This window comes from Paraglaciecola sp. T6c (assembly GCF_000014225.1).
GTDB classification, from domain to species: domain Bacteria; phylum Pseudomonadota; class Gammaproteobacteria; order Enterobacterales; family Alteromonadaceae; genus Paraglaciecola; species Paraglaciecola atlantica_A.
In genome coordinates this window covers 1-230686 of sequence record NC_008228.1, presented here as the reverse complement: position 1 = coordinate 230686, position 230686 = coordinate 1, and the positions used below count along the sequence as shown (strand labels likewise).

At 45.0% G+C, this 230686-nt stretch carries 194 protein-coding genes, 3 tRNA genes, 3 rRNA genes and 1 pseudogene (1 of these 201 cut by a window edge); 78 read left to right on the top strand and 123 right to left on the bottom strand.

The window, feature by feature from the left end; all coding sequences use genetic code 11:
* A protein-coding gene (gene pmbA, locus PATL_RS00995; protein ID WP_011573130.1) for a metalloprotease PmbA crosses the window boundary here: on the bottom strand, positions 1–793 show its 5' portion. The gene continues 533 nt to the left of window position 1, outside the view; the window shows 793 of its 1326 coding nt (coding positions 1–793); the start codon lies at positions 791–793; its stop codon lies beyond the left edge, outside the window.
* Between the two features lie 108 nt (positions 794–901).
* Between pmbA and yjgA the strand changes: the two genes are divergently transcribed.
* Entirely contained in the window at positions 902–1429 is a 528-nt protein-coding gene (yjgA, locus tag PATL_RS00990) for a ribosome biogenesis factor YjgA (protein ID WP_011573129.1), read from the top strand.
* A gap of 5 nt (positions 1430–1434) precedes the next feature.
* On the top strand, positions 1435–3870 hold the full coding sequence (locus PATL_RS00985) for a hypothetical protein (RefSeq protein WP_011573128.1): 2436 nt from the start codon (positions 1435–1437) through the stop codon (positions 3868–3870).
* A 99-nt stretch (positions 3871–3969) separates the two neighbouring features.
* Here PATL_RS00985 and tldD read toward each other — a convergent pair whose 3' ends face one another.
* The 28 genes from tldD to PATL_RS00845 all read right to left on the bottom strand — a co-directional run bounded on the left by tldD (position 3970) and on the right by PATL_RS00845 (position 36558).
* The gene (gene tldD, locus PATL_RS00980) at positions 3970–5412 is read right to left on the bottom strand and encodes a metalloprotease TldD (protein WP_011573127.1); all 1443 of its coding nucleotides are present in this window, start codon (positions 5410–5412) and stop codon (positions 3970–3972) included.
* A complete protein-coding gene (locus PATL_RS00975; protein WP_011573126.1) occupies positions 5405–6235 on the bottom strand; it encodes a carbon-nitrogen hydrolase family protein in 831 nt (276 codons plus the stop codon). Before PATL_RS00975 ends, tldD begins: the two co-directional genes overlap by 8 nt.
* The gene (locus tag PATL_RS00970) at positions 6228–10133 is read right to left on the bottom strand and encodes a YhdP family protein (RefSeq protein WP_011573125.1); all 3906 of its coding nucleotides are present in this window, start codon (positions 10131–10133) and stop codon (positions 6228–6230) included. Before PATL_RS00970 ends, PATL_RS00975 begins: the two co-directional genes overlap by 8 nt.
* Positions 10130–11593: a ribonuclease G gene (rng, locus tag PATL_RS00965; RefSeq protein WP_011573124.1), complete on the bottom strand. Its 1464-nt coding sequence runs from the start codon at positions 11591–11593 to the stop codon at positions 10130–10132. The genes PATL_RS00970 and rng overlap by 4 nt, the downstream gene beginning before the upstream one ends.
* Positions 11583–12161 carry a Maf family protein gene (locus PATL_RS00960; protein WP_011573123.1) on the bottom strand — a complete coding sequence of 193 codons (579 nt, stop codon included), beginning with the start codon at positions 12159–12161 and terminating at the stop codon, positions 11583–11585. Before PATL_RS00960 ends, rng begins: the two co-directional genes overlap by 11 nt.
* Positions 12162–12180: 19 nt before the next feature.
* Positions 12181–12657, bottom strand: a complete 477-nt coding sequence (mreD, locus tag PATL_RS00955) for a rod shape-determining protein MreD (RefSeq protein ID WP_011573122.1) — start codon at positions 12655–12657, stop codon at positions 12181–12183.
* Complete coding sequence (gene mreC / locus PATL_RS00950) at positions 12654–13514, bottom strand: rod shape-determining protein MreC (RefSeq protein ID WP_011573121.1); 861 nt, start codon at positions 13512–13514, stop codon at positions 12654–12656. Before mreC ends, mreD begins: the two co-directional genes overlap by 4 nt.
* Before the next feature lie 50 nt (positions 13515–13564).
* Positions 13565–14608 (bottom strand): rod shape-determining protein, encoded by a 1044-nt coding sequence (locus PATL_RS00945; RefSeq protein ID WP_006992360.1) that lies wholly within the window; start codon positions 14606–14608, stop codon positions 13565–13567.
* Between the two features lie 265 nt (positions 14609–14873).
* Positions 14874–19487: a DUF6701 domain-containing protein gene (locus tag PATL_RS00940; RefSeq protein WP_011573120.1), complete on the bottom strand. Its 4614-nt coding sequence runs from the start codon at positions 19485–19487 to the stop codon at positions 14874–14876.
* On the bottom strand, positions 19487–19927 hold the full coding sequence (locus tag PATL_RS00935; protein WP_011573119.1) for a pilus assembly PilX family protein: 441 nt from the start codon (positions 19925–19927) through the stop codon (positions 19487–19489). The genes PATL_RS00940 and PATL_RS00935 overlap by 1 nt, the downstream gene beginning before the upstream one ends.
* On the bottom strand, positions 19917–20759 hold the full coding sequence (locus PATL_RS00930; RefSeq protein ID WP_011573118.1) for a PilW family protein: 843 nt from the start codon (positions 20757–20759) through the stop codon (positions 19917–19919). Before PATL_RS00930 ends, PATL_RS00935 begins: the two co-directional genes overlap by 11 nt.
* Entirely contained in the window at positions 20759–21328 is a 570-nt protein-coding gene (locus tag PATL_RS00925) for a type IV pilus modification PilV family protein (RefSeq protein ID WP_011573117.1), read from the bottom strand. The genes PATL_RS00930 and PATL_RS00925 overlap by 1 nt, the downstream gene beginning before the upstream one ends.
* On the bottom strand, positions 21318–21884 hold the full coding sequence (locus tag PATL_RS00920; RefSeq protein ID WP_011573116.1) for a prepilin-type N-terminal cleavage/methylation domain-containing protein: 567 nt from the start codon (positions 21882–21884) through the stop codon (positions 21318–21320). Before PATL_RS00920 ends, PATL_RS00925 begins: the two co-directional genes overlap by 11 nt.
* An 82-nt stretch (positions 21885–21966) precedes the next feature.
* On the bottom strand, positions 21967–22527 hold the full coding sequence (locus PATL_RS00915) for a prepilin-type N-terminal cleavage/methylation domain-containing protein (RefSeq protein ID WP_011573115.1): 561 nt from the start codon (positions 22525–22527) through the stop codon (positions 21967–21969).
* A 103-nt stretch (positions 22528–22630) separates the two neighbouring features.
* Entirely contained in the window at positions 22631–23269 is a 639-nt protein-coding gene (locus tag PATL_RS00910) for a type II secretion system protein (RefSeq protein ID WP_011573114.1), read from the bottom strand.
* 17 nt (positions 23270–23286) lie between these two features.
* The gene (locus tag PATL_RS00905) at positions 23287–23799 is read right to left on the bottom strand and encodes a hypothetical protein (RefSeq protein ID WP_011573113.1); all 513 of its coding nucleotides are present in this window, start codon (positions 23797–23799) and stop codon (positions 23287–23289) included.
* 3 nt (positions 23800–23802) lie between these two features.
* Complete coding sequence (locus PATL_RS00900; protein WP_011573112.1) at positions 23803–25020, bottom strand: type II secretion system F family protein; 1218 nt, start codon at positions 25018–25020, stop codon at positions 23803–23805.
* Positions 25013–26926 carry a GspE/PulE family protein gene (locus PATL_RS00895; protein WP_011573111.1) on the bottom strand — a complete coding sequence of 638 codons (1914 nt, stop codon included), beginning with the start codon at positions 26924–26926 and terminating at the stop codon, positions 25013–25015. The genes PATL_RS00900 and PATL_RS00895 overlap by 8 nt, the downstream gene beginning before the upstream one ends.
* Positions 26923–28044, bottom strand: coding sequence for a tetratricopeptide repeat protein (locus tag PATL_RS00890; protein ID WP_011573110.1), 1122 nt, complete (start codon positions 28042–28044; stop codon positions 26923–26925). The genes PATL_RS00895 and PATL_RS00890 overlap by 4 nt, the downstream gene beginning before the upstream one ends.
* Positions 28041–28949 carry an ExeA family protein gene (locus tag PATL_RS00885; protein WP_011573109.1) on the bottom strand — a complete coding sequence of 303 codons (909 nt, stop codon included), beginning with the start codon at positions 28947–28949 and terminating at the stop codon, positions 28041–28043. The genes PATL_RS00890 and PATL_RS00885 overlap by 4 nt, the downstream gene beginning before the upstream one ends.
* Before the next feature lie 4 nt (positions 28950–28953).
* Positions 28954–30606, bottom strand: coding sequence for a pilus (MSHA type) biogenesis protein MshL (gene mshL / locus PATL_RS00880; RefSeq protein WP_011573108.1), 1653 nt, complete (start codon positions 30604–30606; stop codon positions 28954–28956).
* Positions 30596–30946 (bottom strand): hypothetical protein, encoded by a 351-nt coding sequence (locus PATL_RS00875; protein WP_011573107.1) that lies wholly within the window; start codon positions 30944–30946, stop codon positions 30596–30598. The genes mshL and PATL_RS00875 overlap by 11 nt, the downstream gene beginning before the upstream one ends.
* A 1-nt stretch (position 30947) precedes the next feature.
* Positions 30948–31640 carry a type II secretion system protein GspM gene (gene gspM / locus PATL_RS00870; protein WP_011573106.1) on the bottom strand — a complete coding sequence of 231 codons (693 nt, stop codon included), beginning with the start codon at positions 31638–31640 and terminating at the stop codon, positions 30948–30950.
* Positions 31637–32248, bottom strand: coding sequence for a PilN domain-containing protein (locus PATL_RS00865; protein ID WP_011573105.1), 612 nt, complete (start codon positions 32246–32248; stop codon positions 31637–31639). The genes gspM and PATL_RS00865 overlap by 4 nt, the downstream gene beginning before the upstream one ends.
* Positions 32245–33102 carry a type IV pilus biogenesis protein PilM gene (gene pilM / locus PATL_RS00860; RefSeq protein ID WP_232283276.1) on the bottom strand — a complete coding sequence of 286 codons (858 nt, stop codon included), beginning with the start codon at positions 33100–33102 and terminating at the stop codon, positions 32245–32247. The genes PATL_RS00865 and pilM overlap by 4 nt, the downstream gene beginning before the upstream one ends.
* 327 nt (positions 33103–33429) lie before the next feature.
* The gene (locus PATL_RS00855) at positions 33430–34236 is read right to left on the bottom strand and encodes a DUF1338 domain-containing protein (protein WP_011573103.1); all 807 of its coding nucleotides are present in this window, start codon (positions 34234–34236) and stop codon (positions 33430–33432) included.
* 70 nt (positions 34237–34306) lie between these two features.
* Positions 34307–35347 carry an arginine N-succinyltransferase gene (gene astA, locus PATL_RS00850; protein ID WP_011573102.1) on the bottom strand — a complete coding sequence of 347 codons (1041 nt, stop codon included), beginning with the start codon at positions 35345–35347 and terminating at the stop codon, positions 34307–34309.
* A 5-nt stretch (positions 35348–35352) separates the two neighbouring features.
* Positions 35353–36558, bottom strand: a complete 1206-nt coding sequence (locus tag PATL_RS00845; RefSeq protein ID WP_011573101.1) for an aspartate aminotransferase family protein — start codon at positions 36556–36558, stop codon at positions 35353–35355.
* 151 nt (positions 36559–36709) lie between these two features.
* Here PATL_RS00845 and PATL_RS00840 point away from each other — a divergent pair, with 151 nt between their 5' ends.
* The gene (locus tag PATL_RS00840; RefSeq protein WP_011573100.1) at positions 36710–37138 is read left to right on the top strand and encodes an Lrp/AsnC family transcriptional regulator; all 429 of its coding nucleotides are present in this window, start codon (positions 36710–36712) and stop codon (positions 37136–37138) included.
* Between the two features lie 93 nt (positions 37139–37231).
* On the opposite strand, the gene PATL_RS00835 is transcribed toward PATL_RS00840, so the two are convergent.
* Positions 37232–37897, bottom strand: coding sequence for a TetR/AcrR family transcriptional regulator (locus PATL_RS00835; RefSeq protein WP_011573099.1), 666 nt, complete (start codon positions 37895–37897; stop codon positions 37232–37234).
* Between the two features lie 267 nt (positions 37898–38164).
* Here PATL_RS00835 and PATL_RS00830 point away from each other — a divergent pair, with 267 nt between their 5' ends.
* The 10 genes from PATL_RS00830 (at position 38165) to PATL_RS00785 (ending at position 49975) form a co-directional block, all read left to right on the top strand.
* Positions 38165–39316, top strand: coding sequence for an amine dehydrogenase large subunit (locus tag PATL_RS00830; RefSeq protein ID WP_011573098.1), 1152 nt, complete (start codon positions 38165–38167; stop codon positions 39314–39316).
* 4 nt (positions 39317–39320) lie between these two features.
* A complete protein-coding gene (locus tag PATL_RS00825; protein WP_011573097.1) occupies positions 39321–39842 on the top strand; it encodes a MauE/DoxX family redox-associated membrane protein in 522 nt (173 codons plus the stop codon).
* 6 nt (positions 39843–39848) lie between these two features.
* A complete protein-coding gene (locus PATL_RS00820; protein WP_011573096.1) occupies positions 39849–40469 on the top strand; it encodes a redoxin family protein in 621 nt (206 codons plus the stop codon).
* A 14-nt stretch (positions 40470–40483) separates the two neighbouring features.
* Positions 40484–41041 (top strand): methylamine dehydrogenase light chain, encoded by a 558-nt coding sequence (locus PATL_RS00815; protein ID WP_011573095.1) that lies wholly within the window; start codon positions 40484–40486, stop codon positions 41039–41041.
* A 14-nt stretch (positions 41042–41055) separates the two neighbouring features.
* Positions 41056–41508, top strand: coding sequence for a c-type cytochrome (locus PATL_RS00810; RefSeq protein ID WP_011573094.1), 453 nt, complete (start codon positions 41056–41058; stop codon positions 41506–41508).
* A gap of 33 nt (positions 41509–41541) precedes the next feature.
* Entirely contained in the window at positions 41542–43866 is a 2325-nt protein-coding gene (locus PATL_RS00805; protein WP_011573093.1) for a TonB-dependent receptor, read from the top strand.
* 25 nt (positions 43867–43891) lie between these two features.
* Entirely contained in the window at positions 43892–45592 is a 1701-nt protein-coding gene (locus tag PATL_RS00800; RefSeq protein ID WP_011573092.1) for an AMP-binding protein, read from the top strand.
* 10 nt (positions 45593–45602) lie between these two features.
* Complete coding sequence (locus PATL_RS00795) at positions 45603–47015, top strand: aldehyde dehydrogenase family protein (RefSeq protein ID WP_011573091.1); 1413 nt, start codon at positions 45603–45605, stop codon at positions 47013–47015.
* A 142-nt stretch (positions 47016–47157) separates the two neighbouring features.
* The gene (locus PATL_RS00790) at positions 47158–48495 is read left to right on the top strand and encodes a DASH family cryptochrome (protein WP_011573090.1); all 1338 of its coding nucleotides are present in this window, start codon (positions 47158–47160) and stop codon (positions 48493–48495) included.
* On the top strand, positions 48488–49975 hold the full coding sequence (locus tag PATL_RS00785) for an FAD-binding domain-containing protein (RefSeq protein ID WP_011573089.1): 1488 nt from the start codon (positions 48488–48490) through the stop codon (positions 49973–49975). Before PATL_RS00790 ends, PATL_RS00785 begins: the two co-directional genes overlap by 8 nt.
* A gap of 42 nt (positions 49976–50017) precedes the next feature.
* Here the strand turns inward: PATL_RS00785 and PATL_RS22295 are convergent, their stop codons facing one another.
* The 4 genes from PATL_RS22295 to PATL_RS00770 form a co-directional block, all read right to left on the bottom strand.
* The gene (locus PATL_RS22295; protein WP_011573088.1) at positions 50018–50167 is read right to left on the bottom strand and encodes a DUF2256 domain-containing protein; all 150 of its coding nucleotides are present in this window, start codon (positions 50165–50167) and stop codon (positions 50018–50020) included.
* Between the two features lie 210 nt (positions 50168–50377).
* Positions 50378–52786: a TonB-dependent receptor gene (locus PATL_RS00780; protein WP_011573087.1), complete on the bottom strand. Its 2409-nt coding sequence runs from the start codon at positions 52784–52786 to the stop codon at positions 50378–50380.
* Positions 52787–53378: 592 nt separating this feature from the next.
* Positions 53379–53981 carry a single-stranded DNA-binding protein gene (locus tag PATL_RS00775; protein WP_011573086.1) on the bottom strand — a complete coding sequence of 201 codons (603 nt, stop codon included), beginning with the start codon at positions 53979–53981 and terminating at the stop codon, positions 53379–53381.
* Positions 53982–54297: 316 nt separating this feature from the next.
* On the bottom strand, positions 54298–55641 hold the full coding sequence (locus PATL_RS00770) for an MFS transporter (protein WP_011573085.1): 1344 nt from the start codon (positions 55639–55641) through the stop codon (positions 54298–54300).
* A 291-nt stretch (positions 55642–55932) separates the two neighbouring features.
* On the opposite strand from PATL_RS00770, the gene uvrA reads away from it, so the two are divergent.
* Genes uvrA through PATL_RS00755 form a run of 3 tightly spaced genes read left to right on the top strand, consistent with a single transcriptional unit; the run spans position 55933 to position 59885 of the window.
* Positions 55933–58761: an excinuclease ABC subunit UvrA gene (gene uvrA / locus PATL_RS00765; protein ID WP_011573084.1), complete on the top strand. Its 2829-nt coding sequence runs from the start codon at positions 55933–55935 to the stop codon at positions 58759–58761.
* Between the two features lie 16 nt (positions 58762–58777).
* Positions 58778–59185, top strand: coding sequence for an acyl-CoA thioesterase (locus tag PATL_RS00760; protein ID WP_011573083.1), 408 nt, complete (start codon positions 58778–58780; stop codon positions 59183–59185).
* Entirely contained in the window at positions 59178–59885 is a 708-nt protein-coding gene (locus PATL_RS00755; RefSeq protein ID WP_011573082.1) for a 2OG-Fe(II) oxygenase, read from the top strand. The genes PATL_RS00760 and PATL_RS00755 overlap by 8 nt, the downstream gene beginning before the upstream one ends.
* A 24-nt stretch (positions 59886–59909) precedes the next feature.
* Here PATL_RS00755 and PATL_RS00750 read toward each other — a convergent pair whose 3' ends face one another.
* From PATL_RS00750 to yrfG, 5 genes are all read right to left on the bottom strand, one after another.
* The gene (locus PATL_RS00750; protein WP_011573081.1) at positions 59910–61529 is read right to left on the bottom strand and encodes a methyl-accepting chemotaxis protein; all 1620 of its coding nucleotides are present in this window, start codon (positions 61527–61529) and stop codon (positions 59910–59912) included.
* A gap of 84 nt (positions 61530–61613) precedes the next feature.
* A complete protein-coding gene (locus PATL_RS00745; protein WP_011573080.1) occupies positions 61614–62075 on the bottom strand; it encodes a DUF3299 domain-containing protein in 462 nt (153 codons plus the stop codon).
* Positions 62072–63295 carry an MFS transporter gene (locus tag PATL_RS00740; RefSeq protein ID WP_041713119.1) on the bottom strand — a complete coding sequence of 408 codons (1224 nt, stop codon included), beginning with the start codon at positions 63293–63295 and terminating at the stop codon, positions 62072–62074. Before PATL_RS00740 ends, PATL_RS00745 begins: the two co-directional genes overlap by 4 nt.
* A 121-nt stretch (positions 63296–63416) precedes the next feature.
* Entirely contained in the window at positions 63417–63950 is a 534-nt protein-coding gene (gene ppa, locus PATL_RS00735) for an inorganic diphosphatase (RefSeq protein WP_011573078.1), read from the bottom strand.
* 166 nt (positions 63951–64116) lie between these two features.
* The gene (gene yrfG, locus PATL_RS00730; RefSeq protein ID WP_011573077.1) at positions 64117–64800 is read right to left on the bottom strand and encodes a GMP/IMP nucleotidase; all 684 of its coding nucleotides are present in this window, start codon (positions 64798–64800) and stop codon (positions 64117–64119) included.
* 94 nt (positions 64801–64894) lie between these two features.
* Between yrfG and nudE the strand changes: the two genes are divergently transcribed.
* Genes nudE through PATL_RS00715 form a run of 3 tightly spaced genes read left to right on the top strand, consistent with a single transcriptional unit; the run spans position 64895 to position 66887 of the window.
* The gene (gene nudE / locus PATL_RS00725; protein ID WP_011573076.1) at positions 64895–65458 is read left to right on the top strand and encodes an ADP compounds hydrolase NudE; all 564 of its coding nucleotides are present in this window, start codon (positions 64895–64897) and stop codon (positions 65456–65458) included.
* Positions 65458–66294, top strand: a complete 837-nt coding sequence (gene cysQ, locus PATL_RS00720) for a 3'(2'),5'-bisphosphate nucleotidase CysQ (protein ID WP_011573075.1) — start codon at positions 65458–65460, stop codon at positions 66292–66294. Before nudE ends, cysQ begins: the two co-directional genes overlap by 1 nt.
* A complete protein-coding gene (locus PATL_RS00715) occupies positions 66291–66887 on the top strand; it encodes a YceI family protein (RefSeq protein ID WP_011573074.1) in 597 nt (198 codons plus the stop codon). The genes cysQ and PATL_RS00715 overlap by 4 nt, the downstream gene beginning before the upstream one ends.
* Positions 66888–66923: 36 nt before the next feature.
* Here PATL_RS00715 and PATL_RS00710 read toward each other — a convergent pair whose 3' ends face one another.
* From PATL_RS00710 to PATL_RS00640, 15 genes are all read right to left on the bottom strand, one after another.
* Positions 66924–67160: a YheU family protein gene (locus PATL_RS00710; protein ID WP_011573073.1), complete on the bottom strand. Its 237-nt coding sequence runs from the start codon at positions 67158–67160 to the stop codon at positions 66924–66926.
* Positions 67161–67180: 20 nt separating this feature from the next.
* Positions 67181–68242, bottom strand: coding sequence for a hydrolase (locus tag PATL_RS00705; RefSeq protein WP_011573072.1), 1062 nt, complete (start codon positions 68240–68242; stop codon positions 67181–67183).
* A gap of 193 nt (positions 68243–68435) precedes the next feature.
* Positions 68436–69563, bottom strand: a complete 1128-nt coding sequence (locus PATL_RS00700; protein WP_011573071.1) for a hypothetical protein — start codon at positions 69561–69563, stop codon at positions 68436–68438.
* A 14-nt stretch (positions 69564–69577) separates the two neighbouring features.
* Complete coding sequence (locus tag PATL_RS00695; RefSeq protein WP_011573070.1) at positions 69578–70003, bottom strand: phosphate ABC transporter substrate-binding protein; 426 nt, start codon at positions 70001–70003, stop codon at positions 69578–69580.
* A gap of 369 nt (positions 70004–70372) precedes the next feature.
* Positions 70373–71368, bottom strand: coding sequence for a glucosamine-6-phosphate deaminase NagB-II (gene nagB-II / locus PATL_RS00690; protein WP_011573069.1), 996 nt, complete (start codon positions 71366–71368; stop codon positions 70373–70375).
* Positions 71369–71434: 66 nt separating this feature from the next.
* Positions 71435–73678: a GH92 family glycosyl hydrolase gene (locus PATL_RS00685; protein ID WP_011573068.1), complete on the bottom strand. Its 2244-nt coding sequence runs from the start codon at positions 73676–73678 to the stop codon at positions 71435–71437.
* A gap of 32 nt (positions 73679–73710) precedes the next feature.
* Positions 73711–75501 (bottom strand): sodium:solute symporter family protein, encoded by a 1791-nt coding sequence (locus PATL_RS00680; RefSeq protein WP_011573067.1) that lies wholly within the window; start codon positions 75499–75501, stop codon positions 73711–73713.
* A 2-nt stretch (positions 75502–75503) separates the two neighbouring features.
* On the bottom strand, positions 75504–78050 hold the full coding sequence (locus PATL_RS00675) for a beta-mannosidase (protein ID WP_232283275.1): 2547 nt from the start codon (positions 78048–78050) through the stop codon (positions 75504–75506).
* A gap of 127 nt (positions 78051–78177) precedes the next feature.
* On the bottom strand, positions 78178–78915 hold the full coding sequence (locus tag PATL_RS00670; RefSeq protein ID WP_011573065.1) for a copper homeostasis protein CutC: 738 nt from the start codon (positions 78913–78915) through the stop codon (positions 78178–78180).
* Complete coding sequence (locus PATL_RS00665) at positions 78915–80675, bottom strand: endo-beta-N-acetylglucosaminidase (RefSeq protein ID WP_011573064.1); 1761 nt, start codon at positions 80673–80675, stop codon at positions 78915–78917. Before PATL_RS00665 ends, PATL_RS00670 begins: the two co-directional genes overlap by 1 nt.
* Positions 80672–81655 (bottom strand): N(4)-(beta-N-acetylglucosaminyl)-L-asparaginase, encoded by a 984-nt coding sequence (locus tag PATL_RS00660; RefSeq protein WP_011573063.1) that lies wholly within the window; start codon positions 81653–81655, stop codon positions 80672–80674. The genes PATL_RS00665 and PATL_RS00660 overlap by 4 nt, the downstream gene beginning before the upstream one ends.
* Positions 81656–81695: 40 nt before the next feature.
* Complete coding sequence (locus tag PATL_RS00655) at positions 81696–82565, bottom strand: BadF/BadG/BcrA/BcrD ATPase family protein (RefSeq protein WP_011573062.1); 870 nt, start codon at positions 82563–82565, stop codon at positions 81696–81698.
* Between the two features lie 86 nt (positions 82566–82651).
* Positions 82652–85486, bottom strand: coding sequence for a discoidin domain-containing protein (locus tag PATL_RS00650; RefSeq protein WP_011573061.1), 2835 nt, complete (start codon positions 85484–85486; stop codon positions 82652–82654).
* A 69-nt stretch (positions 85487–85555) separates the two neighbouring features.
* Positions 85556–88450, bottom strand: a complete 2895-nt coding sequence (locus PATL_RS00645; RefSeq protein ID WP_011573060.1) for a TonB-dependent receptor — start codon at positions 88448–88450, stop codon at positions 85556–85558.
* 292 nt (positions 88451–88742) lie between these two features.
* On the bottom strand, positions 88743–89750 hold the full coding sequence (locus PATL_RS00640; RefSeq protein WP_011573059.1) for a LacI family DNA-binding transcriptional regulator: 1008 nt from the start codon (positions 89748–89750) through the stop codon (positions 88743–88745).
* Positions 89751–90102: 352 nt separating this feature from the next.
* Between PATL_RS00640 and PATL_RS00635 the strand changes: the two genes are divergently transcribed.
* From PATL_RS00635 to PATL_RS00615, 5 genes are all read left to right on the top strand, one after another.
* A complete protein-coding gene (locus PATL_RS00635; protein WP_011573058.1) occupies positions 90103–92421 on the top strand; it encodes a GH92 family glycosyl hydrolase in 2319 nt (772 codons plus the stop codon).
* Between the two features lie 56 nt (positions 92422–92477).
* Complete coding sequence (locus tag PATL_RS00630; RefSeq protein WP_011573057.1) at positions 92478–93755, top strand: sugar MFS transporter; 1278 nt, start codon at positions 92478–92480, stop codon at positions 93753–93755.
* Between the two features lie 79 nt (positions 93756–93834).
* Positions 93835–95022, top strand: a complete 1188-nt coding sequence (locus PATL_RS00625; protein WP_011573056.1) for an AGE family epimerase/isomerase — start codon at positions 93835–93837, stop codon at positions 95020–95022.
* A gap of 12 nt (positions 95023–95034) precedes the next feature.
* Complete coding sequence (locus PATL_RS00620; protein WP_011573055.1) at positions 95035–97263, top strand: GH92 family glycosyl hydrolase; 2229 nt, start codon at positions 95035–95037, stop codon at positions 97261–97263.
* Positions 97260–99542 (top strand): GH92 family glycosyl hydrolase, encoded by a 2283-nt coding sequence (locus PATL_RS00615; RefSeq protein WP_011573054.1) that lies wholly within the window; start codon positions 97260–97262, stop codon positions 99540–99542. Before PATL_RS00620 ends, PATL_RS00615 begins: the two co-directional genes overlap by 4 nt.
* A 106-nt stretch (positions 99543–99648) precedes the next feature.
* Here PATL_RS00615 and PATL_RS00610 read toward each other — a convergent pair whose 3' ends face one another.
* Positions 99649–100755, bottom strand: a complete 1107-nt coding sequence (locus tag PATL_RS00610; RefSeq protein WP_011573053.1) for a YeiH family protein — start codon at positions 100753–100755, stop codon at positions 99649–99651.
* A gap of 118 nt (positions 100756–100873) precedes the next feature.
* Between PATL_RS00610 and PATL_RS00605 the strand changes: the two genes are divergently transcribed.
* Entirely contained in the window at positions 100874–101758 is an 885-nt protein-coding gene (locus PATL_RS00605) for a LysR family transcriptional regulator (protein WP_011573052.1), read from the top strand.
* Positions 101759–101762: 4 nt separating this feature from the next.
* Here the strand turns inward: PATL_RS00605 and PATL_RS00600 are convergent, their stop codons facing one another.
* Positions 101763–102332 carry a GNAT family N-acetyltransferase gene (locus PATL_RS00600; RefSeq protein ID WP_011573051.1) on the bottom strand — a complete coding sequence of 190 codons (570 nt, stop codon included), beginning with the start codon at positions 102330–102332 and terminating at the stop codon, positions 101763–101765.
* Positions 102333–102371: 39 nt separating this feature from the next.
* Entirely contained in the window at positions 102372–104324 is a 1953-nt protein-coding gene (locus PATL_RS00595; protein ID WP_011573050.1) for an ATP-binding cassette domain-containing protein, read from the bottom strand.
* A gap of 79 nt (positions 104325–104403) precedes the next feature.
* Here PATL_RS00595 and PATL_RS00590 point away from each other — a divergent pair, with 79 nt between their 5' ends.
* On the top strand, positions 104404–104610 hold the full coding sequence (locus PATL_RS00590) for a YheV family putative zinc ribbon protein (protein ID WP_006993525.1): 207 nt from the start codon (positions 104404–104406) through the stop codon (positions 104608–104610).
* A gap of 39 nt (positions 104611–104649) precedes the next feature.
* Here the strand turns inward: PATL_RS00590 and PATL_RS00585 are convergent, their stop codons facing one another.
* On the bottom strand, positions 104650–104862 hold the full coding sequence (locus PATL_RS00585; RefSeq protein ID WP_006993524.1) for a SlyX family protein: 213 nt from the start codon (positions 104860–104862) through the stop codon (positions 104650–104652).
* 12 nt (positions 104863–104874) lie between these two features.
* Positions 104875–105849 (bottom strand): WD40 repeat domain-containing protein, encoded by a 975-nt coding sequence (locus PATL_RS00580; RefSeq protein WP_011573049.1) that lies wholly within the window; start codon positions 105847–105849, stop codon positions 104875–104877.
* 118 nt (positions 105850–105967) lie between these two features.
* On the opposite strand from PATL_RS00580, the gene fkpA reads away from it, so the two are divergent.
* On the top strand, positions 105968–106717 hold the full coding sequence (gene fkpA / locus PATL_RS00575; protein WP_011573048.1) for an FKBP-type peptidyl-prolyl cis-trans isomerase: 750 nt from the start codon (positions 105968–105970) through the stop codon (positions 106715–106717).
* Positions 106718–107173: 456 nt separating this feature from the next.
* On the top strand, positions 107174–107650 hold the full coding sequence (gene greB, locus PATL_RS00570) for a transcription elongation factor GreB (RefSeq protein ID WP_006993520.1): 477 nt from the start codon (positions 107174–107176) through the stop codon (positions 107648–107650).
* 1747 nt (positions 107651–109397) lie between these two features.
* Here the strand turns inward: greB and PATL_RS00565 are convergent.
* Positions 109398–110537 (bottom strand): acyl-CoA dehydrogenase family protein, encoded by a 1140-nt coding sequence (locus PATL_RS00565; protein WP_011573047.1) that lies wholly within the window; start codon positions 110535–110537, stop codon positions 109398–109400.
* A 2-nt stretch (positions 110538–110539) separates the two neighbouring features.
* The gene (locus PATL_RS00560) at positions 110540–111721 is read right to left on the bottom strand and encodes an acyl-CoA dehydrogenase family protein (RefSeq protein ID WP_033185221.1); all 1182 of its coding nucleotides are present in this window, start codon (positions 111719–111721) and stop codon (positions 110540–110542) included.
* A gap of 205 nt (positions 111722–111926) precedes the next feature.
* Here PATL_RS00560 and PATL_RS00555 point away from each other — a divergent pair, with 205 nt between their 5' ends.
* The gene (locus tag PATL_RS00555; RefSeq protein ID WP_011573045.1) at positions 111927–112913 is read left to right on the top strand and encodes a GlxA family transcriptional regulator; all 987 of its coding nucleotides are present in this window, start codon (positions 111927–111929) and stop codon (positions 112911–112913) included.
* Positions 112914–112917: 4 nt separating this feature from the next.
* Here PATL_RS00555 and PATL_RS00550 read toward each other — a convergent pair whose 3' ends face one another.
* The 3 genes from PATL_RS00550 to PATL_RS00540 form a co-directional block, all read right to left on the bottom strand.
* On the bottom strand, positions 112918–114288 hold the full coding sequence (locus PATL_RS00550) for a vWA domain-containing protein (protein ID WP_011573044.1): 1371 nt from the start codon (positions 114286–114288) through the stop codon (positions 112918–112920).
* A complete protein-coding gene (locus PATL_RS00545) occupies positions 114289–115224 on the bottom strand; it encodes an AAA family ATPase (RefSeq protein WP_011573043.1) in 936 nt (311 codons plus the stop codon).
* 379 nt (positions 115225–115603) lie between these two features.
* Positions 115604–116032: an organic hydroperoxide resistance protein gene (locus tag PATL_RS00540; protein ID WP_011573042.1), complete on the bottom strand. Its 429-nt coding sequence runs from the start codon at positions 116030–116032 to the stop codon at positions 115604–115606.
* A 129-nt stretch (positions 116033–116161) separates the two neighbouring features.
* Here PATL_RS00540 and PATL_RS00535 point away from each other — a divergent pair, with 129 nt between their 5' ends.
* Positions 116162–116587, top strand: a complete 426-nt coding sequence (locus PATL_RS00535; protein ID WP_011573041.1) for a MarR family winged helix-turn-helix transcriptional regulator — start codon at positions 116162–116164, stop codon at positions 116585–116587.
* A gap of 86 nt (positions 116588–116673) precedes the next feature.
* Here the strand turns inward: PATL_RS00535 and PATL_RS00530 are convergent, their stop codons facing one another.
* A complete protein-coding gene (locus PATL_RS00530; RefSeq protein WP_011573040.1) occupies positions 116674–118083 on the bottom strand; it encodes a hypothetical protein in 1410 nt (469 codons plus the stop codon).
* Positions 118084–118577: 494 nt separating this feature from the next.
* Here PATL_RS00530 and PATL_RS22850 point away from each other — a divergent pair, with 494 nt between their 5' ends.
* The 4 genes from PATL_RS22850 (at position 118578) to PATL_RS00520 (ending at position 120671) form a co-directional block, all read left to right on the top strand.
* Entirely contained in the window at positions 118578–119093 is a 516-nt protein-coding gene (locus tag PATL_RS22850) for a sodium:calcium antiporter (RefSeq protein WP_011573039.1), read from the top strand.
* The gene (locus PATL_RS23060) at positions 119000–119266 is read left to right on the top strand and encodes a hypothetical protein (RefSeq protein ID WP_367643547.1); all 267 of its coding nucleotides are present in this window, start codon (positions 119000–119002) and stop codon (positions 119264–119266) included. Before PATL_RS22850 ends, PATL_RS23060 begins: the two co-directional genes overlap by 94 nt.
* A 133-nt stretch (positions 119267–119399) precedes the next feature.
* Entirely contained in the window at positions 119400–119654 is a 255-nt protein-coding gene (locus PATL_RS22845) for a hypothetical protein (protein ID WP_011573038.1), read from the top strand.
* A 21-nt stretch (positions 119655–119675) separates the two neighbouring features.
* Positions 119676–120671: a hypothetical protein gene (locus tag PATL_RS00520; protein WP_232283274.1), complete on the top strand. Its 996-nt coding sequence runs from the start codon at positions 119676–119678 to the stop codon at positions 120669–120671.
* Between the two features lie 105 nt (positions 120672–120776).
* Here PATL_RS00520 and PATL_RS00515 read toward each other — a convergent pair whose 3' ends face one another.
* Both PATL_RS00515 and PATL_RS00510 read right to left on the bottom strand, forming a co-directional pair.
* Positions 120777–121895 carry a nucleoside hydrolase gene (locus PATL_RS00515; protein ID WP_011573036.1) on the bottom strand — a complete coding sequence of 373 codons (1119 nt, stop codon included), beginning with the start codon at positions 121893–121895 and terminating at the stop codon, positions 120777–120779.
* A gap of 284 nt (positions 121896–122179) precedes the next feature.
* On the bottom strand, positions 122180–122362 hold the full coding sequence (locus PATL_RS00510) for a hypothetical protein (RefSeq protein ID WP_011573035.1): 183 nt from the start codon (positions 122360–122362) through the stop codon (positions 122180–122182).
* A 418-nt stretch (positions 122363–122780) separates the two neighbouring features.
* Here PATL_RS00510 and PATL_RS00505 point away from each other — a divergent pair, with 418 nt between their 5' ends.
* On the top strand, positions 122781–123293 hold the full coding sequence (locus tag PATL_RS00505; protein ID WP_011573034.1) for a winged helix-turn-helix transcriptional regulator: 513 nt from the start codon (positions 122781–122783) through the stop codon (positions 123291–123293).
* 23 nt (positions 123294–123316) lie between these two features.
* On the opposite strand, the gene prmA is transcribed toward PATL_RS00505, so the two are convergent.
* On the bottom strand, positions 123317–124195 hold the full coding sequence (gene prmA / locus PATL_RS00500; RefSeq protein WP_011573033.1) for a 50S ribosomal protein L11 methyltransferase: 879 nt from the start codon (positions 124193–124195) through the stop codon (positions 123317–123319).
* Positions 124196–124335: 140 nt separating this feature from the next.
* On the opposite strand from prmA, the gene PATL_RS00495 reads away from it, so the two are divergent.
* Complete coding sequence (locus PATL_RS00495) at positions 124336–125700, top strand: MATE family efflux transporter (RefSeq protein WP_011573032.1); 1365 nt, start codon at positions 124336–124338, stop codon at positions 125698–125700.
* 66 nt (positions 125701–125766) lie between these two features.
* On the opposite strand, the gene accC is transcribed toward PATL_RS00495, so the two are convergent.
* Genes accC through aroQ form a run of 3 tightly spaced genes read right to left on the bottom strand, consistent with a single transcriptional unit; the run spans position 125767 to position 128122 of the window.
* Positions 125767–127116: an acetyl-CoA carboxylase biotin carboxylase subunit gene (accC, locus tag PATL_RS00490; RefSeq protein WP_011573031.1), complete on the bottom strand. Its 1350-nt coding sequence runs from the start codon at positions 127114–127116 to the stop codon at positions 125767–125769.
* 14 nt (positions 127117–127130) lie between these two features.
* Positions 127131–127577, bottom strand: coding sequence for an acetyl-CoA carboxylase biotin carboxyl carrier protein (gene accB / locus PATL_RS00485; protein ID WP_011573030.1), 447 nt, complete (start codon positions 127575–127577; stop codon positions 127131–127133).
* Between the two features lie 59 nt (positions 127578–127636).
* Entirely contained in the window at positions 127637–128122 is a 486-nt protein-coding gene (gene aroQ / locus PATL_RS00480; protein WP_011573029.1) for a type II 3-dehydroquinate dehydratase, read from the bottom strand.
* Positions 128123–128336: 214 nt separating this feature from the next.
* Here aroQ and PATL_RS00475 point away from each other — a divergent pair, with 214 nt between their 5' ends.
* Positions 128337–128936 carry an ACP phosphodiesterase gene (locus PATL_RS00475; RefSeq protein ID WP_011573028.1) on the top strand — a complete coding sequence of 200 codons (600 nt, stop codon included), beginning with the start codon at positions 128337–128339 and terminating at the stop codon, positions 128934–128936.
* A gap of 25 nt (positions 128937–128961) precedes the next feature.
* On the top strand, positions 128962–129591 hold the full coding sequence (gene upp / locus PATL_RS00470) for a uracil phosphoribosyltransferase (RefSeq protein ID WP_011573027.1): 630 nt from the start codon (positions 128962–128964) through the stop codon (positions 129589–129591).
* Between the two features lie 83 nt (positions 129592–129674).
* On the opposite strand, the gene PATL_RS00465 is transcribed toward upp, so the two are convergent.
* Both PATL_RS00465 and PATL_RS00460 read right to left on the bottom strand, forming a co-directional pair.
* Positions 129675–130529: an alpha/beta hydrolase gene (locus PATL_RS00465; protein WP_011573026.1), complete on the bottom strand. Its 855-nt coding sequence runs from the start codon at positions 130527–130529 to the stop codon at positions 129675–129677.
* A gap of 46 nt (positions 130530–130575) precedes the next feature.
* Positions 130576–132354, bottom strand: coding sequence for a protein-disulfide reductase DsbD (locus tag PATL_RS00460; protein WP_011573025.1), 1779 nt, complete (start codon positions 132352–132354; stop codon positions 130576–130578).
* A 261-nt stretch (positions 132355–132615) separates the two neighbouring features.
* On the opposite strand from PATL_RS00460, the gene PATL_RS00455 reads away from it, so the two are divergent.
* A complete protein-coding gene (locus PATL_RS00455; protein ID WP_041713113.1) occupies positions 132616–133119 on the top strand; it encodes an FxsA family protein in 504 nt (167 codons plus the stop codon).
* 67 nt (positions 133120–133186) lie between these two features.
* Here the strand turns inward: PATL_RS00455 and arcA are convergent, their stop codons facing one another.
* The 7 genes from arcA to PATL_RS00420 form a co-directional block, all read right to left on the bottom strand.
* Positions 133187–133894 (bottom strand): two-component system response regulator ArcA, encoded by a 708-nt coding sequence (gene arcA / locus PATL_RS00450; RefSeq protein ID WP_006993490.1) that lies wholly within the window; start codon positions 133892–133894, stop codon positions 133187–133189.
* A 216-nt stretch (positions 133895–134110) separates the two neighbouring features.
* A complete protein-coding gene (locus PATL_RS00445; RefSeq protein WP_041713112.1) occupies positions 134111–135754 on the bottom strand; it encodes a sensor histidine kinase in 1644 nt (547 codons plus the stop codon).
* A 109-nt stretch (positions 135755–135863) separates the two neighbouring features.
* Positions 135864–136184, bottom strand: a complete 321-nt coding sequence (locus PATL_RS00440; protein ID WP_041713111.1) for a hypothetical protein — start codon at positions 136182–136184, stop codon at positions 135864–135866.
* 24 nt (positions 136185–136208) lie between these two features.
* Positions 136209–137639 (bottom strand): glycogen synthase GlgA, encoded by a 1431-nt coding sequence (gene glgA, locus PATL_RS00435; protein ID WP_011573022.1) that lies wholly within the window; start codon positions 137637–137639, stop codon positions 136209–136211.
* A 118-nt stretch (positions 137640–137757) separates the two neighbouring features.
* On the bottom strand, positions 137758–138789 hold the full coding sequence (locus tag PATL_RS00430) for a methyltransferase (protein ID WP_011573021.1): 1032 nt from the start codon (positions 138787–138789) through the stop codon (positions 137758–137760).
* The gene (gene trmB, locus PATL_RS00425; protein ID WP_011573020.1) at positions 138789–139508 is read right to left on the bottom strand and encodes a tRNA (guanosine(46)-N7)-methyltransferase TrmB; all 720 of its coding nucleotides are present in this window, start codon (positions 139506–139508) and stop codon (positions 138789–138791) included. Before trmB ends, PATL_RS00430 begins: the two co-directional genes overlap by 1 nt.
* 80 nt (positions 139509–139588) lie before the next feature.
* Positions 139589–140320: an alpha/beta fold hydrolase gene (locus PATL_RS00420; RefSeq protein ID WP_011573019.1), complete on the bottom strand. Its 732-nt coding sequence runs from the start codon at positions 140318–140320 to the stop codon at positions 139589–139591.
* 76 nt (positions 140321–140396) lie between these two features.
* On the opposite strand from PATL_RS00420, the gene mutY reads away from it, so the two are divergent.
* From mutY to PATL_RS00385, 7 genes are all read left to right on the top strand, one after another.
* Positions 140397–141461, top strand: a complete 1065-nt coding sequence (gene mutY, locus PATL_RS00415; protein WP_011573018.1) for an A/G-specific adenine glycosylase — start codon at positions 140397–140399, stop codon at positions 141459–141461.
* Positions 141462–141574: 113 nt separating this feature from the next.
* Complete coding sequence (locus PATL_RS00410; RefSeq protein ID WP_011573017.1) at positions 141575–141847, top strand: oxidative damage protection protein; 273 nt, start codon at positions 141575–141577, stop codon at positions 141845–141847.
* A 177-nt stretch (positions 141848–142024) separates the two neighbouring features.
* Positions 142025–142100: transfer RNA gene (locus tag PATL_RS00405), tRNA-Phe, on the top strand.
* A gap of 756 nt (positions 142101–142856) precedes the next feature.
* Positions 142857–143684, top strand: a complete 828-nt coding sequence (locus PATL_RS00400) for an alpha/beta fold hydrolase (RefSeq protein ID WP_011573016.1) — start codon at positions 142857–142859, stop codon at positions 143682–143684.
* Positions 143685–143938: 254 nt separating this feature from the next.
* Entirely contained in the window at positions 143939–144778 is an 840-nt protein-coding gene (locus PATL_RS00395) for a DNA ligase (protein ID WP_011573015.1), read from the top strand.
* Between the two features lie 133 nt (positions 144779–144911).
* Positions 144912–145286, top strand: a complete 375-nt coding sequence (locus PATL_RS00390) for a c-type cytochrome (protein ID WP_049765922.1) — start codon at positions 144912–144914, stop codon at positions 145284–145286.
* A 64-nt stretch (positions 145287–145350) separates the two neighbouring features.
* Positions 145351–148014, top strand: a complete 2664-nt coding sequence (locus tag PATL_RS00385; protein ID WP_041713105.1) for an EAL domain-containing protein — start codon at positions 145351–145353, stop codon at positions 148012–148014.
* Positions 148015–148017: 3 nt separating this feature from the next.
* On the opposite strand, the gene rep is transcribed toward PATL_RS00385, so the two are convergent.
* Positions 148018–150033: a DNA helicase Rep gene (rep, locus tag PATL_RS00380; RefSeq protein WP_011573013.1), complete on the bottom strand. Its 2016-nt coding sequence runs from the start codon at positions 150031–150033 to the stop codon at positions 148018–148020.
* Between the two features lie 182 nt (positions 150034–150215).
* Here rep and PATL_RS00375 point away from each other — a divergent pair, with 182 nt between their 5' ends.
* Positions 150216–150467 carry a ubiquinone biosynthesis accessory factor UbiK gene (locus tag PATL_RS00375; protein ID WP_011573012.1) on the top strand — a complete coding sequence of 84 codons (252 nt, stop codon included), beginning with the start codon at positions 150216–150218 and terminating at the stop codon, positions 150465–150467.
* 5 nt (positions 150468–150472) lie between these two features.
* Here the strand turns inward: PATL_RS00375 and PATL_RS00370 are convergent, their stop codons facing one another.
* From PATL_RS00370 to PATL_RS00360, 3 genes are read right to left on the bottom strand one after another with little or no spacing between them, the layout of a single operon-like run.
* Entirely contained in the window at positions 150473–152419 is a 1947-nt protein-coding gene (locus PATL_RS00370) for a methyl-accepting chemotaxis protein (RefSeq protein ID WP_011573011.1), read from the bottom strand.
* Positions 152420–152456: 37 nt separating this feature from the next.
* On the bottom strand, positions 152457–153329 hold the full coding sequence (ubiA, locus tag PATL_RS00365; protein ID WP_081429914.1) for a 4-hydroxybenzoate octaprenyltransferase: 873 nt from the start codon (positions 153327–153329) through the stop codon (positions 152457–152459).
* Positions 153319–153897, bottom strand: coding sequence for a chorismate--pyruvate lyase family protein (locus tag PATL_RS00360; protein ID WP_011573009.1), 579 nt, complete (start codon positions 153895–153897; stop codon positions 153319–153321). Before PATL_RS00360 ends, ubiA begins: the two co-directional genes overlap by 11 nt.
* Positions 153898–154024: 127 nt before the next feature.
* Here PATL_RS00360 and PATL_RS00355 point away from each other — a divergent pair, with 127 nt between their 5' ends.
* The gene (locus PATL_RS00355; RefSeq protein ID WP_011573008.1) at positions 154025–154438 is read left to right on the top strand and encodes a flagellar basal body-associated protein FliL; all 414 of its coding nucleotides are present in this window, start codon (positions 154025–154027) and stop codon (positions 154436–154438) included.
* Between the two features lie 6 nt (positions 154439–154444).
* Here PATL_RS00355 and glpG read toward each other — a convergent pair whose 3' ends face one another.
* From glpG to PATL_RS00320, 7 genes are all read right to left on the bottom strand, one after another.
* A complete protein-coding gene (gene glpG, locus PATL_RS00350; RefSeq protein ID WP_011573007.1) occupies positions 154445–155323 on the bottom strand; it encodes a rhomboid family intramembrane serine protease GlpG in 879 nt (292 codons plus the stop codon).
* 3 nt (positions 155324–155326) lie between these two features.
* Entirely contained in the window at positions 155327–155647 is a 321-nt protein-coding gene (glpE, locus tag PATL_RS00345; protein ID WP_011573006.1) for a thiosulfate sulfurtransferase GlpE, read from the bottom strand.
* 15 nt (positions 155648–155662) lie between these two features.
* The gene (gene tdh, locus PATL_RS00340) at positions 155663–156685 is read right to left on the bottom strand and encodes an L-threonine 3-dehydrogenase (RefSeq protein WP_011573005.1); all 1023 of its coding nucleotides are present in this window, start codon (positions 156683–156685) and stop codon (positions 155663–155665) included.
* Positions 156682–157878 (bottom strand): glycine C-acetyltransferase, encoded by a 1197-nt coding sequence (locus tag PATL_RS00335; RefSeq protein ID WP_011573004.1) that lies wholly within the window; start codon positions 157876–157878, stop codon positions 156682–156684. Before PATL_RS00335 ends, tdh begins: the two co-directional genes overlap by 4 nt.
* 146 nt (positions 157879–158024) lie before the next feature.
* Positions 158025–160439, bottom strand: coding sequence for a putative bifunctional diguanylate cyclase/phosphodiesterase (locus tag PATL_RS00330; protein WP_041713103.1), 2415 nt, complete (start codon positions 160437–160439; stop codon positions 158025–158027).
* A 35-nt stretch (positions 160440–160474) separates the two neighbouring features.
* On the bottom strand, positions 160475–161656 hold the full coding sequence (locus tag PATL_RS00325) for a hypothetical protein (protein ID WP_011573002.1): 1182 nt from the start codon (positions 161654–161656) through the stop codon (positions 160475–160477).
* A gap of 1 nt (position 161657) precedes the next feature.
* Positions 161658–162110: a hypothetical protein gene (locus PATL_RS00320; protein ID WP_232283273.1), complete on the bottom strand. Its 453-nt coding sequence runs from the start codon at positions 162108–162110 to the stop codon at positions 161658–161660.
* 229 nt (positions 162111–162339) lie between these two features.
* Here PATL_RS00320 and PATL_RS00315 point away from each other — a divergent pair, with 229 nt between their 5' ends.
* The gene (locus PATL_RS00315) at positions 162340–163653 is read left to right on the top strand and encodes a 3-deoxy-D-manno-octulosonic acid transferase (RefSeq protein WP_041713101.1); all 1314 of its coding nucleotides are present in this window, start codon (positions 162340–162342) and stop codon (positions 163651–163653) included.
* 6 nt (positions 163654–163659) lie between these two features.
* Here the strand turns inward: PATL_RS00315 and PATL_RS00310 are convergent, their stop codons facing one another.
* On the bottom strand, positions 163660–164736 hold the full coding sequence (locus PATL_RS00310) for a glycosyltransferase family 4 protein (protein WP_011572999.1): 1077 nt from the start codon (positions 164734–164736) through the stop codon (positions 163660–163662).
* Positions 164737–164889: 153 nt separating this feature from the next.
* Here PATL_RS00310 and PATL_RS00305 point away from each other — a divergent pair, with 153 nt between their 5' ends.
* The 4 genes from PATL_RS00305 to PATL_RS00290 all read left to right on the top strand — a co-directional run bounded on the left by PATL_RS00305 (position 164890) and on the right by PATL_RS00290 (position 168848).
* Positions 164890–165609, top strand: coding sequence for a 3-deoxy-D-manno-octulosonic acid kinase (locus PATL_RS00305; protein ID WP_011572998.1), 720 nt, complete (start codon positions 164890–164892; stop codon positions 165607–165609).
* 126 nt (positions 165610–165735) lie between these two features.
* Positions 165736–167139, top strand: a complete 1404-nt coding sequence (locus tag PATL_RS00300; RefSeq protein WP_011572997.1) for a capsule assembly Wzi family protein — start codon at positions 165736–165738, stop codon at positions 167137–167139.
* A gap of 48 nt (positions 167140–167187) precedes the next feature.
* Positions 167188–167670 (top strand): pantetheine-phosphate adenylyltransferase, encoded by a 483-nt coding sequence (gene coaD, locus PATL_RS00295; RefSeq protein ID WP_006993460.1) that lies wholly within the window; start codon positions 167188–167190, stop codon positions 167668–167670.
* Between the two features lie 104 nt (positions 167671–167774).
* Entirely contained in the window at positions 167775–168848 is a 1074-nt protein-coding gene (locus PATL_RS00290; protein WP_011572996.1) for a CDP-glycerol--glycerophosphate glycerophosphotransferase, read from the top strand.
* 87 nt (positions 168849–168935) lie between these two features.
* Here the strand turns inward: PATL_RS00290 and mutM are convergent, their stop codons facing one another.
* The 6 genes from mutM to radC all read right to left on the bottom strand — a co-directional run bounded on the left by mutM (position 168936) and on the right by radC (position 172628).
* Entirely contained in the window at positions 168936–169748 is an 813-nt protein-coding gene (gene mutM, locus PATL_RS00285; RefSeq protein ID WP_011572995.1) for a bifunctional DNA-formamidopyrimidine glycosylase/DNA-(apurinic or apyrimidinic site) lyase, read from the bottom strand.
* Positions 169749–169788: 40 nt separating this feature from the next.
* Positions 169789–170319, bottom strand: a complete 531-nt coding sequence (locus PATL_RS00280) for a hypothetical protein (protein ID WP_011572994.1) — start codon at positions 170317–170319, stop codon at positions 169789–169791.
* Positions 170320–170469: 150 nt separating this feature from the next.
* A complete protein-coding gene (rpmG, locus tag PATL_RS00275) occupies positions 170470–170625 on the bottom strand; it encodes a 50S ribosomal protein L33 (protein ID WP_006993456.1) in 156 nt (51 codons plus the stop codon).
* 12 nt (positions 170626–170637) lie between these two features.
* Positions 170638–170874, bottom strand: a complete 237-nt coding sequence (gene rpmB, locus PATL_RS00270) for a 50S ribosomal protein L28 (protein ID WP_006993455.1) — start codon at positions 170872–170874, stop codon at positions 170638–170640.
* A 139-nt stretch (positions 170875–171013) separates the two neighbouring features.
* Positions 171014–171826 (bottom strand): glycosyltransferase family 2 protein, encoded by an 813-nt coding sequence (locus PATL_RS00265; RefSeq protein ID WP_011572993.1) that lies wholly within the window; start codon positions 171824–171826, stop codon positions 171014–171016.
* A gap of 127 nt (positions 171827–171953) precedes the next feature.
* A complete protein-coding gene (radC, locus tag PATL_RS00260) occupies positions 171954–172628 on the bottom strand; it encodes a RadC family protein (protein WP_011572992.1) in 675 nt (224 codons plus the stop codon).
* Between the two features lie 143 nt (positions 172629–172771).
* Here radC and coaBC point away from each other — a divergent pair, with 143 nt between their 5' ends.
* Positions 172772–174016, top strand: coding sequence for a bifunctional phosphopantothenoylcysteine decarboxylase/phosphopantothenate--cysteine ligase CoaBC (gene coaBC / locus PATL_RS00255; RefSeq protein ID WP_041714159.1), 1245 nt, complete (start codon positions 172772–172774; stop codon positions 174014–174016).
* Between the two features lie 62 nt (positions 174017–174078).
* Positions 174079–174672, top strand: a complete 594-nt coding sequence (gene slmA, locus PATL_RS00250) for a nucleoid occlusion factor SlmA (RefSeq protein WP_011572990.1) — start codon at positions 174079–174081, stop codon at positions 174670–174672.
* 81 nt (positions 174673–174753) lie between these two features.
* On the opposite strand, the gene PATL_RS00245 is transcribed toward slmA, so the two are convergent.
* Positions 174754–176610 (bottom strand): DUF885 domain-containing protein, encoded by a 1857-nt coding sequence (locus PATL_RS00245; protein WP_011572989.1) that lies wholly within the window; start codon positions 176608–176610, stop codon positions 174754–174756.
* A 170-nt stretch (positions 176611–176780) separates the two neighbouring features.
* On the bottom strand, positions 176781–178439 hold the full coding sequence (locus tag PATL_RS00240) for a M28 family metallopeptidase (protein WP_011572988.1): 1659 nt from the start codon (positions 178437–178439) through the stop codon (positions 176781–176783).
* 299 nt (positions 178440–178738) lie between these two features.
* Here PATL_RS00240 and PATL_RS00235 point away from each other — a divergent pair, with 299 nt between their 5' ends.
* The 4 genes from PATL_RS00235 to PATL_RS00220 all read left to right on the top strand — a co-directional run bounded on the left by PATL_RS00235 (position 178739) and on the right by PATL_RS00220 (position 182718).
* Positions 178739–179062, top strand: coding sequence for a DUF1820 family protein (locus PATL_RS00235; protein ID WP_011572987.1), 324 nt, complete (start codon positions 178739–178741; stop codon positions 179060–179062).
* A gap of 47 nt (positions 179063–179109) precedes the next feature.
* The gene (locus PATL_RS00230; RefSeq protein ID WP_011572986.1) at positions 179110–180879 is read left to right on the top strand and encodes a DUF885 domain-containing protein; all 1770 of its coding nucleotides are present in this window, start codon (positions 179110–179112) and stop codon (positions 180877–180879) included.
* A 243-nt stretch (positions 180880–181122) separates the two neighbouring features.
* The gene (locus PATL_RS00225; protein WP_011572985.1) at positions 181123–181824 is read left to right on the top strand and encodes a hypothetical protein; all 702 of its coding nucleotides are present in this window, start codon (positions 181123–181125) and stop codon (positions 181822–181824) included.
* Entirely contained in the window at positions 181825–182718 is an 894-nt protein-coding gene (locus PATL_RS00220) for a hypothetical protein (RefSeq protein WP_232283272.1), read from the top strand. It begins immediately after the preceding gene.
* Between the two features lie 17 nt (positions 182719–182735).
* On the opposite strand, the gene PATL_RS00215 is transcribed toward PATL_RS00220, so the two are convergent.
* Positions 182736–183197, bottom strand: a complete 462-nt coding sequence (locus PATL_RS00215; protein WP_041713099.1) for an EVE domain-containing protein — start codon at positions 183195–183197, stop codon at positions 182736–182738.
* 185 nt (positions 183198–183382) lie between these two features.
* Here PATL_RS00215 and imuA point away from each other — a divergent pair, with 185 nt between their 5' ends.
* From imuA to PATL_RS00200, 3 genes and pseudogenes are all read left to right on the top strand, one after another.
* Positions 183383–184072, top strand: coding sequence for a translesion DNA synthesis-associated protein ImuA (gene imuA, locus PATL_RS00210; RefSeq protein ID WP_011572982.1), 690 nt, complete (start codon positions 183383–183385; stop codon positions 184070–184072).
* 9 nt (positions 184073–184081) lie between these two features.
* Positions 184082–185536, top strand: a complete 1455-nt coding sequence (locus PATL_RS00205; protein ID WP_011572981.1) for a Y-family DNA polymerase — start codon at positions 184082–184084, stop codon at positions 185534–185536.
* Positions 185537–185538: 2 nt separating this feature from the next.
* A pseudogene (locus PATL_RS00200) lies at positions 185539–188630 on the top strand (error-prone DNA polymerase).
* 624 nt (positions 188631–189254) lie between these two features.
* On the opposite strand, the gene rrf reads toward PATL_RS00200, so the two are convergent.
* The 5 genes from rrf to PATL_RS00175 all read right to left on the bottom strand — a co-directional run bounded on the left by rrf (position 189255) and on the right by PATL_RS00175 (position 194603).
* Positions 189255–189370, bottom strand: a 5S ribosomal RNA gene (gene rrf / locus PATL_RS00195).
* Positions 189371–189532: 162 nt separating this feature from the next.
* Positions 189533–192417 (bottom strand): 23S ribosomal RNA (locus PATL_RS00190).
* A gap of 379 nt (positions 192418–192796) precedes the next feature.
* A tRNA-Ile gene (locus PATL_RS00185) sits at positions 192797–192873 on the bottom strand.
* An 18-nt stretch (positions 192874–192891) separates the two neighbouring features.
* Positions 192892–192967: transfer RNA gene (locus tag PATL_RS00180), tRNA-Ala, on the bottom strand.
* 103 nt (positions 192968–193070) lie between these two features.
* Positions 193071–194603: ribosomal RNA gene (locus PATL_RS00175) — 16S ribosomal RNA — on the bottom strand.
* The 16S, 23S and 5S rRNA genes sit together here with 2 tRNA genes alongside, the layout of an rRNA operon.
* 515 nt (positions 194604–195118) lie before the next feature.
* On the opposite strand from PATL_RS00175, the gene PATL_RS00170 reads away from it, so the two are divergent.
* Positions 195119–195652: a gamma carbonic anhydrase family protein gene (locus PATL_RS00170; protein WP_011572980.1), complete on the top strand. Its 534-nt coding sequence runs from the start codon at positions 195119–195121 to the stop codon at positions 195650–195652.
* 46 nt (positions 195653–195698) lie between these two features.
* Here the strand turns inward: PATL_RS00170 and PATL_RS00165 are convergent, their stop codons facing one another.
* The 9 genes from PATL_RS00165 to PATL_RS00125 all read right to left on the bottom strand — a co-directional run bounded on the left by PATL_RS00165 (position 195699) and on the right by PATL_RS00125 (position 202686).
* Complete coding sequence (locus PATL_RS00165) at positions 195699–195941, bottom strand: hypothetical protein (RefSeq protein WP_011572979.1); 243 nt, start codon at positions 195939–195941, stop codon at positions 195699–195701.
* Positions 195938–196756, bottom strand: a complete 819-nt coding sequence (aroE, locus tag PATL_RS00160; RefSeq protein ID WP_011572978.1) for a shikimate dehydrogenase — start codon at positions 196754–196756, stop codon at positions 195938–195940. The genes PATL_RS00165 and aroE overlap by 4 nt, the downstream gene beginning before the upstream one ends.
* A gap of 146 nt (positions 196757–196902) precedes the next feature.
* Positions 196903–197586 carry an OmpW/AlkL family protein gene (locus PATL_RS00155; protein ID WP_011572977.1) on the bottom strand — a complete coding sequence of 228 codons (684 nt, stop codon included), beginning with the start codon at positions 197584–197586 and terminating at the stop codon, positions 196903–196905.
* Positions 197587–197788: 202 nt separating this feature from the next.
* Positions 197789–198712: an oxygen-dependent coproporphyrinogen oxidase gene (gene hemF, locus PATL_RS00150; protein WP_011572976.1), complete on the bottom strand. Its 924-nt coding sequence runs from the start codon at positions 198710–198712 to the stop codon at positions 197789–197791.
* 3 nt (positions 198713–198715) lie between these two features.
* Positions 198716–199279, bottom strand: a complete 564-nt coding sequence (locus PATL_RS00145) for an L-threonylcarbamoyladenylate synthase type 1 TsaC (protein ID WP_011572975.1) — start codon at positions 199277–199279, stop codon at positions 198716–198718.
* Positions 199280–199347: 68 nt separating this feature from the next.
* Entirely contained in the window at positions 199348–199908 is a 561-nt protein-coding gene (locus PATL_RS00140) for a DNA topoisomerase family protein (protein WP_011572974.1), read from the bottom strand.
* Positions 199909–199964: 56 nt separating this feature from the next.
* On the bottom strand, positions 199965–200441 hold the full coding sequence (locus tag PATL_RS00135; RefSeq protein ID WP_006994873.1) for a DUF494 family protein: 477 nt from the start codon (positions 200439–200441) through the stop codon (positions 199965–199967).
* 1 nt (position 200442) lies between these two features.
* The gene (dprA, locus tag PATL_RS00130; protein WP_011572973.1) at positions 200443–201582 is read right to left on the bottom strand and encodes a DNA-processing protein DprA; all 1140 of its coding nucleotides are present in this window, start codon (positions 201580–201582) and stop codon (positions 200443–200445) included.
* 24 nt (positions 201583–201606) lie between these two features.
* Complete coding sequence (locus tag PATL_RS00125; RefSeq protein ID WP_011572972.1) at positions 201607–202686, bottom strand: LysM peptidoglycan-binding domain-containing protein; 1080 nt, start codon at positions 202684–202686, stop codon at positions 201607–201609.
* A 238-nt stretch (positions 202687–202924) separates the two neighbouring features.
* Here PATL_RS00125 and def point away from each other — a divergent pair, with 238 nt between their 5' ends.
* From def to PATL_RS00090, 7 genes are all read left to right on the top strand, one after another.
* Positions 202925–203434, top strand: coding sequence for a peptide deformylase (gene def, locus PATL_RS00120; RefSeq protein ID WP_011572971.1), 510 nt, complete (start codon positions 202925–202927; stop codon positions 203432–203434).
* A 9-nt stretch (positions 203435–203443) separates the two neighbouring features.
* Positions 203444–204391 carry a methionyl-tRNA formyltransferase gene (gene fmt, locus PATL_RS00115; protein WP_011572970.1) on the top strand — a complete coding sequence of 316 codons (948 nt, stop codon included), beginning with the start codon at positions 203444–203446 and terminating at the stop codon, positions 204389–204391.
* Positions 204388–205701: a 16S rRNA (cytosine(967)-C(5))-methyltransferase RsmB gene (gene rsmB, locus PATL_RS00110; protein ID WP_011572969.1), complete on the top strand. Its 1314-nt coding sequence runs from the start codon at positions 204388–204390 to the stop codon at positions 205699–205701. Before fmt ends, rsmB begins: the two co-directional genes overlap by 4 nt.
* Positions 205702–205748: 47 nt before the next feature.
* Positions 205749–207128, top strand: coding sequence for a Trk system potassium transporter TrkA (trkA, locus tag PATL_RS00105; RefSeq protein ID WP_006994880.1), 1380 nt, complete (start codon positions 205749–205751; stop codon positions 207126–207128).
* Positions 207129–207232: 104 nt separating this feature from the next.
* Entirely contained in the window at positions 207233–207769 is a 537-nt protein-coding gene (locus tag PATL_RS00100; RefSeq protein WP_006994881.1) for a DUF2780 domain-containing protein, read from the top strand.
* 255 nt (positions 207770–208024) lie between these two features.
* Entirely contained in the window at positions 208025–208384 is a 360-nt protein-coding gene (locus tag PATL_RS22285; RefSeq protein ID WP_011572968.1) for a hypothetical protein, read from the top strand.
* Between the two features lie 40 nt (positions 208385–208424).
* Positions 208425–209171 (top strand): complement resistance protein TraT, encoded by a 747-nt coding sequence (locus PATL_RS00090; protein ID WP_006994883.1) that lies wholly within the window; start codon positions 208425–208427, stop codon positions 209169–209171.
* A 239-nt stretch (positions 209172–209410) separates the two neighbouring features.
* Here PATL_RS00090 and PATL_RS00085 read toward each other — a convergent pair whose 3' ends face one another.
* Positions 209411–210862 carry a TrkH family potassium uptake protein gene (locus PATL_RS00085; protein WP_011572967.1) on the bottom strand — a complete coding sequence of 484 codons (1452 nt, stop codon included), beginning with the start codon at positions 210860–210862 and terminating at the stop codon, positions 209411–209413.
* Between the two features lie 809 nt (positions 210863–211671).
* Between PATL_RS00085 and polA the strand changes: the two genes are divergently transcribed.
* Positions 211672–214458 (top strand): DNA polymerase I, encoded by a 2787-nt coding sequence (gene polA / locus PATL_RS00080; protein ID WP_011572966.1) that lies wholly within the window; start codon positions 211672–211674, stop codon positions 214456–214458.
* Between the two features lie 347 nt (positions 214459–214805).
* On the opposite strand, the gene yihA is transcribed toward polA, so the two are convergent.
* The gene (gene yihA, locus PATL_RS00075) at positions 214806–215426 is read right to left on the bottom strand and encodes a ribosome biogenesis GTP-binding protein YihA/YsxC (protein WP_011572965.1); all 621 of its coding nucleotides are present in this window, start codon (positions 215424–215426) and stop codon (positions 214806–214808) included.
* 208 nt (positions 215427–215634) lie between these two features.
* Between yihA and PATL_RS00070 the strand changes: the two genes are divergently transcribed.
* The 3 genes from PATL_RS00070 to PATL_RS00060 all read left to right on the top strand — a co-directional run bounded on the left by PATL_RS00070 (position 215635) and on the right by PATL_RS00060 (position 217721).
* A complete protein-coding gene (locus PATL_RS00070; protein WP_041714158.1) occupies positions 215635–216258 on the top strand; it encodes a c-type cytochrome in 624 nt (207 codons plus the stop codon).
* A 477-nt stretch (positions 216259–216735) separates the two neighbouring features.
* Positions 216736–217263: a Der GTPase-activating protein YihI gene (gene yihI, locus PATL_RS00065; RefSeq protein ID WP_011572963.1), complete on the top strand. Its 528-nt coding sequence runs from the start codon at positions 216736–216738 to the stop codon at positions 217261–217263.
* An 8-nt stretch (positions 217264–217271) separates the two neighbouring features.
* Positions 217272–217721 carry a DUF2489 domain-containing protein gene (locus tag PATL_RS00060; RefSeq protein ID WP_011572962.1) on the top strand — a complete coding sequence of 150 codons (450 nt, stop codon included), beginning with the start codon at positions 217272–217274 and terminating at the stop codon, positions 217719–217721.
* Positions 217722–217742: 21 nt separating this feature from the next.
* Here PATL_RS00060 and PATL_RS00055 read toward each other — a convergent pair whose 3' ends face one another.
* Complete coding sequence (locus PATL_RS00055; RefSeq protein ID WP_011572961.1) at positions 217743–218315, bottom strand: DNA-3-methyladenine glycosylase I; 573 nt, start codon at positions 218313–218315, stop codon at positions 217743–217745.
* Positions 218316–218430: 115 nt separating this feature from the next.
* Between PATL_RS00055 and glyQ the strand changes: the two genes are divergently transcribed.
* The 4 genes from glyQ to PATL_RS00035 all read left to right on the top strand — a co-directional run bounded on the left by glyQ (position 218431) and on the right by PATL_RS00035 (position 223576).
* A complete protein-coding gene (gene glyQ / locus PATL_RS00050; protein ID WP_008305116.1) occupies positions 218431–219336 on the top strand; it encodes a glycine--tRNA ligase subunit alpha in 906 nt (301 codons plus the stop codon).
* 3 nt (positions 219337–219339) lie between these two features.
* Positions 219340–221418, top strand: a complete 2079-nt coding sequence (gene glyS / locus PATL_RS00045; RefSeq protein WP_011572960.1) for a glycine--tRNA ligase subunit beta — start codon at positions 219340–219342, stop codon at positions 221416–221418.
* A gap of 36 nt (positions 221419–221454) precedes the next feature.
* The gene (locus PATL_RS00040; RefSeq protein WP_011572959.1) at positions 221455–221895 is read left to right on the top strand and encodes a hypothetical protein; all 441 of its coding nucleotides are present in this window, start codon (positions 221455–221457) and stop codon (positions 221893–221895) included.
* 73 nt (positions 221896–221968) lie between these two features.
* Entirely contained in the window at positions 221969–223576 is a 1608-nt protein-coding gene (locus PATL_RS00035) for a sensor domain-containing diguanylate cyclase (protein WP_011572958.1), read from the top strand.
* 114 nt (positions 223577–223690) lie between these two features.
* Here PATL_RS00035 and PATL_RS00030 read toward each other — a convergent pair whose 3' ends face one another.
* The 5 genes from PATL_RS00030 to dnaA form a co-directional block, all read right to left on the bottom strand.
* Positions 223691–224389, bottom strand: coding sequence for an aspartate/glutamate racemase family protein (locus tag PATL_RS00030; protein ID WP_011572957.1), 699 nt, complete (start codon positions 224387–224389; stop codon positions 223691–223693).
* A 114-nt stretch (positions 224390–224503) separates the two neighbouring features.
* Positions 224504–226924 carry a DNA topoisomerase (ATP-hydrolyzing) subunit B gene (gene gyrB / locus PATL_RS00025; protein WP_011572956.1) on the bottom strand — a complete coding sequence of 807 codons (2421 nt, stop codon included), beginning with the start codon at positions 226922–226924 and terminating at the stop codon, positions 224504–224506.
* A 4-nt stretch (positions 226925–226928) separates the two neighbouring features.
* Complete coding sequence (gene recF / locus PATL_RS00020) at positions 226929–228020, bottom strand: DNA replication/repair protein RecF (RefSeq protein WP_011572955.1); 1092 nt, start codon at positions 228018–228020, stop codon at positions 226929–226931.
* A gap of 22 nt (positions 228021–228042) precedes the next feature.
* Positions 228043–229146, bottom strand: a complete 1104-nt coding sequence (dnaN, locus tag PATL_RS00015) for a DNA polymerase III subunit beta (RefSeq protein ID WP_011572954.1) — start codon at positions 229144–229146, stop codon at positions 228043–228045.
* Between the two features lie 20 nt (positions 229147–229166).
* The gene (dnaA, locus tag PATL_RS00010; protein ID WP_011572953.1) at positions 229167–230591 is read right to left on the bottom strand and encodes a chromosomal replication initiator protein DnaA; all 1425 of its coding nucleotides are present in this window, start codon (positions 230589–230591) and stop codon (positions 229167–229169) included.
* Positions 230592–230686 lie beyond the last annotated feature (95 nt).

The window sequence follows — 230686 nt, the reverse complement described above, 5'->3', positions numbered from 1 at the left end:
ACGATTTACGGTATAAATTGCCACCGCTGATTGCACTGATGAAATGCCCAATCAAACCAGAGGCAATTTCTTTGTCAAACAACACGGGAACTTTGGCTGTTTTGATTTGACGAGCGCCTAAGCGGCCTAAGGTAAACTCAGCCGACTCTTTGCCTATTTGCTCAGGGCTTGCCATAAGGTTTGCTTGGCGCTCAACGGTATAGCTGTAATCACGCTGCATATCGCCATCTTGTTCACCAATGACCACACAGCTCATGCTGTAGCGACTGCTGTTGTAACCCACATTTAAACCGTGGCTGTTACCGTATACCTTGGTGCCCAGATTCGCATTGTAAGACGCGCCATCAGAGTTGGTAATGCGCGGGTCGAATGCTAATGCAGCGGTTTCCGCTTTAATGACTTGCTCTATGGCAAAGTCAGTATCTAGCTCGATAGGATGAAACAGGTCAAGGTCTTGCGGCTCAAATGCCATCAATTCTTTGTCAGCCAAGCCAGAGCAGGCGTCTTCCCCTGTGTATTTAGCGATTTCGATGGCTTTTTCCACCGTTAAGCGCAACGCTTGCGGGCTCAAATCTGCGGTTGAGGCGCTGCCTTTGCGTTGCCCCTTGTATACCGTGATCCCTAAACCACCATCGTTGGTAAACTCGACTGTTTCTACTTCTTTTAAACGAGAGGAAACCGCGATACCGCGCACCTTTGACATGCTGGCTTCGGCTTGCGTGGCGCCTTTTTCCTTGGCCAGTTTAAGTACGTCTTCGACTATTTGTTGGATATCAGTTAATTGCTGCTGCATACACCCTTCATTATCAAACCAGATTACCCCGAGCGACTAACGACTAACTATATTAATCGCCAATACAAGGTTACAATATTTTCCTAGTGTACCATTAAAGACATTGTTATGGCCGTATCTCCAGATAAAAACGAATTCGAAGTAGAACAAGAAGACACACAACTGAGCAAGACTCAGATTAAAAATCAAATGAATGATTTGCAAAAGCTAGGCGTATCCTTAGTGGATCTCAGCCCCACTGCGCTGGCCAAAATTCCTATGGATCAGGAGTTACTCGACGCTGTAATGCTGGCGAGGCGTATTTTACGTAAGAAAGAAGGTTATCGTCGTCAACTTCAGTTGATTGGCAAGCTTATGCGCCACCGAGATGTCGCCCCTATCGAGCAAGCATTACTGCAAATTCAGGCTTCACATCAAAAAACCAATCAAAAATTTCATAAATTGGAGATGTTGCGCGATAACCTAATAGCCCAAGGTGATAGTGCAATCGAAGAAGTACTTGAAGAACATCCTATTTTAGAACGTCAAAAGTTACGCCAATTGGTTCGCCAAGCGGCAAAACAGCAAGCGGATAATAAACCGCCCAAGGCGGCTCGCGAGTTATTTAAGTATTTACAATCTTCAATAGACGGATAATAAATATGAGCAAACGGTTACCGATGTACGTAGTGTGGTTAGCGATTTTTACGCTAACCAGTTGTGGTGGCGGAGTCTCTGGGGAAAACGGCGACGACCCATTTGGCTCTGGAGGCAATTCAGGCGGCGACACATCTAGTTTTACCTTGGCGGTATCAACCTATGATGAACAATGCTCCACATCCACTCAAAGCTTTACCTCAGGCCAAGTAGCCTGCGTACAAGCCACTTTGATGCAAAACGGTAACCCTGTTGAAGGTGAAATTATTACCTTTTCTGGCACGCTTGGTACATTTTCCAGTACGACGAAACTGACTGATAGCCAAGGTGTCGCACAAATAGCGATTTCCAGTGAGAACAGTGAAGTAGGCGCAGCTGTGTTAACCGCTACCTTTGATGACAGCACGAGCAGCGAAAATTACGAATATTTAAGTGCTGATACCTTAACCGGCCAATCTGCCGTGGTTAACTTAGCGTTGCTTAACAGTGGTCAGGTAGTCAATCGTTTTCAGGCAGGTACTGACATTCAGCTGCAATCACAAATTCTCGATGAAAACGATGTGCCAATCCCAAGTGTTATCGTTACCTTTAGTGCACAGCGCGGCACATTAAACACCGATTCAGCGCTGACCGATAACAACGGCGTAGCGCAAGTCACCCTTTCGGCTGAAGATAGCGACATTGGTGCAGGTGTAGCAACAGCCACCGCTGTGGTTAACGATGTCGATTTAGCGTCGTCGTTTAATTACGAAATACAAGCTGCAGGCGCCATCTCAGAACAGATTATCCGTTTAGGTTACTTTGATGACAACGGCGTATTTATTGAAGGTCAACTAGGAGTCAGCACACGTAATAATGCCGGTGACGTGGAAATAAGTGCCGGTGGTACTTTGGGTGTTTCTATCGCGCTGGTCGATGAAAATGACCAACGTATTTTAACCCAAACCCCTGTTACCTTTAGCTCGAACTGTGTCACTGACGGTTTCGCCACAATCGACACGCTAGTTAACACGATAAACGGCGTGGCTAACGCCACGTTTGAAGACCAAAGCTGCGCAGGTGGAGACGGTAACACCGATTCTATTGTTGCATCTGTGGTAGTGAATAACGCAACCCTTAGTGTTTCTCAGGCGATTTCAATACAAGCAGAGTCCATTGGCTCATTGGCTTTTGTATCGGCTGAACCCAGCTCATTAGTGCTTCGCGGCACGGGAGGTCAAAACAGCTCTACGGTTTCAACTTTGGTATTTCAAGTAAATGGTGCGCTGGGTAATCCACTAGCGCAACAAGCAGTGTCGTTTAGCTTAAACACGCAAACTGGCGGTTTAACACTCTCTTCGGCTACTGGCCTCACCAACTCGCAGGGTCAAGTGAGCACGCGCGTAACTGCGGGCGACGTACCAACATCGGTGCGAGTAACCGCCGAAGTAGAAACTGAATCAGGCGAGACTATCATCACCCAGTCTGACCTATTGTCGGTTAACACGGGCTTACCTGACCAAAACAGCATGACCATTTCCGCTGATAACCTCAACCCAGAAGCGTTTGATATAAACGAGCAAGAAGTGAATCTAGTGGTACGTTTGGCAGATACTTTCAACAATCCGGTGCCTGATGGTACCGCAGTCAGCTTTACCACTGAGGGTGGCTCTATCGACGGCAGTTGCACTACAGTGTCCGGCGCATGCGCTGTAACCTGGTTGAGCGCGAATCCTAAGGTGCCTGACCACCGTATCACTATTTTAGCGACCGCTATAGGCCATGAAACCTTATTTGATAGCAACGGTAATAATTTCTACGATGATGACGATGGTGCAGGTTTTAATGACAACACGGACAATGGCTTGTCGACCAGTCTGTATGGGCAAACCGGCTTTGTGGACATCAGTGAAGCCTGGCGCGATGACAACGAAAATGGCATCCGCGATGCGGGTGAGATATTTCTTGATTACAACGCCAACGGTAGCTTTGATTCAGCCGACAACCTCTTTAACGGCCCTCAATGTTCAGGCAGCAGTTGCGGCACGGGTGATGCGAATACCATGCATGTGCGCCGCGCCTTAGTGTTGGTCACATCAAGCTCCGCAGCGCAAATCGATATTATTGATAACAGCGCCGCCGTCATTGCCAGCAACTATCAAACATCAACAGCGGCAACGGCTATACCGCGCGACACCAGCCAAACCTTTACGGTTGTTTTTGCAGATACCGCGCGCCAGCCTATAGCGAGCGGCTCCACGGTTGTTGTCAATTCAAGTGCGGGGCAACTCAATGGTCAAACAAATTTAACCATGCCCAGCACCTCGGTTAATGCGGCATCGCAAGCGATCTTCACCCTAGAGAATGATGTATCTGAAGCAACACAAGCTACATTGAGCGTAACGATCACCTCCCCTAGCGGCCTTGAATCTACGACCAACACGATAGTGACGTTGAATTAATCTTGTAACAGTCTACAGATACAAAAATGGCGCGATATGCGCGCCATTTTTTATTGCTTGGAAAGTCGTTGTTTAAAAAAATAACAACTCGGTAATTAGCTAGGCTGTACCGCCTACGGTTAGTTCATCCACTTTAAGTGTAGGCTGGCCAACCCCCACTGGCACGCTCTGGCCATCTTTTCCACACACGCCAACGCCTTTATCTAGCGCTAAATCGTTACCCACCATAGAAACCTTTTGCATGGCTTCTGGGCCGTTGCCGATCAGTGTAGCGCCCTTAATCGGCTTAGTGACCTTACCATTCTCAATGAGATACGCTTCTGAGGTAGAGAACACAAACTTTCCTGAAGTAATGTCTACTTGACCACCACCAAAGTTGGGTGCATAAATTCCATTCTTGATGCTGGCAATAATTGCTTCTGGCTCATGTTGCCCACCCAACATATAGGTGTTGGTCATGCGCGGCATAGGCAAATGTGCATATGACTCACGGCGACCGTTACCAGTAGGCTTAACACCCATCAAACGCGCATTGAGTTTATCTTGCATATAGCCAGTCAGAATGCCGTCTTTGATCAATACATTGTACTGGCTTGGGGTGCCTTCATCATCGACCGACAACGAACCACGGCGATTAGCCAATGTGCCATCGTCCACTATGGTGCAACCTGCTGAAGCAACTTGCTCCCCCATGCGCCCGCTAAATGTCGATGCGCCTTTGCGGTTAAAATCTCCTTCAAGCCCATGCCCTACTGCTTCATGTAATAATACTCCTGGCCAGCCACTGCCTAACACCACCGGCATTTGACCTGCAGGTGCGGCCACTGCGCGCATGTTTACCCGCGCCATATGAATGGCTTCGTCAGCAATTTGTTCGTAAAGTGGGCGCCCATCAGCTTGGCTTAGGAAATATTCATAGGCATAACGGCCACCCGCGCCTGAGCTACCACGCTCGCGACGAGCGTCTTTTTCCATTAACACGGAACAGTTCAAACGTACTAATGGGCGAATATCAGTGCAAAACGTACCGTCGGTAGCAGCAATTAACACTTCTTCGTAAACACCACTGATGCTCACAACCACTTGGCTTAGTGCGCTTTCTTGCTGGCGAATGTAGTTATCAACCGCACGTAAAAGGGCTATTTTTTCTTCGTCTTGCATACCTAAAATAGGATTGTCAGCATGGTACTTAGGGTCAACCTTGCTGTTTTTAAGGCCTGTCACTTTGTGCTTGCCCCCCGCACTTGCAATGTTGCGCGAGGCTTTTGCCGCTTGCATCAACGCTTCTGGGTTGATGTCATCAGAATAAGCAAACCCGGTTTTTTCGCCACTAACAGCACGCACACCTACACCGCGCTCGACGTTATAGCTGCCATCTTTAATGATGCCGTCTTCGAGCACCCACGTTTCGTGCTGGCTGGCCTGAAAATACAGATCAGCAAAATCATTATCATGTTGATAAATGGCATCTAACGCGTTTGCAAGATGGTCTCTGTCGAGGTTAGCGGCAGTAAGCAGGTTTTGTTCAACCAGATTAGACAAGGTAACTCCTGAATTTATTATGGGCATAGACCGGCATATCCCGGCGAATTCTATTAAGTATGGCAGGTTCTAGCTGAGCGTTGATCACACCGACGGACTGCGGTAATTCAGCTAAAGTTTCACCCCAAGGTGAAATAATACAGGAATGACCATGGGTTTGTCTCTGATTGGCGTGCACACCAGTTTGCCCAGCTGCTACCAAATAGCATTGATTTTCGATTGCGCGAGCGCTTAACAAAGCCTGCCAATGTGCTTCACCCGTTTTTTGAGTGAATGCCGCGGGCAGTGCTATCACGTCTAACGCTTTGTGTTCAGCCATGGCTTGAAATAACCCTGGAAAACGCACGTCGTAACATATTGCTAAGCCTAAATGTCCAAATGGCGTGTCTGGCACACTCACAAGTGTGCTGCCCGCTTGCGTGTACTTAGACTCACAATAGGTCTTAGTGTTGTCTGCGACCTGCACGTCGAACAAGTGAATTTTTTGATATTCAGTCACCCGTTCGCCAGCATCATTGATTAACAAGCAAGATGCGGTAAATTTATCTGGGTTTTCACTTTTTAACGGCATACTGCCAGCCACTAGCCACACACCATATTGCTTGGCCATACCCATTAGGCGCGCCTGTATTGGGCCGTCACCCAATGACTCAGCAATACTCAATAAGGCCTTATCGCCGCCGCCAAAACAGGCGAAACATTCAGGCAATACCACCAAGGTAGGCTCGTTTACCGTTAATTGAGCCAATTGTTGTTCAACAAAATGCAGGTTTTCTGTGACATCAGGTGTGGATGTCATTTGCAGGGCGATAAGATTAGCCATCGGATACCTCCAGCGCTACGCGCTCTTGATCTATCTCTTGTGGGAAGCTTATATCTGTATTGTGGCCATTAGGGTCTATTGCAAGGCCAACATTTGGCGTATCAACCGGCGCTGGGGCAGTTTGTGCCGGCAAGCGAATTTCTTTACTGTCACGCTCCAACTCTTCTAATTTAGGGTCGTCTAACGTGCCCGTTAAAGAGAATTTAATATTGGATATGACCTTGGCTGACGTCAGTACCTGATCCAGTGCTAAAGCGGCCAATGCGGTTGCTGGATTAACCATATAAGCGACGATAAGCGGCAAACTGGATGTCACTTTAGGGGCAAACGCAATGTTGTAGTTTACCTCTCGGGTGTTCAAGTTGGTGTACCCTTGCATAGTGATTTCACCCGCGCCGCCATCTACCACGGTATCGCGGGTATCGACTGTGCCTTGGGCCACCTGAAAACTGCCTTTCATTTTGTCGTAAAAGAAGCCTTGGGCAAATACATCACGAAAGTCTAGGCGCAGCTTTCGCACCAGCGACTCCAAGCTCAACAAGCTAAATATCCGTGAGCCTTTGTCTGTTACCTCAGTGAGATAACCATCGCTCAAACGCCAATCAATATCGCCATTTAAGGTAGCAAAATCAAACTCAAACGGGGCGCGCTGCCAATCTAAATTGAATTTAGCTGAGGCTTTTGAGTCTTTAATACCTGAGTCAAACTCGAAACCTTTTAGAAATAAACCAAAGTCTGAACTGCTAAATTCACCTTCGATCTTGGTTTGGTTGCCGCGTGGGGTAAACAACCAATCACCACTTGCGTAAAACAATCCGTGGTCGTTATTTAAACGCAATGAATCAATGTGCATACCGTTGGCGGCGCGTGATAATTTGAAGTCGACTCTACCCAAGTCTTTGTCTTCAAAACGACAGCGTTCACATAAAAACTCGACTGGCGGTAAGGTTTCGAGCTTAGGTTCAAACTCCACAGCCTTGCCTTCGCTTTTCTCCCAACCGGCCAAATCTAGGTAATCAGCTGAAATAGTAATGCCTCTGGCTAACCAGTCTTTATAGAGTGATACATTGGCCCTGACTTGCTTGGCGTTGACGTTTATTTGCCAACTGTCATTAGTGTTTTTGGTGACAGCTTCTAAGTCTGTTAATTGCTGAGAAGCCACAGTGGCACTATCAGCATTTAGAAAAATACGCTGTGGCTCGCCAATAAAGGGCTTTTTGTTGGGGTCTGAAGCGATACCTGATTCATCGCCTGTTAAATCATGCAGTAAAGAAGAAATAGCATAATACCAATTATCAATGTTCACGTAGGGTAAGTTCATAGCAACACTGAAACCTAACCCCATGGGCATATCCAATGATTCACCTATGGCTAAATGGGCCCGGGAAAATTGCATCGTTTCATAAGGCAATACCCCATCAAAGTTGACTTGTGAACCCATTTTCAAATTGACCGTTGATGCAGTCTCATCGCCGGAAATATCCAAGGTAAGCGGCTTGTTTTGATTCACCGTTTTGTTAAGCGGTTCAGGCAGCTGCGAGCCAATGCCCTGTAATCCAGAATACACGCTGGCCTGATAACGAAAGCCATCTTCGGGCAAGGTCAGCCTGACATTCGCTTGCCACGGCGACTTACCATCTAAATAACTGGCCAAACTAGGCACGAACCGTTTAACCAAGGGTTTAACCTTCCAATCGCCTAGTAGATCGATACTCGCTAAGTAGCCCTCTTTGCCCTGGCGACCACTAAAATCGACCTCAACTGGCTGGTCAAATAGTTGCGCTTGCAAGCCGCTCATATCAACCACTTCATTTTTAAAAGACACCTGCCCTTTAGCGTGGGTTAAATTCATGTCAACCCGAGGTACATAAACACGGTTGTCAGCTAAGTGCACCACGCCGCTTGCCACAACATCCTTGCCTGATAGAGGAATAACCAAATTCAGGTCTACATTAAGCGCATCACTGACTTGCACTTCATCAAGGACCTTGCCCAAACTGCTGGCAAGACTACTGCGTTTCATTAACTCGTTAACCTGAGTGCCAAGAGCTGAGCCTTGCGCATCAATGGTTAGCACGGCTCCCACATCCAGATCTGGTATATCTGCTGATAACCCAGACAAGTTTACATCTAGTAACTTGCCTGCATTCGCTTGCATAAATAAACCTTTGTTTTCGAACAACAGGTCAATGTTCAAGTCATTTAGTTGCGGCCAATCTTCAGCGAACTCGAAACTCGCGTCTTCCACCCCAACAGTAATTTGAAATACACCTTGATTATTAGCGTAAGGGAACTGGCTTAATTCTCCATTCCAAAGAATTTTTGCGCCGTTAACGTACCCAGCCTTAAGGGCTCTTTGCAAATACGCTTTGGTATCTTTACCCATCACGACACCAGGTAAAAGTTGATTCACTTGTGCTACATCTAATCCACTAATCGTGCCGCTGAGCGCAAGATAACCGGTGTTACTTTCATACCGCAGGTGTTGATCTATGTTTAGCCAATCATTGCCTAACTTCAGTTTCGGCGCATATAGTTCGATACCTTGGTCAAGAGACTGAATATACATATCAAGGTCAACCCGCTGAAATTCAATATTTCGGTCGACTATGTTGTCCATTTTCCACTGGGAATTGCGCCCACGAATTTGCACTCGGCCCATGTCGTTGTGCCAGTTTACGTTTAACTCAAGATTATCTACCCCAGGCACATTGCCGCTTTGCTGCCAGCCAATTTGGCTTAGATTCACTTGGGCATAGGTATCCGATTTATCAAATTTCACATTGAATTTGTTCAAAGTGGCATTAGGCGAAAGGTCCTTTAGAAGGTTGAAATCGACCGGGTTCAAAACAAGTGGTAGCAAGGGGGTAATAGCGGATAAGTCTACTCGGTCTGCATTTTGTATATGTACTTGCCCTTGGTGGTTAATTTCGCCATACCAATTGGATGTTTGCGTGCGCTCATTAGCTTGTAAGGCAAGGTCGTATAAATTGAAAACCCAACCGTCGTTACTGGGCTCAGCATTGAGTTGCCCCCCCAATATCGCTGCTGTGATTTCGGCATCTTCGTTTTGCCATACAAAACGGCTATCGGCCAAATCAAGCTGAGCATTTTTGATGTCGCCGTCTTGGATACTCGCCCACACAACAAAGTTGCCCCGACTTTCAACCAAGTCGTAACGGGTCGCCAGCCATTGATTTATCCAAGGGGATAAATCTACTTCGTGCGCTCTGGCATAAAAAGTACCGTTAAGGGAGTCTTTGTCACCGCGTAGGTCTAAGGTAAATGACGCGGAGTTACTTGCTAGCTCTTCGACCTGCAATTCACCGACGCCTTGATGATGAAGCCCGCTGTTACTCCATAGCAACTGATTAACCAACACGACTTGCTGGTCGTGCGCGGTGCTGATTTCAAACTGACTATCACTTACAGAAAACGATTGAAGTTGCTCTAGAAACAACTGCTTCAAGGCCGATACAACAGGAAAGTCACTACCTTCTTTGTTCATCAAAGTGACATCAACCTTAACGTTCAGGCCGTTTAAGTCAAAGCGCTGAGAGCGGATCTGACGCCCCAATATTGAGCCCCAAAAATCCAGTTCGATGATGGTTTTTTTAATATCTAAACTAAGGGGAGATTGAGCATTTTGTACCAGCTGCAGGTCTTCAAGCACAATCGCTGGGCCTGCACCTTTCCACTGCGCCGTGATAGTGCCGATGTTAATTTCGACCCCATATCGACCCTCGACCCATTGCTCTAAACGATGTTTTTGCCCGTCCATGTAGGGCAACGTGTAACGCACAACACTGATGGCCACGGCCACCAGCACCAACAAAATAGCAGCGCAAGTCCATAGTTTTTTAATAATATAAGCGGCATAAAAAGAGCCTGACCTCACATCATTACCACATCGTATTTATCTTGGTTGTATAGCAACTCTGTATGCACCTTTATTTGTTTAGAAACAAAGACTTCAAGCTCAGCGAGCATGTGTGATTCTTCGCCTAACAAGGCTTCGACCACAGACGGTGCCGCATAAACGACAAATTTGTCTGCATCATAGGCACGATTCACTCGAACAATTTCACGCATGATTTCAAAACACACGGTTTCTACTGTTTTTACCGAACCGCGTCCCTTACATACTGGACATTCACCACACAGAATATGTTCCAAACTTTCCCGTGTTCTTTTTCGAGTCATTTCGATTAAACCCAGTGCGGTAAAGCCGTGAATATTAATTTTAGCTCGGTCTTTACTGGTTGCACTTTCGAGGCTGTGAATAACGCGCCTCTTATGATCAGCATCAGCCATATCAATAAAGTCGATTAAGATCATCCCGCCAAGGTTGCGCAAACGAAGCTGACGCGCAATCGCAGAGGTGGCCTCAATATTAGTGTTAAATATGGTTTCTTCTAAATTACGGTGCCCAACAAATGCTCCAGTGTTGATATCGATGGTGGTCATGGCTTCGGTCTGATCGATGATAATATAACCACCCGATTTCAAATCGACCCGTCGCTCTAAAGAGCGCTGCGATTCGTTCTCAACGTCGTATAAATCGAAAATAGGTCGATCCCCTGGGTAGTACTCTAATAAGCGGTGTAGCTCGGGCACATACTCACGGGTAAACTGCTGTAACTCATGAAAAGACAATTTAGAATCAATACGAATTCGGTCAAGCTCAGTCCCGACAAAATCACGTAACACGCGTCGTGCTAGGGGCAAATCTTCATATAATATATGGGTTTTCTTTTTCATCCGTGAACGGATCTTTTCCCATAGACGACGCAAAAAATCAGCGTCTTGGCGCAGCTCTTGGGCTTTCACGCCTTCGGCAGCAGTACGTAAAATAAAGCCGCCATTTTCACTACAATATTCTTGTACCAAGCTCTTTAAACGCTCTCGCTCGGCTTCATCTTCAATACGCTGGGAGACACCCACATGCTCAACGCTAGGCATGAACACCAAATACCTTGATGGAATAGTGATATCTGTGGTTAAACGTGCGCCCTTCGTGCCTATTTGATCTTTGACGACCTGCACCACAATATTCTGACCATCACGCACAAGCTCACGTATGTCACGTTTTTCTAGGTGGCTCGATGACACTTCATCTTCTACTTCGCTATGAATGGCAATATCCGAAGCGTGTAAAAAGGCAGCTTTGTCTAAGCCGATATCTACAAAAGCGGCTTGCATACCCGGCAAGACTCTACTGACTTTACCGCGATATATATTGCCTACCAAGCCACGCTTGGTATGACGTTCAATGTGAACCTCTTGCAAAATACCATTTTCGATAAGGGCCACGCGAGACTCAGAAGGGGTAACATTAATTAATAGTTCAGCACTCATGGGCTAGGCTCATCCGAGAAAGTAGTTGATTCGTTTCGTACAAAGGTAATCCGACAACAGCGCTATAACTACCCTTTATATGGGTAACAAATTTTCCGCCTATGCCTTGAATAGCGTAGCTACCCGCTTTATCGCGTGGCTCACCTGTTTGCCAATATTCTTCTATCTGAGACGTGGTTAAATCACAAAAAGTCACATCTGTTTTCACCAATATACTCTCACATTGATCGCCAGAAGTGATGGTTACTGCGGTAAACACTTGGTGTTTTTGACCTGAAAGTCGCTGAAGCATACGCCTAGCATCATCGAAATTTTCCGGTTTACCCAACACTTGTTCATGAATGACCACAACTGTGTCGGCGCCTAGTGCAAGTCGATTTTCTGCTATATCTACACTTGCTTGCCAACCCGCTTGCGCTTTTTGTTTTGCTAAGCGTTGCACATAGATTTCTGGCGTTTCACCAGGGAGTATTGTTTCGTCAATATCCGCGCTTAAGGTGGTAAAAGGCACACCGATTTGACTAAGTAACTCAGCGCGGCGGGGTGACTGAGAAGCTAAAATAAGCATAACTGATGTCTGGTGGGGCTCAGCTCAAACGAAACTGACGGCGAACCCGACGTAGTAACCAAAATATCCATGGCCAAATTACCATAGAGGTAATCACAGGCCACATGTAAGTAAGCATGAAATAGATGTCGGTTAATAAATGCATTAACCAAAATACCACTAAATTATAAAGCGCACATAAAATACCGATCACAACCGCTTGCTGCCAAACCGAATAATTTCGCAAACGCTGATAATTGGCTGCAAGTACGAACACACTCAAGCTCATGGCAAAGCTGTGTACGCCAATACTGGTGCCTAACAATATATCGAGTACTAAACCAACGATAAAAGCAACGCCTACATTGACGCGTTCAGGCAGGGCAAGCGCCCAATACCCTAGGACCAAAAACACCCAGTCGGGACGATACTGTTCAACTATGGCCGGCATCGGCATAATTTGCAGCACCAAAGCCACTATAATACTCAGACCGATGGTATTGTTTCTTAGTTTCATTGTTCTGCATCCGGAACAGACTGCTCTGGCCCTACAAGATTATTTGGCCACAACAAGAGTAAGTATTTCAGACGATCCAGCAGCGCCACTGGCTCAGCATTGACCTGAGCAAAAGGGCGTCCTTCATCGCGGACAATCGAGGTAATTCTTGCCACCGGATAGCCTTCAGGAAATACATTGCCCAAACCAGATGAAAGCAGCAAATCGCCTTCTTCAATATCAGCGCTGTGGGGAACATGCTGAATGATTAACTCGTTTAAGCTCCCTGAGCCCGAAGCAATCATGCGTATGTTGTTTCTGGCAACACGCACAGGAATGGCATGAGTCACGTCCGAAATCAGCAATACGCGGCTGTTGGTCGAACCGACCTGCATAATTTGTCCTACGATCCCTTTATCATCAATAACGGGTTGGCCTTCATACACCCCTTGAATGGCACCGCGGTCAATAACGATTTGGTGACTATAAGGGTTGTTATCTACCGCCATTAATTCTGCCACTTCTTTACGAATATCGCCGCGCACTGGGGTGTTCAGAAGACGGCGTAAGCGGTCGTTTTCTTCTTGCAGCAAAACAAAACGCTGCAACTTGCCATTAAGCACAACGGCATCGTGTTGTAGCTCAGCATTTTCTTCAAGTAATTGCTGATGCGACACCAAACGACTAGCACTGGCGTTGAGCATTTCGCTAGGTAAGTTAGCTAGATATTGAATGGGGCTGACCACAGAGTTGAGGTAAACACGGGTTGTGGCGAAGCCATCAAAGACATGATCAAACACGATTAATCCGGCTGATAGCGCAAGGGCAAAAACCAGTTTAATGTGTAACGATGGACCACGCAGAAAAATCGAGTTCATATGAAATGTAAAAGCGGCTAATGCCGCTTTTTAGTATCCTTTACTTGGGGTTACTCGTAGCTAAATAAATCGCCACCGTGCAAATCGATCATCTCGAATGCTTTACCACCACCTCGTGCCACGCACGTCAAAGGATCATCAGCAATCACTACTGGTATGCCAGTTTCTTCCATTAACAAGCGATCTAAATCTTTGAGTAAAGCTCCACCACCTGTTAATACCATACCCCGTTCTGAAATATCAGACGCAAGTTCAGGAGGAGATTGCTCAAGCGCCACCATAACGGCAGAAACAATTCCACTTAATGGTTCTTGCAACGCTTCTAGAATTTCATTGCTGTTAAGCGTGAAACCTCGAGGTACGCCTTCGGCTAAGTTACGGCCACGTACTTCAATTTCTTTCACTTCTTCACCAGGATAAGCAGCACCAATCTCGTGCTTAATACGCTCGGCTGTGGCCTCACCAATAAGTGAACCAAAGTTACGGCGAATATAGCTGATAATGGCTTCATCGAATTTATCACCACCGATACGAACCGATGACGAGTAAACAATACCGTTCAATGAGATGATCGCTACCTCAGTAGTACCACCACCAATATCGACTACCATAGAGCCGGTCGCTTCTGATACGGGTAAACCCGCGCCAATCGCTGCTGCCATAGGCTCATCAATAAGATAAACCTCACGCGCGCCAGCACCTAATGCCGACTCACGGATCGCACGACGTTCTACCTGTGTAGAACCACAAGGTACACATACGAGTACGCGAGGGCTAGGGCGCAAAAAGTTGTTGTCGTGCACTTGCTTGATAAAATGCTGTAGCATTTTCTCAGTCACATAAAAGTCAGCAATAACACCGTCTTTCATGGGTCTGATGGCTTTTATGTTGCCAGGAGTACGTCCCAACATCCGTTTTGCTTCACCACCGACAGCCGCTACACTTTTAGGACCACCTGCACGCTCTTGCCGAATAGCAACAACGGAAGGCTCATTTAGTACAATTCCCTGATCCTTTATATAGATAAGCGTATTTGCTGTACCGAGGTCAATAGATAAGTCGTTGGAAAACATTCCTCGAAGCTTTTTGAACATTGAAAAACCGCAACCTGTTTGATATGAGAGATAATCCGCTAACTTTACCAATGCCCCCCGTCTTGGGCAAGTAAACACCTCATTTGACGCAATAAAAAGTGAAGAAACCTTAGTTTAATTGAGGTTTAGCTAACAAATTTTTATCAAGTCGCCAAAAAAGAACGAATATGGACGTTTCGCTACTAAAAATAGATCTAGATGAGACCACGCAATAAATAGAAAGTGCCAAGCCGATTTACATTTATTGTTGAATCATTTCTAGCCGTTAATGGAACACTTCCCGCCAATGAATGATCCGGTCATTTCCGCGGTAAAGACCAAAAGTTATTATGGAAGCGGGCCCATCGACAGCGGTCGCGCCTGAGCACAATGCTAAGTCTGGGCAGATAAAACCGTCACCGCTCCAATCAAAGTTCATGTATTGCGCCCAAGATGGATTACCCACGCTGGGATCTAAAGACACTTCAACCACACCAGCCACCCCCGGACCATTGCCTGCACCACTGCCCGTTAAGGCAAAGTTGCTGTTACCTAAGAGTTCACCACCGATTAGCGTTCCAGCACTCGTCACAGAATCAATCTGCCCGGTGATATCGTTGCTACCTTGGGCACTTAGTACGATCTGCCCTGAACTTTCGGTTAAATCGATGTTTGTACAATTGTCTTCTTGATTAAGCTGCCAACGGCCATTTAGATAATGCTCTGCGCTTACAGGGGTAACTAAAAAATCCGGTTCAGGGCCAAAGTTAGGCCCAAGCGCCAGACGCCCATGGCGAACATTGACGTCTACTCCCGTAATATTACTGCCTGTTGCATCACTAATGCGAAATCCTTCACATCCTGAAACCGGGTAATCGCTTTGATAACACACATTATTATCCCCGCTTAAAAACGTTGCTAAAAACGTCATGTCCACAGCGGCGACGAAAGGCTCTATCAAAGGGTAAGCGGCAAAGTCCGTAGCTACTTTTTCATAGGTAAATGTGCCATCAGGCACGTCTATTAGGGTGATGCCAGTGAACGCACTGGGCGCGGTGATCGTGGCTGAAGCGGCACCGGTAATGCGCGTCACCGCTGGGCTCGCGCCAGCATGAACCGAGGCATCGTCTATCACTACAGCTGCTGCGGTATCTGGGTTATAACGCCAATAGCCGTTGATGAAATTTTTGGTGGCTTCCCCCAAGGCATTCATCGCAATTAATTCAACTTGAGTGGTCGGCGAAAAAGAAATCGGTTGACCCATATAAGTGAAGTTACCACATTGATTGACTAACTCCGGCGCGGTTGACACCTGAACGTCAAAGTATGCTGGGGTGAACTCCCCTAGAGTAATAGGATCTTGGCTATTGATGACACTTGTCGGATTGTTGTTATCACTCAGGTAGTCGATATCCCGAATATCTAGGCGAATAACCCCCACTTCACTGAAGGTTGCCTGATAATTGTATTGCCCCTCGACGAAGGTTAACTCAGGTGTGTCTGCGAACTGCTTATTTACATTACCCAACACACTAGCGCCGTCACCAAAGACTAATGTGCCCTCAGCTGCGCTTGATTCAAATGGCAGTATACGCTCAACCGCTATTTGTAATGTGCTTGGCTGATAATTAGGTAACGCGATATCCCCTAAGACCCCATAGGCGGTAATATTAAAAGTAAATTCTTCGCCTGCAGGGTAAACGTCTGTGTCCGCACTTGACGGATAAACACTGAAATCAGTGTCGGTATAAATAAGGGCTGGCGGCGCAACCGCCAAGGTTAATTTTGTGGGGGCGATATCCACACTGGCATCACCTGAGGTAATAGAGACCCCATTTATTTCAGCGGCGGCTCGCAATGCCACTCGCCCGGCATCCGCGTAATTAAACGCTCCCAATGATGCCACGCCGTCAGCGTCAAAAGTAAGAGAGACAATACCCGTGGATTCACCATCTGGGGAAGCACTCACATCGATACCGCTAAAATCAGTTAAACAACGATTTGGCGAAACACAATTCACCCCGAAAGTGACATCTTGTTGCCCTTGTAATAATGCTTTGCACACGCCGTTATCGTTTTGAACTGCGCGCAAATTTGCCCCAACAAAATTAGCTTGTGACAACTGATCAGGCAAAAACTTATCCGTCACTTGTTCACCGATAAACTCAAATCCCGCATCGACGAAATTGATGTCGCAGCTTTCTATGCCTGACCCAGTATTTAGGCAGCGTAAAGGCGCAGAGGGATTAGCACGCACTATGTCTAATGTTGCTAATTCAGGCTCTAACACTGCCAGAGGTGTATTGATAATTTCGCCAGTAAACACCAATGGGTTCCCAGCCCTCCAACCATCTGGAGCTAACTCTACGCTGCTTGTTTCGGTATACAATTGGGTGCAATTCTCGTCTGCACAGGCTTTTATAGAGATGTTTTCTGTTTCACAGGTTAATCCTTGACCATCATGCTCCAATTGATAGTGATGGATAGATTGGCATGTGGCGATTGCGTTCATGTCCTGTGTAATTTCTGTGCTGTTTTGCACATAAGCATTCACACGAATATTATCAAACTGGCCGTTGGCGGAGTTCGCTGTCATGTTCGTTACAATATAGTCCGAGCGGTTATCACCAAAATACAATGTGTTAAATTGGGCGATGTTGTTATTCAAATTTAAACTATTCGATCTGCCCGCTTCAGCCCCATTAATATGAATAACGGCTGTTTTTGCCGCATAGTCATAGCCCACGGCTACATGTACCCACTCACCTGCAGAAAAATTTAACCCGGAAACAATAGCTTCGGCGTCCCTATCATCAATATCCTCTAAACCAAAATACAAGGTGGATGCACGTAGGCTTAAATAAAAATACTTAGCGGTTGAATTAGAGTTTCCAGCATCGGTAGAGGCGTCGAATAACTGCCGTGCATTGTTACTCGACCAATCTTCGTTACTGCGATACCAAAAGGATATGGTCCCGGCTTGGCCAATATCATTCGGTGAGAATCCGCTATCAATAGTATCTATTACCGTTGCATCTGTGTTCATTGGCACATCCGCAAATCGGCAGGAAACCTGGGCCGTTGATAACACAGAAACCACTTCACCCAAAGGCGATGCATGGCGCTGGTTACTTGTGCTATCTAATATGCTTTGACTGCCATTAAATTCCACCTGCTCAAACTCGTAAATCGCAACAGGAGCCACAGCACAAGGTGAGACATTGTCTAGGTCTGTATTGACCTGACTTTGACTTTGCGCGTAATCGTAGATACGTACGTCATCGAATTCACCGTCTGCAGAGTTAGCCGGCGAATCGGCAAAATTGTATAGACTGCGGTTATCTCCTATGTATAACGTGTCCAAGACTGGCATGTCACCATTCAGTCCCAGGTCTGATGTTTGACTGGCTTGACGGCCGTTGATAAAAATTACAGCGCTATCTTTGCTGTAATCATAAGTCACTGCAATATGCACCCACTCATAAGGGGCAAAGGTTAACCCACTCACACTGGCAGCAGCATCATTATCGGTAGTGTCCTCTAGGCCAAAACGTAAAGTCCCATTGCGTAGGCTAAGATTAAAATATTTAGAGTTTGCATTGCCTATCCAAGTCGAAGCATCAAAAAGCTGCCTTCCCCTCCCATTGCTCCACGCCAATGCACTGCGATACCAAAACGATATTGTGCCCTTGTCGCCGATATCGGTGTCTACTCTAAGCTCAGTGTCTATGCCCGCGCTAATATTTGCATCAGAATTTTTCGGAACACTCATCACTTGGCAAGACGTTTGAATACTAGGAAATGTTGGAAATGCATCCCCCAAGGGTGATGCATCATATCCTGACGCTGAAGAATCAATAACGCTGTTCGTTGTCGCCCACTCTTCTTGTTCGAACTGGTAAAAAGCTATCGCCGGGCCGTCACAGACTTCCGCCTTTGCCGCACTGACGTTGATATCATCCACATAGAAGCCCGATTCAGAATTTGTACCACTGACCTGAAAGCCAATAGCAACATTACTGCCGATAAAAGCACTGATATCGAAACTTTGCGCTGTACTAGAAAAGTTGCTGGCGGTGATCGTGTAATCTTTCAAATTCGTCCAAGTACTGCCACCGTTGGTGGAGATGCCAAGCCTTATTAAAGATTCACCTGCATTGTGACCGACTCGGTAATTAAAATTAAGTTGAGCAGTAACGGCATCGGATAAGTTCAACCTTCGGTACACGAATCGCGCGCTATAAGAACGTGGGTTTTCAGATGCGACAACCCCTAAGCGCAAACAGTTACCGGATGAACAAAGTGAATTATTAACCCGCAAATACCCGCGTGCCGGGCCATCAGACTCTCCTGCCTCTAGCCAATCGGAGCTCCAAGGCGCAGAGCCCGAAGAAGCACTGTAGCTGGCAGATGGAAAATGATCAGCCATATTGAAGGTCTCGGTACTACAACTATTACTACTGATGGACCAAGTGGCCGCTAAGCCTTGCCTTACAGCTGAACCATCTGTGCTATGCTCGATAAACATGGTGCCTGAGGTAGCCACCAATACAGACGGAAGATTTGAGCCACTGAAAGTCCCTAAAAGTGGCGCACTGACATTTTCACCATCATATACAGAAAAAAAGTCGTAGTTTTCTTCGTAATCAAAGTCAGAAAAGCTGAGCGTAATAGCCCCTCCCTGAGGAGCACGAATAGTAAACTCACAGTCCTCATTATTGGCATAATTACCACTTGCCCCGCCGGAATCAAATAACGCCCCGCGAGCACGTGATGTTTCTGTGTCTGAACATAGCGTGTCGGCGAGTACCTGCGAACAACTGAGCATATTCAACATCAAGAGCAAAATAAGTGAATTAAAACGGCCGATACGTTTGTGTATTGCTCTTATCCCTTTCATTACTGGATCCCATCAACCGATACGTTGCGACTGACGACTGTGTCACCCGCAATGCATTGCCCTTGAGCAGTAAATCTAAAATATTGGTAGCTGTCACCATCGTCTACAACCGAGACCACGGCACAACTGCTTTGATACCCGCAGTTCGCAAGTCCTGGGGTACTGGTGAAGGTAAAATTATCAGAGGCCATGCAATTACTTACCCCAACGACGGGAAACGCTGCTGCAATGGAACGCTCTACGCCTGCTCTTGCAGCGTTCAATGCTCTTTGCCCATACACTTCACTGACAACACTATCGGCAGAGGCTGCCAGCATTCTAAGCATAGCTAAACCTAAAATCGCCAAAACGATGATAATAAACAGTGCGATAACCAACATGCTGCCGCGTTGCTTTCTCAGGCCGCGAGGTTGCTCAGCGCAAAGGCGTTTATGGGACATTGGGCACATGAATATCACTACTGAGGTTAATTGTTTCATCATTTAGCTCAAACGCGAGCAAGATTTGTATTAAGCTATTTCGATTCAAGGTAGCATTTTGTATGGTGAATGGCAGCTCTGCTGGATTGGCAAGATCATTGACGATATTTTCAGCCATTAAGGTGCCCCCCAAGGTAAACGCTGTTTGATCCTGTCCTATCGAGGCTTGATGTCTAAACATGCTCCCTCCGCGTATGCAGTAACTTACTGCATTTCGCACTATGTATAATCGTGAGGCAGGAGACACATCGGCAAATGCACCATCGACGGTTAATGTCGCTAAATGCTCAGCGCTATCATTTGTCGTGCAATCACCATCACCGCTGTCAGTGCAAGATAAAACGGTCCGTCGCTTTTCCTCATTAACGTCATACACATCTTGACTATCGGTAGGATAAACCACAGCCATATCACCACTTGTGATTGAAAACTGATCATTAGCATCACCCAATTCAACAGTATTTACTGTTCGCTCTGTAGAGGGTTCTAATGGTAAACGCGTGTAATAAGTGGCCCATATTGTAGGCACAAACTCTAAACACTGGGCGCTATTTTCTAGTTTGACGCGGGCGCTATTAGGTACTGAACTGCGCAACTCTCGATTTAAGCGCTCAATCACAAAACGACTTTGACTTAAGAGTTCATCTCGCTCGCTCACATCATTAAAAATCTGCACACCAGAGCGAATAAAGCTGGTGACACCAATAGACACAATACCCAGCACAATAATCACTGTGACCAGCTCAACCAAAGTAAAGCCCTTGTGTCGGCCTAATGCATGTCGTGAAGTCATCAGTAGTTGTACCTGTAGGTCGAAAAAACAATTTCCTCACTACTAGGGGTTGTTATTCTTACGGTGATCAGTTTCGCAGCACCCACTGCACCATCGTTTGTGCCGTTTAAATCAGCATCGTAAAAGACCGAAACGTTGGCCCGAAATCCCTGATATAAGTTACGCCCATTGATGCCTATTGTGCCGCCTGTCGCACTAAGAATAGTGCCGTCCCTTTCATCTAAACCGTTAAAGTCATCCACATCGTTATACGCACTTCGGTTTTCACTGTCTGGTCCTAAAGCATTCGGCAGCGTGCAAGTTGGAGCGCTACCATCTCCACAACGTTCACTGGCGTTGCGACTAGAATGCTCATCGAACGACTTGCTGCTAATTTCGTTAAGCAGTGACTGGGCAAGTTCCGTCGCCCTGACTTGAAATATAGGGTCAATACTGCGGGTAGTTTGCGGAACGATAAGACCAATGAAGAACGTCATCGCGATAGCGAAGACCAACATACCTATGACTAATTCTATTAGCGTAAAGCCTAGATTCAGCCCGAACCGGATAGCACCTCGGTTAACACTCACGAATATATCCTTCGCTTTCTACGCAAATGGCCGGGGATTGCGTTCCCTGAAAGGTTATGCGGCAAGTGGCTTGGCAACTGCCAGCACTTGTCAATGGGCGACCTAGGCTATCAAATCGTATCCAATTAAATGCACCATTTCCTGTGTCTAACGTGCTCAGGCCAATACCGTCAGCAGCGATTTCACCATTACTGGTGCGTAAGAATTCAGGTGTGGTGTAATTAATCGCAGTAGCGCAAGTCGCGGTATGCTCAGCAGGGGTGTTGTTACGATAACTAAGCGTAGGCGGGCCAAAGCCAGGATTGGAAATATTGAAGTTTATTTGGAAGCAATAATCTGCACGGGTATCTTGCATGGCGCGTTGCTGCATGGCTCGCAGCGCGGATAGTAAACGAGACTGGTAACTGTATTCGGCGTATCCGGTGCTATCAAACCGACTTGCAGCAGATACTGCAAGTACACCAATAATCAGGATCACGACGACAAGTTCAACCAGTGTAAAACCACGATGCGCAGCAATAACAGGTAATGTGTTTTTGCTACGCACGTTTCTCATTCATTTCACTCCATAAACGGTAACGCCGGAGACCAAATACTGAGCTAAGGAATACCTACCCAGCAGCTTCGACTCGTTATGCTTAACAACCGGTGGTAATGCTTCCGATAACAGGCTCAGCCCCCTCGGCTGTTGCTGCTTCATCATGAATATAATAAGCATAACAGGCACCCGCGTTAGTTGTTCCATTGGGATAAACAATCAAAGCGACAGTACTTTGATTCGGTAGCGTAGCGAAACCATCGGCAGTAAGATCAGTGCCTATATCCTGTGACTCATCAACGCAAAACTCGGTCACGCATGAGCCACTCGTGCGAACAGTAACGGTGGCATCCAACATTTCATCCCACGCATCTTCCCAGTCATGCCGTGCATAACCGTAGTCAGTCTGAATTGTTTGAGTATTCGCAAGTGTAATTGTCGCCGCGGCGGATGAATTAGTCCCATTTAGCAACGACTTAGCGTGAATAATGTCGCTTGCTGATTTCATTGCACCTTCCATTCCGCTCACAACTGAAGCGCGAGCGTCACCTTGAATATCGAGAAATTTAGGTGCAGCGGTTACCGCCAAAATACCTAAAATAACGATAACAATAATTAATTCTATTAGAGTAAAACCACCCTGTTGTTTGCTGCTTTGCATAATGTTTCTCCCACTTGCTGAATTTGAAATTCTAAACTTTTTTTATTTTAACCACTCGAGCAGGCACAGGCCATTAGCAAATGGTAGCGTGTCAAATAATTGACTAATTGTTACTAAAAACAATCACTTGCCCGATACGGGGATCGTATATAAAACCATTGCCAGCAGTATTGTCAACAGGCTCATTGGTATCGTTTTTTATCGTTTGGGTTAAATAATAATAACAAAGATCATTTCCCCCAGAGCCATTTCCTTCGCTTTGGCGAGTAAAATAACGGTGATCATCAAACGGACGTTCATTCCAATCAGATGAAATTGTTGGCGCGCTTTGCATGATTAAGTTAAAAATACTCTCACAATCTAACAAGCTTATCTGTGTATCTTCAGTACTGCTGTCAGTATCAAGTTGTCCTGTCGGATATCCAGTATCCTGATCAACGCCAATACGAATATCGTCGATGGTCACAAAACTTAGATTAGTGGCAAAGTTTTCCTTCGGCCGCCCTTCAATTTCCCACTGAGCTCGCACTAAGCCAACACCCGTTGCATAGCCACCCGCTACCCCCTCGACCGTGGCATCTTCAGCCTCTTCCGTCACATCAAGTAAGCGCGGCAAAGCGGTAGCAGCTAACAAACCTAAAATAACTACGACTATGACCAATTCAATTAAAGTAAACCCTCGCTGACGCTGAACGCCGCCTTTAGCAAAGGTTTGGTATTGTGATCTAGCTAATTTCGTCATATTTTTTATCCATTAGGTTAACTTATAATTTTGGAAACCTGTCCCGTATACACTTTGTACTCAAAATAAGGCCCTGTTGATAATCTATATCGACAGATTGAAGACAGAGCATTATTGTTAATTTGCACACCATCATAAAATTCAGCGTACATTTTGAACCCTTCAACTTCTAATTCTGTATCCAGTACGTCTCGCCATAAAGCAGCACATCCCTCACTGGTTGGTTCTAGCTTTGGCCAACCTAGGTGGCTCATCGACAGTGGGTGTCTGCCTGTTTCATTGCCCTGAGTATCGTATTCAATCAACAAAATACTGCTGGGTCTGCCCTCATTTTGCCACTGCCAATGCGCGTTCAAGGTACTCTTAGTGAACTGCTCGACTAAGTTCTGCAGCGCTACCTTACGAATACTTGGACTGCTGTCATTAAAATAAACGATAAACCCCAGAATAAGTGAGGTGAACACGACCACTACAATCAAATTGCTAAAGAGGCTACGTTCTCGTTCATCAGAGGCTTCATTTCTACGCATAGCTTAACCTTGGATCGCTCCCATCATGTTCCACATTGGTGTAAAGATGCCCAAGGCCAGTACCAGCACCATAGCGGCAACGACCATAATAAGAATAGGCTCGATTTTAGAGGTCAGGCTCTTCAAATCGTAATCCACTTCGCGTTCGTAAAACTCGGCCGCTTCGCCTAGCAGTTCATCTACTCGGCCTGTTTCTTCACCTACATTGATCATCTGTAGCACCAAAGGCGTAAACATCTTACTTGAGCTTGCTACCCGTGAAAGGCTTTCACCTTTTTCGATGTTTTTGCGCATTTTCACGATCCTATCAGCCATGAAGGCATTGCTGACGGCATCTGCAACCAAATTTAGGGCAGTGGTTAATGGAACCCCGGAGCGCAACATCATAGAAAAACTACGGGCAAAACGACTGAGTAAAGTGCGCTCAAATATGCCCCCAACAATGGGTAAACGTAACTTGGCGCGATCCCAATTAAAGCGGCCTTTTGGGGTGTTGATATATTTAAAGACTAAAAAGATCGCTAGGCCAATGCAGATGAGCATATGCAGCCACTTTGTAATAAAAAAATCTGATGTAGCTAATAAAACGCGAGTCATTAACGGCAGTTCAGCGCCAAAGCTAGAGAACATATTGGCGAAGACCGGTATCACAAATATATTCATAATGATTAAAGCAGCGACGACAGCCAAAATCACAAATGTTGGGTAACGTGTAGCCGCTTTGATTTGTTTTCTAGTTTCCTGTTCGCGCTCCATATAGTCTGACAATTGAAGAAAGGCTTCATCCAGCCTACCGGTATTTTCCCCAACGTGCACAATGCTAACAAATAACTGACCGAAAACTTTATTATGCCGATGCAGGGCCGAAGATAGCGTGCGCCCTCGCTCTAATTGATCACACACATCATTCAAAATTTTTGTCATGCGTTCGCTGTTCGAGGTCTCTGCCAAGCCCTTAACTGAACGAATTATCGGAATGCCAGATTTGGTCAGCGAATACATTTGACGCGAGAAAATAACCAAATCTTCGAGCTTTATGTTCGGGGCGAATATGGATAAATTCAGAGTCACGTTAGCAGAATCACTCACTTCTTTTATTTCAATTGGAGTGAATTTTCGGCCAAGTAAAATTTGCGCCACACTAGAAGCATCACTCGCTTCTAGGCTACCTGAGGCCAGTTCACCACTCGCGTTACGCGCTTTGTAGGTGAAATTAGCCATTGTTACCGCCTGGGCCATCGTCGCGAGGCTCTAGCTCGAAAGAGAACTCACCACTTGATGGAGTCGGTTTATTATTCTCAGAGCGAGCCGCTGAAGTGGGCGATGCGCCAGACTCTGCATTCCCCTCATGCGAGGCAGCTTGGCTGGATTGAGTCTCTGTCATTTCAACAAGTTCAGCGTTTTCTTCTAGCCCTGGCTCTCGTGCTTGTTCATCAGCCACCATTTCAATCAGTTTCAATACTTCATCGACGGTGGTTATCCCCATTTTGGCATACGTTAATGCAACTTTTGCCAAAGGCACGAAGCCAGGGCTGTGAAGTGCAGCTTGGCCAAACTGAACAGAGTCATTGGTTTTCAATGCATTCATCATGCTCTCTGTCATTTCTAATAACTCAAACACACCTACTCGGCCGCGATAGCCTGTATTGTTGCAGGTTTGACAGCCACGGCCGCGGCGAAACGTCACATTAACCACTTGAGAGTCGATACTTTTCAGCCACAAGGATTCTTCGCGTGTGGGTTGGTATGCCTCACTGCAGCTTTCACACACTTTACGCACCAAGCGCTGGGCGATAACAGCGCGCAAAGAACTCGCCACTAAATACCCTGGGGCTCCCATATCAAGTAGACGTACCGCACTGCTGATAGCATCATTGGTATGCAAGGTTGATAACACTAAGTGACCCGTCAAAGCGCCTCGAAGACCAATTTCCGCCGTTTCTTGGTCTCGCATTTCCCCGACCATGATGATGTCAGGATCTTGCCTTAGTGTTGTGCGTAAAACATTGGAGAAATTCAAGCCAATCTTACTATTGGTCTGCACTTGATTGATGCGTGGTAAGCGGTACTCGACGGGGTCTTCTACTGTGATAATTTTAGCAGAAGGCTGATTTAACTCACTTAACGCACCGTAAAGCGTGGTTGTTTTACCAGAGCCTGTGGGTCCCGTAACCAAAATCATACCGTGGGGGCGTCTCAATAACACTCGAAAGCGTTTTAGTAAGGCGGCTGGCATACCGGTTTGCTCGAGAGAAAGCACACCGGCTGACTGATCAAGCAATCGCATCACCACTGATTCACCATTCTGTACTGGCATAGTAGAGACCCGTACATCGATGGAGTGGCCTTTGATACGCATATTCGTCCGCCCATCCTGTGGAAGGCGTTTCTCTGAAATATCGAGCCCAGACATTAGCTTCAACCTTAATACTAAGGCTGAGGCTATGTTCTTTTCCTTGATGATGTTTTCTTGCAGTACGCCATCCACCCTTAAGCGAATACGTAACATCTCGCTGTCCGGTTCGATATGGATATCTGAGGCTTTGGTTTGTAGTGCATCTTCAAAAATCGATTGCAGTAAACGGGCTACGGCAGTGTCTTGCTCATTGTCGACGCCTGTATCGAAATCAAACTCTTCATCATCTTGGTATTCTTCCGCTAACTCTTGGGCGAAAGAAGCGATATCTTCCGTACGACGGTAGAAACGATCGTACGCTTGGAACAATTGCGCGTCACTAACAACAGCGACTTTAACAGGTTTGGGTAACACACCAGATAAAATATCAAGAGCGGCCAAATCAGCGGGGTCACTCATACCGACCAGTAAATGATCCCCTTTATCGTCAAGCACTAACGCTCTGTAACGTCGAGCCTGAACCTCTGGCAGTAGCAATACCGCTTCTACCGACACCCGATATTGGGTTACATCAATTAATGGCACACCCAAATGCTGAGATAAAAAGGTAAGCAACTGATTCTCGGTCATAAAGCCAAGTTCAATAAGCATGTAACCTAATTTACGGCCACTTTGCTTTTGTGCAGAAAGAGTCTGCATCAATTGTTCTTCGCTAATAATCCCTTCTTGTACAAGAAGATCGCCTAAGCGAATTTTGGCTTTAGGCTTCATTCTATTCCAACCAATTCTTTCAATCGTTGACGTACAAACGTAATCACTTGCGGTGACAACTGTTGCTCGTCATCTGCTTTTTGATAACTCATTAACGCTTGTTTATTTTCACCTGCGCTGTCCTGGGCGATGCCTAATCCTAACCACCATTTAGCCTTGCGTGGCTCAGCATTGACGAGTCTTTGATAATCTTGTTGTGCTTGAGCATAGTTTTGAGTCTGTTGTGCTAACGCTCCCCTGTAAGCATAGTAATCACTGTGCAGTACTAAAGAGGGCGAGACTTCCAACAATAGGGTTAACGCTTTCGCTTGTTGGTTTTGTTGAGCAAATAATCTGGCGAGCATTAAGCGTAAATCGTGAAGCTCGGGGGCGTCTGCTAGCCCTTCGCTGAGCAAGGCTTGTGCTTCTAACATGCGATTTTCAGCAAACAACAGGGACGCTAACTTCTTGCGAATGCGCAGATTATCAGGCTCTTGGCTTAGCAACTGTTGCAATCCTTCGATGGCGATCAATGTTTTGCCATCTCGCAAGGCTTGATTAATAGATTGTTTTAATCCGGCCTGCGCATTTTGAGCACGATTGGCTTTCTTACTAAATGTCGCTTTAGGCGGTATCACTTTTTCTGCAGCAGCGTAGGGAGGACTCATGGCACTTTTAGGATCGATAGCGACTGGACTAGACTGAGCTGATTCATCACTTTGCAGCTGAGCAACTTGCGACTCTGGCTTCTTGTCAATTTTAGGCATCGCTTGCATTTGTGAGTTTGTTTCAAGCTGCTTTTGATGACCTGCAGATAAATCTATGTTTGCCTTATCAGCCGGTTCAAGCCAAGTCATGCCGCCTTTTGCCGGCGTGTCAGGCTCAGTAGGCTCAACTACAGCTATATCCCTTAATGCAGGATTGATCATGTTACTTGACGTGTCCTGACTAGATACGTCATCTGTCACTGTCGGCCACATAAATGTCACAGCGGCGAAGAGCAACGCAATCACCATCAATAAAATCAACCATGCCAATCTTGTTGTATTGCGCTGCGGTGGCTGATAGTCCGCGCTGACCGCGTCAGAGCCAGTTTGCCTAGCCTCAAGATCTTGCAGCATTTTGTTTACCACACTCATAAGGTAAACCTCTGATACGCCATATACCCACCCAGTGCGATGCAGATAGCAAGTAAGGTAACGACAACGAATTTCCCCATACCGAAGCCCATTTTATAAGCTGCTTCCGTGTCTGCTATGGCTAATTTCACGTGCTTAATTTCCACCTGTTGTTTGCCTTCACCATACGCCAACATCAACGCTTTGTGGCATAACACATTCACGATCCGCGGAGTACCTTTACTGGCTTTAAACAATAGTTTGCACGCTCGGTTAGAGAAAATATCTCCCCCTCGATATCCGGCAACAGACATGCGATGACGCACATACTGGAACAACTGGTCAGCATTCATAAGCTTAAGCGCATAGGAAAAAGTGACCCGCTGTTTTAACTGGCGCAATTCAGGTAGGGCAAGTTTGTCGTCTAGCTCTGGTTGACCAAACAGCACTACCTGCAATAATTTTCGCGACTCAGTTTCTAAATTAGTGATTAAACGCAATGCTTCGATACTCTCTACCGGCAATGCCTGAGCCTCATCAATAATAAGAACGACTCCGCGATTCTGTTGGTTAATTTCAATCAAACGGCGCTGGATACGCTGAGTAAACTCTTGTTGATCTGCGTTTTCGCTTAATGTCACATTAAGTTCAGCGGCAACAGAGCGGCGCAATTCACTTGGCGTTAAATAAGGGTTCGGAATATATGCCGCGACGAAGTGCTCTGGAAGTTCGTTAAGTAACTTGCGACAGATCAACGTTTTGCCCGTACCCACTTCGCCGGTCACTTTAATAAATCCCTCTCCCGTTTTAATGGCAGTGAGAAGCACCTCAATCGCTTCTTTATGGCTAGGCAAGCCAAAGAAATAGCTGGTATTAGGGGTTAAGGTAAAAGGCAATTCCTTTATACCGTAGTGGTATAAATACATACGATTAGTCCACGTGTAGCCAGTCAGCCATTTGATTACGGCTGCGGATCAACTGCTGGCGCCACGTGTCTGCGCCTACCACTGTGGGACGAAGCAAGATAACCAGTTCTTTTTTGGTTTCTGTTTCTTGGCGGTTTTTAAATAAATTACCCAGTAGCGGAATATCACCTAGTAAAGGTGTCTTTGACTCTGTTTCAGAAATAATTGATTGCATTAACCCGCCGATAACGACTATCTCACCTGAGCGAGCATGAATAATTGTGTCTGATTCGCGTATGTTACTTGCGGCAAGAGGCAGCACGAACTGCTCTTCATTTAAGGTCACAACCTTCTCTTGTTCTTCGGTTTCAATCACAGATGGGTGCACATGTAATAGCACCCCACCTTGTGCATCAATTTGCGGGGTTACGTCTAACGCGATACCGGAAAAAAACGGTGTCAGTTCAATATTCGGTGTGGTGGAGCTAGTCGCCGCAGTTACGGTACTTTGACTGGATACGTCAGTCACAAAGTACTCGTCATCACCCACTTTAATCACGGCTTTTTGATTGTTTATCGCCGTGACCCTAGGGCTAGACAAAACCTGCACATTGCCTTGGGTTTGTAATAAGTTCAGCACGCCGCTGAAGTCTTTATTAACGAACGACAAACTTGTAATGCCCCCCAGTGACGCAGAAATAGCATCCCCTAAGCTGCCTGCAGTGGTGGAAAATTGAAAGTCAGTACTGCCACTATTAGCTAATACTTCTGTCCAGTTGATACCTTGCTGATAACCATCGCTCAGTGACACCTCAAGAATACGCGCCTCTAAAATAACTTGGCGCTGTACATGTTCTTCTGATATCGCCAAAAACTCTTTAACCGAGCGTATTTCACTAGGCATAGCACGCACGGTGACCAACCCGGCTTGGGGCATCACCATCACACTACGCCCCTCTTCTGCGCCAATCATGACTTGCAATGATGCTAGCAAATCTGTCCAAAAATCGGTTTCAGTACTGGTAGAAATACTGGTGCCGTTACCATTACTTCCTGAATTCAAGTTATTTGAACTACCGGAAGAAGAATTGCCGCTAAAGCTGTTCAGCGAACTGCCTGAGCTACTACTGCTGCTGTTTTGTGCTTGTGAGACGCCGCCAGAGGTAATACTGGTTTGCGTCGCCCCGTCGCGTTTCATTAATAAATAATTCACGGCGAATGTTTCTGTACGCATGCCCGAGGGATAAATACGATAAATATTTTGCCTGCGTTGCACATCGTAACCGTATATCTCAGTGACGATATCGAAAATCTGCTCTAAGGTGACCTGTTTCAAATTCAAGGTAATCAAACCCGACACAGATGGATGAATAGCCACGCTGAAAGGCGTATCTTCTACGATTCCAGCGAAAAAGCTCACTGCATCGATTTGCTGAGCATTAATATCAAATTTAGGTTCGCCAAAAAGCGCGTCATCAGCTTGCTCTGACCTTGGCATTAATGTTTGATGAACGGCATCAGGTAAATCAGGTACACCTTGCTTTTTAGGGCTAACTGTCTTTTCAGTGTCGGCAATTGCAGCGTCCAGCGATTTTTCATAATGCTGAGTATCATGCTTTGCCTGACAGGCGACTAAAACCAGCAGAAACCCGCTTAGCGTAATGAGCTTAAAATCCATCATTTGCATCTTTTATAAATTGAGAGTGATTGACATAAAGTTCTTGCGAACCTTTAGCGCCGCGCAATATAACGCGACCTTTGCTGATCGAAATGAGTGTTTTCCCTGCCACGTCCTGCCCTTCTTTAACATTCATACCATTAATAATGGCGTGCTTGTGATCACCATTAATAAATATGGCACTGAGTATCAATGTATCGGCTATTTCGCCTCTTGCTGAAGTGCTGGGAGTGGCGTCGAATGGGCGAGTTGGGTCGACTAAAACCTGAGCGAACGCGGCACTCGTAAAAACCAATGTCACGACGAAAATACCTAGCATAAAATTGAGGTTTCTATGCACATCAGACTCCTATAAACGCTTTGCTGGTACTTAAGGTATACAGCTCAACTTCAACCGAAGCGTCCGGATAATCAGTGACCACGTAATTAAAACGCTTCCAATAAAATTGCCACCTGAGATTTTCAATGCCCGTTAAATAACGTTGAATATCAAAGTAACTGCCCTTTAATGACAAAAGCACACCGTGGCGGTACAAATTAATATCTGCTAATTCGTTGGCAACGCTTTCAGTATCACCGCCTTTTTCCCCCATATTAAGCACGGGCGTTGGAGGGATTGACTGCATGCTGATTAACGTAACGCCCTGACTTTCGGCCAACACTTTTTCCAGTAGTAACGGCATTTGTTTAGGCGGCACCAAATTGACCGTTTCTTGTTGCAAGTCTGTGTCTAAATCAAGACTTCTTTGCTTAAGTTTATTTAGCGAGGCCACCAATTGCTCATTGGGGTCATTACTAAATGCATGTTCACTGACCTCGATTTGTGCTTCAACGCTGCGCACTTGATTACGCATAGAAGCGATATTCTGCTCATCCCGAGTAACTGTTTCATTCACGGGCTCGATAAATAACAGGTAACCAACCATACCAATGACAACCACGCCACTAAGTAGAATCAGTATTTGTTCGCGTTGTGTAATGGCGAGAAACTGAGCAAAAAGCGTGTTATACCTTTCTTTTAGTGTTTGGCTCATGGCTGCTCCCCCGCTTGTGCGTCACTTGTCGTTTTAGTGCCAAGGGTAAACATCAACTGTTGATTTGGATCGCGATACAGCTTAGTGGTAGAGAACTCTTGACCTTTTAAGCGCTCTGTCAAGCTCAATTGCGTCATCCATTGCGGGATAAGCGATGAATCGGTTGCCGCTCCTTCCAACATCACGTGATGCTCATCTAATCGAATTCCAGTTAACCATAGCCCGTCCAAATGGTGCTCTGCCAGCCCCAACATCAAACCTGCAAAACCGTTCGATTTAAACTGCTCTTGGCCAGATAACTCATCAATGACACGCTGTTTTAAACTCACTTCTAACTGCTTACTCTCAATTGCCGCAAGCAATTTGGGATCTTTCGTGCGATTCGCTAACGTTTCGTTTAGCTCAGCAAGTCGGTCCTCTGCCTGCTGCTTTTGCACTTCAATGGCTATTAAGTCCGCTTTTACACTTTGTCCGTGACTATAGTCATGATAGTAAACCAGCCCAACAATCGTGAATAAAATTGCCCACACAGTCAGTACAAACGACAGCGTCAACACTTCTAGTTTAGGGTGTAATTCGGGTAAGTAGAGATTAATACGAGACTTCATTGTGCGGCCTCAGTATTCAATTTTACATCTGACAACGCAGCACCTAAGCTCGCTAAACTGACCATTTTCTCTGGCTGGGGCGATGCTAAAGGCAGCGCCATGACGGTGACAGGCATAAAGGTCAGCTCTTGGATGACCTTCGCCAGCTCTTGTTGAATAGATGAATTGAGGTGAACGACAATCTTGCGCACGGGGGCTTGACGCAGTTGACTCTCGAAATAGTCCATGGAGCGTTGAATTTCAACACTCAAGGTATCTCCCATCCCCATTTGGAACTCCTCTAACGAGAAGCTAGCCAAGTTTTCATAGCCTTTCAAACGCCGTGAGAAGAATAACTTGCCTTGTTTGACGATATTTAAATTTATCTGACCGCCATTCTCTTGGAACAAAGTCAAAACAGCATCATCATCCGTTGGCAGAAGCTCGCTGGTTGCCAACTCTTCTATGGTAATGGTATTGAGTTTTAACTCTGCGCGGGTAATGCCTTTGATTATCCCGTGAATGTGAGCGCGGCTAATAGCCACCACATTGACCCTTTTTTTACCGCCAATTACTGCTGGGTGGTCGTAGTAATCAAAGACATGCTCATCTGTACTGGTGAGCTGTTCTTTGATTTGCCATTTGAGAGCGGAAGCAATTTCTTGCTCTTCCACTTCAGGCCTATCTACTTGAAAGTGCTGATATTTATTTAACCCCAATGCAATATAACAAGGGGTGCGAGCTAAATTATGGTTCGCTACGTACTCTTGCAAATGTTTCGCCCAATCTTGCATAGGCAAAGTGTGCTGCTCTACCCACTGATAGGCACCAGATTTTTTTTGAATAACATTAAGGTGCAATTCAGCATCGCCCATTTCAATTCCAATCGAGTGAAATTTTGATGGCTTGCTAAAGTACTGCTTTATAAACTCGCGCCAGCTAATTCGCATTGTTCAATTCATATCTTGTTACATTGCTCTGCCATTACAGCAAAATTTAGAATAAAGCACCAGCAATATAAATCGCTACCTTAATCACGATTTATTAGCGATACCAATAAGTTAAGTTGAGGATTTGTAGCTTAATTTCGCATCAGTATAGGTGACAATAGCGACATTGCGAATCGTAAACAATTAGACAATCGGCTAAAAAAAAGAGGCCTTTAAGGCCCCTTTTTTAGGTAAGTAAACGTACCGCGGATTTTATCTTGCGTTAGTACTTTCGAAGATTTTATCTGCTGATTCAGCCACAAACCCAGTAAATAATTTGCCGTCAGGCTTAGGATAACGTTTAGCGAACTCGTAGAAGCAGCTAGGAATCTCTCGCTCCCCATCACTAAACGCCACGGGGTGCTTATCTGCCAGGGTAGATGATTGCTCTAGCATGACCTCAACCGAACCTTTTATTTCGCCGCCTGCAGTATTCAAGGAAAGACCTGCCGCTTTCACTGCTTGATTGATTTGTTCGATAGAATCAAATTCGCTGAGATGGTTATTGCTTACAGTGAAATGATTCGCTCGGTAGCCCCACGCAGCGACCCAAGCCGCAAACTCGGATTCTTGCAATAACTGCTGATAGGTCGCGTAATCAATGTCCCAATGACGCCCAGAATATAAAAAGTTATCTTGTGTCACTGCATCAACGCTCATATTCGAAACAAGATTTCGAATGGTTTGCTGCAGTGATTCGCTGCACTGCTCAAGTAAAAGCTCTGAAATAAAGACTTTGGGTAAGTCTGGATTTTCTGAGTGCTCAAAATGTTTAGCGTACAGCTTTTTGCCTACGAAATGGTATTCACCACAGGCCTTGTAACCCAACGCCTCAAAATGTGCCGCCAGCGCGTCAAGTCCAATACCAGGTAAGTTGAAAGTACGTAATGCGATGTGATCGTTGATCACTTCTTGCCCTTGCGTTTTGCCAAACAAGTCATGAACGGTAACCGCTGAAGGGGTAACAGCGAGGTAACTTTCCCACAGCTTTTCAAATAATGTATTCACGTTAGTATGCATAAATAAAAACCTTTCTATTCAATATAATATCTTGCAAAGGCGGTTTAACCTTTGCGCCTAGTTCTTTACGCTACAGCCCAATAAAGCGCACATCGCTGGCGTTCATTAAGCCTAATTCAGAGGCCATCTCAGCACTAATTAACAACGTATTGCTTTCATTTTCATACCTGATACAGGGTGTGATAGTGGCGCGAAACTGGCTCACATCTGTGCTGCAAAGCATGTAGTTCTGAGCACCTGAATCCGTCGTTGGTAACTGGCTTTTATCGGTTATCAGCACAGTAGCCAGCTGACTTTGTTGCACTGTACGAATGTTCTTAAGAGCGACTTCTACCGTTGGTCCCGCATCAAATAAGTCCACGTAACCACGATGAAAAAAGCCTTCTTTTTGCAATAATCGAAGTGCCGGCGCCGTTTTTTCATGCACCTGACCGATCACGTTTTGCGCGTCTTTACTTAATAGCGCCACATATATTGGGTGCTTCGGCATCAATTCTGCGATGAATGATTTATCACCCATTCCCACAAGGTAGTCAGCAGTTGGGAAGTCGATACCAAAAAAGTTTGGCTCCAACCATGCCCAAAAAGGTGAGTGACCATTTTCATCAGAAACGCCGCGCATTTCAGCGATAACTAAATCTGAAAAACGCTCTGGATGATTCGCCATGAACAAGTAGCGTACCCGAGACAATAATTGTCCGGCGAAACCACGGCGGAACTTTTCGCGCACAAACAAGGTACAGACCTCTGACGCCCCCGTGTAGTCGTTACACAAGTTAAGTGTCTCTACGACCTTTTTCACCCCTAAGCGCTCTGAATAGTGCACATGACTGGCAATGTGATAATGATAAAACGGCGCATTCAGTCCAACTGCGGCTTCAATGCCGGTAACCCCAATAATCTCTTTGCTTTGAGTATCTTCGAGTACGAACAAATAGTTTTGTTGGCCAGGGGAAGTCACCTGTTCAGTAAAACTTTTTTGAGCACGCGAAATCTTGCTTAGTAATAGCTCATCATTATCAGGCAATGAGGTAAAGCCGTGACCAGACTCGACAGCAATTTGCTTTAATGCCGCAAAATCTGCGGCGCATATAGGGCGAATAACCAGCATGCTAGTTAGCCTTTAACCACTTGCGCAACGGCCAACTCAAAGCGCTGTAAGCCTAATTCAATGTCTTGCTCTGGGATCACCAAAGACGGAGTGAAGCGCACCACATCAGCCCCTGCAATTAGGCACATCAAGCCATGCTCTGCTGCTGCGACTAAAAATGCTTTTGCTCGGCCTTTATATTTTTCATTTAATGCGGCGCCGAGTAACAACCCTTTGCCACGAATTTCAGCGAATACGTGATATTTGTCGTTGATACGCTCTAAGCCTTCACGAAACAAGGTTTCACGCTTCGCCACCCCCTGCAAAACGTCGTCGTGACTAACCACGTCTAATACTGCTTCTGCGACAGCGCATGCCAGTGGGTTACCACCATAAGTTGAGCCGTGCGTACCGATTTTCAAATGCTTGGCAATCTCAGTCGTGGTTAGCATGGCCCCAATAGGGAATCCGCCACCAAGGGCTTTCGCCGTGGTTAAAATGTCTGGTGTTACCCCTAAGTTTTGATAAGCGTACATAGCCCCCGTACGACCAACCCCCGTTTGCACCTCGTCAAAAATCATCAGCGCATTGTGCTTATCGCATAGCGCCCTAACGCCTTTTATAAAATCAGCGTCAGGTGAAATGATACCCCCTTCACCTTGCAGCGGCTCTAGCATTACAGCGCAAGTTTTATCAGAAATGAGCGCTTCTAAGCCGGCTAAATCGTTGTAATCTGCATGTGCAATATCGCCTGGCTTAGGGCCAAAACCATCACTATAGGCGGTTTGGCCGCCCACCGTTACAGTGAAAAACGTACGCCCGTGAAAGCTCTTGTTGAACGAGATAATTTGTGATTTTTGAGCCCCATACACATCCAACGCCCAACGCCGAGCAAGCTTTAGTGCAGCTTCGTTGGCTTCTGCACCTGAATTGGCGAAATACACTTTTTCAGCGAATGTTAATTGCGTGAGTCTTTGGGCTAGGCGCAGCGCCGGCTCGTTAGTCATCACGTTAGAAAGATGCCACAATTTTTGCCCTTGCTCTGTTAAAGCTTGCACTAAAGCAGGGTGACAATGACCCAAACAATTCACCGCAATGCCACCAGCAAAGTCGATAAACTCTTTGTCATTTTGGTCCCACACGCGAGAGCCTTTACCGCGCACTGGAATAATCGCGGAGGGCGCATAGTTGGGCACCATGACGTCATCGAATAATTCTCTGGTTACTTGCATTGTTGCGCTCCTGTAAGGCCTAAAATAATGACGTTGCTAATAAGCATCGTTAAATAATTTACTATTATCGAGGTAAACAGATTAAAATTGCAGTAGCATTATGGTCAAAATGAAAACACTATTTAGCAAATAAACCAAACAAAGTATCAAAATGATAACTAAGCAAGAACAACAACTGTTATCCATCTTGCGTTCCAACGCCAGAGCCAGCATTTCGGATTTAGCGCGAGTGCTAAATCTATCGCGATCCACGGTTCAAAATAGAATGATCAAACTTGAACAGTCCGGCGTCATCAAAGGCTATGCAGTGCAATATGGCAGCGAATACCAAGACAACCTAGTGTCTTCTCATGTATCCATCAAAGTACGCCAAAAGCTCACCGCCAAAACCAATGCAGAACTACGCCAAGTCAGTGAGGTCAGCGAGCTGTATGCCATTAGTGGAGAATATGATCTGATTGCCATTGTTCAGGCCGAATCCCTTGAGCAACTCAGTCAAATTTTGGACAATATTGGTAACCTAGAAGGAGTGGAGCGCACTAATTCGTCCGTTATTTTAGAAACTAAATTTAAGCGTTAGTTTTAGTGAGAATTTGAGTGCTTAATTCAAGTAAGCGCCAAGTGTAATTAAGCGTAAACCCAGCAGCTTAAAGCATTCACTCAATATAAATAATTACCCTTTGTCAGCGGCAAGTATAAAACTATTCTCTTGAATATCTTCAGGCGTAATATTTTTGACCAACTGAAGAAAGCTCATTGTTGCTATGTTCGCCATGTGTTGAATAGAATCGTTCCACACTTTGCCGTGGCCAACGAACATGGTCATGCCTTCCATGGATGAAGAAATAAACAAAGCCACTTTCTGCACCTGCTCAAAATCAAGCCTTGGGTTTAGCCGCATAATGCTATCTTCAAGAGGTACGCGCACGCGAGCGTATATTTCATCCATTAATTTGTCAGCATATTCATCGTGATTTGCTAAGGCCCATAACTCAGGATAAAACGTAGTCGTTGTGGGGTTGCCTAAATCAAGTACGATAAAATTGATAATGGATTTGAGATGCAGCTCAGGATCGTTATTCGTCCCCAATCTTAATCGTTCAAATTCATCCATAAACTCATCAATGCTGTGATCGAGCATATCTTTGAGCAAGTCATTCTTGCTTGGATAGTAATATTGTAAATTTCCCACGCTAATTTGCGCGCCCACAGCAACCTTACGCATAGACAACTTACTATAGCCTTGCTCAATCAATATGGTTTTAGCGGAATTTAGTATCAGTAAAAGAGTTTCTTTACCGCGACGAGACTCCCCTGTCCCCTTCCTAATATTTCTCATTTTATTCAATTAGTTACCTTAATCAGGTGCGCTATCCAATGTGTCTAGTTTTTCCTTAAAATCGATTATAACAGATCATTCCACAAGTCCTGCAAATGCTCGAATGAACGCTCAAAAAACACCCTCATGTAAAAAATTCGTAAAAAACGCTTGGATCAATTGTACAACTGTACTAGTTTAGTACATACGTACTATTTAGCGCATTAATTGTTCAATGCTAAGTCGCATGATTTAGCCAGCGGAATATCAATTACTAGGATCACTCAAATGGTTAGCAAAAAAATACTACTTCTCTCATCACTGCTGTTTTGTTCGGTGAGCCATGCCGAATTACCTAATGACACCGTGCCCAAAGTACTCACGCTTCCCCAGACGCACGGCGAATCGTGGTTGTATGTGCAAGACATGAATTTCTGGGGAATGACCGAGGGCAAGGTGATCATTCTGGACATCGCCAGCAGCACACGTAACTATAAAGGCCAAGTGAGCACAGGGTTTTTCGGCTCGTTTATTCCTTCCACTGAACGCAACGAAATGTACAGCGCCGAAACCTATTACTCACGTGGCACTCGCGGAGTGCGCACAGATGTTTTGTCCGTTTGGGATAACGCCACTCTTACCGTGAAGAATGAAATTGAATTGCCTCACAAGAAGCGCGCTCAAACGGTTTCAGAGAAAAATGCCACTCAGCTAATCGATGAAGACAAGTACATGCTTGTTTTCAACTTTACCCCTGCCACCTCAGTGTCCGTCATCGATATGCTCGAGCACAAAGTCCTCAACGACGTGGACATTCCAGGTTGCAGCTTAATTTATCCCTCTGGTGAACGCGGCTTTAGTACCTTGTGCGCCGATGGATCCATGCTAAGCATTCAGCTAGATGAACAAGGCGAAGTCGCCAGCGAGACCCGCGTTCCGTCGTTTTTCAATGTGGATGAAGACCCGCTTTTCGAAAAATACGCCCGTATCAACAATATCGGTTATTTCCCAACGTTCCATGGCTATATGCAACCCGTGGACCTAAGTGGCGATGTGGCGAAGCCGCAACAGAAGTGGGATCTGCTAAGCGCCAGCGAGCGTGAGCAAAACTGGCGACCTGGTGGGTGGCAAATTATATCAGGACACCCTGATGGACGCGTTTTTGTCTTGATGCACAAAGATGGCGTAAACGGCAGCCATAAAGACGGCGGCACAGAAGTATGGGTGTATGACACCCAGCAACACAAAAAAGTGAAAACCATCCCTCTTGAAACCCATGGCATTTCCCTTGAAATCACCAAAGGTGACAACCCACTTTTAGCTGTCACCAATGCAAACATGATGATCGACGTGTACGACGCAAAAAGTGCAGAGCTACAGCGTACCCTCTCCATTGGTGGTGATAACGCTAACCCCTTCACACTCACGGCTGTGGAGTAACCTTATGCTAATTAACTTATTACTCGGCCTGCTCTGCGTATTTTGGGCAGCCTGCGCCATTCATAAACTCGCTGATATAAATAGCTTCACTCACAACCTAAAACAATACCAATGGGTACCGCACATTCATTCTAATATATTGGTAGTTGGTTTGGTTCTAGTGGAAGCCATATGTGCCACATTATTGCTACTCCCCACCTTTCAGTTAATCGGTTTACTCCTCGCTGGCGCGTTATTACTCGCTTACAGCGGACTTATTGCACTTAATATTTACTCAGGCAATCAAGATTTTGATTGCGGGTGCTTGTTCGGTAGTCAAGAACAACGCCTGAGTGTCAGCCTTTTATGGCGCAACGCAGGCATTTTATTACTTCATGTGATTGCAGCTATAGGTGTGCAATTCGCTACACCTAGCGCATCAGATCTACTCATTAGCATATTGTTTGGCACCGTCACTCTACTTATTGGAGTGATAGCACAGCAACTATTTCGCAACCAATCCCACATCAACGCCGTTAGAAGGTAACTCATTATGTCAAACTTATTCTTATTCACTTTCGCCCTGCTATGGGTACTGGTTATCGCACTTGGTGTCGTAGTTTACGCCCTAGCACGTCAGGTCGGTGTGCTGTACGAACGCGTGGCTCCTGCGGGCGCCCTAGCTATGAATCAACAACTTAAAGCCGGGGATAAAGCCCCTGAAATTTCAGTCAAAACCATCACCAATCAGAAATTGTTTATCGGCAAGCCGACTAAGAAGAGCACCTTACTGTTCTTTTTATCCCCGGATTGCCCAGTATGTAAAGAGTACCTACCTGTCATTATCTCCCTATCCCATGCCGAGCGTTCGCATTTAGACGTGGTATTTGTAAGCGATGGTGATGAACCAGATCATCAGGCTTTTATCAAAGAGAAAAAACTCGAAAACTTCCCTTATGTGCTCTCAGAAGAGGTGGGTAAAAAATACGGTGTGAGCCGCTTACCTTACGCCACCCTTATCGACAAGAGCGGCATTATCTCTTCAATGGGCTTGGTCAATTCTCGCGAACACATCGAAAGCCTGCTCAATGCCCAAGACCTCAATGTTGCATCGATTCAAGAGTTCCTAGAGAAACAAGGAAACAACGAACGCACCCTTTATAAACAGGCTTAACGAGAGACTCTATTATGAAATGGTTTGATAAATTCTTTGAAAATAAAACCCGCAATATCGCCCGCACTAGTTCAAGACGAAGTTTTTTATCCAATGTGGGGAAAGCCGTGGTAGGCGTATCAGTTATTCCAGCCTTACCCGTTGCCAAAGCTGCCGGTGGCGGCGCTTCTGCGGGAGCCCATTACCCTGGCGTAGCGGCGCAACCTAGCACAAATGAAGGTGATCCTGGCGACCCAACCACCTGCGAATACTGGCGTTACTGCGGTATCGACGGCTTTTTATGTTCTTGCTGTGGCGGCTCTCAATCAGCCTGTCCGCCGGGCACTGAAATGTCACCCATCACCTGGATAGGCACCTGCCTTAATCCTGCGGACAACAAGCACTACATCATTTCTTATAACGATTGCTGTGGTAAGGCCGCATGTGGACGTTGCTTCTGTAACCGCAATGAGGATGACACCCCTATGTATCGCGCGTTTTCAAACAACGATACTAACTGGTGTGTGGGCGCATCGAGCGAAACCTATGTTTGCTCAACGGCAATAATCCTCGGCACATCGATTGAGTCATAGTCGGGAGCTTCCCTATGCCTAACACGATTCAATTCAAACACATAACGTCAGCCCTCGGGCTGGCCATAATGTTGTTACAGCCTCAAGTCAGCTATGCAAATGACGCTCATACCAAGATGAAATACACCTTGTTTTGCAGTGGTTGTCATACCGCGGATGGCCGCGGAAGTGGTGATCCGCGCATACCCGACATGCGCAACTTCGTAGGCTATTTTGCCGCCGTTGAAGGTGGCCGTGAATTTTTGATTCAAGTACCTGGCGTGTCAACCGCCCCCTTAAAAAGTAAGGAGTTAGCGCAAATCGTCAACTGGATGCTGCGCTCCTTTAGTGCAGATCAATTACCAGATGACTTCAAACCGTTTGATGAACAAGAGGTGGAGCGATTGCGGCAGTACGTTCTACGTAGCGAATTGGGAGACACGCGCAAAGCGCTGGTTACCCGAATAGAAGAGTACAAAAAAAAATAATTAAACACACTGGATTCGCAACTAGGAGACACCATGAAAACACTAAACTATTCGAGCATATCTACCGCGATCACGCTTGGCCTCGCCAGTATAAGTGGCTTGGCCAGTATTCGCGCCCACGCTGATGTATTAGAAGTCATAGAAGTGACCGCACAAAAACGCACCCAAAGCGTTCAAGAAGTGGGCATTTCAATCACCGCGTTCAGTGGCGATCAAATTGACGCATTAGGCTACGATAACGCCCAAGAAGTGACCGCCATGGCGCCAGGGGTTACAGCCATTCAGCCCAATGGCCCTTCCGCGTTTTACATCAATATTCGTGGTGTGGCGCAGAATGACTTTTCGGGTGATCATCAAGAATCCCCCGTGGCAGTGTACCTAGATGAAGCGTATATCAGTGCCTCTTCAGGGGCAGGATTCCAGTTATTTGACATCGAGCGAGTCGAAATACTCAAAGGGCCACAAGGCACCTTATTTGGCAGAAATGCGACGGGGGGCTTGGTACATTACATATCACGTAAACCCACCGACACCTTCGAAGGATACGGTAAGGTTACCCTAGGCAGCTATAACCAAGTCCTCACCGAAGGTGCCATAGGCGGCGCACTCACTGACACCCTCTTCTCTCGCTTCTCATTCACCACCAATAATCACGACCCCTACATCAACAACACTTTAGGTAAAGATCTCAACAATGGCGACGACTGGGCTGCACGCCTACAGTTTTTGCTTGAAGTCACAGATGACGTGGAATGGTTAGTCAGCGCTAGACGCGGCGAACAAGATATCGACAGCGGTTTTTTTGAACACTCCAGTGCTCGCCTCAATCCAGCCACAGGCTTAGGAGAGCATTTTGACGGGCCTAATTTAACTACCTCAGCTTATCAAGAGCCTGATAACGGCGTGTACACAGGCTCATACGACAGAATTGGCTTTAACAAAGTCGAAAGCCAAGGCGTCACCAGTAATTTACAATGGGATTTTGGCGATATTCTGTTTACCTCCATTACTGATATTTGGAGCTTAGAAAAAGACTATATCGAAGATTCAGACGCCTCCCCGCAAGATTACTACAACTTTTTCCTGCAATCTGATGTTGACCAATTCTCACAAGAATTACGCCTAAATGGCCAAAGTGAGAATACCCGCTGGGTAACCGGCCTTTACTATTTAGATATCGACGGCACCTTTGCCAATGGTGGCGAAGTTCGCGGATTCGTTGACCAGCTTGCTGGTGCAGGGGCAGGCACGGGGCCCGTAACCGGTGGCCCAGTGACGATTTGGACTCCTTTTGATACCACCACAGAAACCTACTCGGTGTTCGCTCAAGTGGAATACGATGTAAATGAACAATGGACGGTGATCGGCGGCTTGCGCTGGGCTAACGAAGAAAAGTCCATTGATTACTCACAAAATTACGTTGAAATCGCCAATGGTAGCAACCCCTCTGCGGCTAATATTGTTAACCCGGATCCCCTGGGATTTGGTGGGCCGCTATTTGTGTTTAATGACGACACCTTCGACTTCGCTAGTCTTGACGATGATTACGTCACCGCTAAAGCCGAAGTCGATTTCAGCCCAGCTAAAGGCACTCTGTTTTATTTAAGTTATAACCGCGGTATTAAAAGTGGCGGCTATAACGCACCGTTGGATATCACCGATTTTCTCGACGGCAACCCAGAAACTGGTGGCCCAGAAGAAATGAAATTCGACAAAGAAACGCTGCACGCCTATGAGTTTGGTATTAAACATCAGCTTAATTCAACTACCCGCGTAAACGGTGCGGTGTATTACTACGACTACGATGATTATCAGGCTTTTCGCTTAGAGGGCCTGACGACTTTTGTTTTCAATACCGGTGCCAGTGTCAGCGGCGCAGAACTTGAAATCACCTCAAACCCTATAGACAACCTCGACTTGTTACTGGGCGTAAGTTACGTCGACAACAACGTTGAAGACGCTTATCAATTACCTAATGGTGATTTAATCGACCGCCGTGCGGTGGTCACCCCAGAGTGGAATATTAACGGCTTAGCCCGCTATGGCTGGCAGCTCGCGGATGGCGAGTTAGCCGCGCAAATTGACTTCGTCTATATGAGCGAACACTACTTTCAATTGAAAAATTCCCCCGTGGGCGAGCAAAGCAGCTATGCCCTTTTCAATGCCCGAGTGTCTTACACCTCTGATGATGGCAAATGGGTATTCGCGGGTTTTGTAGACAATCTATTAGACAAAGAATACCGCGTGATGGCCTTTGATCTAGCTGGCGGGCCCGAAGCAGGTGGTTTTGGCATGGTCGAAAATTATTATGGTAAACCCAGATGGTGGGGACTCAGTGCCACCTATAAATTCGAATAAAGACACAATAAATTAGGAACATTTTATGGCCCTTAAACAAAGCTATATATGTGGTAAAGCTGACTCCCAGCTGATTTACCAAACCATTGGCGAATATTTTGATTACATCAGCCAAAAACATGCAGACAGCGAAGCCTTGGTGGTTGCCCATCAAGACGTTCGTTGGACATACGCCACCCTCAAACAAAAGGTAGACGAGTTAGCCACCGGCCTACTCGCCCTTGGCATAGGAAAGGGCGATCGCGTGGGTATCTGGGGGCCCAACTCTTTTGAATGGACAGTCACCCAATTTGCCACGGCAAAAATTGGTGCGATCATGGTGTGCCTCAATCCTGCTTATCGCTTGCGTGAATTAGAATATGCATTGAACAAGGTTGAGTGCAAAGCGATCGTCTGTGCCGAACAGTTTAAGAGCAGCTGTTACCCAGAAATGTTGCAACAGCTTATACCTGAATTAGCTCGTTGTGACGCCAGCAATATTCAATGTGCTGCCGCACCACACTTACGCAATATCATTAAGATGGGCAACAGCACTGTACCTGGCATGCTCAATTATGAGCGCGTGACCCAAATGGGTGGTGATGCTGAGCGAAATCAAATGGCAACAATTACTAGTCAGTTGCTGCCTGACGATCCCATCAACATTCAATTTACCAGTGGCACTACTGGGCAGCCTAAGGGGGCCACCTTAACCCATTGCAATATTCTCAATAATGGCTTTTTGGCCGGTGAAGGCATGCGCCTAAGCCCTAATGACCGAGTATGTATACCGGTTCCCCTTTATCATTGTTTTGGCATGGTATTGGGTAATTTATCTTGTATCGCCCATGGTGCCACCATGATTTACCCCAACGATGCGTTCGATCCGTTAACCACATTGCAAGTGGTTGAAAAGGAGCGCTGTACTGCATTGCATGGTGTGCCCACCATGTTTATATCAGAGCTCGATCATGCAGATTTTAAGCAATTTGATTTATCTAGCTTACGCACCGGCATTATGGCGGGGTCATTGTGCCCTGCTGAAGTTATGAAGCGGGTGATCAATGAAATGCACATGGAACATGTGCTCATCGGCTATGGGCAAACTGAACTTAGCCCGCTGAATCATTTAACCCTACCAGAAGACCCATTACAAAAACGAGTAGAAACCGTAGGCCGTGTGATGTCTCGCATCGAGGTTAAACTTGTAGATGAATACAACCGGGTAATTCCTATTGGTGAGCGCGGCGAAGTGTGTACACGCGGATATTCTGTGATGCGTGGTTACTGGAACGACCCAATTCGCACAGCTGAAACCATAGATGCAGGCGGTTGGCTGCACTCAGGTGATATTGGCATCATGGATGAAGATGGCTACGTCACCATAGTCGGTCGCAGTAAAGACATGATTATTCGCGGCGGAGAGAATATTTACCCCAAAGAAATAGAAGAATTCTTATACACACACCCTGCCGTACAAGACATACAAGTATTCGGCATCGCCCACACGGACTTTGGTGAAGAGGTATGTGCTTGGATCTGCCTTAAACCTGGCAGCAGCGCTTGTGCCACTGAAATCACTGATTTCTGCAAGAACCAAATCGCCCACTTTAAAATTCCTAAGCACATACGGTTTGTCGAAGAGTTTCCGTTAACGGTGACTGGCAAGGTGCAAAAATTCAAAATGCGCGAAGTCATGGAGCTCGAAATTTCTCAAGTTTCACCTCCATCTTCCCCATCAAAATAGAGGATAGGACATGCAATCATTTTCAATGCTAATAAACGGCGAGCTAGTACAAGGTAATCGCCCGTTAGATATCGTTAATCCAGCCACAGAAGAAGTATTTCAACGCATAACCTGCGCTGATGAAAGTCAGTTCGAGCAAGCCATTGGCGCAGCGAAAGCAGCGTTCCCTCAGTGGCAAACCGTTGATATGCAAACCCGCAGAGACTGCCTTAACAAATTAGCGGATACTTTAGAAGAGCAAACCAATGTTTTCGCCGAGCTACTCACTCAAGAACAAGGCAAACCATTGGCCGAATCTATTGCTGAAGTGGGTTTCAGTTGTGCCTTTATTCGTTATTTTGCTCAAAGTGAATTACCCATTGAAACCTATCAAGATGATGAAACCGCCAAAATAGAACTACATCGCAAACCACTTGGCGTGATCGCAGGTGTGGTCCCTTGGAATTTCCCCTTGATGATAGGCAGCTTTAAGTTGGCGCCAGCAGTGCTGGCTGGCAATACGTTTATATTGAAACCACCTGCTACCACACCTTTGTGCGTACTTAAATTGTCTGAAATATGCCAGCAGATATTCCCTAAAGGCGTGGTGAATATCATTACTGACAACAATGACTTGGGGCATATACTTAGCACCCATCCTGATGTAGCGAAAGTGGCATTTACCGGTTCAACGCCTACGGGCAAAAAGATCATGTCAGCAGCATCGACAACGCTTAAGCGATTGACGTTAGAGCTTGGTGGTAACGACGCAGGCATAGTACTACCCGATGTTGATCCGAAGAAAATTGCCCCTGCTATTTTTGGTACCGCGTTTATGAACTGCGGTCAGGTGTGTATTGCCCTTAAACGCTTATATGTGCATGAAGATATTTACGACGACCTCGTAAGCGAGCTCAGTGAACTGGCGAACAATGCCACTGTGGGCAATGGGCTACATGAAGGCGTTACCTTTGGTCCGATTCAAAACAAAGCGCAATTTATCAAAGTACAAGAGTACCTAACAGATGCAAAAGAAAACGGCGTTATCGCCGCAGGCGGCGAAGTGCTCGACGGCCCGGGCTTCTTTATGCGCCCAACCATAGTGCGTGATGTAACCGATGGCTGCAAAGTAGTAGATGAAGAACCATTCGGCCCTATTTTGCCGGTGATTAAATACAAAAACATAGATGAGGCTGTTGAACGTGCAAACAACTCAGTGTTTGGCCTAGGTGGCTCGGTGTGGTCGAATGATTTGGATAAAGCGTATGACGTCGCCAAACGCTTAGAATGTGGAACCACATGGATAAACCAACACCTCAACTTTGGCCCAACCGTTCCCTTTGGCGGCGCAAAAGAGTCTGGTATCGGCGTTGAATTCGCCCAAGAAGGCTTATTGGAGTACACCCAAGTGCATGTAATTAATATGGCCAAGCAAACGTTTTAGTTTTTATTCAGTAATAGTGCCTCCCCGCCCGGTACTAATACGGGCGGCCTATTCTGCACATCCTTCTTCTAAGCTGATCTCATCTGTTTAAGCACACGTATTTATTGCTATTGACTGACGCTAAGATGACGGGTGTTTATTTTTGAAAAAGCTATCTTCAGCCCTCCCAAAACGAGGCATTTTTTGGTTTCGTCATGATCTGCGTTTACATGATAACCCTGCGCTTGTTGCGCTTAGTGAACAAGTCGATGAGCTATTATGTGTATTTATAATCGACCCACGATGGTTCAAGAGTAGCCATTTTCAGTCGGCGCATATGGGCGATAAACGTTGGGCGTTCCTGCAACAGAGTCTGTCTGAATTACAGCGTCATTTGCAGGAGCAAGGCCAACAGCTGTTCGTACTTGAGGGAGAAACCTTAGAGGTACTTGACGCCCTTATTGGTAGTTATACTCCAGATATAGTCGCCTCAGGTATGCACCCTGGTGTGTATGAGCGCCAGCAGTGGCAAAGAGTAAAACAAGGTAACCCTAATACACTCTTTATTCAGGAAAACGGTCACAGCTTATTTCAACCTGCTACGCTACCGTTTGAAATAGAATACTTGCCCGCAAGCTTCACTCCCTTTAGGAAACGCGTCGAGGATCTGCAAGTAGCAGTTGCTTTGCCAGCCCCGACAGCTCTGCCACCCGCTCCCGATTTAGCTTGGTTATCATCTAAGAACGTAAACCCACCGAAAAAAGCAATTGGGCTTGCCTTCACAGGAGGTGAGGACGCTGCTTTAGCGCAACTTGAGTACACTCTTTTTACCAGCCACAACATTAAAAATTATAAACAAACACGTAACGGTTTGGATGGGTGGGACTATTCCAGCAAGCTATCCCCTTGGCTCGCCAATGGGTGCCTTTCTGTTAGGCAAGTATTCACTGAGCTGAGGCGCTACGAATCAGAATATGAAAAAAATGACTCAACCTATTGGCTTTACTTTGAGCTGCTATGGCGAGAGTACTTTCAATGGCACCTGTTTAAATACCAATCAAAACTATTTCAGTTTTCTGGGACGCAAGACACTCGTCCTTTAACCACCTTCGTCGCTTTACGGTTCGCAATGTGGTGCCAAGGTGAAACGCCTTATCCCATCGTGAATGCCTGTATGAAGCAATTAAATCATACTGGCTACATGTCAAATCGAGGACGCCAGTTAGTCGCTAGTTGCTTGGTAAATGAGCTCGGTGTTGATTGGCGCTTCGGGGCAGCTTACTTTGAACAACAACTTGTCGACTTTGATGTGGCATCAAACTGGGGGAACTGGCAGTACCTTTCAGGTGTAGGCGTAGACCCTAGAGGACATAGACGATTCGATTTAGCCAAGCAGGCGCAACAATATGATCCGAACGGGGAATTTGTGCGCCAATGGGCTGGGGATACATACGTTAGCGGTATAGACCAAACAGACGCGGCAGACTGGCCTCTTGGATAAAGAGCATATCAATGTGGTGTGGTTGAAGCGAGACTTGCGTTTGAGAGATCATCAAGCCTTATTCGCTGCCGCCCAGCAACCGCTGCCGGTGGTCATGATGTACTTATTTGAGCCCTCAGTTATAGCAGATCCGCATTACGATGTACGTCATTGGCGGTTTGTGTGGCAATCCATAGTCGACCTAAACAGCCAACTCGCCGATTACAATGCTCGCATCATTGTATTGTTCGAAGAAGCCCACAGCGTGTTTGCTCAACTTATGCAACGTTTTCATATTGCTGGCGTGTACAGCCATCAAGAAATCGGTCTTGCCTGCACTTACAAACGGGATAAAGCTATCGCGCGCATGTTAGATGCTGAAGGCATAAGCTGGCACGAATACAATCATGGCGGCGTTATCCGTGGTGCTACTCACCGACGTGACTGGGAGCAAAATTGGGATAAGCATATGAATGCACAATGTGCAGATACGCCTCTACATGAAGTCAATTGGCTAACCTTTGCCACCTTGATGACGCTAGATGAAAGCGAAGCATTGCCACAAGAGTACAAAACTCAACGTCCTGCGTTTCAGCTTGGGGGTGAAAAACGCGCTTGGTACACCTTGCATCATTTTCTAAAAGAGCGCGGAAAGGCGTACGCCTATTCAGTTTCTAGCCCGATAAAAAGTAGAACAGCCTGCTCTAGGCTTTCTCCCTATTTGGCTTGGGGAAACATAAGTACTCGCCAAGTTTATCAATCAACTGCATCTAAAAAGCACAAAGATGGGTGGCAAAGGGCTATCAACGCCTTTCGGTCTCGCCTGCACTGGCATTGCCATTTTATTCAGAAATTTGAAAGTGAATCAGACATGGAGTTTCGCCCTGTCAACAAAGCCTACCTTGCTTACGAATATGAGCAAGGTGAACAAAAAGACGCTAACTTACAGGCATGGAAAACAGGTCAAACGGGCATCCCCATCGTGGACGCTTCGATACGCTGTCTGCATCAAACGGGTTACCTTAATTTCCGCATGCGAGCCATGTTAGTGAGCTTTTTGTGTCACCACTTAAATATTGATTGGCGAGAAGGAGCCATTCATTTAGCTCAGCTCTTTTTAGACTTTGAACCAGGGATACATTATCCGCAATTTCAAATGCAAGCGTCAGTAACGGGGACCAACCTTATCCGCTTGTACAACCCGGTCAAACAATCACAAGACAAGGATCCTCAAGGGCAGTTCATCCGCCGCTTTATACCTGAAATTTCTGACCTGCCGGATGCTCTCATTCACACGCCATGGCTACTTACCCCCATGGAATGTCAAATATATGAAGTGGAATTAGGACGAACATACCCGCACCCAATGATTGATCTTGAACAAACCGGTAAGCGAGCAAGGGATACTTTGTGGACGTTTCAAAAACGCGATGACGTTCAACAAGAAACTAAGCGCATTCTCAAGCAACACACCCTGGTAAATCGTCCTAGAAGAATCTGAACCTTCGGCGATAAAAATACAATTTGAGCAAACCTACGATAACTACCTTTTATCGTCGAGAGACTTTCTATTCCCCGCGCATCGCTTCGAGCAGTATTTGACATGCTCCCAGTCTTTTTGCCACTTTTTTCGCCATGAAAAGGGCCGTTGGCAAACGGGGCATATTTTGCTGGGTAGCTGTGTTTTGTTCATGACATGTAGCCGTTAATAACGCCGTTGACGCGGGTGTTCTCGTTCAACAAGGTCGCCTTTTTCTGTCTCGTTTAGCCAAGCTTAACGCAACTAACATGAAACAAAGCATGTCGATTTGATATTTCACAGGAAATAGAGAGGAGAATGCGCAGCTAAACGTCGATTGATGTTTAGCTGCTGATTATTTTTTGAGTATATAACTAACAAATATTACTCAAAGAAGTAACGGAATGTAGCACCAATTGTTCTAGGTTGGTTGGTCGTAAAACCGAGTCGAGCCCGACCTCCACGCTCTCTGTCCAATGACAACAACGCATTTTCATCAAACACATTATTGGCATACAACAAAATTTCGTAATCATCATAGGCTAAACCAAAGCTAAGATTCATGGTGCCGTAGGCATCAAGCACCAAATCTAATTCGGTGGTTTCCTGACCCGTTGCTCCACCAAAGGCCAAACCAGAAACAAACGTGCCCGCACCAGCGACTTGGTCGCTAGGTTGAGTGATTCGATCACCAACGTACTGGTATGAGCCTTGGAAATAAGTGCTATTTGAAGAGAACAAAGGCGAAGCGAGATCGTAAGTAAACGAAATCGAGAAACTTTCTTCAGGCACTGACGCCAACCGGTTGCCATCTTCTACCCCACCGAGTACCGCACCAGAGCCATCAACCACGGTTGAGTCAAATTCTGCTTCTATAATGCTACCGCTAAGAGAGAAGAATAATTGATCTGTGAACTGGCGTGTAAGCTCAAATTCAAGGCCTTGCGTGTGGGCATCAGGCACATTAAACGACACTCGAGAAGAACAAGAGCCTGCATCTAACGTCACCTGTAAGTCTTCGATATCATTGTAAAACGCTGACACGTTTGCGCTCCAGCCGCGGCCAGAAGATTTGAAGCCTAACTCATAGTTGGTTAACTGCTCATCTTCATAATCTTGGAATGAACCAAAAATCGCCTCATCCTGATCAGAACACAAGCTTCTGTTCAATGGATCGTTTACCCCACCTAACCTAAACCCTTCAGAAATCTGCGCGTTAATGTTCACGTTATCGTTCAAGCGATATTGACCAAGAATACGTGACGTAAAGCCATCAGATTCAGTTGCATCGGTTTGATTGTCACCATTGGCGAACAAGCCGCCTGAAATAAACTGACGCTCTTCTTCGTAATCATAAAAACGCGAACCTGCAGTCACTTTAAGATCGTCGTTCACTTGATAATTAACTTCACCGAAAATAGCTAACTGTGTCAGATCGTAAGGCAAGAAAGCGTTGTAAGGAGAATCGACATCAAACCCATTGGCTACCGCCGCTGAAGTACCTGCACCTAAGGTCGCATCGGTAAAGCTATCGTATCCAGGTGTGGGTAGTGTTTGTTTGTACGTTCGGTCAGTTGAAGAATAAAACGCGCCGACTATCCAATCTAACGCGCCGTCATCGTTTGATGCTGCGCGCAGCTCGAACGTGTCTTGCTCCACTTCTGTACGATCGAGTAGGTTCGATGGCAGCGTGACGGCCGCATCAGGGAAACCTAAATCAACACTCACTGAGCCAGACAGTGCGCTCGCATCTCGGCTCACCAGAATATCTCGGTCTGTGTAGCTGTAGACAAAGGTAAAGTCAGCAATCTCAGCTTGATACTCTGCGGTCAAATCAGCTATCAGCGTATCGTCAGAAAAGCCTTCTTCTAATAGTAAGAACTGCTCTCTATCTTTTAATTGTTTCGCTGGCCACGTTGTGGTGTAAGGGTTGGCGAAAATATTGAACGCGTCTTGTCTATTAAAGCCATTTATTTCGAGCTCTTGAAATATGATCCGCGGGGTAATAGTGAGTTTGTCATTTGGGCTGATAACAAACGCCACTCGACCACCGGTTCTGTCTCCGTCGTTAACATCTTCTTTAAACGCATCATCAGGACCGTATGCGTCAATAAAACCCGCATATTCAGTGCGATAAACCACCGCGCGCATAGCGACAGAATCTGAGATAGGCAGGTTTACCATACCTTTCACATTGCCGCCGGTGCCACCGTCTGATACTGAATTCAGGTTCGCTTCAAATTTACCCTCGAACGTGTCTAGTTCAGGTTGATTAGTAATATAGCGTAACGTTCCACCTATTGAGCCTGAGCCAAATAGCGTACCTTGCGGGCCGCGCAGCGTCTCTATACGATTTAAATCAAATAAGTCTAAGTCAGGGGTAAATAACGATAGAGAAATAACACTTTCATCCAAATAAACGCCCACCTGCTCTTTCACGCCCGGCTGGTCACGTACGATTTGCCCTGCAGATACACCGCGCATGGATACTTGGCTTTGTCCGGGGCCAAGATTTTGAATTGCCACACTCGCGACGTTGCGAGCAATATCTTCTAAATTACTAGCACCACTTCGTTCAAAGTCCTTCTGGGTTTGCGCATTGATTGAAAATGGAATATCGCCGATTGACTCTGCGCGCTTTGTCGCCGTGACAATGATTTGCTCTACATCTTCTTCTTGAGCTTTGTTTTGAGCAGCGCTTGTTTGCTGTGCCATCGCCCCTGTACTGATCAGTCCCATCACCGCAGCACTTATTGCGCATAGGCGAAATTTTTGTGTGTTTCGTTTAAACATGTGTCCATCCAGATTGATTGTTGTTTTTTTGTTAATAACCGTCGTGTAATGTGGCAAAAAAAGTTGGGCATTTCTACTGCTTACCGACGATATGTTGTTATTTTTGTAAGTATTGCTGTCCAAACTCAGAATAAAAAACTTAAACCTGAGGTTTGCGCATGAGTATATAAAGCAAGTTTCATTGCTGTGAAAGCCGACCAGAGTGAATTAAAGCCTACAATAGGCTTTGCCAATACTTCGCTCGTATATAACACCGCGCTTTAAATCGATTTATGCAGTGCTGAAGCAGGGGGTCAGAGAGTGAGTGAAAGACTGTTTGGAGATAACAGATTTTGCGTAATTAAAGCTGTGGGAAGACAAATAAGTGTCTTTATCTATCATTTTTACTCACCAACTCACTAGATGAGTAAGCCTAAGAGCAACGCGTGTAGGCAGGGTATAAATCAGCATTTAGCGGCTGGCCCACCGCTGGGAAATCACAGTAAAACTGCCATCTTCGTTCTAACGTATTTTGGGAAAAATCAAACCGATACAAAAAAGCCCTGTAAGAACAGGGCTTTAAATAACTAACATCAACACTCTTTGGTATTAATTAAAACGGAATATCATCGTCGAAATCAAAGTCGGGTTCAGCCATAGGTGCTGGCTTGTTTTGGCCGCCTTGCGGGGCTTGGTTGAAACCTTGATTGCCTTGGCCACCTTGAGGTGCTTGGTTGTAACCTTGGTTAGGAGATTGTTGAAAACCACCTGAATTTTGACCGCCAGAGCGCTGGCCGCCAGCATTTTGACCGCCTTGTGCAGGACGCTGTGCAGGTTGACGCTGCTGCCCTTGGAAACCGCCTTCAGATTGACCGCCGCCTTTACCACCTAACATTTGCATTTGGTCGACAATCACTTCTGTAGTGTATTTGTCTTGGCCTTGCTGATCTTGCCATTTACGGGTTTGCAATTTACCTTCTACGTAAATTTGTGAGCCTTTACGCAAGTATTCGCCAGCCACTTCAGCTAAACGGCGATACATAGTCAGGCGATGCCATTCGGTGCGCTCTTGCATTTGCCCTTGTTGGTCTTTCCAGCTTTCACTGGTCGCGATGCTTAAGTTCGCTACCGCATTACCATTTGGCATATAACGTACTTCAGGATCTTGCCCTAAGTTGCCCACCAAGATGACTTTATTTACGCCTTTGCTCGCCATTTTAACTCCTATTATCTGCCCTAAAACCTAAGGTCTTAAACACTTACAGTTTAAATATCACTTGGTTTTAAGTATGAATATGTCTATTTTTCAATTAATTAGTGATCAATTTTACCGCATTCACGCTAACTCGCGTTAATTTCGCCATTGTTTCGCTATTGTTCCGCAACAGAAGAAATATGAGCCCATCACCACCAAAAGGTTCACCCGCTAAACGAAAGCTCGAACAAAATTGATTTTCACTGTGCCGGTTATTATAACGTGATTTCGCAGATTATTTCTTAAAAATTTAGCCTTGATTAACGTAAAAAGCTGCTTAGCCGTTGACTAAAATATGAGCCTTTTCCAGTGAGAATTGCTTACCATCTGCCTTGATATAGACCACACCCTCATCTGGCACTACCGTCACATCTACCACTCCTTCGAGTGTGGCTAACTGCTCACCAATGGTATCGGCTGAATAACGGGTAAAATCTGGTTTTAGTGTAAAGCGTTTCAAGCGTTCACTGGTACCTAACTTACGTAAACCAAGCCACCATATACCACAGGCACCGCCAGCAATAACGAACACCCACTGGGGGCCAATATACTGACTGGCTAAGCCTGATAATGTACCGCCTAAAAATGCCCCTAAAAACTGAAAGCTGGCGTAAATCCCCATGGCAGAGCCTTTTTTACCCGCTGGGGCAATACTTGACACCATAGCCGGAAAACTTGCTTCTAAGAAATTAAAGCCGGTAAAAAATAGCCAGCCAAATACCATTACCGCAAGCACGGTACTGTGGGAAAAGTGCAAACCGAGTAATGCGCCACCTAGTAATAATATGCACAAACGAATCACGCCCGCTTGGCTCATCCTTTTGGTTAACATCATCAACGCGACTAAGCCAACGACAGAAGCTGCGAGTATGGGTAAATATAGTTGCCAGTGACTTTCTAGCTGCCAGCCTAAAGCACTGAGTAAAATGGGCATTTGTACAAACAAAACCGTGATCATCATATGCAGTAACATCACGCTGATGTTCAAACGGCGTAACTGTGGGTCGAAGAACAAGATTTTCACATCGGTAAGAACAGGTAGGGTATCGCCCTTGGGCGCGTAGTTTATTGCGCTGGGCACCACCCAAATGACCAAAGGTATGCATGAAATAGCGAGTATACCTGTAATAGAAAATATACCGTGCAGACCGTAATTATCCGCAATGACAGGGCCTATTAGCAAGGCTATATAAAATGAAAAACCAATAGCAATGCCGATAATCGCCATCACTTTTGGCCGCTGCTGCTCGCGACTCACGTCCCCAGCTAATGCCATGATGGCACCGGCAATTGCCCCAGCACCTTGCAAAAATCGGCCGATCACAATCCATAACATGCTATCTGCGGTCGCGGCAACACCGCTACCAATAGCAAACATCAGTAACCCGCCAACGATGACAGGTTTGCGGCCAATCTTATCGGACAACACCCCCATGGGGATTTGCAAAATAGCTTGGGTCAAACCATAGCCACCAATAGCTAAACCAAGCATTAGGGCTGAATAATCTGGGTAATGTACCGCGAGTATGGCCAGTACTGGCATCACCATAAACAATCCCAGCATACGCAAGACATAAACAGCGGCCAAAGCCAAAGAGGCGCGAATTTCGGTTCTATTCAAATGAGCAACTAATCAGTTTGAGGTTATCAAGGCGGCGAAGTTTACCACAAAATTATCGCCCTAAACGACAGCAACATTGCAGCTAGCGAGGGGAAAAATAGCACAAGTTCAATGATATGCCCGAGTTTAAAACATCCACTTACATATTTCAGCGGCGATCTAATCAGCGCCATGACGCGTATCTTTATAATCATTAATCATCTGGGTATTGAAAGTATAATTGTTCAACCACATAGAGCTCTTATATCAAGTATGTAATACTCACTCTTTTGAGGACGACTTTGGTCAATAATGGATAAGATAGCTGTACGTGGCGCGCGCACTCACAATCTAAAGAACATCGATTTAGATATTCCTCGAGACAAACTTACTGTCATCACCGGCTTGTCTGGCTCTGGTAAGTCTTCATTGGCATTCGACACCCTTTACGCCGAGGGGCAACGTCGATATGTTGAGTCCTTGTCTGCCTACGCAAGACAATTTTTATCCATGATGGAAAAGCCCGACGTTGATCACATCGAAGGCCTATCTCCAGCAATTTCTATCGAGCAGAAGTCCACCTCTCACAACCCACGCTCAACTGTGGGTACCATCACTGAAATATACGATTATTTGCGTTTGCTTTACGCTCGTGTGGGTGAGCCGCGTTGCCCAACTCACCATGTACCGTTAGATGCACAAACTGTTAGCCAGATGGTTGACCGCGTACTAACCATGCCTGCAGATGAAAAACTCATGCTGTTAGCGCCTGTAGTTCAAGACCGCAAAGGCGAACATGTTAAAACCTTGGAAAGCCTTGCAGCCCAAGGATTTATACGCGCTCGTATTGACGGCGAAGTGTGTGACTTATCAGATCCTCCTGAGCTCGATTTGCATAAAAAACACAACATTGAGGTGGTGGTTGACCGCTTCAAAGTGCGTGAAGACTTAGCACTTCGCTTGGCAGAGTCATTTGAAACCGCGCTGAACTTGTCCGCCGGCACTGCGAAAATAGCCTTTATGGATGACCCGCACAAAGAAGAAGTGGTGTTTTCATCTAATTTTGCCTGCCCCCACTGCGGCTATTCAATGGCCGAACTTGAACCAAGACTCTTTTCGTTTAACAACCCAGCAGGCGCTTGCCAAACTTGTGACGGCTTAGGCACAAGACAGTTTTTCGACCCTCACCGAATTATCAGTAACGACGAGTTAAGCTTGTCAGGCGGGGCGATACGTGGTTGGGATAAGCGCAGTTATTACTACTTCCAAATGCTGCAAGCTGTGGCCGATCACTATAAATTTGATCTGACTACGCCTTTCTCTGAACTTGACGAAAAAGCCAAAGACATCGTGCTACACGGTAGTAAAGGCACCTCAATCAACTTCAAGTACATAAACGATCGCGGCGATATTATGGAACGTAAGCATCCCTTTGAAGGGATTATTCCAAATATGGAGCGCAGATACCGTGAAACAGAATCGAATGCTGTTCGCGACGAATTATCGAAATATTTAAGCCAGCAACATTGTAGTAGCTGTAATGGCACACGTTTGCGCCTTGAAGCACGCAACGTATTTATTGGCGACACACCACTGCCGACCATTACCGATATGTCGATTGCCGAGTCGTTGCAGTTTTTCACTGACATTGAGCTGACAGGTAAACGAGAAAAAATCGCCGATAAGATTTTTAAAGAGATTAACGACCGTCTGAATTTCTTGGTCAATGTTGGTTTAAATTACTTGTCACTTTCACGCAGTGCCGACACATTATCCGGCGGTGAAGCTCAGCGTATCCGCCTTGCCAGTCAAATTGGTGCCGGCTTAGTTGGGGTAATGTACGTACTGGATGAGCCATCAATTGGACTGCATCAAAGAGACAACGAACGCCTACTGACCACGTTAGAGCATTTACGCGACTTGGGTAATACCGTCATCGTGGTCGAGCATGATGAGGATGCTATTCGCGCCGCTGATTTCGTACTCGATATTGGTCCTGGAGCCGGTGTGCACGGGGGCGAAATTGTGGCCCAAGGCACTATTGACGACATCATGAAAAGCGAGCATTCATTAACAGGTAAGTACTTATCTGGGCGTGAAGCAATCGCTATTCCTGAGAAGCGCACTGAAATTGACCAAGATAAATGGATTGAAATGTGCGGCGCCACGGGTAATAACTTACAGGACGTAGATTTACGCATTCCATTTGGTTTAATGACCTGCGTAACCGGTGTGTCCGGTTCAGGTAAATCTACCCTCATTAATGATACTTTTTATCGTATTGCTCATCGTGAGCTAAATGGCGCGACAACCGGTGAGCCCGCACCATACAAAACGATCACTGGCATGGACATGCTCGATAAGGTGGTTGATATTGATCAAAGCCCGATTGGACGCACACCACGTTCAAACCCAGCAACGTATGCGGGTATTTTCACCCCAGTGCGAGAGCTGTTCGCTGGTACGCAAGAAGCGCGTTCACGTGGCTACAAGCCAGGTCGATTCAGCTTCAACGTCAAAGGCGGCCGTTGTGAAGCCTGTCAGGGTGACGGTGTGATTAAGGTCGAAATGCACTTCTTACCTGACGTATACGTACCCTGCGACGTATGTAAGGGTGAGCGTTACAACCGCGAAACATTAGAAATTCAGTATAAGGGTTTAAACATCCATGAAGTACTGGATTTAACCGTAGAAGACGCGCGCAAGTTCTTTGATGTTATTCCTGCGATTGCCCGCAAATTACAAACGTTGATGGATGTCGGTTTATCGTACGTACGTTTAGGACAAGCCGCCACTACCTTGTCAGGTGGTGAAGCCCAGCGAGTCAAACTGGCCAAAGAATTATCTAAACGAGACACGGGCCAAACCCTATACATTTTGGATGAGCCCACCACTGGTTTACATTTCCACGATATAAAACAACTTCTACAGGTATTGCATCGCCTACGCGATCACGGCAATACTGTGGTGGTTATTGAGCACAACTTAGATGTGATCAAAACAGCTGATTGGGTGATTGATTTAGGACCAGAAGGCGGCTCAGGCGGCGGGCAAATCATCGCTCAGGGCACACCAGAACAAGTTTGCGAAGTAGAAATATCTCATACGGCGCGCTTTCTTAAACCTTTGCTATCAGTTTAAACAAGGAATTTAATTTATGTTTATTGAAGATTTTAATGTGCGTTTTTGTGAAACGGATGCCCTAGCACATGTAAGTAATACTGTGTTGGTGGACTGGTTTGAAATGGCTCGTGAGCCTATTTTTAAGATATTTAGCCCTGAATTAGATTTAAAAAATTGGCCGCTTATTTTAGCCAGCTACAAAGTCGATTTTCTGGACCAAATGCACTATGGCCATCCTGTTCAAGTACGCACTTACATCAGTCGTATTGGTGGCAGCTCGTTTGACGCCTACCAAGAGCTTTGGCAAAACGGCACTAAACGCGCCACAGGCACAACCACTATGGTGCAGTACGACTACGCTGAGAAAAAATCTGTGGTTATTAATGAAGAAATCCGTGCACAGCTGACCGAGCATGCCATACCTCGGGGCGTGAATGCCTAAGTCAGAAACTTTCATTAAGGTTATTGAGCATGCAATCAGTGACGAACTGTGTGATCAGTTCGTTACTCAATTTGATTCCAGTAAAAATATCCTACCTGGGCGCACAGGTGGCGGTATAGATACAGACAAAAAACGCAGTAGTGATGTATCCATTATCACCCATCCTGAATTTAACGTCCCCTATCAAGCACTATTGCCTATTCTTGGGCAACACATTTTACGCTATTTCGAAGAGTACTTTTTCGCCTTAATTGGCCCTATCGGCCTCACGGTGAAACACCCAAAGACAGGGCAGCCCGTTAAACTAACCCATGACAATTTTGCAGAAGTAGGTTTGCCAAATTTGTCTAATTTGATGACGTACCTTTTTAGGTTAGGCAACATCAACGCGCAAAAGTACGAAAAACAACAAGGTGGCTACCCTTATTGGCATTCAGAGGTGTATCCACAGTCGAAGAGTACCGACGCGCTGCACCGGATATTGCTGTTTATGTTTTACTTAAATGATGTGGATGAAGGCGGGGAAACCGAGTTTTACTACCAAGATGTAAGTATTAAACCCCGCAAAGGCACTATGGTGATTGCACCAGCTTACTTTACCCATACCCACCGAGGTAATGTACCCATCTCAAACGACAAGTACATTCTCACCTCATGGGTGCAATTTAATCAAGGTAACGCGATTTTCGCTCAACGCTAAGCGCTCTCGCTTAGCGTCTGGGCGCTAGACCTTAAACTGCTGCGTAATTCCTTCTAAGTGCTTAGCTAACTCTGCAAGCTCGCCGCTCACTGAGGCTAAGCGACCTGAGCTATTAGCTGTTTCTTCTGTACGCTGGTGTATCTCATCTACGTTGTGGCTTATTACACCTGCCACACTTTGCTGCTCGCCTGTCGCGTGAGCAATTTGGTCGTTCATCTGGGTTATCCGGCTGATGGTTTGGGTAATAACGGTCAAACTGGCGCCGGCTTTATTTGCTGTATCTACACTGCTCGTTGCTTGCTCTGTCCCTTTTGCCATAACACTCACCGCTGAGCGCGATGCATTTTGCAGTTGTTCAATCGTTTGTTGAATTTGCTCGGTAGATTGTTGAGTACGCGACGCTAGCGTGCGAACTTCATCCGCCACGACCGCAAACCCTCTACCATGCTCACCCGCTCGTGCGGCTTCAATAGCGGCGTTTAGCGCTAACAAGTTGGTTTGCTCAGCAATACCTTTAATCACGTCCAGCACTACGCCGACTTGTTTTGAATCTGCTTCAAGTTGCTTGATAACCTCAGCAGAACTATCCACGTTGGCTGCCAGCTCACGAATACTTTGTACCGTATGATTAACCACTGCTTGGCCATCATCTGCTGCAGCGGATGCATCACCTGCTGCATTAGCCGCTTCAGCGGCACTTTCAGCAACCGCGTTTACACTGCGCGTCATATCATCAACCGCTGACTTAGCTTGACTAGCGGCACTTTGCTGAACATCGATTGTGCGGTTAGTATCATCGGTAAGTTGATTTAAGTTTTGGGCCAACTGAGATAAAGGCATGGATGCATTCACTATGTCTTTGACCACACCTTGTAGCTTTTCCATAAACTGGTTAAACCAATGCACCAAATCACCAATTTCGTCTTGATTCCGGCTTTGGATACGCACCGTAAGATCCCCATCTTCCTGGGCTATGTCTTTTAATGAGTTAACAACTTGGTCAATACTGCCGCGGATCCCCATGACGATAGGAATGGCTGTGGCAAACAACAACACAATCGTCACCCCAGCCATAATGGCACCAAATGACAGCATATTTTTTAACGCGTCGTTAGATTCCGTTATCGCTTGCTTGAAGCCATTTACGCGTGCATCACGAAAAGCACCTAATGCTGTAGTGGCATCATCATAGCTTTTGTTCATTCTGGTGGATAACTCGCCGATCTTTGAGAAATCAGCCGTATTGTTCACCATTGACTCAGACACTTTGTAAGCAAGATTAAAATAGTTATTAAAAGACTGCTTAATACGATTCGCCTCCACGCTCAAGCTAGGCTCGATAGAAATAATCTTATCTAACAAAACCTTAGTATCCGCCGCCTGCACTTTAGCAACAGCCAGCGTCTCTTCATCGCCAGTGGTAACAGCGCTACTAAGGGTTTCTTTGACCTTTTCCATTTTGACCAAGGCACTACTGGTCGCTTCTAATGCAGGATACTGCACCTTGTCTGCGTCTTCGAGCAGTTCAATGTTGTTCATTGCAGTGTGAGTTGTGACCCACAAGTAGACTAAAAAGCCAATGGAGCCAATGATCGGAATCAAGTACAACTTTTGCGCTATCGACATTTTCGTTAAGAAACTCATTAAGTTACCTTTTAATTTTTTCGAGGATCAATGCAAGTGTAGCTTATGACCGATGTGATTAGCCGACATCAGGAAAATCTTTGACTATCCGTCGTATGGAGTCACTTCAATCCCTTGCAATGTGTAACCAACAGTCGCGATATCGCCTTCCCATACTTGGGTGGCTAATTTACCGGTAACCCAAACTGCATCGTATATGTTGTCTATCGGCACGCCACTTGAAAACTTCACATAAACTATTTGATTCGGCGGCGGGGGCGGAACATGTATACACGCCCCAAAATACGGGACTAATAGGAATTCAGTGGTGGTATCACTACTGCCTTCAAGTGGCACCACAAAGCCGGGGATTTTCACCACTTTGCCGTCTAATTCTTTGACCACAGGCGCATTCAAACTCTGTTGCACCATTGAACCGTTATGATTAACGTCTTCTTGAGGTGCAATATAGTTTTTCGGGATCATATCTTCCCAATATAACTCTTCAGGTTCTTGGCTAAAAGCTGCAAACGAACTCAACGTCAGCAATAACACTAGATACTTCATGAACGCTCCTTAGGCGAAATTCCAACGGGCATGTTAGCCCAACGTAATAAATTAACTCTGACTTCTTTACCACTGGTAGGCTGCAAAGGAATGTTTAACGCCAAAATTAAAGAACAAATCGCAAACCCTGCGCCAATATAAAATACCAAGGAAGGAGAGGTTAACCATACAATACCCAACAATGCCGGGATCACAACAGCCGCGATATGATTGATAGTAAAACTGACACCCGCGGTTGAAGCAATATCCCTGTGGTCGGCAATTTTCTGGAAGTAGGTTTTGACAGCAATTGCCATGGCAAAAAATAAGTGGTCGATGACATATAACCCTGCAGCTAATTGGCTGTTTTCTACCAAGGCATAACCAACAAACACACACAGCAGGCCTAGATATTCAATGCACAGCGCGCGCTGCTCGCCGATTTTGTGGATCCAGCGTCCAATTTTAGGGGCAAAAAATAAGTTAAATACATAGTTGAGCATATACAGTATGCTGATATCCCCTACCGAATAACCAAATTTTTCTACCATCATAAAGGAGGCAAACACCATGAAAATTTGCCGCCGAGCACCACTGAAAAACACTAAACCATAATACAACCAATAACGTTTGCGTAAAAACATATGCTTGTGTTGGACAGACGTTTGATTGAATTTATCAAACGCGAACCATAACCAAATCACGATCAGTAACCCTACGCCACCAGCAAGCATGTACATTGCCATATAGGAAATACCAACCCACTCCATCAGTAACCAAATAGCACCGTAGGCCAGCAACGAGGCAAAACTCTTTACCGCAAGCTGTTGCCCCATAAAATGCGCACTTTTGTCTTTATCAAGCCATTGTAATGTTAACGACTGATTGATGGTTTCAAAATAATGAAAACCGATAGACATCAACACCGTGGTGCAATACAAGCCAAGTTCAAACGGCAACCAACCGGTTAATGCCACACCGACACACATCACCGCTAATGAGACTAACGCAAAGGTTTGCTCTTTGAGCACTAACAGCACGAATACAGCGGTGAAAGCTAAGAAGCCCGGCACTTCACGCAAGCTTTGCAGCATACCAATTTGTGCCCCGTCAAAACTGGCTTTTTCTACCACAAAGTTGTTTAACAGGGCATTCCAAACGGAAAAAACCAGTGGCATAACAAATGCCATGGCCAATAGAAAGAATTGCGGGTTTGCTGTTAGGGCGCGTAACGATTTCATGGCTTTCAACTAGAAAAAGGAGATGGGAAGTATCTCACAGGGACCAAAGAGTGAATATTAGAAAAGCCGACATAAAGTCGGCTTTTTTTTGGTGCAGAGTCATATTCTGAGAATATGAAAATTAACCTTCTGTTTTATAGCGCTCAACGCTGCTGACGATTTCAGCTTTAGCGGATTCAGCATTTTCCCAACCGTCGATTTTCACCCACTTACCAGGCTCTAAATCTTTGTAATGTGAGAAGAAATGCTCAATTTGATTTAGCGTCAACTCATCAACGTCGCCAATGTCTTTGATGCCACGATAAATCGTAGATAATTTATCAACCGGCACCGCCAAAATTTTAGCATCGGTACCTGATTCATCAGTCATTTTTAGTACGCCAACAGGGCGACATTTGATAACACAACCCGCTAGAAGTGGGAACGGTGTCATCACTAGTACGTCAGCTGGATCTCCATCTTCTGACAATGTTTGATTAATATAGCCGTAGTTAGTGGGGTAATGCATGCAGGTCGCCATGAAGCGGTCCACAAAAATAGCACCTGTGTCTTTATCCACTTCATATTTAATTGGATCTGAATGCGCAGGGATTTCAATCACTACATTAATTTCTTCTGGTAAGTTTTTACCAGCTGGAACATCGTTAAGACTCATAGACTTGACCTATAGATTGATGAAAATTGGCTCGAATTATAGGGTGATCAACAACAATATGAAACGCCACAGGAGCAATTAAGCCTGGCTTTTAGCTGTTATTCACAAAAAAACTGCCAAAATTACGGTTAATTGCCGTTAATCGTTACTGTCTGCACCATTTCATTCAACCCGTAAAAGGAGCGTTGCGTATATCGTCAAGCAGGGTTCTGTAGTCACTCGTGGCCAAAAATTGTGTAACATCTTTTATCGGTAGTTGGCTGTCTGGATTACTTACCGCTAGCAAGTGGGCAATACCAAAATCTTTGGCTGATTGCAAAATTGGCAAACTGTCATCGACAAATAACGTGTGTTTGCTATCAAAACCGACCCGCTGTTGTAGTTTCTGCCAAAGCAATTGAGATTCTTTAGTCACCCCAAATTCGTGAGTCGAGATAAGCGTGTCGATATGGCTATCAAGGGCGGTATGTTCGATTTTCAGGGATAAACTTCCTGGGTGTGCATTGGTCACCAAAATAACCTCACGACCCGATTCTCTGAGGGCGTCCAGCAATGGAATGGTATCATCACGCATGCTGATTAAATGCTCAACTTCGCGTTTAGCTTGCATAATATCCAGCTGTAATTTATCCGCCCAGTAATCTAAACAGTACCAATCAATGGTGCCAAACACCTGGCGATATTCCGCCATCATGTACTCTTTCCCTTGCTCCTCGCTAATCCCTTTTATGCCAGCGTATTTCTTTGGCAAATGCTCTAACCAGAAGTGGCTGTCGTAGTGTAAATCGAGCAAGGTACCGTCCATATCCAGCAAAACGGTTTTAATTTTGTTCCAAGGTAAGTCAGGCAAGTGGCAAGTCCTTAAGTTAAACGTTATATTCGTAGTTACAGTAGTTTACGCGTCATTGATGGAATTAGTGAGGCTATGATAACGTGATAGGTAGATGAGCAAAATAGACCCCAACAAAACACTTCCACAAATTCACCAGCGACGCACCGTAGCCAAAAGTGGTTTATTCACCGTTGAGCAAATTGATCTAGAATTTTCTAATGGCGAATTACGCACATTCGAACGCATGGCGGGCGGTGGACGCGGTGCCGTAATGATAGTGCCTTTTATTAATGAGCATGAGTTTCTATTGGTTCGCGAATATGCTGCGGGTACGCACTCTTATCAGTTGGGTTTCCCCAAAGGTTTAATTGACCCTGGTGAAGAATCCCACGAAGCAGCCAATCGCGAATTAAAAGAGGAAGTCGGTTTCGGCGCACATACGCTACATTACTTACAAAACGTTAGCATGGCCCCCGCATTTTTTAACGCACGCATGGATATTTTCGTTGCCCAAGATTTGTATGAAAAGACGTTACCCGGCGATGAACCAGAGCCTTTAGACGTCATTACGTGGTCTATTAACGACCTCGATGGCCTATTAGCCCGTGAAGATTTCGTTGAAGCCCGCTGTATTACAGCTCTTTTTCTGGCCCAAAAGTGGTTAAAGGAACAATAATGCCTACCGACCAAATATCTGCATTACTCGACATCGCTAAAACCGCAGCCAAAGAAGCTGGCAAAGTGGTAATGGAAATCTATGACAGTGGTGACTTTAAAAGCTATCAGAAAGACGATGACTCACCCGTTACCTCCGCTGACTACAAGGCCAATGAAGTTATTTTGGCCATCTTGCAGCGCGAGACTCCGCATATCCCTATCATGTCAGAAGAATCAGAGAACGGTACACTAGCCGAGCGCAAAGATTGGCAACGTTATTGGTTAATTGATCCTATCGACGGTACCCAAGAGTTTATTGCCAGAAGCGGTGATTTTGCCGTGAATATCGCGCTAGTTGAAAACAACCAACCTATTATTGGCGTGATTTACTGGCCTCCAGGGGAGACGCTTTACTTTGCGTCAAAAGATAATGGGGCATTTAAAGAGAGCGAGTCAGAGAACAAACAGATATTTGTGCGCAAGTTTGACGACCCAGAAACCGATGCAGTGATGATTGCCATAAGCCGCCGCCAAGCGCGAGAAAATGTTATGCGCAGTATGAGCGACCACCGCACTTATCAAACCTATCCAACAGGCAGTTGTTCGCTAAAATCGTGCTTTATCGCAGAAGGTAAAGCAGATGTGTTCTTGCGCTTAGGCATTACTGGCGAGTGGGATACTGGCGCTTCTCAGTGTATCGTCAGTGAAGCAGGCGGCAGTATACTCGCTCACGACTTTTCTTCCTTGAGTTACAACGAACGTGATTCAGTTACCAACCCAGATTTTATCGTCATGGGTGACCAACGAGTAAATTGGCAAACCATAGTGAAATACACCACAGGAGATACCGAATGACCCTCACCAAAAATACCACGTTTGTGAAACTGGTCGCTTTTTCCAGCCTACTCGTATGTGCTAGCGCGTCTGCCGATTGGCAGCTTCTTAACAAAGATTCTCAGTTAAATTTCATTTCTACCAAGAATATCAAAGTCAGTGAAATTCATCATTTTTCCAATCTAAGCGGCTCACTGACCAGCGCAGGTGAACTAACGGTTGATATCGATTTATCATCAGTAGAAACCGGCATTGATATTCGTAACGCTCGTATGCGCGAAAAGCTGTTTATGGTCGAAAACTTTCCTAAAGCAACGTTAACCGCTAGCCTGCCAAAAGAAATCGTCGCGTTTACTAAAGGCCAAGCCGGCACCTTCACTATCCCCGCTAAGTTGAGTGTACTAGGGCAACAGAGGGACGTTGAAGTGAACGTGCAAGTGACGAAAACCGATCACAATCGCTTTGTTGCGACCAGCGTGCAACCTGTCATGATTAGCGCAGGGGATTATGGCTTACAAGACGGGATCGACTGGCTACAAAATGTTGCGGGCCTGTCTAGCATCAGCCCTAATGTACCGGTAACGTTCAACTTAACCTTCATCGAATTGATGTAATTAATCGCTGCCGTTAATTGAGCCAATAAAAAACGCTTATTCTGTTTCCTCATCGATCAGCCCCAGTTGATCTTTGGGGATAATATTCACTGTTTCATGCAACTCTGAATACACCAGCAACGCCTCTCCCGATGCTAGCTGAGCCCGCACCTGTTCAACTTTATCCGTTAAGCTACAATCGGCTTCACCGTACTCAGTGCCTTCACGCAGCACAAAGCCCTCAATCAGATTGCTTAACGCGTCTGGGCTGACTTCATTAATGGGTATAATCATAAAACTATTTCGCTTTGCACTTAATCGCGCAAAATCTCCTGAAAGTATTGGTTTACACGCTTTTGCATCCAAATAACCGGGCGCCACGGCGTACCTTGCATGAACCCTACATGGCCCCCTTTAGCACTTAATTCAAGGCGCACCGAAGATGAAAGATCTTGTGCATTAGGCAACACGGTTTCGCTCATAAAAGGATCATCTTTGGCGTGTATGATCAGCGTTGGTGTCGCGATGGTTTGCATAAAACTGATCGCGCTACATTTTCCGTAGTAATCGTCAGCACTATCGAAACCATGTAGCGGCGCAGTCACATGCTGGTCAAACTCTTTAAAGCTCTTGATGGTACGTGCCTTTACATCATCTATTTCAAGGTGGTCCGAGTAATCTATTGTGCGCATCTTATCGACAAGGTTATTGACCATACTTTTCAGTAAATACGACTGATACATGCGGGACATCCCCTGATTAATACTGAGCGAACACTCCGCCAATTTAAATGGCGGCGAAATAGCGATACCAGCACGTAAAATGGTTTGCTGAGGTCGTTCACCTAACAGCTTTAATAACATGTTCGCGCCGAGGGAAAAGCCCATCGCCACTTTCGCAACGTTCGGGTAAAGCTCAGTCAGCCAGTTCAGTAAATACCATGCATCTTGTGTTTCACCAGAGTGATAGGCTCTAGGTAGCGTATTGTGCTCACCACCACAGCCACGGAAATGCATCAATACCACCACATAACCTTGCTCAACTAAGTTCGCTGTCATGTCATTCGCATAATGGGATTTATTTGAGCCTTCTAACCCATGAAAAACCACCACTAAACCATGGCTGCTATCGATGTTACCTCTATCACCTGCCCAAGCTAAATTCACGAAATCGCCATCGGGCAAAATTAATCGCTCTTTATGCCAATGAACCTTTGAACGTCGCTGAAAAAAGCGTGGCCAAATAGTTTGGATATGGCGATTTTTCGCCCACCAAGGCGCGGCGAATGCGCTTTTTGCAATTTCCCCATGAGAGGGTTTTAATTCATCCGATTCAAGGTTTACTGGTGAATATAACGAAGAGGCAGGTTGAGGCATTGAGGCTTGTATGCATTCCAGTTTGCAAGGGCTATAGCGTCGAGTATACCAACTCCCTATCCACTTGTAAGCAGCACATTAATGCCCTTTGGAGTGACGCATCTAAGGTAAAGCCTGAGAAACACAAAAGACATATTAAATTTTGACGTAAAAAAAAGCGCCTCAATTGAGACGCTTATTAGTTCTTCATTTACTAAAAAATATAGTTAACTGCGAAGCGTAACAACCCCGTGTCTAATGAGTCATCAACGTCACTTGTATAAGAGCTAATATCAGCTTTTAAGGCAATATTCGTGTCATAATCATAACGTACACCTAGGGTCACCACATCATACTCATCAGCCACGGCTTGCTGTAAACCAACCACTGCAGCGGTCGCTGCGGGTTGCGCCGCTTCAGGTAAGGCTGCTACCTGATCTAAGAAACGTAGATCACCGCGACCATCTAACTTCTCATAGGTTAGCGATGGAGTAAAAGCACCAAAACGCATACCAGCAGTCAGATAAAACGCGGTATCTTCAGGTGAAAATGAATCTTCCACATCAATAGAGGTTATTTCACCACTTATAAACCAATCGTAAAAATCGGCTTCTAAGCCAAGACCTAAGAACACGCCACTGTCATCATCTAGTGCCAACTCATTAGCAAGTACTGGAGATATTTGCGCTAAAGCATTAGTAATGTTGTCTACATTATCCGCTTCCAAGGTGACGTTACCGCGACCAGCTACCACACGGGCTTTGAACCAATCACGTTGCACTTCAGCAGTACCAACAATGACATTTTTGCCTTCAACATCACCTAAGTCGTTATCACCACTAAAGGTACCCACGGCCAGCTGCAAATTGTATTCCCAATCACCTAGGTAATTTGCGTAATCAACACGCAGACCATCTAAATTATTAAAAGGTACATCGTAAATAGAACGAGGGGTATTCACCCAATGATATGAATAACCAACATCACGAGAAGCAGAATATTTAAAAAGTGGAAGACGTAATCGACCCGCTGAAATACTCACGTGATCCGTGGCATTAAAAGTAAAGTAGGCCCACTCGAAGTCAGCGTCATAATCATCTTCGCCGCGCGCAATAATTTGGCCGGTAGCAGTCATTTTATCGTTTATGTCGCCGCTGACCTGCAAAGCGAATGAGCTTTCAGACTTAAACGAAAACGAATCATCGTAACCATACAGTGCATCATCACTACTGGTAATCCCGCCGACTAAGTTCGCGAAACCGTTAATTCTTAATTCTGCATTTGCGGCACAACCAAATCCCAAAGATGTTAGCAATACCATTGTTTTACTTAAATTTTTCATTTTATGATCCTTGACTAGTTTAATGGAATTGCTTTTACAGATGCGTCAACTGAGCCACTGTCCACGTAACCAATGGCATTTGGATTAGCAGCTACAATAGCGATGACTTCACCATCGTTGGCTACTTCTTTGGGCGGGATACCCTTTCCGGTAAAAACTAGCTTTGACCAATAAGCGGATACTTGGGCAGAATTTCGACCAAGCGTGTCGTTATCAAAACTATTACGACTTGCAGTGCCTGCAGCTTGGTTAATTGGAGTGGCTTGTTCTCCAGAGGAAAATTTCTTCTCTTTTCCTAAAAAAATTCGTTGGGTGGTTTTTGCATCAATGCTAGCGCTATTAGATGGATGCACAATAACAACAACTTCAGCAAAAACTGAAGCGCTGCCTAATAACAAGGCCGCTGTTAGAGATATTTTTTTTATCGTGTGTTTCAACATGGTGTTCCCCGTAATTGGAGTGTATCGAAGGTAAATTTTCGGAGGGCGTAATGTATAGATCTTGTAACAAATAACCACCCTAAACCGGTATAAGTACGCACACTTAGGTATAAATTTTAATCCCTTAACGATAAATCCCTATGATTAAAAACATAGCATAAAATGGTAAATAAATAACACGTGAGAATAAAAATACATATCGCAGACAATACGTTAGGAGAGAAAAGGTAGGATGAGAGCACAACAAAAAACGAGTTTTACGTCTTTAACTTCATAGAATGCTTATACCCTAAACAAGCACCAATCAATAAGAGTATTTAAAACAAAGACCGTGCTTACCGAGTTTTACCGCAGTAAGCACGATTTACTTTACACGGTTAGCGTCACTTTATTTAATCCTTGTGGCGAATCCGGATCACAACCCAATTGCAGGGATATGTCAGCAATATCAAGGTAGAAACGCTGCATGATCATTAATGCACCAAGTCTAGGATGCACATCATCGGGAAATGGCTTCATACTCAGCACACTTGCCCCGCGCTGGGTTACGTCATCTATTTGTTGCTCGTGGGCGACCTGGGACTCATCGAGCAATCCTAAACTGAGCACTTTTAAAGGTTTTTGCGCCAGTGCCACAGGGCCGTGCACAAACTCCGCACTAGAAAACGCCTCTGCTTGAATAGCACAAACTTCTTTTAATTTTAACGCCACCTCTTTAGCTATGGCGTAGCCAAAGCCACGGCCAAGTACAATGCACTTATCACATCCTTTGAACATATCACTGTGCAATTGCTTCGACCCCTCTATGGCAAGACTTAAAGCCTTGGGAATTTCGCTTACTGCGGCCATCAGTTCTGGGTCTTTCTTACAATGCGCCACCAATTGTAGAAGGGCGCTTAAACACGCCAAATAGCTTTTTGTTGCCGCCACTGCCACTTCTTGCTCAACCCGTAAAGGAAGAAGCTGATCCACTAATTTAGCTAACGGAGAAGATTCATCATTCACTAGACCAATGCACAGCGCTCCAGCATCTTTCGCCATTTGCATATGCTGAAGAATATCTGGGCTGCGTCCTGATTGAGAAATACCGATAACCAACGCGTTATCAAGTTTGAGTTGTTTGTGAAACACAGTCACCACGGAAGGTGCGGCAGCCACCACGGGAATACCCAGCTCCACCTCAATCAGGTATTTAGCAAATACGCCAGCATGGTCTGACGAACCTCGCGCCACTATATACACTACGCTTGGGTTAAGGAGTTGTATTTTCTGAGCAATACGCTCACAACTTTCATGATTTAGCATAAGTTGCTTAGCTAACAGTTCAGAGGCTGATGCAGCCTCTCTTGCCATGATACTGGTCATTGGAGTCTCCGGAAAATCGTCAAAAAAAAGGTGGCGAATAGCGCCACCTTGTTAAATTACTAAATATCAAAAAGTGAAAATAAGCTCGCCGCCCTGCATCAATTCACTGTGACTAATGGTGTTCATATTGACAGGCTGACCATTAAGTGTGGCTTCTTTTACATAGCCAGCCGTATCTTCAGCGGATTGCACACGCTTAATAGTGAAAACTTTATCGTCTGGCAGTTGGATCTGCACTGAATCAAACTGCGGGGTGCCTAGTACATACTGCCCATCGGCTGGGTTTAGTGGGTAGAACCCAAGAGCACTAAAGACATACCAAGCAGACATTTGTCCCACATCGTCATTACCCGATAATCCATCTGGGTTATCGCGATACATGGTCTCGCGGATCTCTTTTATGCGCTGTTCGCCTTTCCATTTTTGCGACGTCAGGGAATACATGTAAGGCACATGATGTACAGGCTCATTACCGTGGGCATACTGCCCAATCAAGCCAGAAATATCCGGTGATACATCTCCTTCCATAAAGGAATCAGTACTAAATAAGGTATCTAATTTATTTAGAAATGGCGCTTCACCGCCGAATAATGCCATCAAGCCATCAACATCGTGGGGCACAAACCAAGTGTACTGCCACGCATTCGCCTCGGTGTAATCCGTCGTGCGGTGGTCTACATGGGTTGGGCTGAAGTTTTTCACCCATTCACCCTGTTGGGTTTTACCACGCATAAAGCCGGTTTGTTTATCGAACAAGGTTTTATAAGACTCAGCTCGTTGCGTGAAATAGGCATAGTCAGCGTTTTTATTAAGCGCTTTAGCCATGCGTGCAATTGCCCAGTCATCAAAAGCATATTCTAGGGTTTTCGATACGGCTTCTACTTCTAAGTCAGAGGGCACATAACCATACTCAGCAAACAGATCGATACCAAAACGCGTTTGCATTGCAGAGGCTTTCAACGCCTGAAATAACAATTCAGGGTCTACATCAGTCAACCCTTTAAAGTACGCATCCACTATCACTGGCACTGCGTGATACCCGATCATCACATCGGTTTCATTGGCCATTAAATCCCACGAAGGCAATAAGCCGGTTTCGTCATAAAAGGCCATCATCGAGCTGACCATGTCATTGACCCGCTCACCGTTAGAAATGGTCAATAAAGGATGTAATGCGCGAAACGTATCCCATAGCGAGAACAAGGAGTAACGCTTGAATTGCTGACTATTGTGGGCGCTGCCATCTGCACCGAAATAGCTGCCATTAACGTCATTAAATGTCTGGGGGGCTAAAAACGAATGATACAACGCGGTGTAGAACTTACGTTTCGCCTGCTCGTTATCATCAGTGACGTTAAACTTGCCTAATTGAGCTGCCCACAGTGCTTGTGCTTGCCGCTTAGTATTATCGAAATCAAAATCAGCGACTTCTGCTGCTAAGTTTTGCTTCGCTCCAGCAATACTCACGTAAGAAATACCTACTTTTGCCACCAAAGCCTTATCAGCAATGTCACCAAAGTTAAGCACCACTTCGCTTTTTTCCGCATTGATGAACGGGCCGGCTAGCGCTTCGCCTTCTTTGTAAAACTGATGTGCAAAGGGTTGGTTAAACTTGGCAACAAAATACACAGGCTGGTAGTCACTCCAGCCGGTTGAAATGCGATAGCCCACTAAGGTGCTATCGTCTATCACACGCATAAAGGTGGCCACAGATTTATCGTAGTTCTGGGCATAGCCTAAATCGATTAATACTTTAGCGTCTTCTTGGCCTGAAAAGGTATAACGATGAACACCAGTGCGCTCGGTTGCCGTTAGCTCGGCGTTAACCTGCTCTTCAGGCAACCCCACTTGGTAGTATCCGGGTGAGGCACTTTCATCAGAATGTGAATACTCACTCACTACGTGCTTTAGTTCATTATCACGTCGGGTTTTGTAATCACCACGAAACGGCATCACAAGCACATCAAGCAAGTCACCAACACCAGTGCCAGATAAATGCGTATGGCTAAAACCAAGCAACTGGTTGTCACTGTAGTTATAACCGGAAGTCCAATCCCAGCCTTTAGAAGGATTGTCAGGGCTTAATTGCACCATACCAAAAGGTACCACTGCACCGGGAAACGTGTGGCCGTGGCCGCCTGTGCCAATAAATGGGTCTGCGTATTGTAATAACTGCTCGTCAGCGACCTGGACGATTGTGGCCTGTGGCACTGAAGCTTGTTGCATGCTAGAAACTGAGCTTGTGGCACAACCAGCAAGGCTGCCCACAGCACATAGCGAGAATGCGCCCGCTAAAAATTGTTTTTTCATTATATTAATCACTCTTTTGCGTAAACTTGTACTCAGTCGGGGAGTTTGTCTAACCAGTTCTTTTTTAAGATCCAACTGGTCACAACAATGACCCCAAAGGCTGCCAACATGGACCACCACTGCTGAATCACTAAATAAATCGGCATCACCACTAAGGCTATTTGCCACACGATACCGATAGCAACATTGAACATGTCACGAGAAAATTCTTTGTTTGGGGCAAAGCCAGGATCCAAGGCTATGACTTTGTCACGAATTGGTCCCCATGCCCCCCAGGGTTTCACCGTTCGATAAAACTCACATAACACCTCGTCTGATTCAGGGGGTGTCAGTAAAGTCCCTGCAATCGAGCCAACCAATCCGAATACCAGTAGCAGCGGAAATGCCATTAAGGGTTGCACATCGGGGAGCGCAATCGGTAACACCAGCGCCCCAATCAAACCTGCTAACATGCCCCAGAAATAACCATAGGCGTTGAATCGCCACCAATGCCATTTCAATAAGTTAGCCGCTGCATACCCGCCAAATAAGGCAGCGAAGATCCACTGCATAATCGCGTTGATGCTACCTAGCATCAGGCCTAAGCCCATACCTAATACCACGAGTACAATAGACACTATGTAGCTCATACGCACATAAGTGCGACTGTCTGCATCTGGGCGTAAGTAACGACGATAGATATCATTCACAAAGTATGCGGGAGCAGCATTGACCGACGCTGCATAAGTCGACATAAAGGCTGCGAGCAAACCAGCTATAAGCAAACCGGTTAAGCCTACAGGCACAAAATTATTGATGGCAAAGGGCAAAATCTGCTCAAAATCAAATTGCTTACCTTGGGCCTGAATGTCTGGGCCCATGTACACAATCGCCAAGATAGATAACCCTGCCACCATCATGTAACGAGGGAAAAACATTACCAGAGACACCAAGCCGCTCATTTTTGCCGCGTCTTTGGGACTTTTGGTGGCTAGAATACGTTGCATGTCATAGTTCGGCACTGGGCCGGCCATGCTAGATAGCACACCTTTAAATAGCATCATCATGATCATGAGTCCGAACAACTCAAGACCGTCCTCTTCCACTTTAACATTGACGCTATCAATCAAGCCTTGCCAGTTAAGGTCTAATCGCCAATCGAAAAACAGCTGATCCCAACCGTGAGGCGTGGCAGCAGCCAGTTGCTCTGGTGACACCATATACATGGCAATGATCCCCACAGAAACAGCCGCAATCGTCATAATCACAAACTGCAAAATCTCAGTGAAGACCACGCTGTACATCCCCCCTTTGACCACGTAAATCGTGGTGATCGAGAAGATAATCAACGCATAAATGTCTGGTGATAATTCCCACGGGAAGAAGATCGCGGCAAACTTGCCTATGCCTTTAAAGGCGTACGCAATAAAGCCTATCGCACTGACCAAGGCAAATATCACTACCACCATTTGACTCATTTCTGCGCCTTTGCCAGTGCCAAAGCGCGTTTCCATCCACTGGGCCCCTGTCATCACGTTTGAACGACGTAGCCATATGGACAAATAAATCATCAAAAATATTTGGTTAAATATCGGCCATATCCAAGGCAACCACGCGCTCTTCAAACCGTAGACGAAGCACATAGACACCAACCACATGGTGCCCGCAATATCGAACATACCCGAGGCATTTGACACCCCAAGCGCCCACCAGGGAATGGTTTTGCCCCCTAAAAAGTAGGAGTCCATGTCACGGCTAGCACGCCGTGAAATGTACAAACCGATCATTAACACCAGTACTAAATAACCAATGATAACGAGTATATCTATCCAACTTAAAATCATCGCTATAACCCAGCTATATTACGTTGCTCATTGCTTAATGAAGCAAAACTATCAAGTAGCGATTGCCAGCTTACCTTAGCCCCAAGGCGCTCAATATCTTGTTGATCTAGGCCCGGCAGCGCAAGGTGAATCGAGACGTCGATTCCGGGGATCAGATCAAAAAAGTTATCACTAAAATTGCCGACTTGCTCGCCGGCACTGACATACAACTGACGAACGAAAGTGTCGCTGCTAAACGTCAGCGTTAAACACTCAGGCGTAATAACCTGTTCGCACTGTATATCAGCAGCTTGCAAGGCCAAGTCCTTGTTGGCTACAAAAAAGTGACTATTTTGGCTAAGCACTCGGCCATCTTGATGCATTAAGCGCGCAACTAACACAGAGCTACTGGGCTGAGCTTGTGAGGCAAGTTCTGACATAGCAAGCGAAGTAAGCGACAAAGACGCATTAGCCGGCACAAGCACATCTTGCTCATGGGAATACACCACCAACCCATCGAAGTCATAAACTTGAATGTGCAATTGAGCGGAAAAAGGCTGTAAATCATCAGAAATCAAGGTGACCTCAAGCTGATCATTCACTTGGTCAATCACCAATAATTGTTGGGCAAAGCTGCGTTTCGCTTGATAGTGCAGCGCCTTCCAACGACCATAATAATCGATACCAGACCATGACGCAGCCGGCCAAGTATCATTCAATTGCCAATACAGGGTTCCCATGCAAAATGGCATGGCTTTGCGATGCGCTTCAAACGCCATTTTTAATCCAAGGGCTTGTTGAACTTGGCTTAAATACAATAACTGATCGAAATCTCTCGGCGCATTGAACTCTTCATCCATATAGCTACGGATAAGCTTATTGCCACGCGGGTGCTTTTGATGCACCTGCATCACGGCTGATTCAAGTTCGCGATCTTCAGGCCGGGTAAACGTGTGGGTTGATTCAGCAATAGGAAACGACTGAAAACCGTATTCACTCATAAAGCGTGGCACACGCTTTTTATATTCACTGAACGGCTCTTCACCGTGCCATACGCCCCAGTAGTGATGATTAGCTTTGTTGTCTTCGTCGTTTTCCCAAAAACCTATGGGTGAAGAACGCAAATAAAAGCGCTGCGCATCAAGCGTGTTAATGACCTTGGGTAAGCAGTCATCGAACAAACGTATGTAATCTTGTTTAAGTCTCCCGTACAGCTCATCAGAATAGCCAAACTTTTCAGCCCACTGCCATTTTTCGATGGCCATATCGACTTCGTTGTTGCCACACCACATAGCGATACACGGGTGGTTACGCAAACGTTTAACGTTATATTCCGCTTCTTGTTTCACATTTGCCAAGAACGCGTCATCTGCTGGGTATAAAGTGCAGGCAAACATGAAGTCTTGCCAAATCAAAATGCCGTTGCGATCCGCTAGTTCGTAAAAAGCATCGTCTTGATAAATGCCGCCGCCCCACACTCGCAACATATTCATATTGCCTGCCACCACGGCATCAAACACTTGCTCATGTCGCTGGGTATTAACTCGATGAATAAAACTGTCATCCGGAATGTAGTTCGCGCCTTTCATAAAGACGGGGTGACCGTTTACTTTGAAATAGAATGACTCCCCCATTTCATCAGCTTGGTTTACCACTTCTATTTCCCGCAGCCCCACAGCTTGCTCGCGACGGGCTATAACCTGCTTATCCTTGACTAACTCAAAGCTAAAGTCATATAAAAATGCCTCCCCTAACCCATTAGGCCACCAGCGCTTAGGATCGGTAAGCGTGAAGTTAACCAGCATGCTTTGCTCGTTAGCCTGGGCCGTTAAACGCACATCTAAGGTTTGATTCAACTGCGGGGCCTGTTCGCACTTCACCACTAGTTGGGCATCAAAATCTGTCATCGCGCTGACGTCTAATGCAAAATGAAAATCAGCGCGCTGTGCTGACAACGCCTGCTGTACAAAATGTACGTCTTTGATTTCAGCACTGTCGATAAACGCTAAATAAATGTCGCGCCAAATGCCAGACGTCACGAACTTCGGCCCCCAATCCCAACCAAAATGACAAGGTGCTTTGCGACAAAAGACACTGAGCTTCTCGTCACTTTTGTCGTTTTCCGCTGGGTAGGTAAAACCGTTAGCTATAAATTGTGGATACACTTCGTTCATGGGTGAGCGAAAACGAATTTCCACGTCATTTTCACCTTCTACCAGCAAAGACTTACAAGCAAGGTGTTGACCCACAAACATATTCTGCCCGCTAGCGAGGTGCTGCCCATTGAGATAAATATCACAAAACGTATCCAGCCCTAGGGCGACTAGATTAACCTCGCTGTGGGCCAATTGCGCCGCTGATACATTAAATGAACGGCGATAATGCCAGTCCTTTTTCTCAATCCACTGCAAATGGGATTCGTTGTCTCGGTCAAACGGATCGTCTATTAAATTGTGAGCGAGCAAGTCAGTAAAATTACACCCTGGAACCTCTGCATTTCGCCAGTCTTGCTTATCGGCTTGGCAAAACTGCCATGTTCCAGTTAGGGGTAATGTCTTCATTTGTGTCATATATTCTTCGTTAATCATAAAAACCAATGTTGTAAAGTGGGCTGTCGAGTCGAGTGCGGGGCCGCCCAATGAGTCATCCCCACGATGAAATTATTGCTGTGTAAAACGCTGCTTGGTAAGAGTCGAGCTAAGTGTCATTAACGCCTTGATATAACTGTAGAACAGGGTCTTCATGTACCACCCCGTCGATAAGAGCAGACGAATAAGCGTGAAAAGAATAATGATAATGTTGCTCCATCTGCTGGCCTATAGACTGCGCTATTAATTTAGCGCTTACGGGAGCAATACCACCGCCAATCACTATCTCAATTTGTCCCTTAGCTAGGGCCAAGTAATGTGCTATTTGTGCGCTATGCTGCTGCGCAGTATCGTGACTCCCCCAGTCACAACCTGAGGTGAGAATACGTTGCACGCCTAGCTCAATAAGGGTGTCAATGGCTTGCGCTGGTTCAGCCAAGGCATCAAATGCACGATGAAATGTCACCTGCAAATTAGCGTTATTAGCCACCGCAATTAGTCGAGTTAACGCGCCCTGATCCAGCTTGTTATCTGGTGTGAGCGCGCCGAGCACCACCCCTTGCATGCCAGCTTGTGCAGCGAGAGCGATGTCATGCTGCATTTGCAGTATTTCACCCTCGTCATAGCAAAAATCACCACCACGAGGGCGGATCATTGCCAGCAAGATTAACTCCCCTTGGGCCGCTGCCCTAGCTTGCTGCATGGCATTCATACTAGGCGTGAGTCCCTGATGTTCCATATGGCTGCAAAGCTCTACCCGCGCTGCTTTCCCTCTATGTGCGGCACGAATTTGCTGGGCAACATGCGCCAGGTCATCACAAGGTAGGCAAATTTCGATATCAATCATTAACGGATCGCCAATTGCCCTAAATTCACATTCACATTTTCCTCGCTCGTACCGTCACTAAACAACATACCGAGTTGAGTAATAGACTGCTTTGCGAGCGCACTAAGTGATACTTCATAGGAGCGCCAATCTTGTTGACTGACACTTGGGGTAATCGCATCTAACGCGAACCTATGTCGCTTACCGTCAGCAGTTTCCACATACAATGACAGGGCACTGGCATCGCCTTTTAGGGTTAGCGTCGCTGTGTTGTTTTTGCCCAGTACCAAATGAGTCTGGTACAAAGGAATGCGTGTTTCTTGCGCGCTAAGCGAGCCTGTGAAAACCAAAGAGCTGCCACCAGAAAACACCTCTTCAAAGTCATACGCTACCGTCATTGACGGGTTGCCATACACGGCAAATTGCCAAGTGGGCAGCAGATCCTGCTTGCTCATATCAGTCCAGCCACTTAACACTTGCTGGCCGTTTTCGATCAGTTTTTTACCCTGGCCAGTATTAAAATACGTTTCGAACGGTAACGAATTCACAGTGGTTTTTGCCGGTACGTAGCGTCCTATGCCCGGCCAACCATTAAGATCATTATTGGCAAGGTTTAAATCATCCCCCACAAACAAGCGTTGCTCGGTTTGGTAAAACCGTAGCGAGTCTTGGGGATCGTCTTTAAATTGGCTAAAAATAGGTGTGTGAGGTTCGCCACTGAAATTAAAATTGAAGTTCGGTGCGAATAGCGCAATGGAGGTTAGCCCTTGCTCGGTATCACTATCAAATAGATCCTCTAACCACTGGGTCTTACTAAAAGCGCGCTGTGCATTGCGACTTGGCCATAAATCAGCGCCAAAATATAAGTCGTAGCCAGAACGCCCCAACGCTTGGGCAAGTGAGACAGAGCGTTCGACCATGGCTTTGTTCCACCAGTAATTCATAAACATGGCATCGGCACTGGATACACCCTGGTGTAAAAATGCTTGGTTCTTCTCATTCAACTGGTTTTGCCAGCGCACTTCACCGTTTTCCAGCATGGAGTCATACCAATGGATCTCCATTCCTTGGGGGGCAATAGCCGTTAAATACTGCATAAACGCCAACATTTTCTGGCCAAGTTCTGCACCGCGACGAATGTCTTTTTGCCCTTCGACTAATTCATTTTCTGCATCTTTAATGGCGGTCAAGTTAGTTTCTTGGTTCATTAGCCAACCGTCAAAACCATAATATTGGGCTATATCGACAAGTCTATGGGCCATAATAAATCGCCCCTGAGCATCCTGTTTGAGCAAAGATTCTGCGGTATCGGGACTGCCGCCGTATTTAGCGATGGCTAAGAAAATCGAGCCGATAACCTTGACGCCATTTCGATGCGCGGTGTCAACCCAAGGCCGAGCAGGTATTTGCACCACATGATCAGCCGTACCGGCAAACCAGTTCAGCACATCGATTTGCGACCAGTGAGTAAAGTTATACAAATTAAATGTGGCTTGTGTATCGAGGTAATTTGCAAAGTTGTTCATACCGTCAGGCGCGTAGAGCACCTTAACTTGCGTATCTAAATTTGCTCTACTGGGGTCTAACTGTGCACCAAAACGTCTAGCTAACGGCTGTTTAGAGATATTCTGTGCAGAGGTAAAATCACTTTGTGCAGTCCAGTTCATGGCTTGCTCAAGGGTTAATGCAAATGGCGCTTGATTAGCTCGAATATCAGTACTTTGTGCCTGACAAAAAAATGCGGTGCACAGCAATAGGCTACCCAGGGTTTTGAGCATCATGCGCCTTCCCCTAATAGGTTTTTGCCATCAATAAGGTGCTCACCACCGGCGTCTTTAACCGCGTAATTAAAACCCGGTTGAATGCAATAAGCACCGTACTCACCAGCCTTGTTCAGGGCCAAAAAACCCACTTGAAATTCGGCGAAGTTGTCCAAACGGGTGGCTATTCGCTCCACTGCTTTTTGACAGGCTTCTTGAGGTGAAGCGCCTTGGCGCATCAGCTCAACCACTAGATGACAGCCCACGGTTTTCATCATCAGCTCACCCATGCCCGTGGCTGTGGCAGCACCGACTTCGTTATCCACATATAAACCGGCGCCGATAATGGGTGAATCCCCCACTCGTCCTGGTAATTTGAAGGCTGCGCCACTTGTGGTACAGGCGCCGCTTAAGTTACCCGACGCATCCAGCGCTAACATGCCGATGGTGTCGTGGTTTTCAATGTTAATTTGTTTTTTCTGCTGACCCGACTGACGCCACGCCAGCCAATCTTGTTTAGACTGTTCGGTAAGTAAATTCTGCTCAGCAAAACCTTGCTCTACAGCGAATTTCTTAGCCCCTGCTCCCACTAACATTACGTGGGGCGTATTTTCCATTACTTTGCGCGCAACCGAGATAGGATGCAGGATGTCTTGCAGGTAAGCCACAGAGCCACAATTCATGTTTTCATCCATGATGCAGGCGTCAAGCGTCACATTACCTTCACTGTCAGGGTATCCCCCCAAACCAACCGTTCTAACCAAGGGGTCAGCCTCTGGCACACGCACGCCTTGCTCAACAGCATCCAATGCGCGGCCATTTTTGTTGAGAACGTCCCACGCCACTTTATTTGCCGCGATACCATGCTCCCAGGTAGATATCACTATAGGTTTACTGGCTTTTTCTGCCCTAGCGAAAGCAGTTTTGCTGCTCGCGGCGAAAGCACTCGCGATACTGCTTACTAATGATAATTTTAAGAACCTTCTGCGCGTGGCTGTCATACGCTATCCTCTTTGTTGCGCTTGCACATAAGTATGCTGTTTATTGATTTGGGTTATGTTGTTTGGCCAGTAACATGGCGCCATATTCTGCTGAGGCTTTGCCGGGCACTATGGCTTGATTCACCGTCGCCTCTAGGCGACTTTGTAAGCGCAGAGCAACACTGCCAACCAAAACGACCTCTTCGACCCCTAAATCATTGAGGCGCAAAATAACCCGCTGCAAAAATTCAGTGGCTTGCTCGATAAGGCCTTTTGCCAGTAAGTCACCTTGTTCAGCGTGTTCAAACACCAGCGGTGCGTATGCGGCAAATTCTGTGGAGGTGCCCTGATTAAGTCGTGTAGCCAAAGACATAATATCTTCGTTTTTGGTCATGCCAGCGATGAGGCTAGTGTGCGGACCAATACCGTCATGTGCGAGCAACACAGCTTCAACGGCTTGCAACCCAAGCCATGAACCGCTGCCTTGTGCATTAATAGGAAAGCCGTAACCACCGATAGAGTGCATTGCCCCATCCACCATACCTAACGCACTAAAGCCGGTGCCCAGAATAATGACTCCGCCGTTTTGCCCTTGATGCATGCCCGTTACCGCGGCATGCAAATCTGTGGTGCAATAAAATGAATGAAAAGGGTGCTGCCACTGCTCCATGGCCTCTTGAAGGCTGGGTAAATGCAAACCTGCAACTCCTGCCCCAACACACAATTGATTCAAACCAACATGAGGCAAAGACGCTGCACTCAGGGCAGATTCTGCAGCTTGAACTATGGCATTTTGGGCGATTTCCAGCCCATTTACAGGGTTGCTTGGCCCACTTATTCCTGTGGTGAGTAATTGTTGATCATGGCTGTACAGAGACGCTTTGCATTGTGTGCCACCTGCATCAATTCCAAGATAATAGTATTCAGCCATAGTGATTATTTTCTTTTAAGCGTGGTCTATGTGGAACTACAAAAGCCCACTATCAGAGATAGCGGGCTTTCACCTAGGCTCTGTGCTTATTCAGCTGGGCCGATTAACTCGATTTCTGCAATTTGCATTAAATTGCTGTCACCTTTGTTTTTGCTGATATTGATACGATAGCTCGAGTAAGCAAAGCCGTTACGCATTTCGAACAGTTTGCGCTCAAATCGAGCATCAAAGCTTTCGCCTATCCACGATTCGACTTCGTCCCACGTGGCACCACCGTCATTTGAGCCCAAAACGGTAAAGTTCTCAGGATCACGCTCTGGTGAGTCGTTAGCACTGGTGATCGCAATGCTGTTAACGATACGTGGTGCGACGAAATCAAGCTGCACCCACGCTGGGTCTTCAGCACTGGGCACGCCACCGTTGTCTAACCATTTGGTTTGCGTATCATCGTCAAAGGCCATCGTTTCGGCTTCGTTGTCGCTAATGCGTGCCCGACCGGTTATTGTGGTACCTGCATCAGACGAAATATCAACCGAAGCAACCTGTGGCCCAATAAGCTCTATTTCAGCAATTTGCATTAAGCTGGTATCGCCTTTGTTTTTGGTAATGTTAAAGCGATAAAAGCTAAAGCCAACATCATTGGAAAACGCATATTGCTTACGCTCGAAGCGCTCATCAAAGCTCTCACCTAACCAACTGGCTAGCTCGGTCCAATTTTCATTGTCGTTTGATGCCCAAACCGCAAAGTTCTCTGGATCACGCTCTGGGGCATCATTGGCACTGGTTAGAGCCAATGTGTTCACAGCTGCGGCTTCAGGCAAGGCAATCACGACCCAAGACGGCTCTTCTACCGACGGAACACCGCCGTTATCTAGCCATTTGGTTTGCGTATCGTTATCAAACGCCATAGTACCTGCTTCACCGTCACTGATGCGCGCGCGCTCAGTATAGGTTACGTCTGGGCCGTGACTGTGTTGAACACTCGGCATTTCAGGACCAATCAACTCAATTTCTGCCAGTTGCATTAAACTGGTATCGCCTTTATTTTTAGTGATATTCAGTCTGTAGCTGCTGTATGCCAGTGCATTGCTCGCACTGAACAACTTACGCTCGAAACGCTCGTCGAATGACTCACCAAGCCAATCGCCGATAACCGTCCAAGTCGTTCCACCATCATTTGAGCCAACTAAAGTAAAGTTCTCTGGGTCGCGTTCTGGTGCATCATTGGCACTGGTAATGCCAAGCACGTTGACTGCAACCGCTTCTGGGAAGTCCACTTGCACCCAAGAAGGGTCTTCAATTGAAGGAACACCACCGTTATCTAACCATTTGGTTTGTGTGTCGTTATCAAACGCCATGGTTTCTGCTTCACCATCACTGATACGTGCACGGCCACTGATCGCACCTGTACCGACAGGGTCTGTGTGATCTGTACTTGCGTAAATAGGCCCAACAAGCTGAATTTCAGCCAATTGCATTAAGCTAGTGTCACCTTTATTTTTAGTGATGTTCAAACGATAAAACGAATACGCTAAACCGTTAGAGAACGAAAATTCTTTACGCTCAAAACGCTCATCAAAAGATTCACCTAAAAAGCTTGCCACCGTGACCCAGTTTTCGCCGTCATTAGATGCCAGTAAATCGAAGTTTTCAGGGTCGCGTTCTGGCGCATCATTGGCACTGGTAATGAACACACTGCTCACCGCATGGGCCTGGGCAAACTCAACCTGAACCCAAGCTGGGTCTTCAACAGAAGGCACACCGCCATTGTCTAACCATTTGGTTTGCGCGTCTTTATCAAACGCCATGGTTTCCGCTTCGCCGTCACTGATGCGCGCACGCCCTGTGATAGTGGCACCCGCTAAGTTTTCAGTAGTGGTCACTTCTTGAACTGGGCCGCTGCTATCATTAGAAAGTGCAAACGATAAGCCAAGGTCAATCACGCTGTCGGCTGAAACCCCTAATTCAGACAAGAAAGGCACTGCGCTAACAGAAGCAAGCAAACGCTCCCTGATAGGCGTAAGGGCAGTGGTGTCACCCTCGATAGCCGTGGTAATAGCGGTATTAACCGCATCAAACTGCTCGTTAAAGCTTTCGGTTGTTGCGATGTTCGCAAATGCCGCATTGGCCAAGGATAAAGTGATAATAGCTGGAGATACCAATACGTCCGTACACTCATCCATGGTCACTTCATTGCCTTGTGCATCTGTTGAGGTCACAGGAGCACAATCTTCACCCATCACAAAGTTGTCGTAAGACTCTGCACTAATTAGGGCAGTTTCAAACAAGTTTACTCCTGACGTCGCCACACCCAATGCGCGAAGCGCCAACTCAGATGCGATAACGGCCTGGGAATCAAACAAGACTTGTTGAGTGATATTCGCGCCGCCTGCAACGGCACTTTCCACTATTGGCGTGGCAATAGTAGTCAATGCATTTGCGTGAAAGGGTAGGCTGCTGCTGTTTGCAGCTGAACCGTAAGGCACGTTCACAAAAGATAAAGAGTTAAGCACTGTCCCTGTTAGCGGCTCGCCACTTAGTTCTTGGCCTAAAGCTACCCCAGCGCAATCAATAGCATCACACATCATGCTGGTGGCATCGGTTGCTGTTACGGTTAATTTAAATGGACTGTTGATGCCAAACCCAAGGTCGCTTTGAACGACTACGTTGACAGCTCCCGATGCATCAGTTAATTCACCATTGATAATAGTGATGGGTGAATTGTTCATCTGTTCAACACTGATTTGAGCGCTATCTAAGCGACCTTTAACTGCCTCACCGGCAAGGGTCGCCTCTGTGGTAACACGCGTGTCTACTGCATCACTTGGGTTGGGATCATCGGCACTGCCGCCACAACCGTACAAGGTGCTCATTGCCATCAGCATGGCCACTGTGGTTTTATTCATTTTGAGCTTTTTCATTATTATTCCTCTATTCAATCTGTCTTTTACGTTTCCATTTAACCGACTCTTACGAGCCGGTCTGACGCATTAAAATCTGTAATTGACGCCTGCAAAGAAGCGACGCCCGCTGTACGAATTAGTTAAGAAGCGTACTTTGGTGTCATCCCCTAAATGGACGTAATCTTCTGATTTAGTCAGATTGATAACCGAGGCGCTCAAGGTGATATCTTCGTTTATGTTATAGCTGGCGTTTACGTCAACTTGATCATAGGTATCGCTATAACGGTTGATGTCCCAATCTTCGGCCAGTACTCCAATTGTTGGGCCTCTGCGGTTATATGAAACGCGAAGGCTGTAATCGTCATTCTCATAAAAGGCCGAGAAGTTACCTTGATATTTTGAGCTGCCCGTTAATGGCGATTCACCCACTAGGCGACCATCAGCCTCAACGGTAGCGGCGCTGGTGATATTGCGTGTGTAGTTACCCGATACCCCAAAGCCGTTTTCAAAGAAATGCTGGAATGAGAACTCAACCCCTTTAGACTCAGCATCAGTGCCGTTGGCCGCGGTGTCGAAATCACGTACCAATATGTCTCCACCAACATTGACCGTACCACCACCTGACTCGACCAAGGTAAACGTTTGATCAGGAACACTGCTGTTCACATCTAACGTGAATGGCACAACGAAATTATCAATATTTTTTAAGAACACAGCCAAGCTGACGCCCGAGCCTTCCCCGTAGTAGTACTCTAGTGATAAGTCGTATTGCACTGATTCAAGAGGACGTAGCGATGAATTACCGCCGCTGCCTGTCCAGCCTTCACTGTCACGCAGGGGATCATAATCTGGGCGATCGCTAGAATCTGCTTCCCACTCACTTGAGTTGTAGGTCAATGTTTGGAATTGGCCTAAATCAGCATAATCAGGGCGTGATAACACTTTCGCTGCTGCGCCGCGCAATACCCAATCATCGTTGATATCCCAGGCGATGTTAAAGCTAGGCAGAACGTGGCTGTATGAATTTTCTTTAGGGTTAACAATCACGTCGCGCACAATACCGTTAACTTGGGCAACGTCATCTCCGTCAAGATTGACGCGGTCTAAGCGAAACTCCAAACGATCACTGGCGGTGTTGGTGTTAACTGTGTCTACAAAACGTACGCCAAAATTACCGCGGAAATTTTCCCAACGATAATCAGCTTGCACGTAAGCAACTTTAACCTCTTCTTCTACGTCATAGACAAAGTCGGGTTCAAAACGGGTGTAACGTTGGAAATTGGTCTCTAACTCATTTTGATATTTGTTCCAGTTCACAACCGGGAACAAGTTCGTATTAATTGACCCACCTAAGTTTCCTAAAGGCTGGTCAGCAATCACAGTGGTAAGCAGTGGAATACCGCCATTACGTGAGTAATCATCATCCAGCGTGATCCCGCCAGGACGTGCTTCACCTGCTGCGATATCAAAATCTTTGGCTAGATAGTAGGTATTGCGTGTGTCACGATGAATAGAGCCTTTACGATACTTCACACCAAAGCGCAGCGTTTCAACTATGCCCCAGTCAACAAACCAATCCGTATCAATCTGGGCGTAATCTTCTTCTTGAGTCCCGCCAACAAAGCTTGAATCCGTGGCGCCTATATCCGCTTCACCACCTTCACCGGCCTTTAAGCGATTAAACATTTCTGGATCAATATTAGTGACTAGGTTTTCGTTTTCAAAACGCCAGCCCCAATAATCTGCAGTACTACCAGAATAATATGCGGCACGGTACTTTTCAGTCGGCCCACCTTCAGCTTCTGTATGACCAGCAACAAATTTCACATTAAAGTCGCCGCCTTCGTATTCCATGAAAAAGTCGAACGTGTCAGACGTAGACTCTTCAACCACGTACTCGCCGTTCATGCGGGGAATTTGCGTATCTAACGCTTCTCCTGAAACGCCTCTGGCGTAGTCAATACCTGTGACGTATTGCGCTTCTGCATCAACGTATACGTCCGTCCAAAATTGGTTGGTATCATGCCACTCAGGGTATTCAAGTTGGTGTAAAACCGAATCTAAGCCGAGTTTGAATTGAAAGTAGTTGAAGCCAACTTCTAAATTATCAGTGGGGCGCCATTGCGCAGTAAACTGCACGCCAGTGCGCTCGCGATCTTCTTCTAATACTTCTTGAACTAAACTTTGGCGCGCATATCCTTGGGCACCGCCTTCAATCTCTTGACCGTTGCGACGCTCGGTATACAAAAAGTTTTGATTGATGATATTGACTCGAGAAGTCTGAGTACGGTTGGTTCTGTCTTGCTGTGTAAAGCCCACCAAAAAACCAAAGTCTTCTTCGTCAGTCTTCCAAGAATAGATACCACTTAGCTGAGGCTCGTAGGAATCTGTAATATCTGCATAAGTGTATTCGAGGCTAACTACGCCCGAGTTTTTATCCATGTCTAGCGGTTTACGGCTATGTACTATGACCGTACCGCCGATACCGCCTTCATCGAGGCGGGCTTCAGACGATTTAAATAACTCGACCTTACCGACTAAGTTTGAAGGCAGTAACTCGTAGGAGAACGAGCGAGACGGGTTACCAGAAGAGGCTGCAATAAAGTTACCGTTTAATTGGGTAAACGTCAGGCTAGGCGATAAACCACGTATGCTCACACTTGAACCTTCGCCGCCGTTGCGCTGAATAACAACACCAGGTACACGCTGCAAAGAATCCGCAACGTTTTTATCTGGGAACTTACCGATATCTTCTGCCGTGATGGCATCCACTACCGCGTTCGACAATCGCTTGATTGCTAAATTTTCTGCAGCTGAAGCACGAATACCACGTACTTGAATGACCTCAGTTTCTGCATCGCTGCCACTGGGCTCTTGGTTTGTCTGCTGTGCTAACGCGTACGAAGGTACAAGACCCATTGCACACACAACCGCAAAATTCAGCATTGATTTACCGAATATTTTGTCACTGGTGTTGTTCATATGTGTTTTCCTAATCGCCATCGGATATTTCCGTTTAACCAAATGTAACCGTGAACATGTGTCACAGCCCACTTTAGTAACCGCTTATTTTTTCTTTGTTTTATGCTTTTTACAGAACACTGAATTAGTAAATTCCTACCCAATAAAATGTAATCGATTACAATTTACCGGAAAAATATAGAGCCACTCTTATAACATGTCAACAACTTAAGCTAAAAAATATACAAAAAATTAACAAGGCAAAATAAAAACAATCTTTTTTGATGGCCTTTGTTTAACACGAAAATCACTTTTAGATAGGAGCGGGGCCGCTACTTTCACGCTCAAGCAGTTGAAAAGGAAGCATTTCGCTACTGCGAGTCAACGGAACCCCATTAATTACATCACTGAGGATCTCCATTCCTCTGCGACCCATTTCATAAGCGGGTTGATCAATAGTTGTTAACGGGGGATTCATAAAAGCAGCCACTTTTACGTTATCAAATCCCACCACGGAAATATCTTCTGGTACTCGTAGTCCTTGGCGATGAATTTCGTGCATGGCACCAATCGCTATATCATCGTTAAAGCAGATAACCGCGCTGGGTCGATTAGGTTTTTCTAATAATTGGCGCATACCTTCTATGCCATTTTCAATGCTATAGCTTTGCCCAACTATCATGTCTTCGTCAAACTCAATATCCTCTTCCGCTAAGACACTGCGCAGCCCGTAGAGACGATCTTTATGAATTTGGCTAACCACTTGGCCCACAATAACAGCGAACTTGGTATGTCCATAACTGACTAAGTGATGGGCTAAGGCGCGGCTAGCGGCATAGTTATCAAGCGCCACGACTGGGTATTTTTTATCAGAGTGAATACGTTCACAAACACTGACCATAGGAATAGTTTCAGCTAATTTGGCATCATCTTCAGTAAAGGGAAATGAATGATCGAGTTGAATTAAGCCATCAGCCCTATTGGTCAATACCATAGAAGCATAATCACTTTCGCGCTTACTCTCCCCTTGGGTATCGCACAGTAACACTGTAAAACCACGTTCTTGGGCGGCCTGCTCAATGCCGCCAATGATGCGCATAAAGAAGGGGTTTATCAGATTAGGAACTAAAACAACGATAGTATTTGTGCGCCCAGTTTTAACACTGGTCGCTAACCAGCTTGGCCTATAACCCGCTTCACGAACGGCTTTCATCACCTTTTCTTTGGTTCGAGCGGTGACCATATCTGGCATTTTAAGTGTGCGTGATACTGTTGCGGTTGATACGCCTGCAAGCTCACTTACTTTTTTAATATTCGTCATTTACGACTTCCGAAAGTCAGGCCCCATTATGGCCGTGGTTAGTTAATTGCACCGTTAGAGCAATAGCTTAGGTAAAGTAAATACCTGAATATGTAAATAATATCAATCTTGTGACGAAAGTAATTACTGTAATCGATAACAAAACAACGGTCGAACAGCCGTTTTTTCAGTAGTAAGCGCTTGTTTTGGCTTTTAATTGGACATAACACTAGACCATTAAATTGTAATCGATTACAATTTTACAAAGCGTTAACGTTTGACTTAAGTATTTAGCTTAAAAATAACTATCATTATAAAGTGAAACGGTGGCAAAAAGCTGCCATAGAAAACTGACTCACGTAGGTGTAAACAAATGAATTACAAGCTTATTTTTACCATTCCTGGCTTACTGTTATTGGCCTCATGCGGCATGACAACAGAACCCAAGGAGGCTGTTGCAACCGCACCTTCGGTTGATTTGGTTGATTATGTTAATCCGCTTATGGGTACGGATTCCAAGTTCAGTTTATCAAATGGCAATACTTATCCAGCGATAGCCACGCCATGGGCAATGAATTTCTGGACACCGATGACTGCCCCCATCGGCGATGGCTGGACGTATAAATACAACGACGATCAAATTCGCGGTATTAAGCAAACACACCAACCCAGCCCTTGGCTAAACGACTATGGTGCATTTTCTTTAATGGCGGTGACAGGCGAAATGAAATTTAACCAAGATGATCGTGCGTCTTGGTACTCCCACAAGGCAGAACAAGCCAGTCCTGATTACTACAGTGTGTATTTAGCCTCTTACGATGTCACCGCTGAGGTAACGCCTACCGAACGCGCTGCGCAGTTTCGCTTTACTTTTCCTGATACCGACAATGCCTTCATTATCTTAGATGCATTCGACAAAGGCTCTATGGTGAAAATCATCCCAGAAGAGCGAAAAATAGTCGGTTATGCGCGCAATAATCACGGTGGTGTGCCGGACAACTTCCATAATTATTTTGTGGCAGAATTTGATAAAGACTTTGAAATCAGCCGTACTTGGACTGACGAATACCAATTAAACGCAGATGCTATTCAAAGCAAAGGCGAGCACGTAGGTGCCGTTATCGGTTTTAAAACCAAGCGCGGTGAAACGGTATCAGTGAAAATTGCCTCGTCATTTATTAGCCCTGAACAAGCACAGCTCAATTTAGACCGAGAAATCGGCCAAGACACCTTCGACACCACCCGTGAAAAAGCCCATAAGTATTGGCAGGACGAGCTGTCACGCATTGAAATAGTCGACGACAACAAAGACAACCTACGCACGTTTTACTCTGCGCTTTACCGCGTCTTATTATTCCCGCGTAAGTTTTACGAGTACAACCAAGCGGGTGAAGTCGTGCATTACAGCCCTTACAACGGTGAAGTGCTGCCCGGCTACATGTTTACCGACAATGGCTTTTGGGACACTTTCCGCGCGGTATTCCCCTTCTTTACCCTAATGTACCCAGAGCTCGACGCACAAATAATGGAAGGCTTAGCCAATACCTACAAAGAATCCGGTTGGTTGCCTGAATGGGCTAGCCCAGGCCATCGCGGGGTAATGATTGGCTCTAACTCCGCAGTGAATATTGCTGATGCCTACCTCAAGGGTATCACCGATATCGACATCGATACGCTTTACGAAGCCATAGTCAAAAATGCTCAAGTCGATGAAGGTCGCCCGGTTAGCTCAGTCGGTAGAGAAGGCGTCGATTATTATAACGAGTTAGGTTATGTGCCTTACGACGTTGGTATTCACGAAAACGCAGCACGTACCCTTGAATACGCCTTTGCCGATTTCAATATTTATCGCCTCGCTGAGCGCTTAGGTAAAACCGACGATGCTGCCAAGTACAAGCAAAGAGCGATGAATTACAAACACTTGTTTGATAAAGAAAGTGGATGGATGCGCGGTAAAAACGAAGACGGCAGTTTTCAAACCCCGTTTAACCCTTTGAAGTGGGGTGATGCATTCACCGAAGGCAATAGCCTGCACTACACCTGGTCTGTGTTTCATGATATCTCAGGTTTGAAAGACATGATGGGGGGCGATCAAGCCTTCGTGAATAAACTTGATAGCGTGTTCAGCATGCCACCTACCTTCGACGACTCTTATTATGGCTTTACCATTCATGAAATTCGCGAAATGCAGATCGTGAACATGGGCAACTATGCCCACGGTAACCAGCCTATTCAGCATATGAGTTATTTGTACAACTACGCTGGCCAGCCGTGGAAAACCCAATATCACGTGCGCAACATCATGGATAAGCTTTACTCAGCCACGCCTGATGGCTACTGCGGCGATGAAGACAACGGTCAAACGTCCGCTTGGTACGTGTTCAGCGCCCTTGGTTTTTACCCTGTAGCGCCCGGTAGCGATGAGTACGTGTTAGGTAGCCCACTGTTCGACAAAGCCACGTTGCATTTACAAAACGGTGAACGCTTTACCGTCAAAGGCAATAACAACAGCAAAGACAACGTCTATGTGAATAGCGCCAAACTAAATGGCAAGACTTTCGATAAGACCTTCTTGTCTCATCAGCAAATTCAGCAAGGCGGTGAAATATCTTTTGATATGACCAACCAACCAAACAAGTCATGGGCCACCAGCAAAGAAGCCGTGCCCTATTCAATGTCGACCGCCGACTAATCCACCCATTTATTAACGTGCCAGTTTCGACTGGCACCTTTTACGAGTAAAAAATTATGGCAGGACCGATTTCTCAATCATCCGTAACCTTAAGTGAGCCCGCGAAGAACAGTCACTTTGCCTTCGCAGCAATGACCACCTTGTTTTTCATTTGGGGGTTTATTACTGCATTAAACGATATTCTTATTCCGCATTTAAAAGCGGCTTTCGACTTGAACTATACCCAAGCCATGCTGGTTCAGTTTTGCTTCTTTGGGGCCTACTTCATCATCTCGCCTTTCGCTGGTAAGTTAATTGAAAAGATAGGGTATATTCGCGGCATCATTACCGGGTTGGTGACCATCGCCATAGGTTGTGGCATGTTCTATCCAGCGGCCGAAGTCGAAGTGTATGCAGTGTTTTTACTCGGTTTGTTTATTCTCGCCAGTGGAGTAACCATTTTGCAGGTGTCGGCCAATCCTTATGTCGCGGTGTTAGGTCCAGAGAAAACCGCCACCAGCCGCTTAAGCCTGGCACAGGCGATTAACTCTGTTGGTCATACGCTTGGCCCTATGTTTGGTGCTGCATTGATTTTTGCCGCAGTTGGGGTGGCATCTGAAGACGCAGACATCGACGCCAAAGCAGTACAATTACCCTACTTGTTACTCGCAGGCGTAATGATCGCCACAGCTATTGGTTTCAAATTTTTAAAACTACCCACCATCACTGCCAATGAAACCGAACAAGAAGTGAAAAGCACGGATTCTATTTGGTCTCACAAAGCGTTAATTTTCGGTACCCTCGCGATCTTCTCCTACGTGGGGGCTGAGGTAAGCATCGGTAGTTTCTTGGTAAACTACTTTTCGCAACCTGAAATAGCTGGGCTAAACGAACGCCAAGCCAGCCAAATGGTCTCCTACTACTGGGGTGCAGCTATGATCGGGCGGTTCGTTGGTGCGGCGCTAACCCGCATTATTTCGCCTATCTACGTATTGGCGTTTAATTCAGCAGTAGCCATTATCTTGTTATTTACCACCATGAATTCTCAAGGCGATTTGGCCATGTGGAGTGTGATTTCAATCGGTTTCTTCAATTCAATTATGTTTCCCACCATATTCACCTTGGCCATTCGCGGCTTAGGCCCACTGACAGGACGTGGCTCAGGTTTACTGTGCCAAGCTATTGTTGGTGGCGCAATATTGCCCTTGATTCAAGGTTACGTGGCCGACGTTACGAGTGTTCAGTTTAGCTTTATCGTGCCAGTTGCTGCGTATGTCTATATTGCATGGTACGCCCTATTTGGCTCTAAAGTGAAAAGTGCTGACGCCCCTACGCCAGCGCCTGTAGCCAGCTAGTTTTAATCCCACTTAATGAGAAAAGCCCTGTCGCCTAATCTGGCGACAGGCTGCAAACCTAATAAGCGAGTAATTATTGATGAACTATCACAGCCCCGCATTTTTAATGACCCACTGCCAAGATATCTTGAATTTTTATGATCCTAGGGTGAAAGACGCCCAAGGCGGTTACTTTCAGAACTACATGGATAACGGCGATCTGTTTGATTCAGGCTTTAAACAACTGGTTAGCAGTACACGTATAGTGGTGAACTATGCCGCAGCAGGCATGCTATTTCAGCGCGACGATTATTTAGCCATGGCCCGTCACGGTCTGGATTTCGTCGAACAGATTCACTGGCAGCCAGATGCTGACGGTTACGCCTGGACTCTGCAAGACAACCAACCTCAAGACATGACACAGCAAGCCTACGGCTATGCATTTGTTTTGCTCGCTTACGCTGCTGGGCGCAAAGCCGGAATTGTGACCAACAACGACATGCTGCTAAAAACCTACCAACAACTTGAGAGTCGTTTTTGGCAAGATGAGTTTGGTTTATACGCAGATGAAATTAGCCCAGCGGGTGAACTCAGCCCTTATCGCGGTCAAAACTCCAATATGCATTTATGTGAAGCTATGTTGGCGGCTTATGAAGCCAGCGGCGAGCAAGTGTTTCTGACACGGGCACAAACCCTTGCTGAAAACATTGCCTTTCGCCAAGCGGACTTAACTGACGGCCTGATTTGGGAACACTACACCACTGACTTTCAGCCCGACTGGGAATACAACAAAGATGATCCCAAAAATCTGTATCGTCCTTGGGGGTTTCAACCCGGCCATCAAACAGAGTGGACCAAGTTGCTGTTAATTTTGCATCGCCATGCCCCAGATCAAAAACTGGTTGAGCGGGCGAAAAGCTTATTCGATCGCGCTTATGAAAAGTGCTGGGACGCCACCCACGGTGGGTTAATTTACGGTTTCGCACCCGATGGCACTTGGTGTGACGACGACAAATACTTCTGGGTACAGGCAGAGAGCTTTGCCGCAGCTGCGATGTTATTTTCAGTCACCCAAGATGAGCAATACCTCACTCAATACAATGCGCTCTGGGACTACAGCTGGGAGCATATGATTGATCATCAATACGGTGCTTGGTTCAGAGTACTTCATCGAGATAACAGTAAATACAGTGAGCAGAAAAGTGCTGCGGGCGCTAAGTGTGACTACCACACCTTGGGCGCGTGTTTCGAAGTATTGCGCACGCTCGGCAATACCGGCTTAAAGTAAACGGATACCAGCATGATGAAACAGATATTCATTACCGGCGCTGTGTTGGCGTTATGCGCATGTACGCAGCCGACTCCAGACGCCACCGTAAACACGCCTCAGGCAATTGATCCCTTAGATTATGTGGATCCGTTTATCGGCACTGACGGCAAAGGCAAAACCTATCCCGGTGCTACCGTGCCTTACGGCATGGTGCAACTAAGCCCAGATAATGGGCGCACGGGCTGGGATTGGATTTCAGGTTATTTTTATCCCGATAACATCATTGCTGGTTTTAGTCATACCCATTTATCTGGCACGGGGGCCGGTGATTTGTATGACATTTCATTCATGCCTTTAACCCGACCTTTTCATCGAGAAAAAACCGAAGGTGGCCCTGAGAATGGCACCATTGTCTCTCGTTTTAGCCATCAAAATGAGCAAGCATCACCTGGGTATTATCAGGTGTTTTTAGATGATTACGGGGTGAATGTAGAGCTAACCGCAGGGCTTCGCACCGGTTTTCAGAAATACCAGTTTGCTGATGATGCAACCCAGGGCGTGGTACGCGTAGACTTAGGCTACAGTCGAAATTGGGATAAAACCCTAGAGACTCACATTCAAATTATCAATGATAAGACCATCGCTGGTTACCGCAAATCCACTGGCTGGGCTAGCGATCAGCGCGTGTTCTTTTACAGTCAGTTTTCACAGCCGATTGATCGCTACACCTTGAACACAAACGGAGTGACAAGCCAAGAGCAATCAGCCTCTGGTGAAAATATAGCGGCGGAGTTCGATTTTGATTTCTCTGAGGTCAGCAGCCAAAAGCTTGTTACTGTGCGCACCGCTATTAGCTCAGTCAGCATAGAGAACGCCAAGCAAAACCTGCTTGCCCAAGGACCAGTTAAAACCTTTGAACAAGTAAAAACGCTTGCCCAGCAAGCATGGCGAGAGCAACTTAGCACAGTAGAAATAAGCGCTGACAAAGATGACATGATCCAGTTTTATACGGCCATGTATCACACTGCGTTAGCACCTCGGGTGTTTTCCGACAGTAACGGGGAATATAAAGGCCCTGACGGCGAAGTTCATAAAAGTGAACGCTACCCTAGATACGAGTTCTTCTCTTTGTGGGACACATTTCGTGCCTTACACCCATGGAAAACCATTGTTGAACCCACTCGCACCCGAGCGCTCATGGCTTCGATCATGGCGCATTACGATGTGGCAGGTCGCCTACCCGTTTGGAACTTTCAAGGCAATGAAACAGACATGATGATGGGTTACCACAGTGTCCCTGTGCTTATCGATGCCTATTTCAAAGACCTGCTAGACGCCAGCGGGGAAGAAGTACTGGCAGCAGCTATACAAAGCGCCACTCAAAATGAGTTCGGTTTAGAGAGTTATCAAGCATTAGGCTATGTGCCCTTTGAAGAACGTAGTTGGAACGTATCGCTAACCTTGGAATATGCCTTTGATGATTGGGCGATTGCTCAGTTGGCCAGTTCCTTAGGTGAAAATGAGGTGTATCAAACGTACCAATCACGAGGGCAAAACTATCGTAACCTATTCGACCCACTAAGCGAGTTTATGCGTGCCAAAAGCGTAAATGGTGATTTTCGCAGCGATTTCGACCCGAATGCCTACCATCCAGAGGACTACTGCGAGGCCAACGCTTGGCAATACAGCTTCTTTGTGCCACAAGATGTCACTGGGTTAATCGATATAATGGGCGGTGCGGCGCCGTTTGAAGCTCAACTGGATGCGATGTTCGAAGCCGAGCAAACCGTGGGCGAGTTCCCCGAGTGGATTTCAGGCTACATAGGTCAGTATGTGCATGGCAACGAGCCAAGCCACCATGTGCCTTACCTCTATCAATACGTTGGCAAGGGTTACAAAACACAAAAATACGTACGCCAAGTGATGGACGAGCTTTATCATACCGCCCCGGATGGCTTGTCGGGCAATGAAGATGCAGGCCAAATGTCGGCGTGGTACCTATTCAGCGCATTAGGCTTTTATCCCGTTAATCCGGTATCAGGGGAATATGTGTTAGGTAGCCCAGAAGTTTCTTCTGCCAAGATTCATTTAGAAAACGGCAAAACCTTTAGCGTGCAAGCGCTCAATCAATCGAAAGAGAACGTGTATGTTCAAAGCGTGAGCCTAAATGGTCAGCCTTTGCAGCAATTCTTTATCCGTCACAGTGATATATTAGCCGGCGGAAATTTGGTATTTGAAATGGGAGCCCAGCCAAAATGAAAATATTAGTCAATATGGCAGTAGCTGCGCTTACTTTGGCCGGTGTCGGCTGTTCAGTTGCGAAAACGCCTAACGACGTTACCGGGGAAACATCGCAAAAAACACCTGCCGAGTATGTTAACCCGTTTATTGGCACCTCCAATTTTGGGGCGACCCATCCGGGGGCGCAGTACCCTCATGCACTCACATCGGTTGCGCCTTTTAACGTTGCGTTCGAACACAAAAAACTGAATGAGTTTGAAAAAGATGCCGCGTGGAATTCACGTGTATACATCCACGAAAATAAATTTTTGACTGGTTTTACTCATGTGAATTTAAGCGGGGTTGGTTGCCCAGAGTTGGGGGTCATTAATATCATGCCCACCGCAGGCAATTTAGAATTAGACGCCCAGCAATACGGCTCAACCTATTCGAACGAGCAGGCAAGTCCAGGCTACTACCAAACCACACTCGATAAATATGGCATCAAGGCAGAAGCCACCAGCACATTGCGTACAGGCCTAAGCCGCTACACCTTTCCCGCAGGCCAAAGCAATATCATTGTTAATTTGGGCCTAGGCTTAACCAACGAAACCGGCGGCTCTCTCAAGGTTGTGTCTGAGCAAGAAATTGAAGGCTCTCGCACGGTAGGCACGTTTTGCTATAACCCCCAAGACGTGCGCCCTGTGTACTTCGTAGCACGTTTTAGTAAACCAGCCAAAGCCTTGGGCACGTTTAAGAAAATGCCAGCGTTCACAGGGGTGGAAGGCGAATGGATGCAGCACAATAACAGCATCAAGCCTTATCCGAACTATCAGCGCGTTATGAGCGGTGACAATATCGGTGCTTACATGCGTTTCGATACACAGGCTAACGAGCAAGTTGAAGTCAAAGTAGGTATTTCTTATGTCAGCATCGAAAACGCGCGGCAGAACCTAAACACTGAACAGCCCGACTTTGCCTTTGATCGCACCCGCAAAGACGCCCAAGACGCTTGGAATAGCTTACTCTCACGCATCGAAGTACAAGGTAGCGAGCATAACAAAACGCTGCTTTACACTGGCCTGTATCACAGTTTAATTCACCCTAGTATCATTCAAGATGTGAACGGCGAGTACCCGATCATGAGCCAGCAACACACGGCGAAAGTGGGCAATACGCAGGGTAAAAATCGCTATTCGGTATATTCACTGTGGGACACGAGTCGTAACCTGCATCCATTGCTAAGTTTGGTCTACCCTGAAATCCAATCACAAATGGTTGATTCTGCTCTTAGTATGTATCAAGAAAGTGGTTGGTTACCCAAGTGGGAGTTACTCAGCATGGAAACCCAAACCATGGTCGGTGACCCAGCTACCGCCATGATTGCTGACACCTATTTACGCGGCGTACACACCTTTGATGTAGAGCTGGCTTACCAAGCCATGCAAAAATCCGCAGACACGGTAGAAAACAACCCTATTCGCCCTGAGAACCCAGACTACCTGAATTTAGGGTATGTGCCTGTTGATGACGAAGAGCCGTTCGACGGTAGCGTGTCTACCAGTCTTGAATATTATGTGGCGGACTTCGCTCTAGGTCAGCTTGCAAAACGTTTAGGTCGCGACCAAGATGCGCAAAAGTACCTGGCCCAAGCACAGAACTATAAAACGTTATTTGATGAAAGTACTGGCATGCTGCGCCCGAAAAAACGCAGTGGTGACTGGTTAACCCCTTACGATCCCGAATTAGGGCGCAACTTTGAACCCGCACCGGGTTACATTGAAGGCAATGCATGGAATTACCGCTTCTATGTGCCTTTTGATATGCCAGGTTTAATTGCGTTAAATGGTGGTGACAGTGCTTTTATAGCTGCATTAAACGCCACCTTCGATACCAACAACTTCGATATGGGTAACGAACCCGACATTACTTACCCTTACCTATTTAACTACGTGCAAGGCCAAGAGCATAACACCGCGCAGCATGTAAAAAGGCTGATAGCGAAGTACTTTACCAATCAATCGGCTGGGCTGCCCGGCAATGACGATGCTGGCACTATGTCAGCATGGTTAGTCTTCAGCTTATTAGGCATTTACCCTGTGTCTCCTGGAGACATGGACTATGCCCTAACGAGTACAGCGTTTGACGAAGTGACCATTCACCTCGACTCAAAATATTATGCAGGCAAAACCCTGATCATAACCCCTTTGAGCCAAGGGCAAAAACAGCCTTCACTTAATGGCGATCCGCTAAGTAAGGCATTTATTAGCCATCAGCAACTCACCCAAGGTGCGAAGTTGCGCTTAAAAGCTCAGTAATTGGATTGTGAGTCAGCGTTTTATGGATGACATAAAATGCTGACTCTTTGGGTAAAACGTCCGTTCTTGATATTGCGAGTGGTTCAATTACGCGTTGTTATATTAGTTATAACCACTGAGCTATCACTAAATTCAGCCCATATCCGCCTAGGGTTAAGAACAAAAACAAACAGCTTGCTAGTAGCAAGGGTTTTACGCCAGCTTGGCGGATTGCGCCTATGTGCGTTCGCAGCCCTAACGCCACCATGGCAATGGTAAGTAACACGCCGTCTAAATGCACAACTTGCTCGGTAATATCAGGTGAAACCAACTGGCTAGAATTAATCCCACTGGCAACAATAAATAGTAGGGCAAACCAGGGGATCATGATGTTGCTTTTACCACTGTCGCCCTGTGAGCTAGCTCCGTCGACCACTTTGCCCGTAGCGCGCTTGTTGCTTTGCCACAGCGATAACAGCACTAAAAACGGGGCAAGCATCATCACCCTGAGCATTTTCTCAATCACCGCCGCGTTAGCGGCTTCAGGGCTAACAGCACTGCCTGCCGCCACGACTTGCGCCACTTCGTGAATCGTTGAACCAGCGAAAATACCGTATGCATGCTCACTGAGGCCTAAGTAACCTTGGGCAATGGGATAAACAAACATGCTCAAGGTGCCAAACACCACCACGGTAGCGACTGCGACGGAAACCTTGTGCGCTTGAGCTTTTACCACAGGCTCTGTAGCCATCACCGCCGCTGCACCACAAATAGCGCTACCGGCACCAATCAAAATGGTGGTTTGCTCGTCTAACTTAAATACACGCTTACCAAGTTGCACTGCCAGCCAAAAAGTTAAGCTCAATATGGCGATGTCAGTAATTAACCCTTGCCAGCCGACTCCCGCCACTTGTGCGAAGGTAATGCGAAAACCAAATAACACCACACCGGCTTTTAATAAGGTACTCTTGGCGTAATCTACGCCTACATCAGTGTGCGTGGCCATACGCGAAAATAGCGTGTTGCCAACAATAATCCCCAACACAATACCTATGGTTAGTGCGCTCAATCCAAGATGTTGGACAAAGGAAACATGACTCAGATAAGTGGCGATAAACGCGATGCTTGTTACTAAGACTAAACCTAACCACCAGCGTGAATCGCCATAATGATGGCGTGTGCTTGAGGTACCATCTTGCCCCGTAATGAAAAAACGCTTAACTGCCCCGAACATAAAGCTACTCCTATCGATGGGTGTAGTACCTGATTAAAAGTTGACTTGATGATAGGCAGTGTCAAAATATAACTCCAATACATATAAATCATAGATTGATAACTAAAGGTTAATTAATATGAATTTACATGCGCTTAGGGTTTTTCATAGCGTTGCTCATTTGGGCAGTTTCTCCCAAGCGGCTGAGGCGCTTTATATTAGCCAACCCGCGGTTTCAAAAGCACTCAAAGAGCTTGAACATCAACTGGGTATGCAACTCATTGAGCGAGCAGCTAAAGGAAAGAAGTTAGCTTTAACCCAAGGTGGGCAGAGCTTGTTTAATCATGCCCGCAGTATTTTTGCGATTGAACAAGCGGCACTTGAGGACGTAAGAGCACGCACAGGATTAAAACAAGGCACTCTGGTTATAGGCGCCAGCACCACTATAGCCGGTTACTGGCTAGCGCCTTATTTAGCGCGTTTTAATCAACAATACCCGAAAATTAAAGTAGAAGTGCAAGTAGCCAATACCGCGCAAATTGAACAGGCATTACTGGCCTGCACCATTGACTTTGCATTGGTGGAAGGGAGTGCAAGCGACCCACACATTAGCAGCCAGCATTGGCAAGACGACCCCATGAGTATTGTGTATTCAAGCTCCTTGAAACCCGCAGATGACAAAGAAAAATGGCTAAGCGAGCAACGCTGGTTGCTGCGGGAGCCTGGCTCGGGCACCCGGCAAATGTCATTTTCGCTATTGGCCGAACAAGGCATAGCAGTGAATGACAGTATGCAACTAGGCAGTAATGAGGCGATAGCTCGTGGCGTCACTCAAGGAATGGGAGTGGCGTTATTGCCCCAAGTTGTCACCGAAGATTTACTTGCGCTGAAAAAATTAAAGGTAATTTCTACTCAAAAAAGCAAGCTGTTGTCTCGGCCTTTGTACCAGCTAGAATACCGTGACCGGCCATCGTCACCGGCAGCTAATGCCTTTGCGCAGATCTTGTATCAGGCAGTTAACTAATCGCTCACTTGCCGCTTTGACTTGTTTGCTCAAGCCAGGCATTTCGGGTGATGTGATATAAAACATGTTCCGCTAACGGATGCTCAGGGGCAATATCTGGGTGAATAAAGTTATTGAGTGAATCTTGCAATCCAATTCGCGCCATAACGGCCCGAGAAGGTTGATTCTTTTTTGAAGTAAACGAGACCACCTCTGGCAGCCCCAGCTCATTAAACGCATATTCTAACGCCTTTTTCGCCCCTTCAGTGGCGAAGCCATTACCCCAATATTGAGGAAGCAGACGCCAGCCTATCTCAACACAAGGGGAGCACGGCATGTTTGCATTTGGCGTATGCAAACCCACAAAGCCAATAAACGCCTCATCCTCTTTCTCACTCACCGCCCACAAACCCCACCCTCGCCGCTGAATCAAAGATTGGCATTTGTCCGCTAAGTGATCGCTTTGCGCCCGAGTATAGGGGGAAGGAAAATAACGCATGGCCTCAAGGTCAGAATTTAACGCGTAGAATGGCTCATAGTCGCTTGCCTTCCAGTTTCGCAATATGAGCCTGTCAGTTTCCAGTTGCTGAGACATCCTTTTCTCCTTCTGTATTCACCGATTTTCCATAGCGAGCTAACCCGTCACCTGAGCATCAAATTCTGCCTGTTTGGCTTCAATTTGCTCTTGGGCATCTAGCCACAGCATTTCTGCTTCTTCTTGGGCAACTTTGCAACTCGCTTGGTCCGCTAATAGCACTTTTAACTCGGCTTTTTTATCAGCATTGTAAATATCTGGGTCTGCCATTTTTTGCTCTATACCTTCAAGTTTGGCTTCAAGCTCGGCCATTTTTTTCTCTTGGGTTTGCACCGTTTTGCGCAGAGATTGCGTCGCTTGCCTAAATTCAGCCTCTAGGCGCTTAATAATTTTACGATCTAGCTTTGGCTCTTTGTTCTCAGCGCCCTCTTTGTCAGCAGCACCTTTAGCTGTCGCCAGCTTATCGGCTGATTGTTTTTCTCGGTCTGATTTTAGCAACCAATCACGATAGTCATCTAAATCCCCATCAAACATGGTGACTTGCTGGTTATCCACCAAGTAAAAATCATCACAAACAGACGTTAGCAAGAACCTATCATGGGATACCAAAACCATTGCCCCTTCAAACCCCTGAAGGGCCATATTCAGTGCATGACGCATGTCTAAGTCTAAATGGTTGGTAGGCTCATCGAGTAGCAACAAGTTAGGCTTTTGATACACAGTTAGCGCCAACACTAAGCGCGCTTTTTCCCCCCCCGACATGGGGGCCACACGTCCTAGGGCATCATCCCCCCTAAAACCAAAGCCGCCTAAATAATCCCGCAGACTTTGTTCGGTGGCTTTTGGATCGAGGCGCTGTATATGGGCGAGAGCTGAGTCGTCAGCGCGCAAATATTCCAATTGATGCTGAGCAAAATAGCCAATGCGCAAACCTGCTGAGGTTTCGTAAATGCCTTGCATGGGCTCTTTTTCCCCAGCAAGTAGTTTGATTAACGTTGATTTACCCGCACCATTTCTACCAAGTAGCCCAATGCGGCTACCGGGCACTAAATTGAGATGCAGTTTTTCCAAGATAATTGTGTCGTCGTACCCCAGTCGTACCTGCTCCATTTTTACCAGTGGGTTAGGTAATTTGGGCGGCATAAAAAACTCAAAACTAAACTGTGAAGCGGCAAGCGCTGGCAATAAGGTTTCCATTTTCTCCAGTTGCTTCACACGACTTTGAGCCTGCTTGGCCTTGCTCGCTTTAGCACCGAAACGATTGATAAACGACTCTAAATGGGCAATTTTATCTTGTTGCTTCTGAAACTGTAGGTTCTGTAAGCGCAAGCGCTCTGCACGTTGGCGCTCGAAGGCATCGTAGTTACCTGTGTAGCTAACCAGTTGCTGTTGCTCAACGCTGATAATTTCGTTCACTGTGCTATCCAAAAAGGACTTATCGTGAGATATCAGTAACAAGGTGCCAGCGTAGCGCTGCAACCACTTTTCAAGCCAAATGACAGCGTCTAAATCTAAGTGGTTGGTGGGCTCATCAAGCAGTAATAAATCTGAATGGCATAAAAGTGCTTGCGCCAAGTTCAAACGCATACGCCAACCACCTGAAAACGCGGTGACCGGACGGGCAATAGCGTCGTTCGCAAAACCTAAGCCCGCTAATATGGTGGCCGCGCGGGATTCAATATCGTAAGCACCTGCATGGTCTAATTGGCCGTGTAGCGCGGCGATTTTAACGCCATCATGGGCGTCTTCCGCTGCACGCAATTCTGCCTGTAAGCGGCGGTATAGCTTGTCGCCGTCAATCACATAATCAAGGGCTGAGCGTTCAACTGCTGGGGTTTCCTGGGCAACGGATACGACCTGCCAGTCTTTAGGGATATTGCACTCGCCTTGCTCAGGGTGTAATTCTCCCCGAATAAGCGCAAACAAGCTGGATTTTCCACAGCCATTTGCACCGATAAGACCTGCTTTATGCCCTGGGTACAGCACTGCATTGGTTTCATGTAGCAAGGTTTTGTTGCCACGCATAAGGGATAAATCAGAAATTTGGATCATGAATGCCTATTGACGGATAACATAGTCGGTCGATTGCGGTATGATAGCAAGATGACTGACCGAAGAAATCCTCTTGATTATGACGACGAAAATTAAAAAGCGTTTTATCGCTGGGGCCACCTGCCCTCAATGTAAAAGCATGGATACACTGATGCTTTACTTCGAGAACAATGTTGAAAAGATGGAATGTGTACAGTGCCATTATCAACAAACCCAAACAGATAAAGAAGTGACGCAAGCCTCTCGCCAAAGCGAAAACGTGATTGGCGTATTTAAACCCGAATAACGGCGTTTACTTTGGTAGAAATCAGTTATCGTTTAGCCTCTAGTAATGCGGCGGTGGCGGTTCAACTTCTTGTGAATCGCCGCTGGGCACATCAATTTCTTTGACCTTGTTAATGACATGAGACAACTGAAACTCTAACAGTTCGAGTTGCTTCTGTTGCTTGATCAAGGCTTTGTTTAGTTCTTCTATGGTGTCCTCTTGAAAAGCCACCTTCATTTGTAGCTGCTCTATATCTGCTTCTATGTGTTGCATAACCTACTCTAATTACTGATTTATTTGCCAAAATTCAGCTAAACCACTGCTGCTTTCTGACACAATTTGTTTGTCTTTAGCAAATCCCACCCCGTATACCACTGCGGTCTGCGGACGGCTGCCTTCTCTGGGTGACACCTGCCATTCTTGTATTTCTTTTCCATCGGTCACGCGCCACAAATTTAATCGCTTAGCGGGTGAGCCCGTTAACAAGTACTGGCCGTCTTGTGAAAACGCGGCGCTGCTGAATATTTTCTGCCGGGCAAGGTAATGCAAATTACTCACTTCTTCACCTGTGACTAAGTCCCACACCCTAGCATCACGCTTACTATCGGCGGTAAAGCCGTAGCGCCCTTCATCGTCTAACGCCACTTTGGTCACGCGACTTGAATGGGTGAAACTATGAATAACCTGACCTGTTCGGGTATCCCACAGATAAGCAGTGTAATCATTGCCACCGGTAAGGGCGTAAAAACCATTAGGAGACAAATCCACACTGTTCACTTTTTCTTGATGCCCTAAAAACTCTAAACGCCGACCGGTTTTGGGCTCAAAAAACATTACCTTACCATTGCCTCGGCCAACCAGTATCCCCCGCCCTTGGTTTGATACCGCCACATCACGAATACTTGACTCATCGATACGCCAGAAGCCTTCTGGCTCGCCACTGGCCACATTCCAAAGGGCAAAGGCGTCACGGTCAGATGTCACCACATAACTATTATCAAAAGCGATGTGTACATTAGCGACTAAATTATTTCCCTCGCCTTGGTGCTGCCAAGTGTAGCGTTTTTCATTTTTTTTCAGGTCCCAAACCGCTATGCCCCCCGTAACGCTCGACACCACAGCTAGCGACGCATCCGCTGATATATCAGCGGCATAGGCGCCATCATCAGCATGTCGCCACGAGGTTACTGGTGTTGACGATTGCCCGCTACAGCCAGTTAGCAATAATAAAATTAAACTTAATCGTAACAAGACGGTCAATGGATTGTTCCTAATTGGGTTTCTCTTTTCACTCAGGGCGTTTAGTATAAGCGCTTTATCAAGTTGAAACACTTCACAAGTCACGTATTCGACACATATTATCTCAGGGGAGAAGTAAATGAAAAAAACCGCTATCGCGATTCTAATTACCTCAGCCATTGGCCTTACCGCCTGTGGTCAACAAGACACGGATTTACTAAAAGTTGAAGAGCAAAAGCTTGAAACAGAAGCACAGCAGCAAGCTTATGCAATGGGCGCGAGCGTGGGACAGTTCATCGAGCAAAAAATGAATGAACAAGAAGCACTAGACGTTAACCTCGATAAAGACTTAGTGGTTAAAGGATTTGTAGCGGCGCTACAGGGTCAGTCTCAGCTTGATATGAAAGAGATTCAAACGCTTACATTAGCTATGGAAGCGGCTTCACGTGAAAAGCAAAAAGCTATTTCTGATGCAAAAGCAGAAACAAACATTGCTGATGGCGAGAAATTCCTTACTGAAAACGCAGAGCGTGAAGGCGTAACAGTGACCGATTCAGGTTTACAGTACGAAGTCATGAGCGAAGGCGAAGGTGCATCTCCTACTGCTGAAGACACTGTAACCGTACATTACAAAGGCACATTGCTAGATGGCACTGAGTTTGACTCATCTTATAGCCGCGGCGAGCCAGCAACCTTCCCTCTTTCGCGCGTCATTCCTGGTTGGACCGAAGGTGTGCAGTTGATGAAAGTGGGCTCTAAGTTCAAATTCTTCATTCCATCTGAGCTGGCTTACGGCGAGCGCGCGACTGGAAAAATTACGCCTAATTCCACGCTAGTATTTGAAGTAGAGCTATTAGATGTTGCTTCTGCTGAAGGTGCTGCTGAATAAGCCCCCGCGTTTAGTGCCATATAGGTAATAAATGCACAGACATAAAAAAACCGAACATCATTGATGTTCGGTTTTTTCTTTACTCATCAGCCTCTTTCCTTGCTGAACCTTATTCCCTCGGTTTTCTACCCTTCGAAAGGGTTATTTGGCCCAGAATATCCGGGTAATTTTTTGAATTTGGTATGCTGTATCTCTGCAGATGCCCTACCTTAGCACCAAAAAATAAGGGTAAATTTGATCTAATCAGACAGCTAACCATCGCGGCTGCGTGTTAACTATTTGATGACTTAAGACTAGACTAAAGTCGATAAAAACAGAAGCTGGCAAAGGTCATATTTTTGTAATAAATTGCGCTAACAAAATGGTTTTTATTCCTGCTGGCTTTAAGAGAATCGCATACCATATCGCAATTTTTCTCACGTCTAAATACAAGTATCTGTTTTAAAAGGACAAGCATTGAAAACAAAACTCATTACCCCTGAAGGCTACAAAAAACTCAACGACGAGCATGATGAACTGTGGCTAAAACAACGCCCAGAGATCACTAAAATCGTCACATGGGCAGCCAGCTTGGGTGACAGAAGTGAAAATGCGGATTACCAATACAACAAGCGAAAGTTGCGAGAAATCGACAGACGCGTTCGCTACCTACGCAAGCTCCTGCCTGAACTACAAATCGTTAATTACTCCCCTCAGCAAGCGGGTAAAGTATTCTTTGGTGCCTGGGTAGAGATTGAAAACGATGAAGGCGAAACAAAGCAATTTCGCATTGTCGGCCCAGAAGAAATCTACGGCGATGCTAAAGGCTACATTTCTATCGACTCCCCCATGGCCAGAGCGTTAATCAAGAAAGAAGTAGATGATGTCGCCAGTGTCAAAACCCCCACCGGCTACAAAGACTGGTACGTCACCTCGATTGAATATAAAAAATAGCGTCGAACAACCCGCTCCTTGCTCGAACCTTTTTGTAAACTACCGGATGAATTATTGAATCATTAGGTCATGTAATGGCTGCTCACTCCGGTAACCCCTCAAACACTATGATTCCCTCTAACTCAGTATCCCAATAAGCTTTGCTGGCTGAAAAAATTTGGGCAGTCGGTGACAACGACACAAATAAAAACTGTCAAACTCTCCTTTTATCGCAAAGCTGACCGTTTCACAAAGACAAGAACCTAAATGCTCATTCATTGGACTCCCTCTATTAACTGCGGTTTGAAGATAAATAACATTAGGGCGTGTTGATCTTTGCTGAACGAATTTTGGTCTAAATGGAAGCGTTTTAATCGCGAAACAGTCCTGCGGGCCTAGTGGGCTAAGTCAAAGGACTGTGACAAAGAGTAAAATACTTCCATGACGACCCCTTCGGGCAGCGCCTGTGTACTGTTTATACCGCGTTGAATGCTTTTGATTTAGCCCACTAGACCTTCAAACATTCGCCTTGCCTAAACAGTACACAGACCGCTGCAAAAATGAACAGAAAAGATCAACACGCCCTAGTATTATCCAGAAAATTTCCGTCTTTCAATGCATGTCTTTTTTAGCATAATCGGTAACCTAGGATACAGGTTGAATTTTTCCAGTTTTTTGCTTTTCACTTATGGGAATACAGGGTAGTTCCAAGATCTTACTCTGTACACGAAGCGCATGCTTTAGTGAGCGTAGCGAATCAATAGGCGACTCACACTTTCCGTGTAAAAGCCGTGGCTTGTCAGATGGCCAGACAAGGATGAAGCCGAGGATTTTAGGAGCATCGCTCCTATCGAGTGAACGATTCGCCATGGATGGCGAAGCTATAACTCCGTTATGGGGAGAGCCACCAAGGAGGGGTTTAAACTCAGCTTTGTATTATACCTTTTCGAAGAGCTAAGTTAGCGAAGTGCTTTACAGGCGATCTGCAAGGATGCAGAAAGGTAGAGCAACGCAGGAGCAGTTGCCGAGATGTTTTCTCACGCCGGTATGACAAAAAAGCGTGGCTTTTAGCGGTTTTGGAAGTTTGCTGAAGCAAGAGACTTTTTGGTTACTTTGTCGTCTTTTGAAAAAGTGACTGGCTGACCATGGATGGTCTGTCATACCCAGCATGGATGCTGGTAAGCGAAGCGTATGCTCTAGTGCCCGCAGGCCATAAATAAGCGTAGCGCATGTTTTATTTCCGACTCAAGTCACACCGAGCATCGAAGGCTAACGTTGGATTAATTGCATGGATGCAATTCAAGTGAAAGCCGCGTCGGGAACGCGTTTTCACGACCTGTGTTAGACGAGACGCACAGGGAATAAGTGACTTACTGGAGGGCGGCCTTTACAAAGTACGTCCTGTACTTTGCCCTACGGGCCATCCTTCGGATGTTCAAAATGGTTCCCGACCATTTTGTCTTGGTTACTTCTTTCGGCTGTTGGAAAGAAGTGACTGGCTGACCATGGATGGTCTGTCATACCCAGCATGGATGCTGGTACGCGAAGCGTATGCTCTAGTGGCCGTAGGCCATGAATAAGCGAAGCGCATAGTGAACAACGTGAATGCTTAGCACACGCAGTGTATAACGCAGTGTATAACGCAGCGAAGCTGTGCTATCTGGCCGTAGGCCATGAATAAGCGAAGCGCAGCTTATAAATCCATGCGGTAACAACAAAGAAGCCAGCTATGTCAGCTGGCTTTAATATCGACTCTAAAAATAAACCATTAGTCTGTATAAGCTAAACGGTTAAACTTCTGTTGCTGATAATCTGCATCACCGAAGGTGGTGTTAATCATCATCAGGCGCTTAACGTAATGGCCTACATCTAACTCATCCGTTAACCCCATACCGCCATGCAATTGAATGGCTTCATCACCAATCAATTTACCGTTGCGCCCAATCATCACTTTCAGTGCAGCGATATTTTTAGCTAAATCTTCGGCTCCGCTTTCTGCAGCACACACTGCACGGTATAAAATGGACTTGGCTTGTTCGCCCGCCATAAACATATCCACCATGCGATGTTGCAACGCTTGAAAGCTACTGATCGCCACACCGAATTGTTGACGCGTTTTAGTGTATTCAATGGTGGTGGTATTGAGCTTTTGCATAATACCCATAGCTTCTGCACACAGGGCAATCGTCACGTCGCTAACCACAGCATCTATCAGCTGGTAACCATCGTCGACTTCACCAACGACGTGGTTTGCCGCTACGCGTACATCGGTGAGTTTAATGTTAGCGACTAACTGACCGTCCATTAAGCGGTAAGCCGTACGTTGTACACCCGGTGCATCTGCATCAATCAAAAACAGAGTGATACCTGCTTCATCGCACTGATCGCCTGAGGTTCTGGCTGACACAATCATCTTGTTGGCGGCTGCACCATTGAACACAACGGTTTTTTCACCGCTAAGTACAAAGTCATCACCGTCACGCTTTGCTTGGGTTTTCACGTCCGCTAGTTCAAAACGGCTTTGACGCTCAACATAAGCAAATGCGCCTTGCAGTGAGCCATCAATGATCTTTTCAATATTCGCATCTTTCAGTGCTGCGTTGCCGCTTTTACTCAATAAACCACCGAACATCAGCACGGTTGCCACAAACGGTTCAACCACTAGGCCTTTGCCCATTTCTTCCATAACGGCCATGACGTCAGTGGGACCACCACCAAAACCACCGTAAGCTTCTTCAAATGGAATAGACAACCAACCCAACTCTGCGAAAGTTTGCCAATTGTCAGGATTAAACCCTAATGCATTGGCGGCATTGCTGCGGCGTGCTTCAAAGTCGTATTCGTCTTGCACAAAGCGCGCAACGCTGTCTTTGAGCATGTTTTGTTCTTCAGATAAATTAAAATTCATGATTAAAGACCCAGTACGTATTTAGCGGTAATGTTTTTCTGCACTTCGTTTGAACCACCGTAGATAGTGGCGGCTCGTCCGTACATATATGCTTTTCTTGCGTCGTGACCAAAGGCGTGACCAATACTTTCAGCGGTTTCATCGCCGTGTAGCACACCGCTGTAATAACCCGCTAAGTCCATGTACATCTGTTGGATAGCTTGTTGAATTTCGGTACCTTTAATTTTTAGCAACGAAGATTCCACGCCCGGCCCTTTGCCATCTGCTGTTGACGCCAGAACGCGAAGCTCGGTGTATTCCAATGCCATCAACTCTATTTCTGTGTTCGACAAGCGATTTTGGAATTGCACGTCTTCGATCAGTGGGCGCCCGCCGCTGATTTCTTCACTGAGTAACTTGCGCAAGTCACGCAAACGGCGCTTTGAGTCAGCCACAGCAGCAATCGAAGTACGCTCGTGTGCTAACAAGGCTTTGGCGTAGGTCCAACCTTTATCTTGCTCGCCGATGCGATTAGCCACGGGAACGCGCACGTTGTCGAACACCACTTCATTCAAGCTGTGATGATCGTCAATGGAGGAGATTTTATTCACGGTAATGCCTGGGCTCTTCATATCAATCAGTAAGAAACTGATACCGTCTTGACGCTTACCTGATGAGTCGGTGCGCACGAGACAGAAAATCCAGTCGGCGTATTGGGCGTAGGTAGTCCACACCTTAGCGCCGTTAACAATGTAATCATCACCGTCTAATTCTGCTTTTGTTTTTAGTGCGGCTAAATCAGAACCTGCACCTGGCTCTGAGTAACCTTGACACCACCAATCTTGGCTTTTAAGAATGCGTGGTAAAAAGCGTTTTTTCTGTTCGTCGTTACCGAAGCCATAAATAACCGGTGCAACCATTTTTAGGCCAAAAGGCACCACATCAGGGGCGCCTGCAAGTGAACGCTCGGTCTCAAAAATGAAGTTTTCAGTCACTGACCAAGCAACACCGCCATGCTCTACTGGCCAGCCTGGGGCTAACCAGCCTTTGTCATTTAGTTTGTTCTGCCACTCGATTTGCGCCGCTTTGAACTCTTCATCTTCACCACGGATCCTGCGTGCTAAATCTTCGGTCCAATTCTCTGCTAAAAATTCGCGCACTTGGTCACGAAAGGCTAATTCCTCAGCCGAAAAGGTAATATCCACTTGCTGCATCCTCGTTCAATTGATCATTTGTAGCTAATAAGTAGCCACCGCATTTTAATACTGCATACCACTACTGTACGCCCCTTCCTTCTTTTTGTACTTAGGGTAAAATGCCACTTAATCTGGCATATGTGCCAAATAACACGTATGCAAAAAATGATGCTCTCAGCCAATGGCGGATAAATAATAAAGCGGAGTGAATACTGTGGCAGATGCGAAATGGCGGGTAGCCTTACTGATTTTTAACGGCGCTTGGGCGTCCACTGTGTATGGCTCAATGGAGCTATTTCACAGCGTTAATTTGCGCCGCCCCAAAGATCAGCAGTTTCACTGCGATTTGGTAAGTGCTGATAGCCAGCCAGTGCAACTGTATGGCGGGCAGTCAATTCAAGGTGATGCCGTTATTGGTGATGAGCCATATAACCTGATCATGCTGGCCCATTACTGGGGGGATTTTCAGCATCTTACCGAGCAATACCCAAGCATTCCCCCGTGGCTGGCTAAACAGCATGCAAAGGGAGCACGCATAGCAGGGGTTAACAGCGGTATTTTTTGGGCGGCAGAAGCGGGGCTGTTAGATGGCGGACGTGCCACTACCTATTGGCGACATTTGCGCGAGTTCGAACTGCGATACCCAAAGGTGCAGTGGCAGGCTAACCAAGCCAGTGTTGAGCATGCCAGAATTTATAGCTCAAACGGGCAGAATGCGTCGATGGATTTAAGCTTACACTTGGTTGAGAAGTTTTGCGGCGCATCCATTGCTGCTGGCTTGGCCCGAGACATCAGCTTTGATAGTCGTCGTACTTATGATTTAAATTTGATCAATATCGCGGGGTTTCGTCAGCATCGAGACGTGGGTATTCACCGGGCACAAGACTGGCTAGACGAGCATTTTACCCAAAGCGTTGAGCTACAAGCGTTGGCTAATCAAATTGGCATGAGCAGACGCACCTTTATTCGCCGATTTCAAAAAGCAACCGGTGAGCTACCCTCTCGCTATTTACAACGACTGCGAATAGAAGCCGCTAAGCACCGCTTAGGCAATACCCAAGACAGCATTAAAACCATTGGAATGGGTGTGGGTTATCGGGATATCAGCTCATTTTCGAAGGTGTTTAAGTCTTTGACAGATGTTACCCCGAGGGAATATCGCCAGCGTTTGCGCCCAACGGACACTAAAACGCAGGCTTAGCGTATTACGAATACTTTAAAATTCGGCCAAATATACCTTCAATGTCTTTCAGGTTACGGCATGGCTCAACGCTACTACACCAAGGCGAATACTCAGACATGATTGAATCGCCCGTGTCCCAGCTGTTGTGTTGCTCTGGGTTTAGCCACAGCACCCGTTTACTTTGGCGATACACTTTTTGCCAAATGTCGGTGCGCCCATCCCCGTCGTTATTGCGTGCATCTCCGAGCAAAATAACCGTGGTTTTTTTATCGATACTGGTTAGGGCTTGATCCTGAAAGCCTGCCAGCGCCTTGCCATAATCGGTCGACAGGCCGCCCCAACGTTGCATAATTTTTTCCAGTGCAGATTCTATGTCTTCTTGTTGTAATAGCGTGGTGACTTCAATCATATCTGAGGCAAACACGAACGAGCGTACTTTGGGGATAACGTCTTGCAGTGAATACAAAAACAATAACAAGAAACGCGCCACGCGACTCACTGAACCACTGACGTCACAAATCACCATGATTTTAGGTCGCTCTACGCGCGTTGCCTTCCAGCGAGTGTGAAACAAGGCACCATCAAACGCTGCATTTGCCGCAATGGTTTTACGAACATCCAATTGCCCGCGCTTACGTGTTAGGCGCCTACGGCTGTGCTGGGTGGCTAGTTTGCGCGCCGCCTTTTGCACTAAGCGCTGCATTAGTGCGTAATCGGTATGCTCAAGTTGGCTTAATTTTGCTTGCTGTAGGTGATCTTCACGAAACTTCGCCCCCTTGTGCCGAGCGAAAATAAGGTATTGCTGCTCTACATAGTCTTTCACTTGCTCAAGCAAACGTGCACGGGCCTGTGTTAGTTGATCTTGCAGTCTTTTTTGTTCTGGGCTATCTGGCGTAGCGCGAAGTTCAGCGCTTAATTCATCCCCCCCAAGGCGTTGCATTATTTTGTAAGCGAAGTGATTCTTTTGAGTAAAGAAAACAATAGAAGATAGATCTTCGGCTTTCGCCGCTTGTGCAATGGCTAACGCCATATCTTGTTGTTGTGCGAGAAACTGTCCTAATGCAGAGCTAGCAGTGGCTACCGACCCGCCTTTTGCCTCAGCGTTTTCTCGATTTTGTTTTTGCTGCTTGTCTGTCGCTGCTGGCGATTCAAGCGTACCGTCGTCGCCGTCTTTCTCATTTTCGATATTAGCAAAATACAACTCAAACAATTCGTGGTACGTGGCTTGGTCTTGCTGGCGCTTCACTAGCGTGAGCGCCAATACGGATTTGGCTGTTGCTCGCGACCCAAGCCCCAACAGCCCAATCGCCTTTATCGCATCTAACGATTCGGCCGGGGATATAGGCAAACCCGCTTCACGCAGTGCACCAATAAAATCAGCGATAAAACGCACTTAAGCCAAACCTTTAAGCAAATTGGTGATCTCTGGCTCGACTAACTCGATGTCATCCTGAAATTTTAACAGTAGGTTAAGCGTTTCTTTAACCCAGTGCGGGTCAAGCTCTTCTACGTTTAAAAGCAGTAGCGCCCTTGCCCAATCGATCGTTTCGCTAACCGCGGGGGATTTCTTCAAAGGCATGTCGCGTAGCTTGGCCATCAGCGCCACAATTTGCTCTCGTAACTGGGCGTCTAAATTATCCACTTGAGCAGCCAAAATACGACTTTCCAGCTCAGTGTCGGGGAAAGGAATATACAGGTGTAAGCAGCGGCGTTTCAACGCATCCCCAAGCTCACGCGTATTGTTGCTAGTCAACATCACGATGGGCGTTGAACAGGCTTTTACCGTGCCAATTTCGGGTATAGACACTTGATAATCCGACAGTAACTCAAGTAAGAAGGCCTCAAACTCCTGATCTGCCTTGTCAATTTCATCCACCAGCAACACAGCGCCTTCTTCGCTTTGCAAAGCTTGTAACAAGGGCCTGGGCTCTAAAAAATCCTGTGAATAAAAAATATCACCAAAATCATGTAATCGAGCGATGGACTCATCCAATCCCCGCGCGCCCCTAAGCACATCCCCCAACTGTTCTTTTAGCACTTGGGTGTAGAGCAATTGCTTGCCGTACTTCCACTCGTATAAGGCTTTTGACTCATCCAGCCCTTCATAGCACTGCATGCGAATAAGTGGTGCATTGAGATACGCAGCGGTGATTTTAGCGAGCTCGGTTTTACCCACACCAGGCGGTCCTTCAATCAAGATAGGCTTTTGTAAGTGACACGCTAAGTAAATGGCCGTCGCCACAGAGGGGCTGCAAATGTAGCCTAAGGCCTCGAACTGACGTTGAATTACCTCTGGGGAAGCTATTTTTTCTTGGTGTTTAATGATCACGAGTATCCAGCGTCTTAGGGAAATTATTGGGCATTATTTGTGTAAGGCTTGGGCAAATGCAAATCGTTATGGCTGTTGATGCGCAATCAATTAGTTTAATAGTTAGGCAAAACGTAAACATGAAACAAGCGTTGTAAATCCGCTTAATATCATTAATCTGAACAGGAAATGTGCTGCGTCATAAATAGATAATAAGGAATAACGCTATGGACCAACTGTGGTTTTTAATACCTGTGACGATGTTTGTGCTTGGCAGTATTTGGATGGCCTCGAGACTAAAACACGACGACCCTCTAAATGATCATAAAGACGGATTAGAATAGCGAATATTTTTTAAGCCAGCTAAAAAAAGCTGGCTTATTATTGCTGCGTGGCAGTACTAAATAACTGAAATTTCCACTTCGATATTGCCACGGGTAGCATTTGAATAAGGGCACACATGATGTGCTTTCTCCACCAAAGCTTGGGCTTGCCTTTTGTCCATGTCCCCTAGTGATACCGCCAATTTTGCGGCAATACCAAAACCATTTTCGATACCACCAATAGATACCTCTGAATTAATGTACACATCACTAGGCAAGGCGATTTTGGCTTGGCCGGCCACCGCTTTTAACGCGCCGATAAAACACGCGGCATAACCCGCTGCAAATAATTGCTCAGGATTTGTGCCCTGCCCGTCATCACCCCCTAACCCTTTAGGCGTCGATAGCGTGACATCTAAACGACCATCATCAGATTTTGCTGAACCAGCACGGCCCCCTGTTGCAGTGGCTTTTGCAGTGTATGCGACATTTTGTAATACGTTCATAAATTTCTCCGCGGTGAGGTTTTTAGTAAAGTTAAACGATGAATTTATTTTGCATGCAAAATATTAGGCCGAATAAATACTCTTTGCAAATAATTTGCATGCAAATTAAAATGCACTTCGAGGTAAATTATGTCGTTTGAAAACTTACAGTTAAAAAATCAGCTATGTCATCGCTTGTACATGGCTTCCAATAATATCGCCCGTGCCTATCGCGAGCCTTTACTTGCACTGAATCTGACCTACCCGCAATATGTGGTGATGATGGCGTTATGGGAAAAGGACGGGATCACCATCGCCCAACTCATCGAGCAAACCGCTATCGATGGTGGCGCGATGACGCAAATTTTGAAAAAGATGGCAGACAAAGAGCTGCTTAACATCATTAAAGACGAGCAAGACAAACGAAAACGGGTAATAAAGCTCAGTGACTCAGGCCAAGCGTTAAAGCTTAAAGCCACTGACGTCCCCGACAAAGTATTGTGTCAATTTGCAGCGATTACCCCAGCACAAAGTAAACAGCTAATGGATTTGCTTGATTTGGTTGTGGCCGTTTAACTATATTTTAAGTAGGTAGGCTACACCTAGATGACAAGCCCCCCATACTTATTAGATAATGGAAGGCTGCCTTGAACGAAAAAGTACTAGCGTATAGGCAAAGCTTTAGCACTTATTGTTGATTTTGCCCGAGGCATGTCAGTTGAGATGACCTTAGCGGCTTTTGCACTAAAATCTAGCTCTGACATGACGAACGAGCGCTGCGAAAAGTAATACATCGATTCTTCTGGCTCTGCTTGGCTATTGCGCTGTGCAATATCCGTTCTGAGAAATTCGTCGTAGCTATTAATGTAATCATACCCTTCTGCTGCAAGGGTTATCAAAACACTATCAACAGATTGATCAAGCGACGCTTCAGGAATAAATTGCTCAATATCAATATTATCTATCGGGATTGAACGTCCTGATAAAGGCGCCAGCACCTGCCAATCTAGCAGAGGTTTATCATCATGAATGGCTTCTACGGCTAAGAAAACGAAGTCAAAATCGCGATTGTGAGTGATAGAGTAGCTGCCAGATTCTTCTAATATTGCTCCTAGTGCTGGATAATCCAGGATCGGAAGTGTTAAGTCGAAAGTTTGATTAACATCTTGGGTTCTTTTTTCTACAATACTTAATTCGAAGGCATCCTCAGCTTCAGGGATATTGTCCAGATTTTGAATAGAGTAAGCCGACACATAGTGCTGCTCTATCAGGTCTGAATTAAACGAATGAATACTTTCCTGTGAGCTGTAAACGGAATTGCTGAAATGCTGCGCATTCCCTATCCGTGCACTGTATTGTTTATATGGTGCTCTCGTATTCACACTCAATGCTTGGCCAGTCAAGGTGGCATCCACTTCACTCACTGCGCTAATATTATCGAGCACCGCACCATAAGTTTCATCATCAGTCACTTTGACAAAGGCGGTGAGAACAGGCCATTTATCGTCCTGATCTTTACAATATTCGACGTCAGAGAAGGCAACCCTGCCAAAATCAGAACTTTTTCCGCCTATGCTTTTGTAATTTCTCAATGAGCTTGAACTTGGAAACAGTGAAGAATCTGGCAAGTTAACAACCACATTTGTTGTCTGACATTCACACGTTGAAGCATCTTTTGTAAAATGCTTCAACGTGCCAAGTTCAATGGCGGGATGGTCAATATAAGTCTTCATGTGAACAGGCTTGACGCCTGCTACTTCAGACTGCCCTCGGAAAACAACGGAAAGCGTTAAGGTATCTTGGCTATTTTCAATCGTTACATTTCCGCTTTGATCAGCAAAAAATACGTCTTTGTTGGACATGTCATTGTTATGAACAATCACGGCAGCATCGGTTGCAGGGATCGACATACCGCACGCGTTTACATACTCCAAAGCAGCACTGACATTTTTGGCCACAGGTGTTGTACCGCCACCGGTTGAGCCACTTGACGGTGTGCTCGATGAACCACTGCCACCACCACAGCCCGCTAACAATATGCCAACACCTAATAATACTGACCCTTTAAACATCAAAAATTCCCTTTAATTACAACTGGATAATGTACGAGGATATTAAATTATTGAGTAAATCACAAACAGTAAAACGACAGGTTTTAAGACTCAAAGCTGCACTAAGTGAAAATCATCATTGATAATTGGCTTTACCTAACTGTCGCTTTGAAGCCCAACTCTTGGCTAAGACCAGGGATTTCCTCATTGCAAAGAAGTTTTCCGAGTATGAGAGGATGTAACTCACATGAATTACAGTATTAACAGCCAAACTAAACGCATCTGACCTACTTTATATTGGATATCTTCTCTTACATTTAGTCTCAAATAATTGCTTTGAGACTTTAAAAATCCATACGATGGTGCGCTATTCTCACGTCGCGTGTTGACCACTGTTGTCGACACCTCTGGAAACATCTCTATATGCTCAATATTTTATATTTATTTGTTGGTGGGACGCTGCTTACGGCCGGTGGCTAGGGGTTTATTCGGGGTGCTCTAAGGTTAGCTAAAAAGTGGGGTTGTCAGCTCTTTTTTGTGGCCTAGTGATTATTGGCTTTGGTACGTCCATGCCGGAACTATTCGTCTCGGTAAACGCTGCTTTAAACAACCAGCCAGATATCGCCATTGGCAATGTTATCGGCCGCAACATTGCCAATGTACTGCTTATCTTGGGGCTGTGCGCGATGATCATGCCACTTACAGTTGCCACTATATCCTTGCGCCGCGATGCGCTCGTGGTAGTTGCCGCTAGTGTGCTATGCATAGCACTAAGTAGCGAAGGTGTGACCAGTTTTGTGGAAGGGCTATTCTTACTGGGTGCATTGGCTGCCTATTTAACCTGGACGTATCTTAGTAAGAAGGGCCAATCCGCGCCTGCCGCTGAACTTCACGCTGCCGGGGGCCAAGAAATAGAAAATGTGCCGCAAAGTATGTTTTGGTCTGTAGTACAATCGGTGGTTGGATTAGGATTATTAATAGCTGGCTCGCAGATTTTGCACAAAGGTGCTGTGGCATTGCGCACGGTTTAGGTGTTTCCGAGGCAGTTATTGGATTAACACTTGTCGCCTTCGGTACCTCATTACCTGAACTCACTATATCGATTATCTCCGCTCTACGTAAACATGCCGAGGTGGCGGTGGGCAATATACTGGACGGCGGCTTAGCCGTACTGAAGGCGGCATCTTGTTTATCGCTTATGTAGTCTATATTGCTGTCAGTTATCTAGCTTCTGCCAGTGAATGAACGCGAACTTATAAAACAATAATTATTATATAAATCAATCACTAAAGAGGTACACTCAGTACACCTTTACTCTTTAATTTGGCAGGTCTGGTTTGCAACAGGCATTAACTTATTTGGGCACCCTTGATGATGTGGTGCAACGTTACCCTTGGAATATAGAAATGGGTCAGCCGCAGTTTAATCAGATGCTGGTCCGTAAAGCTCTATTAGGTGAAAAAGTCATTATTAACGATGGTTACTTGCTAAATCATCCTTTTGCTCGCCACGCTTTGCTTAACCCTAGTTCTTCCCCATTAAAAGCCTTAATTGAAGCAAACTTTGTACAAATTATGTCCCGTAGTGGCTGATTGTTAGACGTGGCTGAGAAAATGTCAGCCCAAGGTGTTGAGAGTTTTCAAGCCCTGCAAAAAAGTTCTGAGTGGCCTGCGTTACAGTCGATGTTAAAGCAGTGGGAGCCAGGGTTACAACGCATCGAAAACTTCATTCCTTGGCCTAAGAAGCACATTAGCCACGGCTTTGACAATATGCTCGGGCGTAGTCGCCATTTGCAGGTTGAAAACCTCGGCATGACTGCTGTGTCCAACGATGACTTTCAGCGAGTATTCGATTTATATACTGCGAAAAACAAAACCGACAAAGAAGCGACGCGCACCCGCTGGGAGCAAGCGTGTTTAAGCATTTTGGGTGATGCACCTGATGCCAAAGCAAAAATAAATGAGTTAATGGGGTTGGCCACCGAGGCTTACCATTACAACTTTGCTGTGTGCTTAAGCTCTCAGTTTAGTGAGCGTAAAATTTTGGTCGAGACCCGCTATAGCCGTGCTTTTGCAGATCTCATTCAGCTCGGTCAACCAACTGAGTCTGAACTGGTAGATATTCCTTCAATTCAAATACCGCAGAAACTACGCTTTGACCGCCCTCAGTTATGGAAAGAGCTGGTCGACCCATTTAGTGAAGTCGCGGGTGTTCAAAAGGAATATCAAGATGTCATGGAGCAGTTTTTTGCCGGCCAAGCCAATGCCAAACTGGTTGAAGAAGTTTCAATAAAATACTCAAGAGCCTTGTCTGAGCATTTCGAAAGCGACGAGCCAGACGGGGGCATAAAAAAAGTGGCCCTGAGTATTGGCTTTTTAGGCCTTGGTTTGGTGGCAGGAGGCCCTGTAACAGCAGGTCTGCTGTGGCTGGCTGAAAATAGTTTACTGCCTACTGTCACTCGGGTATTTAAACTCAGAGACAAAGGTTTTTTTAAAAAACAAGCGAGCGCTCAACCGCTGGACCTAAGCCGCAAAAATACCCTAAGTTCGGTGTCTATATCCCTGCCATTAGCCAAGAAACTTGCTAAGGATATTCCTGACTTTGCTTAACTAAGCCAGGCTGATTCAGTCATTAATCGAATAGATAAGCGAGTAAAGCAATCAAAGACCGTTAGCTTGAGCGAACCGGCTAACGGCTTTGAACGTACTAGCGCATCAGATGGCCTTGTTGCCTGATTGCTTTTCAATATTAAGTATTTCAATCAACGCATCGAACGCTCTTTGTGGCTGGGTGTGGCGGCATATTTTCACTTTTGGATTGTCACCGCCAATGCGGGTAATACCAAATGTAGCGGGGTCGTAATGAGAGCGAGGTAGACCGGCTTCAGTGACGTCTGGCATGCTGGTATCTACCCATTTATCCCCAGCGGCCACCTTGGTATATTCAACCCATACCGACTGCATTTCGCCTTGGCATAGCTCAGGTTCAACCACCACGAGTGCGGCTAGCACGTCCCAAAAGTAATACTCATCCGATTCGATAAACCAGTCGTTGTCGTCTAATACTTTATCCCAAAACTCTGCTGCTTGGGTTTTAACCTGTGACTTAAAACGCTTGGCGTATTCTGGGGTCACCATGACCTGATTGGTTAAATCGAGCCCGACTACTTCTACCGCTAAATCAGATGCAAATACGATATCAGCTGCCACCGCATCTACATATATGTTCCACTCAGCTTTTTTGTTGGGGTGATCCCCCGTAAAGCCAGGCACAATAATATTGCCTGGGGCATCGAAACCGCCCCCCATCATCACTAAGCGCGAAACTTTGGGTATATCTTGCGGGTATTTCTGCAGCCACTGGGCGATATTCGTTAAGCTACCAGCACTGAGTAATACTACTTGCTCATTTTGCTGGCTAAGCAGCTGATGAATCAAATCAACAGCATCAAGCTCTGTTGGCTTACGGTTGGTTTTGGGCACAGGCACCCCTGACAAGGTATCCGCTTGTTGCCGCCACGGGGCCGGAAAGGCATAGTAACCATCCATCGGGAAATCATCACCACACGCAAAGGGCACATCTGGCGAATTTGACAGCGCCAACAAGCCCGGAATATTCACCATATTATCAGCGCAGTGACCTTCCCCTACGCCATTTGATGTCACTCCGAGCAATTCAATCTCTGGGTGATTCGCTACCACCAGCATGGCCGACCAATCGTCGATCCCCATGTCGGTATCATAAATGACTTTTTCAGCAGATGCAGTGGAACAAAAAATAGAAAATACGAAGAGCAGTGACGCATTAGATAAGCAGGAAAAACCTTGGAACATCTCAATACCAATAACAAATTATAAAAGGAGCGCAAATGTAGCAAAAACAACACCACATTTCTCTTTATAAACAAGCCTTTAAATTCAGGGCTTTACAACCTATATAACAATTCATCAACGTGCTTATCTGCACCACCGCATTAGACATTGCACCATTAGGTAAATACACTTCTTATTATGTCTGCACACTATTGCAAATAGCGTATAGAAACTGTTGTAAATTGCGCATAAAAAAACCTAAACCACAGGTTAAGCACATTTAACCTGTGGTCCAGTTGCTTTTGCTACTTGCTAAGGTTCATGTCAGTAATGTAAATGCTGTTACCTTGATCTCCGCCAACCCCGAAAATGGCGATTTGGGTCAGATTAGACAGGTTTAGCGGTACATACGCTAAATTAATGGTCACAGCTGCATCCGACAAGATGAACACGATGTCGTTCTCAGTACTCGTATCAAACGCACGCAAAGAGGTATATTTATAAACTTATCATGCAAATTCAGCATGTGCATTAGAGCGATTTTATTGAGGTAAAAAAGCGCCCAGCACAGTCACAACACTGCGTTGAAAATAATTACCGAGAAATAAAAGGTTATATTTATAGGGTCTAATTTAGATAAATTTTGGTAAGGAATTTTTCAATTATTTTCATTCTCGTCAGTGGAATTACTGTTAATCTGTTAACTCGTTGAAGTTAAAAAGAATGATTTTTCTGTGTTTTCCGGTCAATTAGTCCATGGGTTACCGACACGTACTTGGAATAATTGCAGCCCGTTCTTATTCGGAACGACAAATAAACCTGATGTGCAAACACCTCTTTTGCCAAACGTTTCAACCTATGTTGTGAATTAACACAGTCATTAAAATAAGAAAAAGAATTTACGTTATGAAATGGAGCCAAATAAACGAGCAATCTTGCTCTATCGCGCGTTCAGCTGCGATATTCGGCGATCGCTGGACACTGCTTATCCTCAGAGATATCTTTTGGAAAGTCACTAAGTTTTCCGAATTGCAGAAATCATTAGGGATAACCAAGCATCGCCTATCTGACCGCCTCAATCGTTTAGTCGATTCAGGGGTACTGTATAAAGACTTATATGATGAAAACAGACAACACTTTGAATATAAGCTTACCGAGAAGGGCCTTGACCTCTACCCTATCATGCTGGCGATTGTCCACTGGGGAGACAAGTGGGAGGGAGATCTGGATGGCCCTCCTGTTCATTATTTTCATACGACTTGTGGCGAAGCTGGCACAGCACATGTAGCTTGCTCGATATGTGGGGAGGCCATGAATGTGAATAATACCTCAGGAGCGTTAGGGGCAGGCATTTTAAACAAAGTGGAAAGAGGGGAAGAAACCGGCATTAAACTTGATATTTACGCCGGTAATTCGTGACAACCTTTTAGCCGCAGGCTTCGCTATTTGCGCTTACCTGATACCCTGGCCCATTCACCGTCAATTTCAATCGGCTCCATGTGAAAGTCTTGACTGTATAAATCGTTGATCCCTTGAGCCTGTTCGGCCAAGATGCCAGATAGAACCAATTTGCCACCAGATTTACAATACGCAGTGATCACTTCACGTAAATCCCGAAGTGGTCCTGCGAGTATATTCGCCAGCACGACATCAGCCTTTAATTCAGGTTGATGCTCGGGCAAATACAGCTCTATTTTGTCGCCTATGTGATTACGATCGGCATTGGTTTGGCTCGACAGTAGGGCTTGAGGGTCAATATCGATGCCTACCACCCGCTTCGCGCCTAACTTAATTGCCGCTATCCCCAGTATTCCGGAGCCACAGCCAAAATCGACCACTAACTTATCGCTTAACTCTAGCGCATCTAACCAACGTAAACACAAGGCGGTTGTTGGGTGCGTACCCGTGCCGAATGCGAGTCCTGGGTCGAGCATAACATTCACCGCGCTTGGGTCAGGCACGTCGCGCCAACTTGGGCAAATCCACAGGCGCTGACCAAAACGCATAGGGTGAAAGTTGTCCATCCATTCTCGCTCCCAATCTTTGTCTTCTAGTTGGTCAAGCTTGTGAGGGAAATCTGCCCCTAGCACCTTTGATTTACTCATTCTTGCCACGACGCCGTCCATATCATAATCCGCTTCGTATAAGCCCATGACTTGCGTTTCAGGCCATAACATCACCTCTCCTGGCTTGGGCTCGTACATAGGGGTGTCTTTGGCGTCAACAAAGGTGACTGCTTGTGCACCATTGGCACTTAACATATCGCCTACTTGTTCGGCATATTTGGCTTTGGTGTCGATGATGAGTTGGATCCAAGGCATGGTAGGTCTTATCTAATGGCAAAGAAGCCAGTATAACATTAGTTAATTAGCGTAAACTAACGTGTTCACCGATCACGTTGAACTTTTGCATAGATAATTGCGTTCTTGTTATTGTCTGTGTTTATTTTTTGGGAGCTATCTTGCCTACATCTCGCGACTTAACTGTCCCACCTGTTCATCAGGTATTAGTGAAACTCACCTTACCCATGATTTTTGGCATTATCGCGGTGCTGTCAGTGTCGTTAATCGATACCTATTTTGTTAGCCAATTAGGTACCGAACACCTTGCCGCTTTGTCATTCAGCTTTCCCATCACTATGAGCATATCAAGTTTAGCCATCGGCTTGGGGGTTGGAGCGGCATCAGCGGTCTCCCGCGCCGTGGGCTCAAATGACAAAGAACAGGCCAAGCGTTTGTCTACCGATAGTTTATTACTCGGTATATTGGTGGTTATGTTTGTGGCTATTCTTGGTTATACATACGTGAAACCGTTACTGAGTTTATTAGGTGCAACAGGGCAAGTGTTGGAGTTAGGTGCGCGCTATATGCGTATCTGGTTTATCTCTGTGCCGTTCTTAGTTGTGCCCATGATTGCAAACGCTTTGATCCGTTCGGTAGGGGATGCATTCTGGCCAAGCTTAATGATGATTGGCTCTGCGCTGGTCAATATTGTGGCCACACCTATCTTAATTTTTGGTTGGGGCGTTATTCCGGCCTTTAATATTGAAGGAGCAGCTTACGGCACTTTACTGGCCCAAGTACTGACTCTGTTCGCATCACTAGCCATACTGGTTATGCGTGAAAAATTACTGAGTTTTCAGCTTGCCTCCAAAGAGCAACTAGTGGCTTCGTGGCGCTACTTGCTTTCTATTGCTGTGCCTGCCGCCGCGGGTAATATGGTCAATCCTTTATCGATCGCCATTGTCACCGCTATTGTGGCGTGGTTTGGCGAGAAATCAGTTGCTGCATTCGGCGTGGCAACACGAATCGAGTTTTTTGCGGTGATACCCATGCTTGCTTTGTCTTCTGCCATTGGCCCATTGGCGGGACAAAATTGGGGCGCGGGCAAAGTTCAACGCATTATTGATGGACTCAAGATTAGCTATTGGGTGTGTATTGTATGGGCGTTGATGTTGAGTGCGTTTTTATGGTTTACCGGGCCGTTTATTGTCGGTGCTTTTACGGACGACGGCAAAGTATCAGCCCAGGCGTTGAGTTATCTGCGCATCATTCCCTTGAGTGTCTGGGGTTACGGTATCGTAATTGTAGCTGCTGCTGCCTTCAACTCTATTGGCAAGGCTAAAGTGGGGCTGGGGTTTTACGTGGTTCGCTCTGCGTTATTTTATGTCCCTTTATCTTGGCTTGGCGCCACATTTGCGCAAATCGATTATGCCTTTTTTGGTATCGCCGTCGCTAATGTTGTATCAGGCATTGCAATAGGTTGGTATTCACTTTGGAGGCTAAACCGTATTCAAGCTAAAGAAACGGCTGACGCACCAGGTTAACCATATACAGCTCAAAAAAAAAGAGTGCATAAGCACTCTTTTTCGATTTATCTCGAAAGACCTAAACTAGTGACCACCAAGGCCTAGTTTCTTCTCAAGATAGTGAATATTCGCACCACCAGCGGCAAAGGCTTCATCGGCCATAATACGCTGTTGTAATGGAATATTGGTTTTTATACCTTCAATGACCAGCTCGCCTAATGCGTGGCGCATTCTAGCAATCGCCACTTCACGGGTTTCACCGTATGTAATCAACTTACCAATCATAGAGTCATAGTTAGGCGGTACGGAATAACCCGCATAAATATGTGAATCCCAACGCACACCTAAGCCACCAGGTGGGTGAAACATATTAATTTTACCTGGGCTTGGTATGAAAGTGTCTGGATCTTCAGCATTAATACGACATTCAATCGCATGCCCACGCACTTGGATCTGCTCTTGAGAAATCGTTAGCTTTTGGCCGTCCGCAATACGCAATTGCTCTTTGATCAAATCGACACCCGTGATCATTTCTGATACTGGATGCTCAACCTGAATTCTGGTGTTCATTTCAATGAAATAAAACTCACCATTTTCGAACAAGAATTCAAACGTACCTGCTCCGCGGTATCCGATATCGATACATGCTTGGCAACAACGGGCACCAATTTTGGCGCGCATTTCTTCAGTAATGCCTGGCGCTGGCGCTTCTTCAACCACCTTTTGGTGACGACGCTGCATAGAGCAGTCACGCTCACCTAAATGAATTGCGCTACCTTGACCATCAGCCAAAATTTGAATTTCAACGTGGCGAGGGTTTTCAAGGAACTTCTCCATGTAAACCACATCGTTGTTGAACGCGGCGGCTGCTTCGCCTTTCGTTGCTGCAATAGCACCGATTAGCTCTTCTTCACTGCGAACAACGCGCATACCACGGCCGCCACCGCCACCAGCGGCTTTGACAATAATCGGATAACCGATGCCTTGGGCTAACTTTTTATTGCGCGCTTCATCATCATTCAATGGCCCATCAGAACCCGGTACACAAGGTACTCCGGCCGCCTTCATCGATTTGATTGCCGACACTTTGTCGCCCATCAAATTTATGGTTTCAGCTTTTGGTCCAATGAAAATAAACCCGCTACGTTCAACCGCTTCGGCAAAATCAGCATTCTCTGCTAAAAAGCCGTAACCAGGGTGAATAGCCACTGAGTTAGTGACTTCTGCCGCTGCGATAATACGCGGAATGTTTAAGTAACTTTCGGTTGCAGATGGCTTACCGATACAAATGGTTTCGTCAGCCAAAAGCACGTGCTTTAAACTTTCATCTGCGGTGGAGTGCACTGCGACTGTCTTGATGCCTAACTCTTTACAGGCACGCAAGATGCGAAGCGCAATTTCACCGCGATTGGCAATCAGTACTTTATCAAGCATTTTCAGTAACCTGCTTATTCAATGATGAATAGGGGCTGATCGAATTCAACCGGCTCTTGGTTGTCGATTAGGATTTCTTTGATAACGCCAGCTTTGTCCGACTCAATTTGATTCATCATTTTCATGGCTTCGATGATACATAAAGTGTCGCCTACTTTGACGCTTTGGCCCACTTCAGCAAAAGGTTTTGAACCTGGAGAAGATGAACGGTAGAAAGTACCGACCATTGGAGACTTAACACGGTGTCCACTGGTTTCAGCAACGGCTGCAGGTGCTGCTTCAACGACGGGAGCAGCTGCTACAGGTGCAGCTTGTTGGATAGGGGCAGAGTACTGTACTTGCGCTGCCGGCTGGCCGCTACGATGGATTCGTACAGATTCTTCACCTTCAGTAATTTCTAACTCAGAAATACCTGATTCTTCTACTAACTCGATGAGTTTCTTAATTTTGCGTATATCCATGATGTTATCTCTTTTTGATTTGTATACATAAGCGACCGGTAGCACACCGACCACGGCAACTAATTCGTTTGGTTATTTACATGTTGTTGAGCTGCATTGAGTGCAAACGCATAACCCTGTTCACCCAAACCACATATCACCCCCACTGCTACGTCTGATAAGTACGAGTGATGGCGAAAAGGTTCGCGAGCATGAACATTGGATAAATGCACTTCGATGAAAGGAATCGATACACTGAGTAAAGCATCGCGTAAGGCAACGCTGGTATGCGTAAAGGCACCAGGATTGATCATTATAAAGTCGACTTTTTGATAAGCGCTGTGAATAGCATCGATTAACTCGTGCTCAGCATTTGATTGCACATGATCTAACTCGATCCCCATGCCTTTTGCTTGCACATTTAAGGTGTTAACAATATCTTGTAGGCTACGTGAGCCATAAACTTCGGGTTCACGTTTGCCCAACATATTGAGGTTGGGTCCATTAATTAATAAAACTTTCAAGAATACGCCGCTATCTTCGTTAAAATGATAATTATCTTTCATTATTAGCAAATAAGTATCCGATTAGCGACTAATTTCGCTTAAATTTTCAACTCATCGCACTCAATTGAGGCCATTATAGAGCTAACTTACAAATTAGCAGCAAAATACTGGTCTTATCAGCGAAGATTGCCCCCAAGTTTACGTATTTAATCTCAGTGCTAGGTATACTGATAAGCCATTTGACCCCAAGTCGGTATCGCGTTCAAATACAAGCATGAACTACATTGCACATTTACATCTTGCTAAACACACTCAAACCAGTTTGGTTGGTAATTTTTTGGGGGATTTTGTAAAAGGCAGTGCCTTGGCTGACTTCCCCCTAAATATACAACTTGGTGTGCGCTTGCATCGCCAAATTGACACTTTCACTGACTCTCATCCCCGGGTAGTGGCTTTAAAACGAGATTTCCCTAGACCGATACGACGTTATGCAGGCATTGCGCTTGATGTGTATTTTGACCACTTGTTGATCCAGCATTGGCAACAATTTTCGGCGCCTAAATTACCTATGCACACCTTGTTTAAACAATTTTATCGAGACTTAGAGCAGCTTAATTATAAGGTCAGCCCTCATTTCGCCCGAGTCAGGGCTGGGCTTATCAGTCATCAATGGTTAGCAGACTATGAAAACCTCAGCGCCTGTTTGCGCGCTATGCAAACCATTGAAAAACGCTTCAGTCGTCCAACCCAGTTTGCTCAACAAGCCATGGGCTACATCAGCGAAAATGACAGTGAGTTAAGACAGTCTTTTTTACATTTTTATCCTGATTTACTTAGGCACAGTGAGCTATTTGTCAGTAAACTGATTAAATAAATCCATTCTACATTCGAGGTACCTTGTGTCAGTCAAAGAAATCAATCACCCCTTAGTGCAACATAAATTAGGTTTGATGCGCGAGGCTGGCATCAGCAGCAAAAATTTTAGAGAGCTTGCCAGTGAAGTGGGTAATCTGCTGACCTACGAAGCGACCCGAGAGTTAGAAACCGAGACTGTTGAGATTAACGGCTGGAACGATCAGCCGATTAAAGTCAAAAAGATCAAAGGCAAGAAAATCACCATAGTCCCTATTCTGCGTGCCGGTCTTGGCATGTTAGACGGTGTTATGCAGCTTATCCCAAATGCAAAGGTCAGCGTGGTAGGTTTGTATCGTGATGAAGAAACGCTGCAGCCGGTGGCTTATTTCGACAAAGTGGTAAAAGATGTGGAAGAGCGCACTGCGCTAATAGTTGACCCTATGCTCGCCACCGGCGGTACGTTAATCGCGACCATCGATTTACTGAAAGAAAAAGGTTGCCAACACATAATGGGCTTATTCTTGGTCGCGGCACCAGAAGGCATAGAAGCGGTTGTGAGCAAACACCCAGATGTAGACATTTATACCGCAGCCGTAGATGACAAACTCAACGAGCACGGTTACATTTTACCAGGCTTAGGTGATGCCGGAGACAAAATATTCGGTACACGATAAACGCTAGCTTATATAGCCCCCTTCCCTAATGCGTTATTACATTGCGCAGATGGTACTTAGCCATTGCCCCGTGGAATAACGCCTTAGAGCGTATCGATTAACCAGTCCAACGTCTGCTTTATCACCCGCTCATCGTATTGGCTTTCGGGGTTAAACGAATCGAATATATGATCCGCTCCTTGAATGACACGGGCCTCAGCAAGTACTGATGAGGTTAATGGGAGTAAGGTTTTCTCAATAGGTTTAACGTAGTCTTCGCTGCCTCGAATGGACAACAGGGGCCCGCTATAAGCGTTAATATTCTGATAAATGTCGTGCCCCATCATACCCAAAACATGCGTTTTGGTGACGGTTAGCGTTTCCCATGTAGGCACTTTTACTTCACCGTTATCAAGCACTTCACGCATTTGTGCCGGGGATAGGATGCTTTGCCCTACCAGCGCTGGGTCTCCCGCGCTTGACCACAGCACGACACTGTCAATATCTGTAGGGTGCAGTCCCATAAGCCTTATGGTAGTCGACCCCCCAAGACTAAAACCGACCACACCAGTGGGAGTTTCAGGATATTGCTGACGTAAAAACATCAACCCCGTTTCAGCATCGGTTACCCGAGACGAAAAAGTACTGGTGAGTCGATATCCGCTTTTTTCGCGTTCACTTTCGCCGCGTATATTGATTCTAAGGGAGGCAATATGCTGCTCTGCCAGCTGCGCCGCTAAGCGCTTATACATATCGCCCACTTCATTCATGTTGCCTGCCCAGCCATGAATGAGTAACACACTCGCAATTGCCTCACCTCGCGCCTGAGTATGGGTGGCTTGCATGTCATTTTCTAGAGTAATAACGCGTTCTGTTTCGGCAGTAGCAGCGCTCGACGCGAAACACATCAAGGACAACAACATACTAACGATATAACGATTAAAACGGCGGGCTAACATGTGATTCATCCTTCTAATGCCTTGAGTTTGATGGGCTCTACCTGAGTTATAAGATATTTTTTGCATGGGCGGCAAACGCTGACGCTTGCATAAATCCGGTGACCCGAGAGCCGCTAATCTCTTTACCTTGCAGATCAAAGAACAAGATAGTCGGCAAGCCTAAAATTGAAAAATGCTCTTGAAATGCAATGTTAGTCGCCGTGTTATCGGTTAAATCAATTTGCATCCACACAGTGTTACTAAGCGCGTCTACCACTTGCGTATCAGGAAAGGTGTATTTTTCGAACTCTTTACAGGCAACACACCAGTCCGCATATAAATCGACCATCACGGTTTTACCTTGCGCGTTGGCAGCAGCTAATTTTTGCTCAAAATCATCAAGGTTTTTAACCACTTCAAACCGAGGATGGCTTTGTTCTGTATGCCCGGCAACAGACGATGTCTGGCCAAAAATAGTCTGATAGCCATACATGGCAGACGCAAACAAACCGATAAAAATAACTAGCGCGCGAACACCCTTACCAAAGGTCACTGAACTGGCTTGATTCATCACATAAAAATAGCTAAAAGTCACTAGCCCTAACAACGACCACAAAATATCTGTTGCCATATGGCTGACTAAACGCTCTACAAACATTAACGCGACGGCCAGCATCATGAAGCCAAAAGTGACTTTGATGATGTTCATCCATGCACCTGCTTTAGGCAGTAATTTACCGCCTGTTATGCCAAACAATATCAATGGTATTCCCATGCCCAAACTTAGTGCATAAAGTGCACTGAAGCCCAGCAATAAATCGCTCGTTTGCGCTATGTACAATAATATTCCGGTTAACGGCGCGGTGGTACACGGGGATGCAACCAGCCCTGATATTGCCCCCATCAAAAGCACGCCTAAGTAACTTCCACTTTTCTGTTGGTTACTCACGCCATTGAGCTTTTCTTGCCAGCTTGAGGGTAGCTGAAATTCCCAAGCACCGAACATCACCAACGCCAGCAGTGCAAAAACGACGATCAACGCACCTAATATAATGGGATGCTGCAACGCCGCTTGAAACTGCACGCCCGCCGATGCAACAACTAACCCCAGTAAAGAGTACGTCAACGCCATACCTTGCACGTACACAAAGGATAGAACGAACGCTCGCGATGTACTGATACTCTTCCCTTGACCTATGACTATGCCAGATAAGATCGGATACATAGGGAAGACACACGGAGTAAACGCTAGGCCCACACCTAACGCTAGAAATATTAATAACACCCATATCAGGCTCTGGTCGCCCGTGAGTAAATCTGCCAGCTCAAATTGTTGTGAGACAGAGCCGCTACTTTCAACACTAGCTTCGTCGGTATTAGAAAGATCATCACTGGCATTGACTGCATTTAGATAAACGACCTGCGTTGTTGGGGGGTAACACAGTCCCGCTTCTGCACAGCCTTGGTAGCGAATTTTAACCGCAGAATCATCTTGTGACTGTAGGATAGGATAGGTGACTGAGACCTTGTGGTAATAAACTTCTTGAGGCTCATCAAAAAATTCATCCTCTTTCATTTTTCCTGTAGGAAAAATAGGCTCACCTAACGAGGCGTTTTTCGAAACGGCTTTGAATTGTTGCTGATAAAGGTAGTAGTCATCGGCAATGTCCCAAGTGACCACTAGTTGGTCACCATTTTGCACATAATCAAACACGAAAGCTTGATCCACCTTTAGAAACTCAGGTTCATTGCTAAACAAAGAATCGAAGGAATTGCTTTGGCCTAAGCTGGCGAATGACCAAATGGACATGAGCATAAAAATGGAAAACGATGCTATTAACTTCATTTAAAACGACTTCTTTTTTGCAGTTCAACAGTTAAAAAATAAAATAAGGTAACATACTTAATACAATATTAAGTGACCCTACGGTAGGCCAATATAGACCTAATTAGTAATAGATGTCTTTCAAAAATGTCATCATCTTTCAAAGCTTACCATTAAGACCCTCAACAAAGAGCAGTTGCCATACTTTGTAACACTGTTACCCTTGGTTATCGGCCTTTCGACGCCATTATATTCATTCATAAAGTAATTAAAGAGACAGTTTTGGGTAAATTATTCTTATTGTTTGTTTTGCTGCCTATCGTTGAGATATCACTCTTGATCAGTGTAGGCGAGCAAATTGGCGGCTGGAACACAGTCGCAATCGTAGTCGCCACCGCTATGATAGGCTCGTATTTGGTTCGCCAACAGGGCGTCAGTACATTAATTCATGCGCAACAAAAAATGCAACAGGGCACGATCCCGGGCCAAGAAGTCGCCGAAGGTTTATTACTCGTCATTGCAGGTGTCATGCTTGTTACGCCTGGTTTTGTCACTGACGCGTTGGGTTTTTTATTCTGCCTACCTATGACCCGACCGTTGATTGCTAAAGGCTTGCTGGCAAAATTATCAGTACAGGTGGTTAATCAAGCACAAGGTGGTTTTGCGGGGCAGTCTAGACAAGGCTTTGACAGTCGCCAATCCTCGAACGACGATATCATTGAAGGCGAATACGAGCGCAAAGATGAAATTAAGCCTGAGTCAGAAAGGCTTAACAAACCGGACTAGATACTCATGTAACAGACATAAAAAAAGCGGCTTAAGCCGCTTTTTTTTGTGTTTGAGTTGTTGTGACTTATACGTCAACGGTACCGCAGAAACGGTAACCTTCACCGTGAATAGTCACGATCAATTCGTCAGCATTTACTTCTGATTCGAAGTGCTTACGGATACGGCGAATGGTGACATCAACAGTACGGTCATTCGGGCGTAATTCACGACCTGTCATTTCCATAATCAGCTGTTCACGAGTTAAAATTTTGCCCGGGTTGCTTAAGAATAAATGCAACGCACGGAATTCACTGCGTGGTAGTCTGAATTCCTTCTTACTAGGAGAAATCAAACTACGGCTGTCGCCATCTAGTGTCCAACCGTTAAAGCTAACTCGACTTGGCAAGTCGTCGTCTTCTGCGTTGTTCAATGTACGCGTTAATAAGTTTCTGGCTCTAATGGTCAACTCACGCGGATTAAACGGTTTAGTTAAATAATCGTCTGCGCCGATTTCAAGACCTAATATACGGTCAACATCGTTATCGCGACCGGTTAAAAAGATTAGACCGATATTTTTACGATCACGTACTTCACGGGCCAAAATCAAACCATTTTTACCCGGTAAGTTAATGTCCATGATCACTAAATTTATTGCGTGATTTTCAAAAAACTCATGCATTTCGCTACCGTTTTCGGCTTCAAACACATTATAGCCTTCTGCTTCAAACAGGCTCTTGAGGGTTGTTCTAGTAACAACTTCATCTTCTACAATCAAAATATTGGGCGTCAGCATCGTATTCACACCATGTTAAAAATATGGATAAAAGTTTATCAGAAAATATCTAAAAATCAGGGTTTTATCTAGATTAAATTTTAGCTAATGCAAACAACCCGCCAAACACGACAAATAATATGCCGAAAAATGACTACATCCGTTGTATTGAAGATATTTTCCACTACGCAAAGTATGTGGGGATATAAATGAAAATTGCAAACACAAAATAGCTGATTAGTTTTTGCGCGCCAACGTTTGGGTAGCTTTTTTTACCGGAAACAAGATGGTGAACTCGACCCCCTGCCCTTCTTCGCTGGTTAAAGCTATTGAACCATTTAGCGCTTGAGTGACTAAGTTGTACACCAGATGCATACCTAAGCCACTCCCGCCCTGTCCACGCTTGGTGGTGACAAAGGGATCAAAAATACGCTTACGTAAATACTCGGGGATACCCGCACCATCATCTGAAAATACTACGCTGATTTTTTTCTCGGCAATCAAACTGATTTTGATGTTAATTTCGCCTTGGTCTTTGTTCTCGAAGCCGTGAATAATGGAATTCATAATCAAGTTGATCATAATCTGGTTAATTGGGCCCGCTTTAGACTCAATATATAAATTTTCAGGACATTCGACATGAATGACGTGCTTCATGCTTTTCAGTTTTGGGCGCATGGATAACAAAATTTCATCCATCAGTTTTGAAAATGAGAAAACCCTGTCGACCTCTGATGATTGGTCTACCGCAACTTGCTTAAAGCTAGATATCAGCTCCGCCGCTCGATTTAAGTTGCGATAGATGATATTGAGGTTTTCTTGGCCTTCTGAGATAAACTTGGATAACGAACTGGCTTTTAGCGTTTTATTCTCAAAGTCTTTCTGCATGCCCGCTAAGCGGTCGAGCATCATCGTTGACGCAGTCACACCAAGACCAATAGGTGTGTTTACCTCGTGAGCAACCCCCGCCACCATATCTCCAAGGGAAGCCATTTTCTCGTTCTGCACCATTTGACGCTGAAATTGATGCAGTTTCTCTAAGGTTTGAATGAGTTCGTTGTTTGCTTCTTTTAAAGCAAGCGTACGCTGAGTGACCTTTTCCTCGAGGCTACTGTTGAGTCGTCTGTGCTCTTCTTCAGCCTCATTTTGCCGCTGCAGATGCTCTTGAGTGCGCTGCATCATGGCATTAAATGCATCGCTGAGAATATCCAGTTCTTTGATGTTGCTCGGCTGAGCTCGGCCTGAATAATCTTTGTGACGAGAAATGCGTTGCACCAAGTGTGCTAAATTGCGGATCGGCGCGGTGATCGTGTTCTGCAACTTTAAGGTGAGCAAGAAGCACAGTAGTAAAGACAAAAGCAGCACGCCCACCGCTATACCTACTGAGCGAGAAATTAATCTCTCAAGGCCATCAGCTGAAGCGCGCACATAGGTATAACCTAATAACTGACCATCATCGCGATTAATTTCACGTATCACCTCAACGGTACTGCCATCAATAGCCGCTTGAGATAGTGCTTCAATACGATCAAATTTGGCATTTACAGGGGCGACACCGTCTTTGTTGTAGCTGGCGAAAAATTCTAATTTACCGTCTTCCACAAAGCGATAAATATGCACATTTTCTAATATATCCGATGCACTGAGTGTGCTGAGATTACGCTCTTCATTGAAATTGAGCTCATCTTCGATTGTGGCAACCGCATTACGGCTGATGAGCTCGGAAAAGATGTTGACGTTGTTGATGAGTTGAAGACGGTAGCTGCTGATTTGACCGTATAAATTGATGCAGGTTGCCAAAAGCAATGCTAACGAGGTAATCGCCATTACAACCCAAATAATTAGGCTTTTAATAGACAAAAAATTACTTTTAGCATGCATATTTTAAAAATGAAACCTTAGCAGAGTCTATGCAACATATTGAGCTAAACCAGTGAAAAATGAAACAGTTAATCTTATTAGAGGGGACTTTATTACTCCCACTGCGTTTCTATTTTCGTATCAGAAGTAACAATTCTGATTCAGACAAACCCCAATCATTTGCAAATCGGCTTAGGGTTACCTGTAATTCTGGACTGCGTAGATCTTTTTCCGATGCCCCTCGCACATCAGGCAGATCTGACAAACATAAACAAATCATGTCACCAGATTTCACGCTTAGCTTTTTTATATCGACAGGTGATTTCTTGTAGATCAGGTGCGGGCAAGCCTCGTCCCGCGCACTCGATTGCAAACATTGTTCGGGCATTGCCTGCAATTTTACGGCAAACAGCATACCTACAGCCAAGCCCCAAATGCCCCTAAAAAACATATCTCTCGTGCGCCTCACTCAGCATTAACCGCCAATTGCTTCATGGTATAAAGCTAAATACTGCTGGGCAGCTTGCTGCCAAGTGAATCGGCTGTGCATGGCACGCATTTGCGTAGCTTTAAAACGCTCTGGATATTCACGGTAGAACAATAGCGCGCGTTGAATACAGGCAAGCAAGGCGTCGCTGTCTGGATGCTCGAACACGAAGCCAGTTGCTTGCTCTGGGTTATCTGCAAGGTCAGTAACAGTATCCTTTAAACCTCCAACCCCACGTACAATTGGCAAGGTACCAAAGGCAAGGCTATACATTTGATTTAGGCCGCAAGGCTCGAATAATGATGGCATTAAGAAAAAGTCACTGCCCGCTTCGAGCATATGGGCTTTTTGTACACTGAATGCTTCGATAAACGCGAGCTTTTCTGGGTGTCGCTGTGCAACACTGCGCAATGTATGGCTTATTTGCGGGTCGCCAGTGCCAATAATCACCAACTGAACATTATGCTGCATGAGTTGCTCAAGCATAGGTAGTATGTAGCCAAACCCTTTTTGTTCAGTTAATCGACAGACCATGCCCACCAGCGGTATACCCAAATCTTGCGGTATTTGTGCTTCTCGCTGTAAATCAATTTTGCACTTCTCTTTACCGCTCATATCATCAGCGGTATAGGTTTGAATAATATGCGGGTCATTGATGGGATCCCACTGGGTGTAGTCACAACCATTTAGAATACCGCTTAGATCATTCCGGCGCTGCTGAAACTCATGGTACAAATGATGCGAGCCCAAAGGTGTTAACAGTTCTTGAGCATAATTTGGACTCACCGCATTAATTTTATGCGCATAGCGAATACCCATGCGTACAAAATTCAACGCATCACCGTCTAATTGCGAATGAAGTAAATAATGCGGCTGCAAAAAAGGAATATCTGAAAAACGATGTGTGCCCTGATATGCGCCATTGTGAATAGTAAAGATGCTGCGACTTCGATCAAAGAAACCACTGTCATCAATGCTCATAAAATAAGGCGTTAGCGCCGTATGCCAATCGTTGCAATGCACAATATCTGGCTGGAAATCTAACGCTTTAGCGACTTGTAATGCGCCTTGGGCAAAAAAAGCAAAACGCTCAGCGTTATCAGGATAAGCGTGATAGCTATCAGAATATAACCCATCACGTGCAAAGTAAGCTGGGTAATCTATTGCGTAAACAGGCACATTGCCAATCTGTAGACGTTTAATCGTAAAATCGTAGGGTTTGCGGCTGGCAAAAAGTGCCTGAGGCTCAGCGCAGTCTTCACCGGGGTGTTGCTCTGCCAACATTTTGTAGTAAGGCATAACAATACACACTTCGTGGCCCATTTCGCTTAATGCAATGGGGAGCGCTTTAGCGACATCTGCCAGCCCACCCGTTTTAACCAGATCTTCAACCTCAGATACAACGAATAATACTTTCATCAACACTATACCCCATTGGTTTCTCGATTCACTGCCCTATCGGAAAATCATAGCGATACTGATTAACGTGGACTCAAAGACACATGCTTGCTCTATTAACGCATTAATATAACTGCAATCAACGACGACAACAATAAACACTAAATTTAGTCGTTTCTGTTAACGTCTGAACGGATTTGAACTGTTTGTCGAGTTCATCCGCGTAGCGCAAAAACTTATTGGCCACCAAAATCAGACTGCCTCGGTCTTGTAAGTGGTTTTTAAGCTGCTGCATAAAACCCTCCGTAACCGAGTAATCTGTTTTAATACCCGTGTGAAACGGTGGATTGGTAAAGACTTGGGCAAATTTACCCGTTAATGCACCAAGCCCGTTTGAGGGAATAACCTGTGCTTTTACACCATTTAACTCAGCACTTTTCTGCGAGCAATATATGGCTAATGCACTCACGTCACTCATCACGACCTGAGCTTGTGGATTTTTAAGGCCCGCGAAGCAACCGATAATACCCGCACCGCAAGCAAAATCTAAAATACGACCTGACACCACCCTGTCGATGTTATCAAGCAATAATTGCGTACCTGTATCCAATTCACCATGACTGAATACCCCCGGCAATGAGCACACTTTAAAGCTAATATCAGCGACTTGGTGTTCTGAGACATCTTGCCATTTTGTGATATCAAATGACGCAACAGGTTTATCAACCACAGCGGCAAACATGGCGCAGTGACGAGCAGAGTCAATTTTATTCACATTATCTGAGTATGGGGTTAAAAGCTTAGCCGCACTTTTGATACCACCTTTGTTCTCACCTACCACCAACAAGGTACCGCCAGGTTTCAAACACGCCACAATATTCGCGAGCAACATTTGCCCATGAGCTTTCGCTTTGGGTAAATACAATACTGCACCATCAAACGAGGCATCAGTATCATATGCAGCTACAAATTGATGCTGAGTGTCGCGCCCTTGCGCTTTCGCCGATGCAATACTTTGCTCATAAATATCAAAAAACTGATGAAAACCATAAACCTCTGGATTCGAAAGCGCTGAAAAAACATGGCCATCGGTGGGATTTACAAGCAACCATTTTCCTTGCTCGAGTAGCTCTTCACTACGCAATAATACTTGGCTTGCTGCACTTAACATTATGCGACTCTCTCAAACATCAAATCCCACACACCATGACCTAAACGATGGCCGCGCTGTTCAAACTTAGTCAACGGCCGTTGCTCTGGGCGTGGCACATAATCACTGGTAGAAGACAAGTTCTTATAACCCGGCGCGACCGCCATGATTTCTAGCATATGCTCTGCGTAGTTTTCCCAGTCTGTCGCCATGTGAAAGACACCGCCAATCGCTAATTTACCGCGTAATTTTTCAACAAACTCAGGCTGAACAATACGGCGTTTGTGGTGACGCTTTTTGTGCCAAGGATCTGGAAAGAACAACTGCATGCGGCTTAAGCTGCCATCAGCAATACAATCAGCCAAGACTTCAACAGCATCATGTTCATAAACACGCAAATTGGTGACACCTTGCTCTTGGGCGTCAGCCAAACATGCACCAATACCCGGGCGATGCACTTCAATGCCGATAAAATCCTTGTCGGGCTCATTTTTTGCCATAGTGACCAATGATTTGCCCATACCAAAACCAATTTCTAACACCACTGGTGCCGTGCGACCAAACACTTCGTTCATATCGAGCAAACCAGATTTATGCTCTAAGCCCATGGTTTCCCAATTGCTTTCAATTGCCTTTTCTTGGCCCTTGGTTAAACGACCTTCGCGCTTAACAAAGCTCTGGATTTTACGGATATAAACGCCGGATTCGGCTGCTTCTTCTTTGGATTTAAATTGGCTCATGATTCTTCTCGTATCTCGCTGTACTTAGCAGCCGCGCATTATGCCGCCCACTACAGGTATTGCAAGGCTATAAGGGTAATTTAGCTGAAATTTTCAGCAAAATACTGGGCCAGCGCTGCAGGCTGCTCTAAAGGCAACATATGTGCGGCGTCGTCAAAAATATGCAGGCGACTGTCACTTAAACCCTCGCCCAAAGCTGTTATCTTGCTAGGTGGCGCTATTTTATCTTGTTCACCCACTAACAAATGTAGCGTAAAATTGGCGTTTGCTAGACGGGCTGTTAAATCTTCACGCTCACTCAACGCCGCCATTTGTGCGGCCAAAACAGCAGGTCCTAAATCGCTTTCCATTGACTTAATGATGTCTACAACTTGGGTATTATCTATGGAGAATACGAATTGCTTCAAGCGGCTGTCACTCATGCCCTGATATTTTTTATTCTTTATTGCCTGAATGATGCTGTTGCGTGCTTGGCGTTCCTGCTGATTAAATTGGCCAGGGTAACTGCCAATCAATGTCAGTGAGGCGACTCTGTTAGGTTGCTCTAAGGCCGTTAATGCGGCGACGTAACCGCCCATGGAAAAACCAACCAAATGTACGGGTTCATCAAAGTAATCTAAACGGTCGCGACTCAGCGCCAACATTTGATCCAAAGATTCAGCCCATTGCAGCGGTACGAACGCGCGTTTAGGAATATCAATGGCCCGCCAGCAAGGCATAAATACTCGCTCATCACACAAGGTGCCGGGATAAAAAATCACTGGTTGTTCAAGAGTCACTGGGGATGCCACTGGGGGAAGAGTTGTTGTCATTTCAAATGAACCATTTATCTGTAATTGAGGTATGATCAAGGCATAACTTAAAAGTGCATAAGCAGTATATCAACCCGTGCAATCTCAGTCTCAGCTAACATCATCTTTTGCAAACCGAATATTGACTTGGTTTGATAGCCATGGTCGCAAAGACTTACCCTGGCAGCAAGGGAAAACCCCTTACTCTGTTTGGGTGTCAGAAATTATGCTTCAACAAACCCAAGTCAAAACGGTTATTCCCTATTATCAAAAATTCATGCTGCGCTTCCCTGACATTTTAAGCTTGGCCAATGCCCCGCAAGATGAAGTATTGCACCACTGGACGGGTTTAGGTTACTACGCTCGCGCCAGAAATTTACAAAAAGCAGCACAAGTTATTCGAGATGAGTATGGTGGAGTTTTTCCGCCAGACATAAACGATGTAGTCGCTTTACCAGGTATTGGTCGCTCTACTGCTGGTGCAGTTCTGTCATTAGCCTGCGGGCAACATCACAGCATATTAGATGGCAACGTGAAGCGGGTGTTAGCTCGCTATTTTGCAGTTGATGGTTGGCCGGGTAAAAAAGACGTTGAACAAGCGCTATGGCAATACGCCGATTCGCTTACCCCAAGCTCACGTACCGGTGATTACACACAAGCGATGATGGACATGGGTGCCACTATTTGCACTCGCAGTAAACCAAAATGCGATAACTGCCCTTTACAACAAAGCTGTTTGGCTTTCGCCCAAGGTCGCCAAAGTGAATTACCCGGCAAAAAGCCTAAAAAAGACATTCCAGTGCGCACTACTGTCATGCTCATACCTATGTGGCAGTCTCAGGTATTGATTTATCAAAGACCCTCCACAGGCTTGTGGGGGGGGTTGTGGGGATTTTATGAAGCCGACACATTAGAAGCACTAGACAAGACGGCTCAGCAACTAGGACTAAGCGATTATACACGCGTTACGCTTGAGCCTTTTCGCCATACATTCAGCCATTTTCATTTGGATATTCAGCCTGTTATTTTGCAACTTGCACAACCTACATCATTACAGATTAATGAGAAGCAGCAAATCTGGTATGACTTACTCAATCAACCCAATGTTGGCTTAGCGGCCCCCACCAAAAAATTACTTACGGTATGTCAGACCCAACTTTAAAGAGCATGTTGAATCAACGCGATACATTGCTTAGCACGCAGCGTTGAATTTGCTAGAATGCGCGAAACAAGGTCGGTATTAGCTGGCTTTTCATACACAAGGTGAGAATTAGCATGAGCAGAACGGTATTTTGCCAGCACTTAAACAAAGAAGCTGACGGTTTAGACTTTCAACTTTACCCAGGTGAACTCGGTAAAAAGATATTCGACAATATTTCCAAAGAAGCATGGACTGAGTGGCAAAAGAAACAAACTATGCTAATTAACGAGAAAAAGTTAAATATGATGGAGCCCACTGCACGTAATTTCCTTGAAACACAAATGCAGGCGTATTTGTTCGAAGGAAAAGAGCCTGATATTGAAGGTTACGTTCCGCCAAAATCATAACCATATATGTGGATTTTCGATAAAATCGTGCGCAACTCAACCAGTGGTGCACATTTTTCAAGCAAACAGTCAATAAAGCGAAAATAAATCGCATAAAGTAGTTGACTTGAATGCCGAGAATCCGTTTAATACGCACCCACAACGAAGCAGGCACAAGCCAGCAACGTTAACAGATTTGCCCAGATAGCTCAGTTGGTAGAGCAGAGGATTGAAAATCCTCGTGTCCGTGGTTCGATTCCGCGTCTGGGCACCATTATTAAAAACGAAAAAGCCTCAACGTCGTCCGTTGGGGCTTTTTTGTTTTTAGATAGTCTCAAAACGCGGGTACCGCGACTGGGGTAAAGCCAGTCTCTTTAGCTGCGCAGCAGCATCTGGCAGAACGAGCTGGCAAGGATGGCAGGGCTGGTAACAAACACTATGGATGGGATGTTACATCCACACCGCCATGCTCCTCTAGACTTTCACGTTTTTATACTTTTTCGTCTTTTCTTGCGCGTTTTGCATCGTCGCGCTTTTTCATTAGTTCAACGTCGTCCGTTGGGGCTTTTTTTTATTTTTGGTCGTACCAAGACGGAACGCTCATCAACCTTCCATATTTCAAAAAAACTGGTCTGTCACAGGGAGCAGCGAAATGATGTAGAGCAATGTAATTATTTCTCTTGAATGTCCTTAATTTCTCGATCGTCTTTACCGCTCACCTTCCCCACACACAGCCTTTCCACTATTGAGTAAAATAATCACGTTCTTTCGGGTACCTCCTCCAACCAGCTACGGCAAGCCCTCCCAAGGTTTAACAATAATTAACAGCGGCGACCTGTTACAGACAAACATTCATCCGAGCTTATTGGGATGGAATTTGCTTTGTCTGTTTAGGTAAGTTTCAAGCACTTCATTCTAAGTTGGCTTTATGCGGAATAACGCTGCGTTAGTTAGCTCAGTTGGTGAAAAGGAACGAAGATTTAGAAAGAGGAAGTGCCATCTCGAATTTTGACTAAAAGGAGAAGCTAATATGAGCACGACAAAATACGTTACCGTTGAAGGACATCAAATAGCATATGAAGAAATGGGAGAAGGTACTCCATTGTTGTTATTCCATGGTATACCGACGAACAGGACGTTGTGGCGAAACGTTATGCCACAACTTTCCTCCCAGTATCGAGTAATAGCACCCGATTTGCTCAATTACGGTGAGTCAGACATGCCACAAGACACTGATGTTTCTATAAATGCTCAGAGCAGGATCATGAGTAAATTTATGGGGGCGCTGGGGATTTCACGTGCCAATATCGCCGGCCACGACATCGGCGGTGGTGTAGCTCAGCTTATGGCCGTTAAACATCCGGAGAAGGTGGATGCGATCGTACTAATAGACAGTGTGTGTTTCGATTCCTGGCCTATCCCGGAATTTACTCCTCTTTTAGAGCCCGGCGTGGAGGAAAAAACCACTACCGACGAGTTAGTGAGTATTCTGAAAGATTTCTTGCCTAAGGGCGTCTATGACCAAAGTGTAATGACCGAAGAACTGGTTCGCTTGTATGTGGGCCAGTGGAGTAGCGATCAAGGTAAAGCGGCCATGTTTCGTAATTTAAGAAGGCTTAACAAAGAGTATACTCAAGCCATTGCGGGCGAGCTCAAACACCTGCCCCATAAAACGCTAATACTGTGGGGCGATCACGATAATTTTCAAAAGCCTGAATATGCTCCTCAATTAGCACAGACCATTCCTAATGCATCCCTAGTATGGTTGGAGAACGCAGGCCACTGGTCTATTGACGAGCAACCGGAGAAGGTCACAAAACTGATCAGTGACTTCTTGCAACAAACTGAAAATCACTGACCTGATTAGAAGGCCACAATAACTCGCTCCAAGCGAAGGCTCGGAGCGAGCGCCGCGATGACAGTCGATAGGCCTACCGGCAACAGTCCACTTTAGCCCGTCACTAGTTTACCTATTTTGGTGCTATATCCGGCAATCCCTCGATCTTTGACTCTGTAATTAGCCTTAATTCCGAGGCCCTTTGTGACAACAAATCATGGCTCACACTTATGAACTAAGCTGTAAGCTAATTTTTGTTGAAAGGCGATCTCATTATGTCAGTGTTCACGCCCCCTATTTTAATTTTCTTAATAAGCATTCACAGCTCTACGGTACTTGCCTTAACCAAGCCAGAAATCGAGTTAGCCAATCGTTTCAATGATGCTGTTAACGTCTCTGACTATCTTGTGAGTGAAAAGCTAGACGGCATTCGGGCTCGTTGGGATGGTAGTAGACTACTCACACGCACGGGTAACCCCATATTTGCCCCGCAATGGTTTACCAACGGCTTACCCAAACATATTTTTGATGGTGAATTATGGATTGCCAGGCAACGCTTTGAAAAAACGGCTTCAGTGGTGTTAACCCACGAGCCAGGGGATGACTGGCGAGAGGTAAAATTTATGTTGTTTGATTTACCCGAGTTTACAGGCGCCTTTAGTGAACGTTTGCGAATGCTGGAAGTATTAGTGCAACAAGCGAACCTACCTCACTTGCAAGTCATCCCTCAACAAAAGCTCCATAGTAAATCAGCGCTTATGCAGTTGCTTGATCAAGTAATTGATGGTGGTGGCGAAGGATTAATGCTGCACCACGAAGATGCGCTATATACGCCCTCACGGAGTGACAATGTGTTAAAGCTTAAGAAGCATCAAGATGCTGAAGCCATAGTGTTGGCGCATTTACCAGGTAATGGCAAGTACCAAGGAATGATGGGCTCTATTCGTGTGCAAATGAGCAATGGTAAAGTATTTAAAATCGGCAGCGGCTTTTCTGATCAAGAACGCTTGTCACCACCGCCCATTGGGGCAGTGATCACTTTCAAATATTACGATTTAACCATTAACGGGATCCCCAAATTCGCCAGTTATATTCGCCAAAAACCAAGCTATTAAAATCTTACGTATTACATAAATGGTTGTTCACACTTAATTAGTCGTTATAATCTCAGCAGATTATTTAGCAGCAACGATAAGCAGGGTGATCCCTGACGTGGAGAAAATAGTGAAACGTAAATTTTTATTGTGCATGTTTTTAGGCTTAGCATCGATTTTCACAGCTAATGCAGCGGTTAACTCTGATGATGAAATAAAATCACGTATTGCCCCGGTTGGCAAAGTGCATGTTGCCGGCGCCAAAGCTGAAACAGCATCTGCTGGCGGACCTCGTTCTGGCGCTGACGTTTATGGAGCTGCGTGTGTGGCGTGTCATAGCTCTGGTGTTTTGGGTGCACCAAAATTCCAAAATGCTGCTGATTGGGCACCTCGCTTAGAAAAAGGCTTCGATACTGTATGGCAAAATGCCATTAACGGTATTAATGCGATGCCTCCTCGTGGAACGTGCGCTGATTGTTCAGATGACGAGATAAAAGCAGCTATCGAACACATGACAGAAGGTCTGTAATTAGTTGTTTTTGTAAAAATTTGTTCATAAAAAGGCCACCTTAAGGGTGGCCTTTTTGTAACGAATAGTTTATTTTGAACGCATAAAAATAACTATAAATAGACTGTTTGTGCACGCGTCCTCAACCCATATTCAAATGAGCAATATTCCCGATAACTTATCCATTGAAGAGTTACGTGAATTAGTTCCTCAATTACAACAACTTACTGAAAAATATAAGCATTCAGAAGCCATTCAAAAATCCCTTTTTGATATCTCTGAATTAGCGAGCTCAGTAGGAGAGTTGTCACGTCTATACCCCGCTATCCACGACATCATTGGTCGCTTTATGAATGCCCAGAACTTTTATGTGGCGTTCTACGATCAAGTCGATGAAGTTGTCGACTTCGTGTATTTTGTAGACCAGTTTGACGAAGTAGCGTTGCGTCAAATCCCCGCAAGTGAATTAATGGAAGGTTTTACAGGCTATGTGTTACGCACCGGTGACTATTTATTTTTAACTGAAGAAACCCGCGAGACTCAGCTCAATCAAATTAACGTAAAACAGATAGGTTCCGGTCCTGTTGATTGGATTGGCGTACCTTTAAAGCGTGGTAACCAAGTGATTGGCGCCATGGTGGTGCAAAGTTACGATAAATCTATTCGCTATAACCAAGAAGATTTAGACATTCTGCTGTTTGTTTCGCAGCATATCGTTAATACCGTCGACAGGGTAAAAAGCCGCGAAATGAATGAGCAAACTATTCGTGAGCGCACCAAGCAACTTCAGAACATTAACGAAGAATTACAAGAAGAAATTAACGAGCGCCAAAAAGTAGAATCGCTGCAAAATGCTCTGTTCGAGATATCAGAGTTGTCAGCCTCGGTAGACGGCAACATGGCGGATTTTTACGCTTCATTGCATGAAATTATTGCTCGGCTTATCAGTGCACCCAACTGTTATATTGCCACTATTAGCGCGGATAATACCCGTCTTGAATTTCCTTATTATTCTGATGAAATCAACACCGTCATAGAATCAAGAGAAATCGGTTTTGGTCTCACTGAATTCGTGCTTCGCTCTGGCAGTGCTGAGCTGATTAACCCTTCTAAGGTGAAAGAGCTCACTGCAAATAATGAAATAGATGCCATTACCGCCAAGAATATGATTGAACAGAACAATTCGTGGCTAGGCTCTCCACTTGTGGTAGACGGTGAGATATCGGGTGTTATTGCGATCCAAAGCTATAGCCAAACTGAGCATTACTCGTTACGTGATCTGGAACTGCTGCGTTTTGTTTCCCATCATATTGCCGTTGCATTAGAGCGTAAACGCTCGTCAGACGCGATCCAGGCGTATAACCAGCAACTTACTGAGAAAGTTAAAGAGCGCACTGAAGAGCTTAACAAAGCCAATCAATATCTACAGAAGCAAATCGAAGAGCGCAAAGCCATTCAGCAGAAACTGGTACACGATGCTCATCACGATGCCTTAACAGATTTACCTAACCGCACCATGTTTAATGCTCGATTGAGTCAGGCTTTGGCCAATAAGAAGCGCTATCAACATAATAATTTTGCGGTAGTGTTTATTGATTTAGACCGTTTCAAACAAATTAACGACACCATCGGCCATCACGCAGGTGATTCATTCTTGATAGAGGTCGCTAGTCGAATCAACCACTGTATTCGAGGCCATGATTTGCTTGCTCGTTTAGGGGGCGATGAGTTTGTGATTTTGCTGGATAATTTCGACTCCCCAGAAGACGTTGAGATTATCTCTACACGTATTATCGAATCAATTGCCACACCATTTGTTTTAGATGGCCGAGAAATTTTCTCTGGCGCCAGTATTGGTATCGCATACCTTGAAAGTGGTTACCGCTCAGCGAGTGAAATAGTGCGAGATGCTGACGCCGCTATGTACCAAGCAAAGTCTCAAGGCCGCGGTCAGTACGTAGTGTTTGATTTAACCATGCGCAAGAAGCTGCTTGAAGAGTTAGAAATTGAAACTGAATTTCGTAAAGCACTCAAAAATGAAGCCTTTGATGTCTACTCACATCCAGTCTTTAATATGACAGATAGTACGCACTTATACGATGAATGCAGAGTTCGCTGGGTACACCCTAAACTGGGTATCATGGATCGTGACAGCTTTTGGCAAATTGCTGAACATAGTGGCCTGGTGGTTGAAATGGACAACTACATGCTTAGAGCTGCGTATGCGATGTTGAGCCAGCCACTGACCTCTTATGCTAACAACGAGTATTATAAAGTAGCCGTTAATTTATCAATCCATTATTTAACCCATAGCGAAGCTGCTGTGCAGCTTATTCAAGATATTAGGGATAGGGGAATTGATCCTAAGCGGCTAATTTTTGAGTTTGACGAGAACGATTTAAATCGACGCTCCCAATTTAGTCTGCCAGCGATTAAGCATTTAAAACGATCAGGCATTAAGTTGGTGCTGGACAATTTTGGCAGTGGCTTGGCATCGCTAAGTTACTTGTATTCTTATCCGTTTGATTTTGTCAAAGTCGATCATCGCTTTGTGAAGACTATCCCAAGATCAGAGCGAAATTTAAAACTCATACAATCCGTATACGCCATGTCGGAACAACTCAGCTTTAGGTTAATCGTCTCAGGGATCAGTGACAAAGAGCAAGTAGACCTACTGCGCTCAGTTGGCTGTCAATTGGGTCAAGGACCCTATTTAGAAGCCCCATCTCAAGTAACACTGCCGATTTAGAGCTTACTTTTTGTTCATCATATCCCGCAGGTGAGCAATGCCTGTTTGGCCCTTTTGCTGGCGGGCCTCGGCGCTCACTTTAGGTTTCTTCACTTCCCAGTGAATATCATCAGCGGGTAGTTCGTGTAAAAAGCGACTAGGCTCAGGTTGTATCACTTCACCATATTGGCGACGCTCTTTGGCTAAGGTGAAAAACAACTCCTTCTGAGCCCGCGTGATCCCCACGTAGGCTAAACGACGCTCTTCCTCGATATTGTCCTCATCGATACTACTTTGATGGGGCAACAACCCCTCTTCCATACCCACCATAAATACGTAAGGAAACTCTAACCCTTTAGATGAGTGCAACGTCATAAGTTGCACCTGATCCGTTTCTTCTGTGTCTTCTCCGCGCTCCATCATGTCGCGCAGAATGAGTCTGTTGACCACCTCTTGTAGGCTCATAGGTGGGTCTAGCTCTCCACCTTCAAGCATATCGCTAACCCAGCCAAATAACGTACTGATGTTGCCCATGCCCATTTCGGCCGCTTTAGGGCTGGTACTGCTTTCATAGAGCCACTCTTCGTAACCCATGTCTTTAATCATTTGGCGGATGGCTGCAATACTGTCGCTTCGTTTTATTTCATCAGACAGTTCCACTATCCAGCGGGCGAATCGCTCTACCGACTCAAGAGACTTACCGGATATCACGGTGCTCAACATCGGCGAACACGCCGCTTCAAACATACTAATGTGATTTTCGTTCGCGTAATTTCCAAGCTTTTCTAACGTGACGCGTCCTATACCGCGGGTGGGTGTGTTGATGATGCGCAACAGGGCATTATCATCATCTTGATTCACCAATAGGCGTAAGTACGCCATGATGTCTTTCACTTCAGTCCGCCCAAAAAACGAAGTGCCACCATTTATTTTATAAGGGATACGGTTGGCCATAAGGACTTTTTCAAACAAGCGAGATTGGAAGTTTCCTCGATATAAAATGGCGTAATCTTTGAAACTTGTACCTTGCATAAACTTGTGAGCAATAAGTTCAGCGACCACCCTCTCGGCCTCATGTTCTTCATTTTTAGCAGTGATGATGCGAAGCTCACTACCGTAGCCTAATTCAGAGAATAACTTCTTCTCAAACACATGCGGGTTGTTTTGGATCAGAATATTGGCGCAATGCAAAATGCGCCCTGATGAACGATAGTTTTGCTCAAGCTTAATCACCCTCAAGTCAGGGAAATCTTTGCTCAATAACACCAAGTTCTGTGGCCTAGCCCCACGCCACGAATAAATCGACTGATCATCGTCCCCAACCACGGTGAAGCGCGCACGCTGACCCACCAATAAGCGCACTAACTCGTATTGACTGGTGTTGGTATCCTGATATTCATCCACCAACAAATAACGAATTCGGCTTTGCCATTTCTGGCGCACTGTTTCATTGTGCTTGAGCAATAAAGTCGGTAACAGGATCAAATCATCAAAATCTAACGCATTGTACGCCCGTAAGTGATTTTGATAACGCTGGTAAAACTCAGCAAACTCCGCTTCCCCCGCTGAGGACGTGCGTTTAAGTAATTGCTCTGGCAGCAACAAATCATTCTTCCAATTAGAAATGCAGCTTTGCAATAGTTGCAGTTGTTCTTTGTCGCCGCCCAGCTCCACATCGGTCAAATCCTTGAGCAGCGCCATACTGTCTTTATCATCAAATAAGGAAAACCCTGCTTTTAAGCCTAGGGTTTTTACTTCAGTTTTGATAATTCTCAGGCCCAAAGTATGGAAAGTAGAGACCTTTAGCCCACGAGCTTCTTTTCGCCCAAGCGTTTGCGCCACACGCTCTTTCATTTCTCGCGAAGCTTTATTGGTAAAGGTAACGGCGGCGATATAGCGCGCAGGAATATCGCATTCGCGCACTAGATACGCAATCTTATTGGTAATAACACGGGTTTTACCACTACCAGCGCCCGCCAGCACTAAGCAAGGGCCAGAGATGTAATTTACCGCGTCGTTTTGGCCGGGGTTGAGTTTCATGCAATTCACTTTTGTATTGGGCAGCGAATTGTAATATTAAACCCCCTATGAAGGCGAATAATCCGCAACAAAATCTGTCTGTATGAAAACTGATAGTTGATTAACTGAGCGTATCGTTTTTATGCTGCTAAGCGCTTTGGTATTCGCTACAATAAGGCATCATCATTATCATGGAGCCACCGATGCTTGATCCTAAAAAATTAGAGGATATTGCCAAACAAATTACCGAAGCTATTCCTCCTGGTGTAAAAACCATGGCTGAAGGTGCAGAGTCGAAGGTAAAGCAGGTTTTACAAAGTCAGCTGAACAAATTGGATTTTGTCAGCCGTGAAGAGTTTGAGATTCAAAGCAATGTACTTATTCGCACCAGAGAAAAGCTTGCCGTATTAGAAGCTAAGCTTGAGGCGCTAGAAAAAAGTCTACAAGAAAAATAGGCCTATTAACGGCCCTTTTGTAGTTGGCCCAACTCGTTTTTAAGGCTGTTGACCACAACGAGTAAATCTTCTGCTGAATGTTCAGTCTCCTGAGCCCCACGCATAGTGGACTCAGAAATCGCCGTTATCTCGGCCACTTGCGATGCAACAGAGCAGGTTACGTCAGACTGCTGTGTTGCCAAATGTGAAATTTCACCGCTCATATCATTAATGGTGCTTATCACCTCAGTGATACGCTGTAAGGATGCTTCAACCACAGCGCTTTCTTCAACGCTGACATCCATTTGAACACGGCTTTGCTCCATGCTCAGCTCGGTGTCTTTTGTTGCTTGTTGTAGCTTGCTAATGATGTCATGAATTTGATTCGTTTGGTCTTGCGTGCGTTGAGCCAACGTTCTCACTTCATCTGCTACGACCGCAAAACCCCGACCATGCTCCCCCGCCCGTGCGGCTTCGATTGCGGCGTTTAGCGCCAGTAAATTAGTTTGTTCAGCAATTCCGTTAATCGCACTGGATACCTGACCTATATTTTTGCTGTCTTCCACCAATCTATTTAACGCTTCTTGTGAGCGGCTAGACTCCGTTTGCATATCACGCATCACTGATTGTAAGCGACTAACGAGTTGCTTGCCCTGCTGCGCTTCATTGTGGGCAACCTCAGCTGATTCGGTGGCAGTACCTGAGTTGTTATCCACGGCTTGTGCCACTTCGGTCAATTGTGTCATGGAGTGAGAAATAAGTTCGGTGCCGGATTTTTGCTCCGTTACATCGACTTTGGTTTTTGCTGTGATCCCTTTCAAATTTAGAGCAGATTGGCTCAGGGCATCTATCGCATCACTGATGCGAGCAACTAATGTTTGTAAGTTCTCAGTCATGTGATTCATATCACTGGCGATATCACGCATTTCATCTTTGCCTGACACGCTGACTCTTGAACTTAAATCCCCATCAGCGACACTGTGCACCGCATGCACTACGTTTTTAATGTTCTCAGTAACGGACAAATACATGCCGATAAATAAATACACGGCTAGCAATACCGCAATCACTGAGACGCTCAAAATCACATTGTTTTTAAACTGCGCTTGCTCAATTCTGTGTTCCAGCAAACCATCAAGGATCGGCACGAGAGAAGTAGCAAAGTCACTCAGTTGCTGATTGAGTGATGTGCTCGACAAAAGCAACGTATTGGTAGCGATATTGATATTATCTGGATCAAGAATTTGCTGCTGAACAGTGCGCTGATATGCGACTAAATTGCGCTGCAGCGATAACCATTGCTCCCCTGCCGTTTTTTCAATCTCTTGATTAGCTTGCAAACTTACTTGAATACTTTGCTCAAGTCCTTTTAGCATAACAGGTAGTTTTTGATTTGCGTTAGACAAGCCAATGTAGGTATCAGGGGTAAAGCTACCGGCTTGAGTCACCTTTAACGCTAACGCGGCGGTCATGGACAATTGATCTTGCATTAACGGTAAGCTGCGCACCAAGGTAGTAATCAAATAGCTGGTATCCAACGCCAAATCTAACTCTAGGTTAGTGGCGTCGGCAATCGCTTGAGATAAACCAGCAAGAGATTTAATCGCCTCTTGCAAATCTGCCTTTTCCAAGGCTTGTTGATAATGTTCAGCAGCGCTATTCACGCGCTTAGATGCCAAGGCGCTCAGAGATGCCTGATGATCGCTTAGGGAAGTGGTGAACGAAGAATGGGTATCAATGAGGCTCACCGCCAATGCATGTTGTTCATCTTGCAGTGCACTAACAAGCGCTACGCCTTGGCGTTCTTTGCTCATAAAACGAATATCATCGCCATACTCATATTGCAGCAACGCTAAGCTTAAAATCAGTGGTACCAGAAAAATAAAACTGATAATGGTAAATTTGACTGAATAACGAAATTGCGACATTAACGTTTTGGCCGGATGGCAAATAGTGCCCACTAAGTTACTCATATCACTATCTCCAGTACGTGTGATGTCAATTAAGAAGTTACATAAAATAATGTCCAGCTATGCCAAGGGCGATAGCCATGCCCACATAATTATTGTTTAGAAACGCGCTAAAACAGGCTTGCCTTGCACGTCCACTAATCAAGCGTTGTTGATGGATAAACAACACTGAGGCCAGCAACACTCCCACGTAAAACGACAGCGTAAAACCTAAGTATTGGCCCATTCCTAACAACATCACGACAACGCTTAGTTGCAGCAAGCCAATGATCAACCTATCGTATTGACCGAACAACACCGCAGTTGATTTCACCCCAATTTGCAAATCGTCATTTCTATCGACCATGGCATACTGGGTATCGTAAGCCACAGTCCACAAGACGTTAATGGCAAACAACCACCAAGCAATAGCGGGTACCGCCTCAGTTACCGCCATAAAAGCCATAGGAATTGCCCAACCAAACGCTGCACCCAACACCACCTGGGGGAAATGGGTATAGCGTTTCATAAAGGGATAAACACTGGCTAACGCGAGCGCCCCTAAAGACAAAACAATGGTCTGCCAATTTAAGGCCAGTACGAGTAAAAAAGCCACCCCGACTAAAGTCGCAAATAACCCTAAGGCTTGTTTCTCAGTCACTACACCACTGACTAGCGGCCGAGCTTTGGTTCGGTCAACTTTGCCATCTACCTTGCGATCTGCATAATCGTTGATGACACACCCTGCTGAGCGCATAACAAAAACACCAGCCATAAAAATGCCGGTAATATGCCAAGGTGGTAATCCTTGTGCCGCGATCATTAACGCCCATAGCGTCGGCCACAGTAGCAGGTAACTCCCTACCGGTTTATCCGCTCGCATTAATAGCCAGAAGCCTTGTAATACCGAGCGACTCAATAATTTATCGGTCAAAATTTGAATCTCTGTATGCCGGAGCCTTAGGTAAAAACAATTCAGCAACCATCATGGCATATTGTTGGTAGCAAAACACCGAGCGCCGCCCCCAAATCTCCGTTAATGGCGGCAAACCGTATTCGTGTAAAAAGGCTTCGTCCGGTTGTAAGCACATTAATTGAAAAGGCTGACGCTTAAAGCGATCGTCATTAAAAATTAAATGCCCCAAAGGTTTATCACCGAGCTCTAAAAAGTCAGCCTCACACAAAGCTTGAGGAATAATCGAGCGGGCAAATACCCACGGTTGATTATCTCCATGTAAAATAACCTCTCGGACCTGCCAGTTCTCTTTTTGTTGAGACATTTTAGAAACGCCGAGCTGAATATACTCTGCAGGTGTCGCTAACTCCTGACGCTGGCTAACAAGCTGCACTTTGAAGTCGTTACAACGCGTTTGCAGGCGTTGCGTTAATGAGCCTGTATTCAGTAGCCAACTTTCTAAATGAGCATTAGGGATCGACAACCGCCCTTGATTACTCCAAGTAACGTCGCCTAAAGGGAAAGCATGTGAGATAGTCTTTTGCATAACTCACCATAATATCAACTGAAGTAGCTAGACTAAAGAGTGAATAAATAGTTTTAACGATTCTGTGAAATCTTGATAAGCTATTGACACAAAGGAAATTAATATTACGCAAATTCAAGAGGTAGAAATGAGCATTGTCAGATTATTTGGTACTTGCCTAGTATTGCTTAGTACTCTGCTCAGTCCCTCTTTTGCTCAAGAAGCACCAAGCAAGCAATTCGCCTATTTTGGCTTGGAACCCGACATAGTAACAAACTACCTTGGGACCAGTAATCGTAAGCTCGGTTATGTGCGGATTACTGTTGAGTTAATGCTTGAAGATGTGGACGCTCTAGAACAAGCAGATCATCACTCACCGTTACTACGCGCCACTGCCATTGAGATCTTAGGTCGCCAGCCCGAGGAGCGGGTAAAATCGCTCACCGGCCGAGAAGATATTCGCCGCACTTTTCTTGATACCATGCGCAAGTTAATGAAAAAAGAAACCGGCTCGAACATGATCAAAGATGTTATTTTCACAAAATACATCTATTACGGTTAAGTGTAATTAGCTGTTAATACTTCGTTTATTTACTGCAGATCGGCTGAGTATAAAAGCAAAGGCACAGCCACTGATTAAGCCGACAGTATGCGCAGTATTTGCCATGCTAACCCACAATACATCTGCATAACCCACCACCAACCATACTAACAAGAAACCGACCATAGGCTTAGGCATCATAAGCCCCCAAGATGGGCGCAGCCACCCTAACCACCACACGCAACCAACCAAAGCATAAACCACACCTGACAGGCCACCAAAATGCTCGCCACTAACCAATAGCTGGCCAACATTGGATAGTAACGCTGAGGATAAGAATAAGATGATAAGCGTAGTTTTCCCTAAAAGCCTTTCTATTTGTCCGCCGAGTGTCCACCACCACAACAAATTGAATACAATATGCAGTACCGAGAAATGAATGAGTGCGGGCCCGATTAACCGCCACCATTGATGATTTTCCATTAGCTGAGGAAGTGGCTCGATCGCCAATACCTTGTACGGCCAAAAAAAGCCTACCATCGCCAGCAGATACACAATCATACAGGTGAGTAACACACTGGTTGTAAAGGGAATATCACGCAGTTGTTGCCAAATACCGCTAGCAGAAATTCCCGAATTTTTATCACGCAGCCTAACCGTCTCGCCGCTATCCCAAGCGGCTTGCTGGTATTTTTCGTCTTGGGGGGACTGAACAAATTCGCTGGCAATATGGCTAGCAACGTCTTTGTCGGCTTCGCTGAGCAGTTGTACACCATGTTCAGCACTATTTACGTCATTTTTATCGACGTAATATTGAGCGGCTATTCCCTGACTATTCAAATAGTTTATGAGTAATCGAGCGGCACGTTCTTGATTAAAGCTAACCAGTAAAAAAGGCGCTGACATAGTTTACTCACCACTAACAAAAGGCAGACTCTGGCGCCATGCTTCGAAGCCACCATCCATGCTGTACACTTCCTCAAATCCTTGATGAAGTAGGAACTGAGCGGCCTGTTGACTGCTGACCCCATGGTAACAACACACTATCACAGGTGTATCGAAGTCTGTCTCTTGAGTGAAATTCACCAAGGTACCATTGGTTAAATGAACCGCGCCTTCAATATGTCCTGCAACAAACGATTGTTCATCGCGAATATCCACTAAACGGGCTTCTTTCGCTGCAAGTTTTTGCTGTGTTTCCTGCACTGAAATATGTGCGAATTGCTCCATTACTTTACCTTTTGCTTACCAGTTTAATATGACTTTGCCAGATTGGCCGGAGCCCATGGTATCAAATCCTTGCTGAAACTCATCGATATTAAATTGATGGGTAATAATTGGCGCCAAGTTTAAACCACCTTGAATGAGGCTCGCCATCTTGTACCAGGTTTCGAACATCTCTCGGCCATAAATGCCTTTGATCACTAGCCCTTTAAAAATGACTTTATTCCAATCAACAGCCACATCGCCTGAAGGAATACCTAACATGGCCACTTTTCCGCCGTGATTCATTTTATCGAGCATATCGCGAAATGCTGCTGGCACGCCCGACATTTCAAGCCCAACGTCGAAGCCTTCAGACATGCCTAAATCATTCATAACGTCTTTCAGGCTCTCTTTAGCCACGTTCACAGCGCGCGAGGCACCCATTTTACGAGCCAAATCTAGGCGGTATTCATTTACATCAGTAATGACGACGTGACGTGCGCCTACATGTTGCGCAACAGCAGCAGCCATAATGCCGATGGGCCCAGCCCCTGTTATTAGTACATCTTCACCGACTAAATCAAACGACAATGCGGTATGTACGGCATTACCAAAGGGGTCAAAAATAGCAGCGAGGTCATCAGAGATATTGTCTGGGATCTTAAATGCATTGAATGCAGGAATAGACAAATACTCTGCAAAAGCACCCGCTCGGTTGACGCCAACGCCAGAGGTATTACGACACAAGTGACGACGCCCAGCACGACAGTTACGGCAATGCCCACAAGTAATATGCCCTTCACCAGATACGCGATCGCCAATAGCAAAACCGCGCACTTCCTCACCTATTTCAACCACTTCACCCACGTACTCATGTCCCACTACCATAGGCACGGGTATGGTGTTTTGAGACCACTCGTCCCAGTTATAAATGTGCATATCCGTACCGCAAATAGCGGTTTTACGAATTTTAATCAGTATGTCGTTATGACCAACAGTAGGCATTTCGCTATCATGCAACCAAATGCCTTTTTCTGACTTGAGCTTGGCGAGTGACTTCATTTAATCACTCCTAACTCTTTACCCACTTCGATGAAGGCATCAACGGCGCGATCAATCTGTCCAATACTGTGAGCAGCTGACATTTGCGTGCGAATTCGCGCTTGACCTTTTGGCACTACAGGGAAGGAAAAGCCAACGACGTAAATCCCCTTTTGGAGCATTTTATCTGCCATTTCACTGGCTAATTTAGCATCCCCCAGCATCACTGGAATAATTGCATGGTCTTTGCCTGACATAGTGAAACCGGCTTGCTCCATGCGGCTTCGAAAGTGAGCGCTGTTGCGTTTTAATTGCGCACGCAACGCATGCCCATCTGCCAACATATCAAATACTTTTAGGGACGCTGAAACAATTGGCGGGGCAACTGAATTAGAGAAAAGATAAGGGCGAGAGCGTTGGCGCAGCCATTCAACAACTTCTTTTTTGCCTGACGTATAACCGCCAGACGCACCGCCTAACGCTTTACCCAATGTGCCGGTGATTATATCGACTCGGCCCATCACCTCACAATATTCGTGACTGCCTCGACCGTTCTCACCGACAAAGCCTGTCGCATGACAGTCGTCAACCATAACTAACGCGCCATATTGATCCGCTAGATCACAAATTCCAGCCAGATCAGCAATAACGCCATCCATTGAAAACACACCGTCGGTCGCGATCACTATGGTTTGCGCACCATCATTTTTCGCTTTTTCAAGTTGCACCGACAGCGCTTGCATGTCGTTGTTAGCGTACCGGTAACGCTTAGCCTTACACAAGCGCACACCATCGATGATACTGGCATGATTAAGTGCGTCAGAGATGATGGCATCCTCTGGCCCTAAAATTGTTTCAAATAGGCCACCATTAGCATCAAAACATGAGGGGTACAAAATGGTATCTTGCATGCCTAAAAAGGCGCTAATTTTCTCTTCCAATGCTTTATGAATATCTTGGGTTCCGCAGATAAAACGTACCGATGCCATACCAAATCCATGACTATCCAACCCTTCTTTCGCAGCATCAATTAGTTCGGCGTTGTTCGCTAAGCCAAGGTAATTATTGGCACAAAAATTTAGCACTTGCTGGTTATCACCCACTTGAATATCTGCACTTTGTTGCGACTGAATCACCCGTTCAGTTTTATAAAGGCCTTGTGCTTTAGTGTCACTAATTTGCTGTGCTAAGCGATCATAAAAGGCTTGTTTCATGAGTTGTCCTCAAAGAATAGTAAGATGCGCGAATGATAAAGGATAATCTAGCCTTGACGCGAATAATCAAGGCAATTCCTGTGATTTAGGATTGCCGGGAACGTCATCGTTTTTTTACATTAATACTGTATAAACGCAAATGAGCGTTAAAATGACAAATCGAAGTTCTTCCAGACACCTTCCTTTATTTTTGAAGGGAGCTTTTGGTACAAATCATCCTCTAAAAGGGGTTTTGAAATATAATAACCTTGGGCAATATCACAATGCATATCGCCTAATGTATTCAATTGCTCCGCTGTCTCTACTCCTTCAGCGACAACCTTCATACCTAGTTTTCTGACCATAGCGATGGTTGATTTCACGATCTGCTTGTCTGCGCTATTTACACTCATACCGGATATAAAGCTGCGGTCGATTTTAATAATATCTACCGGTAGCTGAGATAGGTATGCGAGAGACGAATACCCTGTGCCAAAATCATCAATAGAAAAACTAAACCCTAATTCCTTGAGCTGATACATGATCCGCAGCGTATGACTGATGTCAGCAACCACTGTGCGCTCAGTCAATTCCAATTCAATTTGCTCTGCACCTTGCTCGCTTTTTGCTAATTGTTCGCGCATAAAATTGATTAAATTAGGATCTAAAAACTGACTCGCAGATAAGTTTACTGCTACTCTCAACCCACTCAGTCCCATGCTTTCAAGATGTGCCAAAATAGCAAACGCGCGCTTTATACCCCAGTAACCTAAGGTGATCATGCTTTCAGAATTTTCCATAATAGGAATAAATTCATCAGGCATGATGTAACCATTTTTCGGATGCAGCCAACGGATCAGTGCCTCGAATCCCACCAGCTTGCCGGTACCAATGTCTATTTGTGCTTGTAGCGCGAACTTGAACTGTTCTTGCTGCAGTGCGTCTCGAATATCATGCTCAATTTCAATATGGCGCATGACCCGCGTGCTCATGCCTTCATTGAAAAGTGTAAAGCGGTCTCCGCCAGCATCTTTTGAAGCATACATAGCAATATCCGCTTGGCGCACCAAGTCATCCACAGTGAGATGTTGTTCGTCACAAGAGGTGATCCCCAAACTCACAGAGGTATAAAAACGTTGAGCGCCGATCTCAATAGGCTCTCTAAACTTAGTCACCAGCTTTTCGGCTAAGGTCATGGCATTACTGACCTCATCAACCTCTTGCAGCACAATGACGAATTCATCACCACCGAAGCGGCTGATCACGTCTGATTCGCGCAGATTGCTGCGCAATCGCTGGGCGACGATAATCAAGAACTCATCACCAATGCCGTGACCATAACTGTCATTAATTTTCCTAAAATTATCGAAGTCCAATAGAATAACGACCAAAGGTTCAGGGTTACGCGCTAAAGACGCTATTTTTTTGCGCAGCACAAAATTCAGCATATTTCGATTTGGAAGCCCCGTAAGCCGGTCGTACATGGCTATATTTTCAAGTTCTCGGGTGTTTTGTTCTATCTTGACATCCATCGACTCAAGCTGTTCACCCAATAAATTTGAAGAGCGTTGGACCTCATCTATTTCATCTAAAAACAGTCTACTATGTGGAAATTGCATGGCGTTAAATTCGTCGTATTCCTTCTGTGCTAAAAGCGGTAAACGCTTTGCAACGATAAGTAGGCGTCTACGCAGCCGCTCGGCCATTAAAAAGAACGTCAGAATACAAAGTGCCACTGTAATAGCTGAGATGATAATGACACCGAATTGATAACTATCATGCCTTGCCCACTCGTCGCTGATATCGTGCACGGCAAGCAGATATGCAGGGTCAGTCACCTTTTCATCAACGGGCAGTAAATTAATCAAATATGCCTGCTCATTGACCACCAATCGGTAGCCTTTATCCAGCACCATATCGAATGTAATACCCCCAGGAATTAGCTTGAGTAATGCGCTAAGTTCTTGGCGTCTAATATTTGAGATGGGCGGCTGTATCTGTGCGTCTCGAAGAGAAGCCAGCTCGAGGGAATGTATATTTGCGACTAAGGCAAGTTCAGCCAGCGTTGAACGATTCAAGGCAGCCATCATTTCCAGCAAAGAGGTGGTAGCGGTCAATACCAGAAGCTCACCGTTGGCAGCCAAAATTGGCATGCTTATAAGCTGAAAACATGACTGTGCACATAAAATATTGGACGTAGATGATTGATTTTGCAGTGTTTGCTGTGCACTCGCCGTTACATATTCTGGCACATGTTGATGATTAGCGAATATGACTTTGTACTCGCTGTCGAGCAACCAAAGATCCTTAACTTGCCAATTCAACTGTAAGTAATCAAATTCTTCGTTAATAAAATCGGCAGTCGCTTGCGGATTATCAGTGATGTCTTCATGCAGGTGAATAAACGACTCAAACCATAACTCGAGACGATTACTCAACATGTCGCGGATCAGGTGCATTTGACTTAGATCTTCATCATGTAACGCCTGATGCTGACTTAGATAATCCTGGTTATTTTTATCAATCCAAATGAAGGTCAACAACACGCTGGCAATCAGTAAAAAACCAATCAATAGACCCATGATTTTCCACGGTAAACTGACGAAGATTCGCATGCTTAAAACCAGTAAATCACTTGCAGCGCCCAAATGTCCCAATATTCAGAATCATTTGTCACCGTATCGGGAATAAACACAGGTGCTAAGCGTGCACGACCTTTTACTTTGTGAAATTCAGCGCGTACTCGCCAGTTAGCATGGAAATCCCATGAAGCGCCAAATGTAATTTGATCTCGATAGGCAAAATAATCCGGCACCGTCCCCCCTGAATTCTGCTGTAAAAGCCGACCAGAGCGATCGTCTTTATCTACATCAAACATGTCAATTCTTGCCAGCAAGGTGACTTGAGGGGTAAGAAATAGACGTCCTTGTACATATATCCCTTCAGCGGCAGTATCCTTGATGCCGCCGTTAGGTAACAGCCCTATAAAGTCTGTTCGCTCCCGCATCGCTTCGGCGTTAATATCCCAAAACTCAGCACTGTAGGTTAAATTTAGCATCAGGCGAAACAACTTCGCTTTACCATCAATGAATACGTCATTGCTACCGGCGTCGTAGCTAAAATCTGTTCTTAGCAAGCTGACGCCCATTGCGATACCCGAACTAAATGGGCTAAATGAGAGACTGAATTGCGTATCAAAATCATGCTCTAACTCACCGGTGGCAAATTCGGACATTAAATTTTCAGTTTGCTCTTGGTCTACTGACGTATTGCCGTAACTCCAACGCATGTCCCACTCACCTAAATTGTTGTGATGTTGAGCGATAAGTGAAATGCCATCACTGCCAAGTGATGCGTCACGAAATGCATCAAAATAAGAGGACTGGGGCAATACAATGGTTGGCATGGTATGGGGCACATCACGGGTGGCAGAATATAACCAGTGATAGTTCTTATATCGCCCTAAATGAGCATTAACCTTCCAACTTTGCGTGCTCAGCAATTGATAATCCAAAAATAAGTAATCCAAGCGCAGCCCTTCATTAAAACGATTGCCATCGTTAATATAAATGCCCTGCGCAGAGACCCGTAGTTTTTGATTGATCCGATACGACGTATTAAGTCCCACCTCGGTCAGACTAAACGACACGTCACCGCTTTCATTTATATAGTTACTATCGCTGGATTGAATGACGCCTTGGGCGCCGAATCCGTGCCAAACGAAATCCCCTGCGTGACTTACGTTCGTCAGGAAAAAGCTAAAAGTACAAAGAAGATACATTACGCGCGATTTGGTCATATTAACCCTCCTTGCTAATGTGCAATTCATGCAGGTTGGGCGGTAGCGATGATGAAAGCACGTATCCTATTGCGCCGGGCTCTTGACTCACCATATCAATCATCTCTTGGCTATCTCTGACCAAAGTGGGTTTTTCTCCTAAGCCTGAATAAGCCAACTTATTCCACGTTCGTTCAAGTTGATAAGGAAACATGCTGAGGACATCTTTACAAAAATTTTGGTGGGCTGGGTCTTGCTGATGAAGAACATAGACTTTAATCGCACTTCCGTCTTCCCAAGTGGTTTGACGCATCGAAAAAATCCAACGCACACTACTCTCGCTCAAGGAATTCACCTTGACGTTATCATTCACGATAACACGCAATTGGGATTGCTCAGCGTAAGCATAATTTACGCCAAATAGCATCACTAGAGCGAGCATAAGGCGCAAACCTATGCGGTGGATATTTAGCAAAAAACACTCCTAATTAAATACCATTTTTTGTGCGACAAAAAACAACTGGGAGCACAACTCCTTGTCTTCTTGATACGGTATGGGGTAAGTATTACTTGTTATTGTATTTTATTACAGGAAATTTTTTATCCTATTCAATGTATTGCGAGGGCTCTGATGGTCTCAAGCTTAGTCGAAAATCAACGAAATACTGTTAAAATACCCGCTGAATCTAATTGATGGCGGTATGATGAAGTCCACTTTCACTCCTAAAGCAAAAGAAAATTACAGCCTGTGGGGATACACCTTGCTGTTGTGTATTTTGTTACCCTTTGTGTTTTTACATTTTTGTTATCAATACTTGACGAAAAAACCTACCACGCCTTGGGCTCGGATCCAACGCTTTGGTGTGAATATATGCACGGCAAAAACTGGTGGGTTGCTCTTTCATTGTGTGTCAGTAGGTGAGGTGGTTGCCGCTGCCAATGTCATTAAAAGAATTCGCCAATTTCAACCTGAGATACCTGTCACTATTACTACTACAACGGCGACTGGTGCAAAGCAAGCGACCGACTTATTCAACGACTCAATCACTCATTGCTATTTGCCAATCGATATTCCATGGATGATGCGCCGCATCCTTAAGCAAGCCGCGCCCACTCACGTCATCATTACTGAAGTGGAGCTTTGGCCGAATATGATCGACCAATGTTGGCGTCTAAATATTCCCGTGTCGGTGATTAATGCACGTATGACTGACAGCTCTATGCGCACATATGCCAAAATATCGGCTCTTTTTAGCCCCATGCTGCATAAATTACATAAAGTTTGCGCCCAAGGAGAGCGCGACTACCACAACTACCAGCAACTCCATGCTCCTGAGCAAACGTTGGTACTGACCAATAATATTAAGTTTGAGCAGCCTGCTCGTCCCGAAGCTCACCAGCAGGCCAAAGAATTTTCTCAGATGTTCAATATTGCAAGTCGGCCGATTATTGTCGCTGGTAGCTCTCACGCTCCAGAAGAAGATGTACTCCTTGATGCTCACAAATTAATTCTGCAACACATTCCTGACGCACTGCTTATCATAGTACCTCGCCACCCCCAGCGTTTTGACGATGTCTATCAGATATGTAAATTAAGTGGCTTATGCAGCCTGCGAAGCTCTGACGAAAGGCCTTGTGATACAGACACCCAAGTCTTGCTAGTTGATGAAATGGGCAAACTGCAAGCCTTGTATGCTCTGGCTACAATTGCCTTTGTAGGGGGCAGTATTGCAGATAGAGGCGGGCATAACGCCCTTGAACCTGCGGCCTTTGAAGTCCCCATATTGATGGGAGTGCACCGGTATAACAACCCAGCAATATGCCAAGTGCTCAGTGACAATGGCGCGTTATTCGAAGCTAATACCCCAGAACAAATAAGCCAAAAAGTCATGCTGTGGTTAAGGAATGAGACACTACGTAAACATGCAGGCAAAGCAGGAAAACAAGTTTTACAGGAAAACAGTGGCGCTGTTAGCGCCACGTTGCAGGCGTTAGGATTTGCTATGAGCAATCATTAACGAGTGCTATTGCAACCCTTTAAACAAATCAACCAAGGCTTTCGCTTCCCGCTCTACCGTGTAATGAGCCAATACCCGTTCACGGCCAGCTAAGCCTTTTTGTTTCAATTTTTCTGGATCTGATAGTAGTGAATCCATTTTTGCTGTCACCGCGGGTAAATCATTCACAGGCACTACGTGGCCATCTATGTCTTCGCGAATGATCTCTTCCCACGCGCCTGCTTGCGTCGCTAACACCGCAGCACTGCAACTCATGGCTTCAAGTACAGTTAAACCAAAGCCTTCATTGTCGCTCAACGCAGATACCATAGATAAAGCACTAAAAATGGGCGGAATGCGCTCAAACGGCAGTTCACCAGTAAAGATGATACGCTCGCTCAAACCTGCTTTATCGATTTTTGCTTTTAATTCATCAACAAATTCTTGATGACTAGATGAGATAGCCCCCACTACAACCGCTGTGTAGTCCGGGTATTTCGGCAGCACTTCGATGCACGCATCGACGAACAGATGAACACCTTTTTGTTTGCGCACACGGCCTAAAATACCGATACCGTATTTTCCACCATAGCCTAAATCCTGCCATGCTTGCCCTTTGTTCGGAGCTGGGGCGAAGTTCTCAATTTGAATACCGTGAGGAATAATCGCATCGGGTGGCTCAGCCAAATACTTTGCTGATGACTGACTAATGGCCACCACAGCGTCCATTTTGCGGGTTAACCATAAGGTAGAGCCTGAACGAAAGCGCTGAGCAGCAGAACTGAAGACCATTTTTATTTTGGCACCGAATACATATTTCAACAGCACAGCTTGGATCATTTCATCTACACGGCGAGCATGAAAAACACGGTACTTACCATTGCTCAGCGGCTTACGACACATCTTCACCACCTGCCAGAATGTCATAGCTTGACTCTGATCAGGTAAAAAATGCTTACCCATGACACGCAAATTAATCAACTTTTGTTGATAAGACATGACCTGCAACATGGTTGAAGTCACACCCGAAAAATTGGAATTCGAATTTCCCAGAATCAACTCAACTTCATCTTGCTTACTGGTTTTCGTCACATCATTTTCCATAGTTAATGGGTACTCACTTATTTAAAATTAATTGTTATGCATTTATTCAGAATCAATCGTTACACATTTGGCGCGAGCCATGGGTGTAGAAGCTCGCATTCATCAGCGATACAGGTATACACTAAGCCAAATTTTGCAATTACATCGTGTTAAATGCCAAACATTCAGCAAACATCTAAAGAGCGCAGCACCATTATATTTGATGCTGAAATATTCGCAGCCCCTGATTTGCATATTTTTGATGGTCACTACTGGCAATCGAAACAGCAATTAACCGGCAGTGCTACCGGACGCGGCACAACGTATTTTTTTAGGCATAAAAATAACGAATATGTTTTGCGCCATTATCGACGCGGTGGCTTAATCGGCAAGTTAATTGAAGACAGCTATCTTTTTAGAGGTCTGTCACGCACGAGAGCATGGCGCGAGTTTACTCTTCTAGAACAGATGCACAGTCTTGGTTTGCCCGTACCTGAGCCTGTCGCAGCACAAGTAACACGACACAATGTGATGTACCGAGGCGACATCATTATAAAGCGTATTCCCAATAGCCAAGATATGTTTAGCCATTTATGTGAAGCGCCGCAACCTCAAACCACTTGGCAAGCCATTGGCACCTGCATTCGCCAATTTCATGATCACAATGTATATCATCACGACTTAAACATTCACAATGTTATGCTCGATGGTGCAGGTAAAATTTGGCTTATCGATTTTGATAAATGTGCCATACATGCTAGCAATAATTGGAAAAAAGCTAATTTAGACCGACTCTTACGCTCATTGCATAAAGAGCAAGCCAAACAACAAACCTTCCATTTCAATGAGCAAAATTGGCAAGTTTTGCTGTCCGCCTACGGTGAGCCAGCTTAATGAAGGCAACCTGTGACGACATCACTGATTGATCTGGTGAATACTCATTACAAAGCACAATACAATTTAATCTTGAATTGTTACACTCGATTTTTTGTCACCTGCCGTTTTGGAATGAAATAATACATGTCACGTTATTGGGTAATCGGCTTTTTGCTAGTCGCGTCACAAGGATGGGCGAAAGGACTTTCCCCCTACCTTCCGCTACAAATTTCACCTGAAATTGAATCTCAGATAGAAAAAGTCATGGCACTGACCCCTGGGGCACCCCTTACCAAGCCGTACAAAGCGGTTGATATTATGCGCCGCAACAAACTTATTGCCACACGATTTCCTGAGCTTCACCGCTCGGTTGACGCTTATTTAGCCCGGTTTAAAGATACGTTAGCGTTAACCCATGTGAGCGCATCAATATCGGCAGGTGACGATGAAAGCAGCCCTGTGCCGAATCAAAGAGGTATTAAACGCGACTCCAGCTACCAAATCTCGGCTTCTGGCGTGGCTTTTATCTCACCTTATGCCTATGTGGCAGGCGGTGCCTTGTATGCTGATGGCGAAGATGCCATATTGTATAACACCCATGTCGCCTTTGGTTATGAGTACGCACAAATCGAAGCGGGTTACCGAGAACACTGGTTATCGCCAATGCAAGATTCAGCTTTATTAAGTAGTACCAACGCCGAGCCAAGCCTGTCTGTTACTGTGAGTAACGCCACCCCTATCACAGATTGGGGTATCCGATATGAGCTGTTTTATTCGAAGCTTGAAGATACGCTGGGCGTTAGCCAACAAGGTGAATTGTTCAGTGGTGAACCCAATCTATTAGGCTTTCACTTGAGTGTATCCCCTGTTGAAGCGTGGACCATAGGCTACAGCCGCACCCTGAAATATGCTGGAGCGAATAACAACTTGAGTGTTGGTGATGCTTTCCAAGATTTATTCAGCCCCTCAGGTGAAGATAAAACACCTGAACTTTATCCTCAAGCGTTAGCAAGCGATCAGAAAACGGCAATTTCCAGTAAAATTAATTTACCCTTCGCTTTCCCTGTATCTCTTTATGGCGAGATTGCCTTTGACCACGCTCCTGAAAGCAAGGATCAAGAAGCAGATGACAAAGCCCTTGCTTTTGGGGTCTATTTCCCTATGGTAACCAACAACCTGTCTTTGCGATATGAATTCACTCGCTTAGACGAGCTTTTCTACCAATCCAGCTTCTACACCACAGGTTACACCAATGAAGGCTTATCACTTGGTCATTGGGCGAGCGATCTTTTTGCTTCCCAAGATCAGGTTCAAAAGACAACGCATTCGGTCAACATGAATTGGAAATTTGCGTCTGATCAGGTTATTGATATCACATTCAGAAGTGCAGATAGCGACATGAACTCAAACACGGAACAAGCATTCAAGGAATTAACGGTGCGTTATAGTTACGCGACACAATACGGTTTCTGGGGTATTGATCTTGATGTAGGTGAAGATCGTTTTGGCGAACAATTTAAACGAGTAAGTGCATTTTACCGCTGGTAAGCATTTAACAAGGCGGCATACGCGGCCACATTGATAAGGTATAACAACATGCACACAAAAGCTGTCTATCCGGGCACATTTGATCCCATCACAAATGGCCATGCAGATTTAATTGAGCGCGCAGCCAACATGTTTGCACATGTCATTGTCGGCATTGCCGCAAACCCCAGTAAAAAACCTTTGTTCAGCTTACAGGAGCGTGTTGACCTGATTAAAGAAGTGACAGAGCACCTGCCTAACGTTGAGGTCATCGGCTTTGAAGGTTTGCTCGCAGATTTTGCTGATAGCCAAGGTGCTACCGTATTGATCCGCGGTTTGCGTGCGGTATCAGATTTTGAGTATGAATTTCAGTTAGCCAACATGAACCGTCGATTAAATCCCAATTTGGAAAGTATTTTCTTAACCCCTGCCGAAGAGAACTCGTTTATATCATCGACGCTGGTCAAAGAGGTCGCGCTGCACCGTGGCAAAGTCGATCAATTCTGCCACCCAGCGGTTCAAGCGGCATTAAAAGAAAAACTTCAGCAATAACCTATACTCGCTTTTGTTGCATCAAACAGAGCGAGAACAGCAAAGTAATATACCATCGCGCGCTTATCCTCTAAGCGCGTCATTAACAATACAATTGAGAAACCATGGCAAAACATTACCTTTTTTACATCTCCGAAAATTATGCATTTCAAATACTGCGCCCCTTGCAGGACGAAATTCAAAGAAGAGGCGATACCGTCGCTTGGTTTGTAGAAGGTAACAACGTCAACAGAGCTTATTTCAAGCCCCATGAAACGCAACTACCTGATGTTCAGGCCGTCATTGATTTTCACCCTATTGCCGTATTTGTTCCTGGTAATATGATTCCGTCATTTATCCCTGGCTTGAAAGTCTGTGTCCGCCATGGCTTCATTGGTTTTAAAACTCGTAAAAAAGACGGTTTGAACTATTCGTTTATTATTCGAGATTGTTTTGATTTGTATTGTACGCATGGGCCATCAATGACCGACACATTCAAATTACTGGAGCAAAAGCATCAGTTCTTCAAAGTAGTCGAAACAGGGTTTTGTAAAATGGACCCGTTTTTTGATCGTTCAATGGTTGCTGAGAAGGACGCTGCCGCTAACACAACAGCACAAAGGGACGAGCGCCCAGTGGTGTTATTTTCATCCACATTTTCTCCTCGAATGTCTCAAGCCGAAGCGCTTTTGCCAACCATTAAGCGCTTATCTCAAGATACTAAATGGCGTTGGTTAGTGACCTTCCATCCTAAAATGGCACAAAGTACGGTGGATGCCTATAAAGCCGCTCAACATGAGAATTTAACTTTTATCGAAACCGATAATGCCATGCCATTAATGCTCGAGGCTGACTTAATGCTTGGGGATAATTCATCTATGCTGGTTGAGTTTTTAATGTTGAACAAACCTGTGGTGACCATGAAAAATGAGCATCCTAAGCCGCATTTTATTAATGTTACCGATGCTGAAAAAATTGAAGAAAGCATAGAATACGCATTAACTAGGCCGCCTGAGTTGATGGATAAATTAGACGACTATGCAGCGCAAACTCACCCTTACACTGATGGTCAGTCAAGTGCTCGTATAGTAGATGCCACACAAGACATGCTGGACAATCCCCCTAAGTTGAAAAATAAGCCGTTCAATCTAATCCGAAGTATCAAAATGCGTAAAAAGCTAGGTTACTGGAGGTGGTAAAGGCGTGTGACGCCCGCTAGCAATAACGTCGGGGCAATCATGCTTTGAGCCTTTTAGTGCTATTAATCTTTATTCACAATCGTGTGACTATTTTTGGCACTGCTCACAAAAAAACGTATTACGCTGCCCTAGGGTCACTGACTGAATTTCGCTCTCGCAGACTTCGCACGCTTGGCCTTTACGCCCATATACGCGCAGGTGCTGTGCAAAATAGCCTGGGTTGCCATCTGCTTGGGTAAAGTCTTTTAACGTTGTACCGCCCTGCTCTATCGCTTTTGCGAGTACTTGCTTAATAATGTCACCTAACGCTAAATAACTTTTTTTGCTGACTTTTTTAGCTGCTTTGCGTGGGTCAATACCAGCAATGAATAACGACTCATTGGCGTAGATATTCCCAACGCCGACCACGACTTTGTTGTCCATGATAAAGTTCTTCACTGGCACATTCTTGGTGCGAGAAAGATCATATAAGCGTTGTCCATCAAAGTCAGATGTTAATGGCTCAGGCCCAAGAGCGGCTATCATACCAATTTCAGGGTCGCCGACACGTTGCCATAAACAAGCGCCAAAGCGACGAGCGTCGTTGAAACGCAAACACACACCATTGGTCAATACGATATCGATATGATCATGTTTAATCACCGGTGTTTCACTGTTCACAATCCGTAATTTACCCGACATACCCAAATGCAAAATAATGCTACCTGCATCGGTATCAATAAATAGGTACTTGGCGCGACGACGCACGTCATTCACCTTGTGCCCCTCAGCTAAATGCACGTCATCAGGCACCCACCAACGTAATTGTTTATGACGCACAATAATCTGCTCAATATGCTGACCAATTAAGTGTGGGCTAATGCCTAAACGGCTCACTTCAACTTCGGGTAATTCAGGCATAGGGTGTGTCCGTTAAAAGGTATTGGTTAAAAAGCACTTGTTAAAAGCGATTATCAAAAAAGAGCTCAGACCATGTTTTGTTGGTCACTTTATAAAGTTGAGCGCCTTGCGTTGGGTATTGCACCAGCATGTCAGCACCGACTTGAAAAAACAGATAGTGACGGGGGGCGCTTTCTCCCGCTAGCCAAACATTGACCTGAGTCGCGCCCGCCAGCGTCGCCTCACCGATAGGCTCAAGCAAGGCCTCTTGCCATGCCATGACGTTGTCTGTGAGTATCTGTTTGTCTATTTCGTTGTCGCTCGTTTCTTTGTTCTTATTTGCTACAAGGTCGTTGTTATAACTCTCTTTGGTAGCCATTAAAAAGCGCCATCCTCTGCCTACTCGCTCGAGAGTATAGTCATGGGTGACAATGCTCGTGAGCATAGCGTCAGTGGGGACAAGCTTATCAATAGTTTCATCTTTAACGCTACTGCCGGAAAACAGATTTCCAGTTAGGTTAAACATCAAAATCAGCAGCAACATCGAAATAATTAATACATTATTCCATGCGCGGGACGTCAATCGGATCATGGTGAAATAGAGTAAAATAACGAATGCATTGACTGATTATGCCATGTAATGCACAACAGAAAACAGTCTATTTGGCAGGTCTACGAGAGAAAGTAAAACGCAAAAAACCCGACATGAGCCGGGTTTTTCGGGAGACAAAACAAGTATTAATTACTTAATTTTGGCTTCTTTAAACAAAACGTGCTGACGTACTTTAGGATCAAACTTTTTGATCTCCATTTTGCCAGGCATGTTACGTTTGTTTTTATCTGTGGTGTAGTAAAAACCGGTACCAGCAGAAGACACTAACTTGATTTTATCACGCATAATCTGTGTTCCTTAAATTTTTACGCCATTGGCACGGATATCAGTTAATACTGAATCAATACCTTTCTTATCAATAATACGCATACCTTTAGCAGATAAACGCAATTTAACGAAACGGTTTTCGCTTTCAACCCAAAAACGGTGGGTTTGTAGATTTGGCAAAAAACGACGACGAGTCGAGTTTTTAGCGTGTGAACGGTTGTTACCTACCGCTGGACGCTTGCCTGTCACTATACATACTTTGGACATCGTATTTGTCTCCAAACAATTCTAAAAATATTTAGCTCTGACAAGCATGCAAATACGCGTGCCAGCTTTAGCTATCAACAAGAGGGCGCATTTTATACAGCAAACAGCTATTTAATTCAACGATTAACTGATAAAAACCCTAGTCTTTTATTATGCCATAAGCGGTACGGGTTAATTTATTTGATTTTGTGGTCGCTCGAATAGCTTTATTTTTAGCAATCATCTCAGGTGTAACATAGCGATGATCATGCTCCAAATGCAGGCAGGCTGCAGAATAGCGAATTTGGATGCCTCGCACACCACGGTTAAACAAGCGCTCGCCTAACTCCCTGTCTTGCCCACCGTACTGCATTCTCTCATCAAATCCATTGACGGCAAAAATATCGTCGCGCCAGCCAGAAGCATTGTGCCCATTCCAGGTTGGTTTAGCCGGAGTGACTGAATTTAGTACCGTTCGCTTCCATTGCAATGTGGTCAATTTCCCCAATTTGCGATTACGTTTAACGCCATTTTCTACCAGCCAAGTTCGCTCAAACGCCTGACCCGAGGCAATGTGTTGCTGGTTAATCAAATCACTAGTAGGCATAGGAAGTTTGAAATAACCTCCCGAGAGAAATTTTCCCGGTCTGGCATGCGCTTTATGCACAGCAACAAAATCACGTCTGGGTATACAGTCACCATCGGTAAACAGCACATAATCGCAGGTACTGGTGAGCAGTGCTTTGTTCATAATACGTGACTTTTGAAAACCATCATCTTCTTGCCACACGTGTTTAATGTCCAAACCTGAGCCCTGAATAAAACGGTCAATACAGGCTTTCGTATCCGACGTTGAACCATCATCTGCGATGATCAGCTCAAAATTTTTATCCGTTTGATAATGAAAGCCCCACAGGACCTTTTCGAGCCATACGGGAGAGTTGTAGGTAGTAAAAATAACAGATATTTTCATAATGAAACCGATTTTGACTTTAGAAGCAATCGTGTTATCTAATCTCGTTTCTTTGACAATGACATGACCAACGCATGACACTTTTGTGGTAGCCGACGAGCCTTAAGGTCACGTCGTCCAGCTACGGCTAAATCAAACCTCGCTCGGCAAACGATACGGCAACACCATCCCCAACCACAAGATGATCAAGCACTTTGATGTCCAGTAAGCTCATCGCGCTGATAATCCTCGCGGTGATGTGCTCATCGGCCTGACTCGGCTCAGCCACGCCTGACGGATGATTGTGGGTCAATATCACAGCAGCAGCGTTATCTTCTAGCGCCTGTTTCACTAGAACTCGAGGATAGACCGATGCGCTATCAATGGTGCCGAAGAACATTTTGCGAAATTTGATCAATTGGTGCTGACTGTCTAGCAGTAGCATGCCAAACACCTCATTGGGCTCGTCACGCAATTGGGCGATCAAAAAGTGCTTGGTTTGTTGAGCGCTGTTAAACACGGTTTCACGCTGTAATTGTTCGGCAAAAAAGCGCTGACTTAACTCGATGGATGCTTGCAGTTGCACAAACTTCGCTTCCCCTAACCCTTTGGCTAAGCAGAAATCCTGCTGACTCGCACTGATTAGCCCCCGCAGTGAGCCAAAGGTATTTAGAAGGTTGCGCGCCAAATCAACGGCACTTAATCCTTTGATGCCCGTTCGCAAAAATATGGCCAATAGCTCCGCATCAGACAAGGCATCGGGCCCTTGGGTGAGCAGCTTTTCTCTTGGTCTTTCATGGGCAGGCCATTGGGTTATTTTCATGCGTCCCTGTCTTATTAAACGTTTCTTTTCTGCGCCTACTACCGGTACGAAATAGAAATTAAGTGGAAATTAAGCCTAGCAAAAGCGGTCTATTCCAGCCAATAATGGCCGTATAAAATGAGTAAGATAGCAAAATGATCCCTATGCAATTAGCCCAACAGAAGATCCTACTTGGTATAACAGGCGGTATAGCAGCCTACAAAACCCCAGATTTAGTCAGAAAACTCACTGCGCTTGGCGCACAGGTACGTTGCGTGATGAGTGCTTCAGCAGCAGAATTCGTGAGCCCACTGGCTTTACAGGCGGTCTCAGGTAACCCTGTAGGTGATGACCTACTGGATCGTACCGCGGAAGCCGCTATGGGCCACATAGAGCTGGCAAAATGGGCTGATAAAGTGCTTATTGCCCCTGCTACGGCAAATTTCATGGCCAAACTCACCCATGGCTTAGCCGATGATTTGTTATCCACGTTATGCCTAGCCACCAGCGCACCGATGTATATTGCCCCTGCGATGAATCAGCAGATGTGGCATGCGCAGGCAACACAAGCAAACCTCAATATTTTACAACAAAGAGGCGTCACCATTTTAGGGCCAGCTCCCGGCGAGCAAGCCTGTGGTGATATCGGCCTAGGGCGAATGATAGAGCCGATTGATATCGCCAATATGTTAGCCCAAAGTCCAATGGAGCCCTTGCTCGCTAACAGGCATATTGTGATTACGGCAGGGCCAACACGGGAAGAAATCGATCCCGTGCGCTTCATTAGCAATCACAGCTCAGGAAAGATGGGCTACGCATTAGCGAAAGCGGCTGTTGCTTTAGGTGCAAGAGTCACATTGGTATCAGGGCCGGTGAATTTGACGCGCCCAGTAGGTGTTGATGTCATTGATGTGGTCAGTGCAGAGCAAATGCACAATGCCGTTATGACAGCCGTGAGCAAGTCCCAAGTTAATGACGCGCAGTCAGATAGCATGCAGCTTAATTGCGACATATTCATCGGTTGTGCAGCCGTAGCAGATTACAAGCCACAGCAAAAAACCGAGCAAAAGATTAAGAAGTCCGATACGGAGTTAACACTTACTTTTACTAGAAACCCTGATATCCTTAGTGATGTTGCCCATTTAGCTCAACCCCCTTTCACGGTTGGCTTCGCCGCTGAAACGCAAGACGTGGCTCATTACGCACAAGACAAACTGAAACGCAAAAAGCTCGATATGATTGCCGCAAACGACGTATCCCAAGCCGGTTTAGGCTTCAATAGCGAGCAAAACGCACTCAATGTTTATTGGAATAATGGTGGAAAAAACCTTGGCGTTGCCGATAAGAGTCAGTTGGCGATTTCGCTATTGACCTTAGTTGCTCAGCGTCACGCATTAAAAACAACATAAACCACACTAGGGATAAAACTCGTTAGGTAATAACGCACACAGAGGTCACTTTAGGATAGAAAATGGCAATAGCAAAAAAGATAAATCGCCGTGCGCAAATATTACAAGCACTTGCCAGTATGCTGCAAACCAACCCAGGCCAGCGGATCACTACCGCTAAATTAGCGGCTCATGTTGGTGTGTCAGAAGCCGCGCTGTACCGTCACTTTCCCAGCAAAGCCCGCATGTTTGAGGGCTTAATAGAGTTTATTGAAGAGACTCTTTTTTCGCGTATTAATAAAATTATTAATGAAGAAAAAGATTCCACGACTCGCTGCCAACTTATTCTGCGCCTTATACTTGGCTTTGCGGAGAAAAACCCGGGGATCACACGCATCTTAAACGGTGACGCTTTAATGGGCGAGCAAGATCGATTGCGTGACCGAATAGCCCAATTATTTGAACGTTTAGAAACCCAGTTAAAACAAGTTCTCAGAGAAAGAAAATTACGCGAAGGTAAATCACTTCCCGCTGAAGAGGCCATAATCGCGAATTTCCTTATTTGCTATGTAGATGGGCGAATTAATCTGTTTATTCGCAGTAAATTTACCCGCCGCCCAACAGAGGGTTTCAACGACCAATGGCAGTTAATTAGCACTCAGTTCTTTTTGAACTAGCCACGTTAGAATTTGCACATAAAAAAGCCCGTTGAGTCACAACTCAACGGGCTTTTTACTTTTATTTATATCTGCAATGAATTAACCCGCTTTATTCGCAGATTGCTGCACATCCGCTACCCAAGCTTTGACTTTCTGTTCAAGAATATTCAGTGGCACAGGGCCATCTTTTAGCACTTGGGCATGAAAGCCACGAATATCGAATTGCTCACCGAGTTCTGCTTGCGACCATGCACGCAATTCCATGATCTTCAACTTACCAATCATATATGCCGTCGCTTGGCCCGGCATAGCAATGTAACGCTCAATCGCTTTAACCGAGTCATTCTTCGGGTTTGGTGTATTTTCGATGAGATAATTAATAGCTTGCTCACGACTCCACTTTTTACTGTGAATACCGGTATCAACCACCAATCGACAAGCACGCCATAGCTCCATCGCCAAGCGACCAAAGTCAGAGTATGGGTCTTGGTAAAAACCCATATCTTTGGCTAGTTCTTCAGTATACAGGCCCCACCCTTCGGTATAGGCAGTAAATGAACTGTATTTTTGAAACTCAGGAATACCCTCAAGCTCTTGAGCGATCGCTCGTTGCATATGATGCCCAGGTATACCTTCATGATAGGCCAAGGCTTCCATTTGATAGGTAGGCATGTCGTTCATGTCGTAAAGGTTTGCGTAGTATATGCCTGGTCGAGAGCCATCTTTCGCAGGGCTTTGATAAAACGCTTTGCCGGCTGACTTTTCACGAAACGGCTCAACACGTTTAACCACCATCTCAGCCTGTGGAATTAAGCTAAAATATTCAGGTAGTTTGTCACGCATGGTGTCAATAAGCGCTTTCGCTTCAAGCAAGTAAGCATCACGCCCTTCGTCCGTATTGGCGTAGTAGAATTGTTTGTCAGTTCGCATAAATTCGAAAAATTCATTCAAACTGCCGTCAAACTTCACTTTTTTCATGATGCTGCGCATATCTTGATGAATACGCTCAACGTTTTGTAAGCCAATGTTGTGCACTTCATCGGCGCTTAAATCAGTAGTAGTAAACCATGCAAGACGATTTTCGTACCACTTGTCGCCGTCAGGCAAGCGCCATACACCATCACCTTCTGGGGTTAAATCTCGCTGCACTTTCAACTCGCGAATGAGTGCTTGATACGCAGGTTGAACCGACGTCAGAAGGGCGTTGCTAGCATCATCAAGTAAGGTCTTACGCTCGCTGTCGGTTAACTCTAACTTGCTGACTTTGTCTTGGAAGTCCTGCCAGATGCTTGATGTACTGTCGCTGCTATCAAAGGGGGCTCCGGTAATCACGTTTTTTGATGCTTGTAGCATCTGATCGTAAGACCATTTTGGTGGAAATACGCCTATTTTTTGTCGAATACGTAGCTGGTCAATGACTTGTGAAAACAAGGTTTTTACCCCTTGCAGACGACTGATGTAGGCTTGAGCGTCTTCCGTGTTGGTCACTCTGTGCACATTAATCAAAAAGCTGGGGACCATAGTGTGGTAAGCACTAAACTGATCCATGATATAAGTGTGATGACGAAACTCATCATTAGCTAGTTGGCGCTCTAAGGACACTTTATTGAGCGCTAAACTGATTTTCTCTGCGGCGCTTAACTGACTTTCATCAAAACCTTTTAACGTATTTAACTGCTTCTTGGCGAGTTCGCTGCTTTGTTCAATGAATGTTTCACTGATGTTGTTCCACTTATCGTAATCCCACTTGTAACCTAAATAGCTTTGAAACTGCGGTGAACGATGCAGTCGCTGTTTAAAGTTATTAGCAAAAAAGTCGGCTAATCGTTGTGATTCCGTTTGCGCGGTGTCGACTGTATGGGTGGTGGATTCATTATCCTGGCGGGCTTGTACGTTCAATGCCGCAAACGACAAAGACGCAGCCGCAAGCGAAAGGGCGATGATAGATAGTTTCATGTTAGCTCCCTGATTTTTTTATTATGTATTTTAAGCCTCTGTGAGTCATGCAATTGCAAAGGTAGGTAACTGCATGACGGCACAAAACAAAATGAGTGCAAGTTAGTAAGCTTGCACTCACTGGTCCATGATGAATAACGCAATAACGCAATAACGCGCCTTACACGCTGCTACTTAGAAAACGTATCACCAAAGAAGTCACCTTCATTCCAACTAGAACGCTTAGCTTGGTTAGCCAAGGTGAGACCGATGTAATAATTCACTTCGGCGAATTTAGTTGCCGCCTTCCAGTTAAAGGGCTGATTAAAATCATCCCCTGGCTTGTGGTAATTAGTTGCTAAAAATTCACCGAATTTTTTGCTGCCATCAACTGCTGGGTCGGCTGATTGCAGACCAGGCACTAAAAATACTGACGGTACCCCCTGTTTAACAAAACTGTAGTGATCAGAACGGGTAAACAACGCCTGCTCAGGCCACGGATCTGGGCTTAGGGTTAAACCAATTTTTTGTGCTGCAAGACTCACCGACTCTTTCAAATCACTATGATCTGCACCAAAGGCGATGACGTCGTTGAACTCGTAAGTTAAAATCGGCATGTCTAAATTAACGTTCGCCACCATGGCGTCTTTTGCCACGGTGGGGTTTTGTGCGAAGTAATCTGAGCCAAGTAAACCCTTTTCTTCTGCCGTGACAGCAACAAATAATATTGAACGCTTAGGGCGCTCAGCCAGTTGGCTGAACAAGCGGGCGGTTTCAAGTAACACCGAAGTACCTGTTGCGTTGTCCATGGCGCCATTGTTGATCTTGTCTTTCTTGACTGTTTTGGCGATCCCGATGTGATCAGAGTGGGCTGAATACACAATATACTCATTCTTCAGTGTCGGGTCTGAGCCTTCCAATATAGCCGCAACATTAGGACTACTGATGCTCTTGTGCACGCTACGCTTACTGAAATCAATACTTACCGGTAAAGAGAAACCTTTAGGTGACTCGTCTTCTTCAAGTAGTTGGTAAATCTGCTCTAAATTCATATCCGCATTGGCAAACAATAATTCAGCCGCTTCTTTGCTTAAATAAGCACTGTTTTTCAGTGCAGGATAAACATTGGCTGGCTGGCCGTTTTGATCTAACCAGCGTACCGTCGGCGTGTGAATATAATTAAGAAGGTTTTGATAAGGTCGCACTTTCTCAGCAGTAGGCGTGGTAATAGTCACATAACCAATGGCGCCGTGCTCTGCAGCGTGGCGTTTCTTCTCATTGGTTGAACCAAAATGCGCGCCTTCTTCACTTGGGAAAGAAGCCGGCTTACCAGAAAGCACCACTACAACTTTGCCTTTTACGTCTAAGTCAGCGTAATCATCGTGTTCAAGTTCTGGGGCAATAATCCCATAACCTGCAAAGACCAATTGCCCTTTGACACTGGCCATTTCGCTCACTGGGCTTGCACTGGTGATGTATTGTTTGGGATAAGCTAATTCGACACTGCCTTTGGCAGTTTCAAGTACGAACGAAGGCGAAGCTTGATCAAGTGATGCTTGGCGAAAAGGCGCGCGTTGTAGAAAACTGCCGTCATCGCCAGCAGGTTTAAGGCCATAGCCTTCTAATTCTGAGGCAATGTACAAAGAAGCAATTTCATGACCACGAGAGCCAGTATCACGGCCTTCTAATAAGTCATCAGATAAAAAACGTAAGTGAGATTTAATTCGTTCTGCATCAGCATGAACACTTTGTTTGACAGGGGCGTCTTGGGTTGCATTTTGATTTGCTGATTGGCAACCAGCAAGCATAAGCCCAGCTGAAAGCATGCCTAAATACATGATTTGGCGCATTGTTGTTCCTTTCTATCGGTGCGTTTATATTATTTTATCAACAGCTTGACGAGCAAAGTAGGTGTTCGCAAGACTTGTGGCTAAAATTGCTGTCATCCTGTTGTTCGCTAAATTGTACGGCAAAGCCTAAGGCAAACAAAATCAAGTACGGCCAATGACGGGTTTTATCAGCCCACTTGTGCTTTTCTTGGCTATATTGGTTTTCACTGTAATTTCTAGTACTTGGCGAAAAGCCAAGGACTGGGTAGACTGCAGCACTTTTTAAATTATCTACACTTTACGCAGTAATAACCCAAACTATGTCGAAAAATACTTCACTCTTTAGAATTCAATTTATCGCCAATGGCGTACGCTACGAACTATATGTGCGCGAATTGTGTCAGGGCAGCTTATTTGGTTTTATCGAAATTGGCGATTTTGTGTGGGACAACCACACCAGCGTGGTAGTTGACCCAAGCCATGAAAAACTCAAAGATGAGTTCGCTGATGTCACCACCACGTACATACCAATGCACAATGTTTTACGCATCGATGAGGTAAAAAAACAAGGTACGGCTAAAATCAGCGAGCTATCTGATAAGGTAACGGCTTTCCCAAGCCCAATTTATACTCCGAAAAAGTAAATACCTTGAACGCGAAATAATAATCGAAATGACAACGAGGGATCTTTATGTACAAGCGCAGTTTGATGCTAGCGGCAGTAATGTTGAGTTTTTGCTTTCAAGCCTTCGGAGCAAGCGAGCCTTCACAGTCACGTAAATTAAGTGCTTTGCTAGAGCAAATTTGGCAGTACCAGTTGTCAGTTGACCCAATAAAGGCCACCCGTTATCGAAACAACCGCTACAACGACAAACTGAAAGATCTCTCCCCCGAGGCTTTACAGACCCATGAACAGCGAAACCAGCAGTTTTTAGCTCGCTTAAAGGGCGTGGACGATAGCGGCTTAAACCATCAGCAAAAGATCAACAAATTGATGCAGATGCGCGAGCTGCAAAACGACATTGACTTATATCGCTTCAACGCCCATTACATGCCGATTACGTCAGAGTCGGGTTTTTACAGCTCGTTGGCATTTTTACCAGCCTCAGCCCCGTTTAAAACTCAGCAAGATTATCAAAACTACCTAGCTCGCTTAAACCAATTTCCTCGCTATTTCGCCCAACAAATTGCTTGGATGAAAAAAGGTATTGAAACTGGCCGCGTGCAGCCAAAATCGGTGCTTGTTGGGTTTGACGACACTATTAAAAAATTCATTACCGAAGACCTACACGACAGTCAATTTTTTGCCCCGTTTAAACGCCTTGCCGAATCAAGTTTTAGTTCAGCCGTTCAGGCTAGCTTATACACGCAAGGTGAAACCGCCATTAACCAGAGTGTGTGGCCTGCCTATCAGAGCTTTTATGACTTCTTAGTGAATGAATACATCCCTAACGCAAAACAAGATATTGCCGCCAACACATGGCAAAACGGCGCCGCGTTTTATCAAAATCGTAGCGATTACTACACCAGTACCAATCTAGATGTAGCCGATATTCATCAAACCGGTTTGCAAGAGGTAAAACGCATTCGCAGTGAAATGCAGAGCGTATTAGACACCCTTAACTTTGAAGGTGATATTAATCAGTTTATTCGGTACTTACGCACCTCCCCCGAGTTTTATGCCACCAGTGCAGACGAGCTTTTAATGCGTGCTTCATATATAGCCAAACGCATTGATGCCACGCTCCCTCAGTTATTTTACACTTTGCCCCGCGTGCCTTACGGTGTGGCGCCGGTGCCTGATAATATCGCCCCTAAATATACCACTGGGCGTTATATCGCCCCAACAAGAGACGACCAGCCGGGTTACTATTGGGTGAACACTTATGCGCTGGATAAGCGCCCTTTGTATGCCCTGCCCGCGCTTACCTTGCACGAAGCAGTACCTGGTCATCATTTGCAAATATCGCTGGCAAGTGAAATGCAAGACTTACCTCCTGTTCGCCGTTACACCTATATTTCAGCGTTTGGTGAGGGCTGGGGTTTATATTCTGAATTCTTGGGTAAAGAAGTGGGGATTTACACCACACCTTATGAAGAATTTGGCCGTTTAAGCTATGAAATGTGGCGCGCGTGTCGTTTAGTGGTCGATACGGGTATGCATATGCAGGGTTGGTCGCGCCAACAAGCCATTGACTACATGCTGGAAAACACTGCTTTATCTGAACATAATGTCACCACAGAAGTGGACCGCTACATATCATGGCCAGCCCAGGCTTTATCCTACAAAATTGGTGAATTAACCATTAAACGCCTACGTAAAAAAGCCGAAGACGCATTGGGCGACAAGTTCGACTTACGCGCCTTTCACGATGCAGTGCTCGCCTACGGCTCAGTGCCCTTGTCGATTTTAGAACAGAATATAGATATGTTTATTGAAGTAAACTCCAAACATAAGTGATGTTTGTTGGCATATGTGAAAATATGCCTTTCTCTTTTTACACTCTCAATAAAAATTGTAGCTAATTGGATACTATCCATTTACACTCATTTCGAAGAATCGGGTAATTAAATTAACACTGCGTTAAATATCTCTGCCTTATTGTTCAAATTCTAAATAAAAGTCACCAAACACCAACTTGTTTTACGCGAGCGTAAAGTTAGGTGAAAAATAATAATAATAAAAATTGCTAAGGGACTAACCATGCTTAATTTTCGTCATTCCGTAATATGCCTTTTCATCGCCATTATCACTTTAACTCTTACTGCTTGTGGGAGCACGCCCCAGCCTCTAGTAAAAATAGAAAGCAATGTTTTTACCAAGCCTGAAACTAAAGTAGGTTACGTATATATAATGCCCGAGGAAAAAGCGACGACCCATATTTACGGTGCTAGTTGCCTGCTTTGTTACGGCGTTGCGTCTTCACTGACAAGTAAATTAGATACGCATCTAGAGGGAGCCATTGATCAACAAGAACTAGACAATATTCGCACCCTCGTTTTAGAAGAATATTCGATAAGAACGTCAAACATCAAAGAACTAACGCTTGCAAACCCTATCTCAAAGTTAAGTAAATTCAAAGGTGAATTAGGATTTGCAAAAAAGGATTTCAGATCACTTAAGGAGTCTTTAGACGTAGATATTTTGGTTGTTTTGGAACTTCATAGGCACGGTGCTTATAGAAGCTTTAGCAGTTATGTGCCTAACGGAGATCCACAAGGTTATATAGCTGGGTTGCTTTATGCTGTTGATCTTAATTCTAATGCATACATCCAATATTTAGAGTTAGATGAAAAAGTTCAGCCAGAAGGTGAATGGGATGAGCCAACAACATTTCCGAGCGTCACTACTTCCTATTACCAAGCAGTAGAAAATATAAAAAGTAGAATTCGCAACGCTATCTAATTGGCGAGTATTAATACCTTAATGCGCTTCTTATTTTTATCAGTCTTCTTTCTCATTGTTGGGTGTAATAGTACGCCCAATAGAGATGACTATGCTAAACACATTAATACGATGGGTAAGGCATTTCATGGTGAAAATACACTAGCCTTTAGCTTTGCTCAAAACGAAGGAATTGATTTAAGAGGCATACACAACCGCGATGATTCAACCAGTTCATCTCCAATACTTTATCAAGGCGGTGCTGGATTAGTAGGAATGTTTGCCCAAATTGGCGCTCATGCTGCCTTTATTAATTCATCTCGCAACGCTAAGTTAGCCGAAGAGCAAGAGCGAGCCGACAATAAAATTTCACCTCTGATTAATTTGATAAATGGTGTTTCTATTTTTAGTTTGCTTGATAGAACTGATTCTTTGTTTGTCAAAAATAACGACATCGATAACGAGACTCTTAGATTGAAACCCATTTTTTTCTCAAATGAGAAAATGAATCAAGTTATTTTAAAACTTATTGCTTGGTTGCCAGACGAAAAAGGACGTACAAAAAATCTTCGTTATCAAAATATGATCCAGGTTTTCAGCCCAATTCTTTCAGAAGATGAGCACGCTTTATTCGTAGACGAAAATAATGATGACGTTAAACAAATGATGGCAAGGCAGTTAAACACCGCAATCCATATCCTTCAGAGTGACTTAACTGGGCGTTACACCGGTCTGAATGAGCCACAAAACACTTTTACTATATTGAGAAACGACAGCTCTAAAGTTGTACGAGGAAGCGTTGTAGATAATAAGTGTGGCTTTCAAGTGGTTCAAGATTTACATTCATGGTATATCGCATTCCCAACAAAAACACCAGTTCAACAAGATACCCCCTCCTCGCCTGAGCAGTGCTAAAGTAAAAAGATACGCTCTTACCTCGAGGCGGCCAACAACGCTGAAAACTCATGCTCATTCACTGGCATGATAGACAATCGATAGCCTTTTTTGATTAAGCCGATTTCGTTTATCTCGGGCATGCTTTTTATTTTTTTAAGCGACAAAATAGCGGGAAATTTCTCGACAAACCTCACATCGACCATCACCCATCTGGGATTGTCAGGGCTTGATTTAGGGTCATAGTAATGGCTTTCAGGGTCAAACTGTGTGTGATCTGGGTAGGCTTCTTTGACGACTTCTGCAAGCCCCGCGATGCCAACGTCTTTACAGCTAGAATGATAAATAAAGACCTTATCGCCCTGCTTTACTTGGTCACGCAAAAAATTACGCGCTTGGTAATTGCGGATACCATCCCAGTGCTCCGTCTGCTCAGGTTTTGCAGCTAAGTCATCGATGCTAAAGGCATCAGGTTCTGTTTTAAATAACCAATATTGCATTTGGGTTCTCATCTCTTAAAAAGACAACTTATCAATCAAAAAGTAATTATGCCAACAATAAACCTGCGTGGAATCAATCAGATCCATAGTTTGACAAAAGTGCCCTGCACCTAAAACTTGCTAATCATGTTATGTTTTATATACTGTATGAATATACAGTAAAAATATACAACCCATGGTGATGTATGAACTCAACAATCAATCAGCTCAAAAACAAGCGTCTAGTTTGGCGAGCCAGCCAAGCAAGTGGTGCTCATAAGGTTTTGCCCAGCGGTTTTGATGCTCTCGATGCTCACCTAGAAGGTGGTTTGCCTGAGCAAGGTGTAGTTGATATTAGTAGCCCAACTGGCATTGGTGAATTGCGCTTACTCTTGCCTAGCTTCGTATTGCGCCAACAAAACAGCGACAAACTTTTAGTCTTTATTGGTGCACCCGCTCGGTTGAATGCACCCATGCTGGCGAAAATGGGCTTTGAGTTATCGCGTATTCTGATTATTGAACCCAAGAATGCAAAGGATGCTTTATGGTCAACTGAGCAATGCTTAAAAAGTGGCTGCTGTGATGGAGTATTGTTGTGGCATCATGGCCTAGAAGTACACCAAGCAAAGCGACTACAATTCGCGGCAGAGGCAGGCGGGGCATTAAATATTGTGCTACGCCAGCAACAAAAACAGGTATTTTCATTGCCGGTGGCTTTAGCAATGCAGTTATCCTCATCTTCTCAGGGTATCGAGGTAACCATTTTAAAACGCAAAGGCGGTTGTCATAGCCAGCCCTTCACCGTCAATATGAGCAAGATGTGGCCATCATTAACGCGACCTATACCAGCAAATAATGTTCTTCCTCTCACTGGCTTACATAGCCTTACCGGCTAATTAGCCACCATGCAACCTCTATGGCTCTACCTACATTTCCCAAATTTGCAGCTCGACTCTTATCACGTGCATGAGGGTGCCGAGAGCAAAGGATACATTGACGACACAGGCAATCATAAGAGTATATCGTCGATCCCTATTGTAATACTCGATACAGCTCATGGTATCGTGCAGCTTAATAAATGCGCCAGGCAAGCAGGCATTCAACCCTTCATGAGCTTAGGCACAGCTGCGGCTTTACATGGTGGCTTGCAGGTTATGCCGTTTAACCCGGAAATCGAAAAACAGCAGCTGAGTATAATTGCGCAACGCTTATACATGGTTGTTTCAGATATTTGCTTTTTCAGTGAGCAAGGGTTGTTACTTCGAGTGCACAATATGCTGCGTTTGTATTCGAGTTTAAACGAACTGTGGAGCATGATTAAAAGCCAGCTTGTACCATTGAACGTAAGTTTCTCATACGCCACAGGCCATTCACCTTTAGCGGCCAAATTACTCGCCGTCAAAGGATGGAACCAAATCACGGATGAACCCGCGGCCATACAGCACGCCTTAAAAAAAGTCGATTTAAGCCTTACTGAACTTTCTTCAAAGGATGTAACTAAGCTTAACAGCATTGGCGTAAAAACTGTTGAGCAACTTCTCATCATTCCGTTTAGTGATTTACACAAACGCTTCGATACTCAAATGATTACTTACTTAGGGCAGCTAAGAGGCGATTTCAAACATCCGGTAATTTTTTTTCATCCCCAAGCAAACTTCAAGCAATACATTGAACTGCTGTATGAAATAGAGCGCACCGATTTACTTCTCAAACCCATACAAAAATTGCTTTCAAACTTAGAGAATTTTTTGCTGCTAAGAGACGAGTTAACCCAAGAGCTGCGCATAATTTTATATCAGCGAGATAAAAGCAAAATCGAATTTACGGTAAGGGCGCAGCAAGGAGAATATCGTGCCAAAGACTGGTTGGGGTTGCTCGCATTAAAACTCGAAAATGTGCTGCTGAATGCTCCAATTATCGCACTGCAACTTTCCACGGGTAAAACTTTTGTTCGTCATCCTGATAAACAAGATTTGTTCCTTGGGAAACAAGGGGTTGTATCCCGCTTACAACTTATATCAGCATTACAAGCTAAGCTTGGCGATGATGTACTTTTTAGCCCGCAAACCATTAACGACTATCGACCTGAGCGAGCATCCCAATATTGTTCCGTATTAACAGTGAATGAGCGAAACCCAATTTACCGCTCTCCGCTAAGACCAAGTTTTTTGTTAGCTGAACCTAGTTTGCTTACTCAACACGTTTCAATCGTGCATGGACCTGAACGCATTAGCACAGGTTGGTGGGACCAACAACCTGTGCTACGAGATTACTTCATTGCGGTGAGTAAAGAGGGGCAATGGTTTTGGGTGTTCAAAACACCAGAAAACACGTGGTTCTTGCAAGGCATTTTTAGTTAATTATGGCATTCAGAAAGGATCAATATGCTGAGTTATTTTGTCAGAGTAATTTCAGTTTTTTACAAGCCGCATCGCATCCAAGTGAACTCATTAACCAAGCAGAATTTCTAGGTTACCAAGCACTTGCTATCACTGATGAATGTAGTGTAGCAGGGATAGTACGCGCTCACTCCGAAATAAAAAAAAAGGCTTATCCATTAAGTTAATTGTCGGTAGCATGTTCTACTACAATGCTGAACTTCAACTTATTCTATTATGCCCTAACCATAATGCATACGCCGAGCTGTGCCGCATTATTACCAATGCGCGACGCCGTGCAGATAAGGGGGAGTATAAGCTCGATTTATGGGATCTTAGAACGACCAAGCATTGCTTGGCTATTTGGATCCCAAGTGGCAACCCCGAGCAAAATGAGTATTGGGCAACATGGCTAACCAATCATTATGACGCTCGTTTATGGATAGGATATCAACGACATTTACTTGCTGAAGAGCATATTCATCAAGCACATTGCGAGCATTTAAGCAGTCGCTTTAATATCCCTATTACCGCTTGCGGTGGGGTATTAATGCACGAAATTGAACGATATGACTTACTCTGCGTTATAAATTCAATACGAAAAGTAAAAAATATTGAACATTCAGTGCAAGACATCCCACAAAACGCTGAACGCTCCTTGAGACCAGTCCAAAATCTATCTCGCTTATATCCTGCTCTATGGTTGGCCGAAAGTGTCAGTATTGCGAATTTATGTACTTTCGATTTGAGCGAATTAAGTTATCAATACCCTGCGGAACTCGTTCCTGAGGGTTCAACACCGACACTTTATTTACGTAAGTTGGTTAAGCAAGGTATGTCTTTACGATTCCCTGAAGGAGTAAATTTCGCAATAAAACGCATCATTGCAAAAGAGTTAAAGCTGATCGAGGAACTTAAATACGAGTTCTTTTTTTTAACTATTTCAGACATCGTGCAATATGCAAAATCCCAGCATATTTTATATCAAGGTCGAGGCTCTGCAGCGAATTCTGTGGTCTGCTATTGCTTAGAAATTACCGCTGTTGATCCAAGACAAATATCAGTTTTATTCGAGCGATTTATCTCAAAAGAGCGCAACGAACCACCAGATATTGATGTTGATTTTGAGCACGAAAGACGTGAAGAGATCATTCAGTATATTTATAAAAAATATGGTCGCGAACGAACAGCTATCGCAGCAACCGTGATCTCATATCGGCAAAAAAGTGCGATTCGAGACGTGGGAAAAGCGCTGGGTATTCACGAATCACAGTTGGATTTTTTTATTAAAAATATTAACCGACGTGACAAAGGGCTTAACTGGCAAGCACAAATATCAGAACTGGGTTTGGACCCGAGCTCAGGCAAAGGTAAACACTTCATTAAGCTCGTTAATGAGATAAAAGGCTTCCCTCGTCACTTGTCTCAACATGTAGGCGGGTTCGTCATATCAGCTACCCCTTTATATCAACTTGTTCCTATTGAAAATGCCTCGATGCCCGATCGTAGTGTTATTCAGTGGGACAAAGACGATTTAGAGAACTTAGGGCTACTCAAGGTCGATGTACTCGCTCTCGGCATGTTGACTGCTATTCGCAAGAGTTTTGATTTAATTGAGAAACATCAGGGTAAAACCATTTCAATTGCCGATATCACCCGACTGCCTAGCGACCCTGATGTTTACGCTATGATACAGCGCGCCGATACAGTAGGTGTATTTCAGATAGAGTCCCGAGCCCAGATGACCATGCTACCTCGTCTACGCCCTAAGTGTTTCTATGATCTTGTGATTCAGATTGCCATTGTTAGACCTGGGCCTATTCAGGGCGATATGGTCCATCCCTTCCTTAGACGGCGCGACGGTCTTGAACCCGTTGATTATCCGTCTAAAGAAGTAGAGTCTGTACTGTCACGCACTATGGGCGTTCCTATCTTCCAAGAACAGGTCATTAAGATAGCGATGGTCGCTGCTGGCTTTAGTGGAGGCGAGGCAGACCAGCTTCGTAGAGCAATGGCCAGTTGGAAGAAAACCGGTGAATTAATTAAGTTTAAGCACAAGCTGATTAAAGGCATGCTTGCTAGAGGTTATAAAAGTCAATTTGCCGAACAGTTATATAAACAGATTTGCGGCTTTGGTGAATATGGTTTCCCCGAATCACATTCAGCCTCTTTTTCCGTATTGGCTTATGTGTCTTCTTGGTTGAAATACTATTATCCAGAAAGCTTTTATTGTGGCCTACTCAATAGTTGGCCCATGGGTTTCTATACCCCAGATCAACTTATACAAGACGCTAAGCGCCATCGTATTAAAGTGCTACCTGTATGCATTAATGCATCTGACTATGACCACATCCTAGAGCAGACTAAAGGAAACCTTGCCCTACGTTTAGGTTATCGACTAATTAAAGGCTTATCCAGAAAGGAAATGGAAAGCTTTGTGAATTTGCGTCCAAATAAAGGCTTTAGTGCATTAGCTCAACTTAAAGAATCAGGCTTAACTAAAACATCCTTAGAAACATTGGCTAGTGCCAATGCATTTAGCAGTATTAGCGATAACCGCTACACAGCCAAATGGTTACTTATGGATTCAGAAAGTGAATTACCGCTGTTTAAACAACTGACTATGGATAATGCATTTAACCCTGAGCGGCCTAGTGACCTTAACGCCCTGTTAGAAGATTACCGAACTACAGGGCTAAGCTTAGACTCTCACCCAGTACGTTTACTCAATCACGCCCGATTATTGGGCCATTATACGCCGGCGGCTCAACTAGACACCATCGCACATAAATCTGTGGTCAAGGTCGTTGGCTTAGTAAAAGGAAGGCAAAGCCCAGGCACAGCATCGGGTGTTACCTTCATCACTCTTGAAGATGATACAGGCAATAGCAACGTGATCGTATGGCAGGCAACCGCCCGCGCCCAAAAGCAAGCCTACTTAAAAGCTCAAATACTCAAAGTCATCGGTATATTAGAAAGAGGAGATGGCGGCGTAACTCATATCATCGCCGGAAGACTAGAAGACCTAAGCCATTTAGTAGACGAACTAGCCATCCACTCAAGAGATTTTCATTAGTATTGATCCGCTAAAAACACGCATGGTTTTAAACCACTACCCCCTAACAGCGCTATTGCAACGCAACCGTCGCATCGGATGCCGCGCATGGGGGTAAAAGCGGGGCTTTTAGGAGCGTAGTTCCTGCCGCTTGAACGGGCAGCATGGATGCTGCACTGGAGGTAGCCCCATGGATGGGTGGCAACGAGTAGCTTAGTATGTGCTTAACTATTGCATGGGATGCCCCGCATCACATTCGAGGGATTTGGTTTCTTTGTGTGTGGGTAGTTTTGCGCGACAGCGCTTAAGGGAAAGGGCTATCCGTTTGTGTTTGCATTTCCCTTGCAATAATATTTCTTAAACATGCAAAAAAGGGCTACCTCGGTCGGCGCGCGATTGAGGATAGTCATTTCTTTATTGGGAGTCTGGGTAAGGCTGGTATCTTTAGTTGCACAGCAACGTCCAGCCGCACGACACGCCATGGAGGGCGTGGCTGCCACTTTGTCGCGGGGAATGCTTCATCATGGACGTGTCTATACCGTATTTGATACTTCCCTGGAGGTTTATTGCTGATTCGCTTTGCGCGAAACGCATATACGAAAAAGCCCTGACCGTTTTTTGTTCAGGGCTTTTCGTGTAATGGGAGTCTGGCGGTGTGCTACTCTCGCATGGGGAAACCCCATACTACCATCGCCGCTAATGCGTTTCACTTCTGAGTTCGAGATGGGATCAGGTGGGGCCGCATCGCTATGGCCGCCAGACATAAACTGTTATCTATCAAGCCGCAGCTTAATAAATCAATATGTAAAAGCTGATGCCGTTCCCTTGCAGGTCTGGCTGTAATCATCGCTAAATCTCTTTAGTCTTACTCTTGATTTTAATACTTGTCATACAAACAACATCCAAAGTCATTTGGGCGTTGTATGGTTAAGCCTCACGGGCAATTAGTACAGGTTAGCTTAACGCCTTGCAACGCTTCCACATCCTGCCTATCAACGTCGTAGTCTTCAACAACCCTTTAGGACAGTTAAACTGCCAGGGATGACTCATCTTGGGGCTCGCTTCCCGCTTAGATGCTTTCAGCGGTTATCGATTCCGAACGTAGCTACCGGGCAATGCTTTTGGCAAAACAACCCGAACACCAGCGGTTCGTCCACTCCGGTCCTCTCGTACTAGGAGCAGCTCCCCTCAATCATCCAACGCCCACACCAGATAGGGACCGAACTGTCTCACGACGTTCTAAACCCAGCTCGCGTACCACTTTAAATGGCGAACAGCCATACCCTTGGGACCGACTTCAGCCCCAGGATGTGATGAGCCGACATCGAGGTGCCAAACACCGCCGTCGATATGAACTCTTGGGCGGTATCAGCCTGTTATCCCCGGAGTACCTTTTATCCGTTGAGCGATGGCCCTTCCATACAGAACCACCGGATCACTATGACCTACTTTCGTACCTGCTCGACGTGTCTGTCTCGCAGTTAAGCTGGCTTATGCCATTGCACTAACCTCCTGATGTCCGACCAGGATTAGCCAACCTTCGTGCTCCTCCGTTACTCTTTGGGAGGAGACCGCCCCAGTCAAACTACCCACCAGGCACTGTCCGCATTCCCGATAAGGGAACAACGTTAGAACATCAAACGTACAAGGGTGGTATTTCAAGGTTGACTCCACGCAAACTGGCGTTCACGCTTCAAAGTCTCCCACCTATCCTACACATGTAGGGTCAATGTTCAGTGCCAAGCTATAGTAAAGGTTCACGGGGTCTTTCCGTCTAGGTGCGGGTACACAGCATCTTCACTGCGATTTCAATTTCACTGAGTCTCGGGTGGAGACAGCGTGGCCATGGTTACACCATTCGTGCAGGTCGGAACTTACCCGACAAGGAATTTCGCTACCTTAGGACCGTTATAGTTACGGCCGCCGTTTACCGGGGCTTCGATCAAGAGCTTCGCTTGCGCTAACCCCATCAATTAACCTTCCGGCACCGGGCAGGTGTCACACCGTATACGTCATCTTTCGATTTAGCACAGTGCTGTGTTTTTAATAAACAGTCCCAGCCACCTTTTCACTGCGGCCCCCATTCGCTCAAAGAGCAAGTCTCATCACAAACAGGGGCGTACCTTCTCCCGAAGTTACGGTACGATTTTGCCGAGTTCCTTCACCCGAGTTCTCTCAAGCGCCTTAGTATTCTCTACCTGACCACCTGTGTCGGTTTGGGGTACGGTTCGATATATCATAAGTTTAGAGGCTTTTCCTGGAAGCAGGGTATTTGCAACTTCAATTCCGTAGAATCTCGTCTCGTGTCTCAGGCATGTAGAATCCCGGATTTACCTAAGATTCAACCCTACACACTTTCACATAGACAACCAACGCTATGCTTGCATAACCTTCTCCGTCCCCCCATCACTGATATACCAAGTACGGAAATATTAATCCGTTTCCCATCGACTACGCATTTCTGCCTCGCCTTAGGGGCCGACTTACCCTGCCCTGATTAGCATGGGACAGGAAACCTTGGTCTTCCGGCGTGCGGGTTTTTCACCCGCATTATCGTTACTCATGTCAGCATTCGCACTTGTGATATGTCCAGCAAACCTCTCAGTTCACCTTCAGCCACTTACACAACGCTCCCCTACCACGCAAAGTAAACTTTGCGTCCGCAGCTTCGGTATATTGCTTAGCCCCGTTACATCTTCCGCGCAGGCCGACTCGACTAGTGAGCTATTACGCTTTCTTTAAAGGGTGGCTGCTTCTAAGCCAACCTCCTAGCTGTCTTAGCCTTCCCACATCGTTTCCCACTTAGCAATAATTTTGGGACCTTAGCTGGCGGTCTGGGTTGTTTCCCTCTTCACGACGGACGTTAGCACCCGCCGTGTGTCTCCCGGATAGTACTCACTGGTATTCGGAGTTTGCAAAGGGTTGGTAAGTCGGGATGACCCCCTAGCCTTAACAGTGCTCTACCCCCAGTGGTATTCGTCCGAGGCGCTACCTAAATAGCTTTCGGGGAGAACCAGCTATCTCCCGGTTTGATTGGCCTTTCACCCCCAGCCACAAGTCATCCGCTAACTTTTCAACGTTAGTCGGTTCGGTCCTCCAGTTGATGTTACTCAACCTTCAACCTGCCCATGGCTAGATCACCGGGTTTCGGGTCTATACCTTGCAACTAAAACGCGCAGTTAACACTCGCTTTCGCTACGGCTCCCCTATTCGGTTAACCTTGCTACAAAATATAAGTCGCTGACCCATTATACAAAAGGTACGCAGTCACAGAACAAGTCTGCTCCCACTGCTTGTACGTATACGGTTTCAGGTTCTATTTCACTCCCCTCACAGGGGTTCTTTTCGCCTTTCCCTCACGGTACTAGTTCACTATCGGTCAGTTAGGAGTATTTAGCCTTGGAGGATGGTCCCCCCATGTTCAGTCAAGATAACACGTGTCCCGACCTACTCGATTTCACTTAAAATTCGCGTTCGTGTACAGGGCTATCACCTTGTATCGCTGTGCTTTCCAACACCTTCCACTCGCTTATCATTAGCTTAAGGGCTAATCCCCGTTCGCTCGCCGCTACTAGGGGAATCTCGGTTGATTTCTTTTCCTAAGGGTACTTAGATGTTTCAGTTCCCCTCGTTTGCCTCATACAGCTATGTATTCACTGTATGATACCGCCGAAGCGGTGGGTTTCCCCATTCGGACATTTGTGGATCAAAGCATTTTGTCGGCTCCCCACAACTTTTCGCAGACTTACACGTCCTTCATCGCCTCTAACTGCCTAGGCATCCACCGTATACGCTTAGTCACTTAACCATACAACCCCAAATAACCTTTAATATTTGACGTATAGACGTTACTCATAACCGAAGTTATCAGTATATCTACTCTGCATGCGTGACAAGTATTCATTTTCAAATCAGATAGAGTAAGCTCTTAAAGAGTTCTCTTAGTTTTGATTACTTTTATCAGCTTTCCATATTGTTAAAGAACATGTGTTTGCGTTTGCACGCATTCACGTAGGGTTTAAAAAACCCTAATCAATAAATACTGAATCAGTACACATTGATTAAGGCTAATCTTTTCTACTAAAACCGAGTCTCCTATGCCGCTGCAATCTTTTCTAATCAAGGCATGTAGTGAGGACGTTTAGCCTGCTAAACGACGAATTACATAACGCAGAGTAGGAAAGATTTGGTAGGCTTGGGCAGACTTGAACTGCCGACCTCACCCTTATCAGGGGTGCGCTCTAACCAGCTGAGCTACAAGCCTATTATTGCGCAAGCAATTTGGTGGAGCTAAGCAGGATCGAACTGCTGACCTCCTGCGTGCAAGGCAGGCGCTCTCCCAGCTGAGCTATAGCCCCTCTTAAATCGACATCAGTCTTTTTAAAGAGTCTCTCGGTTCTTCTTTACTAACAACAAAACAATCTGTGTGAACACTCAGCCTGATGAGGCCTAACCTAATAGTAAGGAGGTGATCCAACCCCAGGTTCCCCTAGGGTTACCTTGTTACGACTTCACCCCAGTCATGAATCACAAAGTGGTAACCGTCCTCCCGAAGGTTAAACTAGCTACTTCTTTTGCAACCCACTCCCATGGTGTGACGGGCGGTGTGTACAAGGCCCGGGAACGTATTCACCGCAACATTCTGATTTGCGATTACTAGCGATTCCGACTTCATGGAGTCGAGTTGCAGACTCCAATCCGGACTACGACGAGCTTTAAGGGATCCGCTTACTCTCGCAAGTTTGCTTCCCTCTGTACTCGCCATTGTAGCACGTGTGTAGCCCTACTCGTAAGGGCCATGATGACTTGACGTCGTCCCCACCTTCCTCCGGTTTGTCACCGGCAGTCTCCTTAGAGTGCCCAACTTAAGGCTGGCAACTAAGGACAGGGGTTGCGCTCGTTGCGGGACTTAACCCAACATCTCACGACACGAGCTGACGACAGCCATGCAGCACCTGTATCTAGATTCCCGAAGGCACCAATTCATCTCTGAAAAGTTTCTAGTATGTCAAGAGTAGGTAAGGTTCTTCGCGTTGCATCGAATTAAACCACATGCTCCACCGCTTGTGCGGGCCCCCGTCAATTCATTTGAGTTTTAACCTTGCGGCCGTACTCCCCAGGCGGTCTACTTATCGCGTTAGCTTCGCTACTCACGGATTAAATCCACAAACAGCTAGTAGACAGCGTTTACGGTGTGGACTACCAGGGTATCTAATCCTGTTCGCTACCCACACTTTCGCACATGAGCGTCAGTTACTGACCAGGGAGTCGCCTTCGCCACTGATGTTCCTCCAGATATCTACGCATTTCACCGCTACACCTGGAATTCCACTCCCCTCTCCAAAACTCTAGCCTGCCAGTTCTAAATGCAATTCCCAGGTTGAGCCCAGGGCTTTCACATCTAGCTTAACAAACCGCCTGCGTGCGCTTTACGCCCAGTAATTCCGATTAACGCTCGGACCCTCCGTATTACCGCGGCTGCTGGCACGGAGTTAGCCGGTCCTTCTTCTGTTGCTAACGTCACAGCTAACGGGTATTAACCGTTAACCTTTCCTCACAACTGAAAGTGCTTTACAACCCGAAGGCCTTCTTCACACACGCGGCATGGCTGCATCAGGGTTTCCCCCATTGTGCAATATTCCCCACTGCTGCCTCCCGTAGGAGTCTGGACCGTGTCTCAGTTCCAGTGTGGCTGATCTTCCTCTCAGAACAGCTAGAGATCGTCGCCTTGGTGAGCCTTTACCTCACCAACAAGCTAATCTCGCTTAGGCTACTCTTTGCGCGGGAGCCGAAGCCCCCTTTGGTCCGAAGACGTTATGCGGTATTAGCTATCGTTTCCAATAGTTATCCCCCACACAAAGGCATATTCCTAAGTATTACTCACCCGTCCGCCACTCGTCATCTTCTAGCAAGCTAGAAATGTTACCGTTCGACTTGCATGTGTTAGGCCTGCCGCCAGCGTTCAATCTGAGCCATGATCAAACTCTTCAATTAAATATTTATCGAACATGAATTTTTTTGGTAGACACTCATCAAGTGAGTGCCCACACAGATTGTCTTGTTATTAATTGTTAAAGAACAGTGCTACCGAAGTAGCGTGCTTCCTTGGAAGCGGCTTAAGATGCTGTCCGTGGACCCTCTTAAGCGGGAGGCGTATAATACGCTCTCAAGTTTCGATGTCAACAAATTTTTTAATTTAATTTCAAACTAAGCAACTTGCTGAATCCCGCTAACTACAACACTCTTAGAGCATCGCAATGACATGATTTATAGTTAAAAAATCCTGTCTCGGTAAGCCGTTTTAAGTGGCCTCCCCGAAGCGAGATGCGCATTATAGAGATCCAAACTTAGAGCGCAACCCTTTATTTGAAAAAATCGTTCAACTGCCGATTTAATAAGCGGTTCGTTCAAAGTAAAAGCAAACCGATGATTTTTACGACAGTAATAGTGATTCCAAGACATATTCAGTTTGTTATCATCACGCTATAACACAGCAGAATGGACTGACAATGAGTATTAGAATGTATAAGGGCATAAAGCCAACTCTGGCAGAGAGTTGTTATATAGATGAATCAAGTGTGGTGGTGGGTGATATCGAATGCGGCGATGACGTGAGTATTTGGCCATTGGTTGCAGCACGTGGTGATGTTAACTACATAAAGATAGGTGCTAGAAGTAATATTCAAGATGGTTCAGTGCTGCACGTGAGCCGAGTGACTAAAGAAAACCCTAAAGGCCATCCGCTTATTATTGGGGAGGATGTCACTGTCGGTCATAAATGTATGTTGCATGGCTGCGTGTTAGGTAACCGTATTCTCGTTGGTATGGGGGCGATCGTAATGGATGGTGCTATCGTTGAAGACGACGTATTTATTGGAGCAGGCAGTTTAGTTCCACCAAATAAGCGTTTAGAGAGCGGTTATCTTTATGTAGGTAGCCCAATTAAGCAAGCTAGGCCACTGAAAGATTCTGAACGTGCTTTTTTGAAAGTATCGGCTGATAACTACGTCAGACTTAAAAATGAGTATCTAGAAGAAGTATAGGCGTATCTTAGAAAGCTCAAGAAAGAGCTTTCTGACAAGTTTTACTCTAGGCTTCCATCGATTTGGCGTTAATGTGAATAACGCCATTTTCATCCCATTGCTCATTCTCTACAAGTTCGGAGATTGTTTCTTCCAAGTCGAACTGATTCGCTTGGTAAAATTCATCCATATCACCTATTGCTATTCCACACACATGGCAATGCATAATGAGCCCAGACACGATTAGTTTTATAACCATAATGTCGTCTAGTATTTCGAAGCCATCTTGAATTTGAACAGCCTGATTCACAGCATTTCTCGCACAATTTCAATAATAGGTTCTATTTTGGGTCGAACTTTTCGCCAAACATAGAAGCTTTCGGCTGCTTGACCCACTAACATGCCCAGTCCATCGGCCGTTCTAATACTAGGGGTACATTCTTGAGCCCAGACCATAAAAGATGTTGCCTGTGCTTTATACGTCATGTCATAAGCATATGATGCATTGATAAAAATACTCGGAGTGATTTCGGGTAACCCTCCATCCAAGCTCGAAGAGGTACAGTTAACAATCAGGTCGAACTGTATTTCGGGTAAGTCGTTAAAGCCTGAAGCAGTAATAACCCCTTCTTTTTTAAACCTATCCGCTAGCTGCTGGGCTTTGCTCGCCGTACGATTAGCAATATGAATATTTTGTACTTTAGCAGTGAGTAGAGGAAGAATGACTCCACGAGTCGCCCCACCAGCGCCAATCAACAATAAACGCTTTCCGTTTAACTCCCCCCATAAGCGCTGAAGATCCTGAACTAAGCCAGCCCCATCGGTGTTGTCACCCAAAATTGAACCATCTTGGCGCTTATATAGCGTATTGACCGCTTCAGCAGCTCTAGCGCGTGGTGTCAGTTCATCGGCAAAGCGAAATGCGTCAAGTTTGAATGGGGAAGTAACGTTTGCTCCAATGAAGCCCTCGGTAAAGAATGCATTGATTGCATCATTGAACCCGTTAGAATCGGGTTGTTGACGTCCGTATTCAATGACTTGTTGGGTCTGTTTAGCGAACAGCGTGTGGATCAAAGGGGATTTACTGTGCTCAATGGGATTACCAAAAACGGCGTATCGGTCCATAGTCTCAAAGGTCGTAATCAATTTGTATGGCAAGACTAGCGTAAAATTATGTTCGACTGAATAGCGAAGGTGCTGAATAAAGATAAGAAAGGCTGAATTAGTAATAAGTAACTGGAAGCGACGCACTTACGTCGCTTCCATTTGTATTAAAACTTGTAGCCTAGCATGAGCGAATATACCCATGGGTCGATATCGACTGATACCTGAGCAGGCAAATCCAAAACGTCAAACTTTGCTTCTGTATCAATATCGATATAGCGCACCGACGCATTTATTAACCAGTGTTCATCTAACTTGTAATCCATACCTATTTGCGCGGCAATACCAAAGGACTCATCAAGACTTAAATTATTAAAAGACTGAGCTTCTCTATTGCCCACAAATTGCTCATCGAAGAAAACTGTGTAGTTTAGTCCAATCCCCACATACGGCTGTATGGTTTCAGAAACGGGGAAGTAATAAAGAGCACTAAGTGTCGGAGGTAATTGTTTACTTTCAGCTAATTTACCGTCACCTAAACCTAGCTCATTATCGAGTGTGTTATTCAACGTAATATCATGTGTGAATGGGCTGGCTGCTAATAATTCTAAGCCAATGTTGCTGGTAAACATATAGACCGCATTCAGACCCAACTGAGTGTTGTTGTTTACTGATGCTCCCATGCCCACATTTCCAACGCTTTGCACCGTTACATTTGAACTTGATTCATCCGGAGCGACTGTCGTTAAACCTGCTCGTACTATGATGTCACCTGGTTCGTAGGCATTGGCTGTGCCCATTATGGTGGCCGTTAAAGCTAAACTGGATAACACTATTTTGAAGACTTTCATTATTACCTCTGCGTATAAATTTTAACGGCAGTGTAATGAGCAATCGCCAGTCATTATTGATCTACATCAATATTTTTATCAGGTTATAAGTGAGAGAATTCGAGGGATGATTAAATTTGAGCTGGATCAAGAAAACAATAGATTCGCACCGACACCAATTGATGGTGCCAAGTGCTAATACTTATACATGTTTAGTAAAGGGCTACTCGTTTAACCAGTCCCGAGGATGCAGATAATCTGCATACAAAGCATCTTCTTTACTGCCTGGTATTGGGTGGAAGTCGTACTCCCAACGAGCAAGAGGCGGCATAGACATCAATATTGACTCTGTTCGCCCTCCCGTTTGCAAGCCGAATAAGGTTCCTCTGTCCCAAACCAAATTAAACTCTACATACCGGCCTCTTCTATATAGCTGGAAGCTTCTTTCCTGCTCTGAAAAAGACGTATCTTTACGTTTTTCTAAAATAGGTACATAGGCATCTAAAAAACCATTACCGACAGCTTGCATGAATGCAAAACTACGTTCAAAGCCCCATTCATTTAAATCATCAAAGAAAAGCCCCCCTACTCCCCGCGTTTCATCGCGATGTTTTAAGTAAAAGTAGTCGTCACACCATTTTTTATATTTGCTGTATACGTCTTTACCAAAGGGCTCACATAAATCCTTGGCAGTTTGATGCCAATGGAGTACATCTTCATGCACCGGGTAGAAAGGTGTTAAGTCGAAACCACCGCCAAACCACCAGATAGGCTCTTCACCTTCTTTTTCAGCAATGAATATGCGCACATTCGCATGGGAGGTCGGTACGTGAGGATTTTTAGGATGAATAACGAGTGAAACGCCCATCGCTTGAAAGCTCCGACCTGCTAGCTCTGGTCGAGACGCCGTTGCAGATGCCGGAAGTTGCCCACCGTATACATGAGAAAAGTTAACTCCGCCCTGCTCAATCACCTGGCCATTCGTCAGCACGCGCGTACGCCCGCCCCCACCTAATTCTCTCTGCCAGTTGTCTTCGATGAAACTACCCTTACCGTCAGCCATTTCTAGCGTTTGGCAAATATTGTCTTGCAGATCAAGCAAAAACTGCTTTACCGATTCGATATCGGTCACGTGTGGTTGGGGCATGGTTTAATTATCTCTAATAGTTTGGCCACTATGGCCGTGACGAATTTTACTGGGGCTGCGGGATCCACCAAGCGAGCCGTCGATTAAGATCACTTGGTTAGAAAAATAAGATGTAACCTCATCGGCACTCAGCGCTGGCGGATGACCAGCAGTGTTTGCACTTGTAGAAACTAGCGGCTTATTTGCTCGCTGACAAAGATCCTTTATGAGTGGGTGAGCACTGACTCTGACAGCAATGAATTCAGACTCCCCTGTCACCCAACTCGGTGCTGTTTTCGATTTAGGAAGCAGCCAGGTTATCGGTCCAGGCCAACTTGAAAATATCTCGGTGCGCTTAGTCATTTTGATGGCGCTGTCATCTACATATGGCAATAACTGTGAATAGTTATCCCCGACCAGAATCAATCCCTTGCTGACATCGCGTTGCTTTAAAGCAAGTAGTTTGTTGACCGCCTGTTCGTTATCAGGATCGCATCCTAGGCCAAAGACGGCTTCCGTCGGATAGGCAAAGACCTTCCCAGCTAAATAGTCGAGTAAAAAAGGGTCGTCAGTGTGGTTTGCTGTCATTTTTATATTGCTTAGAGTTTATATGGCACAGAGTGTAAAACAGGACGTAACAAGGATAAACCTAAAGGTCATTCCTGCGCAGGCTGCTTGTACCCACATTTACGCTCGGGGCACTGCCAAATAAGTCCTGCCGCTGCTTTTTTCTCCTGCATAACAGGCCAAGCGCATTTGGGGCACGCATGGGCGACTGGTGTAAAATTCAGTGCGTAGTGACATTGAGGATACTGGTCACAGGGATAGAAGTTCTTCCCATATTTATTGGCCCTCTTTGTTAGGTGCCCTTTATGGCAAGAGGGGCATTCGACCTTATCTGTGTCTTGAGTTTTATTTGATTTTACGTAGTGGCATTCAGGAAAATTGCTGCAAGCGATATACATACCGTAGCGCCCTTTTCTAATCACCAACTCGGACTCGCATTCAGGACAGTGGGAGCCTTCAATAACGGTTAATTCAGTATTGTCGCTATCATGAAGTGGTTTGCTGTACTCACATTTTGGGTAATCACTACAGCCGATAAACGCACCATTTTTACTATGTCGAAGTTGCAATGGCGCATTGCAAACCGGACAGGGTCCGGGGTCAAACGCGGATTCATGAGTGCTGAAAAGAGAATGATCAATTTTAAACATGTGACAGGTGTGCCTTAGCAATCACGGGTTTACGCTCTAAACCCGTGTCAGAGTGATTAATGCAACGGCCCTTCTGGCTCTTCAAATAATAAATCTTCCATTTGTGCATAAGCATTTTCTTTACCCGGCACGTTGAACAGCACCATAAGCACAACCCACTTCATGTCCTCTAAACAGAATTCTTTAGAGTCGATTTCCATGACGCGATCAATAACCATCTCACGCGTTGTAGAGTCCAGTACATTAATTTGCTCTAAAAACATGAGAAAGCCACGGCACTCGATATCGAGGCGCATCTCTTCTTCATGCGTATAAATACGTGTAACAAAAGAAGTAGGCCCTTTCACTAAATAAGGGTTTATGTCAGTTTCTTGTAAAGCCGCTAGTTTTTCGAGCCAAGATAATGCTTTGTATATTTCATCTTGATGAAAACCGGCGCGCACCAGTTCGTCGGTCAATTCATCTTGATCGACGCGAATTTCTGTTTCGCTGTGAATGAAATTTTCAAAAAGATACATGAGGATATCAAACATGTTATTTTTCCCCCAATTTAAGGTAACCGCCTGGGACTGCTGCAACTAACCCACGCAATTCGTATTCTAATAATTGAGACATAACCTCAGCAACTGGCATGCCACATCGCTCTACAACTATATCCAACGGTGTGGTTTCAAAATCTACACTATCTAACAATTTGTCAGAAGCCAAGCTTTGTCTCGCGCTTTTTTGCAATTCACTCTGCTGGATATTCAAGAAATTAAGTGCCAGATGCTGATATTCATCGTTAATATCACCCACACATTCCACCAGCTTTGCACCCTGTTTTATTAAATAGTGGCATCCTTTAGATAATACGTTGTTTATATTACCAGGCACCGCAAACACGTCCCTGTTTTGCTCAAGCGCATAACGTGCGGTGATTAGAGACCCGCTTTTTATCGCAGCTTCGATGATTAATGTACCCAACGACATGCCGCTGATAATTCGATTCCGCCGGGGAAAATTTTCAGGCTTTGCAGGCATCTCAGGGACAAATTCAGAAACAAGCGCGCCCCCTTGTTCAAGTATACTGTCAGCCATTTTAACGTGCCGCTTGGGATAAATATTATTTAGACCTGTCCCCAGCACCGCAACAGTATTGCCTTGAACTTTAAGTACTCCATCATGAGCAAGACCATCAATGCCCAATGCCAACCCGCTGGTTACTGTCCATCCGCATTGAGATAAACCTTGGGCAAAATACTGAGCGTTTTGCTTACCAGCGATAGAAGGATTGCGACTTCCTACTATTGCTATCTGATGAGTATTTAATAAATCTTTATTTCCAAGACAATATAATAATATGGGTGGTCTGGCCGTTTGCAATAGCACTTTAGGGTAATGCTTCGAGGTTATGTTAAGCAGTGAGCTGCTTGTTTGCTCAGACCACTGTAAGCTTTTGTCCAATCGCCGCTCATTAGGATGCTGTAATTGCTGTATTTGCCCATCGGTGAAGCCGTAGGCAGCTAGTTGCTTTGGATTAGCGTTAAATAAATCCGCTACTTGTATAGCGTTCTTGCGCAGTATTGTTGCCAGTTTAGCAACAGAAAATCGTGGTAGCTGGGCTAGTATTAGCCACTGGCGCTGCTCACTCTCAGATGTTTCACGATAGGCATGTTCGTTTTCTTGATACATAAGGCTCCACTCAAACTGGCAGCCCTACGGTTTTGCAACGATAGCGCCTTTTCGAATAACTGTAGACGAACGCGTGACGAGTGCATAACTTACCTTGTCAAAGACGCTAAAGACCAAAAGTTCTCCCACCTTCATCCACGGCTGGGGCAAAACATCATTTTCTGCAAACAGTTTCTCAATCGTTTGAGCCTCAGCGAGATACTTTGGCGGCTCTCCATCGATCACTGCGGCTCCTTGTTGATAAATGCCCATTACCGTGCCGCGTTTAATATTACTGCTGCCAACATCGATAACCACAACGCTAAATTTGCCTGATAATTGGTATTGGGATACATCAGCAATAATATTTCCTCTTTGCTCTATCGCTGCTGTTATATTGAGCAACGCTTCAACATTATTATTAGGGGTTTCTTTTAAGAGTTTATCACCTCGCTTTACTTCCAAATTAGCGGATGACAACGTCACTAAGGATTGCTTAGGTAAAGCTGGAGCTAATGCCTGCCCGTCGGCCACATGGCGAACTTGCACACCCAAAAATTCACCTTTGGCACTGAATAGAGACTGCTGCTTACGCACAACCTGATAATGACCCAATGGCAATTTTTCATGATTAACCAACACCAGATCATTGTTTGAAAAGTATTCAGTTCCTTTCGTGCTACCGACAATAGATGGTAATTCAGCATAGAGCTTTTCACTCAGCACAAGCTCTTGATTAAAATAAGGTTCTATCTCATGCCAAGGGAGTACAGCAATAGGTTGATTCGATTTATTGATTTGTGTGGCTGAGGGTGAGCGCACTAGATACGGTTTTTTTTCGCCACGAATTAAATCGACGAACGGCTTTCCCGCGGCACTAACCGTTAGGCGTAATTGGTCCCCCGGAAAAATGAGATGCGGATTGATAATTTGCGTATTCGTTCGCCAAATTTGCGGCCAATACCAAGGTTTGTGCAGAAAAAGGTTAGAGATATCCCACAATGTGTCGCCATGTTTTACGACATAAGTACGTGGAGCGTTCTCTTTTAGTTTTATCACGTCCGCATGCGCCCAAAATGGCGAAAGTAGAAGCACAAGGCTCAAGCGAAGTAGATTATTCAACATGTGGCATGGCACCTTGTATCTAGGGCTATTATGTTTTTATTCCATATCGGTTAGAATAGCCTGTTATTGCAAAGATTAAATAGCCTGAAGATCAGGTTAGTATGATAATTGATACCAAGAGCACCGATACCTCCTTGATTGACAACCATAGAATTGAGGAACCGAGTGCGCTATTTTTTGAATACCTCCTTGCCATTTTTTATTTATTTGGTGGGAGCAAAATGAGTTAAATGTAAACATGGCTATATTAGATGTATTGAGATTTCCTGATGAGCGCTTGCGCACAGTTGCCACGCCTGTTGATAAAATAGACAGCTCCATAAAGACACTGGTGAGCGACATGCTTGAAACCATGAAGGATGAAAATGGTATTGGGTTAGCAGCAACACAAATAAACGTGCACAAGCGCGTAGTGGTCATTGACGTTTCTGAAGAGCAAGATAAACCACAAGTGTTTATTAATCCTGAGATTACGCACATGGATGGCACAACGATCAGTGAAGAAGGCTGCTTGTCTGTTCCTAATAACTACGCCAAAGTTGAGCGAGCAGAGAAAGTAACCGTAAAAGCGTTAGACGAAAATGGCGATGCATTTACGTTGGATGCAGATGGCTTACTGGCTATTTGTATTCAACATGAGTTGGATCATTTAAAAGGTAAACTTTTTGTAGATTACTTGTCGCCACTTAAGCGCCAGCGTATCCGAACCAAATTAGAAAAAGAAGCCCGCTTAGCAGCCAAGGCTTAAGAGGTTACATTGAAATCAGGTCTTAAAATTGTTTTCGCTGGTACGCCAGAGTTCGCCGCCAATCATTTATCCGCGCTAATAGAATCTGAACATCAGGTAATCGCGGCTTACACTCAACCTGATAGACCTGCTGGTCGAGGGAAAAAACTGCACGCTAGCGCGGTGAAGCAGCTTGCTCAGCAGCACGATATACCGGTTTACCAACCTGCATCACTTAAATCAGAAGAAGCCCAACAGCAACTTGCTGCATTAAATGCTGATGTCATGGTTGTCGTCGCCTATGGCTTGATTTTACCGCAGATTATTCTTGATACGCCCAAGTACGGTTGCTTGAATGTACATGGTTCACTGTTACCCAAGTGGCGTGGTGCGGCTCCTATTCAAAGAGCAATATGGGCAGGTGATGCAGAAACAGGGGTCACCATCATGCAAATGGATAAAGGTTTGGATACAGGCGCGGTGCTAAGCGAATTACGTCTTGCGATTACCCCTATAGATACCAGCGCAACCTTATATACAAAGTTAGCGGAACTTGGTCCTAAGGGATTATTAGAGACTTTAGCCTCTTTAGGAGACCTTACGCCTCAGGCACAAGACAACACATTGGCTACTTACGCTGAAAAGCTATCCAAACAAGAAGCTAAAATTGATTGGACCATGACAGCAGCTCAGCTTGAGCGTAATGTTCGTGCATTTGACCCTTGGCCTGTTGCGTATTTCGAAGCAAACGGCGCCGCTATTAAAGTGCGTAGCGCTGAAGTGCAACAGACGCCAATTTGCGATAACGCTAAGCCAGGCCAAATTATTCAAGCAGATAAGCATGCAATTGGCGTACAAACCGGTGACGGCGTTTTGTTGATTAAAACATTACAGTTACCGGGTAAGAAGCCGCTGGCGACTCAAGACATACTCAATGGTCACAGTGATTGGTTTAGCGTCGGTACAATACTTTCATGAGCCAATCAAAAGGTAGATACCAGCAAAACTTGCGCGCCGATGCCGCCCGTGTGCTTTTTCAAATATTAGAGCAAGGTATGTCAGCTAGAGAATGCTTACCTGCAGCACAACAAGATCATAATGAAAAAGACAAAGCATGGTTGCAAGAAATGACTTACGGCGTACTTCGCCAGCTGCCCTTACTACAGCACTGGCTAAGATTGTTGCTCGATAAGCCGTTAAAGAAAAATGTGAAAGTGGTAGAGCACCTAATTATGCTTGGGTTTTATCAACTTGCCTTTTCTCGAGTGTCAACTCATGCCGCTGTTTCTGAATGTGTGAATGCCTGCGCGCCATTAAATGCGATAGCAACCAAGGGTTTAGTAAATGCTGTTTTGCGTAATTTCATACGCCAAGATACGGCGCATAATTTACCTGATAATGAACAAGTTTTGAGCGGACAGCCAAAATGGTTCTATAAAAAGCTCGTTGATGCTTACCCCGATAATTACAAGACCATACTAGACGCAATGCAAGTAAAAGCACCTATTTGGTTGCGCGTTAATAATAAGCACAAGAGTACTGATGAATATTGTCGACTTTTAGACGACAGAGATGTGGCCTATGAGCGTCAAGCAACCCAGCCTCAAGGTATTATTTTATCAAAAGGGTGCGACATCACCACTCTGCCAGGTTATGACGAAGGTTGGTTTGCGGTGCAAGATGGCGCAGCACAATTAGCCGCTGGGCTGCTAGGCTCACAACCTAATGATCGCGTATTAGACTGTTGTGCGGCGCCGGGAGGCAAAACGTGTCACATAATTGAGCTACAGCCCGATTTAGCCACATGCGTAGCAATAGATATAGAAAGCAGCCGCCTTAAACGCATCGAAGAAAACTTAACTCGCTTAGGGCATCAAGCGACACTCATTTGCGGTGACGCCAGCGAGCCAGCATCATGGTGGGACGGCCAGTTATTCGACCGCATATTGCTAGATGCGCCTTGCTCAGCCACGGGTATTATTCGCCGCCATCCAGATATAAAGTGGTTGCGTAAATCCAGCGACATTGACGTACTTGTCGCGTTACAAAGCAAAATAATTGATGCAATGTGGGCGTTGTTAAAGCCTGGTGGAACTATGCTTTACGCAACGTGTTCAATTCTTCCAGCGGAGAACCAGTTGCAAATTAATGCGTTTTTAAATCGTACGCCTGATGCGCTGTTAGACGATAAATTTGATAACGACGCAGCACAAAAGCCAGGAAGACAGATTTTACCTGGTGAAAAACAAATGGACGGTTTCTATTACGCTCGACTGCTAAAAGCCTAAAAACCGTATATTGTCTAAACAGAGCAACACGTTAGAATGAATCTACAATGAAAATAATAATTATTGGTGCGGGCCAGGTCGGCGCAACCCTCGCTGAAAACCTCGTGGGTGAAATGAACGAAATCACTGTTATAGATTCTCATCAAGACACCCTTAGACAGTTGCAAGACCGATTAGATTTACGTGTTATTAATGGCGTTGGCTCGCACCCTGATGTGTTAAAAAAGGCCGGTGCTGAAGATGCTGATATGCTCATCGCTGTTACGAGCAGCGATGAAAGCAACATGATGGCCTGTCAGGTAGCTTATAGTTTATTTAAAACCCCTACCAAAATCGCCCGTGTTCGTTCAGAGCAATACATTATTTATCAAGAGCAACTCTTTAAGCATCAGGATGTCCCTGTAGATCACTTAATTGCTCCCGAGCAATTAGTTACTAAGGCGATTAAACGTTTAATTGACTATCCCGGTGCGTTGCAAGTAGTTGAGTTCGCTGACGGCAAAGCCAGCTTAGTGGCGGTAAAAGCCTATTACGGGGGCCTACTAGTTGGCCATGCCCTGTCAACGTTAAAGCAGCACATGCCGAACGTGGAGACTCGTGTAGCTGCAATATATCGACGTGGCCGCCCTATCCGCCCACTTGGCACGACGGTGATAGAAGCAGACGACGAGGTTTTCTTCATCGCAGCGACTAAGCATATTCGTGCTGTCATGAGTGAACTACAAAAATTAGAGTCTAGTTATAAACGCATTATGATTGCTGGCGGCGGTCTGATTGGCGCTGGTTTGGCTAAATTGCTGGAACATAATCACAACGTAAAGTTAATCGAATACAGTCAAGAACGGGCTAAATACCTATCTGCTCACTTAGACAAAACCATCGTATTTTGCGGTGATGCATCTGATCATGAATTGCTCACTGAAGAGAACGTTGAACAAGTAGATGCCTTTATCGCTGTGACTAATGACGATGAAGCAAATATCATGTCGGCCATGCTCGCTAAACGCTTAGGTGCTCAGAAGGCCATGGTATTAATTCAGCGCAGTGCTTATGTAGATTTAGTGCAAGGAGGGGAAATAGACATCGCCTTCTCGCCTCAACAAGCCACCATCTCAGCTCTACTGACCCATATACGCCGCGGGGATATTGTCAATGTTTACTCACTTAGACGTGGTGCCGCAGAAGCAATTGAAGCGATAGCGCATGGCGATCAAAACACGTCTAAAGTGGTGGGGCGTGAAATTCGCGACATCAAATTACCGCCAGGCACGACAATTGGCGCCATAGTCAGAGCTGACGAAGTAATTATTGCCCACAGTAATACGAAAATTGAAGCTAACGATCACGTGATCTTATTTTTGGTCGACAAAAAGTTTATTAGCCATGTTGAGAAACTGTTTCAACCCAGTGCTTTCTTCTTTGGGTAAGCAAGCACATAAACTTAACTCCCTTAGCCTAAAGACTAGATTGGCGAATGGACCGAAGTAACCTAAAATCCGGCTCACCACTTTGGTTAATTAAAGGAATGATAATGAAAAAACTAAGTATCGTACTTACAGTCGCAGCACTCAGTATTCAGCCACAGGCACACGCAGAAGGCTGGTTAGATTCAATTAAAAGCATGCTAGGTATGGAAACACAGCAAGAAGCTGCCACGCCTTCTATCTCTGGCATGGTCTCCTCTGTAACTGATTCTCTTGGCGTTACACAAACTCAAGCCTCTGGCGGTTTAGGCGCAATATTTAATTATGCCAAAGAAAATATCTCTTCAGATCAATACGGCCAACTGACCGATGCTCTACCTGGCGTAAGCGGTTTATTGGAATCAGTACCTGATATTAGCAATATGACGAGTGAAGGCGGTTTAGGAGGCATTTTAGATAAAGCTGCAAGCTATAATGAATCACTAAAAGCTATTAATGATGTGAAAAAGCAATTTGAAGCATTGGGCTTGAAACCTGAAATGATTACGCAATTTGTTAGCAAAGCCCAGGCTTACTTGGATACCCCAGAAGGCCAGCAAGCTAAGCAATTGCTGACTCAAGGTTTAGGTAAATTACTCGGTTAAGTCCTAAAGTGAATATGCCAACGCTTATATGGCAGACAAAATGAATAATTAAAAAGCCACTTCGTGGCTTTTTTCATTTCAGATAGCTTCGTTTAGATTCAAAAATTTACCGTTAATCAAGACTTTCAGCGAAAAAGCTAAAAATTCACATAAATGCACTTTGCATTACGTGAGTTTAGCGTTAAGGTTTTTAGACGCTGCTCAGGAAGAGGTCGTGTCAGCTCGATTGCCATGATGAATTTATGGAGGAATATTATGCTAAATATCAATTCATCTCTTAGAAAATCCCCCACTTTACCGCAAGTGCTTTTAAGCCTTTGCTGTATGTTGCTATCGCTTTTTACTTTCGCACAGGAAGAAACAGAAGAAGAAGCGCTAGCAAGAATGCAAGCACAACTCAATGGTGAGGTAATGTCACGCCCATTTTTGGCTGAACGCCCAAAAGAAGTAGATAACTATATTGAGAGTATGCTTAAAAAGAACGTTAAGCCACCAGAATACCAAGGCACTTATTGGCGCCGAGGATATACATGCCGTGACTTGTTACGTTACAACTGGACGCAGTACCGAAACTGTCGTTACTACCATAGGTACCATGGTCGGTACTACTACTAAAACCACAATTTAATCAATAACATAAGTAAAGGTAATTACTATGAAAAATTATGTTCGTTCCGCCAAAATCGCATTCGTCGGACTCGCTATTTTAGCTTTAACAAGTTGCGCTGCGGTTCACACATCAATAGCCAAAAAGGACTTAGATGTTCAAACTAAACTCAGCACTTCAATCTTTGTTGATGCCGTCCCACCTGAAAAACGCAAAGTGTATTTAGAAGTACGCTCTGCCGTGATGGAATTTGACCGAAATGCATTTAGACAAGCGCTTAACGAACAAATTTCTGGTAGCGGTAATGGCTACTCTTTTGTGGATAGCCCAGATAAGGCCCAGTACACCATGAGTGTTTTTGTGCGCAACCTTGAGAAAGCATCACCTAGCGCCGCTGAAAACTATCTTTCTAGTGGTTTTCAAGGTGTAGCAGCTGGTTCAGCTATTGGCTACGCAACCGGGGGGAGCTACCGAGGTGCTGCAGCAGCGGGCCTAATTGGTGGTTTAGCATCAACGGCAGCAAACGCATTCGTTAAAGACGTTACCTATTTACTTGTTGCTGATATTCAAATTCGTGAGCGCGCTAAGAAAGGAGTCATCGTACGTCGTGACTCTAAGGTCAACAGCAAAATCTCTGATGACGGCGCTACAACGCAAACCTATTCTGAAGCGACAAATCAAAAAGAATATCGTACACGTGTTGTGACCACCGCTAATAAAGCGAATCTTGAACTAGAAGAAGCACAGCCTCTTATGTTCGAAAAAACGGCTTACGCTATGGCATCTTTCTTCTAAATTAAAACGAAATATGGCAGCGTGAAGCTGCCCTTTTTAGCATTCAACGGCTACTCGACTTAACGGCGAGTAGCTTTTTTTATGCATGGGGTGCAAGTAAGCGCTTTATTTCCCATTCCAATACTGAGAACGTAGTACAAAACACGCTAGGGCTTTGCCTTCGGACCAATTTTAAAAGGACTGACTCTGTGTAGCTAAAACTTGAAAGTGCACCTGTGAATTATCTATTGGAGTAAAAATTAACTGCGCCAAAAAGTTGGCGAGAACAGTACAAGAAGCGAAAATACCTCTAACCGCCCAAATAGCATGGCTAAAATAAGTAGCCATTTTCCTGTATCAGACACATCAGCAAATGAACCGGACACAGTACCTAAACCAGGGCCTAAGTTATTCAAGGTTGCAGCGGTCGCAGTAAAAGCGGATACATCATCCATCCCAGTAGCAATAAGACAGACCATAATGATAACGAAAATCATCGCATATGCAGAAAAGAATCCCCACACCGCTTCTACTACCCTATCAGGCAAGGCTCGATCTCCTAGCTTTACGGTATAAACGGCCTTGGGATGAATCAAGCGGTCGACTTCTCGTTTACCTTGTAAGAAAAGTAGCAATACGCGTACAACCTTTAGGCCGCCTCCAGTTGAACCTGCACACCCACCTATGAAGCTAGAAAAAATTAACATAATTGGTAAAAAAGCTGGCCAATGTGAAAAGTCGGTAGTGGCGAAACCTGCGGTAGTACTGAATGAAACAGATTGAATTAATGCTTGGTCAAAGGCGATCCCTGCACCATCAAACCAACTGAATTTCATTAGTACGAAAAAATACACAGCGACCAGTACAAACTGAATTAAAAAGAACGCACGTAGCTCAGGATCATAAAAATAACCCATTAACGTTCTGCCACTAGCAGCAGCATAATGCAGGGCGAAATTTAGCGCTGCTATCCACAGAAATATAACGCAGACGATGTTAATCCAAGGACTGTCAAAATAACCAATACTTGCGTCATAATTTGAGAAGCCACCTATCGCCACGGTTGAAAATGCATGACAAAGGGCGTCAAACCAATTCATACCAGCAAACCAATAGGCCACACCACAACAAATTGTTAACGTTAGATAGATGTACCACAAGTGCTTGGCAGTATCTGCGATGCGAGGTGTCATTTTTGAATCTTTCACTGGCCCGGGCGTTTCAGCTCGGTACAGCTGCATTCCACCGACGCCAAGAATAGGAAGAATAGCAACTGCCAGTACGATGATCCCCATCCCTCCTAACCATTGGAGTTGTTGTCTGTAAAACTGCACCGCTTTAGGTAAATAGTCGATCCCTTGGATCACCGTCGCCCCAGTCGTCGTTAGACCTGAAAACGCCTCAAAGAACGCGTCTGAAACCGACATTTCAGGTTGTTCCAGTAGAAGCAGCGGTAACGCACCGAAACTTGCTAAAACGGTCCAAAAAAGTACAACAATTAAAAATCCTTCCTTAGCGCGCAAATCTCTGCGATGAAGCCGGTTTGGATACCAAAACATCAGGCCTGTGCCTAAGCACAGCAGAAAGGCAAGGAAAAACGGAAGTCCACTGCCGTCTTTAAAGTACAATGAAATGATGGCAGGTGGGATCATAGTCACACTAAACAACGCAACAAGTAGGCCTAAGATCCGAATTATCGTTCGGTATTGCATCGCTTAACTATTACCAACTAAAATACGCACGCCAGTGCGCTTAAAAAATACCAGCATTAGTAGTCTTTCTTAATCTTTTTATTTACCAAGGGATATGAGGTGATTGTCCGCCCCAATAAATTCAAAAGCAATACACAAAGCCGAATAATAGTACAAACTGCCTTTTATGAGCATTAGCAAAGACTTAGGCAACACAGGTATTTCTGAACTGATATGGAGAATACAGGGCAACTACTTATTCTATGTATTGACTTAAACACTCCTCTATAAGATTAGGGCTCTACAAGTTCGCAGCAGGAAAACCAACAATTTAGTAACAAATTTTCCCAGTCCACATAAATAAAGAGACCGAAATAACTTTGTTGTAAGTTATCAGCTAAGTGTACGGACCATAATGTTAATAAATTGTAATCAAACAAACCGCTATCCCTTACTATTCCTGCCTTATACTTATCGACATCAAAACTGTATTATTTTCAGACAAAAATAGTTTAACATTTAACCTTTCCTCTCCATTAAATTACGTGTAAAGTCTTCATCCCCTTTGGATAGCACCGAATATTTATTAATAATGTTATCCACATCGGTAAATTCTCTTAAGTAGTTACATTTTGCCTGAAGTAATTATTTTCACCCCAATAAATTCAAGGGCTGTGGATCGTTAACTTGATCCCTAACGATCCGTTTACTCTTCATCGAAAAATTTATTCAACAGAGTTATCCACAAATTGATCGGATCTCTGCATGGATGAATAGTGCTGTGTGTGGCATCCTTTACGCGTTTACATAATTCCTGAGAAAAATACCATATGAGCAATACTGATCCTGCTACTACGCCCGTCATTCCCAATAACCCGTTTATATTAGTCGACGGATCATCTTATTTATTTCGTGCTTTTCACGGCATGCCCCCTTTGACTAATTCTAAAGGTCAAGATACCGGCGCGATCTACGGCGTGATTAATATGTTGCGTAGCTTGATCAAGCAGTTTAGCCCTACGCATATGGCAGTTGTATTTGATGCTAAAGGTAAAACATTTAGGGATGATATTTATAAGGAATATAAGGCTAATCGTCCCTCCATGCCTGAAGAACTGCGCAGCCAAATTGAACCTTTGCATAAGATCATTAGGGCGATGGGCCTACCTATTATTGTGGAGTCAGGTGTTGAAGCTGATGACGTGATCGGCACATTAGCTGATCAAGCCAGCAAACTGGGGATCCCTACTCTTATTAGTACGGGTGATAAAGACATGGCGCAGTTGGTTAATGAGCACGTAACCCTGATTAATACGATGAACAATCATGTGATGGATCCACAAGGCGTGGTCGAGAAATTTGGCATTCCTCCAGAATTAGTCATCGATTTTCTCGCTCTAAAAGGCGACAAAGTAGACAATATTCCTGGCGTACCAGGTGTAGGCGATAAAAGTGCATTGGGCCTACTTCAAGGTATTGGCAGCATCAACGACATATACGAAAACCTTGATAAAATTGCCTCGTTAGATTTTCGTGGGGCCAAGAAAATGGCGGACAAGATGCGCGAATATGAAGAGCAAGCGCGCTTGTCTTATACATTGGCGACAATCAAGTTAGATGTGGAAATGGATTGTAACCCCACGAGCCTATCACCCGTCGCGGCTGACTATAGTGTATTGAAGGAACTATTCGCAGAACTTGAATTTAAACGTTGGCTTAAAGATGCAACTGATGCTTTGAATAATGGAGCTGAAACAGAACAAGCAATGTCAGCCAGTGACGAGCCCTCCCCTAAATCAGGGGTTCAAGTCACTTACCAAACAATACTCACGCAAGACGCACTTGAAAAATGGTTCGCTAAGTTACAACAGGCTGACCTATTTGCTTTTGATACAGAAACCACAAGTTTGAATTATATGCAGGCTGAATTGGTCGGTATGTCATTTAGTATTGAAGAGGGCGACGCGGCTTACCTTCCTTTAGCACATGATTATGTAGATGCCCCACAGCAGCTAGATCGCAGTGCAGTTTTAGCCTTGTTCAAACCTTTACTAGAAGACAAAAACAAAGCCAAAGTTGGACAACATTTAAAATACGACAAAAACGTACTCGCGAACTATGACATTAATCTGCAAGGTATTGCTTACGACACCATGCTTGAGTCATATGTGCTAAACAGTGTCGCAACACGCCATGATATGGACAGCTTAGCGCAGTACTACTTAGGTTTATCAACAGTTCATTTTGAGGATATTGCCGGCAAAGGGGCGAAACAGCTGACCTTTAATCAGATTCCATTAGATCAGGCTGCGCAATATGCAGCCGAAGATGCCGATATCACCTTGAGATTGCACAATCACATTTGGCAAAAGCTACATCAAACGCCCGAGCTAGCGTCGGTCCTGACCGAAATAGAAGTACCTTTAGCGACCGTGCTGGCTAAAATGGAGCAGTTTGGCGTATTAATTGATAGTCAAAAACTCAGTCAACAAAGTCAAGATCTTGCTACGAGGATCATGCAGCTAGAGCGCGAAGTTCACGAATTAGCAGGTGAAGAGTTCAACTTGGGTTCAACGAAGCAATTGCAAGAAATTCTGTTTAATAAACTAAGTCTTCCGGTGTTGAAGAAAACGCCTAAAGGCGCCCCCTCTACTTCTGAGGAAGTTTTACAGGAGTTAGCACTTACATACCCGCTACCTAAATTATTAATGGAATTTAGAGTGTTAAGTAAGTTGAAGAACACCTATACAGATAAGCTTCCTAAGATGATAAACCCGCGTAGTGGCCGTGTGCATACTTCATATCATCAAGCCATCACTGCTACGGGGCGCCTGTCTTCTACCGAACCCAATTTGCAGAATATTCCAATTAGAACGGAACAAGGACGCAGAGTAAGGCAAGCGTTTATTGCTCGTCCTGGGTACAAAATAGTTGCTGCGGATTACTCCCAAATAGAACTTAGAATTATGGCGCACCTTTCCCAAGATGAAGGGTTATTGAAGGCCTTTTCTCAAGGTAAAGATATACATACTGCCACAGCGGCAGAAGTGTTTAACGTTTCGCTAACGGAAGTGACCACAGAACAGAGACGCAACGCCAAGGCTATTAATTTTGGGTTGATTTACGGAATGTCAGCTTTCGGCCTGTCGAAGCAACTCAATGTATCTCGCCATGATGCCCAGCATTATATGGATCTTTACTTTGAACGTTATCCTGGCGTGCTTAAGTACATGGAAGACTCCCGTATTGTCGCGAAAGAAAACGGTTATGTATCAACTGTATTTGGTCGTCGCCTCTACCTACCTGATATTAATGCGAGTAATGGGTTGCGCCGCAAAGGCGCAGAAAGAGCCGCGATTAACGCCCCTATGCAAGGCACAGCTGCCGACATTATTAAAAAAGCTATGTTGAAAGTGGATGCCTGGATTGACACGTTACCAAGCGATCAAACGCGTATGATAATGCAAGTTCACGATGAGCTTATTTTTGAAATAAAAGAACAAAACGTAGAAAATGATAAAAATACTATCGTTGACCTTATGGAAAAAGCAGTTTCATTAGACGTACCGCTCATTGTCGAAGCAGGAGTTGGCGAAAATTGGGACCAAGCTCACTAGTCAGTACCCCAGAAACACAAAAAATAAGCGCTTTATGTAATTTAATTACATAAAGCGGTTGGCATTTTAATGAACTTTGCTAATATCTGTGATGTAGGGTACAGAGGTATGTATTTTCAGACCTTTGCTTCGACCCCAGCAACTTGCTGGGGTTTTTTTATGGGCGCATGAGAATCCGCCTCATGTACAGCGCAAACATCTCTGAAAATCTGACTACTTTCACTCCGCTAAGATAAAACTGAATTAAATCGTAAAACATTGAACTTATGTCAACAATTGCGCTCTTATTATCGTGTGTGTTCTAGATGTGAAAAACCTTGTCAATTGACAAGGTTTTTTTTTGGTCTTTATTCTTGCTCTAGCTCTTCATCTTGAGCATATCCAAACCACTTATCTAGCACTCGTTCACAGTTATCTAAGCCTAATCCGTTTAATGACGAAAACAGATGGATCGTCACATCACCACAAAAAGCAAGAGAGGCTTCTCTCGCCATCAGCAGCTGTGCTTTACGCTTACCTGATTTGAGTTTATCCGCTTTAGTGAGTAAACCTAACACTGGCAAATCTGCTGCGACAGCCCATTGAATCAACTCTTGGTCTAAATCTTTGAAAGGGTGACGAATGTCCATTAATACAACAAGTCCTTTTAGGCTTTCGCGTTTTTGTAGGTATTCCCCTAAAGATTTCTGCCACTTCAGTTTGATGGCCATTGGTACTTTTGCATAACCGTAACCCGGCAAATCAATTAAGCGTCGATCTTCGTCTAAATCGAAAACGTTAATTAATTGCGTGCGTCCCGGCGTTTTACTGGTGCGGGCTAAGCTCTTTTGCCGTGTCAAACGATTAAGCGCACTAGACTTACCCGCATTTGAACGTCCAGCAAAAGCGACTTCAATCCCTTGGTCTGCACTTAGGTGGCTAATATCTGGCGCGCTTAAATTAAACTTGGCTTGACTATAATGACTCACACTTGCTCCTAGTAATAAAACGATTTTTGATCATTACCTTTATTGATAAGCTCATTATATCAGGTAAATACGAATCGAAAGTGGTTGTTATGTCGTATAATATTGCGCTAATCCTGTGGAATATATTTTACTGACGCTGTAAATGTGTAAAATACGCAGTTACTATTCTGATAATGGTCAATTAATCAGCAGCTTAATGAGAAAGAATATGAAAATGATGGGTTTGTTAGTTAGCGTTTTTTTAGGTTTATCTGCTAGTGCAATGGCAGCCGGTGATGTTGAAGCAGGTAAAACGAAGTCTGCTTCTTGTGGTGCTTGTCATGGTGCTGACGGAAACAGCATGATTGATATGAACCCCAAATTAGCCGGTCAACATGCTGGTTATCTTGTTAAACAGTTAAAAGAATTTAAACTTGCTTCACAAACAGGTGGTGAAGAAGGACGCAATAATGCCGTGATGAATGGCATGGCTGGTGTGCTGTCTGAGCAGGACATGCTAGATATTGCCGCTTATTTTGAAAGCCAAACACCTTCTGAAGGCGAAACGCCTGAAGATGCGATTGCCGCAGGCAGTAAACTCTATCGCGGTGGTGATTTAGATCGTGGTATTACTGCATGCACAGCATGTCATGGTCCTAGAGGTAATGGTACCAGCTTATCAGGGTTCCCTGATATTAGTGGACAACACACAACGTACCTTAAAGCCCAATTAGAAGCTTTTAGATCAGGTCAACGTGCTAACTCACATAACGGCATGATGGAGGACATAGCGAAACGCTTAACCGACCAAGATATTGACGTGTTGTCTAAATATATTTCAGGCCTTTATTAGGTAATCAAAACGACCCTTCTGGGTCGTTTTTTTGTATTGAAGACATAAAATACAAAAGTAATAACAGAATACTATGTAAATGAGTTGTAAAATATTGGTTATCATGTATTCTCTGTTCCCAGAAAAACAACATGGACTGCAAACGAACGTTTGCTCACGGAAGATAATTAGCAAGCAGTGCTAAAACTTAGTGCCTTTGGTGAAAAGGCAAGGACGATAATAATAAAGTGTCAGGAAGACCTAAAACTATATTCTGTTTTCGTTAAAATAAATAAAAAGTGAAAACATGAAGGACCACCATTCACTGTTCAGGAAGAACAAATGTCGGGATTCGTGTCGCAAGACACATCTATGATACGAAGGGCGATAGCTATGCTATCGCCCTTTTTCTTATCTAAATTTCGCTCCATCGATACCGAGCCATATTTAACCAGTCTAATTTAAGGTAAAATCCGCACAAATATTGTGGAGGTTAAAATGCCTAGAAAAAAGAAGTCACGCAAAATCGGTCAAATCGGTACCCCGTTAGCACCTAAAGCTAATCGTAAACCAGCGCCGGCAAGCCCAAAACGTAATAAAAAAACCTTAGGTAAGCCCTCTGGAACCCGTAACAACCCTGAGCAAACAAGCTCACAAAGCAAACCAAGCAAAGTGCAAAAAGACCCAAGGGTTGGCAGCAAGAAGCCGATACCCTTAATTGTTGATGACAAGCCTAAAGCCAAAATTACCAAACCTAAGTTCTTCTCACCTGCTCAAGAGTTAGAAAGCATTGAACAGAACGAACGTTTCGGTATGCTGCTAGAAAAACTCGATTCTGATACGGCGTTAAGCCGCGAAGAGCGAGCATTTGTCAATAAATTAACGGCTCGACATCAAGAGCTGTGTGATTTACTGGGCATATCCAATGATGATGACAGTACGGCCAATGCAGGCAACAGCGAAAACTCAACTGACGATGATCTTTATGATCAATTTGAATCTATTGATATAAACAAATTCAAGTAAGTTCTTATATGAGTTCTATCACTATTTTACTGATCCTTGTTGCCTTCGTTATTATTGCGTCATTAGCATTCTATGCTGGCAAGTTATTGTTTATGCTCAACAAGCAAAACAAAAAAATGGCTCGAACGAAACAACAACGAATAGAGCGGCTTATGGAAAGTATCCATACCATTTCCATGGCTGTTGAGCAGCAACAATGCAATCTATCAGAGGGAAGCATTCGCTTATATCATTTGCATGAGAGCTTACCCATTGACGATAAACCAGATTACGAGACCCGCTACCCTGGTTTGTACGCGCTATATGTGAAAGTGAGTGACTTAGCTACGCATGAAGCAAGAGATAAGCTTTCTGCGCTTGAGCGTAAAACTCAGGATATTGCTCGCGAAGCATTAGAAAGGGAATTAGAAAGCCAGATCTTGGAAGACGTAGCCAAGTTAAGAGCGTTTACACCTTAAACACTCTTAACCGTTTTCTTTTTATCTCTTTTCATTAACTGGGTAACAAAAGCAGTCTTGGGTGTGGTCATTAACCAACCCAACGGCTTGCATAAAGGCGTAACAAATAGTGCTTCCCACGAATGAAAAGCCGCGCTTTTTCAAGGCCTTGGCCATCGCATCAGATTCGCTAGAGGTATTAGGTACCTGACTTTTCTCAGCCCAAGCGTTTATGATCGGTTCGTTTGCGACAAAAGACCAAATGAATTCTGAAAAGTCAGTGCCTTCACGTTCTATTTCGAGAAACCCCTTAGCATTCTTAATAATTGAATTTATCTTAAGTCTGTTTCTAACGATCCCTTTATCTTGCATTAAGCGTTCAACATCATCTTCTGTCATTTCACTGATGCGTTGCGGGTCAAATTGATGAAAGGCTTGATAATAGTTTTGCTGTTTTTTTAGAATAGTTATCCAGCTCAAACCAGCTTGTTGGCCATCTAGGCATAATTTAGCGAAAAGCTCATATTTGTTTCTTACTGGGCGACCCCAAACTTTGTCGTGATATTCTTGATATATGGGATCCTGTGAAACCCATGCACAGCGTATATGTTGCATTTTTCGGCCTTTAAACGCTCAATAGCGTATTAATATGGTTATTTAACCTACATTCATCGATGCGCAGCAGGTATACTATCCGGCGTTTTTTCGGATTATTTTGTGGCAGCAATTAATGAATAAGTTTGATAGTAAAACCTTCCAAGGACTGATCTTATCACTCCAAGACTACTGGGCAAGACAAGGGTGCGTAATCATTCAACCTCTCGATATGGAAGTTGGCGCAGGTACTTTCCATCCCATGACATTTTTACGCTCTATTGGTCCAGAACCGATTAGCAGTGCTTATGTTCAACCATGTCGTCGACCCACAGATGGCCGATATGGTGAGAACCCAAACAGATTACAGCATTACTACCAATTTCAGGTCATGTTGAAACCATCACCCAGTAATATTCAAGAACTCTATTTGGGCTCATTAAAAGAGCTAGGCTTCGATCCCTTAGTGCATGATATTCGCTTTGTGGAAGATAACTGGGAATCCCCCACCCTGGGTGCTTGGGGTTTAGGCTGGGAAGTTTGGCTAAATGGTATGGAAGTCACTCAATTTACTTATTTCCAACAGGTTGGAGGGATTGAATGTTCACCTGTCACCGGCGAAATCACCTACGGTTTAGAGCGTCTTGCTATGTACATTCAAGGTGTAGACAGTATTTATGATCTCGTTTGGACTGACGGCCCTATGGGCAAAGTAACTTATGGTGACGTTTTCCATCAAAACGAAGTTGAACAGTCTACTTATAATTTTGAGTATGCTGACGTAGATGCGTTGTTCGGTATGTTTGATCACTGCGAAAAAGAAAGTCAGAAGATGATTGAAGCTGGATTACCTCTACCTGCATACGAGCAGGTGATGAAAGCATCTCACGCGTTTAACCTGTTAGATGCCCGCCACGCCATCTCAGTAACAGAGCGTCAACGTTACATACTGCGTGTTCGTACGCTCTCAAAAGCCTGTGCAGAGGCTTATTATCAAGCACGAGAAAAGCTTGGATTTCCAATGTGTAAGAAGGAGGCTTAATTCATGCGTTACGAAAATCTATTGGTTGAAATTGGTACCGAAGAATTACCACCTAAAGCACTGGGTAAATTGGCTCAGGCCTTCGCTGATAACTTGCAAGGCGCGCTGGACACAGCTGAACTCAAGTATACCTCGATTAAATGGTTTGCCTCCCCTCGCCGCTTAGCTGTCAATGTCATTGGACTGGCTGAGCAACAAGAAGACAAGTTGATCGAAAAGAAAGGTCCTGCCGTGTCGGTGGCATTCGATGAATCAGGCCAGGCAACGAAAGCCGCTCAAGGTTGGGCTCGTTCTAATGGCATTACCGTCGAGCAAGCGGAACGGTTAACTACCGACAAAGGCGAGTGGCTTTTGTTCAAAGGCGAAGCAAAAGGCGAGCAAGTCTCTTCGTTGTTGCCAGCCATGATTGATGGAGCCCTTAAAAAACTGCCAATCCCTAAAGCGATGCGCTGGGGAAGCAGTTCCATTCAGTTTATTCGCCCTGTTCATACCGTTACTATGCTCTTTGGGGCGGATGTTATTGAAGGCAATATTTTAGGTATTGATTCAGACCGTGTTATTAATGGTCATCGCTTTCATGGCGAAAAGCAATTTAGTCTATCTCACGCCGATGACTACCTTGCACAGCTTGAAGCGCACTACGTATTAGCCGATTTTTCAGCTCGTAAAGATAAAATACGTCACCAAGTTAATGCGGCAGCACAAAAAGAAGATGCTGTTGCTGATATGAATGAAGACCTGCTGGACGAAGTTACAGCGCTGGTTGAATGGCCCGTCGCATTGACCGCGAGTTTCGACGATTCCTTCTTAGAAGTTCCAAAAGAAGCCCTTATCTATACGATGAAGGATGATCAAAAGTACTTCCCGCTTATCGACCAAAACGGCCAGCTAAAGTCTCGATTCGTGTTTGTGACAAACATTGAAAGCAAAGACCCAATGCAGATTATTAGTGGCAACGAGAAAGTGATTCGACCTCGTTTGGCTGACGCGGAGTTCTTCTTTAATACCGATAAAAAGACCACGCTTGAATCACGTCTAGAAAGCCTGAAGACAGTGTTGTTTCAGAAACAGTTAGGCACTTTATACGAAAAGTCACAACGCATATCCGAGCTCGCAGGCACCATCGCGAATATGCTTAGTAGTGACATCTCTCAGGCCTCACGCGCCGGTTTACTATCAAAAACAGATCTTATGACCAATATGGTCATGGAGTTCCCTGATGTTCAGGGTGTAATGGGTATGCATTACGCTAAACATGATGGCGAACACGATAAAGTCGCATTGGCACTGAATGAACAATACATGCCTCGCTTCGCTGGTGACCAATTGCCCACGTCGAACATCAGTTGTGCAGTAGCAATAGCAGATAAAATTGATACGCTGGTAGGTATATTTGGTATTGGCCAAGTCCCTAAAGGCGATAAAGACCCTTTCGCGCTCAGACGTGCGGCCATTGGTGTTTTGCGAATTAGCGTAGAAATGAAACTACCACTGGACCTCACTACCTTAGTGCAAGCATCAATAAACTCGTTCGGCACTAAGTTAACTCATGTTGAAGACTTAGAGTCTCAAGTAATTGATTTTATCTTGGGGCGCTTCAGAGCTTGGTACCAAGATCAACATATTGATATCGATGTGATTCAAGCAGTAGCAGCTCGCCGCCCTACTAAACCTGCTGATTTCGCGGCACGGATAGAAGCAGTATCTGCTTTTAAGAGTCTAGCCTCCGGGTTAGCACTTGCTTCCGCGAATAAACGGGTAGCAAACATTCTCGCTAAGAATAAAGTGACTGATACCAATAGTATCAATTCGAGTTTGTTTGAAAGTGAGCATGAAGCAGCGTTAGCTGACGCAATGAGCGACATAGAAGAAACAGTCAATGCTTTCGTTGTGGATGCTAATTACCAAGGGGTATTTACAGAATTAGCCACACTACACGACAAAGTGGATGCGTTTTTCGACAATGTAATGGTCATGGCAGAAGATGAGAACGTAAGAAACAATCGCCTCGCCTTATTGTCAAAGTTGAGAACGCTGTTCTTACTCGTTGCCGATATTTCCATTTTGAATCAACAACAGTAAGGTAGTAGGATAAATTATGGTTTCAGGTACTCATCTATGAGCAAACTCAAGCAGCTATACAGCCTGATGGCGATTTGCCTACTTTCTGGTTGTGCTAGCTATACAGTAGAACCCTACAAAGATGTTCAGCAACTCCCTGAATTGTATTTGAGAGGGGTGTTTACTTGGTGGGAAGCCGATCCGCAATATATACTTAAAAAACAAGGTGGTAGCACTTATGCTACCACTATTGAGCTTATAGCTGATGGCCAGCCCTATGACTTTAAATTCGCAGATAAGGATTGGACGCCAGGCTCTAGCTGCGGTTACAAAAGCCAGTATCGAGATCAAAATATTTCATTAGGTGAAGCAGTCAATGCCGATTGTAATACCACGGACGAAAATTTTAAGTTTGTTCCTAAGGAAACTGGGCGCTATGAGTTTTCAATAGACTTTACAAATATAGATAAACCCATCGTAATGGTATCTAAGTTATAGACTGACCTTTTGATAGAATTTTCCCTATTTTTCAACATGTTATATTGATTGTAATAAATGGTGGTTCTGTAAATTGATAAATATTAGCGGCAAAATTTATATTAAAGTAGCGCTTTCCATCGCTATTGGCGCTATAGGTACGTCGTTAATTACATCGGTGCTACTTTATTTTAGTGCTGTTAGCAGCGAACAAAGCAAAGCTGAGGCCCTTATCGAGCAAATAGGGGCCACTATTCGTAGCACCGCATCTATCGCTTTGTATGTTCAAGACGAAGAGCTTGGGCAAGAGATAGTGCAAGGCCTAGTTATTAATGACTTGATAGCTGGTGCACAACTAACAGATTCCCTTAGTCTAAAGGTAAGTTTCGGTGACCTAACCGATACCGACGGTTTAATTCACACTAACGTTCAGCATCCTTTTATTCCAGAGCAATCCATTGGGCAGTTGCTAATTCACCCAAACCGTCATTACATCCAAAGTATTGCAAGACAAAAAGCCACCAATGACGCTTTACTATTGCTACTTTATTCAGCTATCGTCGCACTCTTCGTTTCTATTTTAGTACATAAACTACTTACCCAACCTATTCAGAACCTTACCGCGAGTTTTCTTAAGATTGACCCGAGAAATACGCAAACGATGCGTACGTTGATCCATCACGATAACGATGAAATCGGACAATTAGTTCAAGGTATTAATGATCTAATGGGTGAATTGAAAGTCACTCTTGAAAACGAAACTGATTTACGTAAAAAAACTCAGGCGTTAGAAAGTAAGTTTAGACTTATATTTGAACAAGCCAGTGCTGGTATTTGCTTAATTAATAGCAACAACTTAGTTACAGCTGCTAATCCTGCGTTCTATCACATTCAACCCAACACTTCGGAAAGTACCCCTTTCATTGATCTTTTCGAAAACTCAAACCAATTAGAAAGTTTACTGATCAGAATGCGTAATGAAGAATCGGTAAATCACTTATCAATCGACCTTAAATGTAAGTCTCACAATGGCGCTGTGAATAAATGGGTTCATTGTCTGTTTTCACGGATCACTAGTCAGCGAGTTCAACAGCGCGATATTGATTCTAGTAATCATGGACCTATTATTGAAGTCATCATGTATGACGTTACCTCTCGGGCAGAGAAAGAGCTCAAAACCCGTTTTGAAGCTGATCATGACGCGTTAACTCACCTTAAGAATCGCCGCGCAGGTGAATTTGAAATCGTTAATCTACTGCAAACCGTTAATTTACTTGATTTAAGTTTGGTCATTTTTATGATTGATTTAGACAAATTTAAGCCTGTTAACGACATCTATGGTCATGACGCCGGCGACAGGGTTTTAATTGAAGTGAGTAAACGTTTACAGTCGGTTTTTAATGGCAAAAACGAACTTTGTAGCCGCTGGGGTGGCGATGAATTTGTAGCAGCTTACGTGGTAAACAGTGTCAATGTTGAAGAAATAAGAGCGTTAGCCCAATCGACACTGAGTAGTCTAAGTCACCCTATTGAAATTTCTGATGAAATAAGTTGTGAAATTGGTGGCAGTATTGGTGTTGTTATCGCTCCACAACATGCCAATAACGTTAAAGACTTACTCGCCTGTGCTGATATGACTATGTATAAAGTCAAAGAAAATGGCCGCGGTCATTTTAAGATTTATGATCCCAGTTGGAAATAAACTCGTTTTGATCATTTTTGTAAGATAAATATTTATTCTACGTATGCCACAAGCTTTCTATATCTTCCTTTAATATTTTTCATTTAACGAATGATTTTACACTTCTTGATATAACTACTCCTTCGTCAGCGCTAAATCGACTGCTGCGAATGCGTGAATTTTAGTTGTGTCATATAGCGCAACTTGCGTATGCGACTGATTTACCAACATCGGTATTTCAGTACATCCTAAAACAACACCCTCGCATCCTTTCGCGTAGAGTTTATCAATAATTCTTAAATAGCCTTGTCTCGACTTATCATTGATAACGCCTTTACATAATTCATCATAAATTACGTTATGAATAAATGCTCTATCGTCATCATCAGGAACAATCACATCAATGCCAAATTTAGTTGCTAAGCGGGATTCATAGAAATCTTGTTCCATTGTGAATGCTGTGCCTAATAAACCCACTCGCTTAAGCCTATCTTTTTTAAGCACCTGACCCGTAGCATCAGCAATATGTAAAATTGGAATGCTTGTCGCAGCAGCAATCTCAGGCTCTACTTTGTGCATGGTATTGGTACAAATAATAATAAAGTCGACTCCGGCGTGTTCCAGACTCAACGCGTCTGCACTAAGCATATCGGCCAAATTGCACCACTCAGCGGCTTTCTGTAATAGTTCTATGTCGTTGAAGTCTACGCTATTTAACACTATCCTCGCGCTATGTAGGCCGCCTAGGCGACGATTTAATTCTCGATTAATTAACTCATAATATTGAGCCGTTGATTCCCAACTCATTCCCCCTAACATGCCAATTTTCTTCATAATATTTATCCCTCGCTTTATTGAACCACTGCAGCTTATATTATTTCGAGCATAAAAAAACCCGCAAGTGGTAGCGGGCTTTTTATCGATGTATCACTTTATGAAAGAGTAAACCTATACATCTAGGTTCGCTACTCTTAGTGCATTTTCTTCAATGAACGCTCGTCTTGGCTCTACGTGGTCGCCCATAAGCGTTGTAAACAGTTGGTCAGCAGCTATCGCATCTTCCACTTTCACTTGAAGCATACGGCGAGATGCAGGATCCATAGTCGTTTCCCAAAGCTGGCCGGGGTTCATCTCACCCAATCCTTTGTAGCGTTGAATATACTGACCTTTCTTGGATTCTGCCATCAGCCAGTCTAAGCCTTCGGCAAATGATGAAATTGCTTTGACTTTATCATTTCGCTTAACGTAACCACCTTCTTCAATCAGTCCATTAATAGACTCATTCAGTTCGCGAAGACGTGTATATTCAATTGATTCAATAAATTCTTGATCGATTTTATACTCAGTATCGATTCCGTGTAGACGAATAATCAACGCAATATAGTAGTTCTTACGCTCGTTGTTCAGTCTAACTTCGTAACGATACGTAGCACCATCAACTTCATTTCTTGTTAAGCTTTCAGTATAACTTTTGGCAACAACTTCCAAGCTTGCTTCGTCTTGTAAGTCTTGCAACGTAATTATTTTGCTATAAATAAGACTGGTTAGAATCACCTCAGGCATAACGCGACTAACGCGTTTTATCATCTTCATACCGTTTTGATATTGGCTAACAAGCTTCTCTAAAGACGCACCGCTCAAGCCAGGTGCTTCTTCGTTGACGTGAATTGAAGCATTGTCTAAAGCAATAGCTGTTAAATATTTAGTGAGTGAATCATCATCTTTCAGGTACTGTTCCTGTTTGCCTTTCTTTGTTTTATACAAAGGAGGCTGCGCGATGTAAATATAGCCACGTTCAATAATTTCTGGCATTTGACGATAAAAGAAGGTCAATAACAATGTACGAATATGTGAACCATCAACATCAGCATCGGTCATGATTATAATGCGATGATAGCGCAGCTTCTCTGGGTCATATTCGTCACGCCCAATACCGCAGCCCAATGCAGTGATAAGCGTTGCCACTTCTTGAGACGATAACATTTTGTCAAAACGTGCTTTTTCGACGTTAAGGATTTTACCTTTAAGAGGTAAGATTGCTTGGTTCTTTCTGTTTCTGCCCTGCTTGGCTGAACCGCCAGCAGAGTCCCCTTCCACTATATATAATTCAGATAGTGATGGGTCTTTCTCTTGGCAATCTGCTAACTTCCCTGGCAAACCAGCGAGGTCCAGCGCACCTTTTCTGCGTGTCATATCACGTGCTTTTCGCGCCGCTTCTCTGGCGCGTGCTGCATCGATAATCTTACCGATAATAATTTTGCTCGCAGATGGGTTTTCTAATAGGAATTCATTTAGCTTTTCGCCCATCACCGTTTCAACGGCGGGACGCACTTCAGACGATACTAGTTTATCTTTCGTTTGTGACGAGAATTTTGGATCAGGTACTTTAACTGAAACGACCGCAGTTAATCCTTCTCTAGCATCATCACCGCTAGCGCTGGTTTTGTTCTTCTTGTTATGCCCTTCCTTCTCCATGAAGGTATTAAGTGTTCTTGTTAGCGCACCACGGAACCCAGCTAAGTGACTCCCACCATCGCGCTGAGGAATATTATTAGTGAAACAAAATACATTTTCTTGGAATGAATCATTCCATTGCAGCGCAACTTCTACTGAAATACCATCATCACGCTGGCTATTAAAATGGAACACTTGTTGGTGAACAGGTGTTTTGTTCTGATTCAAATATTCTACGAATGCTCGAATACCACCTTCATACATGAAGTGATCTTTCTTACCATCACGTTCATCTTCTAATATGATGCTAACACCTGAATTTAGGAAGGATAATTCACGTAGACGTTTAGCCAAAATATCGTAGTGAAACTCTATCCCGGTAAATGTCTCTTCGCTTGGCCAAAATCTTATACTTGTGCCGGTAGTATCGGATTCACCAATAACTTCTAGAGGCTTTTGAGGTACACCATGTTGATACTCTTGCTCGTGTACTTCACCAGCGCGGCGTATCATTATTTGAAGCTTACGGGATAGTGCGTTTACGACTGATACACCAACACCGTGTAGTCCACCTGAAACCTTATAGGAGTTATCATCAAATTTACCACCGGCATGAAGAACGGTCATAATAACTTCGGCTGCGGAAACGCCCTCTTCTTCATGAATTTCAGTTGGTATGCCGCGTCCATCATCTTTAACTGACACGGAACCATCAGTATGAATTTTCACATTGATGTTAGTACAGTGACCGGCAAGTGCTTCATCAATAGAGTTATCTACAACCTCAAATACCATGTGATGTAAGCCTGTACCATCGTCAGTATCACCGATATACATACCAGGACGTTTACGTACGGCATCCAGTCCTTTTAATACTTTAATACTCGACGAATCGTACTTATTCTCTTCTGCCATTTGATTAACTCTCCTCTCTCACCTGGCCATGTTCCACGTGAAACATTTTTTTATTTTGGTATTTATCTATAAATTCTAGTTGATGCTCTTCTATCGCCGTAACGAAAAGTTGAGTATTTGATTCAAGAAGTCTATCAATAAACACTTCTCGTTTTGCTGCGTCTAATTCCGCACCAACATCATCTAATAAGAAAATACAGGTCTTTTGTGTGTAGGACATCAAACACTGTGTGGTCGCTAACTGTAAAGCGGCTACAAGCATCCTCAGTTGCCCGCGAGACAACACCTCCTGTGCAGGTTTGCCACTTATTTTAAATCTGACGTCAGCCTTATGTGGACCAACGCTAATGTAACCATTTTTATAATCACGGTCCGCCGACTTTGTTAAGGCTTCGTTTAATTCGAGACCTTTTTCCCATCCCCTATAATACGAGATTTCGACACAAAACTCAGGTAAAAATTGCGCAAGATTGGAAGTAATTAACGGGATAAGCCGCGTCATCATCGCGTTTCGAAACTCTGTTAGCTCCGAGCCATATTGTGCGAGTAAATCCGTCCAATATACTCTTTGCGGATTCGCATACCCTACTTGTTGTTTGCGACATAGCGCATTGTTATGTTTGAGTAATCTAGAGTAAGCATTTGAGCAAGTAAGGAAACTATGTTCCACGTGAAACAAACACCAATCTATGTATTTCCGCCGGAGTTTTGGGGCCCCTAATAAAATATCGGAACTTTGAGGAGTAAATATTTGAACGGGTAAAAGACTAACTAAATCCGAAACCTTATTACCTTTTATGCCGTTAATACTGACGCTAACGGTGTCGTTGATGCTGCGAGATAAGCCTAATCGTTGAGTCGTACTATCTTCCAGACACTCGCAAAAAACAGTAAAAGATTCTTGCTCGTTTTGAATGACATTTTTATGTTTCGAGGTACGGAAGGAGCGACCAAACCCAAGGTAGTGTATGGCCTCCAAAATTGAAGACTTACCACTACCATTGATTCCCAAGATGAAATTTACACCATGACTAGGTTTGAATGTAACATGCTGCAGATTACGCAAATTGCGGATCTGGACTGAGTCCAGCTTCATAATAAATTCAACAAGAAGAGGACTACAGCCTCATTGGCATTATAACGTAAAGTGCAGAGTCATCGGACCCATCTTCAATTAGTGCACTACTGTTTGAATCCGCAAGGGTAAATTTCACTTCTTCAGCATTCAGTGCATTGAGCACATCAATTAGGTAGGCAACATTGAACCCTATCTCTAAATCACCACCTTGATAATCTACATCTACAATCTCTACGGCTTCTTCTTGTTCTGGATTATTAGCAGTAATTTTTACTTCACCAGATGATAAATTTAAGCGCACACCTTTGAACTTTTCATTTGAAAGAATCGATGCACGAGAAAAAGCATTTTTAAGGCCAAGCTTACTAGCAATGATATTCTTGTCACCGTCTTTTGGTAAAACTCGGCGATAATCAGGAAAACGTCCATCAACCAATTTGCTGGTAAAAATAAAGTCATTAGAAAAAATACGTATATGGTTTGAACCCACCTGTACCTTTAATGATTTGTCACTGTCTTCAATAAGCCGAGTAATCTCCATAACCCCTTTACGAGGGATAATTACCTGACGATTAGGCAATGTAGCATCAGTGTAATTTAAGCGGCATAGAGCCAGCCTGTGGCCGTCTGTGGCAACTGTGCGAATAACGTTGTCTTCAGTTTCCAAAGACATCCCATTAAGATAATAACGCACATCTTGTTGAGCCATTGAGAAATGAACACTGTCAATCAAGCGCTTGAGGTTTGCCTGAGAAATTTCAAATTCAAGTTCTCCTTGCCAATCCTCAAGATTCGGATAATCGTTCGCAGAGAGAGTAGATAAACTATATTTGCTACGACCACATCGTAGGATAGCTTTGTTGCCATCTACATGAAAACTAATCTCGCTACCTTCAGTCAAGCCACGAATGATATCTAACAGTTTCTTGGCCGGTACTGTGATTTCACCTTCTTCAAAATCGCCCGTCAAAGTCACATTTGAAATTAGTTCAACTTCCAAATCGGTGCCTGTTAGCCACAAAGCACTATCGCTTACTTTGATCAATACATTGGATAGAATAGGTAATGTGTGTCTGCGTTCTACAGCGCCAGAAACTAATTGGAGCGGTTGTAGAAAATTTTCCCTGCTTATACTGAATTTCATCTAAATTCTCGTAACTTTTTTTATGAAGATAAGGTGCGAATTAAATTTTGATAGTCTTCTTTTATATCATGACTCTCTTCTCTAAGCTGCACAATTTTCCTACATGCATGCAACACAGTTGTGTGGTCCCTACCGCCAAAAGCATCGCCTATTTCTGGCAAGCTGTGGTTAGTTAACTCTTTCGACAAAGCCATGGCCATTTGCCTTGGCCGAGCCACACTTCTACTTCTGCGCTTAGATAAAATATCCGCCATCTTGATTTTGTAATACTCAGCCACCGTTTTTTGAATATTATCTATCGTGACGAGTTTTTCTTGTAACGCTAACAAATCACGTAACGCTTCACGAACAAAATCAATAGTGATAGGTCGGCCGGTAAAATTAGCATTAGCGATGACTCGGTTAAGCGCCCCTTCAAGCTCTCTCACATTAGATCGAAGTCGTTTAGCAATAAAGAAAGCCACCTCATCTGGCAACACAATTTTATTCTCTAACGCCTTACGCATTAAAATGGCAACCCGAGTTTCCAATTCTGGGGGTTCAATAGCAATTGTGAGTCCCCAACCGAACCGAGATTTAAGCCTGTCCTCTACCCCATCAATTTCTTTAGGGTAACGGTCAGAAGTCAGGATGATTTGCTGATTACCCTCTAACAAAGCATTGAAGGTATGAAAAAACTCTTCTTGTGACCGCTCTTTATTAGCAAAGAATTGAATATCATCGATCAGTAGTGCGTCAACCGAACGGTAATAACGTTTGAACTCTTCAATCGCGTTGTTCTGCAACGCTTTAACCATATCTTGAACAAATCGCTCGGAGTGCATATAAACGACAGTTGCGTCTTTTTTGTTATCGATAATCCCATTACCGACGGCGTGTAATAAGTGTGTTTTACCTAAACCGGTGCCACCATAAATAAATAATGGATTATATGCCTTGCCTGGATTATCAGAAACTTGCTTAGAAGCGGCTCTTGCTAACTGGTTTGATTTACCTTCTACGAAGTTATCAAACTTGTAATTAAAATTGATATTGCTTTTATGAGACGCCGCAATTTTAACGTTAGGCGGGCTATTATCTGCCTGGACGTTAACGTTACTTCGAGCGGCTTGATGCTTTTGTAAAGATTTAATGCTGTTTTCTACTGCTGAGGATTGATGAATGGCAGGAGCAGGATTTTGCGAATAACTTTGTTGTACGCTGGCAGCAGATTTTACCTCTATTCTAAGTTGAGGTACTGCATCATTGGCACAAAACTCAGCGAATAATGCTTCAATTTGAGCTATGTATTTATCACGTACCCAATCTAAAACGAATCGATTAGGGGCAAAAAGAGTCACTGCAGCAGCCTCTTCATTCGCTACCAAAGGTCTTATCCACATACTAAATTGCTGGGTCGGCAAATCTTGCTGAAGCCTTTCAAGACAACGATTCCATAAAGACATTAAAAAACTACTCCGAACCAACAAAATAAAGGGGAAAAAACAAGTCGAATAAGACAACAGAAGAATATCGAAAAAATAAAAACTGAGTTTAAACG

Coding starts and splice junctions, on each gene's coding strand:
- yjgA (WP_011573129.1), top strand. CDS start 902: ATGGCCGTATCTCCAGATAAAAACGAATTCGAAGTAGAACAAGAAGAC.
- PATL_RS00985 (WP_011573128.1), top strand. CDS start 1,435: ATGAGCAAACGGTTACCGATGTACGTAGTGTGGTTAGCGATTTTTACG.
- PATL_RS00975 (WP_011573126.1), bottom strand. CDS start 6,235: ATGGCTAATCTTATCGCCCTGCAAATGACATCCACACCTGATGTCACA.
- rng (WP_011573124.1), bottom strand. CDS start 11,593: ATGAGTGCTGAACTATTAATTAATGTTACCCCTTCTGAGTCTCGCGTG.
- PATL_RS00960 (WP_011573123.1), bottom strand. CDS start 12,161: ATGCTTATTTTAGCTTCTCAGTCACCCCGCCGCGCTGAGTTACTTAGT.
- mreD (WP_011573122.1), bottom strand. CDS start 12,657: ATGAAACTAAGAAACAATACCATCGGTCTGAGTATTATAGTGGCTTTG.
- mreC (WP_011573121.1), bottom strand. CDS start 13,514: ATGAACTCGATTTTTCTGCGTGGTCCATCGTTACACATTAAACTGGTT.
- PATL_RS00945 (WP_006992360.1), bottom strand. CDS start 14,608: ATGTTCAAAAAGCTTCGAGGAATGTTTTCCAACGACTTATCTATTGAC.
- PATL_RS00940 (WP_011573120.1), bottom strand. CDS start 19,487: ATGAAAGGGATAAGAGCAATACACAAACGTATCGGCCGTTTTAATTCA.
- PATL_RS00935 (WP_011573119.1), bottom strand. CDS start 19,927: ATGTCCCATAAACGCCTTTGCGCTGAGCAACCTCGCGGCCTGAGAAAG.
- PATL_RS00930 (WP_011573118.1), bottom strand. CDS start 20,759: ATGACTTCACGACATGCATTAGGCCGACACAAGGGCTTTACTTTGGTT.
- PATL_RS00920 (WP_011573116.1), bottom strand. CDS start 21,884: ATGAGAAACGTGCGTAGCAAAAACACATTACCTGTTATTGCTGCGCAT.
- PATL_RS00915 (WP_011573115.1), bottom strand. CDS start 22,527: ATGCAAAGCAGCAAACAACAGGGTGGTTTTACTCTAATAGAATTAATT.
- PATL_RS00910 (WP_011573114.1), bottom strand. CDS start 23,269: ATGACGAAATTAGCTAGATCACAATACCAAACCTTTGCTAAAGGCGGC.
- PATL_RS00905 (WP_011573113.1), bottom strand. CDS start 23,799: ATGCGTAGAAATGAAGCCTCTGATGAACGAGAACGTAGCCTCTTTAGC.
- PATL_RS00900 (WP_011573112.1), bottom strand. CDS start 25,020: ATGGCTAATTTCACCTACAAAGCGCGTAACGCGAGTGGTGAACTGGCC.
- PATL_RS00895 (WP_011573111.1), bottom strand. CDS start 26,926: ATGAAGCCTAAAGCCAAAATTCGCTTAGGCGATCTTCTTGTACAAGAA.
- PATL_RS00890 (WP_011573110.1), bottom strand. CDS start 28,044: ATGAGTGTGGTAAACAAAATGCTGCAAGATCTTGAGGCTAGGCAAACT.
- PATL_RS00885 (WP_011573109.1), bottom strand. CDS start 28,949: ATGTATTTATACCACTACGGTATAAAGGAATTGCCTTTTACCTTAACC.
- mshL (WP_011573108.1), bottom strand. CDS start 30,606: ATGGATTTTAAGCTCATTACGCTAAGCGGGTTTCTGCTGGTTTTAGTC.
- gspM (WP_011573106.1), bottom strand. CDS start 31,640: ATGAGCCAAACACTAAAAGAAAGGTATAACACGCTTTTTGCTCAGTTT.
- PATL_RS00865 (WP_011573105.1), bottom strand. CDS start 32,248: ATGAAGTCTCGTATTAATCTCTACTTACCCGAATTACACCCTAAACTA.
- pilM (WP_232283276.1), bottom strand. CDS start 33,102: ATGGGCGATGCTGAATTGCACCTTAATGTTATTCAAAAAAAATCTGGT.
- PATL_RS00855 (WP_011573103.1), bottom strand. CDS start 34,236: ATGCATACTAACGTGAATACATTATTTGAAAAGCTGTGGGAAAGTTAC.
- astA (WP_011573102.1), bottom strand. CDS start 35,347: ATGCTGGTTATTCGCCCTATATGCGCCGCAGATTTTGCGGCATTAAAG.
- PATL_RS00845 (WP_011573101.1), bottom strand. CDS start 36,558: ATGCAAGTAACCAGAGAATTATTCGATGACGTCATGGTGCCCAACTAT.
- PATL_RS00840 (WP_011573100.1), top strand. CDS start 36,710: ATGATAACTAAGCAAGAACAACAACTGTTATCCATCTTGCGTTCCAAC.
- PATL_RS00835 (WP_011573099.1), bottom strand. CDS start 37,897: ATGAGAAATATTAGGAAGGGGACAGGGGAGTCTCGTCGCGGTAAAGAA.
- PATL_RS00830 (WP_011573098.1), top strand. CDS start 38,165: ATGGTTAGCAAAAAAATACTACTTCTCTCATCACTGCTGTTTTGTTCG.
- PATL_RS00825 (WP_011573097.1), top strand. CDS start 39,321: ATGCTAATTAACTTATTACTCGGCCTGCTCTGCGTATTTTGGGCAGCC.
- PATL_RS00820 (WP_011573096.1), top strand. CDS start 39,849: ATGTCAAACTTATTCTTATTCACTTTCGCCCTGCTATGGGTACTGGTT.
- PATL_RS00815 (WP_011573095.1), top strand. CDS start 40,484: ATGAAATGGTTTGATAAATTCTTTGAAAATAAAACCCGCAATATCGCC.
- PATL_RS00810 (WP_011573094.1), top strand. CDS start 41,056: ATGCCTAACACGATTCAATTCAAACACATAACGTCAGCCCTCGGGCTG.
- PATL_RS00805 (WP_011573093.1), top strand. CDS start 41,542: ATGAAAACACTAAACTATTCGAGCATATCTACCGCGATCACGCTTGGC.
- PATL_RS00800 (WP_011573092.1), top strand. CDS start 43,892: ATGGCCCTTAAACAAAGCTATATATGTGGTAAAGCTGACTCCCAGCTG.
- PATL_RS00795 (WP_011573091.1), top strand. CDS start 45,603: ATGCAATCATTTTCAATGCTAATAAACGGCGAGCTAGTACAAGGTAAT.
- PATL_RS22295 (WP_011573088.1), bottom strand. CDS start 50,167: ATGAACAAAACACAGCTACCCAGCAAAATATGCCCCGTTTGCCAACGG.
- PATL_RS00780 (WP_011573087.1), bottom strand. CDS start 52,786: ATGTTTAAACGAAACACACAAAAATTTCGCCTATGCGCAATAAGTGCT.
- PATL_RS00775 (WP_011573086.1), bottom strand. CDS start 53,981: ATGGCGAGCAAAGGCGTAAATAAAGTCATCTTGGTGGGCAACTTAGGG.
- uvrA (WP_011573084.1), top strand. CDS start 55,933: ATGGATAAGATAGCTGTACGTGGCGCGCGCACTCACAATCTAAAGAAC.
- PATL_RS00760 (WP_011573083.1), top strand. CDS start 58,778: ATGTTTATTGAAGATTTTAATGTGCGTTTTTGTGAAACGGATGCCCTA.
- PATL_RS00755 (WP_011573082.1), top strand. CDS start 59,178: ATGCCTAAGTCAGAAACTTTCATTAAGGTTATTGAGCATGCAATCAGT.
- PATL_RS00750 (WP_011573081.1), bottom strand. CDS start 61,529: ATGAGTTTCTTAACGAAAATGTCGATAGCGCAAAAGTTGTACTTGATT.
- PATL_RS00745 (WP_011573080.1), bottom strand. CDS start 62,075: ATGAAGTATCTAGTGTTATTGCTGACGTTGAGTTCGTTTGCAGCTTTT.
- PATL_RS00740 (WP_041713119.1), bottom strand. CDS start 63,295: ATGAAATCGTTACGCGCCCTAACAGCAAACCCGCAATTCTTTCTATTG.
- ppa (WP_011573078.1), bottom strand. CDS start 63,950: ATGAGTCTTAACGATGTTCCAGCTGGTAAAAACTTACCAGAAGAAATT.
- nudE (WP_011573076.1), top strand. CDS start 64,895: ATGAGCAAAATAGACCCCAACAAAACACTTCCACAAATTCACCAGCGA.
- cysQ (WP_011573075.1), top strand. CDS start 65,458: ATGCCTACCGACCAAATATCTGCATTACTCGACATCGCTAAAACCGCA.
- PATL_RS00715 (WP_011573074.1), top strand. CDS start 66,291: ATGACCCTCACCAAAAATACCACGTTTGTGAAACTGGTCGCTTTTTCC.
- PATL_RS00710 (WP_011573073.1), bottom strand. CDS start 67,160: ATGATTATACCCATTAATGAAGTCAGCCCAGACGCGTTAAGCAATCTG.
- PATL_RS00705 (WP_011573072.1), bottom strand. CDS start 68,242: ATGCCTCAACCTGCCTCTTCGTTATATTCACCAGTAAACCTTGAATCG.
- PATL_RS00700 (WP_011573071.1), bottom strand. CDS start 69,563: ATGAAAAATTTAAGTAAAACAATGGTATTGCTAACATCTTTGGGATTT.
- PATL_RS00695 (WP_011573070.1), bottom strand. CDS start 70,003: ATGTTGAAACACACGATAAAAAAAATATCTCTAACAGCGGCCTTGTTA.
- nagB-II (WP_011573069.1), bottom strand. CDS start 71,368: ATGACCAGTATCATGGCAAGAGAGGCTGCATCAGCCTCTGAACTGTTA.
- PATL_RS00685 (WP_011573068.1), bottom strand. CDS start 73,678: ATGAAAAAACAATTTTTAGCGGGCGCATTCTCGCTATGTGCTGTGGGC.
- PATL_RS00680 (WP_011573067.1), bottom strand. CDS start 75,501: ATGATTTTAAGTTGGATAGATATACTCGTTATCATTGGTTATTTAGTA.
- PATL_RS00675 (WP_232283275.1), bottom strand. CDS start 78,050: ATGACACAAATGAAGACATTACCCCTAACTGGAACATGGCAGTTTTGC.
- PATL_RS00670 (WP_011573065.1), bottom strand. CDS start 78,915: ATGATTGATATCGAAATTTGCCTACCTTGTGATGACCTGGCGCATGTT.
- PATL_RS00665 (WP_011573064.1), bottom strand. CDS start 80,675: ATGATGCTCAAAACCCTGGGTAGCCTATTGCTGTGCACCGCATTTTTT.
- PATL_RS00660 (WP_011573063.1), bottom strand. CDS start 81,655: ATGACAGCCACGCGCAGAAGGTTCTTAAAATTATCATTAGTAAGCAGT.
- PATL_RS00655 (WP_011573062.1), bottom strand. CDS start 82,565: ATGGCTGAATACTATTATCTTGGAATTGATGCAGGTGGCACACAATGC.
- PATL_RS00650 (WP_011573061.1), bottom strand. CDS start 85,486: ATGAAAAAGCTCAAAATGAATAAAACCACAGTGGCCATGCTGATGGCA.
- PATL_RS00645 (WP_011573060.1), bottom strand. CDS start 88,450: ATGAACAACACCAGTGACAAAATATTCGGTAAATCAATGCTGAATTTT.
- PATL_RS00640 (WP_011573059.1), bottom strand. CDS start 89,750: ATGACGAATATTAAAAAAGTAAGTGAGCTTGCAGGCGTATCAACCGCA.
- PATL_RS00635 (WP_011573058.1), top strand. CDS start 90,103: ATGAATTACAAGCTTATTTTTACCATTCCTGGCTTACTGTTATTGGCC.
- PATL_RS00630 (WP_011573057.1), top strand. CDS start 92,478: ATGGCAGGACCGATTTCTCAATCATCCGTAACCTTAAGTGAGCCCGCG.
- PATL_RS00625 (WP_011573056.1), top strand. CDS start 93,835: ATGAACTATCACAGCCCCGCATTTTTAATGACCCACTGCCAAGATATC.
- PATL_RS00620 (WP_011573055.1), top strand. CDS start 95,035: ATGATGAAACAGATATTCATTACCGGCGCTGTGTTGGCGTTATGCGCA.
- PATL_RS00615 (WP_011573054.1), top strand. CDS start 97,260: ATGAAAATATTAGTCAATATGGCAGTAGCTGCGCTTACTTTGGCCGGT.
- PATL_RS00610 (WP_011573053.1), bottom strand. CDS start 100,755: ATGTTCGGGGCAGTTAAGCGTTTTTTCATTACGGGGCAAGATGGTACC.
- PATL_RS00605 (WP_011573052.1), top strand. CDS start 100,874: ATGAATTTACATGCGCTTAGGGTTTTTCATAGCGTTGCTCATTTGGGC.
- PATL_RS00600 (WP_011573051.1), bottom strand. CDS start 102,332: ATGTCTCAGCAACTGGAAACTGACAGGCTCATATTGCGAAACTGGAAG.
- PATL_RS00595 (WP_011573050.1), bottom strand. CDS start 104,324: ATGATCCAAATTTCTGATTTATCCCTTATGCGTGGCAACAAAACCTTG.
- PATL_RS00590 (WP_006993525.1), top strand. CDS start 104,404: ATGACGACGAAAATTAAAAAGCGTTTTATCGCTGGGGCCACCTGCCCT.
- PATL_RS00585 (WP_006993524.1), bottom strand. CDS start 104,862: ATGCAACACATAGAAGCAGATATAGAGCAGCTACAAATGAAGGTGGCT.
- fkpA (WP_011573048.1), top strand. CDS start 105,968: ATGAAAAAAACCGCTATCGCGATTCTAATTACCTCAGCCATTGGCCTT.
- PATL_RS00565 (WP_011573047.1), bottom strand. CDS start 110,537: ATGAATTTTAATTTATCTGAAGAACAAAACATGCTCAAAGACAGCGTT.
- PATL_RS00540 (WP_011573042.1), bottom strand. CDS start 116,032: ATGAACGTATTACAAAATGTCGCATACACTGCAAAAGCCACTGCAACA.
- PATL_RS00535 (WP_011573041.1), top strand. CDS start 116,162: ATGTCGTTTGAAAACTTACAGTTAAAAAATCAGCTATGTCATCGCTTG.
- PATL_RS00530 (WP_011573040.1), bottom strand. CDS start 118,083: ATGTTTAAAGGGTCAGTATTATTAGGTGTTGGCATATTGTTAGCGGGC.
- PATL_RS00520 (WP_232283274.1), top strand. CDS start 119,676: ATGTCAGCCCAAGGTGTTGAGAGTTTTCAAGCCCTGCAAAAAAGTTCT.
- PATL_RS00515 (WP_011573036.1), bottom strand. CDS start 121,895: ATGTTCCAAGGTTTTTCCTGCTTATCTAATGCGTCACTGCTCTTCGTA.
- PATL_RS00505 (WP_011573034.1), top strand. CDS start 122,781: ATGAAATGGAGCCAAATAAACGAGCAATCTTGCTCTATCGCGCGTTCA.
- prmA (WP_011573033.1), bottom strand. CDS start 124,195: ATGCCTTGGATCCAACTCATCATCGACACCAAAGCCAAATATGCCGAA.
- accC (WP_011573031.1), bottom strand. CDS start 127,116: ATGCTTGATAAAGTACTGATTGCCAATCGCGGTGAAATTGCGCTTCGC.
- accB (WP_011573030.1), bottom strand. CDS start 127,577: ATGGATATACGCAAAATTAAGAAACTCATCGAGTTAGTAGAAGAATCA.
- aroQ (WP_011573029.1), bottom strand. CDS start 128,122: ATGAAAGATAATTATCATTTTAACGAAGATAGCGGCGTATTCTTGAAA.
- PATL_RS00475 (WP_011573028.1), top strand. CDS start 128,337: ATGAACTACATTGCACATTTACATCTTGCTAAACACACTCAAACCAGT.
- PATL_RS00465 (WP_011573026.1), bottom strand. CDS start 130,529: ATGTTAGCCCGCCGTTTTAATCGTTATATCGTTAGTATGTTGTTGTCC.
- PATL_RS00460 (WP_011573025.1), bottom strand. CDS start 132,354: ATGAAGTTAATAGCATCGTTTTCCATTTTTATGCTCATGTCCATTTGG.
- arcA (WP_006993490.1), bottom strand. CDS start 133,894: ATGCTGACGCCCAATATTTTGATTGTAGAAGATGAAGTTGTTACTAGA.
- PATL_RS00445 (WP_041713112.1), bottom strand. CDS start 135,754: ATGCATGCTAAAAGTAATTTTTTGTCTATTAAAAGCCTAATTATTTGG.
- PATL_RS00440 (WP_041713111.1), bottom strand. CDS start 136,184: ATGTTTTTTAGGGGCATTTGGGGCTTGGCTGTAGGTATGCTGTTTGCC.
- glgA (WP_011573022.1), bottom strand. CDS start 137,639: ATGAAAGTATTATTCGTTGTATCTGAGGTTGAAGATCTGGTTAAAACG.
- PATL_RS00430 (WP_011573021.1), bottom strand. CDS start 138,789: ATGTTAAGTGCAGCAAGCCAAGTATTATTGCGTAGTGAAGAGCTACTC.
- trmB (WP_011573020.1), bottom strand. CDS start 139,508: ATGAGCCAATTTAAATCCAAAGAAGAAGCAGCCGAATCCGGCGTTTAT.
- PATL_RS00420 (WP_011573019.1), bottom strand. CDS start 140,320: ATGACAACAACTCTTCCCCCAGTGGCATCCCCAGTGACTCTTGAACAA.
- PATL_RS00410 (WP_011573017.1), top strand. CDS start 141,575: ATGAGCAGAACGGTATTTTGCCAGCACTTAAACAAAGAAGCTGACGGT.
- PATL_RS00400 (WP_011573016.1), top strand. CDS start 142,857: ATGAGCACGACAAAATACGTTACCGTTGAAGGACATCAAATAGCATAT.
- PATL_RS00395 (WP_011573015.1), top strand. CDS start 143,939: ATGTCAGTGTTCACGCCCCCTATTTTAATTTTCTTAATAAGCATTCAC.
- PATL_RS00390 (WP_049765922.1), top strand. CDS start 144,912: ATGTTTTTAGGCTTAGCATCGATTTTCACAGCTAATGCAGCGGTTAAC.
- rep (WP_011573013.1), bottom strand. CDS start 150,033: ATGAAACTCAACCCCGGCCAAAACGACGCGGTAAATTACATCTCTGGC.
- PATL_RS00375 (WP_011573012.1), top strand. CDS start 150,216: ATGCTTGATCCTAAAAAATTAGAGGATATTGCCAAACAAATTACCGAA.
- PATL_RS00370 (WP_011573011.1), bottom strand. CDS start 152,419: ATGAGTAACTTAGTGGGCACTATTTGCCATCCGGCCAAAACGTTAATG.
- PATL_RS00360 (WP_011573009.1), bottom strand. CDS start 153,897: ATGCAAAAGACTATCTCACATGCTTTCCCTTTAGGCGACGTTACTTGG.
- PATL_RS00355 (WP_011573008.1), top strand. CDS start 154,025: ATGAGCATTGTCAGATTATTTGGTACTTGCCTAGTATTGCTTAGTACT.
- glpG (WP_011573007.1), bottom strand. CDS start 155,323: ATGTCAGCGCCTTTTTTACTGGTTAGCTTTAATCAAGAACGTGCCGCT.
- glpE (WP_011573006.1), bottom strand. CDS start 155,647: ATGGAGCAATTCGCACATATTTCAGTGCAGGAAACACAGCAAAAACTT.
- tdh (WP_011573005.1), bottom strand. CDS start 156,685: ATGAAGTCACTCGCCAAGCTCAAGTCAGAAAAAGGCATTTGGTTGCAT.
- PATL_RS00335 (WP_011573004.1), bottom strand. CDS start 157,878: ATGAAACAAGCCTTTTATGATCGCTTAGCACAGCAAATTAGTGACACT.
- PATL_RS00330 (WP_041713103.1), bottom strand. CDS start 160,439: ATGGGTCTATTGATTGGTTTTTTACTGATTGCCAGCGTGTTGTTGACC.
- PATL_RS00325 (WP_011573002.1), bottom strand. CDS start 161,656: ATGACCAAATCGCGCGTAATGTATCTTCTTTGTACTTTTAGCTTTTTC.
- PATL_RS00315 (WP_041713101.1), top strand. CDS start 162,340: ATGAAGTCCACTTTCACTCCTAAAGCAAAAGAAAATTACAGCCTGTGG.
- PATL_RS00310 (WP_011572999.1), bottom strand. CDS start 164,736: ATGGAAAATGATGTGACGAAAACCAGTAAGCAAGATGAAGTTGAGTTG.
- PATL_RS00305 (WP_011572998.1), top strand. CDS start 164,890: ATGCCAAACATTCAGCAAACATCTAAAGAGCGCAGCACCATTATATTT.
- PATL_RS00300 (WP_011572997.1), top strand. CDS start 165,736: ATGTCACGTTATTGGGTAATCGGCTTTTTGCTAGTCGCGTCACAAGGA.
- coaD (WP_006993460.1), top strand. CDS start 167,188: ATGCACACAAAAGCTGTCTATCCGGGCACATTTGATCCCATCACAAAT.
- PATL_RS00290 (WP_011572996.1), top strand. CDS start 167,775: ATGGCAAAACATTACCTTTTTTACATCTCCGAAAATTATGCATTTCAA.
- mutM (WP_011572995.1), bottom strand. CDS start 169,748: ATGCCTGAATTACCCGAAGTTGAAGTGAGCCGTTTAGGCATTAGCCCA.
- PATL_RS00280 (WP_011572994.1), bottom strand. CDS start 170,319: ATGATCCGATTGACGTCCCGCGCATGGAATAATGTATTAATTATTTCG.
- rpmG (WP_006993456.1), bottom strand. CDS start 170,625: ATGCGTGATAAAATCAAGTTAGTGTCTTCTGCTGGTACCGGTTTTTAC.
- rpmB (WP_006993455.1), bottom strand. CDS start 170,874: ATGTCCAAAGTATGTATAGTGACAGGCAAGCGTCCAGCGGTAGGTAAC.
- PATL_RS00265 (WP_011572993.1), bottom strand. CDS start 171,826: ATGAAAATATCTGTTATTTTTACTACCTACAACTCTCCCGTATGGCTC.
- radC (WP_011572992.1), bottom strand. CDS start 172,628: ATGAAAATAACCCAATGGCCTGCCCATGAAAGACCAAGAGAAAAGCTG.
- coaBC (WP_041714159.1), top strand. CDS start 172,772: ATGCAATTAGCCCAACAGAAGATCCTACTTGGTATAACAGGCGGTATA.
- slmA (WP_011572990.1), top strand. CDS start 174,079: ATGGCAATAGCAAAAAAGATAAATCGCCGTGCGCAAATATTACAAGCA.
- PATL_RS00245 (WP_011572989.1), bottom strand. CDS start 176,610: ATGAAACTATCTATCATCGCCCTTTCGCTTGCGGCTGCGTCTTTGTCG.
- PATL_RS00240 (WP_011572988.1), bottom strand. CDS start 178,439: ATGCGCCAAATCATGTATTTAGGCATGCTTTCAGCTGGGCTTATGCTT.
- PATL_RS00235 (WP_011572987.1), top strand. CDS start 178,739: ATGTCGAAAAATACTTCACTCTTTAGAATTCAATTTATCGCCAATGGC.
- PATL_RS00230 (WP_011572986.1), top strand. CDS start 179,110: ATGTACAAGCGCAGTTTGATGCTAGCGGCAGTAATGTTGAGTTTTTGC.
- PATL_RS00225 (WP_011572985.1), top strand. CDS start 181,123: ATGCTTAATTTTCGTCATTCCGTAATATGCCTTTTCATCGCCATTATC.
- PATL_RS00215 (WP_041713099.1), bottom strand. CDS start 183,197: ATGCAATATTGGTTATTTAAAACAGAACCTGATGCCTTTAGCATCGAT.
- imuA (WP_011572982.1), top strand. CDS start 183,383: ATGAACTCAACAATCAATCAGCTCAAAAACAAGCGTCTAGTTTGGCGA.
- PATL_RS00205 (WP_011572981.1), top strand. CDS start 184,082: ATGCAACCTCTATGGCTCTACCTACATTTCCCAAATTTGCAGCTCGAC.
- PATL_RS00170 (WP_011572980.1), top strand. CDS start 195,119: ATGAGTATTAGAATGTATAAGGGCATAAAGCCAACTCTGGCAGAGAGT.
- aroE (WP_011572978.1), bottom strand. CDS start 196,756: ATGGACCGATACGCCGTTTTTGGTAATCCCATTGAGCACAGTAAATCC.
- PATL_RS00155 (WP_011572977.1), bottom strand. CDS start 197,586: ATGAAAGTCTTCAAAATAGTGTTATCCAGTTTAGCTTTAACGGCCACC.
- hemF (WP_011572976.1), bottom strand. CDS start 198,712: ATGCCCCAACCACACGTGACCGATATCGAATCGGTAAAGCAGTTTTTG.
- PATL_RS00145 (WP_011572975.1), bottom strand. CDS start 199,279: ATGACAGCAAACCACACTGACGACCCTTTTTTACTCGACTATTTAGCT.
- PATL_RS00140 (WP_011572974.1), bottom strand. CDS start 199,908: ATGTTTAAAATTGATCATTCTCTTTTCAGCACTCATGAATCCGCGTTT.
- PATL_RS00135 (WP_006994873.1), bottom strand. CDS start 200,441: ATGTTTGATATCCTCATGTATCTTTTTGAAAATTTCATTCACAGCGAA.
- dprA (WP_011572973.1), bottom strand. CDS start 201,582: ATGTATCAAGAAAACGAACATGCCTATCGTGAAACATCTGAGAGTGAG.
- PATL_RS00125 (WP_011572972.1), bottom strand. CDS start 202,686: ATGTTGAATAATCTACTTCGCTTGAGCCTTGTGCTTCTACTTTCGCCA.
- def (WP_011572971.1), top strand. CDS start 202,925: ATGGCTATATTAGATGTATTGAGATTTCCTGATGAGCGCTTGCGCACA.
- rsmB (WP_011572969.1), top strand. CDS start 204,388: ATGAGCCAATCAAAAGGTAGATACCAGCAAAACTTGCGCGCCGATGCC.
- trkA (WP_006994880.1), top strand. CDS start 205,749: ATGAAAATAATAATTATTGGTGCGGGCCAGGTCGGCGCAACCCTCGCT.
- PATL_RS00100 (WP_006994881.1), top strand. CDS start 207,233: ATGAAAAAACTAAGTATCGTACTTACAGTCGCAGCACTCAGTATTCAG.
- PATL_RS22285 (WP_011572968.1), top strand. CDS start 208,025: ATGCTAAATATCAATTCATCTCTTAGAAAATCCCCCACTTTACCGCAA.
- PATL_RS00090 (WP_006994883.1), top strand. CDS start 208,425: ATGAAAAATTATGTTCGTTCCGCCAAAATCGCATTCGTCGGACTCGCT.
- PATL_RS00085 (WP_011572967.1), bottom strand. CDS start 210,862: ATGCAATACCGAACGATAATTCGGATCTTAGGCCTACTTGTTGCGTTG.
- polA (WP_011572966.1), top strand. CDS start 211,672: ATGAGCAATACTGATCCTGCTACTACGCCCGTCATTCCCAATAACCCG.
- PATL_RS00070 (WP_041714158.1), top strand. CDS start 215,635: ATGAAAATGATGGGTTTGTTAGTTAGCGTTTTTTTAGGTTTATCTGCT.
- yihI (WP_011572963.1), top strand. CDS start 216,736: ATGCCTAGAAAAAAGAAGTCACGCAAAATCGGTCAAATCGGTACCCCG.
- PATL_RS00060 (WP_011572962.1), top strand. CDS start 217,272: ATGAGTTCTATCACTATTTTACTGATCCTTGTTGCCTTCGTTATTATT.
- PATL_RS00055 (WP_011572961.1), bottom strand. CDS start 218,315: ATGCAACATATACGCTGTGCATGGGTTTCACAGGATCCCATATATCAA.
- glyQ (WP_008305116.1), top strand. CDS start 218,431: ATGAATAAGTTTGATAGTAAAACCTTCCAAGGACTGATCTTATCACTC.
- glyS (WP_011572960.1), top strand. CDS start 219,340: ATGCGTTACGAAAATCTATTGGTTGAAATTGGTACCGAAGAATTACCA.
- PATL_RS00040 (WP_011572959.1), top strand. CDS start 221,455: ATGAGCAAACTCAAGCAGCTATACAGCCTGATGGCGATTTGCCTACTT.
- PATL_RS00030 (WP_011572957.1), bottom strand. CDS start 224,389: ATGAAGAAAATTGGCATGTTAGGGGGAATGAGTTGGGAATCAACGGCT.
- gyrB (WP_011572956.1), bottom strand. CDS start 226,924: ATGGCAGAAGAGAATAAGTACGATTCGTCGAGTATTAAAGTATTAAAA.
- recF (WP_011572955.1), bottom strand. CDS start 228,020: ATGAAGCTGGACTCAGTCCAGATCCGCAATTTGCGTAATCTGCAGCAT.
- dnaN (WP_011572954.1), bottom strand. CDS start 229,146: ATGAAATTCAGTATAAGCAGGGAAAATTTTCTACAACCGCTCCAATTA.
- dnaA (WP_011572953.1), bottom strand. CDS start 230,591: ATGTCTTTATGGAATCGTTGTCTTGAAAGGCTTCAGCAAGATTTGCCG.